This is a genomic window from Paenibacillus sp. NPDC058367, assembly GCF_042723305.1.
In the GTDB taxonomy this organism is placed as follows: domain Bacteria; phylum Bacillota; class Bacilli; order Paenibacillales; family Paenibacillaceae; genus Paenibacillus_AQ.
Window position 1 is genome coordinate 872,928 of record NZ_JBHXIZ010000001.1, and the last position, 230,686, is coordinate 1,103,613.

The window sequence follows — 230,686 nt, forward strand, 5'->3', positions numbered from 1 at the left end:
ACATTACGCGTCCGATCAGCTCTGCATCGACTTTGATTTTGAATTGATAATAGGGTTCCAGTAGAATCTTGTTCGCTTGCTCCAATCCCTGCCGCAGTGCCCGCAGTGTCGCCTCCCGAAAGTCACCGCCATGAGTGTGCTTCTGATGCGCTGCCCCGGTTAAAAGCGTTATATACAGATCGGTGACGGGAGAGCCGGTAAGAACTCCACGATGGTCCTTTTCAAGTAAATGCTGACCGACGAGATGCTGATACCCTGTGCTGAGCTGCTCCACATGGCATGTACTGCGATATGTAATTCCCTCACCACGTTTCGCAGGCGCAAGCCGGAGATGCACCTCTGCATAATGCTTAAGAGGTTCGAAATGCCCACAACCAATCACAATGTCTGCGATCGTCTCTTTGTATAATATCTCTGGCTTGGAGAACGATACCTTGAGCTGGAAACGGTCTAACACCACCTGCTGAAGTACCTCTAGCTGGATCATTCCCATCACATGAACATGAATCTCTTCCAGCTTGTCCTCCCATGTCACTTGCAGCGTAGGGTCTTCGGCTTGCAGGATCATGAAATAGCGTAGCACTTCTCTGGATGATATCCCCAAATTGAATACAACTTTGGATTTCAACGCTGACACAAGACGGGATTCTACTCGATCTGAATGATTACCTATACCCAGTCCAATGGCTGCATCAGTTAGGCCCGTAACGGCAACAAGCTGTCCCGCGGAAGCTTCATCGCATGAAGTATATTTCCCCCCATGATAGATACGAATAGAAGTGATTTTCTGGCTTAACTCCTCATGTTCTGAAGTTCTATAGCAGAGATCCTCCCGTACCCGTAATTTTCCAGCTAATATCTTCATAAAAGTCAGTCGCGTGCCTTGCAGCTCATGACGCACCTTATATACTCGTGCCTCGAATACTGCGTTTACTTCATAAGTCGATTCCATTAGTAGTTGCATCGTCTGCATCCATTCCGCAATCCCCTGATCCAATAGAGCTGCTCCACTCATAACGGGAAAAACCACCCGTTCTTTAACCATTTGTTTCAGCGTAGCCAATACCTGCCCAGGATAAATGTTGTCTTCGAAATATGCCTCCATCAAGGCTTCATCTCGCTCAGCAACGGCGGTAATGACCTCTTCAGGCAGCATGCTCTGATCTAGACCTTTTGCCAAATACAACATATCCGGCGAAAATTGCTGTCTTAACGCTTTTAGCACACGCTGGACGTCAGCACCGGTACGATCTATTTTGTTAATAAATATAAAAGTGGGTATGCCATATTCCTGTAGCAATTGCCAGACCGTCTCAGTATGCCCTTCAATGCCCTCCACAGCACTTAAGATGACTACCGCATAATCCATGACCTGTAAAGCGCGCTCCATCTCAGCTGAAAAATCGACATGCCCCGGTGTGTCAATGAGCTGATACGATTGTTCGTTATATTTCATCACCGCCTGGTCAGCAAAAATCGTTATCCCCCGTGCCCGCTCCATCTCATGACTATCCAAAAAGGCATCCTGATGATCGACTCTCCCCCGAGTCTTAATTCCGGAAGCATGGTATAGGAGCTGCTCTGCGAAGGTGGTTTTGCCGGCATCAACATGTGCTAGCAGTCCGATGGTGATTGGTGATGCTTCTGACAGTTTACAATACATATTTCTACCATCCATTCAGTCAATCTGTTATATAAGAATCGTAGCCGAAATCTAGTAGCTTGTACAGAATCTCTCACCACCGACAGCATGCGGTAACGCCCGAAGATCCATATTATCCAATGACATAACCATCCTCGATGAAGGATTTAGCTAGAATAATATGCAAGAAAGACACTAGACAAGCTATTGAGATGATGATCATGTCCCTATTAACTTATAAAAAAACGGTAACCCTTAACAGAAAGGATTACCGGCTCAATGAATAGTAAGTTTTTGTGGTTTTTCATTTTAAACGAGAATTCACTGTTAGAAAATTCAATGCGATAACGTTAATATTTCTAATCTCCTTAAAACAATTAATCATCTACTCTCTAGACTCAACAGCTTTTTATCTAGAAATGCCTTTACATCTTTAGCAAGCTGAATGGATGCTTCAATTTCCAACTTAGTTGTTGAAACACTTTCAATGCTGCATCCAATTGGAATTCCCTTCTCCAGCCCGAACTCAAATAGTTCTTCAAATATTTTTTGAGATAGCTGAATTGATTTATCCAAAATGTCGTTCGAGTATTTCAACTCGTTTTCTAACCATCCCGGGATACTGATCCCCAACCATTTCATAAATTGTAGTGTTTTCGCTGTGCCACATGGTGCAAGATTAAATAAAATAGGAACCATTTCAAAACCCTTATTTGTATTGTAATAATATAAATCAGACAATAAATTCTTTGATGCCTCTACATTATAAGTTGCCTGAGTGATAAAAAAGCTGCACCCATTGTTAATCTTTTCGACAATCCGTGTATGCTCATCATTCTTTTTTATATGTCTTTCAGGAATGACAACTCCTCCAAAATTCAAATTACTATTTAACTGTTTGCTTAGCTTATAAGCATCTGGTAAATTCAATTTCACCTCTTGCTTACTTGACGAAGCGCCCACATACACGGAAAATCTGTCTTCACTTTCGTCAGTCTTAATCCAATCCGCGAACGAAGCTCTTGTATCATTACCGACGCACCGATAAATTATTTTCGGGACCTCCACTTGTCTTAGATATTTATCACCATAGACAGCCGGATCAATCGTTGGTAAATATGGGTAAGGTCTTTCATGATCAACTCTTTCTGCTTCCTCCTGGACGTCGTAAAGAATTAAAGCATCTAAATCAACGTTTTTAAGTCTTTCAACCTGTTTCTGTGCAATTTCTGATATCTTTTCTGGTGAATGGCTTGCCTTCGGTGGTGTCATACCATATGTTAAAATACCAGGTTTCTTGCTCAATATTTTTTGTTTAAATGTACTCTCTGCCGCTCCCAAAATAAAAAACTCCTCTACACGTCTCTTTTAAGTTAAGGCTACCATGGCAGGCTTAATATGTATAACTTATATTTACTATATCTAGTTATATTTTAAAGCTATGATTCCCTATTGGTACTTATCGAGTAGTACATCATGGAGGCGGAACTTCTAGATTTTAATGTTGACAACCATTTGGTCTGACTATAATATTAGAAGTCCTGCCAACCTTAAAGTTGGCGATAAGGGGACCGAAAGGTTCATTCTTATTTAAAAAGGGTGAGTATTATGAATAAAGAAGAATTAATGGAAAGCGCACGTAACACAAAGAAAGCTGCTTATGCCCCTTATTCTAAATTTCCAGTTGGAGCAGCCTTATTACTTAAAGATGGAAATGTTATTAATGGAGTAAATGTAGAAAATGTATCTTTTGGTGCTACTAACTGTGCAGAGAGAACAGCAATCTTCACAGCTATTACAAAGGGCTATACTAAAGGTGATTTTCAGGCTATAGCTGTAGCAGGTGACACAATGGATTTTCTGCCGCCATGCAGTATCTGCAGACAAGTATTATCGGAATTCTGTTTGCCCGACATGCCTGTCTATTTAACCAATGAGAAAAAAGAAATCTTAGAGCTGTGTTTAAGGGATTTATTGCCTTACGCATTCAAAAATTTAGATATGTAAAAATAATACCTACCATAGTGGAATATCAAAAACACGCGTACCTGTGTAGACAAGTACACGTGTTTTTATGTTTAAAAGCTTAGTCAGAACACAGAGTTCACAGACCAAACACACCGCGTAAATACGTTGTGACTTACCAAATCGCAATTCCGACCTTATCTTTTTCTTTAAGTACTACCTTTATCATTTCCAAAGCATTTCTTACACTAAATTCAATAAATTCTTTATCATAGTCTGTATGTAGTTCTATAGTATCTAAATTATCAAGCAAAATAAGGAATTCACTTTCCAGTTTTTCTATTCCTTCATCAAATGCAAAAATATTCGTATTCTTTAAAGAATATATTAACTCACATCCGAGTTCACTAATTAAATCATTTCCCCAGAGAGTTTTTCTGCATGATTCGAAACCAAACAAATTATTATGTGGCGCGGGTACCTGCTCCTCCAAAAAATTAGTATCTACAATTATACTTCCCTTTTGAATTACACTAATTATCAAACTCATATAGTTAAAACCTCTCAATGATTATCTATAATTTTTGATTCTTGTTTCTTTTGTTTCTTATAACTTCATCAATAATAAAAAAAACAAGCGATCCATTGAGATAAAAGGTTAACACTTCCTCTCGATGATCGCTTGCTTTTAGTAGCTATGCATAGTCACATTTCTAGTTTTCCCATAAAACATTTATTGGCTCTACCGTTTACCCGCAGCGACTATACCCGCAATTGCCGCAAGTCTTACAACCCTCAATATTAATCAGCGAAGCGCCGCCGCAGGAGGGGCAAAGGTCACGGGAAGCCGTAGCGTGGTTATGCGCACCATGACTATCATCGGTAGACGTTGCCGCAGCAACACTCGCTTTCAACTCCGCATTTAAAGCTTCATTGAAATCTTCTAGCTCCAAAGTTGCTGCAATTGGTGCAGGCAAATGATCATCATGAGCGTTATTCAGTACATGAGTCTCCAATGCCTTAGCTACAGCATCTGCAATGGATTCTACTCGATTCGCACCGAAGCCGATTGCACCTGATCCGCCGATACCTTTCAGATGTTTGATCAATAATTCTACCTTCTCACCATGATCTCCATAACGGAGGAACAAGGAGCAGACACGACCGAGTGCTTCTGCCATCGCAAAGACATCAGAACCTGCTTTACCTACATTCAGGAAGATTTCTGCCGGTGTGCCATCAAGATCATTGATCGTAATATATGCCATGCCAAAAGGTGTGTTGATTTTATAGGTTGCGCCGCGCAGAACCTGCGGACGTTTTTTGTATTGTTTATCCAGCTCTTTAGTAGGAGCTTGAGGTGCTGGGCTTGCCGTTACAACATTTTCTTCAGGAGTCGTTGCAACTTCAACTGCTGGAGCTACCTCTTCTGCTGCATCTTCCTTCTTCGAGGTTTGCAGAACTTGTACATCACGGCTACCATCACGGTAGATCGTAACGCCTTTACAGCCCAAATCGAAAGCCATTTCATATAGCTCAGCCGTCTCTTCTACTGTGAAGTCAGACGGGCAGTTGGCTGTCTTGGAAATCGAGCTATCTACCCAGCGTTGAATCGCTGCTTGCGCACGAATATGATCCTTAGCTGATAAATCCATCGAAGTCACGAAATAATCTGGCAGCTCTTCACCTGGATGAGCTTCAAGCCATTCTTGGGCGATTGGAACGAACTGCTCATCGTAGCCAAGGCGACTTTGACGGAAATATTTAAAGGCGAAATAAGGCTCAATACCTGTCGAGGTACCTACCATTGTACCTGTGCTACCTGTAGGTGCTTGTGTTATCACTGTAACGTTACGCATGCCATGTTTACGAATCGCTTCACCAACCTCTGGATACGTTTCGAGCATATTTTTCATAAAACCGCTCATTAAATATTTCTCTGTGTCAAAAGCTAGGAAAGATCCCTTCTCCCCAGCAATCTCTGCAGAAGCAAGGTATGCTTCACGAGCCATAAAGCCGTAAAGCTTGTCCAGAAACGCCAAAGATTCCGGGCTACCGTAACGGATGTTCAATTTGATCATCAGCTCAGCAAGACCCATCGTTCCAAGACCCACACGGCGTTCGTTTTTCTGATTCGCTTCATTTTCCGGGAAATGATAAGGCGTCTTATCAATGACATTGTCCAAGAAACGTACGGAATAACGCGTCGTAGTCGCGAGATCTTCCCAGTCTACATCATGATTCTTCTCATCGTAGAATTTGGACAGGTTCACAGCAGACAAATTGCAGACTCCCCAGCCTGGCAGTCCTTGCTCCCCACATGGGTTCGTACAAATGATCGGATTAAAATACCAGCTGTTGGACATCTGATTGTAGTATTCCATGAACACAACGCCTGGCTCAGCGGATTTCCAAGCGGATTCAATAATGGTGCGCCACACATCACGCGCTTTAACGGTGCGATAATAAATAACGTTTTTGCCTGCAGCCTTCCACTTGTCTAGATCGCCATCCCACACATCGTTGTACTCTGGATCTGTAGTATCCGGAAATACGAGATCCCAATCCAGATTTTCTTTTACAGCCTTCATAAAGCTATTGCTCACACATACCGAAAGGTTCGCATTCGTAACTTGACCCATCGTTTGCTTTACGGTAATGAAGTCCTCCACATCTGGATGCCAGTCATTAATCATGAGCATAAGTGCACCACGTCGGCTACCGCCTTGTTCAATTAATCCAGTGGTATAGCTAAACAGACCGCCCCAAGATACAGAACCACTAGAAGAACCATTAACACCTCTCACAATTGCCCGGCGTGGACGTAGAGAGGATAGGTTAATCCCTACACCGCCACCACGAGCCATAATTTCTGTCATTTCAGCCAACGTCTGCATAATGCCGCCACGGCTATCTTTTGGAGAAGGAATTACATAACAGTTGAACAGGGTTAGTTCTTCACTAGCGCCTGCACCAGCAGCAATTCGACCACCCGGTACGAGCTTCCAATCATCCAGAATCGAACGGAATTTACCCGCCCATTCTTCTTGAAGCTCAGGCGTCTTCTCCACAGAAGCCATAGCTGTAGACAGACGATCCCACATTTCCTCTGGTGTTTTTTCTATATTAAGCGTCAGCTTTTCAACATCTGATTTCACAAGTTCGCCGCTGCGCGTCTTCACGGTTACGATTCTGCCGTTACGTTCTACGATCTCTCCGACTTCCTTCGTGGGAAACTTCGGATCATCTTTTGTTAGAACGAGTACAACATCGCCCACTTTAGCATTATTGCTGTCGGCATCCTTCCAAGCATAACGATCCAAAAATATTTTTTCACTTAGCCCTTCAAGGCGTTGCTTACGTTCCACTTTACCCAATAGAAAAACCTCCCGCAATGTAGTAAATATTAGTTCCAGTTCAGGTGTGGGCGTACATTTTGTGACCCACAACAAAAACTTCCTTACACTTATCTTCCGTCTTACGGGTGTATGTAGGAAGTTCATCTTGTCAATAACAAATAGCAGCTACGCACTTTAAAAAAATCACATTTTCATGCTTTTGTCACAATATATTGTGTGCGTTAGCTTTTAAACTATACCACATATTGTATCGAAGGTCTTTTTCGAAAATAGAGTCAAGCAGCCGAAATATCGCAAACCTTGCCGCGTTTTCTCGCTTTTACTCTCTTTTTTAAAGGCTATCAAGAAAAATAGAAGGTTATGAATTCTCTTGTTTAAGAGCATACTACTCCTACGAATGATGATATAAATTAGCACCTGAGGAGGCTGTACCATGACGCAATTATTCCGTAATTCTCTACCTCACAAAGGTGGAAAGTCAGCGCCTATACTGCCTGTTCCTCTTTCTTTTGACCGGAATTGGCTGCAGGATCTAGAACTCAAACTAGATAAAGGTGGTCCATGGGGAGACTACCGTCTGTCCAAGCTTGCTGTGCAAGGTGAACAAACGGGTCTAGTAACCAGCTTCGATGAGCTGCAATGCATGAAACATTTATCCGGATTATCCCCGCTTCCTCATCAGCTCGATACCGCGCATAAGGTTTTGTTTGAGATGTCGGGCCGCGCGATTCTTGCAGATGAGGTTGGACTAGGAAAGACGATTGAAGCAGGACTTGTACTCAAGGAATATCTTGTCCGCGGTCTAGTCTCTAAAGTGCTTATTCTGGTACCCGCTTCCCTCGTATTGCAGTGGGTCCGCGAGCTGAATGCCAAGTTTGGCATCTCTGCTGTTGCACAGAAAAAAGCATATTCCTGGGGGAATGCGATTGTCGTCGCATCTATGGATACCGCGAAGCGCGATCCTCATAAAGAGATGCTGCTGGAAAATGAATATGACATGTTGATTATTGATGAAGCGCATAAGCTGAAGAACAAGAAATCGACCAATTATCTATTTGTACAGCAATTACGCAAAAAATATTGCCTGCTCCTAACCGCTACTCCCGTTCAGAATGATCTGGGCGAGCTATTTAATTTGATCACTTTACTGAAACCGGGGCAACTAGGAAATCAGGGTGATTTTGCTTCGAATTTCGTCGTTGATAAACGCCAACCTAAGAATGAAGGTCAGCTAAGGGACGAGCTATCGAAGGTGATGATCCGCAATCGGCGTGGCGAAGGTCCAGTTAATTTTACGAAACGAAAAGTCCGTAATATTCCGCTAGTTCTTTCACAGGAAGAGAGAGTATTATATGACGCTGTCACTTCTTTTGTTAAAGATCAGTATCAGGAATCAGGCGGCAATCTTAGCAGCATGCTTTCCTTGGTAACGCTTCAGCGTGAGGTGTGCAGCAGTAGGGATGCTGTCTTCATCACTTTAGTTAATCTGATCAAGAAGCTGCCTGCTGATTCGCCGAAACGCGATCGAATGATGGAGCTATTGCAGACACTTCGTACGGTTAAGACCAATACCAAAGCCGAAACAACACTATCTCTCATTCAAGAAATGAATGAAAAGGTCATCGTTTTTACGGAGTATCGCGCGACTCAAGAATATTTGCTTCAGTATTTCCGCGAACATGGGCTAATGTGTGTTTCTTATTCCGGCGGGATGAATCGTGGTAAAAAGGACTGGATGATGGACCTCTTCCGCGGTCGTGCTCAAGTCATGATCGCTACTGAAGCGGGTGGTGAGGGCATAAACCTGCAGTTCTGTCACCATATGATCAACTTCGATCTGCCGTGGAATCCCATGAGAGTAGAACAACGGATTGGGCGGGTGCACCGGTTAGGTCAGGAAAATGACGTGGTTATCTATAATTTGTCCACACAGGGCACGATTGAAGAACATATTCTGCATCTGCTACACGAGAAGATCAATATGTTCGAAATGGTCATTGGCGGGCTGGATGTGATTCTGGAGCGCTTTGAGAAGAAAGAATCACTGGAGAAAAGTTTATACAAAATCATGCTCGAATCCCGCTCCGACGAAGAGTTGCGAAATGAGCTTGATCATATCGGTGAATCCCTAAGTGAGTTGACTCAGGGTATTAAAAAGGAAAGTGAGACTGCGACATGACCCTCAACTCACAGGAAGTACGTAAACATGTAATGGATTATCTGGAGGCGACAGAATGCTCCATTATTGAAGTATCGCCCATTCACGTAACTGTAAAGCTATCGCCAAGAGCTGACAGAATGCTAACAGATCGACCTTATTATTGGGGATTCGTGGAGCGTACTGGTGTTGATCCGGAGACACTCTCTTTCACTTTTGTATTTGATCCGGAAAAATACGATAGCCAGGCAGCTATAGAAGTTCCGCCAACGGTAAATCACAGCATCGGAGCATTGAATCCGCCAATTACCGGAAACCCAGCGATGGGCGCCACAACAGATGCTGAGGCTAGCGCAGATCTATTGAATCCAACATCACCTGAATCTAATGTGGTTCATGTCCCCTCCTCAAATCCAGAAGATAGCATCCTAGCCCGCTACTTCGGTATTGTACCTGCATTGCCCCGAATTGGGCCCGGTATGATAAGACGTGAAGATATCATCTATGGTAGCAAGCGCCTGCAGCAAATTTGGAGTGCGGCGCAAGATGAAGGGAAATGCCTTTACTTATTTGAAGATCCCGGTAGCAGGCAGCGGAATACACTCTTCTCTGCAGCTTATGAACCGTGGCTCGGCGTCTGCTATAAAGTGGAGATGAGCTGCGATTTGAAACGGGAAGAACTGCATTATCTTGGAATATCGCTGACAAAAGGGACCATCATTGATGACTTTAACACTAAGATAGCCTCGCGGGAGATGATCCCCCGTTTACCAGAAAACGTCCATATTCAGCCTTATGAATTAACAGTGACAGCCGCTACAGATTTATTAGAGGCTCATCTTACCTCTCATCTTGCCGAACTCGATTACACTTGGGCAGAACAGGCACGTGAGCGTCTTAGAATCGAGCTGGCTATCATTGATATTTATTACGGAGAGCTGCTGAAAGAGCCTGATGAAGAAAAACGTTTAGGCACTCAAGAGCAGTATAACCGTCGTCGACAGGAGACCATTTGGCAATATGAGCCGCAAATTGCAGTTTCTGCGATAACCTACGGACTGTTTCATCTGCGAAGCCTATAGAATGCGACCCTACTCGCTAAAAGCAGGCAAAAAAACAAGAGAACTTCCGCCTTCAAGCGCGACAGCAAGCAACAGCCTTTTTATAGCCTGTCCACTACAATAGAGTAAAGCTTAACTTTCCTGACATTTCTTAACAAAGAAAGGTGATCGACGCCATGAAAATAAGTTTGCGGCGGAGGCTGAAACTTGCGGGTCAAGGATGCCTCCTCCTGCTTCTAAGCTTTGGACTGTTTGTATCCAGTTCTGGTTCTCCTTCAGCGCTGGCGCTGGCCAGAGTAAGTGTGATCCAGTCAGTCACGCAGGATGCAATTCCTGTATTGAAGATGAGTACCTTACCTTCACCCAGTACGGTCCAAGAATTCGCTAAGGCTACACTGAACAAGCTCGCTGCAGAAGCTCCATTTACAGCCTGGAAGGATGCAAGGATAGAATATTATCCCCTTGGTCCAGGTACACATGGCTGGCTTGTAAATGTAATGAAAGGCGAAGAGCGGATCGGATACATGATCATTTCCGCCACCGATACAGGCGGATATATGCTAAGTGAATATGGAGCCGGCACTTACGGACTCCCATACAGTTTAAATGATCTGCGCCAGTTTTTGGTGCAGAAAGGTCTCATTACATCATCTTTTTCAGGAACAATAAACCTTACTGCTTTATATGCACCACTTCTACCGGTCTGGAAAATAACCATTGACGAAAAGACGGTTTACATCAATGCTTCCGTACCGCAAATTTTACCTTGGACACTGAGCAAGGCGGAAGAAGTCCTTAAAGAGCAGCCTCCAGCAACAGATGTAATTACTAATCTTAATCCTGACGTATCACCGTTATCGGCCTTCAATAGTGGAGGGTCAGATGATCCTTACGAAGATATCCTATGGCTGACTGCTCCTAAACTAACTACAGTGAGCGGCGACAATATCGCACTTCTGATCAGACCTAAGGAAAGCATCGCTTATCAAGCTGCTGGGCGAAACGACCTTGTCGGGGCACCATTTATGATTACAGGCTATCAGAGCTGGCAGTCTTCTCAAGGTCAAGTTGAGAACAATAAAACTACCGTATACGCGGCCTCAGGCCCTGAAGGAAAACGATACTTACCACTCACTGCACTACAAAATAATGGAACACTGCATAAGCTGCCAGACAAAACGACCAAAGCACTCGGATATAATCGTTAACACAAGCATAAACGCCTTCGGTGTCCTTATGAGGACGGTAAGTGTTTATGCGAGAAATAGAAGGATAATTTATAACGTAAGCATATAAATTCTTATATTTAAACAAATGCAAATAACCTTCCACTGCCACCCATGAATAATGGCACTGGAAGGTTATTTGCTATTTAACCTTTAGTCTTTTTTATCATGACTCCACTTGCTTCGCCAGATAGACCACCCAAGCGGGAGCATGCCAAACCATTTCTGTGACCACGGCTGCTTCGTAGCCGCTCTACGAGCATGAATGGCACGCGGATCCTCGATATATACGACTACCTTCTCCGTTATATACTTTACAAGCTCATCGCCACCGGAAGCCATTTTAACACCTCCTAAAATGTAAGTGAATTCAGACTATCAGCATCCGTTCCATGGTCTTAGTGTGCACCACTCCACTTGGATCTAAACTACAGACTTCTGATTTGTCGAATAGGTTTACCTATTAAAGCACAATCTAACAAAGAATCCAGAAGACGTTATTCACTTGCAAGGAGGCGTTTCACTTGAACAACTGGAGAAAACAATCCTTTTCCAGAACAGCAGCTGCTCTATGTGGCTTTCGAATCACTCTAACTACCCTAGGACTACTAATGTTGTTTATGGGCAGCTCCTTAGCCTCTGCGACACCAGAGAAACCTGTGATGAAGGATGACCGTCAGCATTTATTAGGTCACGGACATCGTATGATCCTAATTGATGCGGGACACGGAGGCATCGACGGTGGAACTTCCTACGGTAATATTCTTGAAAAAGATATCACCTTAGATATCTCACGTCGATTATTTCTACTTCTGGGTAGCGATGGCTTTGACGTTGCTTTAAATCGCAATGGAGATTATGCCCCAAGTGATGAGAACCGCTGGTTGCGTAGTAAATCTCGACATCTGCGGGATCTTGCACAGCGTAAAGAGCTCGCTGAGACATTACCTGCTACTGTAGTGGTAAGCATCCATATTAACTGGGCGCCTTCCCCTTCAAAACATGGTCCACTTGTATTGTACCGTCAAGAGGGCCGTAGCTTCATGCTTGCTAAGTCCATTCAGCATCAGCTAAACAATCTTTACGATGTCGAGGCTCATCCAAGACCAGGCAAGCCCTTTTATTTACTCAACAAAATAACCGCCACAACTGTTATCGTTGAGGCGGGTTTTGTAAGCAGTCCGACTGACCGCGCAAAGTTATGCACCCCTAAAGGGCAGCAACAAATCGCTGAAGCCATCGCTGATGGTATTGTAGCTTATCTTATGGAAGTTTAAGTTGGGAGCTCCATTTCATCTCGTTTTTAACCAGATCAGAAATCCCTATAAACTCAACATTGTCTTTCATCTGTTCAATACCGCTGCGGATTCCTGCGGCGGTCTCTTTCCCAAATACACCAACATGACCAATCGTTACACAAAATCGTTGATCCTTCGCCATGTCTTTGACGAGACCCATTTGTTTCAGAACATGACTTGCTGTATGTGTGTCATCTAAAAAGATATGGTTCTCTACGCGTGGCAACCCCATACGATAAGCCATATTGCCAGCAACGGAACGGTAGTTGGTCTTGCTGTCTACAAAAAATAATCCTCTTTCTTTGCATACAGATAAGATTACTGCCATAATCCGCTCATCTCCGGTAATTTTCGAACCCATATGGTTATTTATCCCGATCGCATAAGGAACATTATCGAGTGCTGCCTCAACCTTTTGTCGTACTTCCTCATCGGACATTTTAGCCAATATGGCTCCTGGTCCAAGCCATTTAGGATTACCTTGGCGCGGCTCCATCGGCAAATGAACCAGAACATCATCTCCGCGTTCATGGGCGCGGGTGGCATCCTTTACGGATGTAGGTAAAAAAGGCATGACGGCTACAGTAAGCTTTATCGGTAACGAGAACATTTCGTCTGTCCCCTTCATGCCATTGCCGAAATCGTCAATAATGATAGCGACCTTATCACGTTTGGGTGCACTCTCTTCAAGCTGCGTATTTGTAGCATTGTCTTTAGACGTGGCAGCAGAGACAGCCGGCGTAGCCGGAACAATTGTGGTAATCAATACTGCAGCAACAGCAAACCAATTCAGTAAGTAACGTTTAACCTTTCGACTGTCCTTCATCAAGAGGAACGCCTCCTTCGTCTTAAACAATTGTTCTCATTGTTTGGTTCAAGAAGGTTAAATATGTACGGGGAGGGTTCGCAATAATTTACAATCGAGCTGTTGCTAATGCCCGCGCTTGTCTGTGGCAAGGATTGCTTCCAGCACATCCACAGATTGAACTTCAAATGGCATATTCTTCATTGGGCTATCCTGGGAGCAGCTAGCTTCTGCAACCACCATTAATTTATCCATATCGCTACTGGTGATCCCAAGCTCCTTAAGTGTAACGGGAAGGCTGACTTTTTTGCAGAAAGCAATGACCTGAGCGATCTCATCTTCTGAAGCCTTCTCCAAGACCAACTGCACGATCGTAGCAAAGGCAACCTTCTCACCATGTAACATATTCCTGCATTCCTCATGCAGGGTCAGTCCGTTATGAATAGCATGGGCTGCAGCAAGCCCACCGCTCTCAAACCCAACGCCGCTCAAGTAAATATTAGCTTCAACAATATGTTCCACTGCAGAAGAGGTGCTCCCCTGTTTAACATCCAGGAGTGCGGATTCACCTTCAGCAAGAAGTGTGTCCAGACAAGCACGTGCTAAAGAGAATGCTGCGATTGTGCTAGTCCCGCCTGCATGAGTAACCGCTCCAGATTCACGGCAAGCTCTTGCTTCGTAATAGGTGGACAAAGCATCACCCATTCCAGCCGCCAGCAATCTTGCAGGGGCTTTAGCGATGATATCTATATCTGCGATCACCATATCAGGATTTCTTTTTAATGGAAGGTAATAGTCGAAGTCACCTTCGTCCGTATACAACACTGATAAAGCGCTGCAAGGTGCATCCGTCGAGGCCACTGTGGGTACAATAACTACCGGGAGACCCGCCATGTGGCTTACTGCTTTTGCCGTATCTAAGGTCTTGCCGCCACCGATTCCTAAGATAACCTCAGCGTCCTTCAGGCCAAGTTCTAGCACTATCTCATCCACCTGAATACGGCTGCACTCACCCTTGAATTCGCGCATCATAAGGGGAATATCGTTCACTTCAAAGCTGTGTAAGATATCCTCCTTGTACATGGAAAAAATATAAGGATCTACAATCGCAAAAGCTCTGTTCGATCCTAGCTGCAAACAATAATCTCCCAGCTTACGAATCTCGCCATACCCCTGAATATATTTAGTCGGTGAACATATGATCTGCGTCATGGTTTCACTCCTCTTTTTGTATATTCTTTTATTCTAAGGAGTGTTGCTTCAGACTGGCTATAAAAAAAGATGCTATAGACTTTTGTCTTAAATAAATCCCCCATTCACACGAATCGTCTGGCCCGTAACCCACTGTGATTCCTTACTAGCTAGAAACAGAACTACACTCGAGATGTCCTCAGGCTCACCTAAGCGTCCAAAAGAATTCATACTCCCAACATTCGCAATCTCTTCAGCTGACTTCCCAACTGTGAAAAGTTCCGTATTAACAGGACCTGGCGAAACCGCATTAATGGTGATTCCCTTTCGTCCAAATTCTTTAGCTAACTGACGAGTGAATTGTTCCACTGCTCCCTTTGTTCCCGCATAAACGCTGTAGGTTGGGAACATCTGGCCTGTAACTGATGTCGAGAAATTAATGATCCGTCCGCTCTCACTCATATGTTTAGCCGCTTGCTGGCAAGCAAAAAAAGTACCCTTCACATTGATAGCGAACTGTTTGTCGAAGTCTTCTTCCGTCATACTCGCAATCGGCTTTGTGATCATAATGCCTGCGTTGTTAACGAGAATATCGATTTGTCCATAAGCTTCCAATGTGGCTTGGAATAATTGTTCTAGCTCTGCCACTTGGCTGATATCCGCTCGGATAGCGATAGCTTCTCCACCCTTTTGCTTAATTTCGTTCACAACTTCCTCTGCCTTGCTTGAACTGCTTGCATAATTAACAACAACCTTCGCACCATGTAACGCCAAGTTCTCCGCAATTTCCCGTCCTATACCTCTTGAAGCTCCAGTCACTAATGCAACTTTTCCAACCAAATTCTGATCCATCTTTTATTCCTCCTATTCGTTTACCTTTCTTGTTGGTCTGATTATAAATCGAACACTCACAAATAACAAGTGACAATTATTATTTTTTGTCATTCAATATAATTGTTCTCCAGACGCAAAAAAACCTTCCGATCTTCATCAAAAGGTTTAGTCCATCATTTTTATATTATGAAATATGCTATAACAATTTATGACGAAATTCCGGAAAGCATCAAATCCCAAACAGAGGCAAACTCCTGATCAATCGAACCCGACTGCCACTCTTTCGCGTGAGCAGGATGATGAAATCGTGATGTTGCATTAAAAATAGCTCTTGCCGTAACCTCTGATTCCAACGCTTTAAACTCCCCGGTTTGTATACCTTTTTCAAGAATGCGTGCGAGTTGCCCAATTAATTGATCTACGTGTTGGGTAATCATATCTACGGCTTCTAAAGTTACAGAGGCGTACATAGCAAACATTTCGGAATCATCTACAGCATAGCTCCGTTTACTGCGAATTAGAGTATCTAACCACAGACGTAGCTGCTCTTTGGCATTCCCATCAAATTGCTCAGTAACGTCCTTCAATGGGGCTAAAATATTTTGATGCAACCATCTTTCGGTTACCGATTCGCGCAAAGCTGCTTTACTGGAAAAATGTCTATATAGCGTACCATGACTAACCTTCAGTACCCTCGCTACATCAACAACTGAAGTCTTATCCGGGCCAAAACGCCGGAGTACTTGTTCAGCCGCATCCAAAATGTTTTCTTTAGATAATGGAAGATCATTCGGCATCGGTATTTCCCCTCACTCTATTTCTGATGGTACTTATCATAGCATATAATATTCAAAAACGAACTGACAATAATATTACTTTGTCATTTGTAAAATCATTATCAGTATATACGTGCACAAACTTATCAAACTAAGATCCACATTTTAGTATCCAATTCTCATCAGCCGCTGAGTACTTACCATACCCCAACAACAAAAAACCTCCTTGATTTCTCAAGAAGGTTCATTTCTTTCATCTACTTACTCACTCGTCCAGCTTCGCCCTAACAAACTTACCAATCTTCGTAATCGCCTGCTCTGCTTCTGGGAGCATGTACGCTAAGAAATGAAAAACACTCCACATATTATCCCATATTTCCAGTTCCACATGAACACCCGCTCCTCTCGCCCGTTCAGCCAACCTCGTTGAATCGCTTAATAGCACCTCATGGTCGCCTACTTGAACAAGTAAATCAGGCAATCCCTGCAAACTCATTCTTAACGGCGATAATATTGAAGCCCACTCGGTTCGAGTACCTACATATGTTTCAAGTATCCGTTTATTCCCTTCCAAGCTACCTGTCGGATCAAGCTCCGCACGACTATGATACGATTCACCATCCAAATGAACAAGATCTGTATGCGGCGAGATTAAATAAGCACCTGCTGGTAACTCGCTCCCCTCATCTCTCAAACTAATCAGTGTCATCAGCGCAAGGCTGGCTCCAACAGAGTCTCCTCCAAACACGATATCACTGGCAGAATATCCGTTCGCAAGCAACCACCGGTAAGCCCCTATACAATCTTCATTAGCGGCGGGATAGATATACTCGGGTGCAAGGCGATACTCAATAATTAGTACTTTCATGCCACTCGCCTTTGCAATTCGTGCTGCTAGATCCCGATAAAACTCACAGGTTCCTGAAACAAAACCACCACCATGAAAATAAAGAATCACTTTATCATCAGGTGGAGCTGCTTCCACAGGAATGATCCACTCTCCGCTTAATGGCCCAACCCTGACCCGCTCGACTGTAACATCCGTATGACTGGGCATATTCGCAGCCGCCTCAACCATTTCTTGCCGGATATGCTCTACAGACTTACTTTCAAACCGATTGTTTTGTTTCAGGTAATCTTTGATCGCTGCAAGCTGTTCTATACTCGTCTTTTCCATATCGATAATCCCTCCTACAGGTCTTTTCAACTCAAAGTGTAAAGCCTGTAGGTGACTACAAGGTCAAGCTAAGATTCCATTTTCAGGATTTCTAGCGTTGACTGTACTCCAGGATGTTTATCCTTGGCTAATAAATTTTTTCTCAGGTCTGCGAGAGAAGCAAGCTTTATCTCCTGCTTTGCAATTTCATTGCGGACTCGATCCATTTTTTTATCTACAACTTTCACAAAATCATCTATGCTAATGCCACTGCTTTCCGATTTTAACAATGCCTTTTTAATTTCCTTTAGGGTGAATCCACATTGCTTAGCATTATGTATAAACGTAAGTCGACTTAGCGCTTCTTCAGAATAAAGACGGTAGCCGGCTTCCGATCGTATAGGTGTACTAATTAGACCCATTTCCTCATAATACCTCAGTGTTTCCATATTCACATTTGCCATCTTGGCCATTTGGCCTCGCAAGTATTCCGTCATGATATACGCCCCCTTGGAATTCCCTATATTATACCAAAATCCAGATAATACAGAGGGTATCAAAATAGAGCCAATAATTAATCGGGATCAATTTAAAACTCCTTATTTACACACAAAAAAACGGCATTTCTGCCGTTTTCCCATGTCTACTCTTCTACCTACAACACTTCACTTCGAATCGCATTTTTCTGTATTAGAGAAATCTGTCCGGCATGAATACCTGTGTGATACATAAGTCTTCCTACCGCTTCAAGCGGAGTAGATGTGCCAAAAGACGACTCTACGCTTACATGCCAAGCATCTTCCGGAAGCTCCCGCATCGCTGCAATCAGATTCTCGTTGGAAGCAGACAGCAGATCCACCAGTTCACTTAGTGTAGTATATGCTGCGTCATCGGCTTGAGGTTTAGGTCTACCAAAGAACCACTCTGCAAACATAAATTCTACCTCGGCATTATGAGAAATCAATCCTCCGATGGATGAATTCCCTAATTTAAGATTTAAATCTTCTTCCGGCAATGCCTTCACCATTTTATGAAATCGCTCTTGAACCGCTTGCCAGATGGGCAGTACTGAAGTAATAGTCATCGGCTATTTGCTCCCCTGTACAGCTGCTTCTTCGTCTTTCTTCTTATCAATAACAACGTGATTAAATACATTTGCATCTACATCAATATCGAACGCCAACCCAAAACCTACAACATAACGCCCCTTCAGCGGAGTTAGTTCGAACAGTGAAAAATCCAGTCCGCGCAGCAATTTCAGCATGGCCTCACCATGGTCAGCATTGAACAATTCAAAAATATCCTCATATCCATCATTGCCGATATTGCTTGAGGTACAACTCCAGCGCACACGCTCAGTTGCAAATTTATTGTTTGTTTCAGACTCATCCGCAATTAGAAAGGCGTCCACAAAATCATTATTTTCCATATAGCCATAGTGCTCTGCGATCTTACTAATATAGATATACAGCTTGCCGTCTTTCTTTACGAAAGGCGCATAACTAATAAAGGGCTTACCTTCATCATCGATCAAACTCAAAATCAGGTTCTTACGTTTATTAATAAATTGCAAGTAGTTTTCTTTATTTTTCTCCACATCTACAGGCTTCTTCATTTAAAATCCCTCCATGAATAGGTTGTGTCACACTATGAATCTATCGAACAGTACTCAACAAATGAATACGAGGTTTCTTCTCTGTGGGCACATACTGGACTTCCGCGTCCATCCGGTATATATCCCTTATCATATCGGTTGTCATGACTTCATTCGGTGTGCCATACATCGCCTTCTCACCTGCCTGCACTACAACGATACTATCGCTATAAGTAGAAGCTTGATTGAGATCATGCAGCACCATTACTACGGTCATGCCCATGTCTTGATTTAACTCGCGAACAAGCTCAAGCACTTCATGCTGATGCGAAATATCCAAGTACGTGGTTGGTTCGTCAAGCAACATGATAAGTGGACGCTGCGCTAAAGCCATTGCAATCCAGGCACGCTGTGATTCACCACCTGACAATGAAGCTACGGCTCGGTCCTTATACTCCATCAAATGTGTCTTTTCAAGGGCCCAATGAACAATGTCCATATCCTCTTGGTTCAATCTTTCAAACCACTTTTTGTGTGGATATCTGCCATACGAGACCAGATCGATCACAGTCATATCACTCGGTGCTTGATTCTTCTGGCTCAGCATGCACATTTTTCGTGCGACTTGTTTGGCGCTCATGGTCTTCAGATCCGTACCATCGAGTATGACCGTACCCGTATGATAAGGAATTAGCCGTGATACCGCTTTGAGCAAAGTGGATTTGCCGGAGCCGTTCGGTCCTATGATGGAGACGATCTCACCCTTTTTTACGGAAAAAGAGAAGTTGTTAATCACGCTTTTCTGCTCATACCGAATCGAAATGGAATCGACAGTAAACATGTTAGAACGCCTTCTTTCTCATCAGGTATAGAAAATATGGTCCGCCAATCACAGCCATTAGGATACCCGCAGGGATATCTAGGGGTGCAAACAGGGTACGTCCACCTGTATCCGCAATTAACAGAACCAATGCACCAAGAGCCATACTCATCGGCAAAAGATATTTGTAATCTGAACCCACGAGCAATCTCGCCATATGAGGTACAACTAGACCGACAAATCCGATCATTCCAATGGCTGCTACAGAAATAGCCGCTAGAAATACTGCCAGCAAGGAGAGCAGGATACGAATTCGGTTCACATTTTCACCCAGATTAGAAGCCACCTGATCACCCAGACGAATGATATTTGCCTTACGAATGGCAAAGAACGATAGGATCCAACCTGCAATCGCATATGGGAAGACCATCATCAACGCATTATTCCCTTTTGCCGCAAGACTGCCGTTAAGCCATTGAACCGCTGCAGGGAGTCTATCGCTGTACATGATTGTTAATAGTCCAATGAGTCCTCCGCAAAGCGCATTCACAGCAACACCAGATAAAATAATAGTAATCGGTGAAATACCGGTTCGTCTCCAAGCTAATGCATATACAATACCAGCAGCAATTAGCCCTCCAACAAAAGCGGCAATCGGAATGAACTCAGTATACTGTGGTGCAGCAAGCATTATAACAAGAACACATGCAGCCGCGCCGCTAGTTACACCCGTCAATCCAGGATCAGCAAGTGGGTTACCCATCACAGCTTGCAGCAGTGCGCCCGAGATCGCTATATTCGCTCCGATGATCATCGCCAGTAACACACGTGGCAATCGAATATCCCATATGATGGTGGCATTCACCGCCTTAGACGATGAACCAAAGATCGTGCTTAGTATGTCTGATACCGGAATGAAAACAGAGCCTAATCCGATGGCAATAATCGCGGCTACGAGCGCTAATAGAACCGTTACAATAACAACTATTCTGCTACGAGATGTATTTATCACTTGCTGTCTCCTTTAATTATTCATAGAAGTATTTTGCGATTTCAGTTAGAGCTGTCTCTGCGTTAATGATCGAGGTTACGCCGAACACACTGTAATCTAAAATCTGGATTTTGTCGTTTTTATAAGCGGAGAGCTTCGTCCAAGTTTCATTTTTCTCTATTTCTTTTTTAAATTTGTCCTTTGTCGCTCCGTGGTCACCTGAAGCCAATACGAGAATGACGTCAGGATCAGCGGCTACGACGTTCTCCATATTAATAGGTGAGTAAGTATCTGTAACTTTAAGTACAGAAGTAGCAATATTATCAGCACCAAGCTTTTTCACCAAACTACCTAGATAAGATTTCTCACTCATAACCATGAAGGAATCAGAGGTTCCAATAACGAGCATCACGCTCGGCAGTTCTTTTCCTTCGGCTAATTTACTTAGCTCATTTTCTTTATCCAATATCTTACTCAAAGCCGCATTCATCTCATCTTTTTTATTAAAATAAGTACCTAATACTTTAAGGCTAAGCTTTAAATCCTCGAAGGATTCTGTGCGTAGATATGCTTTTTGCAAATCCATGCCTTCCAGTGTCTTATCCAGCGTGCTTCGAAGCGATTCTGCTCCCAGCAGCAAGTCTGGCTCAAGCTTTGTTACTACTTCAAGATCCGGTGCCATTGGCGAACCAATTTTTTCTATCGATTCAAAATCAGCAGGGATTGGATTGGTGGAGGTTGGCACCCCAACTGGTGTGATTCCAAGCAAATAGAGCATTTCTGTTAATGGTACAGATGTAGTTACAATTCGCTGTGGAACTGTGGCTGGAAACTGGCTTAATGCTTCATTGAACAATGCTTCATCTACACCATCATTCTCCAGACTGTATTCCTTTCCAGCATCCGCTGTTTTCGCTGCTTCTGTTGTATTCGCTGCATTTGCTTCTTTCGTTTCATTAGCAGCTGTATTCGTTACGGCTTCATTCTTGGTTTGATTGTCCGCTGTATTGGTGGACGAACATGCAGTCATTGCAGTAAGCGCTGCAACAACCAGAAGTACTAATAATTTCTTCAAAATCTATCCCTCCGAGTATGTATAATTATACGTTCCAAGTAGTGATAATGATTTTCATTTTCATCTACCACTCCTATGATAATGGTTATCATTAGGAAGTGTCAAGAATTTTATTTTAATTTTAAACTAGCAAAAATACCTTAAACATCCCATTAAAAAGGACAACCTTTCTTGTAGAAAAATAGGAATTCGGTGTCGTATGAACCCTTCACTTTCTTAAATCCACAAAAAAACCACATCCAAAGGACGTGGTTAATATGCATAATAAACCTAAATATTTAATTATAGACTGGAATAAATCTATCTCGATTATTAATAATGGAATCTTCTTCTGATTTCGCTTATAAATTTCCGGTCAGAAAAAATTATCATCCCAATAATGGTTAGGAGTGAGTATACGATAGAGAAAACACTGGTCCAAATGACATGAGACAAATTAAATACAAACAGAAGCATAGGACATAAATTAATAAAGAACATCGCTAAAATATAGCCTATATCATGACGCCATAATGATTTTTGAACAATTGCGAGCACAGTCATAATAAACGTAGCTGCCACTCCAAACAGTGGGATTGCATAGTTGGTAGACCATCCCCTAAAACCAACGAATATATCGATCACCAAAAGGAAAATGGACAACATGACATAGTGATATAAAATTTTCCTGCCAATATGTTTATTAGATAAAATGGTGTCTTTAACAACGATCCACGCATAGATAAGACCTGTACTTACGATAATTGACCATATTCTCGGATTGATATGATAGGTCAACGCATTAATTGTAATCGAAAGCACGATCGCAGATATAGTCAAAAAGAGGAACAATTTAGCTACCGTAAATGGTTTGGTTTCCTGATAGATCTCTTTATAGGACGGGTATTCTGTCGTGCTCTCTCCCCTGATCTTAATTGGCTTGGAGCATAGTGGACAACGATAATGTTGATTATCAACCGTCACGTTGCAACGAATACATTTGGTCATTCGCTAATCCCCCAATCGTTTGAGTAGATTTTAACTTCAAGTCCAGCCTCACCCGCTAAGGTCGAAAAGAAATATTGCAATATATCGGATTCCACTATATTTCTGGTAAACGTGATCACCAGCTTATCATTGACTGAGCTGATCCCACAGTTCATAGGGCTTTTATTGGATGGATAGACTAATGCCTCAATTAGCTCTACGTGCTTGTACATTTGCTGTGGCAACATAATATTGCCGATATTGGACAAGGTCAGTGTTCTTTTACTTTCCCCAAGCATATGAAACCCTAAATTCACGAACCAGTTCTTCAAAAATAACGGGACAAACAACGTAGCTTTGTTCCGTTCAAGCGCCACATTATTGTAAATGATATTTTGCAAATTTTCTTTCCCCGTTTTATACTTCAGCATCTCATTCATTCTAAAAATTAATTCATCCAGTGTGGTATCTTCCGTAATTCGCGCGCCAAGATTAACTACGCCAAAGAAGTTACGAAGAGTACGTGAAGGGAATGCTTTGCGCAAATTGACAGGCACTGCGATAACCACGGGAGCATTACTTTTGCTATATTTAATTCTTGTTTGATAAATAGAATAACTCAGTAATGCGGATAAATAAGCAGTGATCGTACTTCCTTTTTGCTTAGCGAGGGCATTTAATTGGGAGGCACTTACGACCCCGTGTACCACGTTATTTCCGAACTGTTCGAAAGCTGTACCTTTAATGTGGTACGCTCGGCTGTTTCTAACCGATTCAACATAACAATCCTTGTAGTATCTGCGAAAAGCATCCTCCATATCATGGATATCCACTCCTGAATCAGCGAGTAAAATCCGCTCCTCAGTGTCAATTTCATGTCCCATATACATTAGATAATAGTACAGCAGTGATTTTAAAAACTCGACAGCCCCATTACCATCCGTAAGCGCATGGAACACTTCAACAGAGACTCTATTTTTGTAGTATAAAACCTTAAATAAATATCCATTGTTTGTAGTTGGATCAATGTTGCGACAAGGATACTGCTGATCCTCAGCGATCACAATTTTATCCGTGCTAGACTCTAAATAATTCCAAAACACACCCCTGCGAAGCTTCACAGTGAACATCGGAAATCTGTCGAATACCGTATCGGCGGCTTGCTGTAACGCATCCACATCTACAGGATTTGTCAGAACAGCTGAGATCCGATAAACGGAAGTGTTTTTTGTGTTTGTAACGGATGGAAATAGTTTTGCTGCGTTATCAAGTTTGTACCACTTTTTCACTTCAAAACTCCTCTTTTATTCTGCTGTTACTGGTTGATACTCCACTTTTGCATTGTCTTCCTCAAACAAACATAGCTTACCACGACACAGATTATCTCTGCCACTACAAAGGAAAGCCATAAGCCGATGTTACCAAGCATTAAAGGAAGGATAAAGAAATTCCCCATCAACAAGACATACCGTAAAATCGCCAAAATCGCGGATGTTCTTGGATTGTTAATGGCTGTGTACAAAGCGTTAATTATAATATTGGCCCCTACAAAGATAAAATTAAAGCTATAAAATGTGATGATTTCACTTGATGTAGTCATGACCTGAAGATTGTCTTTTACAAAAAGAGAAATTAAGGGAGATTTAAAAATAATCAATATCGCTGTACAAACCACACCAACTAATGTCACTATTTTAATCGCCATGGTAATCAATTCCGTTATACGGCTATATTCCTTCGCTCCGTAATTCACGCTGCTAATGGCTCCTAACCCTCTCGACATGCCCATGATAACTGCATTAACTACAAGTGAGATATACTGAACTACCGCAAATGAAGATACCCCTATTTCACCAAATTTAGAGATCAAAATCCAGTTGAAGATCATAGAAGAAAAACCCGCACTGAATTGCGTAATCGCTTCCGAGGAACCGTTATAGATCATCCTTCCGATTGCTTTAAAATCCATTTTCCATCTACCCACTCTTAAAATGCTATCCTTTGAGATAAAATTCGAGAAAAATAATATAAAAACAATCGTTGCACTGATCCCAGATGCCAAAGCAGCACCGGTAATCCCCATATCGAAAACGCAGATAAAAATTAAATCCAAGATGATATTCAAAACTACACTCAGTAAATTACCAACCATATAAAGCTGAGGTTTCCCCATAGATTGCAATGAAATACCAAGTAAAATATTAAAAATTACAGGCACGACAAATACACCAAAAGTCTGTATGTAATCAACAACCATAGGAAAAAGCACTGAATTTGCTCCAACTATTCTAGCCAGTACATGAGGAAAAAAAACTACCATTATGAAAATAACTATGGCTATCATGAGCAGTGTGTAAAAAGCATTATTGAAGTAGTGGTTGGCTTTCCCCTTGTTCTGCTCTCCCAGACTAATAGCGGTTAATGTATTTCCCCCAATGGCAATTAAGATCCCTATACACGAAATAATATTAAAAATCGGTGAAGCCATATTCACTGCAGCTAGCGCATTAGGTCCTACAAAACGTCCCAAAATGATTCCGTTAATAATTCCGTACAGACACATAGAAAGTGAAGCTACGATCCCGGGGATTGCATAACCGCGAAATAGTTTGGAAATTGGATCTTTTAATACATTGAGTTCTGTTGTCTTCATCTTGTCATTCTCCATTCACTGTTTTGAAATTTTAGATAAAAATCAGTACAATGAACACTATAATCTCTTGTGTAACACAAGAGTCAACGGGAGAACGATGCAATGAACAACTATTATTCTATTGGTGAAACAGCAAAACTAGCAGACACAACTATCGAAACCTTGCGGCATTATGACCGAATTCACTTGCTGAAGCCTGCTAAAGTAGATCCCTCCTCCGGTTATCGCTATTATTCAGATAAAGAGCTTATTTATCTTGATGTCATCAACTTCTGCAAAAAAAAGAATATGCCACTTCATAAGATTAAAGATGTTTTTACGAATGATAATCTTGATTATATTATTAATTTTCTTAAAACAAAGGACGATGAAATCGAACAAGAAATCAAGCAGCTGAATAAGACAAAATCACAGCTTAAAGCTTTACAAAAACAATATGAAAATCAAGCTTATTTATCCGGTGTCCCTCTATCCCCCACCCATTTTTCAACTAAGGCTTTGGGAAAAAGAGCGATCGTAAAAATCCACTCCCTACAGAAACCCAGCCTCGAAAGTTTCCATCAACTGCAGAATGCGCTAAATCAACAGCTTGAAGATGAGCCAAGAGATGCATTCGCCTTTGATCTTCGTGCAAATATTATGACTACGTTGGAGCCCAGTGAGAATCCATCTGTCTTTTTTGTAGTTTGTGAGAAGTACCCTGAACAGGCCGGCTGTATTTCAATATTACCTAAAGGAATTTATCTCTATGGTTATTGCTCGGAGGAGCAGAGAATGGAAACGATGCAGAATATCGCTGCATATGCTAAAGCCGAATATAATACGGAGATTCCATTTGTCATCCAGACAGTCATTTTCACCGGAATGTTTCAGTGGGTGTATGAGATTCAAGTATGGTTAAAATCTGCATGATCTAAAATAAGACAAATAAAACAGCACGCGGCGATATAGGATCGACACGTGCTGTTTACTACAGAATTAAAGCTGATTTGTCCAAACTAAAATCTAGCGACAAAAAATTCACGGTCTGCTGGGACGTTAAAACTCTTCAAAACTACTCCATTCTCGTCTCTTATTGTCAGCAGGTAAGGTACTGAAGTTAATGTGCTAATCGTAGGAAATCTGACCACACCGAAATCATCGAACTCAGCGTTCACAGTAGTGGTACCATTTTTTAATGTAGCGTTCCAGCCCGAAGAATCTTTAGGTGTGCTATTCGTACCTAAACTTGTAGCGAGAACCACAAATCTGTCCAATGTCTGTCTGATTCTCCGTTTCTTCCGGGTTGCAGCTGCTTTCACTCTTTTTGCCGCGAGGGCTTTGGCCGCCATAACGGCTTGCTTATTGACTGGCTTCTTAATCATTGCCATTTACTTCACCACTTTCTTTTTAGGATACGATAGTAGATGCAAGATTTGGAATGCTTGACCTCACTTTTACCTACTATTCTAGAAATGTACTTTATTCCTAGATTCATAGATTCGTACCCACTGGATCAGTGGTGCATATAATGCACTTGTGAGGTGATCCATTAATAAATGAGCCGACAATTGTGGCTAGAGCAATATAGTTCAAGAATCCATAGCGCGCTAAGAAAAAGAATTCAACACTCCCAAGTCCGTCGCGGTACGTCCGCTAAAATTCCTATCATTATCAAATTCAAACAAAAAATGACCCCAGCACAGCTGAAGTCATTAAAAAAACATTTAGAATCACACGACTTTCCTATCAAACATCATCTCCCCATACTAAATTCTGTATCATCACGAGTTTCGATGAACTGTCTGAAACAGATGTGCAGTTGGCATGGAATCGATAAAATCTATGTTGACGGAATTAAAAAAACATCACTTTATATAGCGACACCATCCATCGGTTCTACATCCGTCCAAAAGAAACAGGGACTTACCGGAAAAGGAATCAACATTGCCATTCTTGACACAGGAGTGTATAGGCACCCTGATCTGATTCAGCCCTGTAACCGTATCGTAGCTTTTAAAGATTTTATCAATCACAGAAAACTTCCCTACGACGATAACGGCCATGGGACTCATATCGCAGGGGACGCGGCAGGCAACGGATGGATGAGTAAAGGAAAATACAAAAGCCCTGCTCCAAAGGCAGGGATCGTCGGTGTTAAAGTACTCGATAAAAATGGCGACGGATATGACTCCACGATTATTAAAGGAATTGAGTGGTGTATTGCGAATCGAAAGCGACTAAAACTACGTATCCTTTCGATGTCATTAGGGGGTACGGTAAATTCAACTTGTGCTGATGACCCGCTGTGCCAAGCCGTAGAAAAAGCAATAAAGGCTGGACTCACTGTTGTGATTGCAGCTGGAAATAGCGGCCCTGGACGCAGGACGATAGAATCTCCTGGTATTAGTCCTTCTGCAATTACCGTAGGTGCAGTGGATGACCGTCGCACGCTCACACAAAAGGACGACCGGATTACCTCGTATTCAAGCCGCGGACCTGCACCGGGAGGGCGAAAGAAACCAGACCTCGTAGCTCCTGGCGAAACCATTATCTCTCTTCGTGCGCCTCATTCCAAGCTAGATCGCGAGCTTCCTTACTTGCGGATCGCTAAAAATTACTTTGTGCTGTCCGGTACCAGTGTCTCAACACCTATAGTCTCTGGTGTCATTGCTCAATTGCTGCAGAGAAATCCCTCATTAACTCCTAAGCAAGTGAAATCCATACTAAAAAAGAACACATTCTCTCTGAAACTCCCCCCTAACACAGCGGGCTCTGGTGAGATCAATGCAAGATTCTTATTGTGATTTTGCTTCCTTCTTTAAAGCTGTGATAACAGAAACTGATAACACTTCAGTAAATTTACCCGTAGGCTCCATTTCTAATAAAGAAGATTTCAAATCCGCTTCGAATCGTTCTAAGTGATCTCCAAATAAGCGCTTTGAAGCATAGGATGTGGAATACAAATTGCCAAGAATCGAATCCACCGTCCATGTCACTGAATAACTCGGTAAAATCAATCTTTCCACATCCTTAAAACTAGATCGCGCAACAATATCCTCATGCCTTTCTTTAGGATGAGTATAGATGCTGTCTCCTGCTATTCTTTCGTTACCTAACCAGCGTTTCACTACTTCATTTACCTTAAGCTGCCAAGATAATGGCTCTTGCCCTACATTAAAAGTATCAATAATTGCTAGACCGCCATTATTGTCCGAACTGTGGTATAGGATTTCAAGAATAGACGATCTATCCATCCAGTGAAACGCTTTGGCTAGAATGGTAAGTCGGAAGGGACCCCAGACGTTCTGCAACTCTTCTGCTCTACCAAGCATCCAACTAACGTTATCAACCCTATGGATTTTTGATAGACGATTAGCCTCTTCCAACATTCCACTTTCCGTATCTACACCTATCATTTCTTCAAACCAATCACTAAATCTTAGTCCCAGCTGACCCGTACCACACCCTAAATCAAGCATACGGCCTTCTCCATTAAGCGAAAACTTCTGAATTAAGAACCGAATAAGGGATGAAGGATACTGCGGTCGATATTTTGAATAGTACACTGCCGTACCTTTAAATAAATCCGGACCATATTCATTCATAGTTTCACCCTTCTCTTGTTTTCTAATAGGACAAAATCATAGCAGACATCCAACTAAAATAAAAGGCAGTTCGGTGTGAATCCGAACTGCCTTTTTATTTATGCTGATACGCCAATTCACTGGATTTGGGCTCAAAGGATCAAAAAATCCACATAGTAATGATTGACAAATAGGTCTGTTGCATATATGGTTAATTACATAACTAACTAACCAATGAACATGGCGGTGAATACATGGGAAGCTTAATGGATGATACTCGACCGATATTTATGCAGATCGCCGAACGCATAGAAAATGACATCATCGAAGAAACACTCTTGGAGGAATCACAGGTTCCTTCAACAAATCAATTTGCTGTTTTTTACCAGATCAATCCGGCGACGGCTGCGAAAGGTGTGAATTTGCTTGTCGACCAAGGAATTTTATACAAAAAGCGAGGTATCGGCATGTTTGTAGCTTCTGGAGCGCGCACAGTATTGATGGAAAAGAGAAAAGAGCAATTTTATGAGCAATATGTTGTAACTATGATCCGTGAAGCAGAGAAATTAGGAATTACGTTGGATCAATTAACGAAGATGATTCAGAGGGGAGATAATCGGTCATGAATGAAGTCGTTGAGATCAAGGGACTGACCAAGTCGTATGGAAAGGTAACCGTCATCCAAGACATTAGTTTTTCTTTAGAAAAGAATAAAATCTATGGCCTGCTTGGTAGAAATGGTGCAGGAAAAACAACGATCATGCACATGATCACAGCACAGTTATTTGCTACAAGCGGTGATTTGAAGGTGTTCGGGGAACATCCCTACGAGAATAACCGCGTACTCAATCAGATTTGCTTTATTAAGGAAAGCCAAAAGTATCCGGATACGTACCGTATTATCGATGTTCTAGAGGTATCCGAGTTATTCTTCCCTAACTTTGATCGGGACTACGCCCACTCCTTAATCAAGGACTTTAATCTCCCCTTAAAAAGAAGAATAAAGAAGCTGTCTAGAGGAATGCTCTCGGCGGTGGGCATTGTAGTAGGCCTGGCTAGCCGCGCTCCGCTGACTATTTTTGACGAACCCTATTTAGGTCTCGATGCTGTAGCAAGAAGCCTGTTTTACGATCGATTAATTGAGGATTATTCAGAATATCCGCGAACAGTTGTCTTGTCTACACACTTAATTGACGAGGTAAGCCAGCTATTAGAGCATGTCATTGTTATCGACAACGGTAAGCTGATTATCAATGAGGATGCTGAAGCTCTTCGCGGGCGGGCTGCTAAAGTTATCGGTGCGGCTGCGAAGGTCGAAGATTTAATCACCGGTAAAGAGATCATCTCTCGTGAATCCTTTGGCGGATTACTTTCTGCCACTGTTATTGGCTTAAACTCAACAGATCTATCACGTGCTGAGATGCTTGGTCTGGAGATCTCCCCGATATCTTTACAACAGTTAATTGTTCATCTTACAAACAGAAAATCCCAAGAGAAGGGAGTTGCAGTGCAATGAACCAAATGACAGGGATATTAAAAATGCACTATAAGGATAAATGGTTTTGGTTGTTTATGCCTTGGATTATATTATTATCCAGCTTTTTGGTTAATCTTGTCATAGCTTTTTTCCTGCAAGAACCAATGTATACCGGCGGCCTAGTCTCAATCTTTATTTATATGTTTGTCATAGGTATCATCATTTTAGTACAGACTTTCCCCTTTGCCTTGGGCTTAAGCCTACGGAGGATAGATTATTTCTTCGGCACATCCTTGATGGCCGTTATAACAAGTGCCGGCTTCTCACTTCTTCTGTTCCTGCTATCTATTGTGGAAACCAAATTAACATCTGGATGGGGTGTGCAGCTACATTATTTTCACCTACCATACTTGAATGATGGTACCGTCCTAGAGCAGCTGTGGATCTATTTCATGATCTTGTTGCATATGTTTTATTGGGGATTTGTTATATCCAGCATCTTCCGTAGATTTGGTAGAAGCGGCCTATTCATTTTCGCGGCAGTCATGTTTATTCTGTACAGTGTCGCTGGATTGTTAATGACATATTATCAGTGGTGGGTTGATGTATTTAATTGGTTGGCTAGCCATACCGCATTTGAACTTGCCTTGTGGAGTATGCCCTTGACGGTCTTGTACGCACTCTTATCGTTCTGGATGCTTCGGAAGTCTACAGTATAAGACTCTGCCTGGAATATTGTTAATATTTATAGGGGGTATTGTATGGATTATGTGAGGGATTACGCCATGTATGCTTCTATATTCGGTATGTTTAGTTTTAGTTGGTTTGGTTGGGCACAAGAAAACCCCAGATCCAGCTGGCGAAAATATATTGGCATAGCTTCTGGTGTATCCCTTCTCGTCTGCTTGATTGGTGTCTATTTAAGTGTGACGAACTGGGATGCTCCCTCCGTATTAAATGACAAGACCTCTTTTGATAATTATCTAATTTCTGTCTATATTGAATTATTGTTGGCTGGTGCTGGAGCTTCTATATTGATGAAATGTAAGTATAATGATTATGTTGCTCCTTGGATTGCCTTTATAGTAGGGATTCATTTTATTGGCTTAAAAAGTGTGTTTAACGATTTCAGTTTATACCTTTTAGCAGCACTTCTAGTTGCAATCTCTATCGTATCACTGTTCATATCTAAAAAACTTAAGGTCGCAAACAGTGCAATTACAGGCATTGGTGCTGGGACAGTTTTGTTCGCCTTCGCTCTATTAGGGTTAATTCGATATTTATCAATCTAGATACGAGTATGCTAAAGTTACCTTCGATTAATTATATTCACAAAAAAAGAAACTCCCTTGATTTCTCAAGGGAGTTTCTTGTGATGCGGTCGAGAGGACTCGAACCTCCACGATATTGCTACCACACGGACCTGAACCGTGCGCGTCTGCCAATTCCGCCACGACCGCACATCATAATGACTACATATCAAACTTGCGGTCACAAGATAGATCATACCATGCTGAGATTAAAGCGTCAATATATTTTCCAGCTTTTCTTATCGATCATTATTTTATGGATAATTATTGCTTTTAATTCCGAATATAAGGTATAATGAGAACAAAAGTTCGCATAATATAAATGAGGTGATTTATAATGGCGACTACGAAGTTGAAGACATCCATTGTTGATGAAGATGTTACTAAAGAAGAACTGTCCCTTGTCAGAAGCTATTTGCTGCTAACGTTTATTCATAAAGTTTTCGAGCGTGACTGCCGTGTAATCAGCAAAAGTGGTCTATTTAAGACCCCTCAGCTTTATATGGAGCTCTTGTCTGGTGCCACTAAGAAAACCTCACTAATGCTTCAAGAGGTTACGCGTGAATTGAGCTCACATGATCTGAAGATCACAACCGTTCGCCAAGATCAACGAGGAGTCGAGGCCTTGTACTCCTGTAGAGGATATCAAGGTGAGATGAATATATTATGGCCAGGATTCCGTAGAGAGATGATGCTGCGAATGCGTGCGTATCTCGGACTGTCCACAGAGCTCTCCATACTCTCCAGAGAAGAAAGTGACTCCCAGCTAGCTTTAAGTATTTAATCCGTCAGAGGCATATATGTAAGCAGAACAGCTCCCCACCCAATTTGGGTAAGGAGCTGTTTTTGCTGCGGAAACTATATATTATCAGGTTCTTTCCTTGGTTCGCTGAAGGGTTGGAATAAATAATTCCGATCTAGCTTTACTACTCGTCTATTCTGACGACGTATCATCACCTGCGAATCATCCCAAGCCAGAACAATCCCTTTTACATCATTACTTTCTATGCCGTCCCGCACCACACGAATTTTCTCGCCGGAAATTCGGTATGCATCCAATTGTTCATCGCTAATCATCATGAATTCCTCCCTCTGTATAGCTTATCCTATTTTCATCCAGAAAAAAGACCCAAATGAAAAATCATCTGGGTCTCGTATAAGTAATTGACCAATTGCATGTCTACTAAAGCATTCTTATATCAGCGCTTCATTCTTCTCGAACCAGAAATCAAGAACTTTAGCGGACATCACACGTTGCTCCAGATACTCCACTTGGTTTGTTGTGAATTTCTCCCTCCAAGGGAAGGAAAGTTCCTCACATAAACCTTTGATTGTCAGAAGTTCTGACCAAGCTACATAGCGTTTGTACCAAAAAAACTGAGGATGTTCAATCATATAGGGATACAGATCGTCGAATTCCGTGTGTTTGCAATCCAGCGCACGCTCGAAGTGATCCTTGGCCTCGGTTAATTTATCAATAAAAAATTGCTCAGTCACCGGTTCTTTCCCCATTGTGACGCCTCCTCCCTATGTCTGATTTTATTATAAAGGAAAATCTATAGGGTGAAAAGCAGTTGTTTGAAAAATAGGCCTGTTCTTATCTCAAAAACGGGTTATTCCCCAAATTCAATGGTGCCTCCGCTAAGAGAAGTAATTCTTACGAGTGACTCCAGTCGGATGCCTTGTTCTTTGATCGTCCGGGCTCCAGCCTGAAAGCTTTTTTCCACTACAACGCCAAGACCTACCAGCTCAGCGCCAGAGCGCTCGATGATCTTAATCAATCCACGTGCTGCATCACCATTAGCAATAATATCATCGATAAAGAGGATTTTATCCTCTGGAGAGATGAATTGGCGAGACAACATAATGTCGGTAACAATACCTTTCGTAAAAGAAGGAACTCTTTCACAAAGTGCGTCCGGATCTGCTAACAGTGTTTTTTTGCGACGTGCAAAAACTAACGGCACCTTTAACTCATATGCGGTGGCAAATGCCACGGCAATGCCCGAGGATTCCACGGTCACAATACGTGTAATTCCGCAGTCCGCAAACCTCCCGGCAAACTCCCGTCCCATTTCCATCGTAAGCTGCGGATCTACCTGATGATTCAACAGTGCATCCAGCTTCAGCACTTCATCCGAAACGACGACACCTTCCTCCAAAATCCGCTGTTTCAACACTTCCATGACTTTGAACCTCCAATACCCTTTATAATCGCAGACGTTCCGTACAAATGAATCACGGAAGTCATGTCCTACTGATCCTCATCATAACCTGTACTATACAGAGTGCACAAGGCAATCCTGCATAGCACACATTATGATTTTTCTTTTGTTCTTAAAACTATTAGGAGGGGAGCCATGAAATCACATGTCCGAACATTACAGATCGCATTCACTTACATTGGCACCATTGTAGGAGCCGGATTCGCCACCGGACAAGAAATATTAAAATTCTTCACTCGTTACGGACACTGGGCAGTCCTGACCATCCTGCTCTCTACTATACTGTTTATATGGCTGGGTACGAAAATGATGGTCATCGCTCGGCGCATAGAAGCAGAGTCTTATGAAGACTTTAACCGACACCTCTTCGGCGACCAAGTCGGAAGCACCATCAGTTTGTTCACGATGGTCATCTTAATCGGTGTCAACAGTATTATGCTTGCAGGCGCGGGCGCTATTTTTCAAGAGCATCTTGGATTTCATTATCAAACAGGGCTAATACTCACGCTGGTTGGTTCTTATTTTCTGCTTAAACGGGGAATTTCCGGTATTCTGCAAATGAACAGTCTGATCGTCCCATTAATGCTTACGCTGTCACTCATCATTATTTTTAATACCTTTCAAATTCCAGGAGCTCAGCGGTTCTTATTCCTAGAAACGGATCGGACAATCTTTGGCGCTTGGATGTCGCCGCTGCTCTACACCGCCTTTAATCTAGGTATGGCTCAAGCCGTATTAGTTCCCATGGCTCGACATACGGATGAAGAAAAATCTCTTGTCTGGGGCGGTATTATTGGTGGTGCCGGAATTGGCTTTATGTTGATCGCCGCACATTTCGCGATGAGCTCCCAGATGCCTGATATTCTCCAATTTGAAATCCCTATGGGCAACATCGCCATCCGGTTGGGTACTGTAGTACAAACTATATATTTGTTGCTGATCTTTTTGGAGATCTTCAGCACTTTTGTCGCTGACATTTATGGTGTCACCATGCAGCTTAAACAACGAATTCCAGTTAAACCCGCATTGATTACACCGATTCTGATGTTGGTCTGTTATTTACTGAGCCAATTTGGCTTTAGCTCTCTACTCTCCGTGTTCTACCCGATCTTCGGAGCTTTGTCGATGGTCTGGGCTGTCATGCTGCTACGTACGCCATGGTCTACTCCACCACGTAGCGATTCCTCATCGGGTTCGAGTGGAAAAGGGAACAGCCTTGTATCCATAAAACCAGTTACACGGAAATAACTGCTGCTGTTGGAATGATTCGTGCTGCCGCTTCCGCCACATGCTTGTGACAGGTCATCATCACAATCTGGCGGGAGACCGACAGTTCACCAAGCAGTGAAAGCGCAGCATGAAGACGAGCCTCGTCAAAATTGACGAATAGATCATCGAACAGCAGTGGTAACGATACTTGCCGAGACATCGTCTCTGCAAGTGCCAAGCGGATGGAAAGGTACAACTGTTCTGCCGTCCCACGGCTGAGCAGACCGCTGTCCAACAGTCCAGCATCTTTGTGTTCCGCTTTTAGTTCTTTATGACCTAGAGTCATAACTACTCTTTTGTATTCCCCTTCGGTCAGCTTGCAGAAATAGTCAGATGCAAGCAAAAGTACCTGCGGTTGCTTCTCCTGTTCATAAATACGGCGGGTTCTTCCGATTAATTCAGCAGTTAATGCTGCTACCGCATACTTATCAGCCACGATTCGCAGAGCAGCTCTCTGCTCTTCCAATTGCTGAATAACAGAGTCCTCCATACAACGCTCTTTCAAATACTCCCTTTCCTGAAGCAGCTTTCCTCGTTGCTCCAGCAGGGTGTTCCACATTTCTTCTTCCCGTTCAGCTAGCTCTTCAGCTGCCGTACGTTCCTTCTGGAGTGCTGAAGCATCATGATGATCTAATAATAACTGCAAGGCGTTAACTCGCTCATCCTCCCAGCCTCCAAACATGGCTAGCTCCCACTGGCGAATGGATTTATTCAGCTCACTACGCCGCTGTACAGCAGCCGATCTCCTTAAGAAATCCTCCCCACCTGTTGCTCCGCCTTCGTCCAACAGATGGTCACGCTGTTCTCTTAACTCACCTAATACCCTATGGCTCTCCTTAAGCTCTTCCAGAAGCTCTTGTAACCGTGACTGAATGCCTTCCCGGCGAACCAGGTCCTTTTTCAGTTCATCCCAAGCTCTTTTTCGAAGTTCCAGCCAGCTTAGTAAAGTTAGTGCAGATCGTCGCTGTCCATCGTGCGGATCCATATCAAAGCTAGTTGCCGCTACACCAGACTCGTCTAAAGGATCAGTACCTGATTCATGAATGAGAGCAAGCAGCTCCTCCTCGAACACGTTACACTCATCTTCCAGCTCTTTCAGACGTAAAGAGAGCTTATTCTCTTGGCGCAGCAGTTCGTTCCCCTGCTCCACCATAGCGAAGATATCCGGCAGCCCTTCCGGAGACAACCCTTCGGGCAATCTGCGCTCACGCAGCCATTCTTCATAGTGCTCAGCAGTTTGCGTAAAAGCCGTCTCTGCCAGGCTCATTTCTTCCGCGAGCAGCTTCTCTTGGCCTGCCAGCGTCTCCAGCTCCGTGCGGCAGGCATCCCGCTCGGCGGCATAGCGTTCAATGCGCTGCCGCCAAGCGGACCAAGCCTCCATGAGCCTGCGAAGCTCCCTCATGGAGGCTTCCAGCCCGCCTGCGTCAGGGCTGGACCCCGGGGCGGCCGATCGCCGCCCCGGCATGGCGCTCTCCGGCTCCGCCCCGGAGAGCAGCTGCCCCCGCAGCCGCAGCATCTCGGCTGCGGCTGTGCCCACGTCCCCGCCACTCCCTGGCGGGGACGCTTCCGGCCGGCGCGCTCCGCTGAGGCCGGCCCAAAGGGCCAGATCGGCCGCTCCAAGCAGGCCGATCGCGAGCACTGCGCTGACCGGCGGAGCACCGGTTAGCCACAGCGCTGTGGGCAGCAGCACGGTTAGTGCTGCCCCAGCCCACAGCAGGCGCCGGTAGAGCGCGGCCATGCGCTGCGCGCTAGGTCCGTCACTTCCGGCGCCGGGGCCGCGCTGCGGCCCTTCGCTGAGCTGTGCTTCGCGCCAGCGCTCGGCCGCCTGCTGCAGCTCGTCCCACAGCTGCAGCACTTCTCGGGCGCTGCGCGGAGCCAGCTGCGCAAAAGATTCGGCGCCGGTTGCGTGTTCACGCGCCAGCGCCCGTTCTGCTGCCTGCAGCGAAGCTGAGGCAGCGGCCAAGCGGGAACGCAGCGTCTGCCGTGCTGCGCCCTCCGCTTCCATGCGGCGATCATAACTTGCGAACGCCGCCGCAAACCTCCGTGCAGCTTCACGATCCGCCGCTGCACCCGAAAATGCAGTCAGCTCTGCCGCGCTCCAGCTGACATCAATGCCTCGCAGAATTCGCTGCAAATGCTCATTCAGCGCGGTCAATTCACCTTCTAGCCGCTGTCTTTCCGCTCGCAGGTTTTCATAGCTGCTCCGATGGCGATCCAGCCGCTCCAGGGCAGGCCCTTGCGCTGTTAACAATGCATCCGGCGGATTCTGCACCAGCTCAGCCGTAAGCTCACTTTGCAGACGTTCATAACGAGTTACTGCTCCCTGAGCATTCCGAATTTCACCTTCAAGTGCCTGATAGCGAATCGCTCCATCTTCAGGAAAGGTTGTAATCTCTGGCAGGTCCTGCAGCTCGAGCTGCGCATCGCTCCATTTTAACCACAATTCACGAATATCCTGAGCTTTGCGAAGCATCACGAGCTTGTCTCCTGTAAGCTTACGTTGTTGTTCCAGTTGATCTAGCTCAGATTCCGTAACCTTTAATGCTGCTATATTACCGTTATAACGTGGAAGATAAGAGCGGCTCTCCGCCATCTGACGCTCTAGTTTCTCAATAGCCTGAACGATTTTAGCAGCTTCCTGCAGCTTGCCCCGAGGTTTATACAGCTTCTCAGCTTCCTGTACCAATCGGCGTTCCGCCCGCATGATCGTTCCACCGCCGCCCATACCTGCGTGAAAGAGAAAGCTGCTCATCTCTTCTGATTGAAGCGCAGCAAGCTCCTGCAGTTCATCGAGAGAGACCGCGAACAATTGATGGAACATGCTCCTAGAGATACCACCAAGCAAAAGACGCTCCATTTCAGCTTGCCCTAGCTCTTGCGTTGTTCCATTCGGATGGTTAACCGTGATGTTCAGTTTCTCATTTCTTCCTGAGCCCTCACCACCAGCTGTATGGCGACGAATGGTCCACAGGGCACCATTACTATCACGTGCCTTCAGTATTCCCCCATGTAATCCGCCTTGCATAGGTTCATACCTCTCCGTAGGGTTACCACGACTTGGAATTCCAAACAGCATGGAGCGAATAAACTGTAACGTCGTGCTTTTTCCTGCTTCATTACGTCCATAGAGTATAGTAACTCCTTCCGATAGTTCAATCTCTCGGTTATGCAAACGTCCGAAGCCATGGATCTGCAAATGTTCAATTCTCATCTTCTGGAGCACCCTCCATTCCACCGAGCATGGTGATTCCCTGTTCCGCTGCACTACGAAGCCAACTTAACTTCTCCTCTTGACTTGTCACCGAGAGCAGCTGTCGCAGCTCCTGATTCTCCATGAGCGGCTTAAGCGCACTATTTATTAATTTTTCAAGCGCTTCTGCTGAATGTTCCGTTCGCTCTGTAATTCGCAGCATTTCTCCAAGAAAGCTATCCTCCTCTAATAACCGTTCACGATCAATAGCTAACCCGGATTCTACAGCGAATCCTTCCACCCAGACAAGTCCCTTATAATCTTTACGCTCAGCCCGAACCGCCTCACGGCGCTGGAGTTCAGACAGCAGATCCTCTACCGCTCCTTTTTCAGCTAATACTTTATGTACATCCCCGCGTCCGATCAGACGAAATCTGACCACTGACATCAGCTCCGGGAGTTCCTCCCTGATATCGTCAATCTCCTGCTCCACCCTTTGTATCCATTCTGCTTCATGACTCAATCCCTCAATGGACAGATCCCGTACCTGCCAGCGAACATAATCAAGCTCATGAAAATGGGGCGTGGCACTTCCAGCCTCATCAACATCCACAACATAACAACCCTTTGGTCCGGTTTCCTTAATGCTACGTCCTTGTATATTGCCCGGGTAAATAATCGCCGGTTTTTCATGCAATACACTACGTTTATGGATATGTCCAAGTGCCCAATAATCAAAACCCCGTTCGATAAGGTCCCTACGACTGCAAGGAGAATACGTCTCGTGCAGCAAATCACCGTCTACATTCCCATGCAGCATAGCAATATGAAACAGACGACTGCCAGGCTTTCGAGAAAAGGTCACTGCAGTGTTGTCCGTAACTTTCGCAGTCGGATAGGAGATTCCACTAACAATAGCCACTTCTTGACCATCTTTGCGACGGTAAGCCGAAGCGAGATCTGGCTTCTCTCCTCCAAACACGGTTACATGGCTGGGCATTTCTGTAGTCAGACGCAATCCGTCAAGTGGATCATGGTTGCCATGGATCAGAAACACGTGTATTCCTTGCTGACCCAGTTCCTTGAGTGCTTCCTGAAATCGCAGTTGACCCTGTAAGGAAGCGTCAGAAACATCGTATACATCTCCACTGATGACGATAAAATCAACATTCTCTTGGATGGCAACGCGGACAAGCCGCCCAAGGGCGGCGAAGGTTGACTCACGTAAATAAGAACGAATGGCTGGCGAAATATGCGCCAGCCCAGCAAAACGGCTATCCAGATGTAAGTCAGCAGCATGTAGAAATCGAAATGGAATCATAGCTGCTCACCCCTTCGTTCCTGAGGGATACTGTAAGTATGTCTTTTTAAGTTCATTAGCGACACGAGTCAGCGAGTACAAGCTTTTCGCTTTATCCCAAGCTGAACGAGAAAGCTCATAACGATAAGCCGGATCAGATATCACCTTCTCTAAGGCGTCAGCAAGAGCAATCTCATCATCAGGACTGACGAGCAGGCCATTCACACCATCTTCAATCTGCTCCGGTATCCCGCCTACATTCGTCCCAACTAAAGCCAAGCAGCTAAGCGCTGCTTCTGCAAACACCGATCCGAAGGCCTCCGCCCGAGAAGGCAGCACGAAAATATCAAAGAAAGGCATGAATTCTTCCGGATGGAGCGTATATCCATAAAAAATTGTTTCATTATAAATCCCTAATTGCTTAGCCATGTTTTCCAAATCCGCACGGGAAGGTCCATCTCCAATAATATGCAGTACATATTCATGGCCGCGATTTTTAAGCTCAGCACAGGCCTTGAGTAAAGTATCAATTCCTTTGGCTGGAACTAGACGAGTCACAGTCACTAGTTGTGGTACAGCGTTGTCATGCGGGACTGGCTTAAACCTTTTCTCATCAAAACCATTCGGTATTACTCCTATATTAGAAGGATCTAGAATATAAGGCGCCACATACTCTGCAAAAGCTTGCGACACAGTCATTAACCGATCACTAACATGCTCAAGTTCGCGGTATAGCGAAACTAGAAACTGATGTTCCAGCCCACCTTCAGAAATAGCTCCATTCAGAATCAGCTCTCGCTCATAACTGGAATGTAAGGTTTGAATTAACGGAGTATTTGGAAATACTTTTTTCATTGCTAAACCAGCAATTGGATGATGGGAATGGATAAGATCATATGTCTTGCTCATTCGTAGTTTAGTCCACCATAGATAATCACGGTAGGTCTGAATATATTTCTGAACGATCTGACTTTCCCCAAACTGGGTCCAATCAAAGGTCTCGAATATGACTTCTTCATGTCCCTTGTTGCGAATCCGCTTAGGTAACCAAAACAAATCCATCTCCCAGCGGCTTGAACGGAACCTTTCCTGAAGATAAGGGATCATGGATGATACACCACCGGGTTGCTCCGGCGGGAAGAAGAGCGCTTGCAGCAAATTCATATGGTACATCCCCTTTACAATTGCCTTACGTACAGTAAGACTTGGCAATTATGATATAGTTGTGTATATGTAGAATTTCAGGTACGATTACGTTCCCCATACCTTGATTTTATCGGTATAAACATGAAACAGCAACTAAGAAAAAGGAGAATGATCTATGAAGGAAGAACAGCTGCCTGCCTCTTACACCGCATATATACAAGAAATGCTGGGGCAAGAGGCAAATGCTTTTCTAGAAAGTTATTCAGCACCACGAACGCAAGGGCTTCGCTTTAATCCATTGAAAAGTATCTCGGATTCAGGTCAAGTCGCAGTAGAACGCACAGTCTCACAGTTTGATCTGAAACCTATCCCATGGTGCCCTGATGGTTATTATTATGAAGAGCCCGCTCGACCAGGCAGGCACCCTTACCATGCTGCTGGACTATATTATATTCAGGAGCCTTCCGCAATGTCCGCAGCTGAACTGCTGGCACCTAAACCCGGTGAAACCGTCCTCGACCTTGCAGCAGCCCCTGGGGGGAAAACTACGCATATCGCTGGTTTAATGCAAGGACAAGGCTTCTTAATTTCTAATGAAATCCATCCAGAGCGCGCAAAAATCCTTGCAGAGAACGTAGAACGTTTAGGCATTAAGAATACCCTCGTAACCTGTGCAACGCCAGAGCAGCTGTCTTCGCGCTTTCCACTTGCCTTTGACCGAATTATGCTAGATGCTCCTTGCTCAGGAGAAGGCATGTTTCGAAAAGATCCAAATGCCGTTCAAGAATGGTCTCCTGACCATGTGGTTATGTGTGCGGCGAGACAATGGGACATCCTGCAGGACGCCTACCTTATGCTTAAGCCTGGGGGTACTCTGGCCTATTCTACTTGCACCTTTAACCGTCAAGAGAATGAGGAGACCATTGCCCGATTGACGGATCGGTACCCCGATATGGAACTACTTACCTGCAAGCGCCTTTGGCCACATTTAGAAAAAGGCGAAGGCCACTTTGTTGCACTCCTACGTAAGCACAGTGTCACCGAAAACGATGTTAATGATGATGCCAAACGCAGCACCAGTAAACGTCGGAATAAAAACAACCCAAAAATTAATTCTTCCGTACGCGATGCGTACCAGTTATTCCAAGACTGGGCTTCGTTAGAGCTTCCTGGTTTCTCATATCAAGGCGTCCCTCTGCTGTTCGGAGAATCCCTATATTTACTGCCTGAATCCTTTAATGGCAACCTCCATACTGGGCTGCTGGATGGTTTGCGTATTCCTCGTGCCGGGCTACATATTGCCCATTTGAAGAAAAATCGGATTGAACCCGCTCACGCCCTAGCGATGGCGATTCAGCACACACAAGTAACACGTAGTTTTGATCTCAGTAGTGGGGGGCTGGAAATACATGCTTGGCTCCGGGGAGAAAGCTTACCAGTGCCGGTTGAATTACATGGATGGACACTTGTAACTTTAGATGGATTGCCGATAAGTTGGGGCAAAGCAAGTGCAGGCCAACTTAAGAATCATCTTCCTAAAGGACTTCGCATCTTAAAAGCCCATATTGACGAGCAATAGGCCATAGACCAGTACATCCAGTCCACTTTGGCATATGATGTCATTATCTCAGAAAGCTGCGACACCCGCCGTAGCAATGAGAATAAGACATACGTTAAGGAGGAATATATCATGGGTGAATTTCATGGAGGAGCCTTCACTTCAACTGGTGCGATCTTGGTACTCTTTATCTTGCTCGTAATCATTTCCCGTTCGTTGTTCGTTTAATACCATTCCGGCTAAATAGACGGTGAAATTAAAGCGGCTGTGTCGTCCTTTTTGGGGCGGTGCGGCCGCTTTATTTCTTTCCAGCATAACATTTCCATTTGCTGTTCTCGTGAATATTTACCGTTTGAAAGCCAGCTTTCCGAAATAAATGATCTATCTCTTCGTTCTTTGTATATTGTTTCATGTGATAATTAATTTTATAGACCTCAGAAATAATAACAAACGTTCCGCCTGCCTTCAGCACCCTATACACTTCACTTATATCATGTTCAAGATCGGGCCAGAAATAATGCGTCTGAATAGCCGTGATCGTCCCGATAAATCCATCATTGAACGGTAAAGCCGATACGTCTCCCTGACTAATCTTCACCCTACCTGCGGCAACAGCCTTATTGTTTTTTTGAATGGATGTCTCCACAGCTTGCTGAGAATAATCTAAGCCGTAGATTTTCTGATATTTATTATGTTTTGCAAGCGTATGTATAGTTTGACCGCCACCACAGCCTATGTCCAAAATAGGGGCGTTGTTCATCATTTCTATTTTTTTAAGCCCCCACGTTGTTATGCTGGAATGTGCCTGGTTCATGATCTTGATCATGATATTCCCCACGAATCCTCTCGGGTTCTTGGCTTGATCGATCAGTGCATTCAATAATCCCATATTTGTACCTCCCAATCAATTGGACATACCAGCAGCCTGATCACTTGATATATGTTCCGTAAGATTTTCAGCTGTAACTACCCACATATCTGCTTGATACTCTATTTTATGAATACTTGTATGTGAAGTCGGGAAATGGGCATTCTTATTGGTCCACGTTAGCCCTTTTAAAATATGATAAATAATATTAATTACGCCACCATGCGTAACCACAATTACATTTTCTTTTGGATCAGTACTCTCCAGTTCATTACATAGTTTTGAGAAACTTATATTAATTCGCGTAAAAAAATCCTGTGGGCTCTCTCCTCCTGGAAATCTCTCATCCATTCTTAATTCTGAGAAATAGAGACCCGGGTATCGTTCATTTGCAATTTCATGGGGCATTCCAGCGATTACACCATTATTCGTTTCTCTCCAAGACTGACTGCTTTCAACAGGCAAGCTAAGCGCTCTGGCGATCTCATTTGCTGTATCTAACGCACGCTGCAAATCACTGCTAAGGATACGAGTGATGTTAAAGCTAGACTGATTTTCCTTAAGATAACAACCAAGTCGTTCGGCTTGTCTATAGCCCTCTACTACAAGTCCACGTTGACTCCAACCCCCACGATAGCCTTCATCATCTATTCCATGCCGTATAAAATATATAGCCATCGGTTGTATACCTCCAAAAAAGATTGTTATACATTTGCATTAAACTTCGAGATCGCTTGTTTTTGAAGTTGATCCCAATGGGGCGTCGCAATGTTTGCTTGTTGTTTCAACTTATCAAACGAATTAAACAAAGCTGCAATTTCGCTGAAAGAACCATCTACAAATTTCATAAAGGGTAATTTATGAATTATTTTCAGACCATAGTATACACCCTGTTTATGTTTTCGAATAAAGTCTACTTGACCTGCTGGAGTGATCGTATAGTCTAGCTTCTCCATCATTTGAAACCCTTCGTCCATTACTGAAATGGCTTGTTTTAATAGCTTCTTATCTTTAGATACCTTTTTCAAATCCCCGTCATGAAGATAATTAAGGGAGTTCAAAGCCACTATAGGCACGATATGACTTTTGAGCCAAGCATCCATATCCTCATGATAAGTTAGCTTATACTTAGCGTTCTCAAACGCTTTTTCCAGTAAGTGCTTTATTGGGATCTCACCGTCAAGACTGCCAAGTACCATTTGCCCACCTGCGTGTATTTTGATAACTCGACCGCTCGCTTCACGAATTCCTGCGCTAAGCTGAAATCCAAAGAGTATATTTTTTCTTACATCGCTCATTTCCTGAAGATTCTTTTGCATTTCGTGAGCATCGCCATTATTACCCACAAGAATTATATTCTGACTCTGATTTTTAGCTAAAATAGGTAATACGGCTGGAAAATCATTGTATTTCATAACAACAAAAATAAGATCATAGTGATCATCCGGTTGAAGCTCTGAGATGACTTTTACAGAATCCATAGTGTTTTTACATTGAAAATAATGGCGAAGTACAAGACCATCTTTCGTCAATTGCTCTACACGCTTCCCTCTGGCAAGCACTGTGACATCGTTTCCCCCACGCACCAGGACATGTGCAAGATAGCTGCCTAAAACTCCCGCTCCAAAAACTAATACTTTCATGTTCAACTCCTCTATCCCTTTTTAGACATTTGTTGAATTTCGATCAACTGTTCGATAAAATCAGATTATCACATCTCCGGTAGGGTTCAATCGTTAGTTTGATCGGTTTTGTTGATTTTTCAACAAAATACAATACATTGTTTAATAAAAAGGGAGTATTACCATGGATAGAAGAATTAAAAAAAACCAAACAGCCATCATGAATGCATTAATTCAACTAATGGCTGAAAAAGATTTTGAAAAAATAACGATTAACGAAATCGCAGAGCGTGCTGATGTAAACCGCGGAACGATTTATTCCCATTATGCAGATAAATATGATCTGATGGATAAATGCCTGGCGGCTCAGCTCCAGCAACTAATCGAAAGCTGCTCCGCTGTGGAGGATGAAACCGAACCCAATCCCTCTAAGGCGTCATTACTCCGCACGCTGGAACAATTGGAGGAGAATGCTCTCTTTTATAAGACTTTATTAAGAAACAAAGCTTTGCTCTCCTTTAGAAACCAATTACAAGATATGATAAATAATCAAATCAAAACACAATTCTTAGAAAACAATTTAAACCTAGATAAGTTAAGTAAGGATATATCCGTACAATTTTTGAGTTCGGCAACTGTCGGAGTGATTGAATGGTGGTTTACCCATAGTAATCCTTGCTCTGCAAAAGAAATTACTGAAAAGTTATGGTCAATGCTAGATCTGAATCTGCAAATGATCCGTTCCCAAGCTTGACAATGTTATCCCATATCCATCTCATAAATGGAGCTGATGATCTTTTCAATTTGGATCTCCTTAATGGATATATCAAGAATCTCTACCTTTTCGCTAAGAATATGAAGAAACTCACCCATTTTACACTGCTCGGTATCGATCTCTAATTCCACTTCGTAATCCGATATTCTTTCCGATATCAGAGTCCCAGGCAGGTCAATATCTCCAATCGTTGTAGCTGCAGAAAGCCTGACCACTTTTTTAGCGCCTAGATGAAGTCGAAGTTCGGAGAACTTATCGTCATATACTTTTTTACCTTGATGAATAATTAGTACTCTTTGCACCAAACGCTCCACATCTTCCAAGTCATGTGTCGTTAGAATAAATGTGGTGCCTTCCTGATTCATTTGCTTAATGAATTCTCTGATTCTTTGTTTAGCTATAACATCCAGCCCGATCGTCGGCTCATCCAAAAAAACCACTGGCGGAGAATGAAGCATTGCCATAATAAACTCGCATTTCATTCGTTCTCCCAGTGAAAGGGTGCGCGTAGGCTTAGTGATAATATCACCAATCTCAAACATACTTACAAATCGATCTAGTCTTGTACGAAAGTCATTCGTAGGAATATCATAAATTTCCTTGTTCATATAAAAGCTATCCAAAGGAGGAATGTCCCATATTAACTGCGATTTCTGTCCGAACAGTACTCCGATTTGTTTTACATATTGATTTTTCTGCTTATGAGGGTTGTATCCTAGAACATTTATCTCTCCCGATGTGGGATAGAGAACACCTGTCAGCATTTTAATAGTCGTAGATTTCCCCGCGCCGTTTGGGCCCAAAATGCCAATGATCTCTCCTTTTCCAACACTGAACGAAAGATCTTCTACAGAGGTGATAATCGATTTTTCACGGTGAAACAGACTTTTAAATACGCTTTTTGCATCTTGTCCACGGTGATACGTTTCATATTGCTTAGTTAAATTCTTGACGGTAATAATGTCCAATGTAATTCTCCTTCATACAAATTCATCCTCCGGCACTTTTGTAACTACGAAGCATGTACGTATAGAGCCAAATTCCGAAGGCAGCAAATAACACACAAGGGATAATCGCTATAAAAAAATAGGCTTCCCATCGTCCAATCAGAGTAGATGCTGGAAAATAAGCAATCATGGAAACCGGAAAAAGAAAAGAACTTACGGCTACGACTGCTTTAGGGAAAATCGTCCCTGGATAACGCCCAAAAGACTTAATGCTCTCAAACATCTCCGGCAAGCGGGAATTCGCTACCCATTTGAAGGAAATTGCTGCCACAATAAGTGCCACGCCGAACATAACAAGCAGCCCTGCGCCAAACAACAACAGGAACAAGAACCAAGAGCCGATGGTCATCCCATCGATTCCGCTAAGTGCGTATACGAACATGACTACTCCTCCACCTAAAAGCCCGATACTTTCGAACTCAAAAGATCTGGCCAACAGCAGAAAAAGGCTCGAGGTTGGTTTAATTAATACCACTTCCAAAGTTCCTTCTACTACATGAGACATCGTATTCCACATAATTCCGTTAAAAAAAATCCCGGCACAAGCCGTAGACAAAATGAAAACAGATTGAATTAATAGTGCCTCTTTAAAGGTCCAGCCTTCAAATGAAGCATTCGAATTATAGATGAACACCGTTACTAGGGGAAACAACACATTCCCTATGAGCATGATAAGGCTATTAAGAATAAAATTAACACGATAAGTGATAGCAGAAGCAATATTCGCCTTCATGCAGGTTTTATATATTTGATACATACGTTTCATGCGCCCACCCCCGTAAAATGCTTAAGCGATACCGCATACAGCACCCGGCAGACTATTCCGGCAATAATAACGGCTACAAGCTGCAACAACAAAACTTGGGGAATAGGTAAGGTTATATCAGCTAAAGTATAGCTACCTGTATAGACCATTGCAGGCAGAAAGGTCGTATATTGAAACGGTAAGAAAAAGGAAGCCAGCTGTAAGGATTTTGGGAAAAAGACCAATGGAATCAGTGATCCTGAGAATATCCCCTCACAAAGACTGAAAAAGTTACGAATACTGGAGGATTGCACCATCCAAAAGGCCACCATTCCAATACTATAGTGGATGAAAAAATTCATCATGAACGCCATAGCTATCGATAGCATTGCGTATAGTAAATTTGCGGGTAAAACATCAATATGAAAAATAAAGAAGAAGATCATAAAACAGGGTATAAATTCAAATATAAGCCCAAGTACCCTATGCCCTGCCTTCTGAGACAATGCATAGAACATATGATTCATTGGTCTTAAAGAGAACGTAATGAATTTCCCGGTGCGAATGAGCATTTGTAAATTCCAATCGGCAAAATCCATGGTCAAGTAGTTGATCAACATCGTGGCACAAAAATAAGAGAGCATCTGAGAGAGCGACATCCCGTTAATAGAGGATTCTCCACTATAAACAGCGCTCCATATGTAATACTGCACCAAAAAATATACCGGGCCTACAAAAATAGAAACCATCGAATGCGTTCTGTACGCACTCCATTCCTTATAAGTAACAAAAGCAACCGCTCTCATAACGCGAAAGCGGTGCTTTATCTTCTCAAACATAAGTCACATCCTGCCTATCTTTGATATCTCACAACATATAATCTTATTCTTATTCGAGTCCGGACCAGATCACATTGTTTGTACCGAAAATCGCTCTACCGTCCCATATATTTTTATGAAAAGGGATATACCAAACGGCAATCAGCTGTTCAACCGGATCAACGACCAAAGAACAAGACCCCCATCCTTCATGAAAAAAAGTGCCTTCAGAATAAGATGTACTTTCATTATATCGAAGGTCTGGCCCAAGACCGTATGGTCTATCTGCTCCTCCATCTCCCCATGCGTAGTTTGGAAGTTTTTCAGAATTGAACCGCTTGGTCATTTTCTGAACAGCCATCCGACTTAAGATATGACCACCTTCGTATTCCCCATGGTTAAGCAGCATGATTCCGAACTTTTGTAGATCATTAACGGTTGAATACATTCCCCCACCAGTTCCGGGAGTCTTGATTTCTTCCTCAGACCTTTGTTCTTCATCCGTAATTTCCCCGTTTTGCAGCTTCTGAAGATATTCCTTGGCTTCTTCCGAACGAATAGCGATCCTACCAGCTTTCTCAGGCGGTATATCAAAGAAAGTATCTGTCATGCCTAACGGTTTTACAATGTTGTCCATTATGTAATCTTCTGCAATAACACCTGTTATTTTCTCGATAATTGCACCAAGAACCACGTATCCGAACGATGAATACATCCATTGAGTCCCTACCGGAAAACGAATACCATAGGAAAGTCCAGCTTTAATCCAGTTTTCTTTTCCAAGCTCTGATTCATAAATATACCACCATGCACTTTTATAGTAGGTATCACTTATAGTGCCATGATCAGGTGCGATGCCGGAGGTATGCGTCAGTAAATGAGCAATTGTAATCGGCTTAAAAGGATCGGCATCAAACTCCGGAAGAATAGAACTAACTGGCTGCCCCATAAAAATTTCACCATCATCTGCTAGCTGCCAGATCGCTGTTGCCGTAAACAGCTTAGTAATAGAAGCGATTCGAAAAATTGTATCCGTTTTCAAATCTTGGTCACTATTTTCTTCGTAACTGAAGCGTCCCCCCGCTCCATTAGCAAATATTTTTCCATAACGACTAAGAGAATAAATATAGCCATCGGCTACTTTCTTATTACAGAGATCCTCATAAAAATGATTAAGTGCCTCTAATCGGTCCTCCCTGTAATTCACTTCGTTCAGCTTGCTAAGCTCTGTGGATAATAACATTATTCGCACTCCCCCTATCAATCATTAAAAAGAATAGTAATTCTCAAAAATGTAAATTTACACCTAACCTATAATACCTTTTCAATATAATAGTTACAACATGATATTTCATACACTATTAAATTAATTCAGATTATTAATCACATAAATAGCATGTACTAAAATCCTAATAATTGGTAGGTCAATTTTATATTTATTTATTTTTTACATATCTCACTTCCTGTTGGCTACTGTCATGAATGGAGCAAAAAGCGCTGTTCTACTGAACAGCGCTTTTTACTCCATATGAAAACGACCTTATTATTCTAGTTCGGCGGGCTTTACAATGGTTGTACCTTTGTTATTCTTGGAATACTTAGCTTCGATTTTCGTGTTGTATGTATCCTTTTCTCCATCACTTATCAGCACATAACTCAGATCGACTGTCAGTTTTTCCGTCTGCCAGGTCTTAGTATTGACGAATAATTTCCACGTTACGCTTTTGGGTTGAACTGTCTCACCATCCCAGAGGTTCTCCTGGTCATAGAGCTTGATTATTCCCTTAGCTGCTGTCGGATCGGTTACCGTGAATTGCAGGACTGTCTGAGCACCAGCAGTGCTGACTTTCATAGATTTTTTATAACTTTTTACCGAATCAAGCATGGAAACAGGATCGTATTGACCTTTGGAGTAAAAAGAATCCCACTCCATCTTCTCCAGTCCAATCCAATACTGCGCATCAGGATCGATTGGCTCACCGTCATCGTCGTAACCTTCATCTTCAGATTCATCGATCAGTTCACTTCCGTCTACAAGATAGTAAAACTCCTTGTCATTGGCATATAGACTGTACGTTGTTTCTAAAAGACTACTATCAACGGTGCCGGCTGCAGCAAAATTCGGCAGTCGATTAATATCCAGCTTCAGTGTGTTAGTGTTGCTGATACGTACCCCACCGCTCTGAATATCCTGTTTTTTGATCACATCTAAGTGAAAATTCTTTATTGCTTTAGAGGCTGCCGTTACTTTGCTAATCATTTGATCCGCGGTTACTGCTGTTGTGGTAGCGGCAGACACGACTTCAGGATTAGACATCCATCTGATCGTTCCGGACAGCAATAAAGCACCTACTGCCAAACTAGTGCCTATTGTTTTGAAAAAACTGTTCATGTACTTCCCCTTTCGGCCCCTTGCGATAATGTAACGCCGTATAGGTCGAAATAATAAAAGAGCTCAAAATTGACTACATATTCTTAGAGCTATCCTTTATGCTTCATAAGACATCCCTATGGCGGCCTGGCGATCATTTCCTTCTGTAGAAAGGCTTTAGACCCATGGCTTTGTGTCATCATCTTTCGATGATTTTACCTTTAAAGCGGACATTCAATTAGTTTTAATTAGCTTACGGACGCATGTCCCACCGCTAATTTTATCATGGTTATAATTACCTGTAAACGACTTATCTTCCATTTCTATTCACCTGTCGATTTACTCGTATCCTTATGTCAACGTAAAAAAAAAAGCATAAAACAGGACTCCAGTCCGCTTTATGCTTTGCATCTAAAATTATTTTACAGGATCAAAAAGATTAGGATAAACAATATTTAACCAGCGCATCACGCACACCATGCTCATTGTTCGAACCCGTAACAGCATTCGCTGCCGCTTTTACCTCTACAGGAGAATTATCCATCGCCACGCCCATCCCCGCATAGGTAAGCATAGAAATATCATTAAAATAATTACCGATTGAGAGGACTTCTTCTTGCGGAATTCCCAGCTTCACAGCGAGATTTCTTAATGCGTTTCCCTTAGAAGATTCGGGATGCATCAAATCAACGAAAAATTCACCACTCCGCAAAATATTGTACTCAGGAGCCCAAGTACGCCATTCACGTTCAGCTTCGTCAAGGATTTCTGGCTGTGTAAATACAGTAAACTTAACAACCGGTTCACGGAAATCTTCCCATGCGGGCAGCGTCGCTGGCACAATACGGAAGTGCTCATACATATAATTAGCTTCTTTAGTCAGATTCTCTACATTATCAACATACATATCAAAAGCAGTATTCACATCATAATGAATATTGTGCTTACGGCAATAGTCAATATAGGGGTCAAGACCACGTGCATCCATACCATATTGATGCAGCACTTCTCGATCTTCCACTCGTACCGTCGCTGCTCCATTGTGACCAAGCACGTAACCAGTCAGCCCCATTTCCTCCATGAAAGGAATCGAGTTCTGTGGACTGCGTCCCGTACACAATACGATTTGACCGCCAAGACGTGTAACCTCAGCAATAGCTTCCTTATTCTCAGAGCTTAAGTGGTGATCATCATTTAATAGCGTACCGTCCACATCTAGTGCAATCAGTTTGTATCTCATACTCCACCATCCTTGTCTTTCTTTTTCTATATATAATTGAACTTGAGGCTTTTTGTGTTAAGTGTCAGTGGCAACTATGGTGAATGTTTGGACTTCCAGCCGCTGTTGTTTCCAGATTTCTTAATTTATACCGTTTAAAAGCGGATGAAATCCGGAAACAAAGGCGGTCGCTATCGCTCTTACAGTTCCAAAATTCCCCTCCGTCTCTCCCTTCTCTTATCCCAAGTTTCCAAATTCAATATATATATCAATTTATATATCATTTTCTCTACTATCCTTCTGACCCATCTGCGCCTAAGAGTGCCAGTTCCTCTAACGTCAGTTCCCGACAAGCTCCAAGCGGCAGACTTTCATCCAGCTTCAATTCTCCCATAGATACACGTTTCAGAAAAGTGACTTTTTTGCCTACCGCCTGAAACATACGCTTCACCTGATGAAATTTCCCCTCAGTGATGATAAGTGAAATATGGGAAATCACTTTGCTGCCGCGCTCTATTCCAAGAATGGTTAAGTGTGCAGGTAAAGTAACGTAGCCATCTTCCAGCTCCACCCCTGCTGCAAAAGCCGCGACATCATCCGCGTCTACATCGCCCTCGATGGTTGCCTCGTACGTTTTCGGGACATGCTTACGTGGCGACAGCAATTCATGGGCAAGCTTCCCATCATTAGTGATCAGCAGCAGCCCCACAGTATCCTTATCTAGCCTTCCTACAGGAAACGGTTCAAACTGTGCATACTCGTGCTTTAAAAGATCCAAAACCGTCCGATCCCGCTTGTCCTCCGTAGCTGACAGGACACCCGGGGGTTTGTTCATCATAAGATATATGAATTCACGGTAGGTAACAACCTCTCCCCCTACCTCTATTTTATCGGCATAAGGATCCACATGGAACCCACTATCTTTTACCACGGTCCCGTTCACCAATATTAAGCCTTGTTTAGCTTGTTTACGGATATCACTGCGCGACCCCACTCCAATATGGGACAACACTTTATCTAATCGTTGTTTTTTGGCGGGCTTACCTGATTGGCTCATTGCTACATCCACCTCCAGCCTGCGGGATATTCGTTCTTGAGTATGCCATCCTGCCACTTACCCCAGCCTGCGCTGTAGCCATCAATGCAGACCAGAACGTATCCCTTTTGGGCACTTCCTATTCTAATAGAGAGACGTTCTTGAGAAATCGACAACGTCTCTCCTTTAAGATAGGAAATAGCTTCATGATTCGTACTGGAGAGTGAGACACTTCGGCAGCTTTCTTCCGGATGCAAAGCTGTAGCCATTGGATGCCCTGGAATAAATCTTCCGTTACGGATTTGTCCTACATACCATCCCGGACGGATCGTCTTTAATCCATTTAGTCTTTCCTTAGGAAGTGGAGAAATGTACAGATGGTCACCGAACAGAACCGGATATCCTTGCGGTTCCCAACCAAGCTGATCTCGCACAAAATTTCCATACGCAGTCAAAGCTTGCTCGTCACCTGAAACTTGCCGACCACGGTCAGCGCCACCAGTAGGTTTGTGAGAGGGTTTCCCTTCTTTCCCTCGTCTTCCTTCTGATTTATTGGATGATTTAACGTGTGCTGCACTTTTTGGAGTAGTAGTTCTTGCTCTTGCAGATTCGTTTAACTTGACCTCTAAGTGATCACGTTCCTCCATTGAGCGCTTAGTTCCCCCATGTTGCAATACAGCCATGAAATGTCCTTCGCCTTTCACCTTATGCGGCCACAGTCTTGCTGTACCTGAGAGTTCTCCGAAGCCAGGAGCGAATGAGCCTGTACCTCCTACCGTCACCACTGAGAATTGTGGATGTTCAGAAATAAACTCGGCTATAATTTCCTCATTTTCTTCTGTAGCAAAGGTACAGGTGGAATAGACAAGTGTACCTCCCGGTGCCAATGCTGTTGCAGCAGAACGTAAAATATCCCGCTGCATGGAAGCATATTTGGCAGGTGTACCTGAATCCCACTGCTTCACCATGTCTTCATCTTTACGGAACATCCCTTCACCAGAGCAGGGAGCATCAATCAAGATCTTGTCAAAAAAAAGCGGGAATGCAGCCGCGATATGATCTGGACTTTCGTTCAGTACAATACCATTACGAACCCCATACAGCTCCAGATTTTTAGCTAGAGCTTTAGTCCGTTCTGGATGAAGATCATTACTAACCAGCAATCCTTTACCTAACAGCTTGGCTGAAATCTGCGTAGATTTCCCCCCAGGGGCGGCACATAAATCAAGTACACGATCACCTGGTTCAATATTAAGCAATTCCACAGGTGCCATCGCACTCGGCTCTTGAATGTAATATAAACCTGCGTGGTAATGAGGATGTTTACCAGGTCTAGCCCCATTCTCTGTATAAAATCCTGTCGGACACCAAGGAATGGGCTCCAGTCCTAAAGTAGAAAGAGCCTTTAAGCTCTCCACGGAAATCTTCAAGGTGTTAACACGGACGCCTCCGTATGGGGTTTCCTTATAAGAATCCGCAAATTGATTATAATCTGTTCCCAGCATGTCCATCATACGCTCGCTGAAAGAACTGGGCAATTGTGCCGCCATGATGCCGTCCTCCTGATAGTATTGCAAAAATTTAGGTGTTTAAAGATTCAAGGAACACCCCTACGGGTGTCCCTTATACAATACTCATATATAGAGGATCTTTTACTTACGATGAAAGGATGTCGGTCTCTGAGGACCACGTCGTTGAGGGTTATTCGGTGTGATAGCTACAGCTGCATTCTCCACTTGGTCCGCTAGACTCGGATCAACAATCTCTATGGTCAGATCGTAATAAGAAAATGGCCGCTCATCATATGATGCTAAGCGCCGAACATAATCTTTCACTTCCTCCACGAGTTTCGCCAGATTAATACCGAGTGTCGCTGCCGGATATTCTTCCAGTTTGGCAGAAGCACCACTCAGCATAATAGCTGCACCGCGCACATTCTGATTGCGAAAATGGTATAACCCTACCGCTACTTGAAGAAGTGCTTTGTACAAAGGATTTCGGTCCTGGGCAAGCCACAGTTCTTCGAGCACCTCGTGACATTCAAAATAATCCCTGTCACGATTAAAGTACACTAGGTATTCCAAGTACAATGGTTCATAAGCCATCCGGCAAACTATCCTTTTTAGCTGCGGAAAGGAGTCCCCGCACATGATCTAGAAGTTCCTTCATCGCTTCCATATCCTGAACCTGCCATATTTCGTTAAAGCGAGCCTGCGTATCTATAGCCTCATTCACCAAGTGATAGAAATACAATTGATGAATGGCCTTGAGAATCTGAGTGGTCATATTCGAGTTTTCCTCGAATGTCTTCTGTGCTTCCAGAATCTCTTCCCGAATACTGGACATTTCACTGTCGAGGATCGATGCTGCTTCAGCTGCCGTCTTTAGTCGAACACGCATTTCATCGGGTAGACTCTCCCGATATTTATAGTTCAGGGAATGCTCTATGGTAGCCCAGAAATTCATAGCTAGCGTACGAATTTGGATCTCCGCGAGCACAATTTTCTGGCCAAGCGCTGTTTGCACAGGATATTTAATAATCATATGGAAGCTGCGGTAGCCGCTCTCTTTATAATTAGTGATGTAATCCTTCTCATAGAGTACTTCAAGATCCTTACGGGCCCGGATATATTCGGCCACTCTGCGGATATCCTCCACGAATTGGCACATGATCCGAATTCCTGCAATGTCTTCAATCCCCGTCTCCAGATCTTCCATCTTCACATTCAGCCGTTTAGCCTTTTCCAGAATGCTTGACAGCCGCTTTACACGCCCCGTTACGAATTCTATCGGCGTGTATTCCTCTCTTTTCTTCAACTCCGAACGCATTGTTTTGAATTTAACTTTCAATTCTTCCACAGTCTGTTCATATGGAAGCAAAAAAGTTCCCCAGTCCCTGCCGTCCATCGCCTTCGTCCTCCTGTCCTTTCGTCTCCTTCAGTGATGATCAGCGCCCACTGCTTCAGAGATATGACTGAATCCATCCCGCCGTAATAGCTGCCGTAATCCGGCATGCAATTTGCGGTTAACCTCCGGTCCTTCGTAAATGAGAGCTGTATAAATTTCGACCAGACTCGCACCTGCTCTTATCTTGTCATACGCATCCTGACTGGTGAAAATGCCGCCTGATCCTATGATCGGCATCTTCCCTTCCGTCTGGCGATAAATACTGCGAATGATCTCCGTTGAGCGGTCCCGCAGCGGTTTGCCGCTTAAGCCCCCCGTCTCATTAGCCTTTTCATGACTAAGTCCATCACGGTTCAATGTAGTATTCGTAGCAATAATACCATCCATACCAGCTTCTGTCAGTGTCTGAACCATATACTCTAGCTCTTCATCAGTTACGTCTGGTGCTATCTTAACCAACAAGCTTTTGGTAATCCCGGTCGCTTTACGCTGAATCTCCATTTCTTCCTTCACTTGAGCCAGCAGGAACGATAATTCACTGCCATGCTGGAGATTGCGAAGACCAGGTGTATTCGGCGAGCTGATATTGACCACAAAAAAATCACCGTACGGATAAAGCGTACGGATGCACTGACGATAGTCTTCATGAGCCGCTTCATTACTAGTTATCTTATTCCGGCCAATATTAACTGCTATAGGAATTCTCCGATTCTTTAATTTCTTCAGACGCTGTGCCATAGCATCAGCCCCTTCATTATTGAAGCCCATTCGATTAATCAGCGCTTCATCCGAAGGAAGACGGAACAAACGAGGGCTATCATTACCCGGTTGACCCTTAGGGGTAACCGTGCCCACTTCCATAAATCCAAACCCGATCGAAGAGAATCCGACTACCGCATCGGCATTTTTATCTAAACCTGCAGCAAGTCCAACTGGCGTCGGGAAATGCGTGCCGAACAGATCAACCGCTAAATCCGCCGTTTCAGGAACTCCGTACATTAAACGTAGCGCCGCGCTTCCACCTGGCACTGATGACGATTTATCCAATCCACCTATGACGAGATGGTGAGCCTTCTCGGGATCAATCTTGAAAAAAATTGGTTTACCAAAATTACGATACAACACCGTTCTCGCTCCTTAAGGGGTACTTCACTAATCCACGTGTCTACCCGTTTCTGTAGGTTTCTTCTTAATTTTAGCCTTTTCTTGAACAAAAGAAAAGTATTTTACAGTGCGAGTATGTTGAGTACATAACGCAGAGTATAGTAATTTTGTTGTAAACGCATTACAATATAGGTGTAATCAGCGATTAAGAGAGAAAGAAGGTATGCCCAATATGTCTACTAAACGTAAACCACCAACTTTGCAGCAAAAGAAAGAAGAAGTTAACCGTAAAGCGCTAATGTGGATTGGCGTCAGTTTAACTTTACTAATTCTTCTAATCATCGTTCTGTTTATCGTTGCAGGAAACTAATTCAGCCAGTGGTATACTTTGTGGGGGTTGGTCTGATCATGCTTAGCAGTAGAGCTGAAGCGTTTAGCCGGCACAAGCTGCTTTTCAGGCAGAACCCCTTTACTAATCACTACTGTTGTACCTTTAGGAATCAGCGCGAAGAGCTCCTCCACATCTTCTCGGCCCATTCGAATACATCCAAGGGATTCATCCTTACCAACACTGTCAGGCTCATTCGTGCCATGAATAGCATAATTACTGTCCGAAAGCTGAAGCCCCCTGCTACCGAAATCCCCATCATCTCGACCATTTGGATTGACGACTTTATCTGTAATCACGAAATTCCCCTCTGGTGTCTTATCTCCGCCAAGTCCTACCGCATAATTTCGTAGAATAATAGAACCGCTGACTACCGCCAACCGGTGATTTTGTTTATCCACAACGACCCTCAGCGGCTGATCAAAAAAAGGAACGTCACTCGCAACACTTCCACTCACACTTAATGCTGTCGGTATAGTCCTCACACCATCGTTAGATGAGTTTGAAGGCTCCGCTATGTCTTCTGTTCCCGGTGCCATCTTGTTCTTAGCCACCGCTTTAAGAGGGCTGAATTCCCGCTTCATGACGGTTGTCGTCCCACCTATCCAGTTCTCAGGAAAAGATCCCGTCAAATCCGCTAATGTATCTGGAAGCTTCCCTTTAGCATCTTGATAAGCCCGGATTGCACTCCATAGTGTGGCAAGCTCCTCTTGGTCACCCTGCCATTCTGCTCCATCCTTGGTGAGTTGCCCTTGCTCTGGCGGCTCACATGCACATGCCTTAGGATCGTAAGACTGATATACCATCCGTCCCTTTCCATTCTTTTGCAGTGTGAAATTTAGCGGAAGCTTTTCTTTCCAGAGCAGCCATTTCCCCTCTCGCTCCATCCCTAACGCAGCAGCTTCAAAAGGTTCTTTACGCATTAGCATTTTCGCCATTAACTTTCCTTGCGAAGCCTCAGTTGCATTTTCTTGCGCTGTATACATCACTTTTTTCGCCTCAATAACTGGCTCTTGGACGGAGTCTTTTGGATCTGGCAGATCTTTGACTTCTGGAGCTGCCGTGTCTTGAAGGACTTCTTGTTCTTCAGTAACACCAATACCCGGAGCCACTGCTGAAGGTACCATTAACAGTATAAGAAGCATTAGCGCCAGTGATATGTATCTCAATCTTTGTTGGCCGCGCTCACGCTGGCGACTCGCTTGTAGCAATCCATCTTCGTATTCGCGCAGCATTTCAGCAGGTACCTTACTATGCTCGAAAGCCTCATACACTTCACCAGCCTGATTGAAGCAATAATTAGCTTTTCCATGTTGACCGTTCTTATAGTATTCCTTCCCCAGCAAGTACCATGCCATTTTGTTATCTGGGTGCATCTGTACATATGCTTTGAGGTGCTGTGAGTTCTTCATCGGAACCTCCGAGAGTTTATAATTCCTACTTTATTAATATCGGTCAGACACAGCAAAAAAGACATCCCTAGCCGAACAAAATGTTCGCAGAAGATGTCTTTATCTGGTGTCGCACGTTACTCTTTATCGAGTAATTAACCTTCTTTGTTAAAAGGTTCGTCCGCAATTTTAATGGAGTCGGTTGGGCAACCATCACAGGAATCTTGGAGATCATCAAACAAATCGTCCGGAATCGCTGTCACACCGCAGTTTCTGTCATTTTCGTAAATAACTTCTGCCAAACCTTCGTCATCGTAATCAAAAATATCAGGAGCCGTTGCGCCACATGCACCACAAGCGATACAAGTGTCTTTTTCGACCCAAGTGTACTTAGCCATTTTTTTCTCTGCCTCCCGTTAAGCAATGCTGCGCTGTTGAACCAGCGTCTTATTTTTCTCATATTAATATAAAAAGAATACAATTTCAATTGATTTTCAATACGTTTGCATTTCTGACGCATTCTATAGTATCAATTTCGACACGTTTTATCAATCTTTATCTGACTCAACAGACAACAGATTATCCTTTTGCAGTGAGGTGCCTCGTTCCTTATGATTACGTAGCCTTGCAGAATGGGTGTCACTTAACATCCCAGCGGTCAAAACTGCATTTTCACCAAACTTATTGCGAAGCATATCCATGGCCTTGGTCAGTGACTCTTTCTTAGGCTGCTGTTCGTAATCGAACAAATCCAACTGTATTGCAGAATCCTCTTTAGCGATCAATCCTTGCAAGGTCACACCAAGCAGTCGAACAGGCTTCTCACCATTCCAATGTCGAACATAAAGATCACAGACAGACTTGTAGATATCTTCTCCACTCTCTGAAGGCGCCTCAAGCTGCCGCGAACGAGTAATGGTCTTCATATCCGGTGTCCGAATGGTAAGCTGCACACCTGAAGCCACAAGCCCTTGCTTTCGCAAGCGCCGCGCTACCTGATCACTTAGATTCAGCAAAATGGGGCGTACCTCGGCAAGGCCAATAACATCCCGCGGCAGTGTAGTGGTGTGTCCGATCGACTTACTTTGCTCTCGCTCAGGATTTACTATCCCATGATCGATGCCGTTCCCTGCACGCTTTAGCCATGAGCCCATAACTCCAAAATTCTCAACCAGCATTTTCTCATCAGACGCCGCTAATTGACCAATGCTGTAAATTCCCAGCTTACGGAGCTTCTCTGCCGTTTTTCCACCGATACCGAACATTTCATTACATGGCTTATCCCATAAAATCTTAGGTACATCCCGCAGCCGCAGCACCGAAATACCATTTGGCTTTTTTAAATCCGAAGCCATCTTCGCCAGGAGCTTATTTGGAGCAATACCAATGGAGCATGGCAAGCCCAATTCTTCCATTATACGGCGCTGAATAGTTTCCGCAATTTCCATAGGCGTACCGAATTGCCTGGAGCCAGTTATATCTAAGTAACATTCATCTATCGACACTGCTTCCAGTAATGGTGTATAGCTATAAGCAATCTGCATAAACGCATTAGAATATTTGCGGTATAAATGGAAGTCCGGCTTAATAACGATAAGCGATGGACAAATACGTAGCGCCTTCTGAACCTGCATACCCGTCGAGATCCCCAATCTGCGGGCGACATACGAACAAGTAACAATAATCCCTTTCCGTAATTCAACGCTACCCGCAACCGCAGTAGCCTTACCTCTGAATTGGTCAGGATCCTCTGCCTCATGTACCGAGCAATAAAAAGCATTCATATCCACATGCAGGATAACCCTGCCACTCGTTGGATAATACTGATTAACATTCTGCACAATATCTACCTTCTTATCCTCAGGGTCTCTATTGTCCAATTTAGAATACCTCTCCGCTGCGGTTAGGTCAACTTAAGAGGCTGTAAAGTTCTTTGTTACATTCCCGCGTAAAAATGCTATAATGTATAAATTCATTTCCCTTGCCAATGCTTCCGATGTGAGTTTTGCACGAAGTGAATCCGGAAGACGAAGCTTACAAAACTTTTAGGAGGACACTCATGTCTAAGTCCATCTCCATCTTCGATACTACATTACGCGACGGCACCCAAGGTGAAGGCATCAGTCTGTCGGCTGACGACAAGCTGAAGATTGCCAAGAAGCTCGATGATCTGGGTGTGCACTATATTGAAGGTGGCATCCCGGGAAGCAACAATAAAGACATTGAATTTTTTAAAAGAGTCAAGGAGCTTCATCTGAACGCCAAAATCACAGCGTTCGGCAGCACACGGCGGAAGAATTCCTTGGCCGAAAACGATGACAATTTAAAACGTATGATTGATGCAGGAGTTCCTGCTGCTACACTCGTCGGAAAATCTTGGGATTTTCATGTACACACTGCATTACAGACTACGCTTGAGGAGAATCTCGCCATGATTGGCGACTCCATATCCTACTTGAAACGCAAAGGCCTTGAAGTGATTTTTGATGCCGAGCATTTCTTTGATGGATACAAGAACAATCCTGAATATGCAGCAGCCGTTCTGTCCAAAGCCCAGGAAGCCGGAGCAGATTGGCTTGTAATGTGCGATACCAACGGTGGAACATTGCCTTTTGAAATTCATGAGATTGTTACCGCTCTGGCTGGGCAGCTACCTGGAGCAAATCTTGGAATTCACACTCACAATGACTGTGAGCTGGCGGTAGCTAATACACTTAGCGCCATCGGTGCTGGAGCACGGCAAGTTCAAGGTACCATTAATGGTTACGGTGAACGATGCGGCAATGCCAACCTATGTTCCATCATCCCTACCCTTCAGCTCAAAATGGGATACCACTGTATTCCTGGTGATTCTTTACCGCAGCTTACGAACACAGCACGCTATATTAGTGAAGTTGCCAATGTTAATCTGCCGGTAAATCAACCTTATGTCGGAAATGCAGCTTTCGCACACAAAGGTGGAATCCATGTCTCCGCTATCATGCGTGATTCACGGACCTATGAGCACATCGCTCCTGAGCTTGTCGGGAATAAACAACGTGTGCTGGTCTCTGAACTGGCTGGACAGAGCAATGTGCTCTCCAAGGCGCAAGATATGGGTTTGAATTTGGATCCAAGCAGCGAGCAAGCTCGCCGGGTGATCGAGAAGATCAAAACGATGGAGCATCAGGGGTATCAATTCGAGGGTGCCGATGCCTCGCTGGAGCTATTGCTTCGGGAAGCTACTGGCGAGATGAACGAAACCTTTACCTTTGAATCCTTCAAGATGTTAGTCGAAAAAACCGCAGAGCATCCAGTTGTATCTGAAGCCTTCGTTAAACTGAAGGTTGGCAATGAGAACCTTTATACCGCTGCTGAAGGTAACGGTCCGGTCAATGCACTCGACAACGCTCTTCGTAAAGCGCTGCAGACCTACTTCCCGCAATTGAAGGAAATGCATCTATCAGACTATAAAGTCCGTGTTATAGATGAACAGGATCAGACTGCTGCGAAAGTACGGGTATTGATTGAATCCAAGAACTTCACAGACACTTGGAGTACGGTAGGCGTCTCCAGTAACGTCATTGAAGCCAGCTGGGAAGCGCTTGTTGACAGTATGCGCTACGCACTTCTGAATCAACTCTCGCTGGAAAATGAACAGTCTGGAAGTACTGAACCTAGAGGCCTGGTGAATCATTAATTCATACCTTTCATAAGCATTCATATGACGAAGAACCCCCTTCAACAGTTTAACTGTAATGAAGGGGGCCTTTTATAATTCTTTGGTGTAGATCCTTTATGATTCGGTAAGCTTGATAATTTTTTTCTCCAGCTCTTCCGGACTAAGAATGCCCAGAATAATCTCTGAGATCACTCCATTCTTATCAATAAGCACATTGGTAGGAAATACTGCTCCGTTATATTTGCTGTACACCTCATCTTTCACATCAAACATAACCGGGAACACAAGACCGTATTTCTTAATAAAACGTTCTGCATTGGGTTTATAATCCTGACTACTCACATTAATACCGTAAATATCTAGAACATCCTTATACTTAGTGGCCATGGTGTTAAGCTCCGGAGCTTCCTCCTTGCAGGGATCACACCACGAAGCCCAGAAATTAACGAGGACTGCCTTCTCTCGTGGTCCGTCAACTACATATGTAGCCCCATCCGTTCCTTGGAGTGAAAATGAGGGAGCGAGCAGTCCAGCCTTGGGTCCTATTTTCATTGGCGGCTCATCTTGTTGTCCAAAAACAGCGGTAGCCTTCGGCTCACGATTATGCCACACCGCAAACACAGCTACACATACAATAAGAATCACTATCGTGATATTCAATTTATTTACTGCTTTCATAGGGATCTGTTCCTTTTCGAATGGAATAGTTTTCTACTATTGTACCCTCATTAACTTCAATTTCAAACCATCCATTTTTTAGACAAAAAGAAAAATAAAAAGAGGGTATCGTCAGCGACGAAACCCTAATGAAGAGAGAGGGGTGAACAAATGGCAGCATTACAGGGAAATGTCCAGCCTATAAGACTGAAATATTCCGTACAGCAAGCACTGGGGAAGCACTTGCTGTCCAGTTACCCGCATGAAGCATGCGGTGTCCTGCTGGGTGCTGCCGCAGCGGGTGGCATGCTCATCGATACTTACGTACCTATGCGCAACGTAGCGCCAGACCCGCTGCACACATTTGCTCCCCACCCTGAAGAGTGGATTCATGTTCTTTACAATGAGCCGACACTCATCGGTTTATTTCATTCCCACCCAAATTCAGAACCTGTACCTTCGGTTGCCGATTATAAAGGATTAGCAGCACTTGGATCTGAATTTAAGGTCTACCTTATTGGTTCTCCCAGAACTGAAGATGGCTGCTCTCCATTTCTGAATGGATTTTATATTGAGCGGTATTCTAATGAACAAGGAACATCTTTCCCTTTCCCTGAACTATCTCATGCCCCGCTTCACGTTCTACTTAAATAAGCATATAAATCGCCTAAGGTATCTACTTGGCCCCGCTCCGAAATTTCGCGAAGATAAGTCACCCACAGCTGGGCTGTCATTTTGGCATCCTCTAATGCATTGTGACGTCCATGAATCGGAATTTCATGGACAAATAACAGTTCATCGAGTGTATAGTTATTTCGCTGCGGCTCGAGCCAACGTGCAAGCATCATCGTGTCCAGCACCCGGTGTGTAAGCTGAACTTTAGAAGTTCTCCATAGCGCGGCATTGAGAAAAGCTTTATCATGCGAGCTTGCATGTGCCACTAGCACATTTTGCCCCACAAAGGACATGAAATTATGAAGGCCATCAATTAAGGAAGGAGCGGACCCAGTCATCTCTTCCGTTATCCCTGTTAACCTCGTAATATCTTCTGGAATTGCCGTCTGACAATTCACCAAGGTGTAAAAGCATTCATCTTCCTTAATTTCCTCTCCAACAACCTTAATTGCACCAAACGACATAATTTCATCTCCATGCTGATGAGAAAATCCCGTCGTCTCTAAATCAAATATAACCGTCTCCAGTTCAGACAGCGGAGTACGCAGCACCTCAGGACGACGCTTCTCACGCATGAGAGATCGGATATAGGCCATTTGCTGCGCAGTCTGATGAGCAGTTTCTCCCCCTCTCATCGAAGCGATTGCCGACGGCATTCCACCTTGTCTCAGGTTGTTCCAGAATCCTCCATTCTTGCTTGGCTCCCTCATGTTCGCCACCTTTCCGCTGAGCGGAGCTGACGCTGCAACGCCCGATGAAGACGTCTAACAAGCAGCAGACTTTCACGCAGCTCAGACAACAGCTGCTTATTCTTCAGTTCACTCTCAGCAATATAATCACTGCTGATTAACAAGCCATTCTGGACACTAAATGGCGTGTTCACTCGCATCCGCATCGCCAACAAGAAAGCCTGTCGAATATCATCCAAATGTTGATACTTGTGAAGCCTTTCAAGCTCTTCAATCCGCTCTAAGGTCGAGCTAGCTCTAATACCATGCAATAATGACAAGCGTCTAACAATATTCACTAAAGGGATATAGACTCCATACTTAATGTCAAATCCACCTGCATAATCCCCAAAGCGCTCTGTTAACACCTGTCCCAGCAGATTTAAAGTCGCTTTATGGCGGACTGTATTGCGAAGAACAGCCACAGACAACTCCTCATTGTCAATAAAACCCTCATAAAAAGCCTCTTGCCACAATGCTGATAACTCCTTACTTCCCGCAACATGGCGCATATCTGAAGAAATGATAAGATACCGAATTGGCTCCCATTCCAACTGGGTTCTCCATTCCTTCAGCTGCTCCTTCCATTCCGATAACGTCTTCCTCCACATCCCTTGGGAGCACATTACTTTGCCTGCACATTTCTCATATCCCACTTCTTCAAGCAGATCGGATAACATCATTCCAAAAAATTCAAAGTATCTATTCTTCTCCCCATCCGGTTCACCCTCAACGATCAAACCATTATCCTGATCGCTCCACAGTGTAGCTTCCTGCCTTCCACTACTGCCAAACACAATAAAGGAATAAGCACAGGGAGGCGGGCCATAGCCCGCCTCTTTCATCTGCGCCTCACATATTAGTACTGCAGTCTCTGCAATAAGATCATGCATTGTATTCACACGAAACATCCATTCCTCAATCGGAATTACATTCAACTGTTCCAGTAGAATACTTTGGCAGGCAATTCGCCTCTCCCTAAGTTCCTGTGGCGAACCGGCTAAAACGATGGCCCTAAAGCTTTCTTCATCATACCCGTCTGTTAACTCCATCGAAGCCACACGGTCCGCCTCCCTATCTGAGGATTCATATTATTGTTTAAGGGTTTTGGATTCCGATTCTGCAATTAATTTCATTTGTTCAGGGTATCCGTAAGTACCATGCTCACTGATATCCAGACCCATCAATTCTTCTTCTTCCGTAACACGAAGTCCTGTTGTTACCTTCATTACATATAAGATAATGAATGAAAGCACTGCTACGAAAGCAAATGTTCCTACTACCCCAAGCACTTGAACACCCAGCTGGTGGAAACCTCCACCGTAGAACAATCCTGCTTCCCCTACCAAAGCACCTTTAGTAATAAGATCCGGTGCAGCGAATAGACCCGTGGAAACCGCGCCCCACATTCCCGCAATACCATGTACCGAGAAAGCATAGATTGGATCATCAAGTCCTGCACGTTCCAGCCATTGGGAAGTCATGAATGTGAACGCACCCGCTACTAAACCAATAATGATTGCCGCCCATGGTTCAACGTAAGCACATGCACCAGTGATCGCAACCAATGCAGCTAGAACACCATTCAGCATTGCTGGAATATCAGATTTACCAAAATACAACCAAGAAGCAATTAATGCCGCCAAACCGCCTGCTGCTGCTGCGATATTCGTTGTTAATGCTACGTGACCAAAGAAACCTCCCATTGGGGACAAAGCACTACCTGGATTAAATCCGAACCAACCAAACCAGAGGATAATCACACCGAGTACAGTAAATACTTGGTTATGACCTGGAATAATAACAGGTTTACCTTCTTTATTAAACTTACCAAGTCGTGGCTTAAGCAATATGGTTGCTACTACCGCTGCAGTGGCACCTGTAAGATGGACAACCGTGGAACCTGCATAATCTTGCATTCCCAGCTCAGCCAACCAGCCGCCGCCCCATACCCAGTGTGCTACGACAGGATAAATTACGATTGAGAATAAAATTCCGAATATAATGTACACACTGATCTTTGCACGTTCTGCCATGCCTCCAGATACGATAGCTAAGGAAACTGCTGCAAACGCCATTTGGAACAAGAATTTAACATTTAAAGTAACATCAGAAAATGCAAGTGATTCAAATGAAGATGCTGTTGAATCTCCGCCATACAAGAAGCCTGTAGTACCGAAGAAGCCGTTACCGTTACCGAAGCCAAGTCCAAAGCCAACGGCCCAGAAACATACACTCGCAATGGCTAGTGTCAGTACCGTCTTACCGGCTACGTGACCTGCATTCTTCATTCTAACTGATCCTGCTTCAAGCATCGCGAACCCTGCTTGCATAAAGAAAACTAAGATGAATGCCAGGAAGGTAAACGCGGTATCCAATCCGACCTGCAAATCTGCATTTGTTGGACCGTCCGCCGCAAAAGCACTTACCGGATAAACCATCAGCGTAATCATGGCCAGTAACATCATCAACCATTTCTTTTTCATTTTTACCCCACTCCCCAATGTTATATTTTCTAACAAAGCGTGAAACTCTTAATGTCATTATAATCAGAAGTCAGGTAAATTGACAAGACTATTTTTGGGAATGTTTTTATTTTAATTTCACTAAACTCACAAATTCTCCATAGTACACTTGAACTATCTCAGTATTTCAGGCCCATACAGCTATGAATTCATTGAAATAACTACGTGAAGATCCACTCTAATATTACTTTTTTATCGAATTATCCTTACTGATCCTCCAATAAACATAACATTAAATGTCATGTTTATAGTTAGGATTTATTAATGAGCATAATCGGTTCAAATTTGATATCACATGGAGTTTGAGTGTATTGTATATAAACAACGCATTTCATTTCATGAATTAACCTCTCTTTAATGCATATACTTTATGAAAGTATGACGTTTGACTGTATGGTTTCCAGTTTGTTATCATTACAGATAGCATAATAGAAACCACCAATATAGGAGACGACTATCCTTTATGGACAGTCGAATTCGATTAGTGAGGCGAGGTAGCATGGGGATATGATTCTATATCGAATTGGAGAATTAGCTAAGGCTGCTCACATCAGTGAGCGCACCATTGATTATTACACGAAATTGGGGTTAATCTCCCCAGAGTCAAGAAGCACCAAAAATTACCGACTTTACAGTCATGAAACCTTGGTCGACTTAGAACGTATTAATCAATTAAAGCATGACAAGTATTCATTGGAAGAAATCAAATCCATGATGAGCAAATGGAGCGAGGCTACTCCTGAAACTGACGTATCTGATAAATTAGTCGAGCTTGAGCAGCATATGCAACGACTAGAACGTGAAGTAAAGGCACTTGAACCCATTATAAGCGGTCTGAAGCCGGGACAGGCCAGACGCGCGCTCTCTAACTTACTCCCACAAGGAGTGGCCTGCATGGAGGCGATTCGGCTTCTATTGCTTACGCAAGGACCGCCAATGTAAATACCATATTTACAATACAGTGGAGGAATGCAGCTATGGGAATGTATCTATTAGTAATTATCGCTTTTATTTTTTCATTATGGGCCCAGTTCAGAGTTAAAGGGACATTCAGCAAATGGTCCAAGGTCGCCAACTTAAACGGTCTGACAGGATATGAAGCAGCTAGACGCATGCTCGACGCAAATGGACTTCACGATGTTCCGATTGAGCCTGTAAGAGGTACGCTTTCTGACCACTATGATCCGATTCACAGAGTTGTACGCTTATCAGAGCCTGTTTATTATGAGAGTTCTATCGCAGCAGTCTCAGTCGCTTGTCACGAAGTGGGTCACGCCATTCAGCATAAAGTAAGTTATCCTATGTTAACACTACGTCACCGGATGTTCCCAGTAGTTAATTTTGCATCAGGTATAGCACCATTCATGCTTATGGCAGGATTTATATTCGGTTACTTTAATCTTGTAGGCCTTGGTATCATTTTCTTCTCGGCCGCTGTTGCCTTCCAGCTTGTGACGCTCCCAGTTGAGTTCAATGCCAGCAACCGGGCACGTCAAGTCATGGTAGAGCAAGGCTACATTCGTAACGAAGAGGAACGCGGAGTAGCCAAAGTCCTAAACGCAGCTGCATTAACGTACGTTGCCGCGGCGCTAGTCTCCTTACTCGAACTGCTTCGTTTGATTACCGTCTTTTTAGGTAACCGCGACTAATACAAAAATACAACACAAAAAGAAACCCCGGAAGGCTAAGAGCCGACCGGGGTATTATTTTGCCTCGCTTTAAAATAGGATATCAAAAAAGTCCGAAACGAACGTGCAACCAGCGGCAACTTACTATCTGTTCGGTAAATCAAACCAACCGTCCTCGTCACAGCAGGCTCCACAACCCTTACCTGAGCTGGCTGGAGAGGATTCGTCTGATAGAACGCCATCTCCGGCAGAAGGCTTACACCCATCCCTGCCGCCACTAAACCACGTATGGTATCAGTCTCCCCACCTTCGAATGCAATCTGTGGTTGAAATCCCGCCTGCAAGCATGCTTGCCAAACGATCGGCCTCAAAGAATAACCTTGACTGAATAGAACAAACTTTTCATTTTGAAGCTGTTCCAGTCGGATCTCAGATTCTCCTGCCAGCTGATGATTCTGAGGAAGTATTGCAAATAACTCTTCAGTCATAACAATATCTCCAGAGACATGCTCATCATTTTCCGGAAAAGGCGAAATAAATGTTAAATCCACCTCTCCAGATAATACGTCCTTTATCAGCGAAGGGTAAGAGCCCTGCTTAAAGCGAAACTTAACATGGGGATAGTGCTGGCGGAATTCTGCAACGATAGTCGGGATAAGATGAGTTCCAAGACTGTGAGGAAACCCTATACGAATCTCTCCACGTTCCGGATCTAGAAATTCATGCACTTCATTTACCGAATGTTCCAATTCCTTAAGAATACTATCCACCCGCTTGCAAAAGAGCTGTCCAACTGGCGTAAGCTGCAAATTACGCCCTTTTTGCATGAACAAGTCAACCCCAAGCTCTTGCTCCAATTGATGAATCTGGCGGCTTACCGCAGACTGCGCTACATGAAGTTCCTCCGCCGCTCTTGTTACATGTTCTTTTTGGGCTACCTTTAGAAAATATTGCAGCTGTCTTAGCTCCACTCCATCATCGCCCCTGTCTTAGGCTTTTTTTAAATATACGAATAATAAGTCCATATAGGAAAAAGCCAGAAACCAAGCCTCCGATATGCGCAACCCAATTCACCTTTGGTGTTGCAAACGACATAATGATCCCGATTACAAGCAAACCGTATAACGTCTTTCGCGAGCCTTCGTCCATCATCGCCCGTTGAATAACAGCAATGTATAAAAATGCGCCATAGACGGCGTAGATTGCTCCAGAAGCACCTACCGAGACCGTACCTACCTCTAATACTGAGCGACTGCTGATTGCAATCGTTAGAAAATTCGCAAGAACTCCACCTACCACATAAAGAATTGCATATCGCCACCAGCCAAGCAGGCGCTCCAGAGGCGGTGCAAATACCAGTAGAGCGAAGCTATTAAAGAATAGATGGGAAAACCCATTATGTAAAAAAATAGCCGCCACATAACGCCACAGTTCCTCTTTATACGGGCTAACATCAACTATAGCACCAAAATCAACAAGTGTTTGTATATTGGTGGATCCACCATTGAACGCCATGAGCATAAACATAATCACATTAGCTACAATGAGAAGACATGTTACCGGGTAATACCGGAGATAACTTTTCCAATTTTCATACCGAATAAATATCATTACACCCATCCCTTTACATTTATATCTTGCTTTGTTGGACATCTCCCTGTAAATAAGATTATAATTTATTGTGGCAGTAAGAGCCAATATTACAATTCGAGGAGGAAAACAAGGATATGACGCAAGAAAGAACAGGCGTAGCTACTTTCAAAAGCAGCCCCATCACTCTCGTAGGACCCAAGCTTACAGCTGGTGATCCCGCTCCTGATTTTGTTCTAAGTAAGAATCTACTGGAAGAAGTGTCTCTTAGTGATTATGCCGGTAAAATCAAGCTGATCAGTGTTGTACCTTCTCTAGATACTGGTGTATGTGATGCACAGACCCGCCGGTTCAATAGCGAAGCTGCAGAGCTAGGTGACGATGTAGTTATCCTCACGGTAAGTATGGACCTACCATTTGCTCAAGCCCGCTGGTGTGGCGCTGCAGGGATCGATCGCGTAATCACTCTATCCGATCACAAAGCAGCCTCATTCGGACAAGCTTATGGCGTACTAATCAAAGAATTCCGGTTAGATATGCGTTCTATTTTTGTACTAGACAAGAACAACACACTCACCTATGTTGAATATTTGAGTGAAATGACCGAGCACCCTAATTACGAAGATGCTATAGCTGCTGTGAAGAGCTTGCTCTAATTCTCTAGAACAGTAAGTTAGCGGCCATTTTCGACAATACTTACTTATCACTGCAAGCATAAATGCCTTTGTCGTCCTTACAAGGGCGACAAAGTGTTTATGCGAGAAATATAAGACATAAAGTATAGGTGTAGAACTTATACTTTCTTATATTTTGAAAAAAGCGGAAGAAGGTCCATCCTTCTCCCGCTTTTTTTTGTAATAGAAAGATTTATCGATAATATCCAGAGCAGTCAACATTTGCGTAAACGCATTCATACAATCCCTAAGTAAGAAGGTTTAGTAAGAATCTCTGAAAATTAGTCTGCTTTGTATTTTCCTAATTTTTTGTCCAAGGACGCATATAACCGCTGAATGACACGGTAATTAGCACCCAAATCACCTAGCGAACCTCTAGATGCAGAGTACATATCTACGCCACAACGTACAGGTGTGGTATTGAGCACAGAGACAGTAATGTCCAGTGTACGGCCGAATGCCGTTCTCTTCTCCAGAGTGATCTCACCTACTGACTCCACTTCATGAAGCACCTTGAATCCAGGAATCTTCTTAAGCGTTGATGAAACTTCCTCCCAAGCTTTGTCTTTCGTTAGATTGTAATAACGCGTTTTTAATGTCGGATCTTTTGCGCGGTCGCTTGTTCCATCATGACTACGGAATAAACCGACCAAGGTTCTTTTTAACGACAAAATTCTTCCCCCTCTACAAATCCCAAGTTCATTATTCTAAGTGTAACACTCTTGTCTCAGGAACAAAAGGGTATTACTCACTTTCTCCTTGTTCCAGACACACAAAAAAGCGCCCGTTCCCAACTTTCACGGGATACAGGGCGCTTTGGCCTAAACAATAGAAAACCCGCTTATGCCGTCCGGCTACAGTGTCTTCTGAACCTGCTAGAGCAGGTGGGTGATCGCAGAAAACGTTTTTGAATTCCCCAAGTCATATAGACAGGGCTGTTCAGCTGCGCTTCGTGTAGATCTCCCAAGACATTATCATTGGTTCAAAACAACGAGCAACCGTAACGAACATCGCAGGATTTGTTATTATTATATTGCGTTTTAACGAAAAAGTAAACCTGTATGCGCTTTATTTTACACTGGAATTAAATTACTGACGATTTCCGAGTGCTTAATACTCGTCTTTGTTAAATACGTTTTACATCTTTATCCTCAACATCATCTTCATAATCATCATCGTCATCGTCGTCATCCTCTTGATTGTTCAATGCAGCTTCTCGCTCTTCTTCCTCTTTCAGTTTCTTCTGCTCCACCTGCAATTGCAGTTTATTATAGGTAGCATAGAAGTTAAAGAAAGCAGCCATCGCAATCAACGTTGGAATACAGATGAAATACAGTGCTGGATATCTAAGACCAATATAAGCTAGCACTGCAGCTGCAATCAAAGTTGAGAACACGCGAATTGGACGTGCTATAGTCAGCAATATTGAGTTAGTCATCACTTGTTTAAAGCTCATTTGATAATGAACGACAATAGAAAAGAAGTTAAACATGGACACCGATAAAATAATCATGAGCACTAACATCAAAATACCAACAATTCTGAAGTTAGGCATTTGTGTCATGTAAACCGTTACATCGACGTACATAATAACGAACATCAATGTGTAGATAATTCCACCGAGCATACTTTTTAAATAATTCTCTTTATACCCCTGAAAAAACGTACGAAAAGTTCCTACATCCGTGTTCCCCATAACCCATTTGCGCACAACGGTAAATAAAGCCGCCGAAGCAGGAAATACTGTAAATGGCGCCAGAATCCCCATAGCCCAGTTCAATGTGAGCTGCTCATTTACTCCACCTGAGCTTGTCCCAAGCATCATCAATTTCATCAATCCAAAAAATAAAAACGGGGCGGAACATAGTGCCCATAAGATATTACTAGCTGCGATACGTGTAATCCATTCTGTGATGCGGTATAAACCACCCATTGCTCCTTTAAACTCCAATTCCCTTCCTCCTCTGTCTCTTGCATACTGCTTATCTTAACTATACCTCATTTGACCTACTCTTTTCCATAGCCCAACTTTCTGAATTCTAGGTCATCGTCTATACATTAAGTCTATAGAGTCCATATATTGGGATTGTGACCATAAGAATTTCCAAAATCACCACATTCTAAAGGAGGTTATTATATGTCCTCACCTGTTGGCTACGGCGGCTGGACTTCCACTGGTACGATCCTCGTATTGTTTATCCTGCTCGTTATCATCACTCGTACTTTCATTTAAATAAGCTGCTAATTCAATAAACACCCTTATATTTCAGCAAAAAGAAGACGAGAACCGCTATTCGGCATCTCGTCTTCTTTGTATTTTGATAAATCATCACCCGCGGGTTCTGATCAAGTATTAATTATCGAAATCTTCGCGTTTTGCTGGACGCGTGCTTGTGCTGCTTGGGCGAGTAGATGGTTTGCGGTCCGCACTGCGGTTCGCTCCACCATCACGGCCAGCTGCGCCATCACGGTTGCCTTTATAGCCACCGCCATAACCGCCACTGCCACTACCATAGTTACTGCCACCGCTGCTGTAGCCACCACGACTTCCGCCACCGTTGTTGTCACGGTTTCCACGGTATCCACCAGTGCTGCCACCGGAAGTACCACGGTTGCCACCATAACCACCATTAGGTTTGCGGCCACTGCGAATGTCGTTCTTACCACCACGACGTTTAGCACGGATTGGATCTTCAGGAGTCAATTCAATTGCAGAATCCTTCTTATCACCAGTCAGAAGCTTCATTGCAGCTGACAGCAATTGTACGGAATCATATTGCTCAAGCAATTGAATAGAAATACCTTTGTACTCATTCAATTCACCGTTCTCAACCATTTCAAGCAAGCGCTCTGCTGTTACGCGTTGTTTACCTTCAATAGCCTCAGCCATAGTTGGCAATGGTTTACGAGTAATACGGTGACGAGTAACGCGTTCGATCAAATGCAGGTGATCCATTTCGCGTGGAGTAACGAAAGACCAAGCTGTACCCTCTTTACCAGCGCGACCAGTACGACCGATACGGTGTACATAGCTTTCTGGATCTTGCGGCAAGTCAAAGTTAATTACATGAGTAACGCCAGATACGTCCAAACCACGAGCCGCTACGTCAGTAGCTACCAGCACATCAATGCTGCCATCACGGAATTTACGCATTACAGCATCACGTTGGTTCTGAGACAGGTCACCATGTAATCCATCAGCTGAGTATCCACGTTTTTGCAAAGCTTCTGCAAGCTCATCAACCCGGCGCTTTGTGCGTCCGAACACGATTGCAAGCTCAGGTGATTCCATATCAATCAAACGACTAAGCGCTTCGAACTTTTGACGTTCAGGTACTTCAACATATGCTTGATCAATCAGCGGAGCACTGATTTGTTTCGGAATAACGGAGACGTGTTGCGGGTTGTTCAGGAATTGCTGTGCAAGACGTTGAATGTTTGGAGGCATTGTAGCCGAGAACAACATAGTTTGACGTTCTTCAGGAACGAGCTTGAGGATTGTCTGAATATCTTCCATAAAGCCCATATCCAGCATTTCATCTGCTTCATCCAATACAACAGTTTGAACATCATCCAAACGAATGGTTTTACGGTTGATATGGTCAAGCAAACGTCCAGGTGTACCAATAATAATTTGTGGTTTCTTCTTAAGACCACGGATTTGGCGACCAATATCTTGTCCGCCATAAATTGCCAACGAACGAAGACCTTTAAAACGGCTTAGCTTACCGATTTCTTCTGATACTTGAATGGCCAACTCACGTGTTGGTGCCATGATAAGTGCCAGAATTTTTTCGTCTTCGCGATTAATCTTCGAAATGAGGGGGATACCAAAAGCAGCAGTCTTACCTGTACCAGTCTGTGCTTGACCGATCAGATCCGACCCAGTCAATGCCAATGGAATTGACTGCTCCTGTATCGGTGTTGCCTCCTCAAATCCTAACTCTGTGATTGCTTGTAGCACTTTTGGCTCCAAGCCAAATTCTGCGAATGTTTTCAAATTATTCATGCTCCTTCTATACAGTGGACATTCCACATGCTTGTCTGTATTCTTAAGTAGCGGTAAACACATTTATATGCTGTCCAATCATGCTCTTTTTTCTGCATGATATAGCGCTTTTGGGACGAAAAGCCTCCCTTTCATCAGGTACTTCATTGTACCTGAGCAACTGTAGCTTTACATCCGATGCAATGCAAAAATACCATTGTAACGTCCTACTCAAGAATATCCTGTACATTATATCACAACTCTAAGTAGGAATACCAGTGGGTTCCTTTCTTTTCATTGCATACATGGTTTATTTTTAAATTTATTTATAGAGGTGGATTTGCTTGTTAAGACAGATTTGGAATTGTATTGCAGTTATTTTTGGGGCAGCGTTGATCGCCAGTGGATTTAATCTTTTTCTAATCCCTCATCGCTTACTCAGCGGAGGAATATCCGGACTTTCGATGTTAGTGGGTTACTTTACACCACTAAACATAAGCCTCTTGTACTTACTCTTTAATATTCCATTGCTTGTAGCTGGTTGGTTCCAGCTAGGCCGGAGATTTATTATGCTAAGCATGTTATCCGTTGTGGCAACAACCTGGTTCTTGACGATCATTCCCGAATATTTGGTAGCTACTGATATGCTGCTTTCTTCTGTATTTGGTGGCGTGCTGGTTGGTATTGGCTGTGGCTTCAGCTTCCGTGCAGGTGGTTCATCCGGAGGTTTTGATATCCTGGGATCCATCATCACTAAATTCCGCGATTTCCCAGTTGGAAACGTGGTGGTTAGCTTAAACGGACTCGTTATTCTTGCCGCGGCATATTTTGATAAAAACTGGAACTTGGCTCTTGCATCAATGGTATCTATATATGTAACTGGTAAGGTACTGGACATGATTCACATCAGCCATTTAAAGGTAACCGTATATATAGTAACAAATCGTACAGATGAGCTCCTTCAGCATCTAATGGGGCTTCAACGCGGTGTCACAAAGATTAAAACAGAAGGCGCTTATTCTCATGTTGAAAAGGACATGCTAATGACAGTAACAACCCGCTACGAACTTGCTGAACTGCAACGTATTATCCGCACGACAGATCCTCAAGCATTTGTAAATATTGTCGAGACAGTTGGTGTTATGGGTTCCTTCCGAAAAAGATAAAAACTGGCAATGAAAAGTATTAATTTGGAAAATGCACCAATCACAGAATTGTGATATATTATAATCACGCAGAACCCTAACAATTTCATAAAGATTGAGATTTACCCCTCTTTTTTCCAAGCACTTCGTTTTCCGATGATTACTGAATTCCATTCAGACCTATCGAAAAAGGAAAGGGTGATTTTTGTGGAAATGGAAACGGTAAAGCTGTCAGCAATCGTCATGAGGTGGTATCCTGATATGATGCCGTTTCTCAAACAGGACGAATTAAATTCCGTAATCGTTCTGCGTGACGGGCTTAGTATTCTGGAACCTGCAGATGCCATGGATATCATCCATTACAGTATCTGTGAACATCAGAATTCTGCGTATCTTCAATGAGTAAGCCGCAAGAGAAGTCTTGATAGTTGCCGCCTTAAGTTCGGCCATGTTGCCGTGTTGAGGCGGCATTTACTTTTTAACAATACGTTTAGAATCTGTGCGTCCCGGTTATATACATCGAAGGATGGATTTTCAGACCCGATCTGAGCCAACATTATTACAACACTGTTCTTTTTAGAAGCAACCGTTCCTATATAATTTAGGAAATGTACATAAAGGGAGAGAATACGAATGAACATCACCTGGGCTCTACTGATGATGGCCTTGGGAAGTGTAGGCGTGCAACAGAATCAACATGACGCTGAAGTGGCAATTGCATTGAAGTCCGCCATGAATCCCCCCATCATCGCTACGCAAAATAATAATTCAAATGGTTCAACTCCAGCTCCAAATGCTACAGCAGAAGCAAATGACTCACAAAGCATGCTACACGCAGATCCTCAGCCGGATGCGCCAAAAGTAAAAGGCATCTATGTTACCGCATACAGTGCCGGTGGAGAACGAATGGAAAAGCTTCTTTCTTTACTTGATCAGACGGAACTAAATTCTATGGTCATCGACATTAAGGATGATGCAGGTTACATCACGTATAAAACCGATAATCCTGAACTTCAGAAACTCGGTAATCCGCAGCCATTTATTGGCGACATCAACAAACTGATGGAAAGATTGAATAAACATGATGTATATCCTATCGCTCGAATTGTTGTCTTTAAGGACTCTATACTTGCCAAAAAGAATCCGCAATTATCCTTTGTTAATGCAGACGGCACAGTATGGAAGAATAAAGGCGGCGATAGCTTTGTTAATCCTTATAATGAAGATGTCTGGAAGTACAATGTCGATATCGCCAAAGAAGCTGTCAAACTCGGCTTTAAAGAAATTCAATTCGACTATGTGCGCTTTCCTGAAGGATTCGAAAAACGTGCAGACACACTTAAATACACCAAAACTAGCGATTCTCGCGTAGATATCATTTCTAATTTTGTGAAATACGCAAAAGCAGAGCTTGCTCCACTTGGTGTTCGTGTATCCGTAGATATTTTTGGATATGCCGCTTCTGCTCCTGCTGAGGGCATAGGACAAGACTTCGTTAAAATATCCAAGAATGTGGATGTCATCAGCCCGATGATTTATCCGAGTCATTATTCAACGGGATGGTTTGGAGTGAAAGAGCCTGACTTAGATCCGTATGCTACCATTAAAGGCTCCATGGTTGATACCCATAAGAAGCTTGATCCTCTAGGCAGCTACAAACCTGTTATTCGTCCTTGGATTCAAGATTTTACAGCAAGCTGGCTCGGAAAAGGTCATTATATTAAATACGGTAAAAAACAGGTGGAGGATCAAATCCGCGCTTTAAAAGATGAAAATGTAGAGGAGTTTCTACTCTGGAACGCCAATAACCGATATACCTCCGATGTCGATTATGAGAAATGATGTATATAGCCCTTATTATGTATAATTGAAATCAGGTATGATATATAAAGATAAAGACCCGGCATTTGCCGGGTCTTTTAATGGAGAAAAAGGGAACTTTTACTGTAATCAATAAAAACCAACAAAGAATGAGGCAAAGAACGATGATACAAACCACCTCTTTAAAACAAAAAGCAATACAATTCTTTCATATTTTATTTCCAATTCTGGTTACACAGATTGCTTTGTCAGCGATAACCTTCTTTGATACAAACATGTCAGGTAAGTTTAGTACAGCCGATCTGGCAGGTGTGGCGATAGGAACCAGTCTCTGGATCCCAATTCAAACGGGCTTAAGTGGAATCCTTATGGGGATTACCCCCATCGTCTCTCAGCTCATCGGAAGCAAAAAAGAAAAGGAAGTAGCCTATCAAGTCACACAGGGAATCTGGTTATCACTGATCGTCTCTGTAATTGTCTTACTAATCGGGAGCTTCGCCTTGTCACCTATCCTTAATTTTATGAATCTGGAGCCGACTGTAAGAGATGTTGCATTTCGTTTCCTAAGTGCGATCTCCTTCGGAATTATCCCGCTGTTTGGATATACAGTTCTCCGTAGTTGTATAGACGCTCTGGGACAAACACGAGTGTCCATGTTGATCACACTCATAGCCCTACCCGTGAATGTTGGTTTGAACTACTTACTAATCTTCGGAAAATTCGGGTTTCCTCGACTTGGTGGTGTTGGAGCTGGAGTGGCATCAGCTATCACCTACTGGGTAATTTTTTCGGTTGCCCTGCTGTTCATTTATCGGGTAGAACCCTTTGCAAGCCTTAGAATCTTCCGAAAGTTCTACTTTATATCGCTAAAAAGCTTCAAAGATCTACTGAAGATCGGTGTACCTATTGGCTTCTCGATTTTTTTTGAAACTGCAGTCTTCTCCGCTGTAACCTTGTTGATGAGTCGGTTCGATACTGTAACGATTGCAGCTCATCAAGCAGCCATTAATTTTGCAACTACGTTATATATGATTCCGCTCAGTATCTGTATGAGCCTTACCATTCTCGTCGGCTTCGAGACTGGATCCGGCAGGCAAAAGGATGCCCGTCAATATGCCATTATGGGAATTGGACTTGCGGCTATCCTCTCCCTGGCAACTGCACTCCTGCTCTTATTTGCCGGCCATCATGTAGCTGGTTTATACACTGATGAACCTGATGTCATATCATTAATTCAGCATTTCTTAATCTATGCGATCTTTTTCCAGATTTCCGATGCGATTGCAACACCTACACAAGGAGCACTTCGTGGCTATAAGGATGTTAATCCAGCCTTCATTATTTGCTTTATAGCTTATTGGATTATAGGGCTTCCTACAGGCTATGTACTTGCTACTTATACGGATCTAGGAGCTTATGGTTATTGGATCGGCTTGATCACCGGTCTTGCGATTGGGGCTACATTGCTCTTGACTCGGCTTGTTAAAGTTCAACGCCGTTATGCCACACAATATGCAGACGCTCAAGCACATCACTAATGATCAAAAGAATACAAAAAAAGGAACAGTGCGAAATTCGCAGCTGTTCCTTTTTTGTATGTTAATTATTGAGAAAGACGGGATGCAAGCTCGTACAACTCCACGTCAAAGTCTTTCTTCGTATTCACTACAAGATCGATATCTGTAAGGGTTAGTTCTCCCTTGATGATACCGCAACCTTTATCAGACTCACCTTCAATTAGTTTACGAACGGCAAAGTCACCAAGACGGCTAGCAAGGTTCCGGTCTCCAGGTGTTGGTGTTCCTCCCCGCTGAATATGTCCAAGTACAGTAACCCGTGCATCCAGAGAAGCATGACGATCTTTCAACGCTTGGGCCACATCTTCGCCTTTACCCACACCTTCTGCAACGATGACGATACTGTGACGTTTACCTCTGACAAAGTTGTCGCGCATACGATCCGCAACTTCATTCAAGTCATATGGCATTTCTGGCACGAGAATTGTTTCTGCTCCAGAAGCCAGACCTGCATGTAGTGCGATATCTCCACAATGACGTCCCATAACTTCTACAATGGAAGAACGCTCATGGGAGGACATCGTGTCACGCAGCTTGTTAATAGCATCTACAACGACACCAACTGCTGTATCAAACCCGATGGTGTAATCCGTGTAGGAAATATCATTATCAATAGTTCCCGGTAATGCCATCGTCTTGATACCGAGTTTACTTAGTTTATTAGCACCTTTATAAGAACCATCTCCACCTATAACTACTAGGCCATCGATGCCCATTTCATTAAGAATATCTGCACCCTTTTGCTGACCTTCTGGTTTTGTGAACTCCAGACATCTTGCAGATTGCAGAATGGTTCCCCCACGTTGAATAATGTCACCAACACTGCGAAGATCCATAGGGAAGATATCGCGATTCAGAAGACCTTGATATCCACGTTGAACTCCAAAAACTTCAATGCCATAATAAAGTGCGCTTCTTACAACCGCACGAACAGCGGCGTTCATACCTTGTGAATCTCCACCACTAGTCAGTACTGCAATTTTTTTGATTTTTGACATTCTGTTGTTCCTCCTTAAAGTTGTGCAATGCCCCATCCGTTGTATAGATGAAGCTTCGCAGCCTTGTTACAAAAAACGATTGCGTATCCAGCGGCTATTAGCGAAGAAGAACAGCCTTGTAAGCGGACTTCCTCTCATCAGGCTTTTAGACACAGTGCGAACTTCCCGCTGTTCGCTAACTTTCGGATCAGATAAATAAAGTGCCAGCAATCCCTCAATCACCATACGATGCATAGATGATTCCGGAAGTTCACGTACATCCTTACGGGCCCACTCAACCATGGAAGCGATCCGACTTAACATGGTATCCGTGTCGTCATAATAATTGCAGAAATTAAGATCGCCGCCTGCTCGGTCCTCTTCCTGATCAATCAAATAATCCAGCATAATGTGCAATCCACAAACATGTGGAAAATATGCAGCTCGAATCGATTCCGAAGAAGACTTACTTAGCTTCGGATCACATGCAGATAGAAAAAGCATGAATACGCCTAAAGTAGAGCCCGTTGCAGCTGCAAACTCGTTCCAATGCAGATGCGGAGCACGGCTACCCTGCTGCTCCCACCATTCCTTCAGGGCTGTTTCCCTGAGTTCCGGGCGGATATGCTTATATACCTGCAAATCTGTATACAGCACAGCCAAATCACGAATCTCCGCTGCAGCAGCGGAATAACCTGGCAGCAAAGAGATCATCTCCTGGCATTTTCGAACTAGCCTATACAAGTACCCGCCGTCATTCTGTTCATCGCGAAGCGCATAATAATTGACAGGTTCAGCGTTTGGATCAATGGCATCCAGCATAGATTGATGCAGCAGCCTGAAATCTGCAGGATCAAGCGAAGTACTGCGATCACATAAGTTATCTAGATAATCACTGATAGTTTGATAAGCAACAATAAGCGGAATAAGTATATGTCTCATCGATAAATTGCCGGCGGCATAAATACCTCCACCTATGCAGTGAAACTCCTTTGTTTCAATGCTGGCAAGTGCTTGCTTCCGGAGCTCGGGATCGGGAATCCCATTCGCATCTTGGCGCCAGAAGTCCAGACTTTCTCTCACTTCTGGCAGCACGTACTTATAGACCCTGTTCATAAGCCCAATAGGGCCACGCGGGCTAAGGTAACGGCCTTGCTCTAATTCACTCAATGATAGTGCCTCCACATTGTTGTCTCCTTATCCAAATCACCACTTATTATAATATGATCAGACGTATTTGTACAAACAACAAAATCACTTTCGTAAAATTATGAAAGATTCAGAAATAACGCAATTCAAGAATAAAACACATAACCCTCCATTGCTTTATGCTATACTAGCCATATTTCAATCTCAGAGGAGTGCACTTTCATGTTTTCAAAACGGACCGGAAGCCCTTACAGCGATCAGAATTGGCTTCGTTCCTTTCTTTTTACGATTTATGGCACTAGCGTTCTTGTAGTATCCTACTTTCCTTTATTCTATACACATTTAGGGTTTAGCAGTTCTCAGGTGGGCTACTTGTATTCTCTCGGTCCCCTCATCTCCATCCTATCCAATCTCTTCTGGAGTATGATGAGCGATAAGCTAGGTACCATTCGAAAAATCATGTTTATTTTACTCGCGGGGCAATTAGTTACCGGACTTCTATTAGCCAGAGCGACCGAATTTTCTTCCGTTATGCTTATTTTGTCCTTTTTCTACTTCTTCTATTACCCAGTTTTTCCGCTTGCTGATACAATGGCCATCAAAATTGCGGAGCGACACGGACGAAACTTCATTACAATTCGTGTATTTGGCTCATTAGGCTATTCTTTCTTTGCTTTAACCGTCGGGTATGCGCTTAGAGCTTTAGGTGCTACTTGGAGTCTTACCTTATGTATTATTATCATTATAATCGCACTTCTAATTACAATTGGCCTAAAGGATGTCAAAAAAACTGTTCCAGAGCTCCCCAATCAGAAGGCTGTTACTACCAAACCAGGCAAGAAAGAGCATGGGCTTAAAGATATCCTTTTGCGAAAAGAAGTGCTGTGGTTCTTCGGATGTGTCTTTGTACTCGCACTGGGACATAGAATGAACGAAGCTTTTCTCACCATCAGTTTAAAGAACCTGGGCGCTGGTGAGGAAGTGATCGGCTGGGCATTACTTGCCTCAGCACTAAGTGAAATCCCTGTATTATTTATACTCGGCAAATACGGCGACAAATTTAAAGAACTGCCCTTATTAATTTTAGCCAGTCTCATGTATGCCCTTCGCTTTCTACTAATGGCGCTCGCCGATCACCCAGGCTCTATAATCGCGATTCAAGCCTTGCATAGCCTGACATTTGGCGTCTTTTTTGTAACATGTGTCCGCTATATCACTCGGATTATTCCTGATCGTCTCCGAGCAACCGGTCTTGCAATCTACACAGTTGTTTGGTCAAGTGCAGCTGGACTTCTAAGTGGTACATTTGGTGGAATGATCTATCAGGAAGCAGGACGCTTCACCTTCTATATGGTAGCGGTTGGCTTCAGCCTTCTTGCTTTTGTAGGCTTTTTAGGACAGCATTTATTGGATACCCATCGAGATTCAATGCGCTATTTCAAGAATAAGAACAAAAAAGCTTCCCTATAATAGAACACTTCTGATACTCAAAAATATTAAAAGGTCTTTGCTATCCCTTCGCTTGGGAATGCAAAGACCTTTCATCTAAATTGATGTCTATTAGACGTAAAAAAACACAGTTCCCGAAAGAACTGTGTTCTATAGTTGGTAACCACTCTTGCAAGGGCTTGCCAAGTAAATTATATATTTATAGCAGACAGCTTAACTGTCTTTGCCGTTTCTTATAATTTTACTACGTTTTCAGCTTGCGGTCCACGATTACCATCAGTGATATCGAATTCTACTTCTTGACCTTCGTCCAAAGTTTTGAATCCTTCACCTTGAATTGCTGAGAAGTGTACGAATACATCTTCGCCGCCTTCTACTTGAAGAAAACCATAACCTTTTTCTGCGTTAAACCATTTTACTGTACCTTTCAATTGAACAACCTCCTAAAAATAACCGCCATATATGGCGTATAACTATATTATACTGCAATCTTTTACTCAAATCAATCTATCTGGATCTTTAAATATGTGATTTAATTTGCTTTTCCCTTGACCAGTGCGTTATCATTGAGCCAAAAGCCAAAAATCGCCAGGGTGGTAATGATAATGATCAAAAAACATGAAATATACAAAACAGACAAATGGAATATGATGACGGTAGAAGTTCAAGGACGTTATATTGTACTTCGCGAAATCTCCGATCAATGGGGAGAAGAAACACATACTTTCCTTAGTCGTCCAGCTATGATGCAGTGGGTGAACAACCGATTCAACAAAGAATCTTATAAAGATAATGAAGAAGAGTATAAAAATATCATCGCAGCCTTCAAACAGGTATAACAGAATATGAACACAGAAAATATCGCGATTTATGTTGTCCTAGTCTTATGTCTAGGCGCAGTTCTAATTATGACCAAGGATCGTGTCCCGCCGCAGTTTAAGCGGGGCATGGCCTTAACTGCAGTCATTATGATTCTGTTCGCCTTCATCTTTGTTATTTATAGCTTATTGGCATAACTTATACTTTCATATATTTAAAGAAGACTAAATATTAATAATCAGGACTTAATAGGGCATAATAAGCCGACTCTACTTTCAAGAGGAGGATGTTATGCCTATTTCACCCAAGTCCATCCCTCTTCTACTTGTGCTCAGCTTGCTACCGGGTGATTTATCATCTACAGTATTGCCGAGGGAGATTATGCCTACTACATCTCATCATTCTAGGAGGGTTTCTATGGAAAAATTATTGAAAAGAAGCGAAGTACCTGCTGAGAATCGTTGGAAGCTTGAAGATGTGTTTGCTTCTCAGAAGGATTGGGATGCAGAATTTGCTGAAGCTAAATCCTTAATCAAAAAAGCTGCGGATTTTCAGGGTACACTAGATTCCGCGGATGCTCTAAAAAAATGTTTTGAAATGGATGACAAGCTGTCCATCCTAACTGAACGACTCTTCGTGTATGCACATATGCGTCAAGATGAAGACACAGCTAATCCTGACTCTCAGGCTTTGTCCTCCAAAGCGAAAAAGCTTGGTATTGAAGCAGGTGAAGCCTTATCTTTTGTAACCCCAGAAATTCTGGCGTTGCCAGTTGAGAAGCTCGACCAATTCATCGCTGATCCGAACCTATCCGCTTATAAATTCACCTTAACTGAAATGAAACGTGAAAAAGCCCATGTGCTTTCTAAGGCTGAAGAAGCACTGCTAGCTCAGGTCGGAAATTTAGCTCAAGCACCTCAGAATATTTTCAGTATGCTGAACAATGCGGATCTGAAATTCCCTAAGATCAAAGATGAGGATGGCAAAGAAGTTGAACTGACTCATGGCAACTATATCAAGTTTCTCGAAAGTAACGACCGTGAGGTTCGCCGAAATGCTTTTAAGGCAGTCTATGATACCTACCGGAAGCAGAAGAACACTATCGCAGCAACGCTTAGCGCCAATGTGAATAAAAATGTGTTCTACTCACGAATTCGCAAATATCCTTCTGTAATGGAAATGTCACTCTATGGTGATAACATTCCTAAAGAGGTTTACACCAACTTGATTGATACGATTCACGAAAGCCTTCCATTGATGCACCGTTATATGAAACTGCGTCAGAAGCTGCTGGGTGTCGATGAGTTACATATGTATGATCTGTTTGCACCGCTTGTTGATGAATATAAATTAGATATCACCTATGAAGAAGCCAAGAAAATCACTAAAGAGGGTCTCAAACCGCTCGGTGAAGATTATCTGAATGTGCTGCAAAAAGGCTACGACAACGGATGGATCGATGTGTATGAGAACGAGAATAAACGGTCCGGGGCTTACAGCTGGGGGCCATACGGTACGCATCCTTTCGTACTGCTGAACCATAATGATAATTTAAACAGTATGTTTACACTGGCACATGAGATGGGCCATGCATTACACTCGTATTTTTCGGATAACGCTCTGAATTATCGGGATGCGCAATATACGATTTTCCTAGCAGAGGTTGCTTCTACTACTAACGAGGCGCTGCTAATGGATTATTTACTCAAAAAGTCTACAGATCCTAAAGAAAAAATGTATTTACTCACCTACTATGCTGATCAGTTCCGGACAACGATTTTCCGGCAGACGATGTTCGCTGAGTTCGAGAAAATCATTCATCAGCGTGTTGAAGAAGGTGAATCGCTTACTCCACAAGATCTTTCGAGCATCTACTATGACCTGAATGTTAAGTACTATGGTAAAGAAATGGTTGTAGATCAGGATATCGAGATGGAATGGGCGCGGATTCCGCATTTCTATAACAGCTTCTATGTTTATAAATACGCAACCGGCTTCTCAGCAGCGACTAGCTTTGCCAAACAAATTCTTGAAGAAGGCAAACCTGCGGTGGATCGTTACCTCGGCTTCCTGAAGAGTGGCGGCAGTGACTACTCCATTAATATTCTGTCTAAAGCTGGTGTTGATATGTCTTCTCCTGAGCCGATTCGCGAAGCGATGAGTGTCTTCGAAGATGTTATCGCTCAAATGGAACAGTTGACCAAATAAGGCAGAGAGCTTAGTATTGCATTAATCCCTTGCCCTATTTGGGCAAGGGATTTTATTCTGTTATATCCCCTGAGGAGGAAGAATTCAATGAGAATTCAATGGTCTTTAATTGCAGGTCTAATCTTTGCGCTGCTAACAGCCATATTTGCAGTCATCAACGTGGATCCCGTTCAAGTCAATTTCGGTTTTGATGTAGTTAATATACCGCTGATCCTAGTTATTCTGGGCTGCGCGTTAATTGGTGGAATCATCGTGGGTTCTTACGGTATTTTTCGCCAGTACAAACTACAAAAACAAATTAAAAGCTTATATGCTGAGCTAACCAAACTTCGTGATGCCGACACTTCTTTAGATTCTTTTAACACAGATAATGATGGCCTAACAGGAGGACTTAACTAATGATTACTATTCAACCAAACGAAGATTACATACTCTCAATCCTAAAAAAATTGCTGGATACACCGAGCCCCAGCGGCTTCACAGCACAAGTAATGAACCTTGTTGCCGAAGAAGCGGCAGCATTAAATGTACCGCTAAGCTGGAATGAAAAAGGCGGCGTAATTCTAACCGTCCCAGGCCTAGATCCTTCCCGTACTATCGGCATCAGCGCTCACGTGGATACACTTGGAGGCATGGTTCGCTCTATTAAATCTGATGGTACACTGCGACTGACCTCTGTTGGTGGCTTCACTATGCACAGCATCGAGAATGAATACTGCGTGATCCATACCCGCAGCGGCAGAACCTATACTGGAACCATCTTAACCAGCCATCCATCCGTTCACGTATATCCAGATGCTCGTGATTTCAAACGTTCAGAGGAGAACATGGAAGTACGGATTGATGAGCTAGTATCTAACAAAGAAGATGTACTTAAGCTAGGCATCTCCGTTGGTGATTTCATTTCCTTCGATGCACGTGCGGTGATTACACCTAGCGGGTATATTAAATCCCGACATCTGGATGACAAAGCGAGCGTTGCTGCCCTTCTTGGCCTGCTGGAAAGCATGAAGCGCGAAGACTGGAAACCGCTCCACAACCTTTCTTTCCTCATCTCCAACTATGAGGAAGTGGGACATGGCACAGCTTGGATTCCTGGCGAGATTAATGAAATGATCGCAGTCGATATGGGCGCCATGGGCGACGATCTTAGCTGTAAAGAAACCGATGTGTCCATCTGTGCAAAAGATTCTTCAGGCCCTTATGATTATGTTATGACTGGCCGTTTGATTGAGCTGGCAGAAGCACTTGCTATTCCTTATGCCGTTGATATCTATCCAATGTACGGCTCCGATGCTTCCGCTGCCCTTCGAGGCGGCAATAATATTCGTGCCGCACTGATCGGCCCAGGCGTACACGCCTCCCACTCCATGGAACGTACACATAAGCAAGCTGTAGTAAACACTGCTAAGCTTCTCGCTGCTTATGTGGGCACTAACTGAGGCAAGTACTGGCAAGTTAAAGCAGCTCTGGAGACGTAGACAATGGCTGATAGTCTCACTTCTGCTGCTCATGATAGCAGTATCAGCAATCTCGATGTTCCTGTTTTCCAGAAGCCACAAGGAAAATCCCTTTGATGGTCTTCCACACGCTTACACTTATTTAGAGACCGTGAGTCCAGAAAATGTTCAACTCTATATGATGTCACTTTCACCCGAAGATATTAAACTCAGAGCCGCTGGTGCACCCCTTCAGCAGGTGATTGCTTATGGGATTAATGGAGGCTTCTTCTATGGAGATGCACTTCTATCCATTGCTATCATGAATGATATCCCCACTAACGGTGTTAAAAAGGCGTACGGCTCCGGCTGGTTTAACGCTAAATATGCGCGCGGAACCCTGGTCTGGGATGGTGCCAGTCGTAGCTTTTCCGTACAGGTCGTCTCATCGGGAGAAGAATTGAACGTTACGGATCGCCAGCATTATTTTGCGCAAGGCGGCATTAGTATGAATCTGCAGGATGAGGATCTCTGGGAAGATGTGATAGCGAAAGAACATCTTCCTTATTCGGATGAGAAACGAATGCGCTCAGGCATGCTGTATGACGATAATGGCAAGCTGTGGCTGATTGTTACGCCAACACTCTCGACGGCGGCAGAGTTCCGTTCAGCCATCCTACAGAGCGTGCCTGCTGAAGGTCTCGAAGGTATTTTTCTAGATGGTGATGGCTCCTCACAGATGAATGCTGATGAAATCATCTTACCTGGCGACTCTCGTGCCGTGGTGCAAATGATCGCGGTGGACGGAACGAAATAAAGCAAAAAGAAGCGATACTCTACTATTAGAGATCGCTTCTTTTTGTGATTTTATTCAATCCCAGACTTGCTCCAGCTTATCTGAGTAATATGAAATGGCCTTACTATAGCTTCTTATTCCTTCATCCGCAGAGGTTTCAGCCAGCAATTTAAGCAACATCCCCATAGCCAGACTATGATCTCCGAGATTGTGCAAGGTCATTGCAAGGAACACCGAAAATTCCTTATTCTCTGGGTACTCGTGAATGGCCTGCTCCAATATTGCTTTGGAATTCTCATATTCTCCGAGTGTTCGGTAGGTGCTGCCCAGTCCCAATAGAGCGCCGACTTTCTGCTCCGAAGATAAGCCTAGTGTTAAGCTTTTCTCATAATAGGGTATTGCCTCGCGTTCCAGACCGAGCACATCATGCGTCCACGCTAATTGATACAGAAGTTCTGCATCATTACCATTCTGCTCATACAGCTCTAACAGCATCATTCTGGCTTCTTCAGCTTTACCTTCGTTTCGCAGGGCTACAGCTTCCACAAGTTGATTCTCCAAACTGAGCCCTCCCTTATTGTCACACATGGACAATCCGTTTTATGCTTTACCAGCGATTTTCTCTGCAAGCTCATTCAGATAGGTCCAGCGCTCCATTAGACGCTCCAGTTCTACTTCGGCAAGCCTCTGCTCTTCCACTAGCTCCTGCAGTCTCCCGGAGTCAGCAAACGCTGCTTCCATCTCCGCACTAATATCCGTCAAGCGCTGTTCTGCAAGCTCGATCTGCTCGTCAATTCCTTCATATTCACGCTGTTCCTTAAAACTGAATTTGAGTTTGGTCTTGGAAGCTGATGATGCCGCTGTGTTACTGACTGTTTCTGTAGTCTCTTTACGCTTTGCATTACCGTCATCTTTGTTCGATTCTGCATTGCGTGAAGGAACATTTTTGGCCAGCCATTCTTCATATTCCGTATAATCGCCAACATGAAGCCGAATTTCTCCATTTTCAAAGGCAATCAGCTTGTCTATAGTCCGATCCAGGAAATAACGGTCATGGGATACGGTAAAGACGACGCCCGGGAATTCATCCAGATAGTCTTCTAAAACAGCCAACGTGCCAATATCCAAGTCGTTCGTAGGCTCATCCAACAGCAATACGTTTGGTGCTCCCATCAATACACGAAGCAGATACAGGCGTCTTTTTTCGCCACCAGACAGTTTGGAAATCGGCGTCCATTGCATCGCAGGAGGGAACAAGAAGCGTTCGAGCATTTGGCCTGCGGTAATGACGCTACCATCAGCTGTACGTATGACTTCCGCTTCTTCCTTCACATATTCAATAGCTCGCATGCTGTCATCCATATCCTGATGTTCTTGCGTAAAGTAACCCAACTTAACCGTCGCACCAAGCTGAACCTCTCCCTTATCCGGCTGCAGCTTACCTGCAATCAGATTCAGAAGTGTTGATTTACCGCTACCATTTGGACCTACAATACCTACGCGATCTTGTGGTACAGCAATATAGGTCAGATCTTTAATCAACTGACGACCATCCAGCGATTTTGACAGTTCATTGATTTCAATGATTTTGCGACCCAAACGTGTGGATGCCACCGAAATATCCAGCGAACCGTTCGAACTGCTTCCTGTACTTTCTTTCAGCTTCTCAAAACGGTCGATTCTTGCCTTTTGTTTCGTTGATCGAGCTTTAGCTCCACGACGAATCCAAGCAAGCTCCGTACGAAGCAGGTTCTTACGCTTTTGCTCCGCAGAGGCTTCACGCTCTTCACGGTCGGCTTTAAGCTCTAGAAAACGGGAATAGTTGGCCTCATAACGGTATAACTGTCCTCCGTCCAGCTCTAGCATGACACTTGCGACACGCTCCAGGAAGTAACGATCATGCGTTACCATTAAGAGGGCGCCACGCCGTTTCTGTAAATATTGCTCTAGCCAAGCCACGGAGTCCGTATCAATATGGTTCGTAGGCTCATCCAGAATAAGAAGCTCAGATGGCGTAATCAGGGCAGCCGCAAGTGCTACACGTTTCCGTTGACCACCAGACAGCGTATCCATCAGCGCATCGAATTTCACTATACCCAGCTTAGTAAGTACGCTCTTAGCTTCACTCTCCAAATGCCAAGTACCTGCTGCATCGATAGCCTGCCCAATCCGCACCAGTTTGCCTTCCAGTTCTGCATTACCTGGCTCTTTTTCAAGGCGAGACATGATCTCCATATACTCACGCATGGTAGCAAGATCTGGATCATCTCCGGCGAAGACCTGTTGCAGTACTGTATTTGTCGGCTCATAAGGAGGGTTCTGTGCCAAGTACTGCACTCGAACATTATTTCCGATCGCAATTTGCCCATCATCCGGGGTATCCAGACCGGCAATAATACGTAAAAACGTAGATTTACCCGTTCCATTCACACCGATCAAACCAATTTTATCCCGATCGTCCATACCAAATGAAGCATCACTAAAAAGTACTTTCTCTCCATAACTTTTGGAAAGATGTTCCACGGTCATAATATTCATGCTATTTCCTCGCTTGCCTTATATTTTCATAAAACCGGTCGCAGCATGAAGCTGCTATTCCACCGGTCTATCATCCTGACCTAAATTCAAGTAATCCATAGCCCCTTTAATAAAAAGACCCGCAGCGAAACCAGCGCGTTTATGCGCATCTTCTTCCTTAAAAGATGGATCGAACAAAATATCCATCTTCAGTCGATCCAACATCCCTATGTAGGACTGCGCCATAAGCTCAGGCTCAGACACACCGCCCTCCAGCAATACCTTCACCACTGCCTGCATATATTCTTCCATAAAAAGCGTCATATACGCCACAAGCTCTGGGTTATTGTTCGGTGCGCGGAAAAAGAGCTTCGTGTGTCGCTTACGCTCATAATAATAGTAAAGATGATGTTTGGCGATAATTGACAGTTTACCTGCCAAAGTATCACTAGCCTTCAGCTTTTCCTGTAATTGCTGAAGGAATCCCTCACAGTCCCGGCGCGTTACCGCCATGAACAATTCTTCTTTACTCTTGAAGTATAAATAAACGGTGCCCTTAGCAATTCCGGCCTGAACCGCAATTTCCGACATCTTCGTTTCGTAAAATCCACCTGAACCGAAGAGCTCGTATGCGGCATCCAGAATGGCAGTATGTTTATGATTGGACGTGCTGCTCATCGGTTCCTCCTTTAAAACATCATCCCACACAATAAGGCAATAGCCCCTCCGACGATAGAGCTAATAGCATTGACTGCATCATTAGTCATCCACTTCCAGCCACGTGCGTATTCAACCTTTTTACCGCAGTGATGTGTACTTTCCACTTCGCGTCCGCATACAGTGCAACGATTCATCTGCTGAACGGTTGCCCCTAGGATAGAATCTGTGAACGCACCCGCAAGTCCTCCAGTGAGTCCAGCCAATGTAAGCAACAAGAAGGATTGATCTGGCATGCCGGATATCATCCGTAGCAGCCATGAAGATGCACCGATAAGTGCACCTCCTGCGGCGGCGGCCAGCGTACCCAGACTGGATACGCCACCCGAGGCACCGGCCGGAAGTATTTTACCTGTCAGGACAGACCGAGGCGGCTTCTTGCTGAGTGTACCAATCTCCGTAGCCCATGTATCAGAGGTTACCGTTGCCATAACGCCGATAAATAAAAATTCCCAATGTTCCATCGGAACAATCGCATTCAATAGAACGAAAACCATCCCAAGCCCACCATTAGCAAAGACCTGCCCAGCATCTCGGCGACCTGTCTTGGCATAAGTCAGCTCAAGCTCTGCCTTATTATCATGATGAAGCTTAGACAACAGGCTTGAAGAGATGAAAAAAACCAACAATATTCCAAACCAAAAGGCATTTCCAGCACCAAAATAAATGGTCCCCATGGCTACCGCGGCAAGCATGCCGGAAAGGCTTAAGGATTGTTTCCTATAAGCCGCCCCCGCAACTAACAAAGCGCCAAGGGCGCCGATAATCCATAACATAGATTCATCTCCAACAGATGTTTTTAGCCGATCAGGCAAGTCCCCATCAGCTTGTCACCCCAGTACAATTCAAACGAATCTCCTGATACGGTAGAGCCTACACCTTCTGGTGTTCCTGTGAAAATCACATCGTCTTTACCCAGCCCGTAACGCGCAGCGATAAAATCGACAATTTTTTGGAGCGAAAAAATCATATTTTTAACATTACCTCGCTGAACTTCAACACCATTTTTTAAAACCGTGAAATCCGTTCCTTCCAGCTCTTCCTTGTCAGGAAACGCAATGTAAGGTGTGAGTGGAGCAGCGTTCTTAAAGCCTTTAGCTGGAGTCCAAGGCAGACCTTTCTTCTGCAGATCATTATGCACATCACGCAGTGTGAAATCCAGTCCCAGAGCCATAACATCCACCAGATCCTCCACGCTCATACCCGGTACATAATCACGCGCGATCCGTAGCACAAGTTCTCCTTCATAATGAACCTGACCTGAATCCTTTGGAAGCTGAATGACTGCTTTATCGAGGGAAACCGCCGCATGTGAGGGCTTCAAAAAAATGAGTGGCTCTACGGGGACATTATTTCCTAATTCCTCCGCATGTAGCTTGTAGTTCCGTCCAACACAATACAAATTATTAACAGCAGCGCACACAGACAATCAGCTCTCTTTCCCATCGAATTGGATTATTTATACTTTTAGAAATGTATCGCCCCAGATATCCGGACGGTTTGTACAAATCATTATATCAGAATGCATATCTGCTAAGCGACGCATCTCTTTTCCTTTGTTCACTGTCCAAGCCATAATCTTCACACCTTGCTCCGTCAAAACCTTAGCCAATCTAGGATTTAAACGCGAAAAGCTAATCGACAAAAGAGAACACTCCAGTTCATGCAGCCTTCGAGCAGGATTACCAAACCTTGAATCAAAAATTAAGCCTGTACGAAAGCGGGGGTCTATTTCCTTAATTTTTTTCAACACATCTGTGTCAAAAGAGGTCAAAATCACGTCGTCCCGCATGCCTTTAGAGGAAATAAGATCCGTCACCTTCTGTTCGATGCCAGGATACATATTGCCCACTGTTTTCAGTTCAATATTGAGACGAAGTCTACCGGAGGCTAAAGAGAGCACTTCTTCCAAGGAAGGCACCCGCTCTCCCCGAAAAGAACGCCCTTTCCAGCTACCCGCATCGAGACGCCGGATATGTTCCCAATCCATATTCCTCACCTTACCATGACCATTGGTTGTACGGTCCAGTGTAAAGTCATGAATGACAACAGGAACACCGTCCTTGGAGAGCTGGACATCCAATTCCATCCAGTGTACAAAAGGCATGGCAATGGCCATCCGGATCGCTGCTAATGTATTCTCCGGAGCTTTACCGGAAAATCCCCGATGGGCAACACATAAATTGTTCATCATAAGGACCTCCCAGGAACCCTATTTTGTAACTTGAGTCACTTTGCCGTCACTGTTAATCTTAACTCGACCAGCAGATAAAGACTCTATTTTTTTCAGCAAAAGCTGTCCGTTCACCTGATTCATGGGCACGGGCTGAGCTAGCTCAGCAGTCATAGGCTTCAGCTGTAATGAACATTGACCTTTTTTACTACATTCCGCCTGAAATACAGCAGTTTCCCAAGTGGCAGGTACCGTTGATCTCGTAAAAATAAAATTACCAGTGCTGTAGGCGATCCACTTGCCTTTGTACGGCTCCACACCTTGCAATACATGTGGGTGACCACCAATGACAAGATCAGCTCCCGCATCGACAAAGCTACGTCCAAGGGTCTGCTGTGTATTATCGAACTGCTCTACCCGTTCTTTACCCCAATGGACAACTACGACAACCAAATCAGCTTTTTGTTTAGCTGCAGCAATCGCTTTAAGTCCTTCTCTACTATCATATACTGAAGCAAGCCCGGGTTTATTTTTTCCCGCCATCCAATCAGATGCAGGAATCACCCGTGTGAACCCCAGCAAGGCGATCTTAATCCCTTTACGCTCAAAATATTGCGCCGAGAATGCTTCTTTACTGTTGAGTCCGGCACCAACATAAGGAATGCCTCTTTCCGAGAGATGACTCAGCGTGTCTCGCAGGCCTTCCTCCCCTTGATCAAGCGTGTGATTGTTCGCCATATTTACTGCATCCACTCCGGCTGCTTTAAGAGCATCTAGTGCTTTGGGCGAGCCTTTGAATACGTATTGCTTATTAGCGGCGCCAACCCCACCCGTGGTCACAGGAGTCTCCAGATTCACAACCGTAAGATCATCCTTCTTGAACATTCCATCGAGCGCTGCATACGAATAGTCGTAGCCTTTCTTTTCAAGCAATTCCCCAGCTTTCCCCGAAAAAATAACATCTCCACCAAAATTCAAGGTCACTGTATTGCCAGAAGCCTGGTCATCTGACGGAAGTCCAGACACAGAACCACCATCTGCGACTTGGGAGCTACCTTCATCTGGCGAAGGGGTCTCAGTTGGTACAGGCGCCTGTGTTTCAACATTTTCTTCTTTCTTTGGCTCTGGTGTAGGTGAAGCTTCCGGAGTTACCGTTGGAGAAGGGATGGGAGACTCCGTGGCTTCAGGCGTTGCAGTCACTATAGGTGCTGTCTCCTGAGCAGTACTATCAGGCGTAGGCGAAGCCGTCATTTGCGCCACTGGAGGTGGCTCAGAACTTCCCTTGAATCTGTCATCCATAAAACTATAGCTGAGCGCCACAATAATCATCAGAAGTAGACCTGCATTGACCCACATCCAGGCCGTTCTGCGCTTACGTTTGCTCTTATGTTTGTTCTTCTGTCTAGAACGCGATCGCGGCGGATACATTGTTTCTATGATCTCCTCTACTCTCAAATTGGTTCTATTATAGCATACCTAGCACCTGTCCCTCCAAATACGAGAGTCCATTAAGATAGTATAATCTAACATTTAAACAAAAACGGTGAAGCAAAATAATCTTCGCTTCACCGTTCAATTGATAATTCTAGATTGATCGTACATGTACATTTAATTCGATATGCGCTTAGCAGCGCTTTGTGCTGTAAGCTTGGCCTGCTTAACACAATCGGGCATTGCCACTCCATCATATCCAGCTCCAAAGACATATATCCCAGGAAGTGTGGTCTCAAGCTCCCTATGGAATTTAGAAAGATTGTCAAGATGTCCAACAGGATACTGTGGCATCGAATGTTCCGAACGAGTAATTTCCGTGAATATAGGTTTCGCTGTAATGCCCATGATCTCTCGTAAATCCTTACTCACTAGCTCCGTAAGAGCCTCATCTGGAAGTTGAACATTCTGCTCATCTCCGGAACGGCCTACATGACAGCGCATAAGTACTTTATCATCTGGACTCGTATGCGGCCACTTCGTTGACGTCCATGTACAGGCAGTAATATTGCGCCCTTCCTTACGTGGCACAAGAAAACCTGCTCCAGCATCATCAATTTCGATATCCTTCTTGTCGAAGGCCATGACTAAGTTCGCAACCGATACATAATTTACCGCATCGAGTGCTGAAACATCCACATGTGGACGCAAAAGTTCGGCAGCAAAAGAATTTGGTGTGGTGATATATATTTCATCCGCAAGTAGCCGTTCGCCACTTTCCAGTTCTAGCTCATAACGAGAAGCATTAGTTCCTGTAGCATGTATAGAGACCACCGCAGCTTCAGTTCGCTGTTCTACATCATGCAGTTCATGAATCAAGCCATGCACGAGACTTTGTAGTCCTTTTCGAAATGTCAGAAAAGTGCTGTTCTTTGTGCTCGTATTTGTCTTGGAGGAATTCTGTTCTTTAATGATTCCACGAATAAGACCACCATACTGCCGCTCTACTTCTCCAAATTGCGGAAAGGTAGCCTGTAGGCTGACTTTGCGTAAATCCCCAGCATACATACCGGCTAATAGCGGTTCGGTCAAATTCTCCATCACTTCAGTACCTAAACGTCGCTCAATCAGCTGTCCAAGGGATTCATCGTCATTACTCCGCTTAGGAGGAAGGATCAAGTCCATCAGCGCGCGTATTTTGCCACCGAATGAAACCAGAGCACTTGATAGAAATGGCTTTAGTTCAGTAGGAATTCCAAGCACAAGACCGGAAGGCATAGGATGAAGCTTGTCACGCTGTAGTATATAGGTCTTCTCTGCCTTTGGATCTGTGTTCACCAGCTCGTGATCTAGCTCTAATTCCTTAGCCAATTCAATCATCTCTGTTTTGCTAGCTAAAAAAGAATCCGGACCCTTCTCAATCACAAATCCATCCCGGTGCAATGTTTCGATCTTCCCGCCAAGAGTCTTGTCTTTCTCTAGCAGTACAATATCAGGTTTCATGCCAGCTTTTTTGTAAAACTTACGAATGTAAAAGGCGGCGCTGAGTCCACTCAGCCCACCGCCTATGATAACAATTCGCCTAGAGGGACCAGTCATGACTGACCGGCCGACATTTGATTCAGTCTTGTACGAACAACATCGCTCAATACGGACATGTACGCAGGATCGCTGTTTAATGATTCAATCCGCATAAGACGCATATCCAGCTCTGAAGCTACGGCTGTTGCCTCGATATCAAGGTCATACAGCACTTCTAAATGATCGGATACGAACCCGATCGGTGCCACTAGAACATACTCTACCTGTTCCTTGCTAAGCTGCTGAAGTGTATCCAGAATATCTGGTCCAAGCCATGGTTCAGCTGTCCGTCCTGCGCTTTGCCACGTAAACTGCCAATTGGTTATCCCCACTTGATCTGCAATAGCCTTTGAGGTCTCCAATAGTTGATCTTTATAAGGATCGCCCATAGCTAGAATACGCTCTGGAAGACTATGCGCGCTAAATAATACCCTTATCTCATCGCGAGTAGCGCCTGCTTCGATATATTGATCTATTTTCGCAGTTACTCTCCGGCCTAGAACATCGATCAATACTGGGTGCATATGGTAGCTCTCCACAAAACCCATGTTGATTTTACATGCATCAGCCTTTTCCTGAGCACGTTTAATGTAGCCACCCACGCTCATGCTTGAATAGTGAGGGGCAAGCACAACACCAACCGCTTGGGTAATGCCGTCCTTCGCCATAGCCTCGACGCCGTCCTCAATAAACGGATAGGCATGCTTCAAACCCTGATAGCAGACAAATTCAACATCCGCCCCAGCTTTATCCGCGTTTAGTGCTGCCTGTAATGCAGCTACTTGACGGTCTGTGTTCTCCCGCAGCGGGAATACACCCCCGACGATCGCTTCATAGCGATCTGTTAATTCTTTAAGCTGCTCCGCTGTCGGCGGATTACCTCGCCGAATATGAGTGTAATATGCTTCAACGTCTTCTAAGCTTTTAGGAGTGCCATACGACATGACGAGAACACCTATTTTTGCTGTCACGGATTCCATCCCCTTATAGATTTAATAGGCTATTTTTAAGAACGCAGTTTGGCTGATTCTTTCAATACTTCCTGTGAATATTCGTGAATATATTCCGTTAATTCTCTAAGCTTCTCTAAAGAAGCCTCCGGGAATAAGCCATGACCCAGATTGAAGATATATCCCGGCTCTTGTACCCCTTCATCAATTAACGCTTTCGCGTGCTCCTTCAAGACGTCCATCGGCGCTGTAAGTAAATACGGATCCAGGTTGCCTTGAATCGCAAATTTCCCACCGGTTCTGCGTCGACCTTCGGACAAGCTCACACGCCAGTCCACCCCGATTACATCCGCTTGAAGCTTCGTAAGACTCGGTAGCAATTCGCCAGAGCTTACGCCAGGAAAGTATATTTTCGGTACATCAAGATCAGATAATTCGGAAAAAATACGAGAAACCGTCGGTAACACATACTTTTCAAAATCGCGTGGCGCAAGGGCGCCAACCCAGCTGTCGAACAATTGAAACGCTTTTCCACCACTACGCACGTGACTGCGGAGGTAAGCGATAATCATATCGCCGAGCTTGTCCATCAGCATTTCCCAGACACGGGGTTCACTGTACATTAGCTCTTTAGTCCGAATATATCCTTTGGAAGGTCTGCCTTCGATCAGATAGCTGGCAATTGTAAACGGTGCGCCTGCGAAAGTAATCAAGGGCACGTCCAGCTCCTTATCCAGAATAGCAATCGTCTCCAAAATATGTCCGAGATCGCCTTCAACATCAATGGGCTTCAGTCTCTCGACATCTGCTGCAGAGCGAATCGGATTCTCGATCACAGGGCCAATATCTTTGACGATATCAAATTTCACACCGATAGAAGCGACCGGATTCATAATGTCTGAATACAAAATGGCCGCGTCCACACCTAGCTTACGCACAGGCATCAAGGTTACTTCAGCCGCCAACTCAGGCTGTTTGCAGATTTCAAGCAATGAGTACTTTTCCTTGATTTTACGGTACTCGGGATCATAACGGCCGGCCTGCCGCATGTACCATACGGGAACGTGCTCCGTATCCTGCTTTCTGCAGGCGCGGATAAAAGTGTCGTTGTAGGTCATGATAAGATCTCCATTATATTTTATAAGATTTTTTAAAATAAACGCTTACCGTCCTAATAAGGACGCCGATGGCGTTTATGCTTGATCGGCATACTTACTATTATGCCCTTTTTAAAAGGTTGTAACAAGCAAAACGAAGATCGTGGAATGACAATCCTATGACATTACTATGACATGTATTGCACTTTTGAAGCTAAAAAAATGATATACTGATAAAATGTCTATTTTTCTGTGAATCATGTATTTTCTGAAATTCTTTGAAAGGAAGTGAAAGCACTTTGAAGAAATGGGAGACATGGAAGGTCAACCTCTTAGTGCTTTGGTTCGGACAATTCTTGGTAAATGCCGGAATGACGATGATTACACCGTTCCTGACCTTGTATCTTGCTAAGGATCTTGGAGTTCAGGGTGAGCATGAAATTGGAATTTGGGCGGGCCTTATTTTTGCCGCAAACTTTTTAACTTCTTTCATTTTCCAGCCACTATGGGGAAAACTTGCTGACAAATATGGACGTAAAATCATGCTCCTGCGCTCCAGCTTTGGCATGGCTATCGTTATGGTGTTGATGGGCTTCGCACAATCCCCTATGCAGCTGCTCTTACTGCGACTGCTAAACGGTACAATCTCCGGCTTCAATCCCGCTTCCATCGCACTCGTTTCGGGTACTACTCCGAAAGCACGTATGGGATTTTCGATGGGGCTGATGCAGTCGGGTTCTGTTGCAGGTACCATCCTTGGACCACTTATTGGTGGTTTTCTTGCTGATTTAATCGGATTTCGTCCGATCTTTTATGTCGTTGGCGCCTTGCTCTTCATCGCCTCTCTGCTGGCATTATTTCTCGTTAAAGAGAAATTCGATCGTGCAGAAGCCGCACAGGAGCCACAGGTGTCAGTAATGGAGGGCTTGAAGGAATTGATCAAAATCCCTCAGCTCCCGGCGCTGTTTGGTGTAACCTTTTTGCTGCAATTTGCAATGATCAGCCCCATGGCCTTGCTGCCACTGTATGTTGAAAAGTTAAATGGGCCTGCTGAGAATATAGCCTTTTTAGCCGGAATGGTCAGCGCAGTTACAGGGATCTCCAACATGCTGGCTTCCCCCTTGCTCGGCAAGCTGAGTGATAAAGTCGGCGCACACCGCATTCTGACCTACGCGTTAATCGGGGCCTCGCTATTCCTGATTCCGCAAGCATTCGTTACTAGCGTGTGGCAGCTAATTATTGTCCGTTTTCTCATGGGGATTTTTATGGGCGGCCTATTGCCCAGCGTTAATGCGCTTATCCGGTCTTATACCCCTGACGGGAAAGAAAGCCGCGCATTCGGCTTCAACGGCAGCACATTGTCACTGGGCAATATGCTGGGAGCTATCATAGGCGGCTTTCTATCTGGTTATATTGGTATTGAGGGACTGTTTATCATCTCCGGAAGCTTGTTGCTGTTAAACACCGTATGGGTCCGGGTTAAGCTATACAAAGCTACTCCGCCACGACTATTTCGCTAATCTTCTGCTATTTCACCATTGCCAACGCCAGTCCATCATAGGCTGGCAGACAAGTGCTGATCAGACGGTCATCGGTGGCGATCATTTCATTGAAATGCCGTACAGCCAGAATGGCAGGTCCATTTCGATCTGTATTTAGCGTCCGTCCGCGGAGAAAGATATTATCACCAGCAATAATCGCGCCTGGATTAGCCATCTTGATGGCATATTCCAAGTAATTGGTATAGTTAATCTTGTCTGCGTCGATAAAGAAGAAATCGAACTTAGCTCCCTCTTCGTCCAGTGCCTTCAGGCTGTCCATCGCGGGTCCTATTCTATATTCCGTAGAACCCCCGAATCCGGCCAGTTCTAAATTACGGCGAGCAAGCTCGGCATAATCGGCCCTCAGCTCTAGTGAAGTCAGCGTGCCACCTTCAGTAAAGCCGCGAGATAAGCAAATCCCGCTGTAGCCGCCAAGTGCGCCAATCTCCAAAATACGCGTGGAGCGAGACAGTCTAACAAGCATAGTGAGTAGTCTTCCGTACCCCGGCTCGACAGACACCTCCGGCATACCCGCTTGGACGATAGCTTCTTTTACCTGAAGCAGGATTTCGTCCTCGGTATAAAGTTGTTCACTGTATTCTTCTTGGGTAAGCATAAAGATTCTCCTTTGATGATCCCCCGTTTTCTCGAATGAAGGGATGACGGGGAAGATTTTATGGTTTATGGAATGCCGGGCATTGTGAAGTGTCCCGCATTCCCCTATACTTGTATGGATGCTTTTCTTATGGTATTGGCTTTTCTTATTGTACTGGCTTTTTGTATTTATCTACAAGTTAAACGGAGTTGAGAGTATTTGAGCAAATTACAATTAATCGCTACTGCCCCTATGGGATTAGAAGCTGTAGTAGCGCGCGAATTAAACGAACTGGGTTATGAGACCACGGTCGAGAACGGTCGTGTATTGTTCAGTGGTGATTATATCGACATCTGTCGCTGTAATTTATGGCTGCGTACATCCGACCGCGTATTAGTAAAAATGGGTCAATTCCCCGCTAAAACCTTCGATGAGTTATTTGAGGGTGTTAAAGCGCTGCCTTGGGAAGACTGGATTCCCGAGAATGGAGAATTTCCGGTTGAAGGACGATCCCATAAATCACAACTAACGAGTGTACCCGCTTCCCAAGGGATTGTCAAAAAAGCTATCGTCGAGAAGCTGAAGCTCTCCTATCATACGGACTGGTTCCCAGAGAACGGACCTCGATATGTGATCGAAGTGATTCTGTTAAACGATATCGCGCTTATTACGCTAGACACCACCGGACCTGCTCTTCACAAACGCGGATACCGCAGACAGGCTACAGAAGCGCCACTGAAGGAAACGATGGCAGCCGCTTTAATCCAGCTTAGCCGCTGGAATGGCCACCGTCCGCTATATGATCCATGTTGTGGTTCGGGAACATTGTTGATCGAAGCCGCGATGATCGCTTGGAATATCGCACCGGGACTACGGCGTTCCTTCCCTTCAGAACATTGGCCAGTCATTCCTAAGCATCTGTGGGAAGAAGCTCGCGAAGAAGCTTTCGATGCCGTACGAGACGATTATCCATTGCAGCTAACCGGCACGGATATCGATCCTGCTGCTATAGAAATTGCTGAAGCCGCTGCTAAAAGCGCCGGCCTGTCCGGAGAAATAACCTTCACCGTGATGGCTGCCGCCAAAGCAAGACCCCAAGGCGAATACGGCTGTATCATTACCAACCCGCCATATGGTGAACGGATCAGTAATGATAAAGAGGTGGAGAAGCTGACTCGCCAGTTTGGTGAAATGATGCTGTATCTACCGACTTGGTCATTCTTTGCAATTAGTCCTTATAAGGAATTCGAACAATATTACGGACGTAAAGCGGACAAACGTCGCAAGTTGTATAACGGACGTATTGAGTGTCAATATTATCAATACTTGGGTCCACTTCCACCTAGAAATCCGAAATAATTCGGAAGACAATTACGCCAAGCATAAACGCCTTCGGCGTCCTTAAAAGGACGGTAAACGTTTATGCGAGAAATATAAGAACGGACATCTACCTCGATTGAGGACGGTGTCCGTTTCTTCTTACATACTCAACTTCTGCGCTAGGAGGCTTTAACGTGTCACGAGATCCATTTAGTAGGAGCAGCTCATCCATAACGGATAGAATGATCACTATTGTCCGCTCCCGTTATATTGGTTATATCCTTTTTCTTGTCCTTATGCTCGCTAAGCTAATGTTTCTTCACAGCGGCCTGCATGCTCCTAATATTGATATGAACCGTCTCGACAAGCTCATTGCTCTCGGTTCAGTTATGCTGTTATCCTTTTGGGTGTTATGGCTCCCCCGACGTGGACAAACCATAGCCCTGATAATCATAAACGTGCTCCTGACATTACTTATTTATTCTGATATTGTCTACTATCGCTACTTTCAGGATTTCATCACCGTTCCCGTTCTTTTTCAAGCCGGACAGATGGATGCACTTGGCGGAAGTATCTTTGCACTACTCCGTCCCTCTGATCTCTACTTGTTCGCGGATTGGCTGATATTTCTGGTTTACACCATTTGGGTAGTGTTATTCCGTCGGAACACGCCTGCCTATAATAATGGACAGCCTTCCTATTATGCTCACACAAGTCATTTTCGTCCCTCTTCACGCTTAATGAGAGGACTAAGACGGAGCGTTAACGGGGTCGTTGCATTGGTATTAGGCTGTATTCTGACCTTTGGCCCTATCCACTCTTACGCCACTACGTGGGCCAAGGGTTTATTCACTGGTAACTGGTGGAGCTTGGCAATGTATAACGTTACTGGACTCATTGGATTTCACGGTTATGATATTTACTTGTATGCCAAAGATCATTTAGGCCCGCAGCCTGAGCTTTCACAAAAGGAAGCCAGCTCCATGAAGCTCTGGTTCAATGAACACAATGCTGAGCAAAGTGCTCTTAACGACAGCTTTGGAAAATACAGCGGAAGCAACATCGTTGTTATTCAGGCCGAAGCTTTTATGAATTTTGTAGTGGGACGATCGATCAATGGACAAGAGGTCACACCTAATTTGAACGCTCTAATCAAAGAGAATACCTACTTCAGTAATTACTATCATCAGACCTCACAAGGACGAACCTCCGATGCGGATTTCGCCTCGAATGGTTCACTGTATCCGCTGGTCTCCGGCTCAGTATTTGTCCGTTACCCGGATCATCAATTTGACACGTTACCTGCCATTTTGAAGTCCAAGGGCTATAACACTAATGCCTTCCATGCGTATGAAGGAAGCTTCTGGAATCGGCAGATTATGTATAAGGCGATGGGGTATGACCATTTTTATAGCAAAAAAGACTTTAAGATCGACGAGCCCCTAGGCTGGTCATTGGGAGATAAATCATTCCTGCGGCAGTCCCTAAATATTATGGATTCTGTAGAATCGATCCAGAAGCCCTTTTACTCTTTTTTGACTACACTATCTAGTCATCACCCATATTCTCTCCCTGCGGCTAAGCAAGGGCTTGATACCGGGGAGTTTAAAGGTACCATCTTCGGAGATTATTTACAGGCTGTTCATTATACAGATGAAGCTCTAGGTGAATTGGTGAGTGATATGAAGCAGCGTGGGTTGTGGGATAACACGATCCTTGCCTTTTATGGTGATCATGATAACTCGATCCAAGAAACCTCTTATTACGAACAATTTCTTGGTAAAAGCTTAAGTAAGCTCGACATGCATCAAATCATGCATCAAGTTCCATTACTCATTCATCTGCCGGGTAATAACACCTCGGTGATTGATTCTAATCCGGCTGGTCAATTGGATCTCACACCTTCCTTACTCCATCTGCTTGGGATCTCACAAGATCCTTATTATCTCATGGGTAATAATCTGTTCAGTGGCAAAGAGCGACTTGTGACACTGCGAACCGGTGCCTTTGCCGATGCGAAGCGCTCCTATCTTCCAAGTGAAAATGGACAATTCAACAGCGGCACCTGTTATAGCCTCGACAGCCGCGAAGCCATTGACGTTGCGGGGTGCAGTACCGGGTTCGAGACAAGTAAGCAACGACTGCAAATCTCAGACGATATCATGAAATACGATGGCATCCAGATGCTTCGAAAGGAAGAATCTGCACCATAAAAACTTCATTTATAAAACAAAAAGCCCTAAACTCCGTCATCAACACAGGTTTAGGGCTTTTTAAGTTGATGGATAAGACCTCTGCATTATTTCTGAACGGCCGGTTGCTTGATAAAAGCTTCTACCTTCTTCAACACTTCTTCCTCTGTTGGAGCACTCACATAACGACCATTAACATATACAAAGGCCCGTTTGCCACATGGACCACAGTACGACTTACAGCCGACCTTGATCTCTGCATCAGGCGCCATCTTTTGCAGTTTGGGTATGATACTCTTCAATTTCATAAAATTACATTCATCGCACACTTGTATATCGTTAGCCATGGAGCAACCCTTCTTTATGTCCCAAATTTAAGGCGAAACGTTTAGTGATCGCCGTGATTACCTTTAGACGGATTAGTAATAACAAAACCTTCTTCAGGAAGATATAAATAATCAACGACCACACCATCAAGGAGCGGTTGATTCGGATCAAGAATAACATCGATTTCTTTATCTGTCGAGACTACAACATCATTCTCATTAGGCGTGTCCAAATCCAGTCCGTAGTGAGCATGATCACCGTGAGCATGCGTAATCGCTACGCGAAGCGTCAACTCGCTGTTTCCTTCAAGTTCCATTTGTTTCTTTATCACTTTAGCCGCATTGCGGGTAATTTTGACCTTCATCTATCATCCATCTCCTAGTACTTAAATTAAATACTCAATTACCTATTTTAAAGGTAATTGATATCTAAAAGCAACTATATTAACAAATTAGATACACAATCCGAGGTAGATCTCACTTCACTGCCTCATTTTCCGGCCTGAAGTGCCGGGTATTTTCGTCCCATCCGTGACACGAACCAGCCCATAAGAAGCATCGTCACACCAATATCATCGATCGGTAAAAAAGGCATAAAATCCGGCAACACCCAATAGAGCAGCACTGGGATTGTGAATAAAAGCTTGTCCCCTATTGCGACTTTAGGGGAGATCACATATCGCCAGGAACTACTGAAGATAGTAGACCATTGTTTCAGTGACAGCAGTTTTTTCAGTTTCATAGTGACCCTCCTCCCAAGTAAAAAGGATACAGCCGCGGATAACGTGTAGTGACGACAGCGGCCATACCCTATGGTTTATGTTACGCAAGTTTACTGTAATTGTTTCATAATTATTTCACATTGGATAGTATCGTTCCCAAAATTAGACCCGTTTCTAGCGCCATATCCTCAAAATCTGCCAGTGGCAACGGATTTTTGCCGATCCCCAGCTCAACTGTAAATCCTGGTTTGCGAAAGGTCTGGATGAACCAATCCTTATACCCGGCATCGCTGCCAGTTAATTCGACTGCACGATAGCTGCTCGCAGCGGCCAATCGTGTTGCTAATTCGCGGCTTTCGGGAGGCTCATATCCCCGGTAATTCCAGTAGATCTCTCCTCCTTGGCTATGCAAAGACACTGCAGCTTCTCCGGGCGCGTTCTCAGCAAGTACCGCTAGAGCTGCTGCCTCAGGTTCACTTAACGCCTCAGGACCACTGTAATCACGTGGAGAGGGCAGGGTTACACCACGTCGTTCCCGTTCCTCTTCCCAATGAGCAGGGAACTGATCCCCGAGATCCACACCGCGTATATTGGCCTTCCAATGGCGAAAACTCCGCCGTCCCCCGTTCCATTTCATAAGGTCCTCATAATAAGGGTGGCCTGGTAAAACGCCCTCCTGCACTAACTCCACGCCGTCAGGGTTAGCCATGGGTACAGCCCATAGGGTCCAATTATTGTACCATTCCTCTGGACGATGACCATTCCATGCCAAACCTTTAGCATAAGCTGCTGCATACTCTTCTATGAACGACATCAGGCAAGGCGAGGTCAGCCATTCATTAGCATGTAGAGCCGCATTAACATGCAAATGGCGGGTTCCATTGCCTATTTTAAGCACATGAATTGGCTTGCCGAGCACACTGTTGCCAATTGGATATGCTTGAATAAAAGGATATTGTGCAATCAGGCTGCTGATATCGTTCTCAACATCAACCGGACCGTACTCTCCACGTAAGAATACCACTCGCTCTGGAATCGGAGGCGGAATGACGAGCACTTTTCCCGGTGTACAAAAGCGCCCTGAGGACACACCTGGATTAAGCTTCTCCAAATCATCTAAACTCACATTGAATAATGAGGTTATGCGTTCAAGATCGTCCCCTTCCTGCACCGCATACCTTTTACGCGGCGAAGACGGCAGGAATAAAACCTGACCCGGATATAAATAAGACTGTCTCCCAACCCATGGATTGCCTTGAATGACATGCTCAGGGGTTAATCCATGCAGGGCGGCAATTCGGCTTACGGTATCTCCCCTGCTTGCAATATATTGTCGCATTAGGTCTCATCCTCTCGGCCTTAAATTGCTGATACGGTGGATACAAAAATAGCAGCAAACAGCACTTAACTCTATTGTATGCAAGAGCCACTACCCTGCATGAAGGAGAAATGAATCACAAGAAAATAGGCTGGGAATTATGCTTCCCAGCCTATTTTATCTTTCACTCCGTAGAGTTTGTCCCTATTCAATTCAACATTGCTCTGCTTATAACGTGGATACTTGCCATACTACTGGGGTGCGTTTAATTTGTTCTCCAAGCCAGTCTCGGGCAATTCGCTGAAACATTTCAGCATCACCACTGCAGAAGAACTGATGAATTGGACTTTCATCCCCGATGGACAGCTTGCCTTTATCGTATAAAATCGTGCTGATCTCACGAGCTGTCTCATCTGCGGAACTGATCAGTTTGACTCCCGGTCCCATGGTCTCTCCAATAGGCTCAACAAGAAATGGGTAATGAGTGCATCCTAAAATTAAAGTATCGATGTTATTATCTTTAATGCCTTCCAATGCCTGCTCTACAATTTCATAACTTTTCTCTGAGCGGAACATGCCTTGCTCAACGAGTGGGACAAGCGCCGGGCAGGCTTGACTTACAACCTCAACAAAAGGAGACAGCTGCTTTAGTGCGTTAGTATAAGCCCCGCTGCCGATGGTTCCTATTGTACCGATCACGCCGACATGTCCGCTTTTGGTCGCGCTAATTGCAGCACGGGCTCCGGGATGAATCACCCCAATGACAGGAATAGAGACCTTGGCTGAGATATAATCGAGTGCCGCTGCTGTTGCGGTATTACAAGCGATAACAATCATTTTAGGATTAAACTGGATCAAATAATCTACAATTTGTTCTGTAAACAGTGTTACTTCCTCGGTCGAACGGGGTCCGTACGGAGCTCGGGCCGTATCTCCGAAATAAATGATTTTCTCCCGCGGGAGCTGCCTCATCACTTCTTTGACAACTGTTAGCCCTCCCACACCTGAGTCTAATATTGCAATAGCTTGCTGCACGAACACACCGCTTCCTTCTACTTGTTTTGTGTAGCTTATGTAAGCCGAAAACAAAATGTACCTGACTTTCAGCCCCAATTGCAGATATTACTCCTTTTGGACTCTTAGTTCAAGCCAAGACTTTTGCCATCATTTAACAGGTCTATAAGAATGAAATAAAAAAGCCACCTTCCGCCCAATGCGAAAAAGCGGCTCTATTAAAAGAGAATAAGTACTTTTTGACCGTAAAACCAAACACTCCATCCACTGTTTCATTATGCGATTTCGTTATTGTCCTTGTCATCTAGCTGAGCTTCTTCAAGACTAGCTTCTTCACTGCTTACTTCTTCATTTACAGGCGATACCTCTAACTCCGTTACCTCTTCCAAAGTGGCCGCTGCCTCTTGAATCGTTTCTTCCGTAGCAATTCCACTTACTGCTACAGTAGCAGTATCTTCTTCTACAGCATTCGAACATGATTTGCTCCATTCGCGAACCTCATGGACTACATGACCTATAGAATCCTTAGCTTTGTCATACAGCTCAACGCTCTTGTCTCCAGCCTGCACGGCAATTCCCTGCACCTTTTCAATGCCAGCAGCTGTTCCTTCCGCAATATCCTTGCGCAGCTCTTTACCTGGCTTAGGCGCGAACAGAAGTGCTGTCACTGATCCAACCACACTTCCGACTAAAGCTCCCCATAACAAACCTTTTGTGTCCTTTTTCATCGTTTCATCTCTCCTTTAAATTCATTGCTCCCCGCTCTACCGGGCTAATGCCTATATCTGCTATATCATAAGCAGCAGGAGTTTGTCTTGTGACTAATTATTACGACTTTTCAGAAGTTTTGTCTGTTACATTTTTGGGTGCAATTGCGTATCGGCAGCATTGTCCGCCTTCTGCCATACATTCACTTCGTGTAACCTTAGCATCCAGCAATTCCTCAAATAGGCTATGCTCGCATTGACAAGCTTTACGATACTGAGTAGCCACCTGGCGAATCGGGCAGTTGTATTCTTTTATGACATACGAACCATCCTCTTCTCGGTTCCACTCCGCCATATATCCACCAGCGTTTTGGATCGACGATAACTCAGCTACTCGCTCTTCCAAATTCCGGCGTTCCATCATCGGTGCATACTGGGTGAGCATCCGGCGACGGCGTCCCTCAAACAATGTATTAACAGCTTCCAATCCACTGCCATAATCCAATTCACGCAAAAGCTCCAAAGCCAGATTATGATAGCTTTTTGGAAAATACTCTTCGGACTTCTCCGTTAAAGAATACATATGTAAAGGCCGCCCCATCGCTTGCCGAACCACTTTTGTCTTAGCAAGTCCCTCCTGCTCCAGCTGAAGCACATGACGACGGACACCCATCTCTGTAATTCCCAATTCTTCTGCCAGCGCGCCGATGGTCAGTGGTCCTTTCGTCTTCAGGAGCGTCATAATCAAGTGTCTTGTCGATCCATTTTCCTGCCCCATCTTCATCATAAAGGAACCCCCTCTCTTTCACGGCTACCGCCTATTTTATATGATTCTATCTTATGCTATTATAGCGTTACACCGGACCCAAGTTCCTGATCCAAATAATTCCCTACTTCAACAGCAAACTTCTCTAGCACCTCTGAAAGGATTGGTGTGAGCGGGTGTAGTGCTTCTCTTTCCCAGGCAAAATAATCCTGCACGAGCGGCTTACGAAGTGCGACAAGCTCTATCAATCGCTCGTAGATCTCACTTTTACCTAGTACTTTTTCTTCATGTATAATTGAAATGATATCCTCATAACTTCCGGCATCACGCATAATAAAACCGTCAATCAGACAACTACCAACGTCCGTAACCACCTCTATCGCCAGATGAAGGCAGCGTTCTTGTATTAGTCCGGTTAAAGTATTGCCATCCCATGAAGCTGTTACAGTCCGAAGACCTGTAGTTATATCTGGGATTTGAGCAAGAATGGTTTCGATTTGTTTGCGGTTGACATAATACACAGCAATACCCCCATGTCAAAAATAGTTAGAGAAATCTGCATTATCCCTACTTACCGCGTTTGCCGCGGCGTTTCAGCCAAAAGAACATAATGAAACATGCCGCAAGAAAAACGACCAAATAAGTTAACGCTTCCATCGGATACTCGAGCTCACGCATTCCTGTCACCGCTTCCGGTATAAAATGATGATGCTTGTTAATCAGCAGATCGCTTAGATTACGTAATCCACAGCAATTGAAAGTTCTTTAACTTCATTAATATGAGCTATAACTTCCTTATGCGCCGGATGAACCTGATAAGCCTGTAAATCATCCAGTGAAGCTACCACCGTAACTAGAGCAATATCAAAGGATCGATCAGAATGAATGATATCAGCACCCACTTCAATCGAAAGGAGCTGCGGGATTTTACCTTCCATATTTCGCAGTACGGCTACCGTTGCCGCAACGCTTTCTTCGGACCGGTCCTTCAATTTAAAAAATACAATATGCTTGATCATTCTATCTCGCTCCCTGTTGTAATATTGTAATTAGATATTAAAAATATATCATAAGCGTACGCGTTCTGGAAGAAACTTAAAAAGTGATGTCAGAAATAGCAGCATTAACCATTGCCGATGTATATGAAAGTGTTGTAGTATATTTTTAAAAAATCGGAGGAATTATGCCTAGTAACCAACAAGAAACTCATAATATCCAGGCGTGGTCTCTGATCAACCGCAAATATCTTGGACAAGGCGTTCGTGTAAAAAGATTCCGCCGTCCAAAGCGCAGCCAGATTAGAAACCGTGTGTTACTTGCTGTATTGATGGCTAAGGATATCAAACTTTCACGACTCGCAGAAGATCTTGGTATATCCTCTCGCAGCGTAAGCGCCTGGGTATACGAAGGTCGTATCCCTTCCAACAATAACATTGACAAGACCTGCCGCCTACTCGGGTACCCGCCCCACATTTTGTTCAATGAAGCACTGATTCGTCAGAGTCCAATTGTATGTCAACCAACTCCTTCACGATTTATGAAAAGAAGTATTACCAGTTCGCCTCGCAGCAATGTGATTCTAACCGGCCTCTGTATGGTTTACGATTTTTCCGTAACCGATGTAAGTATTTGGATAGGTGTTCATCCCGGGACGTTTCGAAAATGGCTGCACAGCAGCCATCTGCCTACCCCTGCTCTGCAGGAAAAAGCCGAAACCTTCTTCCGAATTCCACGACATATTCTATTTGCAGACTGCGGAACGCTCTAATGTGATCCTATCGCTTAATAAGTTCAAGGCCAGCCCTTCTTCCTTAATTAGGAGAAGGGTTTTTTGCCATATTTTTTTCTTAAAAAAGGGTCATACTACTGTTTAGGTACATTGTTCAGTACTAAAGAACGGAACAGGAGGCGTAAGATGAGACTTGACGGAATACTATCTGAAGGCTACACCGATACTTGGGACGTGGCCCCCGGTGTCATCGGACTACGAACCATGTTCGTAAATTGCGCATTCATCGGCCAGCCCAATTCGGACTGGATCATTGTAGATACGGGACTTAGCTCTTACACAAACAGAATTATAGATTATGCTAAGGAGAAGTATGAGAAGCCTCCGGTGGCAATTATCCTGACTCATGGGCATTTCGACCATATCGGGGGTGTGAAAAAGCTTATTGAGGAATGGAATGTACCCGTGTATGCTCACCCACTAGAGCTTCCTTATCTAACAGGTAAAGCGGATTATCCTCCAGCCGATCCGGCCGTAGGCGGCGGGCTGATGAGTATGGTGTCCTCATTATTTTCACATCATGGTATCGACCTTGGATCAGCCATACATCCTTTACCCGAAGACAGAACCGTCCCCGGAGCAAAGGGCTGGAAATGGATCCATACACCTGGACATAGTCCTGGACATATTTCACTATTCAGACCAGAAGATAAGGTACTGATTGCTGGTGACACCTTTCTTACAGTCAAACAAGAGTCCGTATTCGCAGTAGCTACCCAGCATCAGGTGGTGCACGGCCCACCCTCTTATTTCACGACGGACTGGGAAGACGCGGAAAAGTCGGTCCGCACACTTGCGTTGCTAGATCCTCATATCGTTCTCTCTGGACATGGGGTGCCTATGGAGGGTGAAAAATTATCTACTCAGCTTGCTCATTTATGCAAGAATTTCAAGGAAATGGCGTTGCCGGGTCAAGGGAAGTTCGTGTGATTTCCTTGCGGGGTCCCATTTTGCTAAAATAGCCAATGCGCCCCCGCATCATTCAAGACTACACTCTATACCAATATTGATATATCTCCTTAAATCCGAGCTTGTCGTACAAAGCTGAAGCTCCAGTATTAGCTTGTACAACCTGCAAAAAAGCGGTTGTTGCACACTGCGTCTTGCCCCAATGTAGTAATGCAAGCAGCAGTTGTTCCGCCATACCTTGTCTACGCTGATCGGAAGCAGTGATAATATCAAAGAGACCTATGTAGCCGTTCTGAATAACACCCAGACCACAAGCGGTAGGAACGCCATTGTTAAACAACAGAATATAGCCCTGCTGCAAAAGACAAGCGGATAACATTCTAGTTAAGGTGCTCCGATTGTCTTTTGAGAGCGCAGAGAGCTTTGTAAATGCATTTAACCACTCTTCAGTTAAGCTCTCCTGAACTTGTATCTCATATCGAAGATCAGGAGTAGCTAATCTCTCCAGTTCTAATAGCCTAACAGATGATGGCTCGACAACTGTGTAACCACGCTCCGCTAGCGCCTCATCCAGGTTCGCAGGCTGGATATACGGCGTTATTTTAAATACTGGCTTTAATCCAGCATCCTTATAGTACTGCTCAGCAAGCTTAATTTGGTTTGTAAGATCCGCAAGAGAGCTTTTTTCTCCGTATGACGGATTGACCGAATTAGCTCTTTTCGTATATCCAGCTGCTGTGCGCAGAACCCAGCCATTCAGGAGAACACTCTGCTCCGCTGGCCAAGTATTAAGTGTGATTTCTTCAATTGCTTTATACAAGTTATCTCCTCCTTATTAGCCATGTTCCCGCTTATTACGCATCGCTGGCAGCAGCTTCACTGCTTCATCAGCACAAGAAGTAAAATAGTCGTATTCGGGAGACTCCTTGCCATAAATGGCTATTTTGCCCTCATTGTTGTAATGGACACCCCAGCCGAATCGCTTCGGAAGTAGAGAGGCTCGCAGGCATGGATGGTTTCTAGAGAATAGCTCCTTCCATATTTCTTCCCTACGGGTCACACGATCTTCTAGCGGAATTTGTTTATGGCGTACATGAACCTCAAACAGAAGCTCTTCATGATTGTATTTGTAAGGCTCATTAATAAGCAGCTCATATTGAATCACATGCGCAGGCGGGAGTGTACGGCAAGACATCGGCGGGATTCCCGTTTCCTCAGGACAATCCTCTGCTACACGTATGAAAGTGTTTGTATAACTCATGGGCATCACCTCTATTTTTAATTGAAATATATTCCTTCTATGATAATTCATAGTCACTATAATTGCACAGCAAAAATCCGGAACCTCAACCTCCTGGATTCCGGATTTTCATCTGAATTTCTATTCCTCAGCCACTGCCGCAAGGAGTTCTTCAACAGGCCACGGAAGTGGATTATTAAACGTTGTCCAATCCTGCTTCAACTCATCTTTCGTCAACAAACATCGATCCAATCTCGCTTCGATTTGTGCTGAGTCCATACTAACACCGATAAACACGATTTCATTCATTCGATCGCCCCACCGCTCGTCCCACTTGGCTTTCATTTCAGGTTCGCTTTCCAATACCTCCTGCTGCTGATCCTCAGGCATTGTAGCTAGCCAGTAGCCGGCAGGTCCGAACTGAATCGAGGGTCCAGCCTGGCTGATACTTGCTGCAAGATCACCCTCTGCGGCAACCCATACAATCCCTTTCGCTCTGACAACTTCCTCCGGCCAATGACTAAAGAAAAAGCTTAACCTTTCCGGATGAAAGGGTGTTTTCCTGCGATAGACAAAAGAAGATATTCCGTATTCCTCCGTCTCAGGCGTATGTGTCTCCTTGTTAAGCTCCGTAATCCAACCGGAGGACAAGCTTGTTTTTTCAAAATCAAACAATCCAGTATTAAGAATCTCCTTCGGATCTACCACTCCGTTAACCGTACGGATCAGCTTGGCTGTCGGCTGAAGTTTGCGAAGCACAGCTTCAAGCTTGTTAAGCTCTTCTTCTTCTAGCAGATCACACTTATTAAGCAATAACACATCACAAGTCTCGATCTGATCAATGAGCAAATCCACAATATCGCGATAATCGTCTTCACCAGCCGTTTGATTACGATCGATCAGACTATCACCAGAAGAGAAGTCATACCAGAATCGGCCAGCATCCACAACGGTCACCATCGTGTCCAATTGAGCGAGTGAAGTCAAATCAATATCCAGTTCTGGGTTCGCATAAGTAAAAGTCTGTGCCACCGGAACAGGCTCGCTAATGCCAGATGATTCAATGAGGATATAATCAAAACGGCCTTCAGCTGCCAGCTTTTGTACTTCGACAATCAAATCGTCGCGGAGTGTACAGCAGATACATCCGTTAGACATTTCCACTAATTTCTCTTCCGTTCTAGAAAGCACATTACCTGACTTCACCAGGTTGGCGTCCACATTCACTTCACTCATATCGTTAACGATAACAGCAACCTTCAAGCCTTCACGGTTGTGCAAGACATGATTTAGCAGTGTTGTTTTTCCAGAGCCCAAGTAGCCACTTAGCACCGTAACGGGGATTTTTTTCATTCCGATCACTCCTATCATTGATTAGCATTTATGTTTGGCATTTATAGCTCTTACCGGGTTTCGCGGTGTAATGTAACTCTTTTCAGACGTGGACAATATTTCTTCATTTCCATACGTTCTGGGTGATTTCGCTTATTCTTGGTAGTTGTATAGTTACGATCTCCTGTCTCCGTGCATGCCAAAGTAATGATTACTCTCATTGTTCCATCTCCTTTTTTAAATAGTAATAATTACGATTAACATATCGTACACGTTTTATTCACAATCTGTCAACTATGATCTTGTAAAAATCCCAACTCTCTTAATTTTGTGGTCTTTCTTGCGAACAAATCACGTATAGATGGAAATATAAAAATATGATTCTTGTATTTCCAAGAGAATCAGGCAGGAGTGGAGATCATGAAGATACCAGTAATTATTTTGAGCGGGTTTCTGGGGAGCGGGAAGACAACTCTGCTGTTGTCCCTGCTGAAAGAGAGCAAGGTAAGGGGTCTGAACCCTGGCGTAGTTATGAATGAGCTGGGAAAGAGAGATGTAGATGGGTATATTCTGCAGGAGCATACGGGTGCAACCGTGACTAAGCTACTGGACGGATGTGTATGCTGTAGCCGTAAAGAGGATTTGGCAGACAGCCTACTGGTACTGCTAAGAGGACGCCCCGATGCTATTTATATCGAGCTTACTGGCGTCGCGAATCCGGAAGAAATCGCCAAAACATTACAAGAATCCGCTCTTCAAGAAAGGGTCGAATTGCATTTTACGATCACCTTATTGGATGCAGAAAACGCCTTGGAATATAACAGCAGACTCTCCTCTGACAAACAGCTGGTTCGTACGCTTCGCAAGCAGCTGTCCACCGCTGATCTCATTGTCGTTAATAAGAGCGATCTTGTAGAGCCTGAAACCTTATGGCGAATTGAAAAAGGTGTCCGAAAACAAAATACAGAGGCTGAAATCGTATATACCCATTACAGCGAAATCAACCTTTCACCGATATTATCAGGAATCACCCCACGTAAAATCATCGCTCCCGCGCCACAACGAGCACCTCAAACCTTTAAAGGCGCAACTCTTAAACAAATGAATTCAGAACAGGGAGCTACAGCAGTAAAAGAACGGCAAGAAGAGCCCCACGCTTCTTTTTCCCAAGTGACCGCCATCACGTTAACCATTCCGCAAGCAGGGACTATAATGCCTTCCAAAGAACGGCTAGAGGCTTTCTTTCAAGAATGGGGTGACAACCTGCTCCGTGCCAAAGGCCATATCCTTTTGTCCGAACAGGAACCGGTTCAACTTGTCCAATATGCGGGAATGCGTACAAGCTGGGAGGCATCACGTTACCCTGGAATGCCTTATGTGGTATTCATCGGGATAAATTTAGATGAGGAACTGCTGGCAGATCGGTGGTCCACCTTATTCGAACCTTGACTACCCTTTCCCCTTTAAAACTACTGCCGCTGCTTCTGCCGATCTCATTCCTGATTATCATTGGTTTTATATGGGTGCCAAATCACCTGGAGCTACTAGACAACGCGTACATCGACACGTTCAAAACCGGCTTTATCGGGATTTTGCTAGAAGCCTTGCCGTTTGTGTTAGCAGGAGCTTTATTATCCTCGCTGCTTCGGGTCTTTATCCCAGATGAAATGATCTCCCGCTGGATTCCACGGCAGGCGCTTCCGGCCATTTTATTCGCTTGCCTGCTCGGAATTATTTTTCCAGTATGCGAATGTGGAATGATCCCTCTCGTCCGCCGACTAATCCATAAGGGGATGCCTGTCTACGTGGCGATCGTGTTTATTTTATCCGGGCCCATCCTAAATCCAGTCGTCTATGGAGCAACACTGACGGCATTTCGCAACCACTCAGAACTGGCCTATGCCCGGATGGGTCTAGCTTTTGCAGTCGCCTGTATTATAAGCTTGATTATCTATGCAATGGTGAAAAAGTCCCCGATACGCCTTAGCGTTCAGCGGGAAACCGATAACACTCATCATAATAATTCTCGTGGAGGAAAGTTAGCCGCCGTCTTCGTGCATACCTCGGATGAATTTTTTGAGATGGGAAAATACTTAATCATTGGCTGCCTATTGACCGCTGGCATTCAGACGTTTATGGTTCAGGACAGTTTGGCTGCGATCGGAGATAAGCCGCTCGGGTCTTATTTTTTCATGATGGGCCTGGCATTTGTGCTTTCGCTCTGTTCCACCTCAGATGCCTTTGTAGCTTCCACCTTTGTACATTCTTTTCCAGCAGGAGCACTGCTCGCTTTTATGGTATTTGGGCCGATGTTAGATTTCAAAAATTCATTGATGTTACTCTCGCTGTTTAAGACCAAATTCGCTCTTTATTTGTTCTTTCTTATCTTTTCGAGCGTATTTATCGGAGCCGTACTCATGTCCTTATGGCTGTAATCATAGAGGTGGCAAGCAGATGCTTACCCCATTGTTAGGAGGAAGCGCATGAATGACTCTCGAAGCATCCGATTTCACTATTTGTTAAGGGCGGTCATTCTGCTCGCCTTTGCTCTCTATATTGGGCATTTAGTGCAGCAGGACGCTTTGCATTATTATGTAGCGCCTAAGCTAGCACGCTGGGTTCAGTTATGTCCGATTCCTCTGACACTAATGGCGCTCAGCTTGGCCATTCAAGCCTTATTTGGTAAGGGAAATGTGCTATGTGACTGCGAGCATCGCCTCCCACATTCCATATTTAAAAGTACAGCGCTTTATGGATTATTCCTGTTTCCACTGCTGCTTGGATTTGCACTTCCTGATCGTGCCTTGGGAAGTATGGCCGCTAGTAAAAAGGGGATTTCGTTCTCCTCTTTACCATCAGAGACTACCAACGCTGTTAGATTCGAATCGATTGATCCTTATCATGAGGAGCTCACCGAGCTAGCTAAGATCTTATATGGGCAGCCTACTATCCCTGTGTATTCTGATATTTTTTCTGAAACACTAGGCGCTATTGACATGTATAAACAACAATTTGAAGGCAAAGAAATTTCCGTTTCCGGTTTTCTATACCGCGATGACAGTGAAACGCCAGAGAATGTTTTTGCCATTGGCAGATTTCTGGTTCAGTGCTGTACCGCCGATGCTACTCCGTTTGGGATGTTGGTTGATTCCGGCAAATTAAAAAGCTTGCCCACTGATACCTGGATAGAGGTTCGGGGCAAGCTTCAAATTGTGCAATACAAAGGCCGAGAAATGATGCAAATACGCGCAGAAGCAATTACACCTATCGCGCAACCAACAACACCCTACATTTACACGAGTGCTGACTCCATAACCGCATGGAAAGCTTTGACGAATACGGCCAACCCTACTAAATAATTGCGTCCAGCTCATCCTCATCATCCACAGATCCGTTAGGGTTAAATACTTCAACCATAATACGGGCGGGTATACAGATGATTTGCTGCTTTGGCCTAGAAATAAAACCCATTTCCAAAGCGATTCGCAAAGGTGCGTCAGAATATGTCATTTGGATCCCGTAATCAAATACCTTTAAGGTATTGTGACCAAACTTCGATTGAATATCTATAATTTGCTCTTCTTTAGTCAAAGAAACGGTCTTGTATTCCTTACCATCAACCGTAATTACAGCTTTCAAATCGCCTTGTTGATACTGTTCATTATGGGTATCCCACCACTTGATTCCGTAAATCAAACCCGCTGCGAATAGAGCTAAAAAAATGATTACAAAATCACCACGCTTCATCTTTAACAAGGTATGGGTCCTTTCATTGACAATATATTCGTAATAATTACGATTACAAATATATTAATCTTACGCCCTTTTGTCAATGACACTCCTCATCCTTAACGAATCCGAGTAGACCAATCTTTTAAAACCCTGTCAAGCTCCTTTATGGAGATAGGCTTGGAGATGAAATCCTGCATTCCTGCACTCAGACACATGTCTTTATCTTCATTTCTGGCAAAAGCTGTGGCCGCAATAATAATGGGAGACAGCCCGAGCTTCTCACGTATGATTCCTGTTGCTTCTATCCCATCCATAATAGGCATCTGAATATCCATAAAGACGAGATCATAATCCTTGGACAGCACAGCTCGAACTGCTTCCTCGCCATTTGATGCAACGTCAGGGAAGTATCCCCTCTTCTTCATATAAGCCAGCATCAGTTGCTGATTCACAGGATGATCTTCAGCGATGAGAATAGACATCGGTCCATATTCTCCCGTATCAGATGCTCTGGCGTTAGGTTTATTGCTTTTGTCTGTATCCACTGAAGGGTGGAGCGTAACCTTCTGAATCCATTCCTCTTTTGGCAAAGAGACCTCCACGGTGAAAAAGAACTCTGAGCCATGTTCCTCACAGCTCCTCACACCAATCGCTCCTCCGAGCAGCTCCACCAGCTTTTTGCTAATCGCCAGTCCAAGTCCTGTTCCGCCATATTTTCGATTAATGGAAGGATGCAATTGCGAGAACGATTGAAACAATAACCCTTGACTGGCAACCGGGATCCCCAAGCCCGTATCTTTAACCATGAATTTAACGATAATATTTCCTGACTTTTGAGAAGCTTCCAGGCTGGCAGAAATACTAATTTCACCTGTCTCCGTAAATTTCACCGCATTTCCCACTAGGTTTACGAGAATTTGGCGCAATCTTGCCTCATCCGTCACAATGACAAATGGAAGATCAGGTGCAATATTGATAGTTAATAACAACCCTTTTTCTTTGACCTTCGGATAGAATAGCTCACTAACGTTCTGTATCACTTCACGCAAATCCACCATTTGCAGTTCAAGTGTCATCATACCTGCTTCAATTTTGCTGAAATCCAGCACTTCATTCAAAATATGAAGCAATGCTTCTCCGCTACTTGTAATGATTTGTGTGTAGTAGCTCTGCTCTTCATTTAACTCTGTCCCTGAGAGCAAGTCTGCCATTCCTATAATACCGTTCATAGGCGTACGCAGCTCATGGCTCATGATCGCTAGAAACTCCGATTTCGCCCGATCCGCTTCCTCTGCAGACTCCTTCGCTCGCACAATCTCCTTCTCTTCTGTGATATCTCGGAAAACCACTACAGCCCCGATCCGCTCTTCTCCATCAAAAAGAGGAGTCATGTGATATCTGACCAAAAAGCTGGAACCATCTTGCCTCCAAAACACACCCTCTTTCTCATCAAAAGAGCGATTATTGAAGTGCGAGGGAATCAGCGTCTTCTGAATGCCCAAGAATGGCTCATTATCCAGCCAAGTCTGATGAATCGTATGGAATTTGCTGTTCAACCATTCCGTTGGATCGTATCCTAGCATAGTAATCGCCGCTGGATTGATGAACATCGTATCCCCTTCAAGATTCATACCAAATATGCCTTCAGATACCGAATTCAATATTAGAGCATGCTCGTTACTTAACTTCTCTATTTCTTCAAAATGCCGCGCCCGTTCCGCAATGTCCCGGGTTACACACACAAGCTCCCGTCCTCCAAAGGTCTCCGAGTAAATATAGCGAAGTGTTGTTTCCGTCCAAATGTACGTTCCATCTTTGCATAGAAACCGAAAGGTCACAGGGTCGAGCTTCTTCCCTTCCATACAGTTGCTAAGATAGGACACCACTTTCTCCTTGTCTTCAGGATGTATGTAATCAATACCTCTCGTTTCGTACATTTCTTCCGGTGTATAGCCGAACATCGTCTGGCAAATGGGTGATGCATATAGATAGATGAGGTCTCCGTCCGCTGTATTACGTGAAATGAAATCCATTGAATTTTCCGACAGGAGTCGGTAATTCTGCTCACTATCACGCATCTGTTCCTCCATTTGATGACGTTCAGTCACATCCTGGGCAATCCCGCTGATCTGTAGCACTCTTCCTTCCTCATCTTTAGTCACTTCCCAGTGTGCATCAAGAAACTTCAATTTTCCATCCGCACTTTTAATTCTAACCATAACTTCGCCATTCGTCCCATTCGCTAAAGACTGGTGAACCAGCTTTTGAAGTCTAGTAAAATCATCTGGATCAATACAGGAAAGCACTCGTTTGTAATCAAAATAGGAATGATTGCTGTCGTCCAACGAAAAGCCAAAAATGTTACGCATCTCTCTAGAAACCGTCAACCGCGTTTTCGTCGCATCCCATTCCCACGATCCCATTTTCGCAAGATATTGGGCTTGCGCCAGCATATCCTCATATTTCTTACGCTGCGTAATATCGCGGCCGATCGTTAATATCTGCTTGATTTCCCCCTGATCATCGCGTACCACCTGTGAGCTGCTCTCAATCCACAAATAATGTCCGTCTTTATGCCGGGCCCTGCGTGTATACACATCCGTATCAGAATAGAGCTTTCCGTGTTTTGTCATTTCAAGGGCATCTTCTGCGTGATAATACTCAGGTCTTTTCGTACCGATCATTTCATCTGGAGGATATCCTAGCAACAACTCCACTGAAGGAGAAACGTAGTGCAGTGTACCGTCTGGTCCGCCAAAAGAAATCATATCCGGCGTATTTTGTGTGATCAAATTATATAAATGCTGATCTTCCTGAATCTTATCTTCCGCAAGCTTTCGGTCTGTGATATCCGTAAGTTCTGAGATCAAGACAAGGGGTTCACTAGAGTTCTCCTGAAGAATCAGAAATATATGTTGAGCTACCCAGATTATCTCGCCACCCTTACATAAGAACCGTCTTTCTAACTCTATTGCGGTCCCAGGATCTGCTAAGAGATTGTTCAGGATAACGTAATGATCATCATCAGCTACATCGTCTGGATAAATAAGATCTAGATAGTGCATATTTAAAAGCTCTTCTTCAGAGTAACCAAGCATATGGCAAAGTGCTGGATTGGATTGAATCAAGGTCCCTTCCTTGGGAGAGACTACAGCAACCCCTATAGAAGACCGTAAGTATAGTTGCTTAAAAAGAAATTCAGACACCTGTGCAGCCTCCTCTTTTGGTATGGGGACAAACTTTATTACAATTTCGTAATCTATTCCAGTATACCTTTTTTTCGGTAATTAAGCTTGATAGTTGAGTCCTAAATGATAGGCCGGTGAAAAGCAATGAGATTGCGCGTTATCGTCATAGACAAAAAAATAAACAACAAGTCCCGAGTAATCAGGAAAACTGCTGTTTATACATATCACAAGAATAAGGACTATTCTCTTATTAAATTCTCTTGCTGAAGCTTTTTAATTTTCTTACGGATAGGTGCGCCAGCTCTAAAAAAAACAAGTCCTAAAAGAATTAAAAACCCGCCTAGAATAACATTTACCAAACTAATGCTGTTGGATGAAGTGAAATAATTCGTTAGCCCAATGAGAATGTTGGCTAAACCAACAATGAACTCTAACCACATGACAGAATTCCATAGTGTGTTGATTCGCTTAAAGTGTTTTATTTTGGATTCCAGATCTGTGTAAATATCAAACGCACCTTCGGATGACTTCTTTCTAAGATAAATCCAGCGAACATAGCTGCTAACACACTCTACTCCATTTTCTTCTAGAAACTTGAGGTATGCCATGCTTTCCGGATGAGTAGGCACATTATCTAAAAGCTCAATTCTATACGTATACTCATTCTTAGACGAGTCAGTAAACACATATTTACACCAGGAGTAGCTTGAAAGGGCTAACCCTTTGGCAGACATTTCATTAAGCCACTGTTCTTCCTTCTCAAAATCCCAAAACAGCTTGCGAACCACATGTTTCATTTGGACTCACCTCCAGCTATTCTCTTCCCATTGGCAATCAGTTCTTCCAACCGGATAAGCTCCCCCTGAATCACTGTCTTCCCTAATTCAGTAATTTCGTATTCCTTTCTTCGGGAGCCTTCTTCCCCTTCTATAGCTCTTATCCAGTTTTTCTCAAGCAAGGTGTTGATAGCTCCATATAAAGTGCCCGCTCCAAGTTCCACTCGACCATGACTTAAATCCTTCACATTCTGCATAATCGCGTATCCGTGCATTGCGGTGTATAAAGACAATAAAATGTAAAATACAGCTTCCGTTAAGGCTCCTCTTTCTGAGCTTTCAGGCATGATTCCATCTCCATTCTATTACTGTTAGCGATATATCGGTTACCGTAATAATATTATTACGGAAGCCGATATAATTGTCAATACAAAAATACCTATTTTTAGTAAACGCAACCGATCATAACCACGAAAAAAAGCCTATAGCACATGGATATAGACGGTTCATGATCGCAATTCCCTCAACTTGGATCTACCCCATCTAATTAAATCTATTCCTTCCACTACGCATGGGGTGCATCGGACTTAGAAGCCACTAGAATTGGACCACCATCACTTTCTTCAGACATAAAAAATAGGCTTATACAACTGCCCAAGAGCAATTGTATAAGCCTATTTGATGATGCGGTCGAGAGGACTCGAACCTCCACGATATTGCTACCACACGGACCTGAACCGTGCGCGTCTGCCAATTCCGCCACGACCGCACATTATGTACACCAATGAAATAATCACTGTACATAAGACTATACTCTTTTTTCGGATAAATAGCAACATATTTTTAAATCGATGTACAGATAAATCTAACAACAGCGATATAAGCGAAAAAATATATTCAAATCTCCATAGGCATAACCAATCACAGTTATTCAGTTTATATATTTCACTTATAAGAGGCTGATATGATACAACATAATTAAAAGAATGTGCTGCATCAGAAATATCACTGTAATTCCAAACCAGAAAGGACGAATACGTATGAACCAACAGTGGAATACCGGAACCTATGATACTGATATGGCCTTTGTGTCTCAGTTTGGAGAGTCTTTGATTGAGCTTCTTCGCCCCCAGCCTGGCGAACAAATTGTTGATTGGGGCTGCGGAACTGGTGATTTGGCAGCAGCCATCGCCGCTAGTGGTGCCACTGTAACAGGTATTGATGCTTCAGCCGAAATGATTCAGACTGCCCGTGACAAGCATCCCCAGCTAAACTTCATCTTAGCAGATGGGCAAAACTATGTCGCGGAACAGCCAGTCGATGCCGTGTTCAGCAACGCTGCTCTACACTGGTTGACCGACTCGAACGGAGCAGCTGCTTCTATCACAGCTAGCCTACGAACAGGCGGACGTTTTGTTGCCGAGTTCGGTGGGCTGGGCAATATCGCTTCTATCGTTACTGAGCTTCCAAATGCTTTTACCGCTATAGGGTGTAGTGATAAGCTTCAATTACCTTGGTACTTCCCAAGCATCGGACAATATACAACACTACTAGAACAACATGGACTGACTGTTGACCTCGCCCTTTGTTTCGACCGTCCAACCCCACTAGAGGCTGGAGAGCAAGGGTTCCAGTCCTGGCTGAACACTTTTGCTAATGGAATCTTAAGTGTCCTAACACCATCTGAACGAGAAGAAGTCCTCTCTTATATGGAACAGAAACTTAGACCGACATTATTTCAGGATGGCCGCTGGGTGATGGATTATCGAAGAATCCGGGTCGTCGCTTACAAACGCGTCTAACAATGAAGGGCGTGGCTTCTTCCTATGCAACAAAAAAAAAGAGTGTACTGGCGCGTGTCCGCACCAATACACTCTTTTTATGACCATCTATCTTCTATCTCCCACATATCGATCGCTACCAGCACCAAGTCCGACAACCAGCAGCAATACGCTTGCACCCAGCAATAAAACAAGCGGCATCGTCCAGCTATTCGTTACATCATGAAGCCATCCGAATAATGCCGGGCCCATTGCTGCAAGCACGTAACCTACGGATTGGGCCATTCCCGACAGTTCCGCTGCTTCTTGAGTGCTTCTGGTCCGTAGACTGAAGAACATCATCACAAGTCCGAAGGCAAATCCTCCGGCAATCCCAAAACAGATCGCCCAGACAGCCATTAAAGCACTGCTTCCCAACCAAATGCCACCGATTCCGATGAAATACAAAATAGCCGTGATGATTACTAGAATACGTTGGTTCTTCATCCGACCTGCCCACAACGGCACGAAGAAAGTAAACGGCAGCTGGGCCATTTGCATTAGTGATAGTAACCAACCTGCATGGCTTGATGACATCCCTCGCTCACCAAGGAGAACAGAGAACCAAGCTATGAAGACATAATAGAGCAACGACTGTAAGCCCATAAAAATCGTTACCTTCCAAGCAAGTGAAGAGCGCCACATATTTCCACTAGAGATCGACCCCTTGGCCCCAGTCCCTTGATCGAGCTTGCGCATTTGCGGAATCCAGAACAGGGTTGCTAGCGCAGCGATCATAAACCAAATCGCCAAAGTCCCTCTCCAGCCAAATCCAGCATGACTAGCTAGCGGTACACTAATACCTGAAGCGACGGCTGCACATAAATTCATTGAGACGGTGTAGACACCTGTCATTAACCCAATTTTGTGAGGAAACTTCCCTTTAATCAGACCCGGAAGCAATACATTACATACTGCAATAGAAAGCCCGAGTATCGCCGTACCTGTAAACAACAGTCCCGTTCCAGATCCCGACCGGATTAGAATCCCCATAGCAAGCATAACCATAGCAATTAATAACACATTAGCCAAGCCGAAACGGCGAGCTAGCTTTGGAGCAAACGGGGACAAAATGGCAAAAGCCAACAATGGTAGAGTAGTAATAGCTCCTGCTAAAGTGTTCGATAAGCCTAGATCATCCTGAATCATTTGTACCAGTGGACCGACGGATGTGAAAGGCGCTCTAAGTGCCGCTGCGATAAACACAATCCCCAACACTAGCAGCCAGCGATCATATTTGGTATCCGTTAAACCTCTATTCTGAATGTTTCCTTCTCGTTGCGATGCTTTCATCATGTATCCTCCTAAATTGCAACAAGCATAAACGCCTTTGACATTCCTGTAAGGACGGTGAGCGATTACGCCAGAAATATAAAAATGTTTATTACATGGCATTAAGACCTATCATCCACTATTATTATAAAAGTTACAAGCCTTAAGTAATTTCATAACCCTATTATTGACAAAATCGAATGACATCTTTAGTATCCATATAATCAAGACAATTGAGAATCAATTTCATTCGATCTCCTACATATTCCTATAGAAAAGAGTGAACAGAATGCTTCGAAGGTTTTTTTCCTACTATCGTCCGTATAAAAAACTATTTATCTTGGACTTCTCCTGCGCTGTTTTTGCAGGTCTGCTAGAACTAGCTTTTCCGGTAGCTGTCAATAAATTTATTGATGATTTGCTCCCGGGTCAAGATTGGCCGCTAATTCTTATTGCGTGTGTCGCGCTCCTAGCTATTTACGCCTTGAATACAGTTATGCAGTATATCGTTACATACTGGGGGCATATGCTTGGCATCAATATCGAGACCGATATGCGTAAAAAAATGTTCGATCACATCCAGAAACTGTCCTTCCGATTCTTCGATAATAATAAAACAGGTCACCTCATCGGGCGAATCACCAACGATTTAAATGATATCGGCGAGGTGGCGCATCACGGTCCTGAGGATATATTTATCGCCATCATGACACTTGTCGGTGCTTTCCTCCTTATGGCTGATATTAATCTGAAGCTGGCCATTATTACTTTTATTATCGTTCCAATTATGGCTTGGGTGATCATCTACTTCGGACGCAACATGACTTCCACCTATCGCCAGCTTTTTGGAAATGTAGGTAGTTTCAATGCCCGTATCGAAGATAATGTCGGTGGTATCCGGGTTGTTCAATCTTTTGCCAATGAGCAGCATGAACAAGAGCTATTCGCAGTAGATAACCAAATGTTCCGTAAAACTAAGCTTCTCGCTTATAAAATCATGGCCAAAAGCTTATCCGTCAGCTATATGATGACCCGCCTCATTACGATCCTTGTGATGATCAGCGGCGCTTGGTTCTTCATCAATGGCGAGTTGCAAATCGGTGAGTTTGTGGCATTTATTCTGTTGTCCAATATCTTTTTCCGTCCGATCGAGAAGATCAATGCCGTTATCGAGAGTTATCCAAAAGGAATTGCCGGCTTTAAACGTTATCTAGAAATTATTGATACGGAGCCAGATATCAGCGATAAGCCGGATGCCGTAGAGGTAAGTACTTTACACGGTGATATTACCTTTCAGAATGTCTTTTTCGGATACGACGAAGACCGTCCGGTTCTACAAAATATCAGCCTAAAAGTTAAGGCTGGCGAAACGATTGCATTTGTTGGACCTTCTGGCGCAGGCAAAACGACTATTTGCAGCCTGCTCCCTCGTTTCTATGATGTCACAGGCGGGGCTATCACCATAGATGGCATCGATATCCGTGACATGAAGCTGGAGTCGTTACGTAAGCAGATTGGGATCGTGCAGCAGGATGTATTCCTATTCTCCGGTACGATTCGCGAGAATATTGCCTACGGAAAGCTCGATGCGAAGCTGCCTGAAATCTGGGAAGCTGCTCAGCGTGCCCATCTGGAAGATCTCATTCAGAATCTGCCAGATGGCATGGATACGGTGATCGGCGAGCGCGGTGTGAAGCTGTCCGGTGGACAGAAGCAGCGCCTAGCGATCGCCCGCATGTTCCTGAAGAATCCGCCGATCCTGATTCTGGATGAAGCTACTTCCGCACTGGATACAGAAACGGAAGCAGCGATTCAGCAATCGCTGGCGGATCTATCCGTGGGTAGAACCACACTCGTCATCGCCCACCGATTGACGACGATAAAGAATGCCGACCGGATCATGGTCGTGAACGAAGAAGGCATCGCCGAGCAAGGCCGCCATGAAGAGTTAGTCCATGCCGGTGGCATATACAGCCGGCTGCATCAGGCACAGTATAACGCTTAGGGACGTTATATCTAGCTCCCTAGCTAAATGAAGCAAGCCTAGTCGCCAATAACGTGGCGACTAGGCTTGCTTTTTAGTGCATCTCGCTGCTTCCAGCGTGAGATGCTAAATTGGGCATCCCGGAAGTTAGGGTGTGATGGGGCTATAGAGTGATAGGAAGTAATGGTCCAATGAAGTAGTAATCTTTTGGAAACGGGAGGATAGAATTAGGGAATTTCTCCTCAATTTCATTGATAATACAGTCCCAAATTTAACAATTAGGGAATTCCTCCCCTTAAATTCACCCCATTTGCTCATAATAGTGGATTTCAGGTGATTTATAGGGAGAAATTCCCTAAAAAGCGTAAAATCCAGTGAAAATCAGCAATTATTAGGGAGGATTTCCCTAATATCAAAGACAATACAAATCTAACGCTCACTCAAACTCAACCTAGTTTCATTTATGCCCAAATCGCATTTCCATATTTTATGTACAGATATTAATCAACCTCTGGTTTTTCCTTCGATAATATCATTACCAACAATAATATTATTAGTATCAATTGGATACCCAAGTAGCTAACAGGAAAAAGATAACTAAGCTCTATCTGAGGAAAATCAAATTCAATGAATCCAGGATTCCCAAATTTTTTCCCTTGGTATTCTTTTAAATAAAATAGAATTCTCATACTAGGTAAAGTACTAATGACTAACCATGCAATGTTGTACCTTAGCTTCCTCGTCTTTAAAGCCATCTTGCAAGACATATATGTAAGAAATATTGGCGCTGAATACATTAAGAACATCTGCCTTACTATTCCTTCATCCCGCTCCTCAGTATTCAGCTTCAAAAAATAGATAGTTATAAAATGCAAAAATACAACCATTAGAACTTGCAGAATCGCTGGAATTCTAACGTTCTTAAATTCACTTTTCACTATACCACCTCTTTATTTAGTAACAGTTCTGAATACCGATAGATTAATCCTCTATTTTCAATCTGTAAAAAACAAATAAAAAAGGAGCCGCGTAAAGAACACGACTCCCTCTTAATTAAACCGCATCAATAGCGGCACTTATGAATGGTGATTAGCGATAAACTGCTGTTCACGTACTTATTTCTTCGCAATATGCACTTTAAGCTGCTTGCCCTTCACCGTCGTCTCTCTCATCGCTTGCAGTACCATTGCACCTTTACCGTTCAAAATATCCACGTAGGTCACATTGTCCTGAATCGAGATAATACCGATATCTTCTGCAGATATACCCTCAAGCTTTGCGATTGTGCCGACAAAGTCCACGGCTCTTAGCTTCTTTTTCTTGCCGCCGTTGAAGTACAGCTTCATGATCTCTTTGTTCAAGCTTTCGCTTTTGTCCTTCTTGCGGACAGGCTGCTTGTTAATTTTCTGCTCAAACGCTTCCTTCGCGTAAGCAACGGCATCGTCCGAGGGAGCTTTCATGTTCGGGATGCTAAAGCCAATATAGCTTTCAATGTCCTTCACCCACTTTTGCTCATTTGGAGTGACAAAAGTGATCGCTTTGCCTGTCTTACCTGCACGAGCGGTTCTGCCTGTACGGTGCACGTAGCTTTCTTTTTCCAGCGGAATATCGTAATTAATCACGTGAGTGATGTTCTCGATATCAATGCCTCTTGCCGCTACATCGGTAGCGATTAGATAACGGAACTGCCCTCTTTTAAAAGCATTCATGACCTCAAAACGCTCGTCCTGCTCCATTCCCCCGTGGATCTTATCACAGGGATATTCCAAATCAGCCAGCCCTCTAAATACCGCATTCACCTGTTCTTGTGTACGGCAAAAGATAATGCAGCTGTCCGGATTCTCCACCGTAATAATATCGCTCAGTAGCGAGAATTTGGCAGCTTGTCTCACTTCGATCAACGCATGTTCAATTGTAGCGGTTGTAATTCCACTTGCTTGAATCTCAATTTCCGTTGGATCGCTCATATATTTCCGGCACAAATTCTTAATCACTTCCGGTAATGTAGCGGAGAAAACACAAGTCACTCGTTCTTTTGGCAGCTGCTTAATGATCTTTTCGATCTGCTCAATGAACCCCATGCTCAGCATTTCGTCTGCTTCATCGATGATCAAATACTTGATCCGATTTAGCGGAAGCGTACCTCTTTCAATATGGTCGAACACACGTCCAGGCGTACCTACGACAACATGTGTTTTTTGAGTAAGTTCAATTTTTTGTGGAGCAAAAGGCTGCTTACCGAAAAGAGCCACGGCCTTAACCCGTTTAAATCGTCCAATGTTGGTGATATCCTCTTTCACTTGCATGGCAAGCTCCCGAGTAGGCGTTAGAATCAAAGCCTGCGGCTTATTCTCCACCCAATCCACCAAATCACAGACCGGGATTCCGTAAGCTGCCGTCTTACCGCTACCCGTTTGCGATTTAACGATCAGATCCTTTTGCTGAAGAGCTACAGGGATCACTTTGCTTTGAACTTCTGTTGGCGTCTCATATTTCAGGACATCCAGCGCTTTAATAATGTCTTCGTTTAACTCATAATCTCTAAATTGCAATTCACTCATCGTTCAACCTCTTCTATGCCGATTGTTCTGGTTAAAGCGGAAACTCCGCGATCCTTCATCTTGTGCATACTTATCATTATAACAGCTATTGGCTCCCTTGATTCCATTCCCTATAGAACTGGTCCAGATAATTAATCATAAAATCATGCCGTTCTTCTGCTAACTTGCGTCCATAGGTTGTATTCATCAGGAATTTTAATTTTAATAACTTCTCATAAAAATGATTGATAGCCGTTCCTTTGCTGTAATCCCTGTACTCCTTTTGAAGCGATTCATCTCTTGGAGACACTTCCGGATCATAAGCTGGACGACCTTTCGCCCCTGAGAAAATAAAGGTTCTGGCAATGCCAATCGCACCAAGCGCATCAAGTCGATCGGCATCTTGAACCACTTGGCCTTCAAGCGTCTGCATCGGTTCTCCCCCGCCACCACTAAAGGACATCGTCTCGATAATCATCATAATATGATTAATTTGTTGCTCATCTGTAAGGTTTGAAGAAAGCCAGGTACGTACTTTAAGCAAACCTTCTTCTTTAGACGGATTAAGCTTCTCGTCAGCAACATCATGCAGCAAGGCGGCCATCGTGCAAACAAATACATCTGTGCTCTCGATCTTGGCAATTTCAGCGGCGGTGTTGCGCACTCTATCGGAATGCCACCAGTCATGCCCCGTAGTATCTTGTCCAAGTTGTTCTTTAACAAAATCTTCGGTCCGAGCTATAATTAAAGATTCATTCATCGTAGAAAAACTCCCTTTCCTTAAGGAATATCGAAGCCCTATTATAGCTGATAACTTGTCCATTCGCCCACAAGAAATCGAACCAAATATAAATTCTTGCTTGCACGACTCCAAATGATCCGCTATAATCGGCAGTAATCAAAATTTCGAAGGGAATTGGTTCTGATGAATACAAATACAATCATGCTGAATCAACTTCATTATTATCACAAACAGCGTTAGCACTCCTGAATTTTTTCAGGGAGGCTAACGCTACTCGCGTTGGCCTCCCTGCGGCATAGATCACGCGCAGGACCAAGAGGTCCTGCGCGTTTTTTTATTTTCTAAACTATGCCAATTCAAAGGAGCTACTAATGATGCAAAACATTAAAGGAACTTATGATTACTTCGGTCAAGAGCAAGCGCTCAGAAAGAACATTCAAAATACGCTGCAGGACTTGTTCGAGCTCTATGATTTTGAATCGATGGATACGACATTATTAAATGAATTGGAGTTATTAACCTCAAAATATGCAGGCGGGGACGAAATCCTCAAGGAAATGTACCAACTCACGGATCAGGGCAACCGCAAATTGGGGTTGCGTTATGATCTGACGATTCCTTTTGCCAAAGTGATCGCTTTAAATCCAGGGATAGAGTTCCCCTTCAAGCGGTATGAGATCGGAAAAGTGTTCCGAGATGGACCCGTAAAACGTGGGCGTCTGCGTGAATTCCTGCAATGTGATGTCGATGTGGTCGGCATTTCCGGCCCTGAGGCTGAAGCTGAGCTAATGCAGCTGGCTACCGAAGCGTTCCGCAAGCTGGACATTCCTATCATCCTAAAATGGAACAATCGACGTTTTCTCGGTGAGATTCTAGAGTCCATCGGCGTACCTGCGGAAGAGCAACTATCCGTTATGCTTACCCTTGATAAACTTGAGAAAATCAGCATTAGCGGAGTGGAGAACGAGTTGATTGGCAAGGGGCTAGAACCTGCAACCATCACAGCGATTCTAGCGCTTATCGAAATGGACAATCCAAGCTTTGAGCAGTTATGCGACAATTACAATCTCACAACACAACCGGGTGCGTCAGAGGTTCTCGTCCTACAAAATCTAATCCAAGACATTGGACTACAGGAGACTTGCCGCTTCGATCCTTTCTTATCCCGAGGTCTTTCATTCTACACAGGAACAGTTTACGAGATCTTTGATGCATCTGGTTCCTTTGCCTCAAGCTTGGGTGGCGGAGGCAGATATGACGCGATTATCGGACAGCTAGTGGGCAGAGAGGATATTCAATATCCTACGGTGGGGTTGTCATTTGGTATGGAGTCAATCATGGCGCTCCTAACAGAACGACCTATCCAAGAAAATAGAGCAGCAAATGTTATGGTCATTCCCATTGGTGAGACACTACCACAAGCTTTAATTGCAGCAGCCGAGCTGCGTGCCTGTTCTATAAGAACCACTCTCATATCCGGTAAAAGAAAATTAAAAAAGCAGCTCGCCACAGCTTCATCCAAAAACATCCGTTACGTTATACTGATCGGCGAAAGCGAATCAAGTGTTGATAAGGTACGTTTGAAAGATATGGTGGAACAAACAGAGGTTATCGTTCCGCTGGATGAAGCTATTTACCTCATCACTGGCTAAGCTGGTATTCGCTTAAAAAGATTCACATAAAAAAAGACCCCGCCGACGGCCGGCGGGGCAAAGTTTATATTTAAGGGAGGTTATATATGTACTATAACCTTACAAGCTTAATATTTTATGAATGACGGATAAAGATTCCCTTAATCCTACTTAGATCTTAAACCGATCTACCAGCCCCTGTAGCTCCTTGGCACTTTGGGTATTCTCGTCAGCCACCGTAACTTCATGGAATGTCTTCTCAACGATATCAGCCGTCTTCACCGCAATATCCTGAATCCCAATAGCCCCCTCATTTACTGTAGCAGCCACTTCATTGACCGCTATAGAAATACTAGAAACGGCCATACTTAGATGATCAGCCGCGGTCTCAAATTGATTCATCAGCAAATTCACTGTTGTAGCATCTCTGTTATATTGCTGACTTACCTCCGTTAACCGCTCATAGTCTCCAAGAACATTCTGGTCAATAAAAGCTAGTAACGCCTCTGAATTTTCCTTCATTAGTTCAACAGAAGCATAAACTCCTGAAACGACCCCTTGAATCCCAGCCGCAGTCTCTGACGATTTCTCAGCCAACTTGCGGATTTCACCAGCTACAACAGCAAATCCTCTACCTGCCTCACCTGCTCTAGCCGCTTCGATCGCTGCATTCAAAGCAAGCAGATTGGTCTGACTAGTAATCGATAGAATCGTATCCGCCAGTACATTAATCTCTGAGATCGCATTCGACTGTTCAATTGCTTTTTCCATATCGATACGAACAGATTCATACACTCGCTTCGCATTATCCGTAGACTCTATCGCCTCATCTTGTAACACCATCGCCCGCTCACTGATCTGCTTGGAAACTTCAGCGCCTTCCTTCACATTACTGGAGATCTCGGACACATTAATATCAATTTCAGTTATCGCTGCCGTCATCTCTTGTGTTGAAGCTGCTGTCTCCTCCATCCCTGCCGAAAGCTGCTGTGTAGTTGCCGAATTATCATGAGCATTCTCCCGTACATCTATAGACAGCTTTTCAAGAGTCTCCGCATTATCAAGCACCTTGGTCGAGATCATGATTAGACTACCCGCCATATCACGAAGAATAACCCGTGTTCGGAGCATCGCTATGGCTATCGTACCTGTTTCGTCTTTGTTTTTCGTCAGATACTCGTACTGGGAGTCATACGTCAAATTCAGCTCTGCCGTTCTATTTATCAACTCTGTCAGTTTAGCAATCGGTGAAGAGATTTTTTGGGCAAAATATAAAGCAATCAACAATGCAATAATCAAACTTCCTGCACCCAGAAACAGATTAAAGCTTCTCATCTCATTCACAGGTTTTACAATTTCATCTAAATTTGCGGTTATCCCAAGCAACCAGTGGGTCTCAGGCATAACGGTATAGGCTGATTTTTTATCCACATCATTATATGTATAGCTAAGCAGGCTATCTTCTACTTTTTCACCAGATTTCACACGCTTCACCACAGCCATGATCTGATCATTGGCAACAGGTTGTCCTACTTGCTTCTTATCCGGATGATACAGTGTATTCCCATTTTCATCGAGAAGATAAGCATACGAAGTCGTTGTATTTACTACTTTTGCATCTGCTAAATACTTAATCATACTATCTGCGGAAACCGCTGAAGCTACATATCCAATCATCTTCCCGTTACTCTTAACCGGATGTACAAATCCTACCACATAAGCCCCAGTAGATTTCGATTTCAGTGTTTCGCTAATTACCGGCGCCGCAGTCTCCATTACTTTCTTCGTATAATTTCTATCACTGAAATCCGTACCTATAAGCTTAATATCACTGTCAGCCACAGCGATGCCATTCATATCACTGACAAAAGCATGTTCGAGGTTCCCAGCATCCTTCACAATTCCCTGAAGGCTGATATTTACCTCATTCTGTAGCTTACTCCCCTTGGCGACGCCACCATTCCCTGCTTGGAGTAATAATTCGACAATTTCCGACCTTCCCGCAATAAGTTCAATACTTCTCTGCTCCTTCGAAATCATAGCCGATATGGTCTGAGCTTTATTCGTATTGACCTGCTTCATAGAATTCTCAGTAAGGCTCACAATGGCCTGAGTTGACCTTAAATATGTAAAAACCCCCATTACTGCAATACATAATAGGGTCACACCTATCATCATAAGTGATAGTTTAAGACGAATCTTCATTTTCCCTCATCCTTCCGACTACTGTTCATTAGAGAACAATGCAATTGTAAATAATACAACTACTATCGGATATGATGATAAATTAGTGAATATTGATGAAGCGAAAATACGGAAAATATCAAAAAATGTCGAATTTTTGCATATAAATGCAGAAAAAACTAGTTCTACTAGTTCGGTGATCTTCTTTACACTAGTTATTAAGACCTGTTTTATTTCTGAAATGAAATAGGCGGTTCTGACTGGGATGCTGGAGAAACTTGCGTAATTGCACCATCTGTTAAAGGGTGTTTAGTTCTGCTACGTAAAAACAGACCAGACATTGCAGCAAGAATTTGCTGGAATAACATTCCTGAAATCACAGGGAGTGCAACAGCCGGAGGAAAATATTTTACTGCGAGCACAGCTCCTGCGCTTAAATTACGCATGCCGGAATTAAATTGTACGGCCACAGAATCTTCGTAGCTAAAGCGGAAACGGCGCGATACCAATGCTCCGATTACATATCCGAGAACTACGGTTACGAAGGTTACGCCAATAATAATCGCTAATTTACTATCCGGGTGTTTCAGATAACGGGCAATGCTAGCACCATTAATAGAAACGACCATGAACAACCCAACCTTTACAAATGGGGAAAGCGGAGGTCCACATACCGTATTCACCTTGCCTTTTGTCCATTGATTCAGAAGCATCCCGACCACCGAAGGAATGACAACCATCCATAGGAGCCCTTTCATCATTTCCCCAAGCTGAATCTCCACACTCGCTCCCATGAGCAAATACAAGGTACCCGGAACGACAATCGGTGACAAGAGCGTATCGATCAGAATAAGCGCCAAAGTTAGTGCAATGTTTCCGCCGTATATGGATACCCACACCACGCTAACCACACCCGTTGGGATCGCAAACAATAGTACAAATCCTGTCACTGTGTAAGGATCTCCCGGAAAAACAGCACTTGCAACGAGCCAGCCAATGAGCGGCATCACGATATGAAGAATAAGCATCAACACGATCAACTTCTGTGGTTTCAGCAGTACGCCCAGCAGATCTTTGAGATTAGATTTCAAGCTCCCGATCAATGTCATAAAGGCGAATATCCATGGGACGAGACCTGTGAATGGTAGCAGTCTGCTTTCATTAAGCACACCAACCACGATGGCAGTAGGTGTTAATAATGGCATGATTTTTTCGAGAACAACATTGGATTTGATGAGTCCATTTCTTATATTCGTAAGCATGTGTCGCATACCTTATGTATGGATGTCATACATTCCTTATCCGCAAATTTAAGTTATAGCAGTCTCTATAAGCTTACAGAAATCATACAGGACTTTCCATTAATCTACTACACAAAAAAGGAACCAATTCATTAAATTGGCTCCATGTCGTAATTTTATAGCAATGCTTAACGATTTAAACCCCTTGCGGAAACAATGCGTCCAGTGCTGGGCATGGCAGTTTATCCAGGAACTGAGCCAAAGGCGCTGGCATGTTACTATATAAGTCCTTCAGTGAGGTTCCCTGATAAATGTTGCCAATAATAACGGGATGACATAATTCAGAGATCAGGATGTCTCCATTGCCATGTAGATGAAGCTGTTTCTTGCCCTCTATGCAGTGTGGAAAATAAACGCCCGGTTGCTCCTCGAACCCAAGCGCATCCATAAACCGGTCCATGCAAGTGAAATACAGGGTCGTATCCTCTTTCTTCATAGCGATTAGTTCACTCACAGCATTCTTTAATTGTTCACGGGCAGCTATAGACTTCCAACCCGTATGATCCATGATAATACTGTTCTGAATCTCATGTGTTCTGACACCCATCGCATATACGTGATCACTAATTTCCTTCATATTATCCTGAGTTTCGCTGAACAACAGCGTTTCCAGCACCGTATCTACACTAGTTGCCGCGAACATAGTAATGTTCTCTCTAATTTTCTCATAGATGCTTGGATGAATATTATAATAACGAGAGAATGCGTCCGCTGTAGTAAAATTGAAGGAAATATGTATCGTCGTTAATCCTGCCGCGACCAATTGATCAATCCGTTCAGCATTTAAAAGACTGCCGTTCGAATTGAGCTGTGTCTGAATCCCTCTGGATGAGCAGTAGTTTACAATCTCCACACAGTCATCGAACTTTAATGTGACCTCGCCACCTGACAAGCGTACTCTTTTCAGACCAGGAAGCTCTTCAAGAATTCGGATAACCTCTTTAGCCTTGATGCTTTGTCCATCATTTCTATTATACGCACAACAATAATCGCAGCGAAAATTACAGTTCGAGGTAACTCCTATTTCTAAGCCTTCCAGCTCATAAGTAAGCGGTTTGTCTAGTTCCAATGCTTTATATCTCATTCTCTAAAGTCCTCCTGAAAAATAATGATTTGATTCAAGGGTTCAATCTTAGAGATTATAAAGGTTTACGGCTTAGGTTAATGTGAGGTATATAACAGTCGAAGTGTGTTTGAGAAATCCAGGTCAGCAGCTTCAGTCGTAACTATGGGAATGTTTGGACTTCCGGAGACAGCCTATGCTTACGAAGTGAGCTTTCCTACGGAAAGCTTTCAGGCGGTCGCTATCGCTCCTACAGCTCCAAACTTCCCTTCGTCACTACTTAGCTGATCTCATTTTTCGTAATGCTTTCCTTCTTCGAAAGAGTTGCCACCTGATGGTACCCAAACACTCTGGTGAATTTTCTTCTCATTTACGACTGAATAAATATAAATCCAACCTTCTTCGTTTTTAAATCTAACTTGTAAATGATAAGGATTATATTGTCTACCTGCTTGTCGACTAATTTCCCATTCTTGATTAGGGTATTTCTCCTCCAAATAGTGATTGAGTTGTTCTGTTTTTCGGGATACTTGATAATCAATCCAGTAGGGGCGAATAGCGAAGGATAAAAGCAAAAGTACAGTTATTGAAGATACTATAATTAAACCAGACCTCCTAATCTTACGGGGTAAAAACAAGGCTACTCCAAATATAATGAGGACAAAAACAACCAAAAATATGATTTCTATTGCTGTAATTGGATGCAACATAACCCTCCTCTGAATCAGGCTTCTTTCGAATTCCATGACCCATTTACTGGTCTGAACCATTAATTTCCAGTATAATGCTTTATTGTAAGCAAACACAACTCATGCAGAACGCTTGAAAGGAGCCAAAAGATGAGGAAAATCATCCTAAATTCACTCATTATACTAATATTCATATTTGTTACAGGCTGTACATCTAATGCCGATACGGTTGATACACCGCTGTACTCAGGGAAAAGCTTATTTATAGGTGTTGTTGGCGAGGTCCCTAAAATAAGAGAAGAACATGTGTACTTCACAAGTATTTCTTTTGAGGAGTTAGAAGATTATTCAAAGCTCTCCTCCCAATATGATGCTGTAGTTATTACGAAAGAGCATCTGAAAGAAGCGGACGACAACAAGTATGTTAAAGTATACACAAATGCAGGTGTTCCTTTCTTCTTTATTGGAGCTACGAAATCATTTATGCCGTTTGTTCTTGAAGACGTATCGTATGAGCACTATTCTTTAACAAATTTTAATAGTGATATGTATGTTACTTGCTATCTTCAAACTGGTGAAACATATAAAACTTGGGGATACGGGCTTTACAACGGCAAAGTAAATGAACCCAACATTAAAGATGTATACTCACGGATGTTCACTACTATCGAGTCCATCAAGAATGGTACGTATGAATAGGCATATCCCCCTTCATAAGAGAAAGATCATTTATACCGTGAAACCTATAAATTCCGATCCATTTTAGATTTCATATCACAAACTCCCCACCTTCTGCACCCGGTCAATGAAATTGTGATGGGAGATGGCAAGGGAGTTTTATAGGGAAAAACTCCCTATTTTCAGGATGATTTCTTCACAATTACCCAGTTATGCGGAATTTCTCCCTATAATGCGGGGAATTTTCTAAAAAACGATGATATCCGCTGAAATATAGGGAGAAATTCACTATATTCCACCTGTACAACCCTAAAATACAGAATTTATAGGGAGGATTTCCCTATACTTTAATAGATCTATTCCATTCTAGCTTTATGTGAGAAAGATAAGGATAATTTATTGCGCAAGCATATATTTTTTTCTTTTTAAGAAAAAAAGGCTGCCAAATGGCAGCCCTTTTCTTTGGATAACGTATCATAAATCGCCTACAACTCCACCGACTTGCCCATCTCATTCCAGACAGGCTGTCCAATCAAGCCCACACGCCAGATTGCAATCCCTTTAAGACCATAACGTTTGGCAAGTCCAACCTTGGAATTTACTGATGTTTCATTCTCACTGTATACGGAAATACCGAGAATCAGCTTATCCTTACTCACTTGCTGAAGTGCAAGCCGGATGCCTTCATCAACTAAACTCATCGGCTCTGGAATTTTTTTCTCTTGCAAATAATCATAAGCCATAATGACCAAATCGTCTGCGAGGCTTCCCAGCGTCTTGTAATCATAACCTTTATAAGAGCTGTTTAATGGATGAAGAATAACCGTGAGCTTAAGACCTGCTGCATGTGCTTTTTGAGATAAATTCTTCACAAAAGCATTATAATCGGCTTGCACCTTTGCTTTATCTCCCGTTAGACCCAGTCCCTCGAGATCCAGCGTGATGCCTTGGAATCCCTTTTGTGTAGCCAGATCAACGATTCCTGTAATCGTCTGCTCTTGAAGCGTTTTATCTTCCAGATTCTTCGTGAGCTCCGCTGCAGTATCACCAGAAAAGACCATCAGATAAGGCGCTGTGCCACCTGCTGCTGCATTCGAGACAATAGACTCTGGGGTTACATCCCCAGCTGCTTGAGGCCATCTAAAGTCAGTGCCTGTCGTGGTGAATTGTCCACTTTTATCAATCCCGCTCCACCCAAAAGCTACAGCATCGAAGCTAGGAAGTAACGAAATTTCACTGTATGAGCTAAGCGCATAAAAGCCCAGCTTGTACATATCCGTCTTCGGTGAAGTGATCGATACCGTCTTCGTTGCTTGATCCCATGCTACGCCCGCACCAAACTGCTGGCCGAAGAAGCTAAGTGGAATCATCGTGTTATTACGGATCGTTTGCGGGGCAACCCCTAGCTTCACAACTTCGCCGTTTACGCCTGCATTTTTACTACCAAGGGTCAACGTTACCACTTTAGTACCCACTGTATCCGTCTTGGTCGCGGTAATTTTCTTAAGTGCTTGATTCCACTCTACGTTGATCCCCAGCGCTTCTGATATCGCCCGGAATGGAACCATCGTCGTTCCGTTCATCACAACAGGCTCTACTGGAAACGGCAGTGCATAACCATCCAGCACAATACTAACTCCACCTGCGGGTGCTGCTTGTGTAGTGTTTTGGAATAATGCCGTGGTGCCGCCTAGCGAAATCGCCAGACATAAAACCAATTTGCCAATCCGTTTGTTCATGACTGTTAAGTCTCCCATCTTCCATAATATGAAGTGTAATCTCTTAAACTCTTTATATGTCTTCTACCATTTTACCAAAGATTATCCAATTGTAAAATTAATAGATTGTCATCTATGAGCTTCGAAATTATTTTTCATATTAGTAGAGGTCGACAAAATTACATAAACACGCTCAAAAAGGTTCCCACTGCTCGTTCAACATCTACATCCACAGCAACTTGTATGGGTTTACCCACTTTTGGCTGAGCCCGCAAATCCGCTACGACCATTCCCGATGTAAACTCACCTTTGTGCTCCACACGAACATTCATTTCTTTATAGGTTACTAGATCTGGTTGCAGCGCAACCATAAGCGCGAGCGGATCATGCAGCGGTGCACTGTTAATCAAAAAGTTCGCTTCACGATAGAAATTAAAATAATGAGTGAGCGATTGTTCCATAAACGAAATGATCGCTTTATTCTCTTCACGTCCAAAACGGTTTAACAAATCGATATGCTCTTGGGTAATCCGCGTCTTAAGCGTAACGTCTAAACCCACCATCATAACGGGAAGTCCAGATGTAAATACATGATCTGCAGCTTCAGGGTCTCCAGCAATATTCGCTTCCGCAACCGGTGTTCTATTACCGGGATTGAAGATCGTACCGCCCATCACCACTACTTTTTTCAAAGTATTTTTAATCCCAGGGTCCATATCAAGCGCCATCGAAAGATTGGTTAGATGTGCCAGTGTAACTAATACAATTTCTCCGGGATTCTCATTAGCCATCCGAACAATAAACTCAGATGCAGTTTCGCTAATGGTACGCTGGCTGGATGGAGCGATTTCCACATTACCAATACCGTTCTCACCATGCACATGAGTGGCGTAGCCTGAGTGCTCACGAACAAGTGCTTTGGATGCTCCGATGGCTACAGGAATCTCATAACCAGGCTTAGCAAGCTCAATCAGTCGCAGTGAATTGTCCGCCGCCTTGTCGACATCAATATTCCCAAAAACGGTTGTAATTCCTTCTACAATTACGTTTGGAGCGCGTAAAGCATACAGAATCGCCAGTGCGTCATCAATACCTGTGTCTGCATCAATAATAATTCGTGTTTTGCTCATTAATGTTCTCTCCCACCCTGCAATGTCGTATGGATTATCATATCACGGCCTACCAGTACGCTCAATTTTATTCATTTGCTGTTCTTTAAAAGTATCAATAAAGCTTTCAGGATCACACTCTACCAAATAAGTATATACACCCTTACTCGTGTACAGATAGAACATCCCCTCTGAACCTCCCATTGAGCGATAGGACATATCTAAAATATCTTTTATTGGAAATTCACGATGACGAGTCACGACTCTATCTTTGTACAAATACATTAAGCGATTGCAAGTAATACTTCGTTGTTCTCCATCCTTAATTTCTCGCTGTATCTTATAATACGGAAGCTGAGCTACCCATTTCATTTGAAGTCCTCCTGCTTGACGTAATGGACTCCATTTTATTATTCTTTTTACCTTTTTGCAAAATAAAGAAGCTCGACGATCCCCTTAGAAGGAATCATCAAGCTTCAGTAATTACCTTTTATTTCGCAGTATAAGCTAGAGCTGCTCGGCAAAAGCGATCTAACGCTTCAACTAGAATAGATCTAGGACAAGCCAGATTGATCCGCAGATGACCTTGTCCCTCAGTTCCAAAGACAGAGCCTTCATTAAAAGCAACTTTAGCCTCTTTGTACATCAGCTGTTTAAGTCCATCTATATCCAGATTCAGACCGCGGCAGTCAACCCATAGCAGGTATGTGCCTTGCGGATGCATCACTTGGACCTGCGGTAAATGCTCCGACAAATAGCTAATCGCATAGTCCACATTGCCTGACACGTACTCTAAAAGCTCATCCAACCATTCTTCACCATCATTATAGGCAGCTTCTACTGCACCTTGGGCGAAGTAGCTAGCCATATGTAAACTCAAGGCTTTCATTTTTCGATCAAATTTAAGCTTCAATTCCGGATTGGAAGAAACGATAAAAGAAGATTGTAACCCCGGTAGATTGAAGGTTTTGGTCGCGGCAAGTGTGGTTAGTGTAATATTCGCAATTTCCTCAGATAAGGATGCAAAAGGGATATGCTCATAACCTGGAAGCACCAAATCACAATGAATCTCATCAGAGATTACGGTCACTCCATAACGCAGACAGAGCTCACCAAGCTTCAGCAGCTCTTCTCTTTCCCATACTCTACCACCCGGATTATGCGGACTGCATAAAAGCAGCAGCTTGGCTCCACCTTGCATCAGCCCTTCCAATTGCTCATAATCCATCTCGAAGCGTCCATTACGAATAACAAGCGGATTCTTGGCGACCTTGCGATCATTCATTTGGATGACATCATAGAAGGGATAATAGACTGGCGACTGTAAAATAACCTCGTCCCCCGGCTCGGTAAACAGCTCTACAGCAAAACTTAAGGAGGTTACGATTCCGGGAGAATCCGAAATCCATTCCGGTTTAATTTCCCAATCATGCCGTCTTCTAAACCACGACGTGATAGCTTCTTTATAAGAGTCACTAGGTACACTGTATCCGTAAACCCCTTGTTCTGCGCGGCGCAGAATCGCTTCCTTCACTGCAGGAGGACTTTCAAAATCCATGTCTGCCACCCAAAGTGGCATAATATCCTTCTCACCAAACAACTTTTCGGACTGGTCCCACTTGTAAGAACGTGTATTACGGCGGTCAATTACGCGATCGAAATCATACTTCAATTAAAGTCACCTCATCCTTATAAACTTGTCCCTTATTGTATCATGAGGCGGAGGATATCGCACTCTGGATAAGAAAGAACGCACTTGTCGAAAGTGCGCCCTCCTTAACTCTTATACAACTACGTGTTATTGCAGCCAATCTTCCAAATGCGATGCCACAAATCCATCATCCACTAGATGGGGATAGTCTCTGCGCACTCTGTTGATTTCCTCCACTTGCCCCGGGGATAATCGTTCCTCCTGATTTAGACACCATAAGCCTTCAAGCAATCCTTGATGGCGAAGCACTTCATGAATACCCGGGATACAGCCATGAAAATGATGCGCGGGATCAAATATCGCCGCATTGCTATCCGTCACTTCAGCCCCAAGCGTCAACCAATCGGATGCCAACGAGGGTTCACTTCTGACCTTTTTAATCTCATTAAGCAGCTGTACTGCTTTGCTCGTCCAGACTGCCCAGTGACCGAGTAGGCCGCCGACTATTTTTTTCTCAACGGGCTTGCCGTTCACCATAAATCGGAAGGTCGTGAGCAGATCGCTGACAATATTATCGTCATTTCCGGTGTACAGAGCAATTTCTTCGCTACGGCTGGATTCAAGCACTGCTCTGACTACATCCAGCGTCTGATAACGATTGAACGGTGCCATTTTGATGGCGATTACGCCTTCTATTTCAGCAAATGCCTTCCAAAAATCAAAACTTAAAATCCGTCCTCCCACCGACGGCTGAAGGTAGAAACCAAATACCGGAATCACATCCGCCACTCTGCGTGTTCGTTCCAGCAGTTCTTCCTCGCTTAAGTCTTGCAAGCCTCCCATACTGAGCAGTCCTGATTCATAACCAAAGCTTGCAGCAAGGCGCGCTTCAAGAACAGCCTGCTCCGTCCCACCGCAAATACCCGCTACTTTCATGAATGGCCGATTTAGCTGGGCAAGCTCCACCTCTTCCGCAGCTAGACGTAACACAGGTTCCAGCAGCCCTACTTCTGGATCCCTGATCTCGAATTGAGTGGAATGCACGGCAACCGCGACTCCACCCGCCCCGGAAGCAACATAATATCGGGTAAGTGCCCGTTGACGTCGCTCATCCAGCTTGCGCTCTTTAGTTAAGGCGAGAGGATGTGCGGGAATAGCCAACCCATCATGAAGCGCGGCATGTAATTCCGAAGTCAAAGGTACTCTTGTCAGTGTCATTAATATTTGCCCTCCCGCTCCTGAAAATGCGTGGGTTTATTCCAGGTTTCTCCGCCTTGTCCTACCCAATCGCCAATCCAGTCGATCATTTCGGCCAGCGATACCCGCGGATAGCCAAAGGTGGCAGCGGCTTTCGCTGCATTACTTAGCAGTGCAGTAGGTGCTTCTGCACCTGTAAAAATCGGCTCAATGCCTAACTTTCGGCCGAATTCATTCGCAGCCCAACGCAGGGACAATGTCTCAGGCCCAGTAATGTTCATGACATTAGGCGGCGAACTGCAACGCAGCAGTGCTCGCAATGCGATTTCATTCGCATCCCCTTGCCAGATCACATTGGCATGACCCATTGTGATATCAATGGCAAGTCCCTCCCTGACCGATCGAGCAAGCTCCAATAACACACCATACCGCAGATCAATGGCGTAATTCAGCCGATAAATGAACATCGGCGTTCCATTTTTATGAGAGAAATGTTCAAATATACGCTCCCGGCCCAGACAGGATTGCCCATATTCCCCATTCGCGTTCGGTGAAGTTCTTTCCGTTGCGCCTCCTTGGCTGACCGGAGTAAAGGGGTAAACGTTGCCTGTTGAGAATACAGCCATTCGTGAATTACGGAACCGTTCCGCAACGCGGCCCGGCAGATAGGCATTCATCATCCAAGTGAAATGTTCATTCCCGGTCGTGCCGAATTTATTCCCGGCCATATAGAGAATATTTTGGGTTTCAGGGAGTGCCTGCAGCGCCTTATCGTCAGACAAATCGGCGGAGATAATCTCGACCCCGGCCTCTTCAAGCTCTCGTCTCAGCTCCTTATTCGAGAAGCGGGATACGCCGATAACTTTCTTGTTTAGCCCCGCTTGGCGAATTGCATTCACCGCTAGCCTTGCGAGACTAGGTCCCATCTTGCCCCCCACGCCTAGTAGCATAATATCTCCATCGAGCTGGCTAAGTTCCTCAATCAGTGCTGCGGACGGACTTGCCAAGCGCTCCTCCAACTCTTGAACGGTTCGCATCATTGAACTCTCCTCTCCATTGACTCAAGTTTGTTGCTTTTACCACAAAAGACCTCATAGCTTGGTATAATCGGACACGTTGCTAGCTGTAATTGAAAGCCAGGCTAGCTGAGATTAGAAACTAGCTTGTTGTGATCGGAAACCAAGCTAACTACAATCGAAAACTAACTAGCTAGATTCACAAACCAGTTTGCTACAATCGAAAACTAACTCCCTGGTTGCAGAATGTGCAATAGAATTTTCAAATTCATCGCTAAAAAATGAATCTATTGCACTTCATACATCAGATTCCTGCTATAAGCTCGTTTAGTGGCGATTATCTGAAATTTCATTGCACAAAGTGCAATAAAATCAAAATCCAGCCTATCTAGAGCGGAATCTATTGCATAAAATGCAATCACTCAAAGCAAAGCAATCATCACATTCAAATCAATCAAAGCAATAAACCAACCTCAGTCCAGCCTATCCAGTTCAGTCAGCCAATCTAATAAACTCATACTAACTTTTGTCGTTGTGTAGCTTAGGCGCTTGCCATGTAATCCGCCGCTGGGCCTCTTCCTCTCCCGACACCTTCAGCTCTAAGCTCCTCGCGGAAATATCCAACTCAATTTCGTCGCCATCCTGCACAAGAGTCGCAATTCCTCCGATAGCCGCTTCCGGAGCCGCAGATACGTACAATTCGTGCGATATTTGCGACATGCGCGACACTTGCGATTCGTGCAATGCGTGCAATGCGTGCGATACGTGCGATACGTGCGATTCGTACGATTCGTACGATTCGTGCGATTCGTGCGATATAAGTGTATTTCGTACACTTATAACAACTCCTGTTCTCGTAGATGGTAATTTAGTTGTACTATCTGCAATTAAAAATCCAAAATGAGCCTACAAACAGCGATTTGATAAGATTTAACTGTATGAAGTGCAATTAAAGTCCAAATGAGACGATTACGATATACTGTAGTTGTATAAAGTGCAGCTATTTTATCTTCACAAGCATTAGATTATTTCAGTCTCGGCTATTATTTGATGTGCACCGATTCCCTCTCGCTCAGCAACTCTTCTCTAAGCTCAACAGGGAGAAGAAAGTCAAAGTCACAACCGAGATTCGCTTGAAGCACACGCTCATGAAACAGCAAGCCATACCCTCTGTCGTAGTGCGGCTTCGGCGCTTGCCATGAGACCCTACGTCGTGCCAATTCTTCATCCGACACCTTCAGCTCTAAGCGCCTCGCGGAAATATTCAGCTCAATTTCGTCGCCATCCTGCACAAGCGCCAGCGTACCACCGACAGCAGCTTCCGGCGCCGCATGTACAATCAATGCGCCATAGGAAGTACCGCTAATCCGCGCGTCCGAGATGCGTACCATGTCGCGTATGCCCTGCTTCAGCAGCTTTTGTGGAATCGGGATTTGCCCGATCTCCGGCATCGCTGGAGCACCCTTCGGACCTGCGTTTTTAAGCACTAGCACACTGTTCTCATCCACGACCAGATCAGGATCATCGATCCGCTTATTTAGATCGGCCGGGCTCTCGAACACTACTGCGCGTCCGATATGCTTTTTGAGATGAACGGATACAGCAGTCTGCTTGATCAGCGCCCCATCCGGCGCCAGATTCCCACGCAATATGGCAATTCCACCTTGACTGTCCAGCGGCTCCTCCAAAGAACGAATCACATCTCTGTCCAGTGTCGATGCCTGAACCAGATTTTCTGTAACCGTTCTGCCTGTTACAGTCAAACAATCCCCATGCAACAGCGGCTCCAGCTCCTTCATCAGCGCGGGTACACCACCTGCCTCGAAATACTCCTCCATCTGATATTTGCCCGAAGGACGCAGGTTCAAAATAAACGGGGTCTGACTACTGATCCGGTCAAATGTCTCTAAAGGCAGCTTCATCCCCAGCCGCTGGGAGATCGCTATAAGATGGATGATAGCGTTCGTCGATCCGCCGCTCGCCATCGTAACTGTGATCGCATTCTCTATCGCCGCTGCAGTCATGATGTCACGGGGACGAATACCCTGGCGAACCAGCTCTACGATCTGCTTGCCCGTTCGCTCGGATATATGCCTGCGTCTGCTGTCCGGCGCCGGAATAGCCGCACAGCCCGGTAACGCCATGCCGATTGCTTCGGCGATCGAGGCCATCGTGCTTGCTGTGCCCATCACCATGCAGTGACCGTCACTACGGCAAATTGCATTCTCTGCAACAGCCAGCTCTTCGTCACTTATATTTCCGGCTTTATGCTCCAGCGTAAAGCCATAACAATCCGTGCACGCTCCAAGGCTACGGCCGCCCAGTCGACCGTTTAGCATAGGGCCACCTGTCAGCACAATGGCTGGAATATTGGCACTAGCGGCTGCCATCAGCTGAGCGGGTACCGTTTTGTCGCAACCCCCTAGCAGCACTACGCCATCAATGGGATGCCCTTTCATCATTTCTTCCGTATCCATCGCCATCAAATTACGCAGCAGCATCGTTGTAGGCTTCACATAAGGCTCACCAATCGAAATCGTCGGGAATTCCATCGGCACTCCCCCTGCCTGCCAAACACCACGCTTCACATAATCCACCAATTCATTAAAATGGGAATGGCATTTATTCAGCTCACTAAACGTGTTGCAAATGCCGATCACTGGCTTGCGGAGATCTTCTTCCGTGTACCCCATAGACTTCGTGAAGGAACGATGGATAAATCCCCATAGATCTTTTTCCTGAAAATAAGCCTCGCTCTTCAACTTACCGCCTGATTCAGCCACACTCTCCTCGCTGTCCCTGCACTCCGCCATGACCCCATCTCCTTTTAACAACCTCGCTTATAGACCAAGCATAAATGCTTTAGATAAAACCAAGAATTTCCGGTGTTAGACGATGTATTATGTCCTCAATATATTTTTGCGGTATTTGTGGCAGCTTCGTTCCCTCCACTAGATCATTGATATGGTACAGAGCATCTAGCATCTTCTGTGTCCCAAAGAACGGATAATCCGACCCAAACAATATTTTATCTTGAACTCCATATTCCATCGCAGATACCAGTGCATTATAAAATTGCCAAGGTCTACTTCCTAAAGCAGAAACATCCATATATAGATTAGGATGCTTGCGCACCAATGAAATACATTCATCAATCCAGGGATGACCCATATGCGCTACAATCATCTTCAGCTTCGGAAAAGCACGGGCAATCGGGTCCAGCATCGCCGGCCTTGATGCATCCAGATAACCCTCCGGTACAAAAGAGGTTCCTTGATGCCAAAGAATAGGTACATCTAGCTGTTCTGCTTTGGCATAGAGGGCATAATGCCTGGGATCATCAGGATAAAAATTCTGATAGATAGGCGCAAGCTTCAACCCTTTTAATCCCATCTCACGGATCGCAGTCTCAAATTCAGCAACACAATCCAGATGATTGGGATCTACACTTGCAAAACCGAATAATCGATCCGGATCCGTGCGACAGTAATCTGCGACAAAAGCATTCGGCACAACCAGTCCCGTTGCATGCGCCGCCATGGCCAATACGATAGCACCAGAGAATCCTTCCAAATTACTACGATGTTGCTCGGGGGTTGCTTCGATATTCATATCCGGTCCCCAAGCCCGTTTGATCGCCTCATCCGTAGGTCCTGAAACCATTCCCGGTCCAAACAAATGGGTATGACAATCGAAGATCATCCCTACTCCCTCCTATTCGCTAACCATCGTATTTGTAATGGCACCAAGCTTCTCAATCTGCACCGTGACCACATCACCAGCTTGCAAATAGACCTGATCCTCTGGAGGGTAACCCATCACTACGCCTTCTGGGGTTCCAGTCAGGATAATATCCCCCGGCGAAAGCGTCATACACTGGGATACATAGCTGACAATCTGCTTGCAATTAAAAATCATGTCCGAAGTGTTGGAGTTCTGACGCAGTTCACCATTCACCGAGCACTGAATATCGAGCTGATTGGGATCGCCTACTTCATCCGCAGTGACTAAGTAAGGCCCAATGGGTGAAAATTTATCGCAAGACTTTCCCGCTAGCCATTGACTCGTCCGCATCTGTAAATCTCGCGCCGACAAATCATTAGCCGTACAATACCCGAAGACATAATCCAGTGCATCTTCCTCCGTCACATATTTCGCGGTTCGTCCGATGACGATGCCAAGCTCTGCCTCGTAGTCTACCTTCTGGCTGTTCCTCGGAAGCGGAACTTCTGAGCCATGTCCTGTTAGTGTATTGTTAAACTTATTGAACAGGATGGGAAATTCGGGAATGGCCATCCCAGTCTCTTCCGCATGCCGGCGATAATTAAGGCCAATACAGATGATTTTTCCAGGATCAGTAACACAGGGACCGAATGCTAACTCATCTTCCTGCTTCAGCCAGGATGGATTCACTTCTCCTTCAGGCAGCTCATTCACAAAAATCCTCAGTTGGTTAAGTGCATCCTTCCCACCATCAAGCAATTGCTTAACCGTTACTGGAACCTCCGTCCGAGTGGATAATGCAGTCTGTGCCGCCTCAATATCCACCACACCACGGTCGGTTAGAACGCCCATATGATCATCTTCTTTTTGCAAAAAGGTAACTAGCCTCATCTATAACACTCTCCTTCACTTTATGCATTTTTTCCGAAGACAAGGCCACCATCCACATATAGCGGCGAACCCATTACAAACCCGGACTCATCGGAAGCTAGAAATAGTGCAGCTCGTGCCACATCCTCAGGTTTGCCAAGCTCACCGCTAAGCTGTCTACGCTTAATGGCCGCAACCGAAGCCTCTGGATCCAGAGAAGTCTTCAAATAACCTTCTACAAACGGAGTCATAATCGTACCTGGTAGCAGCGCATTTACACGAATGCCGTAAGGTGCATAATCAACCTGCATTGCTTTAGTTAAAGATAGAACAGCTCCCTTAGAAGCACTGTAGGAAGCTCGCTCTGCGACTCCGATTTCGGCGATGCCAGAGGACATATTAATGATAGAACCCTTCTTGGTCTTCATCATATAAGGGAGGACAGCCTTGCAGGTTAAGAACACACCCGTCACATTAACCCGCATGACCCTCTCCCATACTTCATCGGAAACCTCATGTACCGCACCCACGCCACTGATTCCTGCATTATTAAAGAGCACATCGATACGTTCAAAAGTATTAACGACTTGATCAGCCATCGCGGTAGTACTGCTAGCATCGGTTACATCACAGGGTATGAACATCGCATTTCCACCCGTCGCCTCAATTTCAGTGACAGCGGCTTTTCCTGAATCTTCTTGGACATCGGCAATGATTACTGTCGCTCCTTCTGAAGCGAATAAAGCAGCCGTGCTTTTTCCAATTCCCGAGCCAGCTCCGGTTATTATGATGATCTTATCTTTGAGTCGCATCGCTTTGCCTCCTCTTCCTACTCCCTAGCCTGAAAGTTTCCCGGCAACAAGCCAGTCACCCCGGGCTTAGCCATAAACAAACCGCCTGCAAACGGATAATCACGTAACTCTTTCTCGTGCATCCCTATCCTTGCAGTTGTAATGTAGAGTTCCGTTAGATCACTGCCTCCAAAAGTACACGAGGTCACCAGTGGTGCTGGAACTCGAATGAGTCCAAGCTGCTCACCCGTCTCCGGGTTCCAGCGTGATACACAGCCGCCGCCCCAGTGGGCGACCCAAAGCATGCCTTCACTATCTATTGTCATTCCGTCCGGATAGCCAGTTGTTGTAGGAATTCGGAATGCTAATCTTCGGTTACTTATCCTTCCAGACTTTTCCTCGTAATCAAATACATCCACTTGCCTAGTCGGCGTATCAATGTAATACATCTTACTCCGCATGTAATCCCAAGCCATTCCATTCGAGCAGCCGATGCCGGATAACAATTGGCGAGCGAAGCCGCCAGACTCCACGACATAGAAGCCTCCGTCTTTCGGCTCATCATCCATACTCATCGTCCCCACCCACAGTCGGCCTTGTCGATCGCATTTGGCATCATTTGCTCTGTTGCGTGGAAGATCCGCTTCTATTGAAGTCAGCAGCACCGGAGATCCTTCAGTTTGAGAAAGGTAGACCCCATCCTCCATAGCCAATAGAAGTCCTCCTGTTGTCGTAGGAATAACTGCACTGACCATTTGGTCGAAAGAGCGAACTACTTCACCACCAGTGATCGGGTCGTATATTCTAAGCTTCTTACCCGTTATATCGACCCAATACAACTGTTTGGATTCGGCATCCCAATGCGGCCCTTCACCAAGCTCAGCCTGAGCATCAATCATCAATTCTGCCTGAATTTCTGTAATTTCCAATACGTTCACTCCTTCTTCTATTTACAGCTCACTACCATTAGCCAAATGTCCACCATCCACACGAATGGTTTCTCCCGTTACATAGGAGGCTTCATCAGAAGCCAGAAAAAGAAATACATTGGCAGCTTCCCTTATCGTTGCCGCCCGCTTCATCGGTGTATGCTCCGAATAAGCCGGGAGCTTCGAAGCTTCGCGCAGCTTGCGGTCGAGGGGTGTATCCACAAATCCCGGTGCTACTGCGTTTACCCGGATACCATAAGCCGCCAGCTCCACTGCCATCGATTCCGTTAGCAGTATAACAGCAGCCTTAGAAGCATTGTAATGCGCGAGCTCCGAGCTTGCTGATAGACCATTTTTGGAACTCATATTTATAATGGCGCCTCCGCCACCCTGAGAAATCATTTGTCTCGCTGCAAGCTGACCTATTAAATAAACCGCCCTTACGTTGATATCAAATACTGCATTCCAATGCTCAACCGAGATGTCGAGAAAGTGTTCACGAAAGGCGATTCCGGCATTGTTCACTACAATATCTATCCCACCGAACCTTTCAAAGGCTTGGGCAACAGATTGTTCTAACTGTGAGACATCGCGAAGATCACATATCTCTACTGCAGCTTTTTCACCATAATCCTTCAAGGTTTCAAGTGCAATAAGAAGCTCCCCCTCACTTCGGTCCAGCAACACCACCTGAGCGCCTTCTTCCAGAAATCGATGGGCGATCCCCAGTCCAATTCCTCTTGCTGCACCTGTGATTAGCGCTCTTTTGCCAGCCAGCCTCATGTACATCACTCCCTCGGATCTTGTTCAGAGCACACCATATTTATCGTAGACCTGCCGCAAGGTATATCCTTCGAGCAGTTCATCCCGTGTATGATTCTCGCGAGTCACCTTATCCATAGCTAATTGGAACACTTCATCGATGATGGCGCCCGGAATCACAACGATACCATCACGATCACCAAAGATTACATCTCCGGGATGGACCATTACGCCACCGCATAACACCGGAATGTCATAGTCGATAACAATTCCACGACCTTGAGAATCAACAGGTTTGGTCCCGGTAGCAAAGACAGGAAAACCAAGCTCCAGAATTTTAGCAGTATCACGGATTAGTCCATCTACAATGGCTCCGCGGCCACCTCTCATTTTGGAAGCCGTAGACAATAGCTCTCCCCACAGTCCGTTCTGCCGCGATTCATTCGTACAGCCGATGACAATCTCACCGGGCTTAACGCTGTCCACCGCCTCAATCTCCTTCGTGTAAGGATCTTCCGGCAAATGATGAATATCCACAGACAGAATGGTCTTTGCTCTTCCGGCAACGATCCAGGTAGGATCTATCGGGTTGATATTTTCCCGCATCACCTGATTACGATAGCCCAATTGATCCAACGTGTCAGAGATTACCGCAGAGTAGAGCTTTTCACACATGCTATCGAACAATTCCTGATCCTTCATAGGCGGTTCCATCCTCCTCAAAGTTTTGTACTTACAGCATCCTCATTTAATTAAACGCACGGGTTGGCCTGCATGAGCAGATTGATAAGCGGTAAGTGCAACCTCTGTGGATCGGAGTCCATCTATTCCTGAAATCGGTACCTCCACCCCTTCTAGAAGCGCCTGTACAAAAGCCTTTAGCATCAGTTCATTCATGTCATCTCCCCAGAAGGACCAGTTCCCTTTGCCAGATGCTCTTCCGTATACATTGTTTTTTTGGTTAAAAGCATCTATGGAGATGACACCTTTAGTTCCAATGATTTCTAGGGTCACATCCCCCCATATGGGGAAGCCGGGATTGCGTGACCAGCTAGGATCCAGCACTCCGAACACACCATTCTCAAAAGTTACATGCACCATTCCAGCATCATCGATCGTCCGCTTGCGCTCTGAATCAAATAAGGTATCCGCATAGGCATACACCTGTTCTACAGAAGAACCGGAGAACCAGTTCATCAGATCCATCACATGCACAGTGTGATCTAGAACAGCACCGCCTCCCGATAGGGCTTCATCAGAGAACCATCTAGGTCCCGGAAAAGAACCTCTGTTAGTTCCTTTAAAAGCAATAATTTCACCAATATCGCCGCGATCTAGTGATTCCTTAGCCCGAACAACCGGAGTGAGGAAGCGGCAAGGAAAGGCTGTCATAAGCTGTACTCCCTCTTCAGAGCAGACCGAAATCATGCGTTGCATTTCTTCTACTGACAGACCTAGCGGCTTCTCGCACAGTACATGCTTGCCCGCTCGGGCTGAAGCGATGGTTAGCTCAGCATGATAGACATTTTCCGAGCAAATAATTACGGCATCTATATTCGCATCTTCCAGAAGTTCCTTGTAGTTAGCATAATAGGGAATCGAATGACGTTCTGCGAGCGCCTGTGTGCGCTCCGGCACCTCATCAGCAATTCCACTGACCGTCACTTCAGACATGTGCAGTAAACTTGCCAAATAGTCAAAAGCATGCGCATGCGCGAAACTGATCATGCCAATATTCAAACGGCTCATTAAATATCCCCCTTCACTTCAAGCTTCACCGGTTGATGGGTCATTGCCGATTGCTGAGCGGCTTCAGCCCAGCGTACAGCTTCCAGCGCATCCTGCGCAGTGACTATCGGTTCTTCCCCACTTGTTAGACAGCTTAGAAAATGCTCCAGTTCCAAATAATACGGATCCTTCAGCAGCACACTCGAAGGCGTCTCCACAAATCCCGATGTAGAGCCCGTCGTTATCGACTTGCGAATATGCAGACTTTCGCCATCCCCGGTCCCGCCTGAGATGATTCCTTCCGCATCCGCATATTCAAAAGAGGAATGGAACGGCCCTGGATACCCCCAAAATGCTTCAAGCTGTGCAATGGTTCCATTCTTGAACCGGAAAGTGGCTGAAGCATAATTTATGTCTTCCGACTGGTGCTGGAACGCATATACTTCACGGGCTTCACCAAAAGCCCCACGAATGTAGTCAATGTCGTGAATCATTAAATCCATAATGACGCCACCGCTAAGAAATGGATCCCGAAACCACGCTTGCACGTTTCCGGGATGTGAACCCGCCCGTTTAGCATGGTATATTCCGCCTTGAATACTGCCAAGCTGCATTATTCCCTCCGCAAGCTGTCTATAAGAAGGAAAGAAACGAACGACATGGCCCACAAACAAACGTACACCGCGCTCGTTACAGTAACTAATTGCTTCTTCTGCTTCTTGCGAAGTGAGTGCGAGCGGCTTCTCACATATCACATGCGCACCATGGTCAGCCGCAATCCGTACCAGTTCTACATGCAAATAAGTCGGCACAGCAATACTAACCACCTCTGGCTTTGCCTGCTCGAGCATTTCTTGTACAGATGTAAAATAGCTAACGCCCACTAAATTTCCTAGCACCTCAGCGGCTTTTTCAACGATGTCACATACGGCGACAAGCTCAGCTTCGGGCATGGACTTGTAGCGATCCGCATGAACAGTCCCCATGCCACCGCATCCAATCACTGCTGTCCTAATCAATACACTACACTCCTTTCAGATTGTGCTTTCCTTTACAGACGAACATCAGCACCGCTTACCCGGCTTTCGTTGGCCGCTTCGATGAAGCGAATCAACTCTAGTGTTAAGGAAGTTCGTACCGGTGGAGAGTCCCCTCGCGCCATAGCTATAAATTTCTTCAGTAATTGCTGATGTCCTGCGTTGTAATTTGCTCCGAGCGCGTTAATTCCGTTACTCCCCCGTTCACGGTGCAATACGATATAGAAATCAGAGCCGCCTGTACGGTTTCCGCGGATCGTCCCGATTCGCCCGTCCTTCCACTGGCCGACTACCCATTCTTGCGTATCGTTACTGACAGCACGTACCGAATGGCAACCTTCTCCAAGGGCGGTATATAACATCTCAGCAGCGTGTATCCCATACCAGAATAACCCCGGTTGTGTCGGCTGTAGATCGAGTGGTCCAGTGCAATCCGCACCTAGAATAGCACCTGCACTTTCATCCTCTAAGAGGGCTACCAGCGGTCCACCGAAACGTAGCATAGAGCTGGAGAAAAATGGCGTTCCATACCTCTCCGCCAATTCCACAATCACCTTCGCATCTTCATAAGAAACCGCTAACGGCTTGTCAATGAATACCGGCTTTCCGTAAGGAGCCAGCACCGCAAATTGTTCGTTGTGCACTCTCCCATCTACAGAAGTCAATAGAATCGCATGGGATCTCTCCGCAACTTCTTCTATAGAATCGAGCAATTCAACCCCATAGCGCTCCTGCAATTCACTGCTAATCGGCCTCACACGTGAATAGCTTAGCTCGAAATCAAGAGAACCCCCCGGATAACCGCAGTGTAACCTGCCACCCGGAATATAAAGCGGATGAGATTCATCATTTAGCAGCGCCGCGAAAATCCTGCTATGCGAAGTGTCCATTCCTACCATACCGATCTGCAGCTTTTCCATTTCAACAACACCTCTTATTCGGTTGACAGCCCCATGGAGTGATCCACTTATTTAAGAATTAAACGTTCTTCCCTGAAACGTTCAAGTAGTTCCATGTATTCTTTTCCCACTTGTTCGATGCTGTAAGCAGTTCTAGCTTTCTGTTCTCCCAATGACTTCAAGCCTTCCCTCAGACTATTATGCTCCAGCAGTGCGCTCAATCTGTCCACACACTCCTCTTCATTGCCTGATTCGTATAGGGAAACACTTAACGGACCATCCAATAATTCCGGCAACGCCCCTACACTCGGAACCACTACCGGACACCTGCAGGCCATCGCCTCCAGTACGGTCATCCCAAAAGATTCATTGGTCGTGGTACTAATATATAACCCACCATTCTGCGCAACCGATGAATAATAGCGATGCATCTCATCGTAGTCCACTTTGGGAATCCACTTGAAATGCTTAATCCCCTGCTGTTCTACCTTTACCATCAGCTGTTTCTTGATCTCATCGGGAGCAGTATAACCCCCAACAAGCATAAATTGCAGCTCTGGCATCTTGGCATTCAGCTTTCCAGCAATGTTCAAATAGGACGACCAGTTCTTGTGATCATCCAGTTTACCCACCCACAAAATAGTGGCAGGCTCGTGCTCAATACCCGCTTCATATCGGAACAAATCGGTATCCAGGCAATTATTAATATGATAAGCACCCGCTATGCCGATACCGTCCAAATAATCCTTCATGTAAGCGGAGGGAGTGATCACATAGTGAAAAGGCAAACTATCTTTCGTTGCGGCCAACTTCTGCAGGGGTTCGGAATAGGTGGTATGTACCTCATGAATAATAACCTTTCCCTCTTGTACAGGCCCAAGCGCTTCATACAGCTCGTAACTATCAATAGTAATAATGACATCGAAATCATAGACTTCCATGTAGCTCTTAATCTCTTCAACCGTCCCCAGAATTCGGACATGCTCGTATCCATCAAAAGCGCTTGCCCCGCCGTAATCTTCCAAAAAAGCAAAATGCACTTCCGAGTGGTGCCGCAAAAATTTAAGTCTATTTGCAAGTTGAGTGGTTACCCCACCTAGAATACAGAATTTATAAAAATATAAGATTCTCATCATCCCTCACCCTTCGCCAAGGATAGTGCAGACCTTACTTGTGCATCCGATACAATGCTGTAGTTCTTGCAAAAAATAAATCACCCTCACGGTCCATTGCCAGCAGCCGCGCATCGTCATCCAACGCCTCAAGCTCCTCACTCCGCACATCAAACTTGAACATGCGATTCATCGACACGCCGTACAGCACGCCTTCCTTGTAGAGCAATTCATTGCCGCTACGCCAAAAATGAGTCACAACATTCCAGTCCATGGAGAACAAAGAGTAAGTCTTTACAGTAAGCTTAAGCTGTGGATCGAACCGAAATAACTTACCTGCCGTCAAACCCCAAAGATACCCTGCATCATCTAGAACCAAAGCAGAAATAGCCCTTTCCCCTTGCACCGGTACACCTTCCCATACTTTGCAGCGCTTCTCTAGATCCCAAATCATTAGAGAGGCATCCGCACGCTGAGGAGCAATCCCAAGTCCACCCCAGACGGACCCTCCAGCAAACAACAGCTGATCTCTACAGGTCAAGGACACCACACTCTGCAGCGGCAAAAGATTTCTGAACACCTCACGTGCACCGCTCGCAGGATTGTACAGTGTCAACGCTCCTCCATGCCGACCATAGGAAGGAACCGTTCCAATTGCGATCTCTTCTCCTGCCCAAGCCCAAGCAAAAGGGCGGTCCTGCTCCTCTTCCTGTAAGGAAAATAGCAGCTCTGGATTCTCTCCCGGCTTCCAATCTTCATTCGGGTCATATTTGAAAATATTCGCTCGCGGATATACACCTAGATAAAGACAATCTCTACCAGCTAGCATACCTTCCGTCTGACCAATGCCCCGATATGAAATGATCTCGTCGGCTGCCTTATCGAATCTGGACAGCCCACCTGCGAAATACCCTCCGATGTAGAGAGCATCATCAGGTCCATAGGTTATAGACTGCAAATGGACCGATTGACCTTGCAGACCGAAGTCCTTGACCGTATACCGATCCGTCGCCGGATCGTAAATCCAGCAACTTCCGTCCCTGTATACACCCGTTAAGCAGCGCTCTTTCCGATTTAGAGCATGGTTATTCAGCCAGCCATAATCACCTGCAGGCTCCGGCATAGCTAGTGAAGTAACGAACAGGCTTCCAGTCCGGACATCATAACGCTGCAAATAGTCATCTTTAATGAAATACACATTTCCCAGCTCATCCGGCGGCGAAACACTAAGTCCACTCACATGATCCAAAGTGTCTCCCCACTCCTGCAGTTCCAGATCATAAATGTACAACCGTGCAGACGGTGTAATTCGAGCAAAAAGCTTGCCCTGAACGATGTTCAAGTCATACACCAGTTGCTCGCTTTTACATTCATCTGGTAGCCTGATTTCCGAGCGTTCTCCCGTCTCCGTATCCAGTACAACAATATGCGGGGTTTGTGTACCAACTCCCACATAGAGCTTACCGTTCCACGCTTCCATAGAACGCGCATACTGTTCTCCAGCTACCATAGCACCGTAATCCCTAAACACTCCTGTCACTGGGTCATACTGGAACACTTTCCCCCCAGGATAACATCCCCCATAGATCCTGCCTTGCGTATCTGCTGCCAACCGCCACGTATAGAATTCACCGGGAATCATCTCACCCAGGTTCTCCACACCATTCTCATGAGTGTACCTGTACAAAATGCCACTTCCCCCGATATACACTCCGCCGGTTGTTAAGACTACACCCCAGCAATGATCCGAACCTTCCAGCGCATAACGTTCCACCGCTTGTTCACCGCTCGGGTCTAGAACAAATAAGATACAAGGACTTCCGGAAGAAACAGCGTAGATCCGGTCTGCCCCTTGCCATGTTCCATAAGCTGAGGCCCAAACCGCCAGACCGTTCAGTGGTTCACCGATCCGCAGCGCCTTCATCTGCTCCCGCCTTCTTTCGTCAGCTGTTCCTCCACCTTCGTTTCACATCCAGAGACTGCCGCAGGATAAGCTAAGACCGCTCCCAACAGATCCACCGGGTCCTCTGCATAACGCCGAAAGGCTTCTTCACAGCGTTCAACCGGGAATATCGCGCTAATCAACGGCTCAACCTGAATGTCCCCTTCAGAGATTAAGCGAATATATTCAGCCATATTACGACCTTCCGTCCACCGCACGTAGCCGTAAGGATAGTCGATCCCCTTCCGCTCATAGATAGGATCATATCGTCCGGGACCTCCGGCTCTAGAAATCAGCACTTGGGCTTCCTTACCGAACATCAGATCACGAGAGAAATCAGGCTTAACATCTCCAACCAACAGTACCTTGCCGCGATCCCGTACCCACTCTAGCGCTTGATCAATAAGGTCTCCGGTTTTACCGCCGGCGCATACAATGACTGCATCTGCTCCCATGCCTTCCGTCAGGTTAGCAAGATGTTCCCTAACCTTCTCCGGGCTAGTAGCGATATGTCTAATTCCAAGGCGCTCAGCCATCTCACAGCGCTCTGCAAGCAAATCATAGACGATCACCCGGCATCCTGCCGCCTTAGCAATTTGAGCAATCAACTGCCCAAGAATTCCGGCACCGATCAGGACAAGTGTCTCCCCAAACTGTGGTGCAACCTGCCTTACTGCATGTACTGCAATGGCTCCAAGCCCTACTGTTGATGCTTCCTCCGAACTAACATGGTCAGGAATGGGCACCATCAGATGCTGAGGCATTAGCAGCCATTCTGCATGCTTTGCATAAGGTCCGCCGTAACAAGCTACACGAAGACCCTCTGGCCAGTGTTCCATTCCTTTCCCACGTGTTCGGATTACACCCGCTGCACTGTATCCAAGTACAATTTGTTGCGTACGGTGCAGGCCATTCATCATTATTTCCGTTCCGGGGCTAATCGCCGAATATTCAGTCTGGACTAGTACAAATCCATCTTCAATGACTGGTGTCAGAACATCCGACATGCGAATCTGTCCTTCCTGAGATATTACCGCCTTCATATGTCTTCTCCTCCCGACTGCTTCAGAAACGATTCCGTCACATGCAGCATCTTTTCTATCGCTGTTACTCCTTCAACGCACCGATCATTACGCCTTTTACAAAATATTTCTGCAAAAATGGATAGATCATTAGAATGGGAACGGTAGCAATGATAATCGTAGCGAATTTAATAGATTCACTAATACGAAACACCTCATCTTGGGTAACGCCGGCCAGCATATTTTGCGCAGAGGATTGAATCAGGATTTCCCTCAATATCAATTGAAGCGGGAACAAATTCCGATCCTGTAAATAAATCATGGCCGAGAACCAACTGTTCCAGTGGCCTACCGCATAGAAGAGGGTCATCACCGCCAGAACCGGCATGGAGAGCGGAAGCACGATCCGCAGTAAAATTCTGAAATCGTGAGCGCCGTCTATCTTGGCAGACTCTATCAAACTATCAGGGATAGACTGAAAAAAGGTCCGCATCACTATCAAATTGAAGGCACTAACCGCACCAGGCAACAGCAGCGCCCACCGCGTATCATACAAGCCAAGCTCACGGACATTCAGATACGCAGGAATTAGACCACCACTGAAAAACATCGTGAACACAATGAAAGCCATAATGACATTTCTCCCCTCCAGATTCTTTCTGGACAGAGGATAAGCCCCAAGTGTAGTTAGTACCAGATTAATTAACGTACCGACAATGACATAAAAGAAAGTATTTCCGTAAGCCGTCCATACCCGCGTATCCTCAAATACCAGCTTGTAAGCATCCAGATTAAAGCCGATTGGAAAGAAGCTTACCTTCCCCGCAGCAATAGCATGAGCATCGCTGAATGAGGAGACCAGCACGTACCACATCGGGTACAGGAACAGGAAAGAACACAAGATCAGAAACAGCACATTGCAGCTGTCGAAAATGATTTCACCCATACTGCGTTTCACAACCATTGTCTACCCTCCTAAAAATCGTACAAAACTCTCATCGGAAGCTTATGCTCACCATAAGCTGCTCTCAGTTGTTTTCCGGCTGATACGGTTGGCTAGAACGAGTAATGTGAAGTTGATTATGGAATTGAATAATCCTACCGCGGCAGAAAAACTGTAATTCGCTTCCATCACACCTCGTCTATAAACAAATGTTGAAATAACATCCGCAGTGACGTACGTTCCAGGATTGTAAAGCAATATAATTTTGTCCCAGCCCACATTCAGCAGGGTACCCACATTCAGAATCAAGAGGATTAACACCGTAGGCAAAATCCCAGGCAGCGTTATATTCGTTAGCTGCTTCCATCGTCCTGCACCATCTACAACTGCAGCCTCGTACAGGCTCGGATTGATGCCAGATAACGCCGCTAAGTAGATAATTGAGTTCCAGCCCAGGCTCTGCCACATACCAGAACCTACATAGATCGTTCGAAACCATTCCGGCAGAATCAGGAACTGAATAGGCTCCGAGATTAGTCCGATGCCAAGCAACAGGCTGTTAATAATGCCTCCGGGCTTGGTGAAATCAATAATCATCCCGCAGATGACGATCAGCGAAATAAAATGCGGCAAATAAGACACGGTCTGCAGAAAGGACTTCAGCTTCTTGAGCCGCAGCTCATTGAGCAGCAGCGCAAAAGCAAGTGAAGCAGGAAAAATGAAGATGAGTGAGTAGAAACTCATTAAGAAGGTATTTTTAAGCAGTCTGAGAAAATAATAGCTTTCGAAAAACTTCTCGAAATTCTTGAAGCCCACCCAAGGACTATCCGTGATCCCTAAGTAGGGGTTGAAATTCTTAAAGGCAATGATCGCCCCATACATCGGCTTGTATTCAAAAATCAGAAAATACAAAACCGTAGGAAGGAGCATGAGATAAAGATAGCGATTGGAGGCTATCCGCTTCCAGGGAATCGGACTCCTCTTGACCGGAAGCTTCCTGCTTTCAACTTTAGCGACTTTTACAGGTACAGCCATATAGTTCTCCTCTCCCGGACACTGGCGTTAGTCATAGCTGTCATGTGGCGAGCGGTCACAAAGTACTCTCTGAACCGCTCGGCCCACAACAACCTCCTCACAAGCTGAATCATTTCCCTTTAAATCGCTCGTATGCAACCTGATACTCTTTTAACACATCGTTAATTCCCATCTTCTCAAGTTGCTTCATTACTTTGTCATAGTCCTCAATCTTTTGGCGCCCCATGATCATGGCATTGATTGTTTCGGCTACATAGGTCTGAATATCGGCCATCAAAGGAACAACTACATCGTTTTCCTCTGTTGTGAATTGGACTGGAGGCAACTTGCTATCAAAATCGATATAGTCACTATATAACTCGAGCGGATTCTCCGTTTGCCCGTTAGCTTCTCGGATTTGTTCAGCATATCTGGTATCCGCTACCGTAGCCCAGCTTCCGCCCCCGATCGTATGGTTCAGCAGCTCTTGCGTATTTGTGAGGCCATTGGTCGGATGAGTTACTTCTTTCTTATAAATCGGTTCTCCGTTTACCAGATCATATGACTTGCCTTCAACCCCAAAGTTGTTCAGCAGAATGCCTTCTTCTGAGTATTGATAATCCAGCCATTTCATCACTTCCTCAGGATGTTCCGTCCGCGAGGAAACCGCTAATCCGTGTGCTGCTGCTTGCCAGCGGAAGGAGACATGACGTTGATCACCGTTCGGTCCTTTAGGTGGAATGGCTGGTGCAATTTTGAAGGTTGGATGTTTGCCCTCCATTAGGGTAGTAAAGTTCCCCATGTAGGAGCCAGACCAGCCAAACCATGCCCCTGCCACATCGGTAGTCACCTTCTCAGTCAGCGTCTGGAATGTGGTATCTACCAGATAGTTCGGGTCAAGCAATTGTTCATCGTAAAGACGGTGCAGATAGGTTACGACATCCTTGAATTTAGGATCATTCGGGCCATATTTTACTTGGCCATTATCCACGAAGAATCCGTAATCGACGCCAAAGGCAGGCGCGAATAACATCATGATATTTTCCAAGTTGACTGTGACTAGTGGAATTTCATCCTTCTTGCCGTTTCCGTTGGCATCCTGCTCCCTAAAAGCCTTGAGCATGTTATACCAATCTTCGGTAGTTTCCGGCATAGACAGACCCAGCTTATCGATCCAGTCTTTCCGTACTTGCGGGAACATTTGAGTGAGATCCTGTGAATCAAGAACGAGATTAGGCAGGTAAAAAATGTGGCCTTCAGGCGAAGTAATTTGTCCCCGGATATCCGGGTTGTCGTCGAGGATTTTCTTGAAGTTTGGCGCGTTTTTCTCAATTAAATCTTCCAGAGGAAGCAGCGCGCCTTGTGTACCATATTTTCCGGAATCCGTGCCCCATAGATCATTGTAGATAATGTCCGGCAGCTTACCAGATGACATCAATAGGCTAAAGGCTTCCGCACTGGCTTCCGTACTATGCTGAAAGTCAATATGAATGTTAGTGTTCTCTTCCATTTGCTGAAAGGATAATTTCTCATTAAAATTAGTTCCTCTGAAATTGCCGCCGCTGGGTGACCAAAGTGACAGTTCAAGCTTATCTGAAACAATCGGGAGCTGCAGACCACCTACTGTTTTACCTTCCTTAGCGGGAGCTTGCGTAGCCTTCTGAACTTCCGCAGTAGGAGCTGCGGTATTGCCCGTCTTAGTATTCGAACCGCCGCAAGCAGATACGAGTGTAACTAATGACAACAGGACAGGCAGCAGCAGAACTAATTTCCTTTTAGCAACATTCATAATTCAACCCCCTATTAATAACTAAAAACTAAGATAATCATTATGATATATTCACTAACATCAATCAAAAGGAATCAAAGATACATTAATAAATTTCTAAATGAGTAATCACTCTGAAAATTACCTTTTATAGGGGATATCCTCCTTTCAACTGCCTTTTTTCTACTTTAATTAGAGGAAAACATCTGTTCTGACTTCTTTTTGATTTACATTTCAGAGTATCAGATCTCTTATTTCGCTAATCTGATATATATCTGATGTATTTCATTATATTTTCCAGCCTACATGATGTCAATATAATAATAAGAAATATCTCTAATAAGTGTAATCTTATATAACATGTACCTGTCGCAAAATGTTGAAATCCCTCAAATTTAATAGAAAACGCTTACAAAACCACTCGTATTTAACTGCTTTGAATAAACCATCTCTGATCTCATACAGATTAGGCACAATATACAACTTCTGCTTGCTTTTATTTAAAAAAATGCGTGATAATGGCGCACCAGCACCATTATCACGCTTTACTGATATTCTAAAGAGAACAGCCTTCGCAGAAAAACACCTTTTAAACCTTCTGATCGGCAGCATCCTGTTCCGAGATTAAGAGACTCAATTCCTCATGAAGCGTTTCCTCATCAATCATCTTTGACCAATAAGCGTTCAACAATTTACGAAAGCTTTTTAGAACGGCTATAGGAAGTCCTAAATCTTTAAGGTAGGAGAAAGTTGGAAATAGCTCTCTGTACATTAGATATCTCGAAGGACGATTCAAATGATCCGCCGTACTCATCTCAGCGATCCGCTTTCGAGCTGGAATACTTACTGTGCGTTCCCGAATAATTTTCTGCGCTTCTACGGAAGCAAGGAAGTTAACGAATTGACGAGCCGCTTCCTTTTGTCGTGAATTCCCGACCACAGCCGCTCCGATCGTGACCAGTAATGTCTTCTGCGGATCTTTTGTTTTCAGCCTAGGTAACGGAGCAAGATCATAGTCCAGCGTTAAGGCCTTGAATTCATTTAAATTGAAAAAGGTCGTCAGAATCATAGAAACTTGTTCTTGGACAAACAAAGAAATCGTCTCATCCTCATGATTGCCAGCAAGATATTTAGGGAAAATCTGATGGTTGTTCACGAGACGGCTATACACACTGAGACTATTTGCCGTCTCCGGACTAAGTGTACGGTGCTCGGTCCCGTCTACCACGGTTTGAATCCCGCTCTGCAGCAGGAATACAGAATAACGGTTCTCGGAAGCAGGCACAAAATAAATGGCATGGCGTCCACGTTTCTCTGCCAACTGACGAGCCGCCTCAATCAAGTCATCCCAGGTCCAATAGCTATCCGGCTCAGGAAGATCTGCTTCCCGAAAATGCGCCTTGTTGTAGCACAGCACCACGGGGGAGAAGGAAATCGGATAAGCATACAACTGTTCTTCATGATAGAAAGCTTCTGTCGCGATTGGATATAATTCAGGATCAGGATCAAGCGATTCCAGCAGCTCAGCCGAGCCATTTTCAGCCATTTCCTGAAATTGCGTGCTATTCAGCGATACGGCATCAAGCATCCCATTATTGATCATCTCTACGGCAGAATTCACATGGTCAAAATCATTTAGCGCCAGCGGAAGAATATGAATACCGGGATGCAGTCGATGAAATTCACCAATTAGATCATCCAGCAGAAAGTCCTTGGACAGCGAGGCACTGCAGCCAAAATGAATACGAATTCTCTCCTGCACGGACTCCATAACCTTGCTTCCGACACGGTCGATTTTGACGATAAGGCCTTCTTGGACTAACACATCCAGCCCTCTTCTGACCGATTTATTGCTTAACTCAAACTGCTTGGCTAGCATACTCTCTGCTGGCAGATAAGCACCTGGCTGTAGCACTCCACTTAGGATATCCGTACGAATCTTACCCACCATATGATCCAGTCGCTCTCGGAAGGAATGACGACCTGATTTATTATTCATGTACAATTCTCCCCGAAAAATTCAAATTTACATCATCTCCCTCTTATTTTGCGTCAACTCTGAATTGAAGTCAAATGGAAATTCCAGCAAATGCCATAAGAAAAGCCACCTGATTAGAGGTGGCAAACTTCCAAATTATCTATACGTAGGAGATTTCGCTATGCTAATTGTGTAATAACGAGATGAGCTGAAACAGATCTTGTTCCTCCAGCAAGAGGAGTAATAGTAAGTGCGGTGGAATTGCCAGCAGGATTCCGAACTGTCAGTATGGTGTTAATGACCGTTGTTTGCACTATAGCCATTTCTACGATTTCTGATGTACCTGTCGCACGTCCAACTACCGTATAGGCCAGATCTGCGCCATTAAGAGTCAAGATGAGTTGGCCTGCTTCGGTTACACTAACCTGAAACAACACCTGATAAGTCCCTATTGCCGCTAAATTAAAAGAACTAGGGCCCGTTCGTGCAATCGTCGTCCCGCTGGTAGGGCCATTTTGAGGAAAACTCACGTCTGTGCCCGGTGCTACAGTTGCTGCATTATCAGGGGGCATCAGGGCAAAAAAATCAGCAAAACCTAATACTCCTCCTGCTGCTCCGGTCGCTCCGGTTGCTCCTGCGACTCCTGTCGCACCGGTTGCTCCGGCCGCTCCTGGTGCCCCGGTTGCTCCTGCTGCTCCGGCCGCTCCTGGTGCCCCGGTTGCTCCGGTTGCTCCCGCGGCTCCCGGCGCTCCTGCCGCTCCAGTTGCTCCTGTCGCTCCCGCTGCTCCCGGTGCTCCTGCTGCTCCGGTTGCTCCCGCTATCCCTGGCGCTCCTGCCGCTCCAGTTGCCCCTGTCGCTCCCGCGGCTCCCGGTGCTCCTGCTGCTCCGGTTGCTCCCACTGCCCCCGGTGCTCCAGCCGCTCCAGTCGATCCGGTTGCACCTACAAAACCTTGTGGTCCTATTGCTCCTGCAGGACCAGGTAAACCTTGCGGTCCCTGAGGACCTACGGCACCTTGTGCACCCGGCACTCCTTGCGCACCCTGAGGACCAACGGGTCCCGCTACACCCTGTGGACCTATTGCTCCCGCTGGTCCAGGTTGACCTTGCGGTCCTTGGGGTCCTGGGGGCCCACCGGCGGGACCTTGAGGTCCTTCTGCTCCTTGGATTCCTCGTGCTCCTTGGGGTCCTGGTACTCCTTGGGCCCCTTGTACTCCTTGGATTCCTTGTGCTCCTTGAGGTCCTGTAGCACCAACGACTGTTGGAGTGGTAACATTTACTTCGGGCGGAGGACATGTGACTTGTACAATCTTCTTAATAACTTTTCGACGATGTTCTTTTCTTTTTCTTTTCGAAGGAAATACAGTGGCGATTTTTTTCTTATGACATTTTTTATCGTCTGGACAACTCAATACGTACACCTCCCTATAAAGATAGTTCAGTGTACGCATCTTATTAATTTTAGTCATGGACCAATAACTAGTTTTCGCTAGACTGGAATCTATATCCAGAAAAAAGGGCTATAATTATAGGGTGCAGCCCTTGAGCATACTACAATGTCCACACCAATTTGGATTGCTTTTCGTATTTTATTACTAGGACAACTGACACTTCACTATTAGACCCATATCTATGATTTGGGTCTTTTTTTATTTTTACAAATCATCCCTCAAACTCAGTTTATATCGCTTAATCCGCTTTCTGATTTCAAAAAAAACAGCCCCCAAATCCTGGGGGCTCCTAACCATTAATTATTATATTTTATCAGCAGGCTTACGGATCGCATTGCCCACCTTCACAAGAATATCAGACATCGAAGTCTCATCATTTACATCATAATCATCAATGTTCAAACGAAGCACTGGGCAAGCTGTAAACTCATTGATCCATTTCGAATATCTGCCATGCATATGCTCCCAGTAGGAAACATCCGTTTGAATTTCCATCTCACGGCCACGTTCATTAATTCGGGTCAGGATGGAAGGCAGGCTGCCTTCAATATAAATCAACACATCAGGGTGCGGGAAGTAAGGCGTCATAACCATAGCTTCATACAAGCTGGTGTAGGTTTCATAATCCGTTTTGGACATTGTACCTTGATCTGCATGCATTTTCGCAAAAATACCGGTGTCTTCATAGATGGAACGGTCCTGAACAAAACCACCGCCGAGTTCGAACATCTTCTTCTGCTCTTTGAAACGTTCGGCAAGAAAATAGATTTGCAAGTGAAAGCTCCATCTCTCAAAATCATGATAGAACTTTTCGAGATAAGGATTGTGATCGACCTGCTCTAGCGAGGTTTGAAAATTAAGTCTTTTGGCCAAGGCGCCTGTTAAAGTGGATTTCCCCACCCCGACAGTTCCAGCCACGGTAATTATGGCATTTTCCGGGATATGATATGAATTCATTTCATTAGCTCCTTTATATAAGAGACAATTTCAGTGAAGTGTTCTGGATTCTCCACGAAATCGACTGCATTTCCATCAATGGTAATAATAACGGTCGAAGGCTCCTGAATGGCAAGAGCGGCCATCGCGTCATCATAATCTTTAATTAATTGCTCCAAATACGCAGTATCCATCCCCTCTTCAAAGGGCCGCCCACGTTTTTCAATTCTGGTTAATAACGTATCTAAATTGGCCTTAATATAGAGGATAATATTTGGCTTTGGCAGGTCATCCGTAAGCACATGATAAATTTGCCGATACTTTTCACGTTTCGTTCCATTCAGCGTTCGTTCTCCAAAGATCAGGTTCTTATAAATATGGTAATCCGAAATGACCGGGATCCCTTTATCTATGTATTGTGTAACGGTATCTTCAAGCTGTTTATACCGATTACAGAGAAAAAACATCTCCAGTTGAAAGCTCCAATCGTCCATGTTCTCATAAAATTTAGCTAGAAACGGATTCTCATCGACAATCTCTTTAATGATCGGTAAATTTAACTCCTCTGCTAGCATAGACGCTAATGTTGTTTTTCCAGCCCCGATTGGGCCTTCCACTGCAATAAACGGTGCATGTCTCATTGACGCTGACTTCCTCCTCAGATACGAACCTTTCAATAGCTAATCAAGCATAAACGCCTTCGGCGTCTTTATAAGGACGGTAAGTGTGTATGCGAGAAATATAAGGATAAAGTATAGTGTGAAACTTATACTTTCTTTATTTAAAACAGACTAAATTATTGTATCACATGAGACCTTTCTTGTGAGCGGGTAAATATGAAGAAACTTTTCCAGTAGTTCTAGCGTCTAAATGTAAGATAATGGATTATATCGTGAACATATCAAACTTATCAAATAAGAAAAAGAGAGGTATTCCTATGAAAAAAAAATGGATCAGCATGGTTAGTGCTCTTCTAGTATTAAGCCTCGCCTGTAACGTAAGCGCAGCTGCAGCTGCAGAGAACACAACCACGACTACCAACCTCACTTCGTATGGCGCGGATTATCTGACCAAAACAGATGGTTCCTTCTGGGTATGGGGAGGTAATCGCTCCGTCCCTACGCAAATCCATGACCTGAATGAGGTACAAGCATACTTTGGTTCCCAATATGTAATGAAGAAAGACCTTTCGGTCTGGCAATGGAGAACATCGGCATACTCTGAAGCTGTTAAAGTGACCCCCGTTCAAGAGCTAGACAATCTGGTCGATATGTTCATGACGGGAAATAGAACGATAGCCCTTAAAGGAGACGGGACGATTCTAAGCGCCCCCCTTTCATCCGATGGACTTACTACCTCCGCGTTCACACCGGTTTCCGGCGTCGATAACGTGGCTGCTGTGGGCGGTTACTATGAGTCTGATCTTCATAAGAGCTGGACACGTTACGTGTTCTTAAAGAAAGATGGAACTGTTTCTACTACACGCGATGACTTCGAAAGCTTCGAAACCATCCAGAATTTAACGGATATTATTCAAATCAAAAACAATCTTGCACTTAAGAAGGACGGCTCCATATGGAGTTGGCCAGTCCAAGATTATTACAAGAACCAGGGAGCTCCAATAGATCTATCTGCGACTCCTCTCAAGGGAATCAGTAATATTAAAAGTTTAAAAGGAAATCAGAACAGCCTATTAGCGATTGATGGGTCCTCTCAATTATGGTTCTGGGGCGCTACTATTACAGGTTCCTCAGACGGAACAACCTATCATGAACAAACACCGATTCTTCTAAATGGGATCAAGAATGTAGTTGATGCTTACATCGTAGAACGCTCTATTGTTGCGTTAACCGGGGAAGGAAACGTCTATCAAACTTCTATTGAAAACGAAATGATGCCCGCAGATTCAAAATTCACATTTCTCGAAAAAGAAGTAAGCAGCCTAAAGAAAGGCGGACGACATCTCATCATGCAAAAGAAAGACGGCTCACTCTGGGGCTGGGGCGTCAATAAGGACGCACAGCTAGGCTATGGCGACTATGAATTCAGCCATAACGGGCCCGTTCCAGTGCAAAAGCCTATTTCGATCTCCTTAAACGGAGAATCTATCCCACTCTCAAATGGAGTTATTACTAGAAACGGACAAAATTTCGTCCCGCTTCGATCGCTGTTCGAAAAATTAGGTGCCACAATTACCTATAAAGAGAACATTACAGCTGCGAAAACAATAGATAAACAAATTATGATCACACGAACCGCTACAGATAAACCGGCTCTCGCCATTAGTATTAACGGTGTAACTGGAGCGACAATGGTGAACAATAAAACCGTAAATCTTCCTACACTACCCTTCATCGTAAACGGTTCGATGTATCTGCCACTTCGCTTTATAAGTGAGCAACTCGGAGCAAAGGTTGAGTGGCTCCCACAGGAGGAGCGCATCGCCATCACGATGCAATAAGGAATAATCAAAAAAAGGTGTCCCATCACGGGACACCTCTTTATTAATCTTAAGATAAACGTTCGCTGAAATCTTCGAAAGCAAACTGTTTGATTACTTTGATTCCCTCTTCTTCATTGTAACTAACAATGGAAGGCAGATTCACACCGTTAAACATATGATTCTTCACCATGGAATAATGGGCCATATCAAGGAATACGAGTCTGTCGCCGTATTTCAAAGGCTCCTTAAAGGAATAATCTCCGATAACGTCTCCCGCTAGGCAAGTCATTCCACCTAATCTGTACGTATAAGGATGTTCACCAGGTTGTCCAGCATCGATAATGTTCGGACGGTACGGCATAGCCAGTACGTCCGGCATGTGGCACTCTGCTGAGGTATCGAGAATCGCAATGTCCATTCCGTTATGCATCACATCGAGAACGGTAGCTACCAGATATCCGGTATTGAGAGCTACTGCCTCTCCCGGCTCCAGATAGATTTCCACACCGTAAGTCTCTTTCATGTGTAGAATACACTTGACCAGGGTCTCCAGATCATAATCAGGGCGTGTAATATGATGACCGCCACCGAAATTAAGCCATTTCATTCCTTTGAGATAAGGTCCGAACTTCTCTTCGACTACTTTGAGCGTACGCTCAAGTGTATCCGAATTCTGTTCGCACATGGTATGGAAGTGTAGTCCATCAATGCCCTCAAGCTCTTCCGGTCTGAAGTTAGGGAGAGTTACTCCCATTCTGGAATAATTATAGCACGGATCATACAGCGGAACTTCGATCTCGGAATATTCCGGATTCACTCGAATGCCGCAGCTGATGTGTTTCGGTGCATTCTTAACGCGATCCTTGAATCGATTCCACTGGTCAAACGAATTGAACACAATGTGATCGGAGTATCCAAGGAGCTCATCAAACTCACTATCTATATAAGCTGGTGCGTACACATGAACCTCTTTGCCCATCTTTTCATAGCCAAGTCTGGCTTCGAACAAGGAGCTTGAGGTTACACCATGCAAGTACTTCCCAACTAACGGATACAAGGAATGCATGGAGAAGCCTTTTTGCGCGAGCAAAATCTTTGCTCCAGTGCGTTCCTGTACAGAATTCATAATCTCAAGATTACGTGTAAGCAATCTTTCATCTACAAGGTAACATGGTGACGGGACCGCGCTGATATCTATATCCATTATCGCGCCTTAGTCTAACAGCGTTGGCGAGAAATCTTCTTGCCAAGGCAGACCATGTTTATTTAAAGCTTCCATGAATGGATCTGGATCGAACTCTTCAACGTTGAATACGCCCGGCTTCTTCCAGATACCTTTTATAATTAACATCGCTCCGATCATTGCAGGAACGCCTGTAGTGTAAGAAATGGCTTGGGAGCCAACCTCTGCATAGCACTCTTCATGATCGCAAACATTGTATACATAATAAGTTTTTGGCTTTCCGTCTTTAGTTCCTTGGATGATACATCCAATGTTCGTTTTGCCTTTTGTTCTTGGTCCCAAAGAAGCTGGGTCCGGTAAAATAGCCTTCAAGAATTGCAGAGGAACGATCTCTTTTCCTTCATACATGATAGGCTCGATAGAAGTCATGCCCACATTCTCAAGCACTTTCAAGTGAGTCAGGTAATTCTGCGAGAAGGTCATCCAGAAACGGATCTTCTTTACACCCTTAATGTTAACGGCCAAAGACTCTAATTCTTCATGATACAAAAGATAAATATCTTTTGGTCCAATTTCCGGAAGATCGTATACTTTTTTCTCGGAAAGCGGTGCAGTTTCAATCCACTCGCCATTCTCGAAATAGCGGCCATTGGCTGTAATTTCACGAATATTGATTTCAGGATTAAAGTTTGTTGCAAATGGATATCCGTGATCACCAGCATTGGCGTCTACAATATCAATGGTATGAATCTCATCAAAATAGTGCTTTTGAGCGTAAGCTGTGAACACGCCCGTTACACCTGGATCAAATCCACTACCAAGCAACGCGGTAAGGCCTGCTTTTTCGAATCTTTCTTTGTAAGCCCACTGCCAAGAGTATTCAAATTTCGCTGTATCTTGTGGTTCATAGTTGGCAGTATCCACATAATGCACTCCTGTTGCCAGGCACGCATCCATGATTGTCAGGTCCTGATATGGGAGAGCGACATTAATAACGACATCCGGCTCAAAGCTCTTGATCAGTTCAATGACTTCGTCCGTATTATCTGCATCGACCTGAGCAGTAGAAATCTTCGTGCGGCCTCCGGCTAATTTATCTTTCAGAGCGTCACATTTCGCGACAGTTCTGCTAGCTATGCAGATCTCTTCAAATACATCCGGGTTCTGGCAGCATTTGTGAACAACAACACTGGAAACACCGCCAGCGCCAATAATTAACGCTTTTCCCAAAATAAAAACCTCCTAAAATTCCATTTGCAAAATCAACAAGGCTGATTATACATAATATTTTTGAATAAATCAATAAAAACCGACAAAAAATGATGTTTATTGTGTAAAATCTTCAAGGATTCTTGTTAATACTCTTGAATGCTCATATTTCCTCGATTATCCACCTATATATCTAATGAAAATCGCTGGAATGGAGTAAATTTCCGGAAACTAGGACAACTAGATTATTCTATCACAATAGGGGGCTACTTCATACGTTTTATTTTAAGTTCAATGAGAAACCTCACCACCCTTTCAACTCCGCGTAGAGACGTTTAGTTTCAGTGGCATCCTTATTGTTGTAAAGCACATATATATCTGACAATTTGATCACAATGTACGGCGGAGAATTTTTCACAAGATAGACCTTACTTTTTCCAAACCCGTCAAACTTAAAGTTTCCAATGGCTACTGTATCCGTCGCAACACCATTTGTTCTTCGGCCTCTTGGTAAGCTGTCCACAAGCGTCAGTTCTTGCACATCCTTCATGGCAAAGCTGTAATTGTACATCGGATATTCAATCGAGACCCTTCCATTTGTATCTGTAGTTAAGGTAGGTGTTGAGAAATCAGTCTGAACGCCCATCCAACCCGTCCCGATCAACAGCAATGCAACGAATACAAAGAGGCCGTAATATATACTCTTACCCGTTTTTGTCCCAATATTAATCGTAGTACCAATCCCAAGACGCTTCGGAACCATAACAGAGCGATCATTGGGGTTATTATACGTTGTCCCATTAATCCAATATTCATCATCATCCGTGTAAAGTATCTCATGATCACCTTTTAGCAGCGCAGCTTCAAGTTGTTTCAATTTATTATGTACATAAAAAATACCTGTCACCGGAATAACGGAGAAAAAGAAGACCCCCAAACTCCATACTATAGATGAAGCCGCTCCATTTAAGGATAAGGAATACACCGAAATTACGGCGATACAGCTATTGATGATCGCCATGCCAAACCATAGCAAGGACCAGTATCTGCGATTAGCCTGGTTAAGCAGGATATTAGTCTCGCTGTTATGCGTGTAAACTTTAGGCTTCATTCGATTAAAGGAGATAGCAATAATACAGAAAAATACGGTCAACCCTAACGCTATGCCACCAGCCATTCGAAGAATTTCAATACTATCCTCCGGAACTGGAATCATAAAAGATAACGCAGCAATCAGTGCAGGGATTATGTACCAGTATAAAGAAAGACTCATTTTCTTTTTTAGCAGAGATAGCTTGGTATCCATTCGAACCATTCGCTTCTCTCCCACGAACCACTCATTTTCCCGTTTCAGTTCTACCGCTGCACGATGTGCCTTGAGGAATGGAATTCGAAGCAGAAGCATCATTCCACACGTCCAAACATAAAAAAAGATCAGTGTGAAAGAGAGATAGGAGCTTAAGAACAAGATAGGAATCAAAGCCAGAACTGATAGGAGTCCATATTTTTTATACCTCTTCTCAGTTGAAATTTGCAGTTCGCGCAGACGTTCATCCTCAAGAGCAAACACCGGCAGACTAACCCCAAACCACAGATTATCCTTCAGCTTCAAAGTACTCATATACGTAAAAAACAAAATAACTAAAATAAATATAGCTATACAAAAGAAGACGATAGCCATCTGAGTGTCCCCCTAGTCCGTGATAGATGTAGACTTAAACGATACGGATGAAAAGATTCCGGCACACATTTGCATAAACTCCTCCCGCCCAATCCCTTTTACACTTGCCTCCGAGATGACTAACCGTAGTTCATTTTCCAGCTTCTCCTTAAACTCTGGCTGTCCATTCCCTATCGGAGCAACTGTAGCACCATGCCTGCGATCTATCGATATGAAGCCTTCATTCTTCAAAATCGCGTACGCTTTGTTCACGGTCATTGCATTTATCCCTAAATCTTCAGCCATTTGGCGCACCGTCGGTAATTTCTCCCCATCCGCCAGTTCACCTGAGCCTATTCCAATCACGATCTCATTACGAAGCTGTACATAGATTGGCGTATCACTGTTAAAATCAAGCGTAATAATCATATTATCCATCCATTCAAAAAAAGTATTATTTGTATTAGTTATACTAATACAAATAATACTTAATGTCAAAATACTCCTATTTAATTGGAATGAATTTGAACAGCATAAGCTTCGGCATCCCATTCTACCTTAGCGCCTAACATTTCACTCACCAGTCTTAAAGGTACATATACACTATCATTAATAAAGACTGGCTTTTGATCTGTGGCTATCACTTTTCCATTCACTGTCGTTTGTCCATTAACCGAATTTAAGATCAGCGTAGTAGAGGTAGATTCCTTCACGGCAATAACTGATCTCGATGGAACGTCCCAACGTACATCCACTCCCATTTGCTGAAATATTCCTCTTAAAGGAACGTAAGTAGAATTGTTGAGCAGTAAAGGAGGCATGGTCAGATCCATTTTACTATTGTTCAACAGGACCTCTATCGATTTCTTCACGGGCTGAGGCGTGTCAATCATAAAATCTCTAACCCCCAACCCAGTCTGTCCAAATTCATTCGTCCCCCATGCAAGAACATGACCGTCTTTTAAGAGCACATAATGATTTCTGTTCCCGCTGGTAATCGAAACTGCATTTTGAATACCACTAATCTGTTTAACATTCATCTTATTCTTATCGCCAACTGTCCACTGCCATACGGTCCCATCGGCTTTTACTGCAGAGTCCGTTGTCATCGATACGACATCAGTGAGTCCTGGAATCTGAATCGGCTGTAAAGTTCCACCCGGATTCATATCTGTGTAATTATTCCATAACCAAACGGTACCATCCCATCTCAAAGCTACTCCACTCCACCCATCAGTATCAACAGCTCTGTACTCCCCGCCGCCTTTAAGTAGGGTAGGCTTTAGAACCGCATCCTTTTTAATGCCTCTAGTTTTAGATGAGCCCCATACCCACACCTCTCCGCCGTTCCCAAGTGCCACTGAATTATTCGATCCTGCAGCTATAGCTAAAATGGAGGGTAGTCCTTTCACCTGCACCGGTGTTAGCCCGTTTTTCCCCGAATTATCACCGAGTTCTCCTTGCTCATTGCCTCCCCACGCCCATACCGTTCCGTCTTTTCGAAGCGCTAAGCTATGTGTGTCTCCTGCTGAAACAGAAATCACATCCGTTAGCCCCTTCACTTGAACCGGCTCTACAAGGACTGTCGAGGACTGCGCTCCAGTGCCAAGTTGTCCATGTTCGTTCCCCCCTACTGCCCACACTGTTCCATCGTCTTTCAACATCAAATTATGACGGTAGCCACCTGAAACTTGCTTAACATGATCGATGCGCATTTTGACTGGAGTATACGCTGGCGTGGTTGCCCCATTACCAATAGAACCGTATCCACCCCCCCAAGCCCAGGCTGTTCCATCCGCAGTGATGGCATAAGCGCTCCTATCCCCCGCATCCAGCCCTGTGATGCCAGACAATAACTTCTTTTCATCCGGGAAATTCACAACACTGTCCGCTTTTACTATTAATGGTGAGGCTGTAGCTAGGATAATAGCTGCCCCAACAACTACAATACCTATTCGTCTTATCTGAATTTTAATGCTTGAAATTTGTCTTCCCACTTAAGATCACTCCTTTTAGAATCGGTAGGGTCAAACTGTTGATCTGCAACAATAAGGACCCCCAATGTATTCAATCTTCTTATATAGACTGTGGAATATTATGTAAAGTTGCGAGAAGCTGTAATTTTTTAAATCAATTTATACTCATTTAACCTGTAGTTTAGGATTGAAGCTGATTTTAACTGTTTATATGGCATAAATCGCTTGTTGCTGCGCTCTAGGTCTCTCGTCCGTCTTTTGACACACTAAAACTTCAAGAGCATAATAAGCATCGGCATATTGCAACGGATTCCCACAACATACAGAGTTATGCAGGATTTTAGTTTGTTTTGCACCAGAGAGGATGATTACGAGTGAAAAAAGATTTTCAAATAAAAAACAAGCCCTTTCTAATTTTTAGCTTTATCCTGCTCTTAAAATGCGCAGTGGCCTGGTTCGTAGTATTTAGTGACGGCCCTAATTGGAGCATGCTGCTCACAGAGATCCCGTTCTTCTTTATCGTCTTTGGACTCATTGAATGGATGGCTTCCAAACGGAAGTTTCTGTATTACATGATTGCGAACTTATTAATTTCAGTGATTTATTTTGCCGTCCTGATGTATTACAAATATTACGGCGTAATTGCTACTTACCATGCTTTGCAACAGGCAGATAAGGTAACCAAGGTCGGAGAAAGCACATACTCCTTGCTGGATCCATACTATTTGTTCATTTTTGTGGATATTGTAGTCTTCATGTTCTTCATGTTCCGTCCCAAATATATTGCGATCTGGAAAGATAGAGGCATGAACCGGCGTATGAACCGAACTGCCTTGCTTGGGATCATCAGTGTTTCACTTGCGATCTGTGTCTTTAATATTTGGCCGAATCATGCCAGTATGAACGAGAACAAAAAGGCAGAGCGTATGGGGATTCTCAATTACGAGGTATATACCATTTTTGCCGACACCACAGAAAAGAAAGAAATGATCGACAGCAAAGAAATTACGCAGCAGTCTGTGGACGCTACAAAGGGGATTACGGAGCCAGTCTCTCCAAAGTATTGGGCAGCGGCTCAAGGTAAAAATCTCATTGTAGTGCAAATGGAATCTTTTCAGAATTTCCTGCTTGGCTTAAGCATTGACGGACAGGAAGTAACTCCCAATCTAAATAAACTTATTTCAAGCGAACATTATTTCAATAACTTCTATACAAATGCGGGGCAAGGAACAACATCGGATGCTGAGTTTGTTGTGAACACCTCTCTATATGTTCCTCATCACGAAGTAGCCACTTCGTCCAACTATATGACTAAGGAACTTCCAAGTCTGCCTAAGCTGATGAAAGCTAATGGATATAACACGGCCACCTTTCACACCAATAGCGTAGAATTCTGGAACCGCAAAACCTTATACAAGGTGCTAGGCTTTGATAAATACTACGATCAGTCCTTCTATGGAGATGATGATCATATCGCATTTGGATCTTCCGATGAGGTGCTGTATGCCAAGACCGTTCCTGAATTAGTCAAAATGGATGCGGAAGACGATCCTTTTTACGCGATGGTCATTTCAATGAGCGCTCATCACCCTTATAAAATGCCAGAATCTAAATTTAAAATGACGTTGCCTAAACGGTACGAAGGGACCTTAGTCGGCGACTATATTTTAGCCCAAAATTACGCAGATTACGCTATGGGACAATTCCTAGATCAATTAAAGTCCAGCGGGTTATGGGAAGATAGCGTTATTGTCTTTTATGGAGATCATCAAGGTGTATCACTGTATTCCCTTGACGGCAATGAGAAATCATTAATGGAGGAAATGGTCGGACACGAGTATGGATATACCGATATGTTCAACGTTCCTTTCATAGTTCATGCCCCGGGCATAGACCAACCTACTGTGTATACCCAAACTGGCGGTCAGATTGACATCTTACCAACCGTAGCTAATCTGTTAGGGATTTCTATGAAGGACCAGCTCCACTTCGGAGAAGATCTGATGAATCAACAGACCAATCTGCTACCTGTTAGACATTTTCTTCCTACTGGTTCTTTTATTAATGACACAAGCTTGTACTTGACTGGTGTCGATTACGATGATGGAAATAACTATAACCTAATCGACGGCTCTGAAACTGAGGGCGGTTCGACACAAGCGCAATTTGATGCCGTTCAGCGGCTCCTGAATATGTCTAATAGTTATATTCTGCAACGGCCGGATTTATCTTCTACCGATGATGGCGAACAGAGCAAATAATTGATATTCAATAAAAAGAATGCCCCTTAGCCATTGGCCGAGGGGCATTCTTGCGTTTATTAAAATAATTAAACCGTTGTTGCAGGCACACTCTTAAGAATTGCCTCTTGCTCTACAGGCGTGTTAACCAGCATATACACACGAGATTCGTAAGGGCGTAATGCCACTGTCTCGATCTTCTCGGCAGGGTCAACTTCATAGTTATTCAACAGCAACTCACTGGAGTCAAATTCCAACTCAAACGGAAGGTCGAACAGCGCTTCCTCTGAAGTCAAGTTTGACATGACCAGTAATTTCTCATTGCCAAGTGTACGAGTATAAGCGTAGATTCGTTCATCTTCAGGCAGGATCAAATCATAGGTTCCATAAACGGTAATAGGATTAGCGGCCCGAAGTGCGATTAGCTTTTTATAATGATGGTAGATGGAATCAGGGTCCTGCTTCGCACGCTCCACATTGATCTCCGTGAAATTAGGATTGACCTTCATCCAAGGCTTGCCGCTACTGAAACCAGCGTTCTCAGAGTCATCCCATTGCATTGGCGTTCTAGAATTGTCGCGACCGTTCTTCCAGATAACCTCCATTACTTCTTCATGTGATTTTCCGGCTTCTGTCTCTAAACGATACAGGTTCTTCATCGCTACATCATCATAATCATCCATGGAATCAAATCGTACATTAGTCATCCCAATTTCTTGACCTTGATAAATAAACGGTGTTCCTTGCATTAGGAAATACATTGTAGCCAGCGATTTGGCCGATGTCTTCCAATACTCGCCATCATTTCCCCAAGTGGAAACTGAACGTGGTTGGTCATGATTCTCGATAAATAATGCATTCCAGCCTCTACCCTCAAGACCTTTTTGCCAGCGGGAAAGTGCTGATTTCAGCTGCAGAACATCCAAGCCACCCGTAACACTCTTATTCCAAAGAGCTAAATGCTCGAATTGAAAAATCATATTGAATTTGCCCTGCTCCTCGCCTACCCACATTTCCGCTTGATCGACACTAACACCACTCGCTTCACCAACGGTCATAATGTCATAACGATCAAATGTTTCCTGTTTCAGCTCCTGAAGAAAATCGTGAATTCCTTCCCGATTCATATGACCCGCGCCGGACGAAATGAACGGAAGATTATCTGGATTTGGCAGATCAGGAAGACCTGGAATTTTCTTAATATGTGAAATAGCATCCACTCGGAAGCCGTCGATCCCTTTATCTAGCCACCAATTGACCATACCGTATAATTCCTGACGTACTTCAGGATTCTCCCAGTTGAGGTCAGGCTGTCTTTTGGAGAAGACATGCATGAAATATTGCTCTGTAGCAGGGTCAAGCTCCCAGATCGAACCGCTGAAAATACTCTCCCAGTTATTCGGTTCCTTTCCGTCCTTAGGATCTCTCCAAATATAATAATCACGTTTAGCATTATCCTTGCTTGAACGTGCTTCAACAAACCAAGGGTGTTCATCTGAAGTATGGTTTATGACAAGATCCAGAATCAGCTTCATGCCCCGTGCATGAACCTCGCTTAATAGCTGATCGAAATCAGCCATACTGCCGAACTCCGCCATAATATCCTGGTAATCTGAAATATCATATCCATTATCATCGTTCGGGGATTTATAAATAGGACAGATCCAAATGACATTAATACCAAGGTCCTGTAAATAATCAAGTTTTGAGATGACTCCCTGCAGATCTCCAACACCATCGCCATTGCTGTCCATAAAGCTCCGTGGGTAAATTTGATACGCTGTGGCTTCTTTCCACCATGTTCTGTTCAATGTATGCAGCTCCTTCGTATTCATATACCCTCTTAGGAAAATATTTTCCTATTTAATTCACGAATTAGTGATTTTTCATAAAAAAACTTAAGACTATCGACTAAAAAACTATCTATTTAGGGTTTATTTAAGGAAATTATTTTCCTATGCGATCATTATAGGATCTTTTATTTTCCTGGTCAATAACAATCTTTTGGATTCTTGAAGCTATCCGTGATATGCTTGCGATATATTCTAGAACGAATACAAGATTGGAAAGTTATGGTGATATTCTTGAAGGTAAAAATTAAAGATATAGCCAAAATGGCTGACGTTTCAATAGCTACCGTTTCAAGGGTTGTCAATAACAGCAAACCGGTAAACGAGGAAGTTCGTAAGCGTGTATTAGAAGCCATGAAACAAATGAATTACCGTCCTAATGTCATCGGTTCAGATGTAGGTAGACCGGATACACCTCTGATTGGTGTCATTATTCCGCAGAACAGTAATACCGTGCTTGATGATTTCAATATTGGCATACGTGATCTCGCCGAGCTATATGGTTATGATGTTTTGGTCGGGTTAACAGACGGAAGTGTTAATAGTGAACTTCATTATTTGAACTTATTCCACCATATGGGGACTGAGGGTTATATATATGTAGGCTCGGTTCCGAGTAAGGAGCATTTGGAGATTATCCAGAAATCCGGGTCACCTTGCGTGTTAGTTGGAGAACAATCTCAGATTGATACGATCCCTTCTGTCCATCTGGATAATGTTACCGCTTCCTATGAAGCCGTTACTTATCTGATTCAAAAAGGACATAGAAGTATCGGCATGATCCGGGTATCTGGAGATAATGCAGTGGGTGGCGATCGATATCGCGGCTATCAACAAGCGCTTATGGATGCAGGCATTACCTTAAGAGAAGAATGGGTAGTAGAAAGTGGAATGGCCGTAGAAGATGGAAGTGACGCTATGCGCCGGATTAAGGATAGCGGGGAGCTGCCTACTGCGGTTTTTTGCTCCACAGATTGGATAGCTGTAGGGGCGATGAATTTTCTGATCGATAACGGTATTCGGGTGCCAGAGGATGTTGCGGTGTTCGGATTCGATAATAGCTTTATCGCTTCTGTCGTTCGTCCCAAGCTGTCCTCGGTGGAATACTCTGGAACGGAGATTGGAATGACTGCTACCCGAACTTTAATCAAGCTGATTAAAGGGGAGACTGGTATTCAGCATCATGCAAATGTAGCTCATTATTTGGCGATTCGTGAAAGTACGGGTTAGGGAAAGCTTCCCTAACCCTATTTTTAAATCTGATAATGGTTATTGTGTAAATCCTACACGGGCGCGTTCCCGTCCTTTAGTATCTAGTGTGATGGAACAGACGGAAGTCATGGGAATATAAAGCTCCTCAAATTCTGTCCGATATTTAATAAACTTCTCAGTTACCGTTTCCAAAATGCCTTTTCTAGCGTTAGAGCCATCTACAAAATAAATGGTTACCTCTTTGCCCTGCAAAGCTTCCAGCATCATTCACTTCACTCCTTCGACTTACAGATTTGTGATAACTTTGTCGATAATCCCGTACTCCACTGCTTCCTCGGCTGACATGAAATAATCCCGATCCATGTCTTGTTGTACCTTCTCCACCGTCTGTCCGGTTCGGTCCGCTGTAATCTGGACAAGCACTTCCCGTAGCTTCAAAATACGTTTGGCTCTAATCGCAATATCACTGGCCTGCCCCTGCGCACCACCATGTGGCTGGTGAATCATAATCTCACTATTAGGCAGCGCATAACGTTTACCTTTAGCCCCAGCTAACAATAGAAGTGAACCAAAGGAAGCCGCCATACCTGTGCAGATCGTATTTACTTGCGGTTTAATGAGCTGCATTGTGTCATAAATACTTAATCCCGCTGTTACGGAGCCCCCTGGACTATTGATATACATGTGTATATCTTTATCTGGATCCTCAGCTGATAAGAACAGCAACTGGGCAACAACACTATTCGCTAATTGATCCTCAATCTCCGCCCCTACAAACACAATTCGGTCCTTTAAGAGCCGCGAATAAATATCGTAGGATCTTTCCCCTTGATTCGTTTGTTCAATGACATAAGGAATGTACGCCATGCGTATGCGACCTCCATCCGTTTATTTTATTTGAAATCTACCCTGTAAACGGATTAGTCTATGGATAGGATACGTTAAGCGGGCAAAATATTATTTTTATTATTGCGTATCTTAATTTGGAGCTCATTCGTTTATTATTAGAAGTAACCGAAAGCACTTTACCGGAAAAGGGGTTATGCAGAGTGATCAGCCTTGAGAAGCTTAGCGCCGGCCATGAACCGGATGAGAATCATACCACGTCTTTGCAAATGGCCCTGAAGCGGTATTGCCTTGCACTGACACAATCCCCGTGGGAAGCCGAAGATTTGGCTCAGGATACGTGGGTCAAAGCACTGGGCTATATGAAGACTTCCAAACATTCGAAGCTGAAGAGCGATATGAACGATACAAGTCAAATGAACAATAATTCAGAACATACAAGTCGTACGAATTTCAGCTTGCTAACGAATCATCCGAATCCTGAGGCGCTACTCCTGCGGATTGCCAGAAATACCTGGACAGATATTATGCGGCGAAAAGCCACGTTGTCACGAGTGCTGGAAATGGATCAACCACGGACAGAGGAAGCAGCAGGGTATGGTTTATTTGAGATTGAGGCTGCTTTTCAAGCCTTACAGAAGCATCTGTCTCCACTGCAGCAAGCGGTGTTCCTGCTCCGCGATGTTTTCGAGCACTCCGGAAGCGAAGCTGCCGAAATCCTCGACACCACAGAAGGAGCCATCAAAGCTGCTCTGCATCGAGCCCGCCAAGCCCTCCCTGCAGTCAGACAAGAGCTTCTTCAATCTAACGGCCCCTCCATACTACAGGATACGGAACTACAGATTGCCTTGAATCGTCTTGCATCCGCCTATGAACAAGGACAAATCCCCGAGTTGATTGAGCTTGTCCTTGCGGATGAAAGTCAAGACACTGTAATGGCCGTGTCCAGCCAAAGCTTCCAGAGCTTCCAAAGAATTCAACCTTTCCAATCTGGCGGATTCAGCTCTATGGGCTGGAACTATTCCGAGCCAGGAATGCGGATGGTGGCTTAGTCTTTCGTGACGCTATTTCGTAATACTGGAGTAAGCTTAGCTAAATGAAGCACATTACGTTACGTTATAACCGAACAAATATTAGTTTTGAAAAGTGTGAGTTTGATGAGATAGGTATGTTTTGTATGTTTTGTGAGTTAGGTCAGTTTGATGAGTTGTATAGTTGGGTGATGTTTTAGCTTTGAGCTAGTGACGTTGCAAAATGTGCAACAGAATCCATGAAATCAACGCTAAAAAACGAATCTACTGCACTATCTGCAATAGATTCTTAATAAAAGTGACTTATAAGTCGATTTCTCATCTTTTGATTGTATAAAGTGCAATAGAATCAAATTATGTCCTATATAGTTTAAATTCTATTGCACAAAGTACAATCACACTAATGAAATCTCCTCACATATCTTTATGCTTCATTCATCACCACTCATCACTCTTTAAGGTACAATTCCCCTGCTTTCTACGGAAACCTTTAATTAGACTTATAAATAAACATTAATGTTAGTTAGGAGTGATATTTTATGAGGAAAATTCTTATCTTAGGCGGCACGCGCTTTTTTGGAAAAAGGTTAGTTGAACGATTGCTACAAGATTCCGTAAACGATGTAACGATACTTACACGCGGGGAAACTAGCGATTCCTTTGGAGATCTCGTTCACCGGATCCATGCGGACCGTTTCCAAGCAAACGAGCTCGCTCAGGCGGTAGGAGATACACTATGGGATGTCGTGTTCGATAATATTTGTTATTCACCGGACGAAGCGGATCAGGCACGCCGGATTTTTGATGGTAAAACGAAACGGTATATCCTCACCTCAAGTTTATCCGTCTATGATTTCAGCGAAGAAGCGCTGACCGAGGACATTTTCGATCCTGAAACTTACCCTATCCGCCACGGAGGGCGAAATGATTTCACCTATCAAGAGGGAAAAAGACTGGCGGAAGCCGTCTTCATGCAGCAGGCTACCTTTCCAGTCGCTGCGGTTCGCTTTCCAATTGTGCTGGGCATAGATGATTATACGCGAAGACTTCATTTTCATATTGAGCATGTCCGTAATGAGTTGCCGATTGGTATACCGAATCCCGAAGCACATATCTCCTTTATCCGTTCGGATGAAGCTGCTGATTTCCTATATTGGCTAGGCTGTAGCTCTACTATGACAGGACCGTTCAACGCTTGCTCAGACGGTACGGTTAGAATTAAGGATATTCTCACAATGATTGAAGAAGAAACAGAGAAACACGCCATCATCCAGAAGCAAACCGCAGACGAGCATATGTCACCCTTCGGAATTGAACAATCCTGGTTTATGGATACGACAAAAGCCCGGTCGGCGGGATACAAGTTTCTCAATCTAAAGAATTGGCTCCCAGAGCTAGTTAGCTCTCTGAACAAAACCTACGAGTAATAACTTCTCCCACACACAAGCCCTCTTCACTCATTCATCTATGTGACAAAAGCTACCCCTAAGTAGATATCTTCTACGAAGGTGGTAGCTTTTTCATTTTACAAAACCTCTGCGAACATTTCAGATAACTGCACTCTATACAACTAAATCGGATCGGCCAAGCTTATGTTCGACTTTAGTTGTAATCAGTGCAATTAAAAACTAGCTAAACACCACAACAGTCATTTTCCGGAGAAATAACTGCACTAAGTACAACTAAACACTCTTTAAGGAAAACACATCCTTCAATAGCTGCATTAAATACACTTAAAGTGCAAAAAAGCTAGTTAGAAGAATCTCTCCTCTAAGCTACCTTTTTACGTTACAGAATTAGTGAATCAAGTCGCTTCCGATGTGCGGGCAGTCAATCAAATCTTCCCCTATGCGGAGATTGTCAAATAAGAGCGTTCTTCAGGTGTTTCAGCGCCAGGTGAGTCACTGTCATCCCCAGCGATAATCTCGTCTGCTATGTCCGAATTAATCTTGAAGACGTTGATTTCCTTGAATAATTTTTGCGAAATCTCATTAATCTCAACGGCTTGGCGGGCAATGTCGTGGATCGCGTTGTCCTGCTGCACACTAGAGGCATTCACTTCCTGAACCCCTGCCGCAGTTTCCTCAGCAATGGCAGCTACGTTGTGAACAGACTCTGCGAGTCTACGATTCATAGTCTGTGTCATATCTACCTTGTCATGGATTTGCCCAATCTGCTTACTAATCTCAACGATCGACTGATCTATCGCTTCAAAAGACGACAACGTTTCTGCCACTTTTTGATCCTGCTCTTCAAGGTTTCCTTTAGTCTCCAGCATATATTTCTGAAATTCATCCATCCCTGCTTGCAGCTCGTTAATAATCTGACTGATATGTACGGAGGACTCTTTGGTCTGATCAGATAATTGTCTCACTTCATCTGCTATGACAGCAAAGCCCTTCCCATAAACTCCCGCCCGCGCTGCTTCAATCGCTGCATTTAGTGAGAGAATGTTGGTCTGGTTTGAAATGTTTGTAATCGATTTGGTAATTCTGGAGATATCCTTCGATTGGTCGCTCAATTTGGTTAAAGCAAGATATACTTTATTCACAGACTCACGTGAGTGCTCTGATACCTCGCGCAAAGCGATGACGGACTCGGAACCTTTTCGAGTATTGTGATTAGCCGTTTGACTTGTCGAGAGCATAACCTCAGTATATTCCGTAATTTCATGAACTTCCCTTTCCAATTCCTGAATCAAGCTTGCGCTCTGCTCCGATTGTCCGGCTTGCTGCTCAGCGCCTACAGAGATTTCCTGTATTGTACTTACGATTTCTTGGTTCGTATGAGCGGTAATCGATGAAGATTGTTGAAAAGAGTGCGAATAAGTAGCGAGCGAAGAAGCTACCGATTGGGTCTGCTGAAGCATCTCTCGAACCCGCAACACCATATGGTCGAAATGATGACTCAGACTTCCTAGCTCATCGTTATATGGCGAATTAATCTGCTGACGCAAATCTCCCTCAGCAATTTTACGTAGAGCCACTTGCAGCTTATTTATAGGGTTCAGGAAGGAACGAATAAGCATAACAGCAATAATAAGTGTGAAAATGAATACTAGTATTGCTGCATAAGCCCCCATAGAACTAGTCAGATTTAACAAATCAAAAGAATAGTCTTGAGCCTTCTCTGCATTCTCTGCTGCTGCTGTATATAGTTTCTCATTGGTCTCCAGCATAGCTTTATTCATAGCTAGCGCCTTCGTATGTAGTTCATCTATTCGTTCCAGAACGGCCATGGGATCAAGCTGCTCGTCCTTTAGGGTATTCACTAATCCGTCAAAATAGCCTGTATATCCTCCAACTTGATTATGTAACTGTTCTAACTCCTTAGACGCTGGCGAATCTGCTTCAAACTTCACTTTACCCAATTCTTCCATTAGCTTTGTCTGCTTGTCTTTAAAAGGTTGGGTAAACTCTAAATCGCTAGAACCCGCTAGAGAGGTCTCCACACTGTTCATTTCTTGAAGCAGTTGAGTAATGGTGGATACTGTAATTCTTTTTTCCATCTCCATTTTTTGTGTTTCCATAGAGATTTCTACTTGATTGATTTTATAGTTTTGGTATAGCGCTACCCCTAGAAAGAATAGTACCACGGCAGAAAAACTCAAGATCAACTTCCACTTCATTGATAGATGCATAGACCTAGCCTTCAACAATATCATCCTCCGTATAAAGCCTCATATGGCAATAGGTACTTTTTACTAATATCTAAATTGTAGAAGCTGTACATTAAATACCGGACACAGTTTTGTATGAGAAATGTAAATTTTGTCGAGTACACGTTCACAACTATCCTATTGCAATTGACGTAACGTTAAGTGCTAAAATACTTCTCATAGGGCGCCTTATCAATCAATAGAACGGGAGTTGTCTATGAGTGAATTTGTGACCATTGATAAGCTTTCTACGCAAATCGGACTGACGAGTCGGACGTTGCGTCACTGGGAAGCACAAGGATTATTTGAAAGTCACCGTGAGGCTAGCTCGGGCTGGCGAATTTATGATGAGCACGCAATCCTTGCCATTCAAATCACTGCATTATTAAGAAAGCTTGATATTAGTATTAAAGATATCGGAACCGTTCTAAAGAACATGTCCGTACAGTCCTTGTATGAAACACTTCTTCAGCAATCCGCTTCAATTCATAATGAGAAATCCAAGCTAACACAAAAAGATCGCGAAATCCGCTTCTTATTACAATTAATATCCGCACGTACGGAGGAGTCCATAACTAACCATTTGTTATTAGAGCTGAATGAAGAATCATGCAATACATTGGATGATTTGAATGAGAATGAGGAGGTTCTATCTATGACAACAATTAAACACTCTCCACCTATCCATGTAAGATTCATTACACTTCCAACTATGAGATTTGCTTATAACATTGCAGTCAGTACATCCCCAGAGGATGAAGCTATGCTACCTGTCTTGGAATGGTTGGAAGTTAAACACCTCTTGGGGACGGCACGTTTATTTGGCGGGAATACAAATCCGCATCCTAGTGGTGAGAATAACCCTTATGGCTATGGATTCTGTGCCTCCATTCCTGAAAATGTAGAAATACCAAGCCACCTTAAAGAGATGCGGTTCGACGGCGGTCTCTATGCGATGACGGAAAGCAGTGATGATATCTACGGCTCATGGCAAGCACTGATGAGTTTTTTGGATAATAACCTTGATTATCAAGCTGACCACGATTCAAGATTATGTCTTGAGGAGCATATCCGTAACGATAGTCCCAAAGGCAGCGGAAATGAGTATGTATTAAATCTGCTCGAACCTGTAAAAAAGAGAGCATAAAACAAAACGCTCTCCTTTGCCCATCAAGGCATTGGAGAGCGTTTCTATTGTCATCAAAAAATATGATGATCGCTTAAGATTGACTCAGCTTTAACAGCTTCGCTAACATTTGAGCTATTTCTTCACGAGTCGCTGTATCTTTTGGAGCAAAGTTAAGCCCCGTACTTTCTGCAACAGGCTTGCCTGAAATAATCCCTGCCTGCTGAGCAGCTGCGGCTGCTTCAAGAGCATAAGAGCTTATCGACTTCTGATCCGCAAAAGCTGAACTGTCGCCACTTACAGGCAATGTCCAGTTCATAGCTTTCGCTAATCGCACGATCATGACAGATAGCTGCTCACGAGTTACATTAACCCGAGGATTGAACTGTCCATCACTCACGCCGGTAACAATTCCCTTGCGATTAGCCCACGCTACCGCTGCCGCATAATAATCGTCAGCCTTAACATCTGTGAAGTTTCCTGCTCCTTCTGCGCCCAGATTAACACCAGCCAATCGAGCTAGGAGCAAGGTAACATCTGCTCTGGTTAGTTGACTCTTAGCTCCGAACTTACCTTCACCAATGCCGGTAATTACATCACGAGCTGCCAAATACGTAATAGAATCTTTAGCAAAGCTGCTGCCAATATCAGAGAAGCTCACTTTGTTGTACCCTACTGCATACGTGGAGAATTGTGAAGTTTGGAAATTCAGTTGTCCCTTTGCTGCGTTATAGCTACTGCCTGCTAGTACAACCGCTTGCCCCGCATTCGTCAAATCATAAGCTACGACTGCATTAGCATCTTCATTTGCTCCTAGTGTATACGGCACTGTTATTGTCGCAAAACCAGTACCTAGATTAGATAGACGCTGACTGCCAGCGGAAATCGCCAGGTTTATTACTGGACGACTGCCAACCACAGCCTGAGCTTTGCCTTTCCCATCCGTGTCCACACTGCCGATGGACAGCTTAATGTCCTCACCCTTTGCTGCTGTGTGCACAGCCAAGAGTGCATTACGATCCAATGTTATCGTACTAGCTCCTGCTTCAACTACAACTGACTTTGCAGTACTACCTGTAAGTGCCGCAAAAGCACTCGATGGGAAGTTAAGTAGAACTTCACCTGAAGCTGCATTAACCTTAGAGCGGAATATCAACTGACCATTAGCATCATTCGCCAGAGACTTAAGTCCCTCTGTAACCATATCCAAAGTAACGGAGGCAACTAACTTACCTTCTGCATCCGCTGAAGCCTTAACCTCTACGACAATCTTATTACCTTCTGTGGTTACAGCTGGTGTTGTCGCCTGTTTAACTGGATCTTTAGTCGTTACCGTTGTACCAGGTCCCGGATTTGAAATCACCGGATCTGCTGCAGATACGGTCACAGTAGATTCAGCTACGCCATAACCATCTGCGCTATAGGCGGAGATAACCGCTGTCCCCTTTGCCAAGGGAGTGACCTTTCCGTTGTTATCAACGGAAGCAACACTTGGATTCGAAGAACTCCAAGTTACCACATTCGATCCACCCTCAGCAGGAACTACGCTAGCCTCAAGCGTTGCTGAAGCTTCGCCAACCTTCAATGACAAAGAAGTCCGATTCAGTGTTACCTTCGAGACATTCAATTGATAAATGGCCACCGTACCACCAACTTCATTCGCTACGAGTACTAATGGCAATCCAGTCGGGCTTGATGTTGCCGAAATAAATTCGATACCTTCTGGACCAGTGTCCGTTTCAATGGTGTTCGCAGGTGTGAATTGACGTGTATTAATATAGTTCACAAAATTCGGTTCCTCTGGATTCGTCACATCATAAGTCATCAGACCACCGATTCGCTCAAGACCAATAAAGGCCAGCGCTTTTTGTCCAACCTTGCCTACCTTGACATACTCAGGCTCAGGTCCTTTTTTGGTACTACGGTTATCCATGGTCGTGTTACTGTTGCTTGCATTGAAATATTCTGGCAGGCGTTCTCCGGTAATCTTTTCAAAGTCGCTGCCACTATCGTAGACCTGTTCCATCGAATCTGCTTCCCAAACGGAAAATGAACGGCCACCGTACAAGTAAATTCCATCATTGCCCATGTCAGACATAACTTCTACACTATCATATTTATCTTTATTTTTATTCAGAAACTTAGCCGCATCTGATTCCGGATCTAATGAGCCCTTCATTTTTTTGACTGAGCTCACGTTCACTTTACTATCCCATTCCGTTGCGTCACCTTCGTTGGCCGTGAACAGATAACTTTTACCTCCGACCGTGTACTGATCTATACCATCAGGCATATACGTACCGAAGAATGGAACATTTTCTAAATTCACTTTATTATCTTTTACCAGGTCCAGAGCATTGTTAGGAAGGCTTAAATCCTTGAAACCTAATCCTTTAACCCATAGAACCTGCTTGGAGGCAATATCGATGGCAGCAATAGCATTATTCTCTTGAAGCGCTACATAAGCAATGGTCTGGTCATCAGAAAGCACCACAAACTCCGGCTCCAGATCACGTATCGCATCCTTTTTTTCGCCTTTGCCCGTAATCTGTTTAGATACCGGATCAGCTACTCCACGAATATGGACAAGATCGTCAATTACATCAGGGTTATCGAACTTCACCTGAATCGAAGTGTCCTTGAGCGTATCAATGATCGTTACACTACCTTCAGGATCACCGACAGTCGTGCGTGGTTCAGCTTCGTCCGCTGTCAAAATGTAACGGCCATCATCGGTATACTTCACCATGTCCGGTTGTACTCCAGCTTCATAAGAAGCCAACAATTTACCATCATAATCGAGTACAAGAACCTTACCGTTCTTCATAGCATCTTCTTCTTGAATGGCTACAGCGATCCGTTTAGTAGCGGTGTTGATATCTACACTCGTCAGGTCTCCGTATGTAAATCCATCCACTTCGGATAGCTGTTCTACGTTAATACTATATTCTTTTTGCGGATTGGAAGGGTCCTTGAGATTCACAATATCGACTGTTGCAGGGTGAGATGAACCATTAACGAGGTAGAACTTGCCGTTATCACGGTTAAACTTCACGATCTCCGCCACGCCGCCATCTTTATTGGTCACGCCTACAGCGTATCCACCGATCTTAGTTACACTAAGTAGATCTGGAGTCAAAGGCGCTGCGGCTTCCGCCACATTCAGTGGTACTATAGCTTCTGTCTTCTTCCGGGGTGTCGAACTGTCATACACTGCGATACTTACGGTGGCCGCCCCTACTTTCGTCGGAGTTCCACTAATATTCCCAGATGCTGCATCCAGTGATAGTCCGTCCGGTAAACCCGTAGCTTCAAAAGAATAAGGCTGTACTCCCCCATAAACGGACAATGTTACCGAATAAGGCGATCCGAGCTTTGCTTCTGAAAGATTCTGAGTTGCGATGCCAAGATCGCCTACATTTATTCCCCATTGTCCATCTGCGCTGTTATGCGGCTTTGCCAAGGCCAGAGCTGAAGCATCTAAGGCATCAAAGCTAATCTGTTTGAAATCTGCTTTATTGTTGTCTGAATCTACGAAATCAACGCGTCGAACAGACTTTTGCTTAGAAGTACCTTCCGCTTTCCCCGTAGGATAGTCCGTCTCGTATCCATCTATCTTAGCATTATCATCATTTGCTGCTACACCAATCATGTCCACGTAACTACTTGACATTGTTTGAAATGGATTCACAACCTGCAGCAAGTCTGTACTGCTTAGCAGAACAACCTTCATGCCTTTGTTATTAAAATACATCCCCGGCCAGGACTGATCGCCTTTGGCACTGATATCGTTTTTGTGATCCTTGTTGTTGGCATCATCGGTGATGAGATAAGAAGAATGAGCTTTAATGGTTCCGTTCAAATCCAACTTGCTCCATTGTCCAGCGAGCTTAGGATCCGAATATTGTACAGACCAACCTACTAAACTCACATCGGAATCGGTTGGGTTATATAATTCAATGTAACCTTTCGAGAAAAATCCACCTGATGCATCGGCAGTGTTACCCCCACCATAAACTTGATTAACAATAATATGAGGAATCTTCACATTGTATTGACCATCTGCCGTATAAGGCGTACCTGATTGAACGGATGCAGCCACTGCTGGACCTGCCATCCAAGCGGAACCTAACAACATCTCAGCTGTAAGCATAAGAGAAACAATAGCTTTACCTGTGGGTTTCAAGTAGATTTTCACTCCTATTGATAGTTTCTATCAATATAGAGTAATAGTATTACCTAACCTGCAGATTTGCGTAATGATGATGTAAACATTCTCTATGCAGTAGCAGGAGTAATTTTCACAAATATAAATCGTGTAAGAGGCCCGACTAATAGAATTTGCAGTGGAAGTGCAACAATGAAATTCTTACCTATCGCAGACAGATAAGCCATCGGTAGTGCTGAGGTGAACCCTACATGAAGAACTGCGCCATAGAAGGACATAAACAGCACCATTCCAGTCACCATAAAAAAGGAGATGAACATGATTTTTTTGATCATCGGATCATTCTCTTTTACCAGCTTATGTGCGATCCCTTTCGCAACTTTCCCTACAACAAAGACATCCAGAATAAATGCAACTACAAACGCAGGTACGTAGCCGATGATCACATCTTTAACTAACGTACCTGACCAGCCCTCCATCAGCGCTACATTGTAAATGCTCATACCCAGCACCATCAAAGCACACATGATGAATGTAAATAATAATGCTTCTTTTTTGTTTCTTCCCATCTTCAAGCTCCTTTTATCTTTCAGTATTGTCAACCTGGATTACAATATCACAGCCATTCCAACTAAGTCAACCAAGTTGACAATGAATACAAATGACTTATACTTGGATTAATGAGCGATGATTTAGGAGTGTTCACATGGATAACCATCTGCAAGAAATGAATCTTATTGATTTACTTAGTGAGAAACATCTAGCCCTACGTAAAATAGTGACTGACCAAGACCCGGATCAAATTAATAAGACTGAATCCCATATCCTAGCAGTTCTTGAAACATATCAAATGCTCACGATCTCGGAAATCAGTAGAATTATTCACATTTCAAGACAGGGTACGCATAAAAGTATTCAAGGACTGTTATCCCGCAACTATGTAGAAGCCGTGGAGGTCAAAGGAAATCAACGTGACAAAAACATCATCCTTACCCAGAAGGGTATCGAATGCAATCAAAGAATGATGATCACCAAAATCGAATTAGAGCAAAGAATCGCTAGCAAGCTTGGGGCAGCTAACGTAGAGCATCTCAAAGCTTTGTTAAAAGAGGAATGGCTCTAAGCTCCAGCAAAAAAAGACGCAGGGCTCTCCACCCTGCGTCTTTAAAAATCTTCAATTATTTTCCGGGAAATTGTCGTTAATTAGCTGTCAAAGCACTGTTTGCCGCGCTCTCCCCGCCAAGACGACCTGAGGTAAAGGAGTACCCAATACCAACGCCGTTTCCAACATAAGTATCGTTAAACAACACGCCTTCAGATTCAAGACCCACAGCAAACAATCCTTTCACTGGCGTCCGTTTATCATTCAGAACTTGGAACTTTGTATTTACTAGCAAGCCCCCAACAGAACCCAAGTTATTGATCTCAGCTATGATTGCATAATATGGACCTTCTTCACCCATAGGTTCTAAATACTCAGCAGCTTTACCAAATTCAGAGTCAACACCAGTTTTTGTCGCTTCTTTATAACTATTGTAATTTTCTACAAACACGTCAACATCCATTCCTGCATTCGTAGCTAATTCTTCAATCGTATTTCCTTTGAAGCCATCTCCGTTCTCCACCATCGAATCAAATACTTTCCCGACATTTGCCCAAGGGTTCTCAAGTGTAAATTGATCCGCAAATTCAGCATAGAATTCCGGTGGCATTCCTGGAAGACTTGGTGCATGAACACCGTTCATTCCTTTGGTCTGAAGTGCATCCAATTGGGATTTCGAGACAATAACCATATGATAGGGTCCATTAAATGCACTTGTATTCGCTGCTGCAACCGAAGTTAGAGTCGCTGCTTCATCTCTGAATCTTGCGCCAGAAGTACCTACATTCATGAAATTCGGAAGATAAGTCATCATTAGTGGATAACTTGCTTCAAAAGGCTCATATTGTGCTTTTAGACCTTGGGTTGCTCTAGCTAATGTTTGGTGAAGCATTTGTCCACCGAAGTTGTCCGGTACCTTGGCTCCAGCTTCCCATGCCATTTCGAGACCTTCCCCTACGTTTTGTCCTAATCCACCGTTAACCCCTTCGAAACCAAAAGCCTCTTTAACCATCTCTTTATTTGCAGCATAACCACCCGTTGCCATTATGACACTCTTCGCTGAGATTTCTAGCGTTGTACCGTCTGCTTTCTCAGCGACTACGCCCGTAACTTCTCCAGTTTCATTCGTAATCAGCTTCTTGGCAGTCGTTTCTGTGATCACTTGTCCGCCATGTTGTTCAACCGATTCGGACAACATTTTCCGAAGGGTTTCTTCACGGGTTTCATAAGCCGGCAGCACATGTAATTGTTCACCGAAGAAGTTCAGGAAGCTAGTTTTATATCCTTTTTCGGCTAACCAATCGTAAGTTTCACCGGATTTAGTAACATATTGTCTAATCGCTGCTGCATCCACTCTCCAGTGATTGTTGACAATCCAATCCGCAATTTCTTTTTCCACATTTACTTTTAGATTATTACTAGTAGCGGCAGAGGAGTTGTAGAACTTACCTGCCCAAGACAGATTACTTGCTCCCCCGATGACACCAGTTTTTTCTATAATAATAACCTTCGCACCTTTATCAGCTGCTGTAACCGCCGCAGATACACCGGATGCTCCAGCGCCCACTACAACAACGTCGGTTTCCAGTTTTTCTGTTTTCCCTTCACCGGCTTTTTTGACACCTCCAGCTTTGAGGACTTCTAGATTACCTCCACCTTTGGTTACGGCATCCTCTACAGCGGCAAGCATGGCTTCACTGGAAAGACTGGCACCACTAACAGCATCAACCACCAAGGTTTGTCCTTCTAGAATTTGTTCTTTCATTTTTTCAAGTGCGCTATCGCCTAGGCCCCCTGTTTCCGATTGGCTTACAATCTTAATATCTTTAATTTTATCGGGCTCATCCATAGTTACTTCTACCTTAATAATTCCCTCTTTACCTTCCGCTTCCCCAGTGAACGTACCCGCTTTAAAGGACGATGACGACGAATTAGCCGACTCCCCATTTCCCGTACATCCGCTCAGCATGGAAACGATCAGCACCATACAAAAAGATAACATGAGCATTTTCTTGACGAAATTTCTGTTACGCATTCTGTTCTCCCCCAGTGTCTAAAATCTTATAACCTGAAACCGATAACGTGATAATTTTCACAAACTTAATGATTAATCAACAACGCAATCTGACAGGCTATATACCGAAGTATAAACATTGGTGCAACACCAAGGTCAATGTCTACTTTTTGTCCAACTAGAAAAAAACACCCGCTCAAAGAGCAGATGTTTAATAAGAGAAGCTATCGGATTGGGATATTCACTTCCAAATAAGATCTATTCTGGCCTTCGATTTTCTCAGTAAGCAATAATTTCCCGACCACATCTCCCGCTATGGCATAATGATTAGCCTCGATATAGTCGATCATGAACTGCAGAGAGTTCTTCGTAATATATTTTTCATCCGGACATAATATGGTAGCTGAGATACAATGACTTGGGCTAATATACTCTGCATATTCTTCGCTATCCATTTCGAATTTTTGTGCTTCTTTTTCTAGTAAGGTAAGGCCCCAGCTGTAATCAAAATTATTGTTTTCGCTGACAAAGTTATCTGTATCTTCAATTCTAAAAGAATAAAATGCATAAGGAAGCAAATCCATCCAAGTGTTGACCAAACTTTTAACCATATCATTTTTTATTAATGCATTCTTATCCGTTTGCTTTAGTCTGTACATACCTGGCAGTTGTTTAAGTTTACACGTATATAAAGAGGACTCTAATCCCCTGAGTTCTTTATGAATTTCATTCATCTTATTAAGCAGCATCGTCTTCTGCTTGATCTCTTCTTCTAAATTCAACGCTGTTTCTTGCATCCTACCCATAACTTGTTCTAAGGAAGACTCCTTCATCAGGTTTGCCACTTCAGGCAATGGAATCCCTATACTTCTGTACCATCTACTCATTAGCAAATCTCTTGCATCTAAATCATTAAAATATCTGTAATTATTGCTGTTATCTTTAGTGGGTCTAACAATATCATGTTTCTCGTATAACCTCAGCGTATCCGCAGTCACACCGAGAATGGAAGCAAATTCCCCTATGCAATATTTCAACTGATGTCCCTCCATCCATATCATGCATACCCAGCCACATGAAATGATACACAGAAGGACCATTTTTAGATATGAAGTAGTTCATTTCTTACGATTCTAATGTATGCAAAAGATCACGCCAGACCAAACCAGTGAACTAATGTAAATCCAACTAAGGACAACAAGACCGAACCTATAAGCCCTGCTGCAAAAGACTTCATCCCCAGTCGTCTAAATGCCGCCAAGTCAACGTTTAAACCAAGTCCAGCCATCGCCATAGCGATTAGCATATAAGCTATCGTTACAATTCCATTTGCCACTGATGCTGATACGATCCCTAATGAATTCACACCACTGACGAGTAAGAAGCCTAGAATAAACCAAGGAATAGGAATGCTTTTCCATGAGGCTTTAGACTGTCCACCTTGCACTTTTCTTTCTGCACGATTGGTCCAAACCCCAATTAAGATAGCGACAGGAACGAGTAAGGCCACCCGAGTCAATTTGACGATAACCGCCATATCTACTGCTGCACTCCCACCTGCATCTGCTGCTGCAATGACGTGAGCAATTTCATGTAAGGTCGCTCCAGAGAAAACCCCATAGCCTAGATTCGATAAGCCTAGTAAAGGATACAAAAATGTGTATAGCAACGTGAATATTGTACCTAAAATTGCAACTATCGCTGCGCCAATCGCAGTTTCGTCGTCTTTGGCTTTGATTTGTGGAGCAATCGCCACCACCGCTGCCGCACCGCAGATCGCTGTTCCACAGGCTGTTAAGATACTGAGTCGCTTATCAACCTTGAATAGTCGGGCAAGTCCGTATACAACAGAGATCGTAAATACGATCACAATCACAGCCAGTAGAAATACCCGTGGACCTGCAGCAACAATATCCATTAAATTCAACCGCATACCGAGTAGGATAATCCCTAGACGTAGCAGCTTTTTGCTGGAAAAATCAGTGCCATGGGTGATCGTACCCGGCACTCCAACTGTTGCCCGCCAAATAATTCCGATTAAGATGGCAATGACCAATTGGCCCATAATAGAGAGAAAAGGAAAGCCAGCTAAATATTTTGCGACTAATGCAATGATTAAGGTTAACCCAATGCCAAGTGCAAAACCAACTTGTTTCTTATTGTTCGATTGGTATAATCCATGTGAATCCCCCATGTCGTGTACACCCCTTGTATGAATCTCTAGATGACGGAGGTATGTATTTCCCTTCCCCCATGAATCAACAATAATACGCCATGGCTCGAAAGTTAAATACCAATATACTATCCGTAAGATTAGTATTCCTTATGCTTGAATTCACGCAAAAAAAAGCTCCTTCGAGAAGCAGCATGCCAGAGCATCCACCTCACCAAAAGAGCGATTGTGTTCCTATATTAAATTTCTGAATTTACACTTCAAGCTTCTGGAGCTTAGTTCCCTTCGGTAGTACAGAAGTAATATACTCGTGAACGGGATGTTGTCCTTCAGCTTCCGCAAGCACTGTCACAATTCCTTGGTCCGTACCCGTTCTGATCAGACGTCCCATTCCTTGTTTAAGTCTTAGCAGCATGTAAGGCAAATCCACATCTTCAAAAGGATTGGAGGTCTCCGCACGTTTTGCCATAAATACAGGGTCGAGCGGAGGATAAGGTAGCGACCAAATGATCACATTAGATAGTGAAGGTCCTGGTATATCTAATCCTTCCCACAGCGTCACCGCACAAAGCACACTATGCTCATCCCGTTGAAAAGCTGAGATCAGATAGCTGATCTCCTGATCCCCTTCATAGAGGAAAGAATACTTGCTGGATCCTGCTCTCTGCGAGCTGAGCTGCTTGAACTGCAGAAGTTCTTCTCGAGTACGGAATAACAACAGGGCTCTTCCTTCTGTCTGCTGAATTAGCTTCAGGGAGATCTTCATTTTCTCAGTAAAATCACCGCTCTGAAGCTCAGGTACATAGATATTCATCTGGTGCTCATAATCATAAGGTGAGTCTACAGAGAAAGACAGGAAGTCGTGTATTCCAAGACTATCCTTCAAGTATTGGAATGATTTATCCACGGATAATGTAGCCGAAGAGAATACGATTGGCATTTTTTGCGTGAATAAGCTGTCTTGAAGTACTTCCTTAACATTACGCGGCATGACAGATAGCGTTAAGCCATCGCTATCTTCTGTCGCCCAGCAGATTAATGCACCTGAATCCTCAAACAACCTCAATGCGATCTCTATGGTCTCCAAACGTTCTTCCACAATCCGCAATTGATATTCATCAATCGTGTACAGTCCACTTTCGAATACTAATTCTTCTTCAATAGCGGCAATTACACTACGCATGCGATGCACCTCACGGATTAGCGATGCATTTAGCTCAATGCTTTTTCGATCCGATCCAGGAATGGTGCGGCATTGACGACGAATGTGTTTAAACATTTGCTCACTTTGCATAATTGCTTCATCGATAAGAACAGCAAGCGTTTCACGAATCTCATTCTGTAGCAGACGAGAGATTAGTTCTTCAAAGACAACATGCTTCATTTTATAGCCTAACGCCTTCATGGCAGCAGATTCTAACAAATGCCCTTCGTCAAAAACAACTGCACAATGCTCTGGAAGCAGAGGAATTTGACCCTCTCGTTTACGCGCTTCATAAGTCCAGACATGCTCCATGTAATAATCGTGGGAACAAATGATCAGGTCGCTTGATTTCCGGTAATGATCACGGGACAACGTTTGTCCACAGCGATGACGCATATCACAAGTAAAACAATCCTGAAACGTATCCCAGTTGATCTTATTCCATTGTTCATCATTCAGATCTGAATAATCCCTACGGTCGCCGTAGGCATGGAACTGCTGCATCGGTGCATGAGAATGTACAAAATCAGGTAAAGTACCATACAAACTCTCCAGCGGCAAGCTCCCATCATCATTGTTGCGAGCATGGTCCAGCTTTTTCAGACACATATATTTATCTGGAGATTTCGCTAGTCTGGCATCAATATTCATATTCAGATGCTTCGCAAGCTTGGCAATATCACCCTCTGGCTTCACCAACTGCTCAATCAAGGACTCGTCCGCACAGGCGATAATCGCAGGTTTGCCCATATACCTTGCATAACAAATGCTATACAACAAATACACTAAAGTCTTACCCGTACCGACCCCTGCCTCAGCAAAAATCGTCTTCTTCTCAGCAAAAGCTCGCTCCACCTGAAACGCCATGTAAATCTGTTCATCACGAACTTCAAACCCTGCCTCAGGAAGAATTTCATAGAATACATCGCCGACCCATTCCCCTACTTGCTCCATAAAAGGTCTGGTCCGATCATATTCAAAAGGATACTGTGTCGCCAACAAGCCTACCTCCAATATTTGATCAGGCATATCACGTTATGCCATGAAAAATAGAATCAACGGAAAAACTCTATTATCTCATAAGATTGGAGTAATTACAAAGTAGTTCATTCGAAAATATGTTAGATATCGAGTTTACGAGTACCAATCCATTTCACCATTTCAGGATCCCGATGTGAAAAGAACAAACTCTGATTCGTATCTAACTTAGCAATGGATGCCATATCCTCTTGGCTTAATTCAAAATCAAAGATATTGAAGTTTTCGATAATTCTTTCTTTACGAACTGACTTCGGAATCACAACGATTTCTCTTTGTGTGAGCCACCGTAAAATCACCTGAGCCACGGATTTATTATACTTTTCAGCTATGGATACCAGTAACTCATTCTGGAACAAATTATTTTTCCCTTCAGCAAAAGGCGCCCATGACTCGATTTGAACATTATTTTCTTTCATAAATTCCGCATTTTCGATTTGCTGGTTGAATGGATGCGTTTCAACCTGATTAACAGCTGGGACTACTTCATTTTGAAGAATTAAATCAATCAAACGATCCGGGTGAAAATTACTAACGCCGATCGCACGGATCTTGCCCTCACGATATAATTCCTCCATAGCTCGCCATGAGCCAAACACATCGCCAAATGGCTGATGAATTAAATACAAGTCCAAATAATCAAGCTGTAATCGGTTCAGTGATTTTTGAAATGCTTTCTTTGTGCGCTCATAACCCGTATCTTGAACCCAAAGCTTTGTAGTGATAAATAATTCCTCTCTTGCCACGCCACTCCGTTTAATAGCCCTGCCAACTGCTTCTTCATTTAGATAAGAGGCGGCAGTATCAATCAGGCGATAACCTGCCATAATAGCGTCATAAACGCTTTGCTCACATTCATTTGCATCTTGAATCTGATAAACACCAAAACCGAGTATAGGCATTTCAACATTATTGTTCAAAACTACTTTTTGCATAATATTACCCTCCAAGTTTTCAATGATTATGTGTAAATCCTCTTTCTGTTTGCATATCCTTATTATGTACCTGATGACAAAGTGACCGTTATCCCATTCTTGCCAAATGTTTGCCTAATCCTCTCACTAACACTTATGTAAGGGATGAATATAGACTATAATCAGACTATAAAGAGATAACGAAATGAGAGGATCAAATGCCTGAAATAATCACTAAACAGCAGAATGAACTCGTAAAAATCATTGACCATTTCACAGAAAAAGATGGTGTTCACCAAACTGCTATTCCCTCTTTATTTTTCATGCGTGACTCGAATGCGTCCATACCAAAGCATGGAGTTTACAAGCCTTCCTTATGTTTGGTGGTACAAGGGGCTAAGGAGGTATGGCTGGCACAGGAGCGTTTTAGATACACCCCCTCCGATTACCTCATTGCATCCGTTCACCTGCCAGTTACCGCCCAAGTCACTGAAGCCACTTCCGATGTTCCATACTTAGGGTTCAAGCTTGAATTTACACCAAGTCAAATTTTAGAGGTTTTACAGGAATCTGAAGTTCGAATTTACGCTAAAGAAAATCCTAAGCGAGCTATGTTTGTTAGCCAGATGGAGTCTTCCTTAATGGATGCGGTCCTACGGTTAGCTCGATTGTTAGATCAGCCTAAAGACATTCCAGTGTTAGCTCCATTATTTACAAAAGAGATTCTTTATCGGGTGCTACAAGGGCAAAATGGGATTGCATTGGAGCATATTGTAATGGAAGGAAGCTCAACTCATCTAATCAAAGATGTTATTGAACATATCATGAATAACTATGCTAGTTCTTTTAAGATTGAGGAGCTTGCCGAAATAGCGAATATGAGTGTTTCTTCGTTTCATCGGTACTTTAAAGAAGTAACTGCAATGAGCCCCATTCAGTTCCAAAAACATCTGAGACTTCAGGAAGCCCGCCGGTTATTACTAACCGAGTCAGCAGATGCCACCGATGTGGCATTTCGAGTAGGCTATGAAAGTCCTTCGCAATTTAGCCGTGAGTATTCCCGCATGTTTGGTTTTCCGCCTAAACAGGATGTAAAGCGTCTGAAGGCATAACACGTTTAGATAAAACCTAATCTTAAATAGTAACTGACCCAAATAAGGGTTAGCATAGCTAACTGTAAAAAACGATAACTTAGTAAGACTAGTAGGCAGCCGGTCATCACGACAGCCAGATGCCGCAAGCTTGCAGGTCGATCAATACCTCGTAGGGTGCCAATAACGGAACTTCCGTCGTTGCGACTCTGAAATTCTGCGGTCCAAAGACTCTAATTTGTTTCATATGCCCCTCCATTAAGTAGTTCAATTATTTTGTTAGTTTTATTATGTAATAACAACATTATAATAACTAACAATCTGCTATCAAATTTATTATTTACAGTGTAAAATAGGATATAATCTATCTTTATTCTGATAGCATTAGCAAATTAACTACTGATTACAAGGAGGGCTTATTATGGTAAACGTACAAGGACGATGGGCACTTATTACGGGGGCAAGCAGAGGCGTCGGTTATGAGACAGCGATTTTCATGGCCAAGCAAGGGTGTAACCTTATTCTACATAGTCGAAACTTAGAACATACCAAGAAAGTGAAGGAAGAGGTACAAGCGCTTGGTGTTGATGCATATTGCGTACAAGCCGAGCTTGCCAATCACGAAGAAGTAGTTGCCATGCTAGATGACATTGAAGCTAAAGAAATCCCTGTTGATATTATTTTCAACAATGCAGCCGTGCAAATCGCTTACAGAAGAGATTACTGGCAAACTCCTGTGGAAGACTTCGATATGAGCTTCCGAATTAATTTCATTTCCATTGCGACGATTTGCCACCGATTGATTCCTAAGATGATTGAACGGGGCTTCGGACGTGTCATCAATACAACAAGCGGAATTAAGAATGAACCAGAGCAGGCAGGATATGCAGCAAGCAAAGCAGCCCTTGATAAATTTACGAAGGATTTGGCATCGAGGCTGGAAGGCACCAACGTTATGATTAATATTACGGATCCAGGGTGGTGCAGAACCGATCTAGGAGGCCCGAACGCACCTGGAGCAGTGGAGAACGTTATTCCCGGAATCGCGGTAGGTGCTTTTGTGGATGACAAGAAGAGCGGACGATTCCTCCATGCGCAGAATTTTACTGGCATGACATTGGAGGAAGCCGTTGCCAAAGCGGAAACAATCGAAGCTAATCCCTATATTATATAATCTATGAATTCTAGAAGGCCAGTGAGCTCAAATAGAAGCCAAGAGCCATTTCAAAGATGAAATCATACGCTCAATTACGAGTATCCATTGATTATCCAAAAGATCTTGTATTCATTCTTCTTAGACAAAATAATAACTCCCCTTCAAGTAACGGTTATTAATTAAACCCCTGTCTACTTGAAGAGGAGCTTATCAAAATCGGTAGCCTGTTACGTAATTTATAATAGTGAGGTTACGAACTTTACCTCCGGAAAGCGACTATTCGGTCCTTTCATTAAGATTCCGCCTTGATTTTTCAGATACATATCGAAGAAATCCAGCATATAGGCATTGATAACGGAGTTTGCTCTTTCAGGAGCAATCTTTCCGGTAATGCCCAGTATTTTGAATATCGGAGTAATGAACTGTACGTCGGTAAAATTCAAATGCTCCGTATTTTCGATATAGAGGACTTGTCCCCCTACGTCGACTGTTTGGCGCATCCGTTCAAGCTCCAACTTTTTATCTTCCGTTACTTTATCCTCCCACTCTCTTGTTGAGCCCATACGGTTAAGCTCTGAATCCGTGTAGACCCGGTTATCCATCACCATTTTTAATTTTTCAAATTCGCTTTCCGAGTGGATGAACAAAAACGGCTTACGCAGACCCTCTCTGTCACGCAATCGATAAAGCCCTCCATCAAAGTCTATTCCAACCGCGATTCGCGGATCGTAAGAAGCGTCATAGGCCGTCGCTCCACCGATGGAATGACCGAACACACCGACATTACCGAGATCAACTCTCCCTTTTAGATGACTTGGAATCTTCCCCGATTGGATGAGCTCAAATTGGTCCAGCACAAACGCCACATCGTCGGTTAAAACTTTACCCAACTTGTCGCGATTACCTCTTTCCGTCTGGTAATCATGGTCAGGCGAGAATAAATCGTTGGTTGTGCTGGTCGTGATTCGACCGTCCGGAAACTCGGTTGCAAATGTATTATAGGTGTGGTCAATCACTGCCACGATATATCCGTGACTCGCGAGATATTCAGCTTGCGCCGTGTGGAGGAACCTGGAAGAGCCGAAGCCGGGATTCGCAAGGATCAGTGGGTATGAAATCTGTGCAGAAGAGACTTCAGCCCCCGAATAAGAATGACTGGATACGTACTTTAGGTGTTGTAAAGTAAACTGGGGAAGGCCATAGTTCGTGGCCATATAACGTAAAATCTGGGTATCTGGAATAAAGGGAGCGTACTTGCCAGTGCCATCTTGAGCCGGATACCATACCTGAACCATCAATTCTCTCTTGCCTGTCGCGGTTTTGCTAAATGTTTCCTCACGGTTTTGGTCTATGAAATGAAAGATTTGCGTGCCTACCTGCAACTCGCCGGTTGGCGCCGGAAAGTCGAATACAGGAAACACATATAGGAAGCACCCCGTTGCGATTAGCCCAAACACGATAAAAAGGCGGCCCAGCACCCTACGAATTCGCGAAGCAGTCCGAGCGACTTTCCGCGTTCTAAAAACGTCTATAAGCGAAAGCATAAGCATCAGGATTGTAAATCCGTATAAAAATACAAGCTGAACCCTGTATCCTTCGACAAGTAAATGTATCACTAAAAAAATGGAGCCTGCTCCGCTTGTCAGGAGCATAGCAGATCTTCGAATACGTTGATTTAAAATGAACAGGAGTCCAAAAAAACTAGCACTTGAAAAGAATAGCAGCATTTCAAAAAACCTCACGACCAACTCCCCCTTAAAATTAATCCTCTCAATGGATTAGTATAGAGGAGCTGTTAGGTTGATGCCATTGATCTAGATGACATTTCATTGATCTAGATGACAATTACCTAACACTTTTGTAAGGTTTCGTGAAAAAAATTACTGAACATGTATTTCTGATTTGATATCATGTTGACTTAAAAATTTCATTAAATCATTACTCAGCTGCACAAACTCATTGTTAGCATTATTCGCATAATCCGGCAGCATCATATCCCTAACCATTTTAGTTCGTAGCCATGTCATAAAGAAAAGATCCAACAATAAGTTTGGAAATTCAAGCACCATTTTAAGCATTGGTGGGTCAATTGAAACACCAGCTTTTTGTATTGCCCTTAGATACGCTTTTAAAGTGACTGTTATTTTGCGTGCAGCCTTTCTAGTTCTGGCTCTTTTTTGTCAATGATCTTATTCTCAGAATGCAAAATGCTCAACATGGCAATGTCTGATACGGAATGTGTGATTAGATACGACTGCATATCCTTTTTAATAACGTAGGGAAGCTTTGCTAATTTAAATAATTTTGCGAGGTTTTCTATGCGTTCTGTCACTACACCATTAATTTCTCCAAATGCAGTTGCCGCTATAATCTTTGGTAGAAATCGAGCATGCAATACTTCATCTTTAATCTGTCCACCGAAGCCAGGAAAAGCTGGTAAAAGTCTATCCCCTACGATATCCAGCCACGAAGAAAATCCAATTGAATTACTAGACATTGCGCTTGTTGGACTATTTTTTTAGGGTAAGTTTTAGTAAAATATCCTTACAATAATAAAGGAGTGTGTGCCAATGATTGTCACCCTGATTTCTCTACGGTTCAAATTTCAACTGTAAACAGGGGGCATTAATGAACACGTCCCCGTTTGCAAGATATGGGGGATTACAGTGTCAATTAACAAATCACTTTTCTCTGGGCAATTAGTTCGTTTATGCGCATCCCGCCCTGAAGATGCCACAACCTTGGCGTTATGGAGTGAAGATGCGGAATATCTAAGGAACTTGGATACTGACTTCGTCATGCCGGATTCTGTTGAATCATTCGAGAAATCGAACAACAATAGTACAAAAAGTATGGAATTTCATTTGCGAACTATCGAAAGCGATATACTTATTGGATTTGTTGCTCTGTTTAGCATCGAATGGAACAATCAATGTGGAAAAATGGCAATTGGCATTGGCGATCCAAACTTTCGGGGCAAAGGCTACGGCACTGATGCGTTGCGTTTGATTCTAAGGTATGGATTCTATGAACTGAACTTACATCGAATCGGACTCGATGTCATCAGTTACAATAATAGTGCAATCCATGCCTATCAAAAAGTCGGATTCCAAGTTGAAGGCACGATGCGGGAATCTGTACTAAGAGACGGGCAGAAGTATGATCGTATTCTAATGAGTATCCTGCGAAACGAATATCAGAAATAACGAAAACAAGGAGCCATCAAACTGGCTCCTTATTTCATTTACTTTCGTAACAAGCTTTTCTTAAAATCGGTTTGAGCAATTTCGAGTCCATACATCACATTTGTGACCTAGAACCAAACCCCTTTTCGAGGGGATATTTTATTTCACCTATAAAACTTGCCGCTACTTGTGATAAGGTTCCGCGCTGTCTGTAACGGCAAGTTTAAAGGCCATCCTTTGTGGGATGGCCCTTCCTTTTCTGGCTTTGTTAAAGTATCGTACCCGGTTAACACAAAAAGTCCATATCAATATAGGGAGTGTTATTTAACAAATTTTCATAGTAGAAGCGTCGGGCTTGCTCATCCCATTCGCTCCAATCAGGAGCGTTAAAATCTCTGCTTCTATAGAGCGCGGCTAAAACTCTAGCTTGCCTTAAATTAATAAATAATGGGATTTTGTTTAACCAATCTTGACTCACAGTATTTTCCTTACAATAGCCGTTTAAGAAGTTGCAATAGAAACGCTTTGCAATCTCCTTCCTTACATCTCCAGACACAACCCACGGAATAGGGATTTCATAAAATAATGGTGTAGCAATATCAGAAACAAACCAGCTATATTCCGCGTCATCATAGTCAATAATAAAGGCTTTGTCCCCATCATTAAGATAATTGCCAGGGCTGATATCCCCATGAATAAGACCGTACGTATCTTTTTCTTTGGGTAGAGCGCTAACTTCAGTAATTAAACGATCAAAGTTATCGTGTAATTCTAACGGACAATATTTCTTAAATGAGGCTAATAGGGCATTATCATTCCATTCATAGCGTGAATGTTGGGACGAATAATTAAGTGAAAACTTATGTATTTTCCCGACCATTTGACCGATATTCTCATAAAACGTATTGCTCTCCTCGGCTATTACTGCATTTCTGCCGGGTGCTTTCTCAAAAGCTGTCACAACAAAGGACTCGTCAATTATATGAATAAGATCCCCTGATAAAGACTGAATGGGCTTCGCTACTTTCATTCCGCGATCGGCCAGGAACATGATAAAATCTAGTTCCGCTCTTGTTAATAATTCATTCCGATGTGTGACATGGGCAATTCTTAAAATAACTTCTCGATCTCCAACTACCCCGGAATAAACGAAATTTTGAAACCCATTTAATTCGAAAATTGAGTCTTCACGTATTCCAAAACATTGCGCGGACTGTCTCAAAATATCTTGTGTGTATAGTAGTTTAATCTTTTTATCCATATAACCTCTCCCCCTTTACTTTTATGGTATCAAAAGGTGCTGATTGAAAATATACTGAATTTGATTTAAAATCAAATTCTACACAAAAAGCCACATCAGAAAGCTTGATGTGACTTACAAGTGAATCCCCATTTTTTATGCAACTTTTCAGGGGTCGGGACATAAACCATGCGGCCATGAATGTACTTCTGAATTTCTTTTAGCAACTCTTCCGGAAAGATAATATCTGCATTTACATATTTTATGATAGCTCTGCTCCTTAAATTTTTTTTTTGAAAATTTAAGGGAGCAAAGTCATTCTATCTGACGGGGCTCATGAGATGCCCTCAGTACGGGGCAACGCTTGTCGCGTATCGAATATACGACACGCTGAAAGCTACGTCATCGAACGGATCGCGGCGGTAGTACAAACACCAAAACTGCTGGACGACATTGTCGTTAGCCTCAATAAGTCGCGGAGCAAGAGCGTTGCTCCGCTTCAAAAAGAGCTATCACGATGACCCACTTCCTTTAGTGGGAAGTGACGAGATGTTCCACTCAAAAAACGATAGATTTAAGTACCTTAACCCTTTATGCTTAACTATCGTACTCCGTTAGAATTCCTGTTGAACGAACATTTATATTGTTACTCATGTGGCATTTTGTCCATATTAATGCTGATACCTTCATTGTATTGAATTCATCAACTCATAGTAATATTTAGAATCACTAGTCTTATTCAGGCTATACCAGGCGTCTAATGTTTTTGGAGAAAACACATCCAAAGCTTTCAAGATGTGTGCAGAAAATTCCAACGGAGCTATTCCAGATGCTGTGATCAGTTTTCCATCAGTTACAGCAGACTCCATTTTGTAATACTTTTCTCCTGTATAAGTGGGACAGATCATTTTAAGGTATTCCAGATCATTGCTTGTATGCCCACGTGAATTCAGCAATCCTGTCTGGGCAAGTCCCATTGTAGCACCACAAATCGCTGCAACCCATATACCTTCCCTTAAACACCTCTCAGCGATTTTTAAGAGGGGGTCGTGAATGGTTTCTGTCCATGTATCTCCACCGGGTAAAATCAATAGATCTGATCTTTCAATGCTGCACTCATCCAATTTGATGTCAGGCAGTATTTTCAATCCACCCATTGTAGTTACTGGGGTCTTATCAATTCCCACGGTAACTATTTTTGATGGGGCCAGCCCCTTTTTATAATATCTTCCCGAGTTCAGTTCGGCAGTTAAGTAGCCTATTTCCCAGTCTGCCATTGTGTCAAACACATAAAGATATACCGTATTATTCATTTGCAAGTTCTCCTTATTTTATAATTCATCAAGTGATACCAACCATCGGTAATCAATGATTATCATCATTATAAAATGACTTCACTGACATCCACTGTCAGTGAAGCTATTAAAGTTGATAATATTCCATTAACTCCGACACAACACCAACTAGTTTTTCCTTCAAACTCTGTGGTTCGATTACTTGAATGGATTTCCCGTAGGATAAGAGAAAATTAGGAACATAGGTATGAATTGATTTTTCCTCAAGTAAAAAGATTGCTTGATTTGATGTACGCTCTTTCAGATGATGCCCCAAAAACCAATGCAGGCATAAGTCATCCAATGCCTCTGAGCTACCTTCGATAATTAAAGCAATTAACCCGTCCTTGCCGACTAAATCAGGTAATAGATTTCGCAAAAAAAATTCCCGAGCCAAAAAAGCTTCGGAACGCTTAAATATGTTTTGAGTACGCTTGATTTGTAAAATCCGTTCTACCCGAAAGCTGCGAATCTCATTTCTCAGGTGGCAAAATGCAACAATATACCATTTATTGTTCCAGTAAACCATTCCATAGGGATCTATCACCCTAGTCTTGGGTTGATCATCACGGCGTGTGTGATAATCAATTTCTACAGAGAATTCGTTTGCTACAGCTTGCTCCAATTCCGCCAATACTGGCTGAATAGAAGGGTCTCCCATACGGTTTATAACTTCAAATCCGGCTAAATGACGGCTGAGAACACTTTCCTGTTCCTGATTCGAATACATTTTCAATTTGGATGTCGCATTACCTAATGCCTCACTCAAAGGGTATCCGGCTTCTTTTGCAAAAACAGCAGCATGAAGAAGTGCTTTTTTTTCTTCAATATCAAATAGCAGAGGTGCTCTGATAAAATTATTCAGCAAGCTATACCCGCCATTATGACCAGTGTCGGATATTATAGGCACTCCACTGGCACCTAGCGCATCAATGTACCGATAGACTGTCCTTATATTTATTTCTAACTTTTCGGATATTTGTTTTGCGGTCATTTTAACGCCCGAATTCAGCATCCATAGGATTGCCAGCATATTATCGTTTTTTGGCATCACATATACCTCATCTTTTATTAGGAACGCTCTAAATTATTAGCTTTGCGAATCGCCTGCATTCCTTTATTCATCAATCTAACAAAATATAGAGGAGATTAGCTCATATAATGAACTAACCATCCTCTATTTATGTTACTACAATTAACTCAGTCTACAACTTTATTTGCCGAAATATTATTAGATAATCAATTTATAGGCATCAGGACCATTCATTTTATCAATAAGATATTCACTACAAACTAGCCTTCGACTTAACTTGAAAAAACATTCATAATCATTTTAATAATTGTACTGATTATCCATTAAGTGATCTTGGTATACAAGGGCATTAACACTCAAAGCTAGCAAAATATTTTTATAGTATTAAACAAAAGGTGGGGAAGAAATGCATTGGAAAAAGTATTTTATTCTATTGCTACCAACGATATTAATTGGGCTATTTTTATTTTACATTCTTCCAGCAATCCAGAGACCTTATGTTTTAATAGTTCCTATGGTATTTTGGTTGATCTATTACTTTTGGATATATATTGAAAGAAAACAAAAGAATAAATGATAAAGAGCTCATTCATTTAAAAAAGGCAGCCTAGGACTTTATCTCACTCGTCCATGACTGCCTCTCTTTTATAAACTAATCAATTACAGTATTACTTCCAAAAGTCCGTCCCAGCAAAAACAAACTCTTTATCCAGCGCTTCTCCCCCATCCTCATAGCAATCCGCCCAGGGAACACGTTGCTTTCGCACATTAGCAGTATCCTTCACGCCAAATTCCTGATATCTTACAGTTTGCTCATTCGCTGAGTTATTCCAGTTGTCCCAGCCCAAAGGATGAATATGCGAACCCATCTGACAACCCACAAATACAGTCTTAGCGTACTCACGCCAAGGACGTCCTAAAAACACTGGAGCAATATCAGAGTCGGCTGTTAAGAAGCAATTCTTGAAAATATAACCATGTAGCTGTCCCTCGGGTGTGGAGGCAGCTGTTATATACCCTGTATTGTTTTCATAATGACGTAAACTACGGATTTCACATTGATCGAAATAAGCCGTTGCACCGCCAAAAATAAAATCGATTGTTCCTTCTATATAGCAATGCTGATACAACTGACGATACTGGGCATGATGTTCTCTCAGCGGAACGCCTCCGAATGCCCCTCGCTCTCGTGGAGCAGGTGGCAAAGGCCCTGTGAACAACGTGTCTTGATGCCCTTTAAAGGTACAATGTCTGAACACGGTTTGGTCACAATGCGCATAAACGGCTACCGCCTGACCAATAGGTTCTCCCTGCCCAGCACTATTGGAAATCACCAGGTTCTCTAAGACCAGGTCTGTACCTCCCAGAAATAACGTTGGTGTAGCAAACGTATTGATTTCTTCACCCGCTTCATCACGCTCTTTGGCATAATGATTCATGGTTATTTCCACGAGGCCAATCCCTATAATCGTTAGATAAGAACGATAAATCCTTACTGTCTCATTATAGATGGCTGACAAAATATAAAGCGTATCTGCTTGGCCCGATGGCTCGCACTCTAGCGAATCTATCGCCTCTTGAATCGTGTGATAGTCACAAAAGGATTCTTTGCCTACTACTAGCATCGTTGGTTCAGTTCCCTTCTATGGATTTTAGAGATGCTTCGCCAAAAATTGCTGCCATAAAGTCCGCATTTCCAAGGTCTCCATATGCCCACCACTAGAAATGACAGGTTGCCAATGTTCTGATTTCCCTGCCGTTTGATAAGCTTCGGACAGCCCTCTATCCAAGAGTGCTACTCCTTCAGTGGGACATAGCCGATCATTTCTGCCTACCAGGCTCATTCGCGGGCGGGGAACGATCCGCTTTTGAATATCGAGCGTTGTGTAATGCTTCAACAACCCGGGCACATAAGAATAGTAACCATGATGATCTAGTCCTCTTACCGCAATTAAGGTATGCGCATCTACTTGACCACAAATATCGACAATCACCCCGACCCGTTCGTCTAATGCAGCCAGCCACCAGGCCATCAAACCACCCATGGACATGCCGATTGTTGCGATTCGTGACGTATCAATATCCTCACGTTGGCCCATATAATCTATCATACGAATATTGTCATATAGCATCATGCCCCACATGACCTGCCCCTGCCACAGCATTTCCTTCACTAACTCACTCTCAGTTCTGCCACCCCGCTCATTAAATCCCCACATGTCGATACAGCAAGCCGCATATCCCAACTCCGTTAGCGCTTTAGCAAAAGAGGGCTGTTGCAAATAGGGACTACTCCGAATAAACTCATTGCGTCCATTCGCGTAATTCCCTCCATGAGAATGATTAAAGACAACCAGCGGAAACGGCCCTTCTTTATGTAAAGGGATTGCCACATAAGCCGGTACCTGTTCAATTCCATTAAGATCCAGTAAAAGAGATTCCAGAATATATCCGTCCCACTCCTCTTGGTTCATCACAGTTACGGCAATCGGCTTATCCAACGGAAGATCGCCCAACAGTTCCTTCAGTTTATCAGGCTCCATGGTTCCCTCCCTTACCGACACACATTCTGTTCTGTAGGCGAAACTGTAACTTGTTCTACTAGTTTTTCTGGCTTGCTCGTGTTCTTCGAATGACAATTCATGATCTCTATCGCTTCACCATTTTCAATATAAAAAGCAGGCCCTTCATGATTCTCGATGCTCACCTGATGGAATTGCACATCCCTTGCATTGCCCAGAAAAAATCCGCGATTGTTCATGTTCTCGATCCCTGTCATCATATCCGGATGCCCGGGAACTGCATTGTGTGCCATGGAGATATCAATATTTGTAAAAGTAATCTCCGATACATACTGCTCTGCAAGTCCATATAAGAATCCCGCAGATGCATGTACATTACGTGCGGTAATATTGGCGAAATGAATTCGTCTAAAGCATGGCGTTTCATCTGTAATCGGATAAGGGTTTTTGTCCCACACATACTTCTCTTTCCCGCGAGGTCCACAGAAATAGTATAGATTTAGTGCGAACGGACAAATGACTTCTTCCATTACAATATTACTGATCCGAATATCTTCAATCGTCCCTCCGCGTCCACGTCTTGATTTCATGCGTATGCCACGATCGGTTTGTTTAAAGACACAGTTACTAATGGTTACATTACGAATATCTCCGCTCATTTCACTTCCGAGTACAACACCCCCATGCCCATGAACCATGGTACAATTGGTGATCGTAATATTCTCGCATGGAATGCGCTCTTTCGTATCTTCAGTTCCCGCTTTGATAGCAATACAGTCATCACCTACATCAATATTACAGTTACTAATCCGAACATTCGTACAAGATTCTGGATTAATACCATCTGTATTCGGAGAATCAGCCGGGTTATTAATGGACAGATTATCAATCGTCACATTGTAGCAGCCCACAGGATTAACGGTCCAGCTTGGAGAATTCACTAGCGAGACATCCTTAATTGTTATCCGCTGACAGCTATCAAATCCAATCAAAGTCGGACGGGGGTACATGAGCTCTTCCCGACGATTCCGAAATACATCCCACCATGCTTTGCCATTACCATTAATAGTTCCGCTTCCGGTAATCGATATATTGACTAAACCTTTGCCATGAATACAAGGCGTATGAACCTGCTGCTTCACCCCTTCCCATCTGCATTCCACCGCAGGATAATTCACCGGATTCGTACTGAATGAAAGGATCGCTCCTGGATTTAAATTTAATTCAATATTGCTTTTCATAACAATCGCACCCGTATAGAAAGTACCTGCTGGCACATAAACGGTTCCTCCACCAGCCTCACTTGCCGCTTCAATCGCATGCGCAATCGCCTCTGTCGCTAACATCCCGCTATTCTTAAGCGCCCCAAAATCCTCAATATTATATACGGACATTTTATAGCACTCCTATTCTATATCAGATCCAGCCTCTTAATTGTTCGTACTCCACACAGGCTTGCAAGAAAGCACCGACACCCTTTTGGTCGTTAGTGACAATAGGCTCACTAATGTAATAAGCGAACGTGCCGTCGCGTTGATCTGCTCCACCTAACCCTGCTACTTGGCAATTCTTATTTAGATTGACCCATCCTTCTTTGGTCTCCAGAACAAACTCTGAGAGAAGTCCTTGGAAGGCGAGATCTAACGGTTCGTACCAACTAGCCTCTAATACGCCTAATCGAATACCTTTTGCCATAGCATACACAATCATGCTAGAAGCGGAAGCCTCTAAGTAATTCCCTTTGCGTTGCCCCAGATTCACTACTTGATACCAGACGCCAGATTCAGGATCCTGATATTTCTTCACAGCTGATAAAGTATCGTTTAGAATACGCACCAGCTCTGGATAATCGGAATGCTCACTCGGCAATAGCTCTAGAACATCTACTAAAGCCATAAGATACCAGCCAAGTGAACGCGCCCAAAAGTTTGGAGAGCATCCTGTCTCGCGGTCACACCAAGGTTGAAGACGCTGTTCATCCCATGCATGATATAACAGACCTGTTTCCGAATCCTTCGTATGCTTCTCACACAAGATAAATTGTTTCGTAACATCTTCAAGCCCCTGCCCTTCTTCAAAAGCTAGCAAGTAGGCTAAATAGAAAGGCGCGCCCATATAAAGACCATCTAACCAGATTTGATAGGGATAAATATTTTTATGCCAAAAAGCACCTTCCGAGGTTCGCGGATGTGTCTCTAGCTGCTTTCTAAATAAGGTAGCCGCTTGTTTGTATTTTTCCTGCTTGGTTTCTTTATATAGCGTAAATAATAATTTCCCGTTGTTAATGTGATCGATATTGTATTCATCTAGGCGATAACCCTTAACGCTGCCATCCTCCTGAATAAAGTTATCCATCTGATATTGAATGAATTGCAGATACTTCGCATCACCGGTATGCTTCCAAAGCCATTCAAATCCATTCAATACGACACCATAGTCATACGTCCAGCTTCCGTTGTAGCCTTTATCTTCATAAAGCTTTGGTGTCCTCGCCATGATTGAGTCTGCTGTGCGGATTGCCCAATGTGATCTCTTCATCCCAACCCCCTGATTATCATTAAATTTAAGAATATCTTTCCCACAAAATAATAGGACTTGATTCTCAGTCCCAGAGAATCAAGTCATTGTCTAGTAAGAATTCAATCGAATCACCCTTGGATTAAGCTCTCCATCTCAACACAAGCCATCACCAACGCGCCTACGCCATGTAAATCATTTTTAACTTTAGGTCTAGTGACGTAACTCTCGTAATCCCCAGCCGAAGTACCGATACAAATGTCCGGCAAAATCAACCTATCCTGCTCATCCCACTGAATGATTTGGATTAACCCTTCATACCCTTTTCTAGCCGCGGCTGTAGCGACTTCCACATCGCTTACAATGCCATGCTTCACTGCTTTGGCAATCGTGTAGACGAATAAACATGAACCTGAGGTCTCCAGCCAATTATCCGCCTCATGCCCCTTATCTACGACCTGATACCAAAGTCCACTTACCGGATCTTGATAACGAATAAGGGCATCAACAAAATCACGTAAAGTAGAAGATAATTCAGCTCGGGCTGGGTCTTGGACGGCCAACAGATCAAGAAATTGCGACAATGCGAGACCATACCAGCCCAGCGATCTGCTCCAAAATTCCGGTGAGCACCCTGTCTCCGGGTTTGACCATGGCATCCGGCGACTCTCGTCCCAAGCATGATACAATAACCCGGTTGTCTCATCTTTCATATACTTACGCATTAACATCTCTTGATGGAGAACTGTATCACGTAAGCTAGGATCGCCATAGACATTAGCATATTTTAACGAGAATACGCCTGCCATATAAAGCCCATCTAACCACATTTGGTTAGCATATTTATCCTTATGCCAATACCCACCTTCAGAGGTTTTGTTTAACGTAAGCAATAAATTCCTCAGCTTCTCCGCAGCAATGCGATACTTGAGTTTACCTGTCCGTTTATGAAGATTAAACAGCAGTTGTCCAGCTTGAACAGCATCCAGCTCATCGCGGGCGAAATAAAAGTTACCATATTCATCTACCAAATCATCCACGTATTCCTGAATATAGTTAATATAGCGGTCTTCTTGATATGCATTCCACAAAAGCTCCATACCACACAGAAATACACCTTGATGGTAATGCCAACGATGTGCTGGAGGAAGCTCTCCCGCTCTGTAAGTATCCATTAAAGAATCGCATGCCTTTTTTGCCCAATCCATTGGTGTTGTTGGTATCCTGCCAGTCATCTCCAAGCTCCTTCCAAAGAATAATCTCTCTCTTCCTCTTATTAGCCCTTCATAGAACCTAACATGGCACCTTTGGCAAAATGCTTCTGTATGAATGGATATACACAAACTATTGGTAAAGTAGCAACAACGATAACAGCCATTTTAATTGTTTGGTCTGGCGGTGGAACAGTTGTATCCAGTGTAGAGCTGTGATCCATACCGCTGGCAAGGACAACAATTTGTCTGAGCAGAACCTGTATTGGCCACTTCGAACTATCATCCAAATACAGAATCGCATTCATGTAAGTATTCCAATACGTAACCGCATAGAACAATCCGATAGTCGCTAACGCAGGTAAGGATAATGGCAATACAATTCGAAATAATATTCCGAAGTCGTTGCAACCATCAATTTTGGCCGACTCCTCCAGACCTTCAGGTATATTTTGGAAAAAATTTCTCAAAATGATCATGTTAAACGCACTAATTGCTGAAGGAAGAATAAGCGCTGCATAACTGTCTATTAGTCCCAATTCCTTTACCACGAGGAAGGTTGGGATCATTCCACCATGAAAGAGCATCGTGAACACAACCATAAAGTTAACCACTTTACGTCCGTCCAGATCTCTTCTGGTAAGAGCGTAGGCCATCAAAGAAGTTATAAACAAGCTGAGGAAAGTACCGACTGCCGTAACACCAATGGAAACACCCATGGCTTTAAATATTGTATTCGTTGAAAAGATGAACTTGTATGCTTCCAGACTCCATACCTTTGGGATCAGTACAAACTTACTAGAAGCCAGTTCTGCACTCGTTGTGAAAGAGCCTGCTACAACGTGAACAAGGGGGAGCACAGTTATTAAAGCAATGATCGCAAGCAGCGTAAAGTTTATAGCAGAAAAAATTCTGCCACTGATTGTTTTATCTTCTACCATTTCTATTCCTCCCACAACATATCAATAAACGCCTTCTTCTCCCATTTTCTTAGATGCTTTATTCACCAACATAACCATGATCAAGCCGACAATTGATTTGAAGAATCCAATGGCTGTACTGTAACTAAACTGCCCCTGTCTCAGACCAGCAGTATATACATACGTATCGATAATTTCCGCAACTTCTCGATTCATGGAGTTAAGCAGCAGAAACACATGTTCAAATCCAAGATCCAGAACGGAACCAATTTTCAAAATAAATAATGTGATAATTACGCCTCTAATCGCTGGAAGTGTAATATGCCAGACTTGTCTGAGTCGTCCAGCTCCATCCATACGTGATGCTTCGTAAAGTCCTGGATCAATGGCAGCTATGGAAGCTAAATAAATAATCGTTCCCCAGCCTGCTTCTCTCCAAATCACCTGAATAATATACATGGGCCTGAACCATCCAGGATTCAGCAGGAAATTAATTTTTTCAAATCCGAAATAGGAAAGTAGCTCGTTGATAATTCCTCCATCCATCGTAACCATCACAAAAGAAATGGAGACGATGATAACCAACGACAGAAAATGGGGCAAATAGAAGATCGTCTGAAAGGTTCTTTTGAAAAAGCTGCCTTGAAGTTCATTCAACATCAGGGCAAGAATAATCGGCATTGGAAAATAGATAAGAATGTTTAATCCGAAAAGCACAAGTGTATTCACTAAAATATTTAAGAAATCCGGCTCTGTGAACAACCTGCTGAAATGCTTCATTCCTACCCAGTTACTGCCTGTTATTCCTTGATAAGGTTTGTAATCTTGAAAGGCGATAATTAGTCCGTACATAGGAAAATATTTAAAAATAATAAAATATAGCACTCCCGGTGTTAGCATGACGTAGAGCCATTTATTTCTCCACAGACGCTTTTTAAGTTCACTGCTGCTCTTGTAAGTCTCACGCTTTATTTGTGGAGCTGGACTGGGCTGTGCGGTGAGTTCCTGCATGATTCTCTTCCTTTCTCCTTCTTTATTCAAACTCTTTATTTCTCCATGTGACTATGAAGAGAAAAGGTTGTTGAAACAAAATCAACAACCTTTTCAGCTAGGTTTTATTTCTTATACAATGCGTTGTACTCATCAATAATCTTAGCTCCGCCACGGTTCTTCCAGTTCTCAACTTCTTTTTCGAACCCTGCTTTGTCGATCTGTCCATAGATATATTTATAAGTTGCATCGGTAATAATCTGTTGAAGCTCAACACCTTTTTCTGTGTACGTAGCCGAATCCATCGCAGCTGTTGGATCTGGTACACCCACCTTGACATTCTCAAGAACCAATTGATCCGCATGAATTCTTCCTGGCAGCGTGTTATAGTTCTCGTACATTCCATTGGTTTCAGCTTCGCCGATAACGCTGTCCTTATATCCTTTTACTTCACGTTCAATCAATTCTTTGTCATCTGTAGCTTTCGCTTTACCGTCTTCAACGGTATAGTGAGTACCCTCGATTCCCCAATACATCAAATTAGCTACTTCTGGGGTCATCATTTGATCAAAGAAAGCAAGAATCTTCTTGAGTTCTGCCTCATCTTTTACAGCAGATTTTGGGAACAAGACAACATTGTTATAGCCTGGAATCATCCATTGAGCATACTTTCCATCTGGACTTGCAACCATACTATGCGCATCCAAAACAGCATCAGGGTTATTCTTAATAGTATCTTTATTGAGGGAATCAATATCTTGCATGGAGCCCCCAATATAGAGTCCACCCTTTCCAGCCTTAAACATATTTACAGCATCTGTTTTACTGGTAGCAGCGAAATCTTGATTAATGTATCCGCCATCACGAGCTTTTTTGAAGAAGTCCATCGTGTCGAAATATTCATCGAATGTAAATTCAGGCGCTAATTTTCCATCCTTCTCTCCCCAGGTGTTCGGTGTTCCGAACCAAGAAGAGACAGTTTTGAAAGCTCCATAGGTCAACTCATTACGGTCAATAATACCTGTAGTATCTTTCTGTCCATTACCGTCTGGATCTTGTTCCGTGAAGGCCTTAGCCATTTCGAATAATTCATCTACATTTGCTGGTGCAGCAAGTCCTAATTTATCAGCCCAGTCTTTTCTGTAAATGATACCTTGACGTGCTAGAGGGCGGCCGATATATAAGGTGTACAGCTTGCCGTCCACTTTCGTGTTATTCAGAATTTCTGGTTTCAATTTACTCAAATTAGGAAACTCGCTTAATAGCGGACCTATTTCCCAGAATTGTCCGTCTTTTATCGCTTCTTTCATCTGAATGAAGGTTGTCTGATTCTTCAAGTACGTCACTTGCGGCAGTGAGCCGGTTGCAAAAGATGAATTAAGTTTTTCTTCATAAGTATCAGCCGGGAAAAATTGATAGGTCAGCTTCGTGTTGGTCAATTTTTCAAGTTCAAGCTTAATCGTATCAGGCGGGGTCTCTGGAATATTTAATGGAAGCATAATCTTAATTTCTGTCGGTCCTGCTTTCACTTCTTCTTTAGGTACTTCTGTCTCAACCGGCTTAGCAGTGCTCTCACCACTTGCAGTTTCAGAACTTGCTTGATTGTTGTTGTTACCACCACATCCAGCTAACAATGTGCTGAACGCTAACAGTGCCGTCAACAACATGGTGAAGGATTTCTTCTTCATACCATTTTGACCTCCATAATTTGTATTGGTTACGAGTTCCACGTTACATCGTCGGCAAGGTTACGAAAACAATCATTTCCCCATAAAGCCCCGTTCTTAAAGGGATCTGATCAAATGATTATGGTGATAACACAAAAAAATCCACCGCATCAGCCGCAGTGGATCAAAGATTATCTAACCTATTTACTTTTCTATCCCAAGCTCAGCCTCACCATATTCTTTAATAATCAGATCTCCTCCGCTAGCTCTCCATTTCTCAACTTCCTTCTGGAATCCCTCAGCGGTTATATTGCCTAATATGTAATTGTACGTAGCGTCCACAATGATTGTAGACAATTCCACATTTTTCTCATCATAGGTGGATGAGCTTAAAGACACGGTCGGATCGTCGACCAGAAAAGATTCATTATCTTTACTTAGCAGATCCGCAAGTGAGGTCAATTGCTCCTTCTGAGCCACCTCCATAATGTTCTTATTACTAATATCTGCAATCATCAAAGAATATAACGGATTTACTTCTTGCACCCGCAGTTCTGAGGTTTCCTCGGGAAGAATGATTTTTCCTCCCTCAAGCTTATAATGGCGCCCTTCAAACCCATACATCATTATATTCGCTACATCTTTATCCATGGTTCGATCAAAGAATTCGAGTACCTCGCGGAGTTCATCCTCCGTAGCAATGGCTTTTTTGGAGAAGAGATAGAGTCCATTATAATTGGGTATCGACCACACCTTATATCCTTCAGGCCCTTCGATCCGATTGATTAACGTAAGTTCTGCCTTTGGATTCAAATTCTGAGCTTCAATAGACAGCCGCTTTACATCTGTCATACTGCCAATAAATACACCAGCAATACCATTAATGAACTTATCGCGTTGTACTTCTTTGCTCGTTAAGGCGAAATCCTGATTAATAATTTTCTCATCATATAATTTCTTCATGAAATTCATGGTGTTCATATACTCAGCGGTCACAAATTCAGGAACGAATTGATGATTCTCTAGTTTCCAATTATTCGGGGTGCCAAAATACGAACTTAATGTCTTGAATACCCCATACACAAGATCATTTCGATCGACTAATCCGAAGGTATCCTGTTTGCCATTCTGATCTGGATCGTTGTATGTAAATTGCCTCATAACCTCATACAGTTCATCCAGTGTTTGTGGATTATTTAAATGGAGATTGTCGAGCCAATCCTTACGAATAATGACCCCCTGTCTGGAAGAGGGGCGTTCCGTATATAGGCCATAGATCTTACTATCTACAGAAGTCTGCTTAAGAATAGCGGGGTTCAGTTGTTTAAGATTGGAGAACTCCTGAAGATAGGGGCCGATCTCCCAAAAGGCATCCGAACGAATAGCATTTTTCACTAGATTGTAGTCTGAGAATTTTACAAATGTGACCTTTCCGAGGGAATTGGTCGTAAGCGCCGTGTTCATCTTATCCGTGTAGACCCCCTCTGGAACCCACCTTATATCGAGCTTCACACCTGTCAGTCTTTCGATCTCTGCCATAATCTCTTTCGAAGGCTGTTGTGGAAAATGAAGGGGTGCCAAAATTGAGATGCTCGGGGGAGATACTACTGGGCCGGCTTCGGCAGATTCCTTATCGTTGCAAGCGCTTAAAAAAGAGAAGACGAGCATGGTAAATAAGCAGAAATACAGCGTTGCCCTTTTACCCATAGATACTTTAGACATTTCTGTGGCCTCCTAGGTATTGTAAGGATTATCACTCTATATCTTGAAAATTTTACAATTTATAAGCATAATTAGAGCTAATGATTATCACAGAACGAGATGATTATTGTTATTTCATACCAAGTTACATACACTTAGATCAAGTGTCTACTTCTACATAAGTAAAGGTGCTGAGTCCCGTGAGACCATTAAGCTTTCTAAGTAAGCTAACGATGTTTGCCTTTGTAATTAGCACGCTGCCTGTGTTGTTCATCGGTTCTTTTTCATATTTCACATCTTCAAAAGAAATTCAAAAAAACGTTAACAACAGCAAAATGGAATTAATCTTACAAATCACCTCAAATGTAGAACATAAGTTAACAACTGTCAATCAAACATTAAACCAAGTGATCAATTCTAGTGTATTAAAAAAAGCACTAAACAACCCTTTAAATGAAACCGATTTCATTTTATACAATGATTTAAGAAACGAAATTCGCAATATGCAGTCCTTCGATACGAAGCTGGAAGATGTCATCTTATTAAATCAGCAGCAAAATTGGATGATCAAAAATTCTGGTGTTTATCGCTTAAATGAGTACAAGGACCATGCACAGCTCACCAACCTGATGAATATTGCCGAAGATACCTCGTGGATCCTGAACCCGTCCTCCATATTTTACAGTGAGGAAAGCATTAACGTCACAGGCTGTAACTACAGCATTAGTCTTATCAAGAAACTCCCAACCAATAAGCTGCAAAAATATGGGCTTGCCTTAGCTAATATTCCTGTCTGCAGTCTTCAGGATTTCATTAACTCGGATGTACAGCCACTCGATGATATTATCGTTCTGGATAAGACAGGTCGATTCCTGCTCCATCCGGACCGCAACTTGATCGGGAAACCAATGAAAGAAGGCGGATTTACAGAAGATTCTTTCATTACTAATCCATCTAAACTTTCAGGTCAGTTTAAGACCAGGATCCACAAGAAGGATTACTCCGTCACTTACATGCGCTCTCAGATGAATGGCTGGGTCTATCTTTCGGTCACATCCATGGAAAGTTTAACGAAAGAATCCAAAAAAATTAGCCTGTTTACGATATTCGTGTGTAGCTTTATGCTTCTATTGTCTATTCTCTTGGCATGGATCGGTTCAAGACGGATGTACACTCCCATTGAAAGACTACTCAATCAAATGGGCCAACGCAAACCGGACATTAAATCCAGACACACGAATGAATTTCAGATTATTGGAGAACAAGTTCATTCTTTATTCCAATCCAAATCACAGCTTGAAAAAGAAGTCCGTCAGCATATCCAACAGGTGCGTACCTTCTTCCTAATCAATGCTTTCCATGGCAACGTTAAGAAGCGCGATCTGCATGAAGAGCTGGAACAATTCGGCTACCATAAGCAGCTCGAAGAATGGAAGACGATGGCTGTGATTACGTTGTCGATTGATTTTGCCGATGATTCCAGCTATGAGAAAAAAGATCTTAATCTCTTATTATTCGCTGCCCACAATATAATCGAAGAGTTAGTCTGCCCTGAACAACGACTGGCACCAGTAATTATGGATCATGCAGTAGTCGTCTTATTGGGGAGTCCAGACAGTGATACCAAGTCTTTTCACCAGACATTATATTCATTAACGGAGAAGCTGCAGCAGGAAATAAACAACTACCTAAAGCTTCAGGTGAGCATTGGTTTGAGCCTTCCCTTCAACACATTCGATAAATTATCCACTGCTTACAGAGAGGGACTCGAAGCATTGAAGCATCGGATCAAACTTGGTAAAGGTGTCATTATCCAGTATGAAAATATTAACTCTGGCAAGCACTATCTGAATTTGAACTACCCTACTCATAAAGAAAATGACTTACTGGATGCTATCAAATTAGCTGAAACAGATAAAGCAAAAGAACTCATTCATTTGCTCTTCAAATCTATCTTTGCTCATGAGCTTTCACCACAGGAATACCAGATCCCGTTGACGCGCTTACTCAATAATTTACTCATTATGATGCAGGAATCCGGTATTAGCTTAAATCAAATTTATCATGCTAATGGTTCCATATTTGAGGAGCTGCATGACCTCCATACTGTAACGGAGATTGAAGATTGGTTTTGGAGCATGGTCATTTATCCGATGATCAAGATTTTTAACAGCAGACAAAATGCTCAATACCACAACATCTCAGAGAAGATCATCGATTTAATACAACATGATTACGATACAGATCTTACTTTAGAAGAATGTGCTTCACGTCTGCATTATAATGCCAACTATATCAGCAGCGTCTTCCGTAAGGAGACCCAGTACTATTTCAGCGAATATTTAACGATGTACCGATTTAAAATGGCGAAAAAATGGCTGAAGGAAACTGATATGCCCATTAAAGATATTGCAGCCAAATTAAGATATAACAACTCTCAGAACTTCATTCGCTCTTTCCGTAAGCAGGAGGGCATGACACCCGGACAATACCGGGATCACAACGCTGGCACAAAACTTAAGTCCACCTTTGACGAATCAATGTAAAAAGAGAGAACTATTGTTCAGGTGGAACAAGCATAAACGCCTTCGGCGTCCTAATATGGACGGCAAGCGTTTAAGCGAGAAATATAAGACATAAAGTATCGTGTGAAACTTATACTTTCTTATATTTTCAAAAAAAGAGTCTCTCTTTTTTCTAAAATATGTTAACGTGTGCATATAACCTTTTAAGGAGGAATTGGAACATAATGTTGAGCTTCCGTGTACATTCCAATCATGCAGAACAAATCGAGCTCTCTCTGGAAACCTCACTACTCACCCTTTTTCCCCTTGCAACGCCTGGGAGACCGCCCAACACAAGCTGAGCTTCACGCCTACTCCTCAGAATCACAGATGACTTCTCTAACACCTCCAACTTTTATATGGACTACAGCAAATGATGCCAGCGTTCTTGTGGAGAATAAGGACGGCATGGTTTAGGGCTTGCTAAAGAACATCCTCATTGCCAGCAATGGCTTTCCCTTTCTGAGAATTGGCTAAGTAAACACCACTACATTCAAGGAGAAGATCCTATGACACCCACATTATTTATCGCGGGAGATTCCACTGCGGCTATCAAAGGCGCTGGAGAAAAACCTATGACAGGCTGGGGAGAATACCTGCAAGGTTATTTTGGGATTTCTGTTCGAATCGAGAATCGCGCCATTAATGGTCGCAGTACCAAATCCTTTATAACTGACGGCCATTTGGAGGACATCCTTAAAGACTTCAAGGCCGGTGACTACCTCTTCATTCAATTTGGACATAACGATGAGAAAAAAGAAGATCCTTTGCGTTACACTGATCCCGACACTGAATATCGCCGCAACCTAATTCAATATATTGAAGCTGCTCGGCAGTTAGGCGGGACTCCGGTTCTACTAACCTCTGTAAGTCGCCGCCGCTTCAACTCCGATGGAGAGCTTGACCCGCTTGCTGTAGGCGCTTATCCCGAGGCTATGAAGCAGGTAGCTGAAGAAACGCACACACCGCTGCTTGATATTTCCGCAGCTTCGCAAGTGCTCTATCGTTCGTTAGGTGTTGAAGAATCCAAAAAGTTATTCATGCATTTGCCTGAAAAAGCACATCCGAATTACCCAAATGGAGTTATGGATGATACTCATTTCTCTGATCAAGGTGCTCAGCACATCGCCAGACTTGTGGTTCAGGCTATTGAACAATCTACTGCCTTACCATTAACAGACTTACAACAACTACTACAAGGAGTGATCACAGATGTCTCTAATTAAAGAAGTTATTACAGAGTACTATCGTATCCCTTTGCCGGAAATCATGGAGGACGCTAAACACGGACTGCACACTCACTTTGAAGTTCCCATTGTCAAAATTAAAACCGATGACGGTCGTGAAGGGGTAGGTTATACCTATACTGGCGGATTTGGCGGCAAAGCGATCTGCTCACTAATTGCGAATGAATTAACTCAGATTTTAATCGGTAAGGATGCTAGCTGTGTGGAAAATATCTGGGAGCAGATGAACTGGGGAATACATTATGTTGCTCGCGGGGGTCTGGCTAGCTTCGCCATTGCAGCATGTGACATCGCTTTATGGGATTTACGTGCGAAGAAAGCAGGTGAACCGCTTTACAAACTTCTGGGTGGCGCAAGCAATGAAGTCAAATGTTATGGCGGAGCGATTGATTTGAATTTCCCATTAGAAAAGCTCCTCCTCAACAATCAAAAATACCTAGATATGGGCCTCCAGGCTGTCAAAATTAAACTAGGACAAAAAACATTAGCTGAAGATGTGGAACGAGTGGCAGCGGTGCGCCAATTAATCGGTCCAGATGTGGCCTTTATGGTCGATGCGAATATGAGCTGGAGTGTAGAAAAAGCGATTAAAGCCGCACGAGAGTTTTTGAAATACGATATTCTTTTCTTAGAAGAACCAACGATTCCAGAAGATTACGCCGGCTATGCACGTATTGCAGAAGAATCAGGCATTGCTGTTGCAGGCGGAGAAAACCTTCGGACCTTAACTGAATTCCATCACATGCTGCAATATGGCCATGTGGATTTTCCTCAACCGGATGCTTCCAATATAGGCGGGATTACGGGCTGGTTAAAGGTGGCTCACTTAACACAAGCCTATAACCTTTCCGTCTCCACGCATGGAATGCAGGAATTACATGTTAGTTTGTTAGCCGCTATGCCCAACGCAGGTTATCTGGAAATGCATAGTTTCCCTATCGATCAATACACCACTCGCCCGCTAGTGATTAACAAGGACAATGGCATGGCAATTGCGCCTGAAGTAACAGGCACTGGGGTTACCTTTGACTGGGATAAATTAGCACCACACAAACAACAATACTAATGGGAGCGATCGATCATATGAGTATTCCCCTGCACCTAGGTGTTCGAGCACATGATTTCACACAAGTACCATTGAAGGATTTAATTGAGAAGCTTCAGTTCTATAATTTCGCTCATATTCAGTTTGCACTTAAGAAATCTTTTCCTGACAGCACTCCGAGTCTGACTGCTATAAGCCCTGGAACAGCTAGTTATTACGGAAATGTCTTTAGACAGGCTGGTATTCAGATTGCGGTGCTTGGCTGTTACGTTAATATTGTAGACACCAATCCATACAAACGGGCACAAGCGTTAGCCGAGTTCAATACGCATCTTCGCTTGGCCAGAGATTTCGGCGCCAGTCTAGTAGGTACGGAAACCGGAAGTATGGGACTTGGGTATACCACAGATAATTTTACAGAAGAAGCTTTTCAACAGGTCGTTACTTCGGTAAAGCTAATGGTCGCAGAGGCCGAACGTTTTGGTGTGACGGTAGGAATCGAAGCAGGACTCCATCATCCGCTGTACACCGCATCCTTAACTCGCCGACTGCTGGATGAGATCCCTTCTAATAATCTTCAGATCATATTGGATTGCGCAAATCTAATGTCACCTACAAATTACTTGCATCAGGAAGCAATTATTATGGAAGCTTTGAAGCTCTTAGGAAATCGAATTGCCATCATTCATTTAAAAGACTTTATCGTGCAAGATGGAGCGATCAAAATTGTTCCTGTAGGTCAGGGCTGGCTTGAGTTTGAGCCGATTCTCCGTTATATGAAATACGAGCGTCCGCATATTCAGGGCATTTTAGAGAGTACTCCTGAATCGCATCTAAGAGAAAGCATCGCTTTTTTACAGCAGATATATGAAGAAGCGTAAATATAAGATCACATACAAAAAAATCCACTGTACACCTCATTACCGTGTGCAGTGGATTTTTATATTCTGTTTAACATCCGTTTGACCTCCATGAAATAATGGGCTGTTATGATCAAGACATCAAGAGTACCTGGGAGGGGTTCTATGCGTCTTGCTTTATTTACAGACACATTTCTTCCGCAAACGAATGGTGTCTCACTTACGCTTCAGCGCCTAACCACTCATTTGAACCGGCGAGGTATCGAGCATCTGCTATTTTCGCCGAAATCTGCTCCTGAAGACAGTTATGCCGATCCCATACGTCCCATTACCAGTATCCCCTTTTTCTTATACCCGGAATGTAGACTCGCGCTGCCGAATATGTCCTCCATCCAGTCAGAGCTAAAAGCTTTTCGACCCGATCTGCTTCATTTGGCTACTCCATTCAATATTGGTCTATGCGGCCTTCGCTATGCGCGAAAGCTTGGCCTACCTCATGTCGCCTCCTATCATACCCATTTTGATCGCTATCTTGAATATTATCGGATGAAAAAAATTGTTCCTCTTTATTGGAAGTACATGAAGTGGTTTCATCGGTCCTGCGATGCTACCTTCGCTCCCTCCAATGAAACACTCGATTCCCTCCAAGCTCAAGGTTTTCAACGTTTGAAGCTTTGGTCTAGAGGCATCGACTGTAATCTCTACACTCCGAAAAAACGCAGCCATCAGGTCCGTGATCGTTACGGAATTACCGCACCGTTACTACTACTATATGTAGGAAGAATCGCCCCTGAAAAAGATATCAACACCCTTGCTCTCGCCATGCAGCAATTGCCCGAGTCTATGCAAGCTCAGGTACATTGGTTAGTTGTTGGAGACGGTCCCTTATTATCAGAGATGCGGGCGCAGGCGCCGCAAAATGTCACGTTTACGGGCTACAAACACGGTGAAGAGCTTGCCCAATTGTATGCCACAGCTGATCTATTCGTCTTCCCTTCCAGTACGGAAACCTTCGGTAATGTTGTCCTTGAAGCCATGGCCTCTGGACTGCCTGTCCTCGCCGTAAATGAAGGCGGGGTGAAGGATCTGGTTACACCCGGTCGCACCGGAATAATCGCCCCACCTCGTTCCCCGGATGCTTTTATTCGTGAGATTTGTGCATGTATAGAGCAACCCCAAAAGCTGGCTGCTATGGGTTATGAGGGGCGACAGCTGGCGCTCGGCCGCTCGTGGGAGAGCATTTTTGATGGACTCATTCGCGATTATGAAGAGATCATTGAGAATAGACGCTTCGATCTTATACCGGCTTTACTACCATTAATATAATAATGACGATAGTGAGCACATGTACAGCTGCTTCTAACGGAGCGATCTTGTTCATAGCGGCGTTGTAGCCTACAGGGATTTCGTCGCCTTCACTCGCCATCACGAGCTGGGTCAGCTTTTTCAATCGAGGCTCAACAAATCCAATAATAATGACTTCTATCACGATAAAAAATAATAACGAAAGATTGATCCACAACACCGACAAGCCCATTTTATCAATGATCATTAACAAAATGCCTGTAACGATCAGGGTAATCCCACCCGTTTTAGGGAATCTGTTGATTGTCTTCATCATGCCAAATACAAAACGAAGCTGGCTGCCTGTCTTGGCAGAGCTTGTCAGTATTGGCAGCACAAAAGCTGGTCCAATTCCCACTATGGCCGCTATAACATGTATGACTACCACAATCTTAGAGATAATATCCGTCAATTCCATGATTACAATCCTCCCTATCATTCGTTGTTTAGATTCATATGACGATGATAGTGGAAATAGTCTTGCAGAATCCTTTAAATCTTAGATAATCTCAAAAAGCGCCTAGCCGGATATTACCGACGTAGGCGCTTTTTTAACTATTGCTTAATTATTTTACCGAGACTTTCATAACTGTACTTTCACTAACGCCTTGATCATTCATCAGTTCTACCCGGTATTCATAAACACCCGGAGATCGATTCGTGATAGAAGTAGAAGCCGTTTGGGCATTCGGAGTATTTGCTGTTAAAGTCTGTGTATCGATCAGCACTCCATTCTCATACAAGCGATACACTTTGCCGTTCATCCCCCACCATAGATTCATGGTCACTTTATACTCGCCATCACCATCCCAGTTGTCATTAGATAACACTGGCTTACCTGGCGCAGCATCCTTCACTTTAACCACATGAGAAGTAGATACCGTTGTTCCAAAAGAATTGGTTAGCTCAGCCGTGTAGGTGTAGGTACCGTTTTCTTTTCCAGTAATACTAGTCACTGCGGTCTGTGTGGTTGGGGAGTCGTCACGTAAGGTTTGAGTGTCTATTAAGGTACCGTTCTCATATAGCTTGTAGATCGTACCATTGTTGCCCCACCACACGTTCATTGTGATTTGGTAATCACCATCCAAGAGTCCTGTATCCTGCCCATTGTTATTGGATAGAACCGGTTGCCCCGGAATTCCTGTAGCCTTCTGAGGTCCGTTTACGACTATAATTACTTGTTCTGTCGTCGAGAGTCCAGCGTTATTCACAGCTGTTGCGATGAACGTATGTGATCCCGTAAGTCCTTTGAGTGGAATCTCATCTCCATAGACAACTTCTTTTCCATCAAAGGTGATATCCAGACTACGAATACCAGACTCAGGATCTTCTGCTACGACCTGTACCTTCAAGATATCCGATTCACTCATTTGAGTAGAAGGTAAACCCGTTATTGCAGGTGGTGTAGTGTCCTCTGTTTCTACAGGCGAGCCTACATATTGAATTTTTGGCGCCGCTGGTTGTTCCATGCCTTCGCCAAGAAAAAATCCAGGATGCGGAGGTTGATTATAACCCACGTTCTGCCAAGATACTCCCAGTCGGTAGATCGGATCATGCATCAATGTGCGGATACGATAATCTGTCATATCCGTTGTTGTATAGATTCGTAATTCAGAACTGTCCGTTGCTCGCCAGATCACTTCTTCACGCCAATCCCCGAACAGATCCGCCTGCAAGCTTGGATTCGCCTTGGTGCCATTATTAGAAGAGGCCCCAGTTGCCGTCAACAAATTAGCTGTTGTCTGGTTGGTGTAATCCCACTTATCCACTCGATTAGAATCCAGCAATTCCCGCAAAAGATCGCCATCCCACCAAATGCCGAAATTCGTTGAGGAAGGCAGCTTATTCGTGATTAGCTCTCCCTGTGCACTGTATACGCCTGTAACAGGGATCTGCACTTCATTGGTGATCGTTGCAGCCCATACCTCTTCCCCAGCATAACGCGGGTCAATATCTGCTGACATTCCGCGTCCAGTATCAATTCCTGTGAACACACCCCATATGGTTTCCCCTGTAGCTGCATCACGCATTTCAATACCATACTTGGAATCGGTATGCTCATGTACATCAAAGACCTCCAACCCCGGTCTGGTAGGATCAAGATCTCCGAAATGGATCGCATCTCCATGACCAAGCTTTGTATTATACAGTGGCAATCCATCATCATCGATCGCCATCGCGCCGAAGGTTATTTCGTCCTTGCCATCACCGTCT

General features: G+C 43.8%; 215 protein-coding genes, 2 tRNA genes, 1 other RNA gene and 1 riboswitch (2 of these 219 only partly in view). Of the genes, 63 read left to right on the plus strand and 155 right to left on the minus strand.

All coding sequences use genetic code 11. The features are described 5' to 3' along the window. On the minus strand, nucleotides 1-1,663 hold the 5' portion of the coding sequence (locus ACFWMP_RS04005; RefSeq protein WP_379422089.1) for a GTP-binding protein. The gene continues 326 nt to the left of window position 1, outside the view; 1,663 of the gene's 1,989 nt are visible here — the first part of the coding sequence; its start codon is at nucleotides 1,661-1,663; the stop codon falls past the left edge of the window. 360 nt (nucleotides 1,664-2,023) lie between these two features. Next, the gene (locus tag ACFWMP_RS04010) at nucleotides 2,024-2,983 is read right to left on the minus strand and encodes a methylenetetrahydrofolate reductase (RefSeq protein WP_339802525.1); all 960 of its coding nucleotides are present in this window, start codon (nucleotides 2,981-2,983) and stop codon (nucleotides 2,024-2,026) included. A 267-nt stretch (nucleotides 2,984-3,250) separates the two neighbouring features. Between ACFWMP_RS04010 and ACFWMP_RS04015 the strand changes: the two genes are divergently transcribed. Next, nucleotides 3,251-3,649, plus strand: coding sequence for a cytidine deaminase (locus tag ACFWMP_RS04015; protein ID WP_339247028.1), 399 nt, complete (start codon nucleotides 3,251-3,253; stop codon nucleotides 3,647-3,649). 133 nt (nucleotides 3,650-3,782) lie between these two features. Here the strand turns inward: ACFWMP_RS04015 and ACFWMP_RS04020 are convergent, their stop codons facing one another. Beyond that, nucleotides 3,783-4,157: a hypothetical protein gene (locus tag ACFWMP_RS04020; protein WP_339802522.1), complete on the minus strand. Its 375-nt coding sequence runs from the start codon at nucleotides 4,155-4,157 to the stop codon at nucleotides 3,783-3,785. Nucleotides 4,158-4,356: 199 nt separating this feature from the next. Continuing rightward, on the minus strand, nucleotides 4,357-6,984 hold the full coding sequence (locus ACFWMP_RS04025; RefSeq protein WP_379422092.1) for an adenosylcobalamin-dependent ribonucleoside-diphosphate reductase: 2,628 nt from the start codon (nucleotides 6,982-6,984) through the stop codon (nucleotides 4,357-4,359). Between the two features lie 415 nt (nucleotides 6,985-7,399). On the opposite strand from ACFWMP_RS04025, the gene ACFWMP_RS04030 reads away from it, so the two are divergent. The 3 genes from ACFWMP_RS04030 to ACFWMP_RS04040 all read left to right on the plus strand — a co-directional run bounded on the left by ACFWMP_RS04030 (nucleotide 7,400) and on the right by ACFWMP_RS04040 (nucleotide 11,393). After that, on the plus strand, nucleotides 7,400-9,145 hold the full coding sequence (locus ACFWMP_RS04030) for a DEAD/DEAH box helicase (protein WP_076298508.1): 1,746 nt from the start codon (nucleotides 7,400-7,402) through the stop codon (nucleotides 9,143-9,145). Next, the gene (locus ACFWMP_RS04035) at nucleotides 9,142-10,206 is read left to right on the plus strand and encodes a YqhG family protein (RefSeq protein ID WP_339270329.1); all 1,065 of its coding nucleotides are present in this window, start codon (nucleotides 9,142-9,144) and stop codon (nucleotides 10,204-10,206) included. Before ACFWMP_RS04030 ends, ACFWMP_RS04035 begins: the two co-directional genes overlap by 4 nt. 155 nt (nucleotides 10,207-10,361) lie before the next feature. Next, nucleotides 10,362-11,393: a hypothetical protein gene (locus ACFWMP_RS04040; protein WP_379422095.1), complete on the plus strand. Its 1,032-nt coding sequence runs from the start codon at nucleotides 10,362-10,364 to the stop codon at nucleotides 11,391-11,393. Between the two features lie 171 nt (nucleotides 11,394-11,564). On the opposite strand, the gene ACFWMP_RS04045 is transcribed toward ACFWMP_RS04040, so the two are convergent. Further along, nucleotides 11,565-11,753 carry a YqzE family protein gene (locus tag ACFWMP_RS04045; RefSeq protein WP_042186941.1) on the minus strand — a complete coding sequence of 63 codons (189 nt, stop codon included), beginning with the start codon at nucleotides 11,751-11,753 and terminating at the stop codon, nucleotides 11,565-11,567. Between the two features lie 182 nt (nucleotides 11,754-11,935). Here ACFWMP_RS04045 and ACFWMP_RS04050 point away from each other — a divergent pair, with 182 nt between their 5' ends. Next, nucleotides 11,936-12,688 carry an N-acetylmuramoyl-L-alanine amidase gene (locus ACFWMP_RS04050; protein WP_231573420.1) on the plus strand — a complete coding sequence of 251 codons (753 nt, stop codon included), beginning with the start codon at nucleotides 11,936-11,938 and terminating at the stop codon, nucleotides 12,686-12,688. Here ACFWMP_RS04050 and ACFWMP_RS04055 read toward each other — a convergent pair. From ACFWMP_RS04055 to ACFWMP_RS04120, 14 genes are all read right to left on the minus strand, one after another. Then, a complete protein-coding gene (locus ACFWMP_RS04055) occupies nucleotides 12,675-13,535 on the minus strand; it encodes a divergent polysaccharide deacetylase family protein (RefSeq protein ID WP_042186939.1) in 861 nt (286 codons plus the stop codon). The two genes, ACFWMP_RS04050 and ACFWMP_RS04055, sit on opposite strands and share 14 nt — an antisense overlap. A 105-nt stretch (nucleotides 13,536-13,640) precedes the next feature. Continuing rightward, nucleotides 13,641-14,726: a glycerol dehydrogenase gene (locus tag ACFWMP_RS04060; protein ID WP_379422098.1), complete on the minus strand. Its 1,086-nt coding sequence runs from the start codon at nucleotides 14,724-14,726 to the stop codon at nucleotides 13,641-13,643. A gap of 87 nt (nucleotides 14,727-14,813) precedes the next feature. Continuing rightward, nucleotides 14,814-15,557 carry an SDR family oxidoreductase gene (locus ACFWMP_RS04065; RefSeq protein ID WP_379422100.1) on the minus strand — a complete coding sequence of 248 codons (744 nt, stop codon included), beginning with the start codon at nucleotides 15,555-15,557 and terminating at the stop codon, nucleotides 14,814-14,816. A 188-nt stretch (nucleotides 15,558-15,745) separates the two neighbouring features. After that, complete coding sequence (locus ACFWMP_RS04070; protein WP_379422102.1) at nucleotides 15,746-16,336, minus strand: TetR/AcrR family transcriptional regulator; 591 nt, start codon at nucleotides 16,334-16,336, stop codon at nucleotides 15,746-15,748. A gap of 244 nt (nucleotides 16,337-16,580) precedes the next feature. After that, nucleotides 16,581-17,492 (minus strand): alpha/beta hydrolase, encoded by a 912-nt coding sequence (locus tag ACFWMP_RS04075; protein ID WP_379422104.1) that lies wholly within the window; start codon nucleotides 17,490-17,492, stop codon nucleotides 16,581-16,583. 68 nt (nucleotides 17,493-17,560) lie between these two features. Further along, nucleotides 17,561-17,968 carry a MerR family transcriptional regulator gene (locus ACFWMP_RS04080; RefSeq protein ID WP_341125609.1) on the minus strand — a complete coding sequence of 136 codons (408 nt, stop codon included), beginning with the start codon at nucleotides 17,966-17,968 and terminating at the stop codon, nucleotides 17,561-17,563. Nucleotides 17,969-18,126: 158 nt separating this feature from the next. Further along, the gene (locus ACFWMP_RS04085; protein WP_042186929.1) at nucleotides 18,127-18,555 is read right to left on the minus strand and encodes a DinB family protein; all 429 of its coding nucleotides are present in this window, start codon (nucleotides 18,553-18,555) and stop codon (nucleotides 18,127-18,129) included. Nucleotides 18,556-18,558: 3 nt separating this feature from the next. Further along, on the minus strand, nucleotides 18,559-19,086 hold the full coding sequence (locus ACFWMP_RS04090) for a HugZ family pyridoxamine 5'-phosphate oxidase (protein ID WP_149643990.1): 528 nt from the start codon (nucleotides 19,084-19,086) through the stop codon (nucleotides 18,559-18,561). Between the two features lie 40 nt (nucleotides 19,087-19,126). Next, the gene (locus ACFWMP_RS04095; protein WP_379422107.1) at nucleotides 19,127-19,906 is read right to left on the minus strand and encodes an ABC transporter ATP-binding protein; all 780 of its coding nucleotides are present in this window, start codon (nucleotides 19,904-19,906) and stop codon (nucleotides 19,127-19,129) included. 1 nt (nucleotide 19,907) lies between these two features. After that, nucleotides 19,908-20,897: a FecCD family ABC transporter permease gene (locus tag ACFWMP_RS04100; RefSeq protein WP_052404239.1), complete on the minus strand. Its 990-nt coding sequence runs from the start codon at nucleotides 20,895-20,897 to the stop codon at nucleotides 19,908-19,910. A 16-nt stretch (nucleotides 20,898-20,913) separates the two neighbouring features. Then, complete coding sequence (locus tag ACFWMP_RS04105) at nucleotides 20,914-21,951, minus strand: ABC transporter substrate-binding protein (RefSeq protein WP_379422109.1); 1,038 nt, start codon at nucleotides 21,949-21,951, stop codon at nucleotides 20,914-20,916. Between the two features lie 312 nt (nucleotides 21,952-22,263). After that, nucleotides 22,264-22,938, minus strand: a complete 675-nt coding sequence (locus tag ACFWMP_RS04110) for a DUF6320 domain-containing protein (RefSeq protein WP_076298519.1) — start codon at nucleotides 22,936-22,938, stop codon at nucleotides 22,264-22,266. After that, nucleotides 22,935-24,206: an alcohol acetyltransferase gene (locus ACFWMP_RS04115; protein ID WP_379422111.1), complete on the minus strand. Its 1,272-nt coding sequence runs from the start codon at nucleotides 24,204-24,206 to the stop codon at nucleotides 22,935-22,937. The genes ACFWMP_RS04110 and ACFWMP_RS04115 overlap by 4 nt, the downstream gene beginning before the upstream one ends. 26 nt (nucleotides 24,207-24,232) lie before the next feature. Next, nucleotides 24,233-25,570, minus strand: a complete 1,338-nt coding sequence (locus tag ACFWMP_RS04120) for an MATE family efflux transporter (RefSeq protein ID WP_379422113.1) — start codon at nucleotides 25,568-25,570, stop codon at nucleotides 24,233-24,235. Nucleotides 25,571-25,672: 102 nt separating this feature from the next. Between ACFWMP_RS04120 and ACFWMP_RS04125 the strand changes: the two genes are divergently transcribed. After that, on the plus strand, nucleotides 25,673-26,482 hold the full coding sequence (locus ACFWMP_RS04125) for a MerR family transcriptional regulator (RefSeq protein ID WP_379422115.1): 810 nt from the start codon (nucleotides 25,673-25,675) through the stop codon (nucleotides 26,480-26,482). 86 nt (nucleotides 26,483-26,568) lie between these two features. Here ACFWMP_RS04125 and ACFWMP_RS04130 read toward each other — a convergent pair whose 3' ends face one another. Then, nucleotides 26,569-26,940, minus strand: coding sequence for a hypothetical protein (locus ACFWMP_RS04130; protein WP_052404237.1), 372 nt, complete (start codon nucleotides 26,938-26,940; stop codon nucleotides 26,569-26,571). A gap of 405 nt (nucleotides 26,941-27,345) precedes the next feature. Between ACFWMP_RS04130 and ACFWMP_RS04135 the strand changes: the two genes are divergently transcribed. Further along, nucleotides 27,346-28,356 carry a S8 family peptidase gene (locus tag ACFWMP_RS04135; protein WP_339246975.1) on the plus strand — a complete coding sequence of 337 codons (1,011 nt, stop codon included), beginning with the start codon at nucleotides 27,346-27,348 and terminating at the stop codon, nucleotides 28,354-28,356. Here ACFWMP_RS04135 and ACFWMP_RS04140 read toward each other — a convergent pair. After that, the gene (locus ACFWMP_RS04140) at nucleotides 28,348-29,157 is read right to left on the minus strand and encodes a methyltransferase domain-containing protein (RefSeq protein ID WP_379422118.1); all 810 of its coding nucleotides are present in this window, start codon (nucleotides 29,155-29,157) and stop codon (nucleotides 28,348-28,350) included. The genes ACFWMP_RS04135 and ACFWMP_RS04140 overlap by 9 nt on opposite strands. Before the next feature lie 233 nt (nucleotides 29,158-29,390). Here ACFWMP_RS04140 and ACFWMP_RS04145 point away from each other — a divergent pair, with 233 nt between their 5' ends. The 4 genes from ACFWMP_RS04145 to ACFWMP_RS04160 are packed head-to-tail and all read left to right on the plus strand — an operon-like array spanning nucleotide 29,391 to nucleotide 31,905. Next, the gene (locus tag ACFWMP_RS04145) at nucleotides 29,391-29,762 is read left to right on the plus strand and encodes a GntR family transcriptional regulator (RefSeq protein ID WP_042186911.1); all 372 of its coding nucleotides are present in this window, start codon (nucleotides 29,391-29,393) and stop codon (nucleotides 29,760-29,762) included. Continuing rightward, on the plus strand, nucleotides 29,759-30,652 hold the full coding sequence (locus ACFWMP_RS04150; RefSeq protein WP_076283131.1) for an ABC transporter ATP-binding protein: 894 nt from the start codon (nucleotides 29,759-29,761) through the stop codon (nucleotides 30,650-30,652). The genes ACFWMP_RS04145 and ACFWMP_RS04150 overlap by 4 nt, the downstream gene beginning before the upstream one ends. Then, a complete protein-coding gene (locus ACFWMP_RS04155) occupies nucleotides 30,649-31,332 on the plus strand; it encodes a hypothetical protein (RefSeq protein WP_379422121.1) in 684 nt (227 codons plus the stop codon). Before ACFWMP_RS04150 ends, ACFWMP_RS04155 begins: the two co-directional genes overlap by 4 nt. A gap of 42 nt (nucleotides 31,333-31,374) precedes the next feature. Beyond that, nucleotides 31,375-31,905 carry a hypothetical protein gene (locus ACFWMP_RS04160; protein WP_339246969.1) on the plus strand — a complete coding sequence of 177 codons (531 nt, stop codon included), beginning with the start codon at nucleotides 31,375-31,377 and terminating at the stop codon, nucleotides 31,903-31,905. A gap of 84 nt (nucleotides 31,906-31,989) precedes the next feature. On the opposite strand, the gene ACFWMP_RS04165 is transcribed toward ACFWMP_RS04160, so the two are convergent. Next, nucleotides 31,990-32,073 (minus strand) — tRNA-Leu (locus ACFWMP_RS04165). A 187-nt stretch (nucleotides 32,074-32,260) separates the two neighbouring features. Here ACFWMP_RS04165 and ACFWMP_RS04170 point away from each other — a divergent pair. Beyond that, complete coding sequence (locus ACFWMP_RS04170) at nucleotides 32,261-32,707, plus strand: YhjD family protein (protein ID WP_042186902.1); 447 nt, start codon at nucleotides 32,261-32,263, stop codon at nucleotides 32,705-32,707. Between the two features lie 74 nt (nucleotides 32,708-32,781). Here ACFWMP_RS04170 and ACFWMP_RS04175 read toward each other — a convergent pair whose 3' ends face one another. From ACFWMP_RS04175 to ACFWMP_RS04185, 3 genes are all read right to left on the minus strand, one after another. Next, complete coding sequence (locus ACFWMP_RS04175) at nucleotides 32,782-33,000, minus strand: hypothetical protein (protein ID WP_042186900.1); 219 nt, start codon at nucleotides 32,998-33,000, stop codon at nucleotides 32,782-32,784. A 117-nt stretch (nucleotides 33,001-33,117) separates the two neighbouring features. Beyond that, nucleotides 33,118-33,435: a hypothetical protein gene (locus ACFWMP_RS04180; RefSeq protein WP_036689410.1), complete on the minus strand. Its 318-nt coding sequence runs from the start codon at nucleotides 33,433-33,435 to the stop codon at nucleotides 33,118-33,120. A 101-nt stretch (nucleotides 33,436-33,536) separates the two neighbouring features. Then, nucleotides 33,537-34,109, minus strand: a complete 573-nt coding sequence (locus tag ACFWMP_RS04185; RefSeq protein ID WP_076283133.1) for a xanthine phosphoribosyltransferase — start codon at nucleotides 34,107-34,109, stop codon at nucleotides 33,537-33,539. A gap of 174 nt (nucleotides 34,110-34,283) precedes the next feature. On the opposite strand from ACFWMP_RS04185, the gene ACFWMP_RS04190 reads away from it, so the two are divergent. Continuing rightward, the gene (locus ACFWMP_RS04190; protein WP_042186895.1) at nucleotides 34,284-35,396 is read left to right on the plus strand and encodes a YkvI family membrane protein; all 1,113 of its coding nucleotides are present in this window, start codon (nucleotides 34,284-34,286) and stop codon (nucleotides 35,394-35,396) included. Here the strand turns inward: ACFWMP_RS04190 and ACFWMP_RS04195 are convergent. From ACFWMP_RS04195 to ACFWMP_RS04205, 3 genes are read right to left on the minus strand one after another with little or no spacing between them, the layout of a single operon-like run. Further along, the gene (locus ACFWMP_RS04195) at nucleotides 35,383-38,628 is read right to left on the minus strand and encodes an AAA family ATPase (RefSeq protein ID WP_379422125.1); all 3,246 of its coding nucleotides are present in this window, start codon (nucleotides 38,626-38,628) and stop codon (nucleotides 35,383-35,385) included. The two genes, ACFWMP_RS04190 and ACFWMP_RS04195, sit on opposite strands and share 14 nt — an antisense overlap. Beyond that, on the minus strand, nucleotides 38,618-39,928 hold the full coding sequence (locus tag ACFWMP_RS04200) for a metallophosphoesterase family protein (protein ID WP_379422127.1): 1,311 nt from the start codon (nucleotides 39,926-39,928) through the stop codon (nucleotides 38,618-38,620). The genes ACFWMP_RS04195 and ACFWMP_RS04200 overlap by 11 nt, the downstream gene beginning before the upstream one ends. A gap of 6 nt (nucleotides 39,929-39,934) precedes the next feature. Further along, the gene (locus tag ACFWMP_RS04205; protein ID WP_042186889.1) at nucleotides 39,935-41,071 is read right to left on the minus strand and encodes a glycosyltransferase family 4 protein; all 1,137 of its coding nucleotides are present in this window, start codon (nucleotides 41,069-41,071) and stop codon (nucleotides 39,935-39,937) included. 157 nt (nucleotides 41,072-41,228) lie between these two features. On the opposite strand from ACFWMP_RS04205, the gene ACFWMP_RS04210 reads away from it, so the two are divergent. Continuing rightward, the gene (locus ACFWMP_RS04210) at nucleotides 41,229-42,632 is read left to right on the plus strand and encodes an RsmB/NOP family class I SAM-dependent RNA methyltransferase (RefSeq protein ID WP_042186887.1); all 1,404 of its coding nucleotides are present in this window, start codon (nucleotides 41,229-41,231) and stop codon (nucleotides 42,630-42,632) included. A 111-nt stretch (nucleotides 42,633-42,743) separates the two neighbouring features. Then, nucleotides 42,744-42,839, plus strand: coding sequence for a sporulation protein YjcZ (locus ACFWMP_RS04215; RefSeq protein WP_197069771.1), 96 nt, complete (start codon nucleotides 42,744-42,746; stop codon nucleotides 42,837-42,839). A gap of 70 nt (nucleotides 42,840-42,909) precedes the next feature. Here the strand turns inward: ACFWMP_RS04215 and ACFWMP_RS04220 are convergent, their stop codons facing one another. Genes ACFWMP_RS04220 through ACFWMP_RS04230 form a run of 3 tightly spaced genes read right to left on the minus strand, consistent with a single transcriptional unit; the run spans nucleotide 42,910 to nucleotide 45,122 of the window. Then, nucleotides 42,910-43,500 (minus strand): class I SAM-dependent methyltransferase, encoded by a 591-nt coding sequence (locus ACFWMP_RS04220; protein WP_379422130.1) that lies wholly within the window; start codon nucleotides 43,498-43,500, stop codon nucleotides 42,910-42,912. A 15-nt stretch (nucleotides 43,501-43,515) separates the two neighbouring features. Continuing rightward, on the minus strand, nucleotides 43,516-44,157 hold the full coding sequence (locus ACFWMP_RS04225) for a histidine phosphatase family protein (RefSeq protein WP_379422132.1): 642 nt from the start codon (nucleotides 44,155-44,157) through the stop codon (nucleotides 43,516-43,518). Nucleotides 44,158-44,183: 26 nt separating this feature from the next. Next, on the minus strand, nucleotides 44,184-45,122 hold the full coding sequence (locus ACFWMP_RS04230; protein WP_339246951.1) for a ketopantoate reductase family protein: 939 nt from the start codon (nucleotides 45,120-45,122) through the stop codon (nucleotides 44,184-44,186). Nucleotides 45,123-45,285: 163 nt separating this feature from the next. Here ACFWMP_RS04230 and ACFWMP_RS04235 point away from each other — a divergent pair, with 163 nt between their 5' ends. Further along, nucleotides 45,286-45,855: a TetR/AcrR family transcriptional regulator gene (locus ACFWMP_RS04235; protein WP_042186879.1), complete on the plus strand. Its 570-nt coding sequence runs from the start codon at nucleotides 45,286-45,288 to the stop codon at nucleotides 45,853-45,855. Between the two features lie 5 nt (nucleotides 45,856-45,860). Here the strand turns inward: ACFWMP_RS04235 and ACFWMP_RS04240 are convergent, their stop codons facing one another. The 11 genes from ACFWMP_RS04240 to ACFWMP_RS04290 form a co-directional block, all read right to left on the minus strand. Beyond that, entirely contained in the window at nucleotides 45,861-46,844 is a 984-nt protein-coding gene (locus tag ACFWMP_RS04240; RefSeq protein ID WP_231573419.1) for an ABC transporter ATP-binding protein, read from the minus strand. Between the two features lie 22 nt (nucleotides 46,845-46,866). After that, nucleotides 46,867-47,649: an ABC transporter permease gene (locus ACFWMP_RS04245; protein WP_339246946.1), complete on the minus strand. Its 783-nt coding sequence runs from the start codon at nucleotides 47,647-47,649 to the stop codon at nucleotides 46,867-46,869. Continuing rightward, nucleotides 47,646-48,467: an ABC transporter permease gene (locus ACFWMP_RS04250; protein WP_379422135.1), complete on the minus strand. Its 822-nt coding sequence runs from the start codon at nucleotides 48,465-48,467 to the stop codon at nucleotides 47,646-47,648. The genes ACFWMP_RS04245 and ACFWMP_RS04250 overlap by 4 nt, the downstream gene beginning before the upstream one ends. A gap of 49 nt (nucleotides 48,468-48,516) precedes the next feature. Continuing rightward, nucleotides 48,517-49,689: a serine hydrolase domain-containing protein gene (locus ACFWMP_RS04255; protein WP_379422137.1), complete on the minus strand. Its 1,173-nt coding sequence runs from the start codon at nucleotides 49,687-49,689 to the stop codon at nucleotides 48,517-48,519. Nucleotides 49,690-49,989: 300 nt separating this feature from the next. After that, complete coding sequence (locus tag ACFWMP_RS04260) at nucleotides 49,990-50,838, minus strand: DUF6612 family protein (RefSeq protein WP_379422139.1); 849 nt, start codon at nucleotides 50,836-50,838, stop codon at nucleotides 49,990-49,992. 117 nt (nucleotides 50,839-50,955) lie between these two features. Beyond that, nucleotides 50,956-51,047, minus strand: a riboswitch (cyclic di-GMP riboswitch). Nucleotides 51,048-51,256: 209 nt separating this feature from the next. Continuing rightward, nucleotides 51,257-52,057, minus strand: a complete 801-nt coding sequence (locus tag ACFWMP_RS04265) for a Cof-type HAD-IIB family hydrolase (RefSeq protein WP_042186870.1) — start codon at nucleotides 52,055-52,057, stop codon at nucleotides 51,257-51,259. 271 nt (nucleotides 52,058-52,328) lie between these two features. Continuing rightward, nucleotides 52,329-53,093, minus strand: a complete 765-nt coding sequence (locus ACFWMP_RS04270) for a pseudouridine synthase (protein WP_379422141.1) — start codon at nucleotides 53,091-53,093, stop codon at nucleotides 52,329-52,331. A gap of 2 nt (nucleotides 53,094-53,095) precedes the next feature. Then, on the minus strand, nucleotides 53,096-54,622 hold the full coding sequence (locus tag ACFWMP_RS04275; protein ID WP_339246927.1) for an RsmB/NOP family class I SAM-dependent RNA methyltransferase: 1,527 nt from the start codon (nucleotides 54,620-54,622) through the stop codon (nucleotides 53,096-53,098). A gap of 102 nt (nucleotides 54,623-54,724) precedes the next feature. Next, nucleotides 54,725-55,177: a DUF309 domain-containing protein gene (locus ACFWMP_RS04280; RefSeq protein WP_379422143.1), complete on the minus strand. Its 453-nt coding sequence runs from the start codon at nucleotides 55,175-55,177 to the stop codon at nucleotides 54,725-54,727. Then, on the minus strand, nucleotides 55,167-55,979 hold the full coding sequence (yjbM, locus tag ACFWMP_RS04285) for a GTP diphosphokinase (RefSeq protein ID WP_042126350.1): 813 nt from the start codon (nucleotides 55,977-55,979) through the stop codon (nucleotides 55,167-55,169). Before yjbM ends, ACFWMP_RS04280 begins: the two co-directional genes overlap by 11 nt. A gap of 30 nt (nucleotides 55,980-56,009) precedes the next feature. After that, nucleotides 56,010-57,104: a quinone-dependent dihydroorotate dehydrogenase gene (locus tag ACFWMP_RS04290; protein ID WP_042186861.1), complete on the minus strand. Its 1,095-nt coding sequence runs from the start codon at nucleotides 57,102-57,104 to the stop codon at nucleotides 56,010-56,012. A gap of 211 nt (nucleotides 57,105-57,315) precedes the next feature. On the opposite strand from ACFWMP_RS04290, the gene ACFWMP_RS04295 reads away from it, so the two are divergent. Beyond that, nucleotides 57,316-57,453 (plus strand): hypothetical protein, encoded by a 138-nt coding sequence (locus tag ACFWMP_RS04295; protein WP_167348489.1) that lies wholly within the window; start codon nucleotides 57,316-57,318, stop codon nucleotides 57,451-57,453. Here ACFWMP_RS04295 and ACFWMP_RS04300 read toward each other — a convergent pair. The 3 genes from ACFWMP_RS04300 to ACFWMP_RS04310 all read right to left on the minus strand — a co-directional run bounded on the left by ACFWMP_RS04300 (nucleotide 57,450) and on the right by ACFWMP_RS04310 (nucleotide 60,742). Further along, a complete protein-coding gene (locus ACFWMP_RS04300; protein WP_379422146.1) occupies nucleotides 57,450-58,883 on the minus strand; it encodes a L,D-transpeptidase family protein in 1,434 nt (477 codons plus the stop codon). The two genes, ACFWMP_RS04295 and ACFWMP_RS04300, sit on opposite strands and share 4 nt — an antisense overlap. Nucleotides 58,884-59,017: 134 nt before the next feature. Then, nucleotides 59,018-59,260 (minus strand): ferredoxin, encoded by a 243-nt coding sequence (locus ACFWMP_RS04305; protein ID WP_042186857.1) that lies wholly within the window; start codon nucleotides 59,258-59,260, stop codon nucleotides 59,018-59,020. Nucleotides 59,261-59,410: 150 nt separating this feature from the next. Further along, nucleotides 59,411-60,742 (minus strand): DNA polymerase IV, encoded by a 1,332-nt coding sequence (locus tag ACFWMP_RS04310; protein WP_379422148.1) that lies wholly within the window; start codon nucleotides 60,740-60,742, stop codon nucleotides 59,411-59,413. A 179-nt stretch (nucleotides 60,743-60,921) separates the two neighbouring features. On the opposite strand from ACFWMP_RS04310, the gene cimA reads away from it, so the two are divergent. Further along, complete coding sequence (gene cimA / locus ACFWMP_RS04315; protein WP_379422150.1) at nucleotides 60,922-62,541, plus strand: citramalate synthase; 1,620 nt, start codon at nucleotides 60,922-60,924, stop codon at nucleotides 62,539-62,541. Between the two features lie 96 nt (nucleotides 62,542-62,637). On the opposite strand, the gene ACFWMP_RS04320 is transcribed toward cimA, so the two are convergent. Then, the gene (locus ACFWMP_RS04320; protein WP_379422152.1) at nucleotides 62,638-63,201 is read right to left on the minus strand and encodes a TlpA family protein disulfide reductase; all 564 of its coding nucleotides are present in this window, start codon (nucleotides 63,199-63,201) and stop codon (nucleotides 62,638-62,640) included. A 150-nt stretch (nucleotides 63,202-63,351) separates the two neighbouring features. Between ACFWMP_RS04320 and ACFWMP_RS04325 the strand changes: the two genes are divergently transcribed. Beyond that, the gene (locus tag ACFWMP_RS04325) at nucleotides 63,352-63,834 is read left to right on the plus strand and encodes a M67 family metallopeptidase (protein ID WP_052404236.1); all 483 of its coding nucleotides are present in this window, start codon (nucleotides 63,352-63,354) and stop codon (nucleotides 63,832-63,834) included. Here the strand turns inward: ACFWMP_RS04325 and ACFWMP_RS04330 are convergent. The 3 genes from ACFWMP_RS04330 to ACFWMP_RS04340 are packed head-to-tail and all read right to left on the minus strand — an operon-like array spanning nucleotide 63,816 to nucleotide 67,069. Further along, complete coding sequence (locus tag ACFWMP_RS04330) at nucleotides 63,816-64,565, minus strand: exonuclease domain-containing protein (RefSeq protein WP_379422155.1); 750 nt, start codon at nucleotides 64,563-64,565, stop codon at nucleotides 63,816-63,818. The two genes, ACFWMP_RS04325 and ACFWMP_RS04330, sit on opposite strands and share 19 nt — an antisense overlap. Then, a complete protein-coding gene (locus tag ACFWMP_RS04335; RefSeq protein ID WP_379423499.1) occupies nucleotides 64,562-65,635 on the minus strand; it encodes a DUF294 nucleotidyltransferase-like domain-containing protein in 1,074 nt (357 codons plus the stop codon). Before ACFWMP_RS04335 ends, ACFWMP_RS04330 begins: the two co-directional genes overlap by 4 nt. Nucleotides 65,636-65,674: 39 nt before the next feature. Then, on the minus strand, nucleotides 65,675-67,069 hold the full coding sequence (locus ACFWMP_RS04340) for an ammonium transporter (RefSeq protein WP_042186849.1): 1,395 nt from the start codon (nucleotides 67,067-67,069) through the stop codon (nucleotides 65,675-65,677). A gap of 546 nt (nucleotides 67,070-67,615) precedes the next feature. Here ACFWMP_RS04340 and ACFWMP_RS04345 point away from each other — a divergent pair. Then, nucleotides 67,616-68,050 (plus strand): MerR family transcriptional regulator, encoded by a 435-nt coding sequence (locus ACFWMP_RS04345; RefSeq protein ID WP_042186848.1) that lies wholly within the window; start codon nucleotides 67,616-67,618, stop codon nucleotides 68,048-68,050. 35 nt (nucleotides 68,051-68,085) lie between these two features. Continuing rightward, a complete protein-coding gene (locus tag ACFWMP_RS04350) occupies nucleotides 68,086-68,757 on the plus strand; it encodes a zinc metallopeptidase (RefSeq protein WP_042186846.1) in 672 nt (223 codons plus the stop codon). A 35-nt stretch (nucleotides 68,758-68,792) separates the two neighbouring features. On the opposite strand, the gene gltC is transcribed toward ACFWMP_RS04350, so the two are convergent. Continuing rightward, nucleotides 68,793-69,707 (minus strand): glutamate biosynthesis transcriptional regulator GltC, encoded by a 915-nt coding sequence (gene gltC / locus ACFWMP_RS04355; protein WP_042186843.1) that lies wholly within the window; start codon nucleotides 69,705-69,707, stop codon nucleotides 68,793-68,795. A gap of 4 nt (nucleotides 69,708-69,711) precedes the next feature. Further along, nucleotides 69,712-70,347: a rhomboid family intramembrane serine protease gene (locus tag ACFWMP_RS04360; protein WP_379422159.1), complete on the minus strand. Its 636-nt coding sequence runs from the start codon at nucleotides 70,345-70,347 to the stop codon at nucleotides 69,712-69,714. Nucleotides 70,348-70,463: 116 nt separating this feature from the next. Here ACFWMP_RS04360 and tpx point away from each other — a divergent pair, with 116 nt between their 5' ends. After that, nucleotides 70,464-70,982: a thiol peroxidase gene (gene tpx / locus ACFWMP_RS04365; protein ID WP_042186841.1), complete on the plus strand. Its 519-nt coding sequence runs from the start codon at nucleotides 70,464-70,466 to the stop codon at nucleotides 70,980-70,982. Nucleotides 70,983-71,281: 299 nt separating this feature from the next. On the opposite strand, the gene ACFWMP_RS04370 is transcribed toward tpx, so the two are convergent. The 3 genes from ACFWMP_RS04370 to ACFWMP_RS04380 form a co-directional block, all read right to left on the minus strand. After that, on the minus strand, nucleotides 71,282-71,671 hold the full coding sequence (locus tag ACFWMP_RS04370) for a DUF1499 domain-containing protein (RefSeq protein ID WP_042186839.1): 390 nt from the start codon (nucleotides 71,669-71,671) through the stop codon (nucleotides 71,282-71,284). Nucleotides 71,672-71,830: 159 nt separating this feature from the next. Further along, nucleotides 71,831-72,022: non-coding RNA, 6S RNA (ssrS, locus tag ACFWMP_RS04375), on the minus strand. A gap of 104 nt (nucleotides 72,023-72,126) precedes the next feature. Next, nucleotides 72,127-72,951 (minus strand): YesL family protein, encoded by an 825-nt coding sequence (locus ACFWMP_RS04380; protein WP_042186837.1) that lies wholly within the window; start codon nucleotides 72,949-72,951, stop codon nucleotides 72,127-72,129. Nucleotides 72,952-73,137: 186 nt separating this feature from the next. On the opposite strand from ACFWMP_RS04380, the gene ACFWMP_RS04385 reads away from it, so the two are divergent. Next, on the plus strand, nucleotides 73,138-73,233 hold the full coding sequence (locus ACFWMP_RS04385) for a hypothetical protein (protein ID WP_042186834.1): 96 nt from the start codon (nucleotides 73,138-73,140) through the stop codon (nucleotides 73,231-73,233). 120 nt (nucleotides 73,234-73,353) lie between these two features. Here the strand turns inward: ACFWMP_RS04385 and cshA are convergent, their stop codons facing one another. After that, on the minus strand, nucleotides 73,354-75,000 hold the full coding sequence (gene cshA / locus ACFWMP_RS04390; protein ID WP_042186833.1) for a degradosome RNA helicase CshA: 1,647 nt from the start codon (nucleotides 74,998-75,000) through the stop codon (nucleotides 73,354-73,356). A 332-nt stretch (nucleotides 75,001-75,332) separates the two neighbouring features. On the opposite strand from cshA, the gene ACFWMP_RS04395 reads away from it, so the two are divergent. The 4 genes from ACFWMP_RS04395 to ACFWMP_RS04410 all read left to right on the plus strand — a co-directional run bounded on the left by ACFWMP_RS04395 (nucleotide 75,333) and on the right by ACFWMP_RS04410 (nucleotide 79,492). Then, nucleotides 75,333-76,154: a YitT family protein gene (locus ACFWMP_RS04395; protein WP_379422162.1), complete on the plus strand. Its 822-nt coding sequence runs from the start codon at nucleotides 75,333-75,335 to the stop codon at nucleotides 76,152-76,154. Nucleotides 76,155-76,346: 192 nt separating this feature from the next. Continuing rightward, on the plus strand, nucleotides 76,347-76,535 hold the full coding sequence (locus tag ACFWMP_RS04400; protein ID WP_036689649.1) for a hypothetical protein: 189 nt from the start codon (nucleotides 76,347-76,349) through the stop codon (nucleotides 76,533-76,535). 231 nt (nucleotides 76,536-76,766) lie between these two features. Then, a complete protein-coding gene (locus ACFWMP_RS04405) occupies nucleotides 76,767-77,975 on the plus strand; it encodes a putative glycoside hydrolase (protein ID WP_076283173.1) in 1,209 nt (402 codons plus the stop codon). Nucleotides 77,976-78,118: 143 nt separating this feature from the next. Beyond that, nucleotides 78,119-79,492 (plus strand): MATE family efflux transporter, encoded by a 1,374-nt coding sequence (locus ACFWMP_RS04410; protein WP_042186826.1) that lies wholly within the window; start codon nucleotides 78,119-78,121, stop codon nucleotides 79,490-79,492. Between the two features lie 65 nt (nucleotides 79,493-79,557). On the opposite strand, the gene pfkA is transcribed toward ACFWMP_RS04410, so the two are convergent. Then, nucleotides 79,558-80,529 (minus strand): 6-phosphofructokinase, encoded by a 972-nt coding sequence (pfkA, locus tag ACFWMP_RS04415; protein WP_042126307.1) that lies wholly within the window; start codon nucleotides 80,527-80,529, stop codon nucleotides 79,558-79,560. Nucleotides 80,530-80,595: 66 nt separating this feature from the next. Further along, nucleotides 80,596-81,678, minus strand: coding sequence for a tetraprenyl-beta-curcumene synthase family protein (locus tag ACFWMP_RS04420; RefSeq protein WP_042193615.1), 1,083 nt, complete (start codon nucleotides 81,676-81,678; stop codon nucleotides 80,596-80,598). 201 nt (nucleotides 81,679-81,879) lie between these two features. Here ACFWMP_RS04420 and ACFWMP_RS04425 point away from each other — a divergent pair, with 201 nt between their 5' ends. Continuing rightward, a complete protein-coding gene (locus tag ACFWMP_RS04425; RefSeq protein ID WP_076283175.1) occupies nucleotides 81,880-83,127 on the plus strand; it encodes an MFS transporter in 1,248 nt (415 codons plus the stop codon). Between the two features lie 212 nt (nucleotides 83,128-83,339). Here ACFWMP_RS04425 and ACFWMP_RS04430 read toward each other — a convergent pair whose 3' ends face one another. Beyond that, nucleotides 83,340-83,537 carry a cold shock domain-containing protein gene (locus tag ACFWMP_RS04430; protein WP_042126303.1) on the minus strand — a complete coding sequence of 66 codons (198 nt, stop codon included), beginning with the start codon at nucleotides 83,535-83,537 and terminating at the stop codon, nucleotides 83,340-83,342. Between the two features lie 174 nt (nucleotides 83,538-83,711). Here ACFWMP_RS04430 and ACFWMP_RS04435 point away from each other — a divergent pair, with 174 nt between their 5' ends. The 6 genes from ACFWMP_RS04435 (at nucleotide 83,712) to ACFWMP_RS04460 (ending at nucleotide 88,389) form a co-directional block, all read left to right on the plus strand. After that, entirely contained in the window at nucleotides 83,712-83,945 is a 234-nt protein-coding gene (locus ACFWMP_RS04435) for a hypothetical protein (RefSeq protein WP_036689271.1), read from the plus strand. 6 nt (nucleotides 83,946-83,951) lie between these two features. Then, nucleotides 83,952-84,122, plus strand: a complete 171-nt coding sequence (locus tag ACFWMP_RS04440; protein WP_167348490.1) for a hypothetical protein — start codon at nucleotides 83,952-83,954, stop codon at nucleotides 84,120-84,122. 220 nt (nucleotides 84,123-84,342) lie between these two features. Continuing rightward, the gene (pepF, locus tag ACFWMP_RS04445) at nucleotides 84,343-86,133 is read left to right on the plus strand and encodes an oligoendopeptidase F (RefSeq protein WP_042186822.1); all 1,791 of its coding nucleotides are present in this window, start codon (nucleotides 84,343-84,345) and stop codon (nucleotides 86,131-86,133) included. A gap of 87 nt (nucleotides 86,134-86,220) precedes the next feature. Continuing rightward, nucleotides 86,221-86,532, plus strand: coding sequence for a LapA family protein (locus ACFWMP_RS04450; RefSeq protein WP_379422167.1), 312 nt, complete (start codon nucleotides 86,221-86,223; stop codon nucleotides 86,530-86,532). A gap of 2 nt (nucleotides 86,533-86,534) precedes the next feature. Further along, on the plus strand, nucleotides 86,535-87,575 hold the full coding sequence (locus tag ACFWMP_RS04455) for a M42 family metallopeptidase (protein WP_379423502.1): 1,041 nt from the start codon (nucleotides 86,535-86,537) through the stop codon (nucleotides 87,573-87,575). Next, nucleotides 87,559-88,389, plus strand: coding sequence for a hypothetical protein (locus ACFWMP_RS04460; protein ID WP_379422169.1), 831 nt, complete (start codon nucleotides 87,559-87,561; stop codon nucleotides 88,387-88,389). The genes ACFWMP_RS04455 and ACFWMP_RS04460 overlap by 17 nt, the downstream gene beginning before the upstream one ends. Nucleotides 88,390-88,443: 54 nt before the next feature. On the opposite strand, the gene ACFWMP_RS04465 is transcribed toward ACFWMP_RS04460, so the two are convergent. The 10 genes from ACFWMP_RS04465 to hemE all read right to left on the minus strand — a co-directional run bounded on the left by ACFWMP_RS04465 (nucleotide 88,444) and on the right by hemE (nucleotide 98,855). Continuing rightward, entirely contained in the window at nucleotides 88,444-88,956 is a 513-nt protein-coding gene (locus ACFWMP_RS04465; protein WP_379422171.1) for a tetratricopeptide repeat protein, read from the minus strand. A 12-nt stretch (nucleotides 88,957-88,968) separates the two neighbouring features. Beyond that, on the minus strand, nucleotides 88,969-90,906 hold the full coding sequence (locus tag ACFWMP_RS04470) for an ABC-F family ATP-binding cassette domain-containing protein (RefSeq protein WP_042186813.1): 1,938 nt from the start codon (nucleotides 90,904-90,906) through the stop codon (nucleotides 88,969-88,971). 54 nt (nucleotides 90,907-90,960) lie between these two features. Further along, the gene (locus ACFWMP_RS04475; protein WP_042186811.1) at nucleotides 90,961-91,563 is read right to left on the minus strand and encodes a TetR/AcrR family transcriptional regulator; all 603 of its coding nucleotides are present in this window, start codon (nucleotides 91,561-91,563) and stop codon (nucleotides 90,961-90,963) included. Between the two features lie 11 nt (nucleotides 91,564-91,574). After that, entirely contained in the window at nucleotides 91,575-92,378 is an 804-nt protein-coding gene (locus ACFWMP_RS04480; protein ID WP_339246883.1) for a DUF92 domain-containing protein, read from the minus strand. A 23-nt stretch (nucleotides 92,379-92,401) separates the two neighbouring features. After that, the gene (locus tag ACFWMP_RS04485; RefSeq protein WP_042186808.1) at nucleotides 92,402-93,025 is read right to left on the minus strand and encodes a fumarylacetoacetate hydrolase family protein; all 624 of its coding nucleotides are present in this window, start codon (nucleotides 93,023-93,025) and stop codon (nucleotides 92,402-92,404) included. 36 nt (nucleotides 93,026-93,061) lie between these two features. Next, on the minus strand, nucleotides 93,062-93,793 hold the full coding sequence (locus ACFWMP_RS04490; RefSeq protein WP_379423504.1) for a glycerophosphodiester phosphodiesterase: 732 nt from the start codon (nucleotides 93,791-93,793) through the stop codon (nucleotides 93,062-93,064). A 21-nt stretch (nucleotides 93,794-93,814) separates the two neighbouring features. Next, a complete protein-coding gene (locus ACFWMP_RS04495; RefSeq protein WP_379422174.1) occupies nucleotides 93,815-95,203 on the minus strand; it encodes a CapA family protein in 1,389 nt (462 codons plus the stop codon). A 180-nt stretch (nucleotides 95,204-95,383) separates the two neighbouring features. Beyond that, entirely contained in the window at nucleotides 95,384-96,805 is a 1,422-nt protein-coding gene (hemG, locus tag ACFWMP_RS04500; protein ID WP_379422176.1) for a protoporphyrinogen oxidase, read from the minus strand. Next, on the minus strand, nucleotides 96,802-97,758 hold the full coding sequence (hemH, locus tag ACFWMP_RS04505) for a ferrochelatase (RefSeq protein WP_156113094.1): 957 nt from the start codon (nucleotides 97,756-97,758) through the stop codon (nucleotides 96,802-96,804). The genes hemG and hemH overlap by 4 nt, the downstream gene beginning before the upstream one ends. A 35-nt stretch (nucleotides 97,759-97,793) precedes the next feature. Further along, nucleotides 97,794-98,855: a uroporphyrinogen decarboxylase gene (hemE, locus tag ACFWMP_RS04510; RefSeq protein ID WP_042186799.1), complete on the minus strand. Its 1,062-nt coding sequence runs from the start codon at nucleotides 98,853-98,855 to the stop codon at nucleotides 97,794-97,796. 278 nt (nucleotides 98,856-99,133) lie between these two features. On the opposite strand from hemE, the gene ACFWMP_RS04515 reads away from it, so the two are divergent. Then, on the plus strand, nucleotides 99,134-100,354 hold the full coding sequence (locus ACFWMP_RS04515; protein WP_042126273.1) for an MFS transporter: 1,221 nt from the start codon (nucleotides 99,134-99,136) through the stop codon (nucleotides 100,352-100,354). A 7-nt stretch (nucleotides 100,355-100,361) separates the two neighbouring features. On the opposite strand, the gene ACFWMP_RS04520 is transcribed toward ACFWMP_RS04515, so the two are convergent. After that, a complete protein-coding gene (locus ACFWMP_RS04520) occupies nucleotides 100,362-100,991 on the minus strand; it encodes an O-methyltransferase (RefSeq protein WP_379422180.1) in 630 nt (209 codons plus the stop codon). Nucleotides 100,992-101,189: 198 nt separating this feature from the next. On the opposite strand from ACFWMP_RS04520, the gene ACFWMP_RS04525 reads away from it, so the two are divergent. Together ACFWMP_RS04525 and ACFWMP_RS04530 are read left to right on the plus strand one after the other, a co-directional pair. Further along, nucleotides 101,190-102,329, plus strand: coding sequence for a THUMP domain-containing class I SAM-dependent RNA methyltransferase (locus ACFWMP_RS04525; RefSeq protein WP_042186795.1), 1,140 nt, complete (start codon nucleotides 101,190-101,192; stop codon nucleotides 102,327-102,329). 203 nt (nucleotides 102,330-102,532) lie between these two features. Beyond that, a complete protein-coding gene (locus ACFWMP_RS04530) occupies nucleotides 102,533-104,503 on the plus strand; it encodes an LTA synthase family protein (RefSeq protein WP_379423506.1) in 1,971 nt (656 codons plus the stop codon). Between the two features lie 86 nt (nucleotides 104,504-104,589). Here ACFWMP_RS04530 and ACFWMP_RS04535 read toward each other — a convergent pair whose 3' ends face one another. The 9 genes from ACFWMP_RS04535 to ACFWMP_RS04575 all read right to left on the minus strand — a co-directional run bounded on the left by ACFWMP_RS04535 (nucleotide 104,590) and on the right by ACFWMP_RS04575 (nucleotide 110,354). After that, nucleotides 104,590-104,829 carry a YuzB family protein gene (locus ACFWMP_RS04535; protein WP_042126265.1) on the minus strand — a complete coding sequence of 80 codons (240 nt, stop codon included), beginning with the start codon at nucleotides 104,827-104,829 and terminating at the stop codon, nucleotides 104,590-104,592. Between the two features lie 41 nt (nucleotides 104,830-104,870). Next, nucleotides 104,871-105,173 carry a HesB/IscA family protein gene (locus tag ACFWMP_RS04540; RefSeq protein ID WP_379422182.1) on the minus strand — a complete coding sequence of 101 codons (303 nt, stop codon included), beginning with the start codon at nucleotides 105,171-105,173 and terminating at the stop codon, nucleotides 104,871-104,873. Nucleotides 105,174-105,298: 125 nt separating this feature from the next. After that, nucleotides 105,299-105,550 (minus strand): hypothetical protein, encoded by a 252-nt coding sequence (locus ACFWMP_RS04545; RefSeq protein WP_076283188.1) that lies wholly within the window; start codon nucleotides 105,548-105,550, stop codon nucleotides 105,299-105,301. A gap of 110 nt (nucleotides 105,551-105,660) precedes the next feature. After that, complete coding sequence (locus ACFWMP_RS04550; protein ID WP_379422184.1) at nucleotides 105,661-106,869, minus strand: M14 family zinc carboxypeptidase; 1,209 nt, start codon at nucleotides 106,867-106,869, stop codon at nucleotides 105,661-105,663. 207 nt (nucleotides 106,870-107,076) lie between these two features. Then, nucleotides 107,077-107,883: a glutamate racemase gene (gene racE, locus ACFWMP_RS04555; RefSeq protein ID WP_042193608.1), complete on the minus strand. Its 807-nt coding sequence runs from the start codon at nucleotides 107,881-107,883 to the stop codon at nucleotides 107,077-107,079. Nucleotides 107,884-108,137: 254 nt separating this feature from the next. Beyond that, on the minus strand, nucleotides 108,138-108,590 hold the full coding sequence (locus tag ACFWMP_RS04560) for a YtxH domain-containing protein (RefSeq protein ID WP_052404235.1): 453 nt from the start codon (nucleotides 108,588-108,590) through the stop codon (nucleotides 108,138-108,140). Between the two features lie 100 nt (nucleotides 108,591-108,690). Beyond that, on the minus strand, nucleotides 108,691-109,356 hold the full coding sequence (locus ACFWMP_RS04565; RefSeq protein WP_042186789.1) for a helix-turn-helix transcriptional regulator: 666 nt from the start codon (nucleotides 109,354-109,356) through the stop codon (nucleotides 108,691-108,693). Nucleotides 109,357-109,415: 59 nt separating this feature from the next. Then, nucleotides 109,416-109,856, minus strand: a complete 441-nt coding sequence (locus ACFWMP_RS04570; RefSeq protein ID WP_042186787.1) for a DUF86 domain-containing protein — start codon at nucleotides 109,854-109,856, stop codon at nucleotides 109,416-109,418. Between the two features lie 210 nt (nucleotides 109,857-110,066). Beyond that, nucleotides 110,067-110,354: a Dabb family protein gene (locus ACFWMP_RS04575; RefSeq protein ID WP_042126253.1), complete on the minus strand. Its 288-nt coding sequence runs from the start codon at nucleotides 110,352-110,354 to the stop codon at nucleotides 110,067-110,069. Nucleotides 110,355-110,518: 164 nt separating this feature from the next. Between ACFWMP_RS04575 and ACFWMP_RS04580 the strand changes: the two genes are divergently transcribed. Both ACFWMP_RS04580 and ACFWMP_RS04585 read left to right on the plus strand, forming a co-directional pair. Next, entirely contained in the window at nucleotides 110,519-111,103 is a 585-nt protein-coding gene (locus tag ACFWMP_RS04580) for a helix-turn-helix domain-containing protein (RefSeq protein WP_076283191.1), read from the plus strand. Nucleotides 111,104-111,250: 147 nt separating this feature from the next. Continuing rightward, nucleotides 111,251-112,054, plus strand: coding sequence for an MBL fold metallo-hydrolase (locus tag ACFWMP_RS04585; RefSeq protein ID WP_042186783.1), 804 nt, complete (start codon nucleotides 111,251-111,253; stop codon nucleotides 112,052-112,054). Between the two features lie 58 nt (nucleotides 112,055-112,112). Here ACFWMP_RS04585 and ACFWMP_RS04590 read toward each other — a convergent pair whose 3' ends face one another. The 4 genes from ACFWMP_RS04590 to rpmG form a co-directional block, all read right to left on the minus strand. Next, nucleotides 112,113-112,853, minus strand: coding sequence for a GNAT family N-acetyltransferase (locus ACFWMP_RS04590; RefSeq protein ID WP_379422189.1), 741 nt, complete (start codon nucleotides 112,851-112,853; stop codon nucleotides 112,113-112,115). A 15-nt stretch (nucleotides 112,854-112,868) separates the two neighbouring features. Beyond that, nucleotides 112,869-113,294, minus strand: coding sequence for a DUF6157 family protein (locus ACFWMP_RS04595; RefSeq protein ID WP_052404234.1), 426 nt, complete (start codon nucleotides 113,292-113,294; stop codon nucleotides 112,869-112,871). A gap of 120 nt (nucleotides 113,295-113,414) precedes the next feature. Beyond that, nucleotides 113,415-114,626, minus strand: coding sequence for a GTP-binding protein (locus tag ACFWMP_RS04600; RefSeq protein ID WP_379422191.1), 1,212 nt, complete (start codon nucleotides 114,624-114,626; stop codon nucleotides 113,415-113,417). Nucleotides 114,627-114,676: 50 nt separating this feature from the next. Continuing rightward, nucleotides 114,677-114,826, minus strand: coding sequence for a 50S ribosomal protein L33 (gene rpmG / locus ACFWMP_RS04605; protein ID WP_076283195.1), 150 nt, complete (start codon nucleotides 114,824-114,826; stop codon nucleotides 114,677-114,679). A gap of 199 nt (nucleotides 114,827-115,025) precedes the next feature. On the opposite strand from rpmG, the gene ACFWMP_RS04610 reads away from it, so the two are divergent. From ACFWMP_RS04610 to ACFWMP_RS04620, 3 genes are all read left to right on the plus strand, one after another. Beyond that, a complete protein-coding gene (locus tag ACFWMP_RS04610; RefSeq protein WP_042186776.1) occupies nucleotides 115,026-116,054 on the plus strand; it encodes a CobW family GTP-binding protein in 1,029 nt (342 codons plus the stop codon). Nucleotides 116,055-116,128: 74 nt separating this feature from the next. Then, nucleotides 116,129-117,040 carry a permease gene (locus ACFWMP_RS04615; protein ID WP_379422194.1) on the plus strand — a complete coding sequence of 304 codons (912 nt, stop codon included), beginning with the start codon at nucleotides 116,129-116,131 and terminating at the stop codon, nucleotides 117,038-117,040. A gap of 48 nt (nucleotides 117,041-117,088) precedes the next feature. Beyond that, nucleotides 117,089-117,964: a TIGR03943 family putative permease subunit gene (locus ACFWMP_RS04620; protein ID WP_042186772.1), complete on the plus strand. Its 876-nt coding sequence runs from the start codon at nucleotides 117,089-117,091 to the stop codon at nucleotides 117,962-117,964. Here ACFWMP_RS04620 and ACFWMP_RS04625 read toward each other — a convergent pair. The 5 genes from ACFWMP_RS04625 to ACFWMP_RS04645 all read right to left on the minus strand — a co-directional run bounded on the left by ACFWMP_RS04625 (nucleotide 117,957) and on the right by ACFWMP_RS04645 (nucleotide 123,070). Next, nucleotides 117,957-118,352: a NusG domain II-containing protein gene (locus tag ACFWMP_RS04625; RefSeq protein ID WP_042193599.1), complete on the minus strand. Its 396-nt coding sequence runs from the start codon at nucleotides 118,350-118,352 to the stop codon at nucleotides 117,957-117,959. The genes ACFWMP_RS04620 and ACFWMP_RS04625 overlap by 8 nt on opposite strands. Before the next feature lie 101 nt (nucleotides 118,353-118,453). Next, on the minus strand, nucleotides 118,454-121,543 hold the full coding sequence (locus ACFWMP_RS04630; RefSeq protein WP_052404232.1) for a PAS domain S-box protein: 3,090 nt from the start codon (nucleotides 121,541-121,543) through the stop codon (nucleotides 118,454-118,456). Nucleotides 121,544-121,764: 221 nt separating this feature from the next. Next, a complete protein-coding gene (locus ACFWMP_RS04635) occupies nucleotides 121,765-122,322 on the minus strand; it encodes a DUF2812 domain-containing protein (RefSeq protein WP_042186767.1) in 558 nt (185 codons plus the stop codon). Beyond that, a complete protein-coding gene (locus ACFWMP_RS04640) occupies nucleotides 122,319-122,648 on the minus strand; it encodes a PadR family transcriptional regulator (RefSeq protein ID WP_042186765.1) in 330 nt (109 codons plus the stop codon). Before ACFWMP_RS04640 ends, ACFWMP_RS04635 begins: the two co-directional genes overlap by 4 nt. A 338-nt stretch (nucleotides 122,649-122,986) precedes the next feature. Next, nucleotides 122,987-123,070 (minus strand) — tRNA-Leu (locus ACFWMP_RS04645). A 271-nt stretch (nucleotides 123,071-123,341) separates the two neighbouring features. On the opposite strand from ACFWMP_RS04645, the gene ACFWMP_RS04650 reads away from it, so the two are divergent. Beyond that, nucleotides 123,342-124,103, plus strand: a complete 762-nt coding sequence (locus ACFWMP_RS04650) for a class I SAM-dependent methyltransferase (RefSeq protein WP_042186763.1) — start codon at nucleotides 123,342-123,344, stop codon at nucleotides 124,101-124,103. Nucleotides 124,104-124,190: 87 nt separating this feature from the next. Here ACFWMP_RS04650 and ACFWMP_RS04655 read toward each other — a convergent pair whose 3' ends face one another. Beyond that, nucleotides 124,191-125,414: a CynX/NimT family MFS transporter gene (locus tag ACFWMP_RS04655; RefSeq protein ID WP_076283203.1), complete on the minus strand. Its 1,224-nt coding sequence runs from the start codon at nucleotides 125,412-125,414 to the stop codon at nucleotides 124,191-124,193. 268 nt (nucleotides 125,415-125,682) lie between these two features. Between ACFWMP_RS04655 and ACFWMP_RS04660 the strand changes: the two genes are divergently transcribed. Next, nucleotides 125,683-127,398, plus strand: a complete 1,716-nt coding sequence (locus ACFWMP_RS04660) for an ABC transporter ATP-binding protein (RefSeq protein WP_379422198.1) — start codon at nucleotides 125,683-125,685, stop codon at nucleotides 127,396-127,398. A 479-nt stretch (nucleotides 127,399-127,877) separates the two neighbouring features. On the opposite strand, the gene ACFWMP_RS04665 is transcribed toward ACFWMP_RS04660, so the two are convergent. The 3 genes from ACFWMP_RS04665 to ACFWMP_RS04675 all read right to left on the minus strand — a co-directional run bounded on the left by ACFWMP_RS04665 (nucleotide 127,878) and on the right by ACFWMP_RS04675 (nucleotide 130,677). Continuing rightward, nucleotides 127,878-128,315 (minus strand): hypothetical protein, encoded by a 438-nt coding sequence (locus tag ACFWMP_RS04665; protein ID WP_379422200.1) that lies wholly within the window; start codon nucleotides 128,313-128,315, stop codon nucleotides 127,878-127,880. Between the two features lie 177 nt (nucleotides 128,316-128,492). Next, nucleotides 128,493-129,938, minus strand: a complete 1,446-nt coding sequence (locus ACFWMP_RS04670; RefSeq protein ID WP_042186759.1) for a DEAD/DEAH box helicase — start codon at nucleotides 129,936-129,938, stop codon at nucleotides 128,493-128,495. A gap of 85 nt (nucleotides 129,939-130,023) precedes the next feature. Then, on the minus strand, nucleotides 130,024-130,677 hold the full coding sequence (locus ACFWMP_RS04675) for an HD domain-containing protein (protein ID WP_379422202.1): 654 nt from the start codon (nucleotides 130,675-130,677) through the stop codon (nucleotides 130,024-130,026). Between the two features lie 353 nt (nucleotides 130,678-131,030). On the opposite strand from ACFWMP_RS04675, the gene ACFWMP_RS04680 reads away from it, so the two are divergent. After that, nucleotides 131,031-132,311, plus strand: coding sequence for a histidine--tRNA ligase (locus ACFWMP_RS04680; protein ID WP_379422204.1), 1,281 nt, complete (start codon nucleotides 131,031-131,033; stop codon nucleotides 132,309-132,311). 150 nt (nucleotides 132,312-132,461) lie between these two features. Here the strand turns inward: ACFWMP_RS04680 and ACFWMP_RS04685 are convergent, their stop codons facing one another. The 4 genes from ACFWMP_RS04685 to ACFWMP_RS04700 all read right to left on the minus strand — a co-directional run bounded on the left by ACFWMP_RS04685 (nucleotide 132,462) and on the right by ACFWMP_RS04700 (nucleotide 137,548). Next, complete coding sequence (locus ACFWMP_RS04685; RefSeq protein WP_076283221.1) at nucleotides 132,462-134,495, minus strand: methyl-accepting chemotaxis protein; 2,034 nt, start codon at nucleotides 134,493-134,495, stop codon at nucleotides 132,462-132,464. Between the two features lie 209 nt (nucleotides 134,496-134,704). Continuing rightward, nucleotides 134,705-135,736 (minus strand): bile acid:sodium symporter family protein, encoded by a 1,032-nt coding sequence (locus ACFWMP_RS04690; protein ID WP_379422206.1) that lies wholly within the window; start codon nucleotides 135,734-135,736, stop codon nucleotides 134,705-134,707. Between the two features lie 175 nt (nucleotides 135,737-135,911). Further along, nucleotides 135,912-136,859, minus strand: coding sequence for a radical SAM protein (locus ACFWMP_RS04695; RefSeq protein ID WP_341061706.1), 948 nt, complete (start codon nucleotides 136,857-136,859; stop codon nucleotides 135,912-135,914). Between the two features lie 269 nt (nucleotides 136,860-137,128). After that, on the minus strand, nucleotides 137,129-137,548 hold the full coding sequence (locus ACFWMP_RS04700) for a hypothetical protein (protein WP_379422209.1): 420 nt from the start codon (nucleotides 137,546-137,548) through the stop codon (nucleotides 137,129-137,131). A gap of 129 nt (nucleotides 137,549-137,677) precedes the next feature. Here ACFWMP_RS04700 and ACFWMP_RS04705 point away from each other — a divergent pair, with 129 nt between their 5' ends. Beyond that, nucleotides 137,678-138,226 carry a hypothetical protein gene (locus tag ACFWMP_RS04705; protein WP_379422211.1) on the plus strand — a complete coding sequence of 183 codons (549 nt, stop codon included), beginning with the start codon at nucleotides 137,678-137,680 and terminating at the stop codon, nucleotides 138,224-138,226. Nucleotides 138,227-138,690: 464 nt separating this feature from the next. Here the strand turns inward: ACFWMP_RS04705 and ACFWMP_RS04710 are convergent, their stop codons facing one another. From ACFWMP_RS04710 to ACFWMP_RS04840, 27 genes are all read right to left on the minus strand, one after another. Next, entirely contained in the window at nucleotides 138,691-139,944 is a 1,254-nt protein-coding gene (locus ACFWMP_RS04710; protein WP_081951082.1) for a stalk domain-containing protein, read from the minus strand. Between the two features lie 158 nt (nucleotides 139,945-140,102). Continuing rightward, on the minus strand, nucleotides 140,103-141,053 hold the full coding sequence (locus ACFWMP_RS04715; protein WP_379422213.1) for a nucleoside hydrolase: 951 nt from the start codon (nucleotides 141,051-141,053) through the stop codon (nucleotides 140,103-140,105). Between the two features lie 42 nt (nucleotides 141,054-141,095). After that, nucleotides 141,096-141,404, minus strand: coding sequence for a hypothetical protein (locus tag ACFWMP_RS04720; RefSeq protein WP_042186739.1), 309 nt, complete (start codon nucleotides 141,402-141,404; stop codon nucleotides 141,096-141,098). A gap of 118 nt (nucleotides 141,405-141,522) precedes the next feature. After that, a complete protein-coding gene (locus ACFWMP_RS04725; RefSeq protein ID WP_379422215.1) occupies nucleotides 141,523-142,704 on the minus strand; it encodes a MalY/PatB family protein in 1,182 nt (393 codons plus the stop codon). 126 nt (nucleotides 142,705-142,830) lie between these two features. After that, entirely contained in the window at nucleotides 142,831-143,901 is a 1,071-nt protein-coding gene (locus tag ACFWMP_RS04730) for a dihydrodipicolinate synthase family protein (RefSeq protein WP_379422217.1), read from the minus strand. Beyond that, the gene (locus ACFWMP_RS04735; protein ID WP_379423510.1) at nucleotides 143,901-144,917 is read right to left on the minus strand and encodes an NAD-dependent epimerase/dehydratase family protein; all 1,017 of its coding nucleotides are present in this window, start codon (nucleotides 144,915-144,917) and stop codon (nucleotides 143,901-143,903) included. The genes ACFWMP_RS04730 and ACFWMP_RS04735 overlap by 1 nt, the downstream gene beginning before the upstream one ends. A 498-nt stretch (nucleotides 144,918-145,415) precedes the next feature. Beyond that, nucleotides 145,416-145,616 (minus strand): dihydroxy-acid dehydratase domain-containing protein, encoded by a 201-nt coding sequence (locus ACFWMP_RS04740; RefSeq protein ID WP_379422219.1) that lies wholly within the window; start codon nucleotides 145,614-145,616, stop codon nucleotides 145,416-145,418. Nucleotides 145,617-145,939: 323 nt separating this feature from the next. Beyond that, the gene (locus ACFWMP_RS04745) at nucleotides 145,940-147,709 is read right to left on the minus strand and encodes an IlvD/Edd family dehydratase (RefSeq protein WP_379422221.1); all 1,770 of its coding nucleotides are present in this window, start codon (nucleotides 147,707-147,709) and stop codon (nucleotides 145,940-145,942) included. Between the two features lie 49 nt (nucleotides 147,710-147,758). After that, entirely contained in the window at nucleotides 147,759-148,598 is an 840-nt protein-coding gene (locus ACFWMP_RS04750; protein ID WP_379422223.1) for an amidohydrolase family protein, read from the minus strand. 12 nt (nucleotides 148,599-148,610) lie between these two features. After that, nucleotides 148,611-149,510 (minus strand): fumarylacetoacetate hydrolase family protein, encoded by a 900-nt coding sequence (locus tag ACFWMP_RS04755; protein ID WP_379422225.1) that lies wholly within the window; start codon nucleotides 149,508-149,510, stop codon nucleotides 148,611-148,613. Nucleotides 149,511-149,530: 20 nt separating this feature from the next. Next, nucleotides 149,531-150,301: an SDR family NAD(P)-dependent oxidoreductase gene (locus tag ACFWMP_RS04760; RefSeq protein ID WP_379422227.1), complete on the minus strand. Its 771-nt coding sequence runs from the start codon at nucleotides 150,299-150,301 to the stop codon at nucleotides 149,531-149,533. A 17-nt stretch (nucleotides 150,302-150,318) separates the two neighbouring features. Continuing rightward, nucleotides 150,319-151,209 carry an SMP-30/gluconolactonase/LRE family protein gene (locus ACFWMP_RS04765; RefSeq protein WP_379422229.1) on the minus strand — a complete coding sequence of 297 codons (891 nt, stop codon included), beginning with the start codon at nucleotides 151,207-151,209 and terminating at the stop codon, nucleotides 150,319-150,321. Between the two features lie 21 nt (nucleotides 151,210-151,230). Then, complete coding sequence (locus ACFWMP_RS04770) at nucleotides 151,231-151,992, minus strand: SDR family NAD(P)-dependent oxidoreductase (protein ID WP_149643901.1); 762 nt, start codon at nucleotides 151,990-151,992, stop codon at nucleotides 151,231-151,233. A gap of 24 nt (nucleotides 151,993-152,016) precedes the next feature. After that, a complete protein-coding gene (locus ACFWMP_RS04775; protein WP_052404229.1) occupies nucleotides 152,017-152,673 on the minus strand; it encodes an RraA family protein in 657 nt (218 codons plus the stop codon). A gap of 42 nt (nucleotides 152,674-152,715) precedes the next feature. After that, nucleotides 152,716-153,720: a Gfo/Idh/MocA family protein gene (locus tag ACFWMP_RS04780; RefSeq protein WP_379422232.1), complete on the minus strand. Its 1,005-nt coding sequence runs from the start codon at nucleotides 153,718-153,720 to the stop codon at nucleotides 152,716-152,718. Beyond that, entirely contained in the window at nucleotides 153,720-154,718 is a 999-nt protein-coding gene (locus tag ACFWMP_RS04785) for a Gfo/Idh/MocA family protein (protein WP_379422234.1), read from the minus strand. The genes ACFWMP_RS04780 and ACFWMP_RS04785 overlap by 1 nt, the downstream gene beginning before the upstream one ends. A gap of 32 nt (nucleotides 154,719-154,750) precedes the next feature. Next, a complete protein-coding gene (locus tag ACFWMP_RS04790) occupies nucleotides 154,751-155,656 on the minus strand; it encodes a Gfo/Idh/MocA family protein (RefSeq protein WP_379422236.1) in 906 nt (301 codons plus the stop codon). Between the two features lie 47 nt (nucleotides 155,657-155,703). Further along, complete coding sequence (locus tag ACFWMP_RS04795) at nucleotides 155,704-156,771, minus strand: glycosyltransferase family 4 protein (protein WP_379422238.1); 1,068 nt, start codon at nucleotides 156,769-156,771, stop codon at nucleotides 155,704-155,706. A 31-nt stretch (nucleotides 156,772-156,802) separates the two neighbouring features. Then, the gene (locus ACFWMP_RS04800) at nucleotides 156,803-158,671 is read right to left on the minus strand and encodes a ligand-binding sensor domain-containing protein (protein ID WP_379422240.1); all 1,869 of its coding nucleotides are present in this window, start codon (nucleotides 158,669-158,671) and stop codon (nucleotides 156,803-156,805) included. Then, on the minus strand, nucleotides 158,668-159,732 hold the full coding sequence (locus ACFWMP_RS04805) for a zinc-dependent alcohol dehydrogenase (protein ID WP_379422242.1): 1,065 nt from the start codon (nucleotides 159,730-159,732) through the stop codon (nucleotides 158,668-158,670). Before ACFWMP_RS04805 ends, ACFWMP_RS04800 begins: the two co-directional genes overlap by 4 nt. Nucleotides 159,733-159,796: 64 nt before the next feature. Further along, a complete protein-coding gene (locus ACFWMP_RS04810; protein WP_042126182.1) occupies nucleotides 159,797-160,675 on the minus strand; it encodes a carbohydrate ABC transporter permease in 879 nt (292 codons plus the stop codon). 48 nt (nucleotides 160,676-160,723) lie between these two features. Next, nucleotides 160,724-161,689: an ABC transporter permease gene (locus ACFWMP_RS04815; RefSeq protein ID WP_081951079.1), complete on the minus strand. Its 966-nt coding sequence runs from the start codon at nucleotides 161,687-161,689 to the stop codon at nucleotides 160,724-160,726. A gap of 109 nt (nucleotides 161,690-161,798) precedes the next feature. After that, entirely contained in the window at nucleotides 161,799-163,457 is a 1,659-nt protein-coding gene (locus tag ACFWMP_RS04820) for an extracellular solute-binding protein (protein ID WP_379422245.1), read from the minus strand. A gap of 568 nt (nucleotides 163,458-164,025) precedes the next feature. Further along, nucleotides 164,026-165,435, minus strand: a complete 1,410-nt coding sequence (locus ACFWMP_RS04825) for an extracellular solute-binding protein (RefSeq protein WP_042186707.1) — start codon at nucleotides 165,433-165,435, stop codon at nucleotides 164,026-164,028. A 158-nt stretch (nucleotides 165,436-165,593) separates the two neighbouring features. Next, nucleotides 165,594-166,823, minus strand: a complete 1,230-nt coding sequence (locus ACFWMP_RS04830; RefSeq protein ID WP_379422247.1) for a collagen-like protein — start codon at nucleotides 166,821-166,823, stop codon at nucleotides 165,594-165,596. A gap of 342 nt (nucleotides 166,824-167,165) precedes the next feature. Next, nucleotides 167,166-167,819, minus strand: coding sequence for a deoxynucleoside kinase (locus tag ACFWMP_RS04835; protein WP_042186705.1), 654 nt, complete (start codon nucleotides 167,817-167,819; stop codon nucleotides 167,166-167,168). After that, on the minus strand, nucleotides 167,816-168,439 hold the full coding sequence (locus tag ACFWMP_RS04840) for a deoxynucleoside kinase (RefSeq protein WP_042186703.1): 624 nt from the start codon (nucleotides 168,437-168,439) through the stop codon (nucleotides 167,816-167,818). Before ACFWMP_RS04840 ends, ACFWMP_RS04835 begins: the two co-directional genes overlap by 4 nt. A gap of 296 nt (nucleotides 168,440-168,735) precedes the next feature. Here ACFWMP_RS04840 and ACFWMP_RS04845 point away from each other — a divergent pair, with 296 nt between their 5' ends. Next, nucleotides 168,736-170,259: a stalk domain-containing protein gene (locus tag ACFWMP_RS04845; protein ID WP_379422250.1), complete on the plus strand. Its 1,524-nt coding sequence runs from the start codon at nucleotides 168,736-168,738 to the stop codon at nucleotides 170,257-170,259. A 49-nt stretch (nucleotides 170,260-170,308) separates the two neighbouring features. Here the strand turns inward: ACFWMP_RS04845 and nspC are convergent, their stop codons facing one another. The 5 genes from nspC to ACFWMP_RS04870 all read right to left on the minus strand — a co-directional run bounded on the left by nspC (nucleotide 170,309) and on the right by ACFWMP_RS04870 (nucleotide 176,290). Next, nucleotides 170,309-171,445 (minus strand): carboxynorspermidine decarboxylase, encoded by a 1,137-nt coding sequence (gene nspC, locus ACFWMP_RS04850; protein ID WP_149643891.1) that lies wholly within the window; start codon nucleotides 171,443-171,445, stop codon nucleotides 170,309-170,311. Between the two features lie 9 nt (nucleotides 171,446-171,454). After that, nucleotides 171,455-172,654, minus strand: a complete 1,200-nt coding sequence (locus ACFWMP_RS04855; RefSeq protein ID WP_042126167.1) for a saccharopine dehydrogenase family protein — start codon at nucleotides 172,652-172,654, stop codon at nucleotides 171,455-171,457. A gap of 283 nt (nucleotides 172,655-172,937) precedes the next feature. Beyond that, complete coding sequence (locus tag ACFWMP_RS04860; RefSeq protein ID WP_379422253.1) at nucleotides 172,938-174,314, minus strand: DUF5808 domain-containing protein; 1,377 nt, start codon at nucleotides 174,312-174,314, stop codon at nucleotides 172,938-172,940. A gap of 12 nt (nucleotides 174,315-174,326) precedes the next feature. Further along, the gene (locus ACFWMP_RS04865; RefSeq protein ID WP_379422255.1) at nucleotides 174,327-174,731 is read right to left on the minus strand and encodes a GntR family transcriptional regulator; all 405 of its coding nucleotides are present in this window, start codon (nucleotides 174,729-174,731) and stop codon (nucleotides 174,327-174,329) included. Between the two features lie 71 nt (nucleotides 174,732-174,802). Beyond that, nucleotides 174,803-176,290 carry a stalk domain-containing protein gene (locus ACFWMP_RS04870; protein ID WP_379422256.1) on the minus strand — a complete coding sequence of 496 codons (1,488 nt, stop codon included), beginning with the start codon at nucleotides 176,288-176,290 and terminating at the stop codon, nucleotides 174,803-174,805. A 353-nt stretch (nucleotides 176,291-176,643) separates the two neighbouring features. Here ACFWMP_RS04870 and ACFWMP_RS04875 point away from each other — a divergent pair, with 353 nt between their 5' ends. Further along, nucleotides 176,644-178,530: an LTA synthase family protein gene (locus tag ACFWMP_RS04875; RefSeq protein ID WP_339246752.1), complete on the plus strand. Its 1,887-nt coding sequence runs from the start codon at nucleotides 176,644-176,646 to the stop codon at nucleotides 178,528-178,530. 68 nt (nucleotides 178,531-178,598) lie between these two features. Here ACFWMP_RS04875 and ACFWMP_RS04880 read toward each other — a convergent pair whose 3' ends face one another. Next, nucleotides 178,599-180,320, minus strand: coding sequence for a glycoside hydrolase family 13 protein (locus ACFWMP_RS04880; RefSeq protein ID WP_379422259.1), 1,722 nt, complete (start codon nucleotides 180,318-180,320; stop codon nucleotides 178,599-178,601). A 273-nt stretch (nucleotides 180,321-180,593) separates the two neighbouring features. Here ACFWMP_RS04880 and ACFWMP_RS04885 point away from each other — a divergent pair, with 273 nt between their 5' ends. After that, nucleotides 180,594-181,589: a LacI family DNA-binding transcriptional regulator gene (locus ACFWMP_RS04885; protein WP_379422261.1), complete on the plus strand. Its 996-nt coding sequence runs from the start codon at nucleotides 180,594-180,596 to the stop codon at nucleotides 181,587-181,589. 39 nt (nucleotides 181,590-181,628) lie between these two features. Here ACFWMP_RS04885 and ACFWMP_RS04890 read toward each other — a convergent pair whose 3' ends face one another. After that, entirely contained in the window at nucleotides 181,629-181,838 is a 210-nt protein-coding gene (locus tag ACFWMP_RS04890) for a hypothetical protein (RefSeq protein ID WP_231573413.1), read from the minus strand. 18 nt (nucleotides 181,839-181,856) lie between these two features. Next, entirely contained in the window at nucleotides 181,857-182,438 is a 582-nt protein-coding gene (clpP, locus tag ACFWMP_RS04895) for an ATP-dependent Clp endopeptidase proteolytic subunit ClpP (RefSeq protein ID WP_042186692.1), read from the minus strand. A gap of 182 nt (nucleotides 182,439-182,620) precedes the next feature. Here clpP and ACFWMP_RS04900 point away from each other — a divergent pair, with 182 nt between their 5' ends. Together ACFWMP_RS04900 and ACFWMP_RS04905 are read left to right on the plus strand one after the other, a co-directional pair. Beyond that, the gene (locus ACFWMP_RS04900; protein ID WP_379422264.1) at nucleotides 182,621-183,469 is read left to right on the plus strand and encodes an RNA polymerase sigma factor; all 849 of its coding nucleotides are present in this window, start codon (nucleotides 182,621-182,623) and stop codon (nucleotides 183,467-183,469) included. A gap of 518 nt (nucleotides 183,470-183,987) precedes the next feature. Further along, nucleotides 183,988-184,875, plus strand: a complete 888-nt coding sequence (locus ACFWMP_RS04905; RefSeq protein WP_379422266.1) for an NAD-dependent epimerase/dehydratase family protein — start codon at nucleotides 183,988-183,990, stop codon at nucleotides 184,873-184,875. A 419-nt stretch (nucleotides 184,876-185,294) separates the two neighbouring features. On the opposite strand, the gene ACFWMP_RS04910 is transcribed toward ACFWMP_RS04905, so the two are convergent. After that, on the minus strand, nucleotides 185,295-186,977 hold the full coding sequence (locus tag ACFWMP_RS04910) for a methyl-accepting chemotaxis protein (RefSeq protein ID WP_379422268.1): 1,683 nt from the start codon (nucleotides 186,975-186,977) through the stop codon (nucleotides 185,295-185,297). 346 nt (nucleotides 186,978-187,323) lie between these two features. Here ACFWMP_RS04910 and ACFWMP_RS04915 point away from each other — a divergent pair, with 346 nt between their 5' ends. Further along, the gene (locus tag ACFWMP_RS04915) at nucleotides 187,324-188,253 is read left to right on the plus strand and encodes a MerR family transcriptional regulator (protein WP_379422270.1); all 930 of its coding nucleotides are present in this window, start codon (nucleotides 187,324-187,326) and stop codon (nucleotides 188,251-188,253) included. 73 nt (nucleotides 188,254-188,326) lie between these two features. On the opposite strand, the gene ACFWMP_RS04920 is transcribed toward ACFWMP_RS04915, so the two are convergent. Continuing rightward, nucleotides 188,327-192,418, minus strand: coding sequence for a choice-of-anchor I family protein (locus ACFWMP_RS04920; RefSeq protein WP_379422272.1), 4,092 nt, complete (start codon nucleotides 192,416-192,418; stop codon nucleotides 188,327-188,329). A 92-nt stretch (nucleotides 192,419-192,510) separates the two neighbouring features. Continuing rightward, entirely contained in the window at nucleotides 192,511-192,969 is a 459-nt protein-coding gene (locus tag ACFWMP_RS04925) for a DUF2798 domain-containing protein (RefSeq protein ID WP_042186683.1), read from the minus strand. Nucleotides 192,970-193,106: 137 nt separating this feature from the next. Between ACFWMP_RS04925 and ACFWMP_RS04930 the strand changes: the two genes are divergently transcribed. Continuing rightward, the gene (locus ACFWMP_RS04930; protein WP_379422274.1) at nucleotides 193,107-193,523 is read left to right on the plus strand and encodes a MarR family winged helix-turn-helix transcriptional regulator; all 417 of its coding nucleotides are present in this window, start codon (nucleotides 193,107-193,109) and stop codon (nucleotides 193,521-193,523) included. A gap of 76 nt (nucleotides 193,524-193,599) precedes the next feature. Here ACFWMP_RS04930 and ACFWMP_RS04935 read toward each other — a convergent pair whose 3' ends face one another. From ACFWMP_RS04935 to ACFWMP_RS04955, 5 genes are all read right to left on the minus strand, one after another. Continuing rightward, complete coding sequence (locus ACFWMP_RS04935) at nucleotides 193,600-195,537, minus strand: FAD-dependent oxidoreductase (protein WP_339246727.1); 1,938 nt, start codon at nucleotides 195,535-195,537, stop codon at nucleotides 193,600-193,602. Between the two features lie 203 nt (nucleotides 195,538-195,740). Then, complete coding sequence (locus ACFWMP_RS04940; RefSeq protein ID WP_379422276.1) at nucleotides 195,741-196,553, minus strand: MerR family transcriptional regulator; 813 nt, start codon at nucleotides 196,551-196,553, stop codon at nucleotides 195,741-195,743. Nucleotides 196,554-196,666: 113 nt separating this feature from the next. After that, nucleotides 196,667-197,710: a YeiH family protein gene (locus ACFWMP_RS04945; RefSeq protein WP_379422278.1), complete on the minus strand. Its 1,044-nt coding sequence runs from the start codon at nucleotides 197,708-197,710 to the stop codon at nucleotides 196,667-196,669. Nucleotides 197,711-197,942: 232 nt separating this feature from the next. After that, entirely contained in the window at nucleotides 197,943-199,922 is a 1,980-nt protein-coding gene (locus tag ACFWMP_RS04950) for an ATP-dependent DNA helicase (RefSeq protein ID WP_379422280.1), read from the minus strand. Nucleotides 199,923-200,014: 92 nt separating this feature from the next. Continuing rightward, complete coding sequence (locus ACFWMP_RS04955; RefSeq protein WP_379422282.1) at nucleotides 200,015-200,866, minus strand: aldo/keto reductase; 852 nt, start codon at nucleotides 200,864-200,866, stop codon at nucleotides 200,015-200,017. 197 nt (nucleotides 200,867-201,063) lie between these two features. On the opposite strand from ACFWMP_RS04955, the gene ACFWMP_RS04960 reads away from it, so the two are divergent. Together ACFWMP_RS04960 and ACFWMP_RS04965 are read left to right on the plus strand one after the other, a co-directional pair. After that, nucleotides 201,064-201,957: an AraC family transcriptional regulator gene (locus ACFWMP_RS04960; RefSeq protein WP_379422284.1), complete on the plus strand. Its 894-nt coding sequence runs from the start codon at nucleotides 201,064-201,066 to the stop codon at nucleotides 201,955-201,957. A gap of 400 nt (nucleotides 201,958-202,357) precedes the next feature. Then, on the plus strand, nucleotides 202,358-203,110 hold the full coding sequence (locus tag ACFWMP_RS04965) for an SDR family NAD(P)-dependent oxidoreductase (RefSeq protein WP_339246715.1): 753 nt from the start codon (nucleotides 202,358-202,360) through the stop codon (nucleotides 203,108-203,110). 218 nt (nucleotides 203,111-203,328) lie between these two features. Here ACFWMP_RS04965 and ACFWMP_RS04970 read toward each other — a convergent pair whose 3' ends face one another. The 3 genes from ACFWMP_RS04970 to ACFWMP_RS04980 form a co-directional block, all read right to left on the minus strand. After that, on the minus strand, nucleotides 203,329-204,834 hold the full coding sequence (locus tag ACFWMP_RS04970; RefSeq protein WP_379422287.1) for an alpha/beta hydrolase family protein: 1,506 nt from the start codon (nucleotides 204,832-204,834) through the stop codon (nucleotides 203,329-203,331). 138 nt (nucleotides 204,835-204,972) lie between these two features. After that, entirely contained in the window at nucleotides 204,973-205,119 is a 147-nt protein-coding gene (locus ACFWMP_RS04975; protein WP_339246710.1) for a hypothetical protein, read from the minus strand. Nucleotides 205,120-205,232: 113 nt separating this feature from the next. Beyond that, nucleotides 205,233-205,589 carry a hypothetical protein gene (locus ACFWMP_RS04980; protein WP_379422289.1) on the minus strand — a complete coding sequence of 119 codons (357 nt, stop codon included), beginning with the start codon at nucleotides 205,587-205,589 and terminating at the stop codon, nucleotides 205,233-205,235. A gap of 175 nt (nucleotides 205,590-205,764) precedes the next feature. Here ACFWMP_RS04980 and ACFWMP_RS04985 point away from each other — a divergent pair, with 175 nt between their 5' ends. Next, nucleotides 205,765-206,298: a GNAT family N-acetyltransferase gene (locus ACFWMP_RS04985; RefSeq protein ID WP_379423512.1), complete on the plus strand. Its 534-nt coding sequence runs from the start codon at nucleotides 205,765-205,767 to the stop codon at nucleotides 206,296-206,298. Nucleotides 206,299-206,563: 265 nt separating this feature from the next. Here ACFWMP_RS04985 and ACFWMP_RS04990 read toward each other — a convergent pair whose 3' ends face one another. Then, nucleotides 206,564-207,538: a phosphotransferase enzyme family protein gene (locus tag ACFWMP_RS04990; RefSeq protein ID WP_379422291.1), complete on the minus strand. Its 975-nt coding sequence runs from the start codon at nucleotides 207,536-207,538 to the stop codon at nucleotides 206,564-206,566. 320 nt (nucleotides 207,539-207,858) lie between these two features. Between ACFWMP_RS04990 and ACFWMP_RS04995 the strand changes: the two genes are divergently transcribed. Continuing rightward, nucleotides 207,859-208,038 (plus strand): hypothetical protein, encoded by a 180-nt coding sequence (locus tag ACFWMP_RS04995; protein ID WP_379422293.1) that lies wholly within the window; start codon nucleotides 207,859-207,861, stop codon nucleotides 208,036-208,038. Between the two features lie 165 nt (nucleotides 208,039-208,203). On the opposite strand, the gene ACFWMP_RS05000 is transcribed toward ACFWMP_RS04995, so the two are convergent. The 11 genes from ACFWMP_RS05000 to ACFWMP_RS05050 all read right to left on the minus strand — a co-directional run bounded on the left by ACFWMP_RS05000 (nucleotide 208,204) and on the right by ACFWMP_RS05050 (nucleotide 221,433). Then, on the minus strand, nucleotides 208,204-208,830 hold the full coding sequence (locus ACFWMP_RS05000) for a type 1 glutamine amidotransferase family protein (protein ID WP_283911136.1): 627 nt from the start codon (nucleotides 208,828-208,830) through the stop codon (nucleotides 208,204-208,206). A gap of 109 nt (nucleotides 208,831-208,939) precedes the next feature. Beyond that, nucleotides 208,940-209,902 carry a helix-turn-helix transcriptional regulator gene (locus ACFWMP_RS05005; RefSeq protein ID WP_379422296.1) on the minus strand — a complete coding sequence of 321 codons (963 nt, stop codon included), beginning with the start codon at nucleotides 209,900-209,902 and terminating at the stop codon, nucleotides 208,940-208,942. Nucleotides 209,903-210,552: 650 nt separating this feature from the next. After that, nucleotides 210,553-211,509, minus strand: coding sequence for a pectinesterase family protein (locus tag ACFWMP_RS05010; RefSeq protein WP_379422298.1), 957 nt, complete (start codon nucleotides 211,507-211,509; stop codon nucleotides 210,553-210,555). A 27-nt stretch (nucleotides 211,510-211,536) separates the two neighbouring features. After that, a complete protein-coding gene (locus ACFWMP_RS05015) occupies nucleotides 211,537-212,427 on the minus strand; it encodes a dienelactone hydrolase family protein (protein WP_379422300.1) in 891 nt (296 codons plus the stop codon). 11 nt (nucleotides 212,428-212,438) lie between these two features. After that, nucleotides 212,439-213,800, minus strand: a complete 1,362-nt coding sequence (locus ACFWMP_RS05020; RefSeq protein WP_379422302.1) for a glycoside hydrolase family 28 protein — start codon at nucleotides 213,798-213,800, stop codon at nucleotides 212,439-212,441. Between the two features lie 22 nt (nucleotides 213,801-213,822). Further along, complete coding sequence (locus ACFWMP_RS05025) at nucleotides 213,823-214,944, minus strand: glycoside hydrolase family 88/105 protein (protein WP_379422304.1); 1,122 nt, start codon at nucleotides 214,942-214,944, stop codon at nucleotides 213,823-213,825. A gap of 110 nt (nucleotides 214,945-215,054) precedes the next feature. Next, nucleotides 215,055-216,158 (minus strand): glycoside hydrolase family 88/105 protein, encoded by a 1,104-nt coding sequence (locus ACFWMP_RS05030; protein WP_379422306.1) that lies wholly within the window; start codon nucleotides 216,156-216,158, stop codon nucleotides 215,055-215,057. A gap of 41 nt (nucleotides 216,159-216,199) precedes the next feature. Then, entirely contained in the window at nucleotides 216,200-217,075 is an 876-nt protein-coding gene (locus ACFWMP_RS05035) for a carbohydrate ABC transporter permease (RefSeq protein WP_042186649.1), read from the minus strand. A 21-nt stretch (nucleotides 217,076-217,096) separates the two neighbouring features. After that, a complete protein-coding gene (locus tag ACFWMP_RS05040; protein WP_042186647.1) occupies nucleotides 217,097-218,065 on the minus strand; it encodes an ABC transporter permease in 969 nt (322 codons plus the stop codon). 104 nt (nucleotides 218,066-218,169) lie between these two features. Further along, nucleotides 218,170-219,732 carry an extracellular solute-binding protein gene (locus tag ACFWMP_RS05045; RefSeq protein ID WP_379422309.1) on the minus strand — a complete coding sequence of 521 codons (1,563 nt, stop codon included), beginning with the start codon at nucleotides 219,730-219,732 and terminating at the stop codon, nucleotides 218,170-218,172. Nucleotides 219,733-219,915: 183 nt separating this feature from the next. Then, the gene (locus tag ACFWMP_RS05050) at nucleotides 219,916-221,433 is read right to left on the minus strand and encodes an extracellular solute-binding protein (RefSeq protein ID WP_379422311.1); all 1,518 of its coding nucleotides are present in this window, start codon (nucleotides 221,431-221,433) and stop codon (nucleotides 219,916-219,918) included. Between the two features lie 179 nt (nucleotides 221,434-221,612). Here ACFWMP_RS05050 and ACFWMP_RS05055 point away from each other — a divergent pair, with 179 nt between their 5' ends. The 6 genes from ACFWMP_RS05055 (at nucleotide 221,613) to ACFWMP_RS05080 (ending at nucleotide 228,454) form a co-directional block, all read left to right on the plus strand. Further along, entirely contained in the window at nucleotides 221,613-223,958 is a 2,346-nt protein-coding gene (locus ACFWMP_RS05055) for a helix-turn-helix domain-containing protein (RefSeq protein WP_379422313.1), read from the plus strand. Nucleotides 223,959-224,243: 285 nt separating this feature from the next. Next, nucleotides 224,244-224,393, plus strand: a complete 150-nt coding sequence (locus ACFWMP_RS05060) for a hypothetical protein (protein ID WP_379422315.1) — start codon at nucleotides 224,244-224,246, stop codon at nucleotides 224,391-224,393. A 92-nt stretch (nucleotides 224,394-224,485) separates the two neighbouring features. Next, a complete protein-coding gene (locus ACFWMP_RS05065; RefSeq protein ID WP_379422316.1) occupies nucleotides 224,486-225,202 on the plus strand; it encodes a rhamnogalacturonan acetylesterase in 717 nt (238 codons plus the stop codon). Further along, a complete protein-coding gene (locus ACFWMP_RS05070) occupies nucleotides 225,189-226,289 on the plus strand; it encodes a mandelate racemase/muconate lactonizing enzyme family protein (protein WP_379422318.1) in 1,101 nt (366 codons plus the stop codon). The genes ACFWMP_RS05065 and ACFWMP_RS05070 overlap by 14 nt, the downstream gene beginning before the upstream one ends. A gap of 17 nt (nucleotides 226,290-226,306) precedes the next feature. Further along, nucleotides 226,307-227,149: a sugar phosphate isomerase/epimerase family protein gene (locus ACFWMP_RS05075; protein WP_379422320.1), complete on the plus strand. Its 843-nt coding sequence runs from the start codon at nucleotides 226,307-226,309 to the stop codon at nucleotides 227,147-227,149. 144 nt (nucleotides 227,150-227,293) lie between these two features. Next, entirely contained in the window at nucleotides 227,294-228,454 is a 1,161-nt protein-coding gene (locus ACFWMP_RS05080; RefSeq protein ID WP_379422322.1) for a glycosyltransferase family 4 protein, read from the plus strand. On the opposite strand, the gene ACFWMP_RS05085 is transcribed toward ACFWMP_RS05080, so the two are convergent. Together ACFWMP_RS05085 and ACFWMP_RS05090 are read right to left on the minus strand one after the other, a co-directional pair. Further along, nucleotides 228,426-228,890, minus strand: a complete 465-nt coding sequence (locus tag ACFWMP_RS05085; protein ID WP_042186633.1) for a DUF2269 family protein — start codon at nucleotides 228,888-228,890, stop codon at nucleotides 228,426-228,428. The genes ACFWMP_RS05080 and ACFWMP_RS05085 overlap by 29 nt on opposite strands. 148 nt (nucleotides 228,891-229,038) lie before the next feature. Continuing rightward, nucleotides 229,039-230,686 carry the end of a rhamnogalacturonan lyase family protein gene (locus ACFWMP_RS05090; RefSeq protein ID WP_379423515.1) on the minus strand. Its footprint extends 4,724 nt past the window's final position, so the window shows 1,648 of its 6,372 coding nt (coding positions 4,725-6,372); its start codon lies off the right edge, out of view — the gene reads right to left on this strand; its stop codon occupies nucleotides 229,039-229,041.

What these genes read in the sequence shown, in the direction of transcription:
- ACFWMP_RS04840 (WP_042186703.1), bottom strand. Translation starts at nt 168,439, where the DNA reads ATGAGACATGCACCGTTTATTGCAGTGGAAGGCCCAATCGGGGCTGGA.
- ACFWMP_RS04565 (WP_042186789.1), bottom strand. Translation starts at nt 109,356, where the DNA reads ATGATGAAGATGGGGCAGGAAAATGGATCGACAAGACACTTGATTATG.
- ACFWMP_RS04945 (WP_379422278.1), bottom strand. Translation starts at nt 197,710, where the DNA reads ATGGGGGATTCACATGGATTATACCAATCGAACAATAAGAAACAAGTT.
- ACFWMP_RS04915 (WP_379422270.1), top strand. Translation starts at nt 187,324, where the DNA reads ATGAGTGAATTTGTGACCATTGATAAGCTTTCTACGCAAATCGGACTG.
- ACFWMP_RS04410 (WP_042186826.1), top strand. Translation starts at nt 78,119, where the DNA reads ATGATACAAACCACCTCTTTAAAACAAAAAGCAATACAATTCTTTCAT.
- ACFWMP_RS04385 (WP_042186834.1), top strand. Translation starts at nt 73,138, where the DNA reads ATGTCCTCACCTGTTGGCTACGGCGGCTGGACTTCCACTGGTACGATC.
- ACFWMP_RS04910 (WP_379422268.1), bottom strand. Translation starts at nt 186,977, where the DNA reads ATGGAAACACAAAAAATGGAGATGGAAAAAAGAATTACAGTATCCACC.
- ACFWMP_RS04890 (WP_231573413.1), bottom strand. Translation starts at nt 181,838, where the DNA reads ATGATGCTGGAAGCTTTGCAGGGCAAAGAGGTAACCATTTATTTTGTA.
- ACFWMP_RS04205 (WP_042186889.1), bottom strand. Translation starts at nt 41,071, where the DNA reads ATGAATTTGCTGCAAGCGCTCTTCTTCCCGCCGGAGCAACCCGGTGGT.
- ACFWMP_RS04450 (WP_379422167.1), top strand. Translation starts at nt 86,221, where the DNA reads ATGAGAATTCAATGGTCTTTAATTGCAGGTCTAATCTTTGCGCTGCTA.
- ACFWMP_RS04640 (WP_042186765.1), bottom strand. Translation starts at nt 122,648, where the DNA reads ATGCCTGAAAGCTCAGAAAGAGGAGCCTTAACGGAAGCTGTATTTTAC.
- ACFWMP_RS04800 (WP_379422240.1), bottom strand. Translation starts at nt 158,671, where the DNA reads ATGAAGGCGCTGCGGATCGGTGAACCACTGAACGGTCTGGCGGTTTGG.
- ACFWMP_RS04820 (WP_379422245.1), bottom strand. Translation starts at nt 163,457, where the DNA reads ATGAATGTTGCTAAAAGGAAATTAGTTCTGCTGCTGCCTGTCCTGTTG.
- ACFWMP_RS04670 (WP_042186759.1), bottom strand. Translation starts at nt 129,938, where the DNA reads ATGAGTGAATTGCAATTTAGAGATTATGAGTTAAACGAAGACATTATT.
- ACFWMP_RS04775 (WP_052404229.1), bottom strand. Translation starts at nt 152,673, where the DNA reads ATGAAGGATCAGGAATTGTTCGATAGCATGTGTGAAAAGCTCTACTCT.
- ACFWMP_RS04095 (WP_379422107.1), bottom strand. Translation starts at nt 19,906, where the DNA reads ATGTTTACTGTCGATTCCATTTCGATTCGGTATGAGCAGAAAAGCGTG.
- ACFWMP_RS05075 (WP_379422320.1), top strand. Translation starts at nt 226,307, where the DNA reads ATGAGTATTCCCCTGCACCTAGGTGTTCGAGCACATGATTTCACACAA.
- hemG (WP_379422176.1), bottom strand. Translation starts at nt 96,805, where the DNA reads ATGACTGGTCCCTCTAGGCGAATTGTTATCATAGGCGGTGGGCTGAGT.
- ACFWMP_RS04520 (WP_379422180.1), bottom strand. Translation starts at nt 100,991, where the DNA reads ATGCTTACCCAAGAAGAATACAGTGAACAACTTTATACCGAGGACGAA.
- ACFWMP_RS04435 (WP_036689271.1), top strand. Translation starts at nt 83,712, where the DNA reads ATGATCAAAAAACATGAAATATACAAAACAGACAAATGGAATATGATG.
- ACFWMP_RS04110 (WP_076298519.1), bottom strand. Translation starts at nt 22,938, where the DNA reads ATGACCAAATGTATTCGTTGCAACGTGACGGTTGATAATCAACATTAT.
- ACFWMP_RS05020 (WP_379422302.1), bottom strand. Translation starts at nt 213,800, where the DNA reads ATGTCCGTATATAATATTGAGGATTTTGGGGCGCTTAAGAATAGCGGG.
- hemE (WP_042186799.1), bottom strand. Translation starts at nt 98,855, where the DNA reads ATGACCTACAACGACACTTTTATCCGCGCCTGCAGAAAGCAGGATACG.
- clpP (WP_042186692.1), bottom strand. Translation starts at nt 182,438, where the DNA reads ATGGCGTACATTCCTTATGTCATTGAACAAACGAATCAAGGGGAAAGA.
- ACFWMP_RS05010 (WP_379422298.1), bottom strand. Translation starts at nt 211,509, where the DNA reads ATGCTAGTAGTAGGCAAAGAATCCTTTTGTGACTATCACACGATTCAA.
- ACFWMP_RS04260 (WP_379422139.1), bottom strand. Translation starts at nt 50,838, where the DNA reads ATGAACAGTTTTTTCAAAACAATAGGCACTAGTTTGGCAGTAGGTGCT.
- ACFWMP_RS04770 (WP_149643901.1), bottom strand. Translation starts at nt 151,992, where the DNA reads ATGAGGCTGGCTGGCAAAAGAGCGCTAATCACAGGTGCAGCAAGAGGA.
- ACFWMP_RS04070 (WP_379422102.1), bottom strand. Translation starts at nt 16,336, where the DNA reads ATGCCGAATGATCTTCCATTATCTAAAGAAAACATTTTGGATGCGGCT.
- ACFWMP_RS04715 (WP_379422213.1), bottom strand. Translation starts at nt 141,053, where the DNA reads ATGAGCAAAACACGAATTATTATTGATGCAGACACAGGTATTGATGAC.
- ACFWMP_RS04460 (WP_379422169.1), top strand. Translation starts at nt 87,559, where the DNA reads ATGTGGGCACTAACTGAGGCAAGTACTGGCAAGTTAAAGCAGCTCTGG.
- ACFWMP_RS04720 (WP_042186739.1), bottom strand. Translation starts at nt 141,404, where the DNA reads ATGAAATGGGTAGCTCAGCTTCCGTATTATAAGATACAGCGAGAAATT.
- ACFWMP_RS04145 (WP_042186911.1), top strand. Translation starts at nt 29,391, where the DNA reads ATGGGAAGCTTAATGGATGATACTCGACCGATATTTATGCAGATCGCC.
- ACFWMP_RS04625 (WP_042193599.1), bottom strand. Translation starts at nt 118,352, where the DNA reads ATGAAGCGTGGTGATTTTGTAATCATTTTTTTAGCTCTATTCGCAGCG.
- ACFWMP_RS04255 (WP_379422137.1), bottom strand. Translation starts at nt 49,689, where the DNA reads ATGTTATTATCCACAGAGCTTAGCAAGCTGAACGAAGTGAATTACAGG.
- pepF (WP_042186822.1), top strand. Translation starts at nt 84,343, where the DNA reads ATGGAAAAATTATTGAAAAGAAGCGAAGTACCTGCTGAGAATCGTTGG.
- ACFWMP_RS04150 (WP_076283131.1), top strand. Translation starts at nt 29,759, where the DNA reads ATGAATGAAGTCGTTGAGATCAAGGGACTGACCAAGTCGTATGGAAAG.
- ACFWMP_RS04155 (WP_379422121.1), top strand. Translation starts at nt 30,649, where the DNA reads ATGAACCAAATGACAGGGATATTAAAAATGCACTATAAGGATAAATGG.
- ACFWMP_RS04980 (WP_379422289.1), bottom strand. Translation starts at nt 205,589, where the DNA reads ATGTCTAGTAATTCAATTGGATTTTCTTCGTGGCTGGATATCGTAGGG.
- ACFWMP_RS04040 (WP_379422095.1), top strand. Translation starts at nt 10,362, where the DNA reads ATGAAAATAAGTTTGCGGCGGAGGCTGAAACTTGCGGGTCAAGGATGC.
- ACFWMP_RS04350 (WP_042186846.1), top strand. Translation starts at nt 68,086, where the DNA reads ATGGGAATGTATCTATTAGTAATTATCGCTTTTATTTTTTCATTATGG.
- ACFWMP_RS04610 (WP_042186776.1), top strand. Translation starts at nt 115,026, where the DNA reads ATGAAGATACCAGTAATTATTTTGAGCGGGTTTCTGGGGAGCGGGAAG.
- ACFWMP_RS04405 (WP_076283173.1), top strand. Translation starts at nt 76,767, where the DNA reads ATGAACATCACCTGGGCTCTACTGATGATGGCCTTGGGAAGTGTAGGC.
- ACFWMP_RS04325 (WP_052404236.1), top strand. Translation starts at nt 63,352, where the DNA reads ATGGCAGCATTACAGGGAAATGTCCAGCCTATAAGACTGAAATATTCC.
- ACFWMP_RS04780 (WP_379422232.1), bottom strand. Translation starts at nt 153,720, where the DNA reads ATGAGCCGTTTGAATATTGGCATGATCAGTTTCGCGCATGCGCATGCT.
- ACFWMP_RS04305 (WP_042186857.1), bottom strand. Translation starts at nt 59,260, where the DNA reads ATGGCTAAGTACACTTGGGTCGAAAAAGACACTTGTATCGCTTGTGGT.
- ACFWMP_RS04170 (WP_042186902.1), top strand. Translation starts at nt 32,261, where the DNA reads ATGGCGACTACGAAGTTGAAGACATCCATTGTTGATGAAGATGTTACT.
- ACFWMP_RS04125 (WP_379422115.1), top strand. Translation starts at nt 25,673, where the DNA reads ATGAACAACTATTATTCTATTGGTGAAACAGCAAAACTAGCAGACACA.
- ACFWMP_RS04925 (WP_042186683.1), bottom strand. Translation starts at nt 192,969, where the DNA reads ATGGGAAGAAACAAAAAAGAAGCATTATTATTTACATTCATCATGTGT.
- ACFWMP_RS04680 (WP_379422204.1), top strand. Translation starts at nt 131,031, where the DNA reads ATGATGCAAAACATTAAAGGAACTTATGATTACTTCGGTCAAGAGCAA.
- nspC (WP_149643891.1), bottom strand. Translation starts at nt 171,445, where the DNA reads ATGGATATAGATATCAGCGCGGTCCCGTCACCATGTTACCTTGTAGAT.
- ACFWMP_RS04710 (WP_081951082.1), bottom strand. Translation starts at nt 139,944, where the DNA reads ATGAACAAACGGATTGGCAAATTGGTTTTATGTCTGGCGATTTCGCTA.
- ACFWMP_RS04905 (WP_379422266.1), top strand. Translation starts at nt 183,988, where the DNA reads ATGAGGAAAATTCTTATCTTAGGCGGCACGCGCTTTTTTGGAAAAAGG.
- ACFWMP_RS04320 (WP_379422152.1), bottom strand. Translation starts at nt 63,201, where the DNA reads ATGAAAGCAGTAAATAAATTGAATATCACGATAGTGATTCTTATTGTA.
- ACFWMP_RS04660 (WP_379422198.1), top strand. Translation starts at nt 125,683, where the DNA reads ATGCTTCGAAGGTTTTTTTCCTACTATCGTCCGTATAAAAAACTATTT.
- ACFWMP_RS04295 (WP_167348489.1), top strand. Translation starts at nt 57,316, where the DNA reads ATGTCTACTAAACGTAAACCACCAACTTTGCAGCAAAAGAAAGAAGAA.
- ACFWMP_RS04755 (WP_379422225.1), bottom strand. Translation starts at nt 149,510, where the DNA reads ATGAGGCTAGTTACCTTTTTGCAAAAAGAAGATGATCATATGGGCGTT.
- ACFWMP_RS05035 (WP_042186649.1), bottom strand. Translation starts at nt 217,075, where the DNA reads ATGGTAGAAGATAAAACAATCAGTGGCAGAATTTTTTCTGCTATAAAC.
- ACFWMP_RS04595 (WP_052404234.1), bottom strand. Translation starts at nt 113,294, where the DNA reads ATGAGTTATACAAACACTTTCATACGTGTAGCAGAGGATTGTCCTGAG.
- pfkA (WP_042126307.1), bottom strand. Translation starts at nt 80,529, where the DNA reads ATGTCAAAAATCAAAAAAATTGCAGTACTGACTAGTGGTGGAGATTCA.
- ACFWMP_RS04230 (WP_339246951.1), bottom strand. Translation starts at nt 45,122, where the DNA reads ATGAAAGTATTAGTTTTTGGAGCGGGAGTTTTAGGCAGCTATCTTGCA.
- ACFWMP_RS04705 (WP_379422211.1), top strand. Translation starts at nt 137,678, where the DNA reads ATGAGGAAAATCATCCTAAATTCACTCATTATACTAATATTCATATTT.
- ACFWMP_RS04550 (WP_379422184.1), bottom strand. Translation starts at nt 106,869, where the DNA reads ATGCGACAATATATTGCAAGCAGGGGAGATACCGTAAGCCGAATTGCC.
- ACFWMP_RS04740 (WP_379422219.1), bottom strand. Translation starts at nt 145,616, where the DNA reads ATGTCGCAAATATCGCACGAATTGTACGTATCTGCGGCTCCGGAAGCG.
- ACFWMP_RS04085 (WP_042186929.1), bottom strand. Translation starts at nt 18,555, where the DNA reads ATGACTATTACTTCAGTACTGCCCATCTGGCAAGCGGTTCAAGAGCGA.
- ACFWMP_RS04845 (WP_379422250.1), top strand. Translation starts at nt 168,736, where the DNA reads ATGAAAAAAAAATGGATCAGCATGGTTAGTGCTCTTCTAGTATTAAGC.
- ACFWMP_RS04360 (WP_379422159.1), bottom strand. Translation starts at nt 70,347, where the DNA reads ATGATATTTATTCGGTATGAAAATTGGAAAAGTTATCTCCGGTATTAC.
- ACFWMP_RS04975 (WP_339246710.1), bottom strand. Translation starts at nt 205,119, where the DNA reads ATGACATGGCTACGAACTAAAATGGTTAGGGATATGATGCTGCCGGAT.
- yjbM (WP_042126350.1), bottom strand. Translation starts at nt 55,979, where the DNA reads ATGGACGGCAGGGACTGGGGAACTTTTTTGCTTCCATATGAACAGACT.
- ACFWMP_RS04090 (WP_149643990.1), bottom strand. Translation starts at nt 19,086, where the DNA reads ATGAAGAAGCCTGTAGATGTGGAGAAAAATAAAGAAAACTACTTGCAA.
- ACFWMP_RS04540 (WP_379422182.1), bottom strand. Translation starts at nt 105,173, where the DNA reads ATGAAGGTCAAAATTACCCGCAATGCGGCTAAAGTGATAAAGAAACAA.
- ACFWMP_RS04200 (WP_379422127.1), bottom strand. Translation starts at nt 39,928, where the DNA reads ATGATTCCATTTCGATTTCTACATGCTGCTGACTTACATCTGGATAGC.
- ACFWMP_RS04210 (WP_042186887.1), top strand. Translation starts at nt 41,229, where the DNA reads ATGAAGGAAGAACAGCTGCCTGCCTCTTACACCGCATATATACAAGAA.
- ACFWMP_RS04760 (WP_379422227.1), bottom strand. Translation starts at nt 150,301, where the DNA reads ATGCGACTCAAAGATAAGATCATCATAATAACCGGAGCTGGCTCGGGA.
- ACFWMP_RS04330 (WP_379422155.1), bottom strand. Translation starts at nt 64,565, where the DNA reads ATGAGGGAGCCAAGCAAGAATGGAGGATTCTGGAACAACCTGAGACAA.
- ACFWMP_RS04930 (WP_379422274.1), top strand. Translation starts at nt 193,107, where the DNA reads ATGGATAACCATCTGCAAGAAATGAATCTTATTGATTTACTTAGTGAG.
- ACFWMP_RS04475 (WP_042186811.1), bottom strand. Translation starts at nt 91,563, where the DNA reads ATGAGCAGCACGTCCAATCATAAACATACTGCCATTCTGGATGCCGCA.
- ACFWMP_RS04735 (WP_379423510.1), bottom strand. Translation starts at nt 144,917, where the DNA reads ATGCGAACCGTTCAAGAGTTGGAGGAGCGCTTGGCAAGTCCGTCCGCA.
- ACFWMP_RS04270 (WP_379422141.1), bottom strand. Translation starts at nt 53,093, where the DNA reads ATGAGCCAATCAGGTAAGCCCGCCAAAAAACAACGATTAGATAAAGTG.
- ACFWMP_RS04175 (WP_042186900.1), bottom strand. Translation starts at nt 33,000, where the DNA reads ATGATTAGCGATGAACAATTGGATGCATACCGAATTTCCGGCGAGAAA.
- ACFWMP_RS04960 (WP_379422284.1), top strand. Translation starts at nt 201,064, where the DNA reads ATGCCTGAAATAATCACTAAACAGCAGAATGAACTCGTAAAAATCATT.
- rpmG (WP_076283195.1), bottom strand. Translation starts at nt 114,826, where the DNA reads ATGAGAGTAATCATTACTTTGGCATGCACGGAGACAGGAGATCGTAAC.
- ACFWMP_RS04530 (WP_379423506.1), top strand. Translation starts at nt 102,533, where the DNA reads ATGATCACTATTGTCCGCTCCCGTTATATTGGTTATATCCTTTTTCTT.
- ACFWMP_RS04060 (WP_379422098.1), bottom strand. Translation starts at nt 14,726, where the DNA reads ATGACGCAGATCATATGTTCACCGACTAAATATATTCAGGGGTATGGC.
- ACFWMP_RS04215 (WP_197069771.1), top strand. Translation starts at nt 42,744, where the DNA reads ATGGGTGAATTTCATGGAGGAGCCTTCACTTCAACTGGTGCGATCTTG.
- ACFWMP_RS04220 (WP_379422130.1), bottom strand. Translation starts at nt 43,500, where the DNA reads ATGGGATTATTGAATGCACTGATCGATCAAGCCAAGAACCCGAGAGGA.
- ACFWMP_RS04685 (WP_076283221.1), bottom strand. Translation starts at nt 134,495, where the DNA reads ATGAAGATTCGTCTTAAACTATCACTTATGATGATAGGTGTGACCCTA.
- ACFWMP_RS05030 (WP_379422306.1), bottom strand. Translation starts at nt 216,158, where the DNA reads ATGACTGGCAGGATACCAACAACACCAATGGATTGGGCAAAAAAGGCA.
- ACFWMP_RS04650 (WP_042186763.1), top strand. Translation starts at nt 123,342, where the DNA reads ATGAACCAACAGTGGAATACCGGAACCTATGATACTGATATGGCCTTT.
- ACFWMP_RS04440 (WP_167348490.1), top strand. Translation starts at nt 83,952, where the DNA reads ATGAACACAGAAAATATCGCGATTTATGTTGTCCTAGTCTTATGTCTA.
- ACFWMP_RS04600 (WP_379422191.1), bottom strand. Translation starts at nt 114,626, where the DNA reads ATGAAAAAAATCCCCGTTACGGTGCTAAGTGGCTACTTGGGCTCTGGA.
- ACFWMP_RS05045 (WP_379422309.1), bottom strand. Translation starts at nt 219,732, where the DNA reads ATGAAGAAGAAATCCTTCACCATGTTGTTGACGGCACTGTTAGCGTTC.
- ACFWMP_RS04190 (WP_042186895.1), top strand. Translation starts at nt 34,284, where the DNA reads ATGAAATCACATGTCCGAACATTACAGATCGCATTCACTTACATTGGC.
- ACFWMP_RS04280 (WP_379422143.1), bottom strand. Translation starts at nt 55,177, where the DNA reads ATGGCTTATGAACCATTGTACTTGGAATACCTAGTGTACTTTAATCGT.
- ACFWMP_RS04490 (WP_379423504.1), bottom strand. Translation starts at nt 93,793, where the DNA reads ATGAACAATTTATGTGTTGCCCATCGGGGATTTTCCGGTAAAGCTCCG.
- ACFWMP_RS04140 (WP_379422118.1), bottom strand. Translation starts at nt 29,157, where the DNA reads ATGAATGAATATGGTCCGGATTTATTTAAAGGTACGGCAGTGTACTAT.
- ACFWMP_RS04695 (WP_341061706.1), bottom strand. Translation starts at nt 136,859, where the DNA reads ATGAGATATAAAGCATTGGAACTAGACAAACCGCTTACTTATGAGCTG.
- ACFWMP_RS05005 (WP_379422296.1), bottom strand. Translation starts at nt 209,902, where the DNA reads ATGCCAAAAAACGATAATATGCTGGCAATCCTATGGATGCTGAATTCG.
- ACFWMP_RS04160 (WP_339246969.1), top strand. Translation starts at nt 31,375, where the DNA reads ATGGATTATGTGAGGGATTACGCCATGTATGCTTCTATATTCGGTATG.
- ACFWMP_RS04955 (WP_379422282.1), bottom strand. Translation starts at nt 200,866, where the DNA reads ATGCAAAAAGTAGTTTTGAACAATAATGTTGAAATGCCTATACTCGGT.
- ACFWMP_RS05050 (WP_379422311.1), bottom strand. Translation starts at nt 221,433, where the DNA reads ATGTCTAAAGTATCTATGGGTAAAAGGGCAACGCTGTATTTCTGCTTA.
- ACFWMP_RS04135 (WP_339246975.1), top strand. Translation starts at nt 27,346, where the DNA reads ATGAACTGTCTGAAACAGATGTGCAGTTGGCATGGAATCGATAAAATC.
- ACFWMP_RS05065 (WP_379422316.1), top strand. Translation starts at nt 224,486, where the DNA reads ATGACACCCACATTATTTATCGCGGGAGATTCCACTGCGGCTATCAAA.
- ACFWMP_RS04120 (WP_379422113.1), bottom strand. Translation starts at nt 25,570, where the DNA reads ATGAAGACAACAGAACTCAATGTATTAAAAGATCCAATTTCCAAACTA.
- ACFWMP_RS04560 (WP_052404235.1), bottom strand. Translation starts at nt 108,590, where the DNA reads ATGAAAAAGGACACAAAAGGTTTGTTATGGGGAGCTTTAGTCGGAAGT.
- ACFWMP_RS05070 (WP_379422318.1), top strand. Translation starts at nt 225,189, where the DNA reads ATGTCTCTAATTAAAGAAGTTATTACAGAGTACTATCGTATCCCTTTG.
- ACFWMP_RS04750 (WP_379422223.1), bottom strand. Translation starts at nt 148,598, where the DNA reads ATGATCTTCGATTGTCATACCCATTTGTTTGGACCGGGAATGGTTTCA.
- ACFWMP_RS04250 (WP_379422135.1), bottom strand. Translation starts at nt 48,467, where the DNA reads ATGTTTGAGAAGATAAAGCACCGCTTTCGCGTTATGAGAGCGGTTGCT.
- ACFWMP_RS05000 (WP_283911136.1), bottom strand. Translation starts at nt 208,830, where the DNA reads ATGAATAATACGGTATATCTTTATGTGTTTGACACAATGGCAGACTGG.
- ACFWMP_RS04950 (WP_379422280.1), bottom strand. Translation starts at nt 199,922, where the DNA reads ATGCCTGATCAAATATTGGAGGTAGGCTTGTTGGCGACACAGTATCCT.
- ACFWMP_RS04730 (WP_379422217.1), bottom strand. Translation starts at nt 143,901, where the DNA reads ATGACACTGACAAGAGTACCTTTGACTTCGGAATTACATGCCGCGCTT.
- ACFWMP_RS04495 (WP_379422174.1), bottom strand. Translation starts at nt 95,203, where the DNA reads ATGTATCCGCCGCGATCGCGTTCTAGACAGAAGAACAAACATAAGAGC.
- ACFWMP_RS04030 (WP_076298508.1), top strand. Translation starts at nt 7,400, where the DNA reads ATGACGCAATTATTCCGTAATTCTCTACCTCACAAAGGTGGAAAGTCA.
- ACFWMP_RS04700 (WP_379422209.1), bottom strand. Translation starts at nt 137,548, where the DNA reads ATGTTGCATCCAATTACAGCAATAGAAATCATATTTTTGGTTGTTTTT.
- ACFWMP_RS04575 (WP_042126253.1), bottom strand. Translation starts at nt 110,354, where the DNA reads ATGATCAAGCATATTGTATTTTTTAAATTGAAGGACCGGTCCGAAGAA.
- ACFWMP_RS04185 (WP_076283133.1), bottom strand. Translation starts at nt 34,109, where the DNA reads ATGGAAGTGTTGAAACAGCGGATTTTGGAGGAAGGTGTCGTCGTTTCG.
- ACFWMP_RS04075 (WP_379422104.1), bottom strand. Translation starts at nt 17,492, where the DNA reads ATGGAAAAGACGAGTATAGAACAGCTTGCAGCGATCAAAGATTACCTG.
- ACFWMP_RS04195 (WP_379422125.1), bottom strand. Translation starts at nt 38,628, where the DNA reads ATGAGAATTGAACATTTGCAGATCCATGGCTTCGGACGTTTGCATAAC.
- ACFWMP_RS04425 (WP_076283175.1), top strand. Translation starts at nt 81,880, where the DNA reads ATGTTTTCAAAACGGACCGGAAGCCCTTACAGCGATCAGAATTGGCTT.
- tpx (WP_042186841.1), top strand. Translation starts at nt 70,464, where the DNA reads ATGACGCAAGAAAGAACAGGCGTAGCTACTTTCAAAAGCAGCCCCATC.
- ACFWMP_RS04585 (WP_042186783.1), top strand. Translation starts at nt 111,251, where the DNA reads ATGAGACTTGACGGAATACTATCTGAAGGCTACACCGATACTTGGGAC.
- ACFWMP_RS04465 (WP_379422171.1), bottom strand. Translation starts at nt 88,956, where the DNA reads ATGTGTGACAATAAGGGAGGGCTCAGTTTGGAGAATCAACTTGTGGAA.
- ACFWMP_RS04865 (WP_379422255.1), bottom strand. Translation starts at nt 174,731, where the DNA reads ATGGATAATATGATTATTACGCTTGATTTTAACAGTGATACGCCAATC.
- ACFWMP_RS04400 (WP_036689649.1), top strand. Translation starts at nt 76,347, where the DNA reads ATGGAAACGGTAAAGCTGTCAGCAATCGTCATGAGGTGGTATCCTGAT.
- ACFWMP_RS05080 (WP_379422322.1), top strand. Translation starts at nt 227,294, where the DNA reads ATGCGTCTTGCTTTATTTACAGACACATTTCTTCCGCAAACGAATGGT.
- ACFWMP_RS04545 (WP_076283188.1), bottom strand. Translation starts at nt 105,550, where the DNA reads ATGAAACTGAAAAAACTGCTGTCACTGAAACAATGGTCTACTATCTTC.
- ACFWMP_RS04635 (WP_042186767.1), bottom strand. Translation starts at nt 122,322, where the DNA reads ATGAAACATGTGGTTCGCAAGCTGTTTTGGGATTTTGAGAAGGAAGAA.
- ACFWMP_RS04335 (WP_379423499.1), bottom strand. Translation starts at nt 65,635, where the DNA reads ATGGAGTTAACAGACGGGTATGATGAAGAAAGCTTTAGGGCCATCGTT.
- ACFWMP_RS04180 (WP_036689410.1), bottom strand. Translation starts at nt 33,435, where the DNA reads ATGGGGAAAGAACCGGTGACTGAGCAATTTTTTATTGATAAATTAACC.
- ACFWMP_RS04815 (WP_081951079.1), bottom strand. Translation starts at nt 161,689, where the DNA reads ATGGCTGTACCTGTAAAAGTCGCTAAAGTTGAAAGCAGGAAGCTTCCG.
- ACFWMP_RS05085 (WP_042186633.1), bottom strand. Translation starts at nt 228,890, where the DNA reads ATGGAATTGACGGATATTATCTCTAAGATTGTGGTAGTCATACATGTT.
- ACFWMP_RS04675 (WP_379422202.1), bottom strand. Translation starts at nt 130,677, where the DNA reads ATGAATGAATCTTTAATTATAGCTCGGACCGAAGATTTTGTTAAAGAA.
- ACFWMP_RS04655 (WP_076283203.1), bottom strand. Translation starts at nt 125,414, where the DNA reads ATGAAAGCATCGCAACGAGAAGGAAACATTCAGAATAGAGGTTTAACG.
- ACFWMP_RS04965 (WP_339246715.1), top strand. Translation starts at nt 202,358, where the DNA reads ATGGTAAACGTACAAGGACGATGGGCACTTATTACGGGGGCAAGCAGA.
- ACFWMP_RS04340 (WP_042186849.1), bottom strand. Translation starts at nt 67,069, where the DNA reads ATGAAAAAGAAATGGTTGATGATGTTACTGGCCATGATTACGCTGATG.
- ACFWMP_RS04995 (WP_379422293.1), top strand. Translation starts at nt 207,859, where the DNA reads ATGCCCTCAGTACGGGGCAACGCTTGTCGCGTATCGAATATACGACAC.
- ACFWMP_RS04345 (WP_042186848.1), top strand. Translation starts at nt 67,616, where the DNA reads ATGATTCTATATCGAATTGGAGAATTAGCTAAGGCTGCTCACATCAGT.
- ACFWMP_RS04235 (WP_042186879.1), top strand. Translation starts at nt 45,286, where the DNA reads ATGGATAGAAGAATTAAAAAAAACCAAACAGCCATCATGAATGCATTA.
- ACFWMP_RS04535 (WP_042126265.1), bottom strand. Translation starts at nt 104,829, where the DNA reads ATGGCTAACGATATACAAGTGTGCGATGAATGTAATTTTATGAAATTG.
- ACFWMP_RS04130 (WP_052404237.1), bottom strand. Translation starts at nt 26,940, where the DNA reads ATGGCAATGATTAAGAAGCCAGTCAATAAGCAAGCCGTTATGGCGGCC.
- ACFWMP_RS04045 (WP_042186941.1), bottom strand. Translation starts at nt 11,753, where the DNA reads ATGGCTTCCGGTGGCGATGAGCTTGTAAAGTATATAACGGAGAAGGTA.
- ACFWMP_RS04795 (WP_379422238.1), bottom strand. Translation starts at nt 156,771, where the DNA reads ATGATGAGAATCTTATATTTTTATAAATTCTGTATTCTAGGTGGGGTA.
- ACFWMP_RS04805 (WP_379422242.1), bottom strand. Translation starts at nt 159,732, where the DNA reads ATGAAGGCGGTAATATCTCAGGAAGGACAGATTCGCATGTCGGATGTT.
- ACFWMP_RS04275 (WP_339246927.1), bottom strand. Translation starts at nt 54,622, where the DNA reads ATGGCGGCACAATTGCCCAGTTCTTTCAGCGAGCGTATGATGGACATG.
- ACFWMP_RS04300 (WP_379422146.1), bottom strand. Translation starts at nt 58,883, where the DNA reads ATGAAGAACTCACAGCACCTCAAAGCATATGTACAGATGCACCCAGAT.
- ACFWMP_RS04265 (WP_042186870.1), bottom strand. Translation starts at nt 52,057, where the DNA reads ATGAGATACAAACTGATTGCACTAGATGTGGACGGTACGCTATTAAAT.
- ACFWMP_RS04035 (WP_339270329.1), top strand. Translation starts at nt 9,142, where the DNA reads ATGACCCTCAACTCACAGGAAGTACGTAAACATGTAATGGATTATCTG.
- ACFWMP_RS05015 (WP_379422300.1), bottom strand. Translation starts at nt 212,427, where the DNA reads ATGGAGCCTGATAAACTGAAGGAACTGTTGGGCGATCTTCCGTTGGAT.
- ACFWMP_RS04810 (WP_042126182.1), bottom strand. Translation starts at nt 160,675, where the DNA reads ATGGTTGTGAAACGCAGTATGGGTGAAATCATTTTCGACAGCTGCAAT.
- ACFWMP_RS04015 (WP_339247028.1), top strand. Translation starts at nt 3,251, where the DNA reads ATGAATAAAGAAGAATTAATGGAAAGCGCACGTAACACAAAGAAAGCT.
- ACFWMP_RS04620 (WP_042186772.1), top strand. Translation starts at nt 117,089, where the DNA reads ATGAATGACTCTCGAAGCATCCGATTTCACTATTTGTTAAGGGCGGTC.
- ACFWMP_RS04990 (WP_379422291.1), bottom strand. Translation starts at nt 207,538, where the DNA reads ATGGATAAAAAGATTAAACTACTATACACACAAGATATTTTGAGACAG.
- ACFWMP_RS05025 (WP_379422304.1), bottom strand. Translation starts at nt 214,944, where the DNA reads ATGAAGAGATCACATTGGGCAATCCGCACAGCAGACTCAATCATGGCG.
- ACFWMP_RS04480 (WP_339246883.1), bottom strand. Translation starts at nt 92,378, where the DNA reads ATGTTATGGATTATCGGCGCCCTTGGCGCTTTGTTAGTTGCGGGGGCG.
- ACFWMP_RS04825 (WP_042186707.1), bottom strand. Translation starts at nt 165,435, where the DNA reads ATGAATAATAAATCAGGTCGTCATTCCTTCCGAGAGCGACTGGATCAT.
- ACFWMP_RS04225 (WP_379422132.1), bottom strand. Translation starts at nt 44,157, where the DNA reads ATGGCTATATATTTTATACGGCATGGAATAGATGATGAAGGCTATCGT.
- ACFWMP_RS04580 (WP_076283191.1), top strand. Translation starts at nt 110,519, where the DNA reads ATGCCTAGTAACCAACAAGAAACTCATAATATCCAGGCGTGGTCTCTG.
- ACFWMP_RS04065 (WP_379422100.1), bottom strand. Translation starts at nt 15,557, where the DNA reads ATGGATCAGAATTTGGTTGGAAAAGTTGCATTAGTGACTGGAGCTTCA.
- ACFWMP_RS04690 (WP_379422206.1), bottom strand. Translation starts at nt 135,736, where the DNA reads ATGCTTACGAATATAAGAAATGGACTCATCAAATCCAATGTTGTTCTC.
- ACFWMP_RS04860 (WP_379422253.1), bottom strand. Translation starts at nt 174,314, where the DNA reads ATGGCTATCGTCTTCTTTTGTATAGCTATATTTATTTTAGTTATTTTG.
- cimA (WP_379422150.1), top strand. Translation starts at nt 60,922, where the DNA reads ATGTCTAAGTCCATCTCCATCTTCGATACTACATTACGCGACGGCACC.
- ACFWMP_RS04745 (WP_379422221.1), bottom strand. Translation starts at nt 147,709, where the DNA reads ATGGCGGAGTGCAGGGACAGCGAGGAGAGTGTGGCTGAATCAGGCGGT.
- ACFWMP_RS04790 (WP_379422236.1), bottom strand. Translation starts at nt 155,656, where the DNA reads ATGGAAAAGCTGCAGATCGGTATGGTAGGAATGGACACTTCGCATAGC.
- ACFWMP_RS04080 (WP_341125609.1), bottom strand. Translation starts at nt 17,968, where the DNA reads ATGACGGAATACTTGCGAGGCCAAATGGCCAAGATGGCAAATGTGAAT.
- ACFWMP_RS04020 (WP_339802522.1), bottom strand. Translation starts at nt 4,157, where the DNA reads ATGAGTTTGATAATTAGTGTAATTCAAAAGGGAAGTATAATTGTAGAT.
- ACFWMP_RS04055 (WP_042186939.1), bottom strand. Translation starts at nt 13,535, where the DNA reads ATGAAGGACAGTCGAAAGGTTAAACGTTACTTACTGAATTGGTTTGCT.
- ACFWMP_RS04245 (WP_339246946.1), bottom strand. Translation starts at nt 47,649, where the DNA reads ATGAAACGTATGTATCAAATATATAAAACCTGCATGAAGGCGAATATT.
- ACFWMP_RS04470 (WP_042186813.1), bottom strand. Translation starts at nt 90,906, where the DNA reads ATGAATATTATGACCGTGGAACATCTTTCCAAAAGTTATGGAGAGAAA.
- ACFWMP_RS04835 (WP_042186705.1), bottom strand. Translation starts at nt 167,819, where the DNA reads ATGAATTCATATCATATCCCGGAAAATGCCATAATTACCGTGGCTGGA.
- ACFWMP_RS05040 (WP_042186647.1), bottom strand. Translation starts at nt 218,065, where the DNA reads ATGCAGGAACTCACCGCACAGCCCAGTCCAGCTCCACAAATAAAGCGT.
- ACFWMP_RS04935 (WP_339246727.1), bottom strand. Translation starts at nt 195,537, where the DNA reads ATGCGTAACAGAAATTTCGTCAAGAAAATGCTCATGTTATCTTTTTGT.